182 protein-coding genes and 2 tRNA genes (2 of these 184 running past the window's edge) are annotated in these 230,686 nt (G+C 56.0%); 86 read left to right on the forward strand and 98 right to left on the reverse strand.

Annotated elements, in window-relative coordinates:
* The 3 genes from MTX78_RS05905 to MTX78_RS05915 form a co-directional block, all read right to left on the reverse strand.
* Positions 1-2,593, reverse strand: the 5' portion of a protein-coding gene (locus MTX78_RS05905; protein ID WP_243800758.1) for an efflux RND transporter permease subunit. Its footprint begins 491 nt before the window's first position; the window shows 2,593 of its 3,084 coding nt (coding positions 1-2,593); the start codon lies at positions 2,591-2,593; its stop codon lies off the left edge, out of view.
* 102 nt (positions 2,594-2,695) lie between these two features.
* Positions 2,696-3,841 (reverse strand): efflux RND transporter periplasmic adaptor subunit, encoded by a 1,146-nt coding sequence (locus tag MTX78_RS05910; protein WP_243800760.1) that lies wholly within the window; start codon positions 3,839-3,841, stop codon positions 2,696-2,698.
* Positions 3,842-4,067: 226 nt separating this feature from the next.
* Entirely contained in the window at positions 4,068-4,571 is a 504-nt protein-coding gene (locus tag MTX78_RS05915) for a YciE/YciF ferroxidase family protein (protein ID WP_243800762.1), read from the reverse strand.
* A 131-nt stretch (positions 4,572-4,702) separates the two neighbouring features.
* On the opposite strand from MTX78_RS05915, the gene MTX78_RS05920 reads away from it, so the two are divergent.
* Positions 4,703-5,065, forward strand: a complete 363-nt coding sequence (locus MTX78_RS05920; RefSeq protein ID WP_243800764.1) for an MGMT family protein — start codon at positions 4,703-4,705, stop codon at positions 5,063-5,065.
* Positions 5,066-5,087: 22 nt separating this feature from the next.
* Here MTX78_RS05920 and MTX78_RS05925 read toward each other — a convergent pair whose 3' ends face one another.
* From MTX78_RS05925 to xseA, 8 genes are all read right to left on the reverse strand, one after another.
* The gene (locus tag MTX78_RS05925; protein ID WP_243800767.1) at positions 5,088-5,987 is read right to left on the reverse strand and encodes a hypothetical protein; all 900 of its coding nucleotides are present in this window, start codon (positions 5,985-5,987) and stop codon (positions 5,088-5,090) included.
* On the reverse strand, positions 5,988-6,464 hold the full coding sequence (locus MTX78_RS05930; protein WP_243800768.1) for a hypothetical protein: 477 nt from the start codon (positions 6,462-6,464) through the stop codon (positions 5,988-5,990).
* Positions 6,465-6,784: 320 nt separating this feature from the next.
* Positions 6,785-7,195, reverse strand: coding sequence for a response regulator (locus MTX78_RS05935; RefSeq protein ID WP_243800770.1), 411 nt, complete (start codon positions 7,193-7,195; stop codon positions 6,785-6,787).
* Complete coding sequence (locus MTX78_RS05940; RefSeq protein ID WP_243800771.1) at positions 7,192-8,010, reverse strand: sensor histidine kinase; 819 nt, start codon at positions 8,008-8,010, stop codon at positions 7,192-7,194. The genes MTX78_RS05935 and MTX78_RS05940 overlap by 4 nt, the downstream gene beginning before the upstream one ends.
* 369 nt (positions 8,011-8,379) lie before the next feature.
* On the reverse strand, positions 8,380-9,096 hold the full coding sequence (locus MTX78_RS05945; protein ID WP_243800777.1) for a hypothetical protein: 717 nt from the start codon (positions 9,094-9,096) through the stop codon (positions 8,380-8,382).
* Between the two features lie 12 nt (positions 9,097-9,108).
* The gene (locus MTX78_RS05950; RefSeq protein ID WP_243800778.1) at positions 9,109-9,459 is read right to left on the reverse strand and encodes a hypothetical protein; all 351 of its coding nucleotides are present in this window, start codon (positions 9,457-9,459) and stop codon (positions 9,109-9,111) included.
* A 105-nt stretch (positions 9,460-9,564) separates the two neighbouring features.
* Positions 9,565-9,870: an exodeoxyribonuclease VII small subunit gene (xseB, locus tag MTX78_RS05955; RefSeq protein ID WP_243800779.1), complete on the reverse strand. Its 306-nt coding sequence runs from the start codon at positions 9,868-9,870 to the stop codon at positions 9,565-9,567.
* 93 nt (positions 9,871-9,963) lie between these two features.
* Positions 9,964-11,373, reverse strand: coding sequence for an exodeoxyribonuclease VII large subunit (gene xseA, locus MTX78_RS05960; RefSeq protein WP_243800780.1), 1,410 nt, complete (start codon positions 11,371-11,373; stop codon positions 9,964-9,966).
* 235 nt (positions 11,374-11,608) lie between these two features.
* Here xseA and MTX78_RS05965 point away from each other — a divergent pair, with 235 nt between their 5' ends.
* Together MTX78_RS05965 and MTX78_RS05970 are read left to right on the forward strand one after the other, a co-directional pair.
* On the forward strand, positions 11,609-12,367 hold the full coding sequence (locus MTX78_RS05965; protein ID WP_243800781.1) for a glycosyltransferase: 759 nt from the start codon (positions 11,609-11,611) through the stop codon (positions 12,365-12,367).
* A complete protein-coding gene (locus MTX78_RS05970; protein WP_243800785.1) occupies positions 12,360-13,001 on the forward strand; it encodes a lipid-A-disaccharide synthase N-terminal domain-containing protein in 642 nt (213 codons plus the stop codon). Before MTX78_RS05965 ends, MTX78_RS05970 begins: the two co-directional genes overlap by 8 nt.
* 60 nt (positions 13,002-13,061) lie before the next feature.
* Here the strand turns inward: MTX78_RS05970 and MTX78_RS05975 are convergent, their stop codons facing one another.
* Both MTX78_RS05975 and MTX78_RS05980 read right to left on the reverse strand, forming a co-directional pair.
* Entirely contained in the window at positions 13,062-14,762 is a 1,701-nt protein-coding gene (locus tag MTX78_RS05975) for an ArnT family glycosyltransferase (RefSeq protein ID WP_243800787.1), read from the reverse strand.
* Between the two features lie 118 nt (positions 14,763-14,880).
* Positions 14,881-15,891, reverse strand: coding sequence for a GDP-mannose 4,6-dehydratase (locus tag MTX78_RS05980; RefSeq protein ID WP_243800788.1), 1,011 nt, complete (start codon positions 15,889-15,891; stop codon positions 14,881-14,883).
* Positions 15,892-16,418: 527 nt separating this feature from the next.
* Here MTX78_RS05980 and MTX78_RS05985 point away from each other — a divergent pair.
* On the forward strand, positions 16,419-18,554 hold the full coding sequence (locus MTX78_RS05985) for a M13 family metallopeptidase (RefSeq protein ID WP_243800789.1): 2,136 nt from the start codon (positions 16,419-16,421) through the stop codon (positions 18,552-18,554).
* 130 nt (positions 18,555-18,684) lie between these two features.
* Positions 18,685-19,047 carry a hypothetical protein gene (locus MTX78_RS05990; RefSeq protein WP_243800791.1) on the forward strand — a complete coding sequence of 121 codons (363 nt, stop codon included), beginning with the start codon at positions 18,685-18,687 and terminating at the stop codon, positions 19,045-19,047.
* 9 nt (positions 19,048-19,056) lie between these two features.
* Here the strand turns inward: MTX78_RS05990 and MTX78_RS05995 are convergent, their stop codons facing one another.
* The 3 genes from MTX78_RS05995 to MTX78_RS06005 form a co-directional block, all read right to left on the reverse strand.
* Complete coding sequence (locus MTX78_RS05995) at positions 19,057-19,815, reverse strand: peptidylprolyl isomerase (RefSeq protein ID WP_243800793.1); 759 nt, start codon at positions 19,813-19,815, stop codon at positions 19,057-19,059.
* A 147-nt stretch (positions 19,816-19,962) separates the two neighbouring features.
* Entirely contained in the window at positions 19,963-20,868 is a 906-nt protein-coding gene (locus MTX78_RS06000) for a manganese catalase family protein (protein WP_243800795.1), read from the reverse strand.
* 411 nt (positions 20,869-21,279) lie between these two features.
* Positions 21,280-22,530, reverse strand: a complete 1,251-nt coding sequence (locus MTX78_RS06005) for a zinc dependent phospholipase C family protein (protein ID WP_243800796.1) — start codon at positions 22,528-22,530, stop codon at positions 21,280-21,282.
* Positions 22,531-22,855: 325 nt separating this feature from the next.
* On the opposite strand from MTX78_RS06005, the gene MTX78_RS06010 reads away from it, so the two are divergent.
* Positions 22,856-23,893 carry a hypothetical protein gene (locus tag MTX78_RS06010; RefSeq protein WP_243800798.1) on the forward strand — a complete coding sequence of 346 codons (1,038 nt, stop codon included), beginning with the start codon at positions 22,856-22,858 and terminating at the stop codon, positions 23,891-23,893.
* A gap of 62 nt (positions 23,894-23,955) precedes the next feature.
* On the opposite strand, the gene MTX78_RS06015 is transcribed toward MTX78_RS06010, so the two are convergent.
* The 4 genes from MTX78_RS06015 to MTX78_RS06030 form a co-directional block, all read right to left on the reverse strand.
* Positions 23,956-24,495: a CinA family protein gene (locus MTX78_RS06015; protein ID WP_243800804.1), complete on the reverse strand. Its 540-nt coding sequence runs from the start codon at positions 24,493-24,495 to the stop codon at positions 23,956-23,958.
* Positions 24,496-24,601: 106 nt separating this feature from the next.
* The gene (locus MTX78_RS06020) at positions 24,602-25,912 is read right to left on the reverse strand and encodes an APC family permease (RefSeq protein ID WP_243800805.1); all 1,311 of its coding nucleotides are present in this window, start codon (positions 25,910-25,912) and stop codon (positions 24,602-24,604) included.
* Positions 25,913-26,079: 167 nt separating this feature from the next.
* A complete protein-coding gene (locus MTX78_RS06025; protein ID WP_243800807.1) occupies positions 26,080-26,754 on the reverse strand; it encodes a hypothetical protein in 675 nt (224 codons plus the stop codon).
* 138 nt (positions 26,755-26,892) lie between these two features.
* Entirely contained in the window at positions 26,893-28,173 is a 1,281-nt protein-coding gene (locus MTX78_RS06030) for a metal-dependent hydrolase family protein (protein WP_243802822.1), read from the reverse strand.
* Positions 28,174-28,393: 220 nt separating this feature from the next.
* Here MTX78_RS06030 and MTX78_RS06035 point away from each other — a divergent pair, with 220 nt between their 5' ends.
* On the forward strand, positions 28,394-28,645 hold the full coding sequence (locus MTX78_RS06035; protein WP_243800808.1) for an acyl-CoA-binding protein: 252 nt from the start codon (positions 28,394-28,396) through the stop codon (positions 28,643-28,645).
* A 115-nt stretch (positions 28,646-28,760) separates the two neighbouring features.
* On the opposite strand, the gene MTX78_RS06040 is transcribed toward MTX78_RS06035, so the two are convergent.
* Complete coding sequence (locus MTX78_RS06040) at positions 28,761-29,039, reverse strand: CDGSH iron-sulfur domain-containing protein (RefSeq protein ID WP_243800809.1); 279 nt, start codon at positions 29,037-29,039, stop codon at positions 28,761-28,763.
* A gap of 116 nt (positions 29,040-29,155) precedes the next feature.
* Positions 29,156-29,674, reverse strand: a complete 519-nt coding sequence (locus tag MTX78_RS06045; RefSeq protein ID WP_243800810.1) for a GNAT family N-acetyltransferase — start codon at positions 29,672-29,674, stop codon at positions 29,156-29,158.
* 137 nt (positions 29,675-29,811) lie between these two features.
* Between MTX78_RS06045 and MTX78_RS06050 the strand changes: the two genes are divergently transcribed.
* Positions 29,812-30,489 (forward strand): hypothetical protein, encoded by a 678-nt coding sequence (locus MTX78_RS06050; protein ID WP_243800812.1) that lies wholly within the window; start codon positions 29,812-29,814, stop codon positions 30,487-30,489.
* A 104-nt stretch (positions 30,490-30,593) separates the two neighbouring features.
* Here the strand turns inward: MTX78_RS06050 and MTX78_RS06055 are convergent, their stop codons facing one another.
* Positions 30,594-31,076, reverse strand: a complete 483-nt coding sequence (locus MTX78_RS06055; RefSeq protein ID WP_243800813.1) for a hypothetical protein — start codon at positions 31,074-31,076, stop codon at positions 30,594-30,596.
* Between the two features lie 156 nt (positions 31,077-31,232).
* Between MTX78_RS06055 and MTX78_RS06060 the strand changes: the two genes are divergently transcribed.
* On the forward strand, positions 31,233-31,856 hold the full coding sequence (locus tag MTX78_RS06060; protein ID WP_243800814.1) for a deoxynucleoside kinase: 624 nt from the start codon (positions 31,233-31,235) through the stop codon (positions 31,854-31,856).
* A 53-nt stretch (positions 31,857-31,909) separates the two neighbouring features.
* On the opposite strand, the gene MTX78_RS06065 is transcribed toward MTX78_RS06060, so the two are convergent.
* Both MTX78_RS06065 and MTX78_RS06070 read right to left on the reverse strand, forming a co-directional pair.
* On the reverse strand, positions 31,910-32,578 hold the full coding sequence (locus tag MTX78_RS06065) for a DUF2461 domain-containing protein (RefSeq protein WP_243800815.1): 669 nt from the start codon (positions 32,576-32,578) through the stop codon (positions 31,910-31,912).
* A 102-nt stretch (positions 32,579-32,680) separates the two neighbouring features.
* Complete coding sequence (locus MTX78_RS06070; RefSeq protein WP_243800820.1) at positions 32,681-33,508, reverse strand: MOSC domain-containing protein; 828 nt, start codon at positions 33,506-33,508, stop codon at positions 32,681-32,683.
* A 703-nt stretch (positions 33,509-34,211) separates the two neighbouring features.
* On the opposite strand from MTX78_RS06070, the gene MTX78_RS06075 reads away from it, so the two are divergent.
* Positions 34,212-34,637, forward strand: coding sequence for a DUF805 domain-containing protein (locus MTX78_RS06075; protein ID WP_243800821.1), 426 nt, complete (start codon positions 34,212-34,214; stop codon positions 34,635-34,637).
* Between the two features lie 108 nt (positions 34,638-34,745).
* Here the strand turns inward: MTX78_RS06075 and MTX78_RS06080 are convergent, their stop codons facing one another.
* Positions 34,746-36,380, reverse strand: coding sequence for a S8 family peptidase (locus tag MTX78_RS06080; RefSeq protein WP_243800822.1), 1,635 nt, complete (start codon positions 36,378-36,380; stop codon positions 34,746-34,748).
* Between the two features lie 1,092 nt (positions 36,381-37,472).
* Here MTX78_RS06080 and MTX78_RS06085 point away from each other — a divergent pair.
* The 3 genes from MTX78_RS06085 (at position 37,473) to MTX78_RS06095 (ending at position 42,743) form a co-directional block, all read left to right on the forward strand.
* A complete protein-coding gene (locus MTX78_RS06085; RefSeq protein ID WP_243800823.1) occupies positions 37,473-37,994 on the forward strand; it encodes a T9SS type A sorting domain-containing protein in 522 nt (173 codons plus the stop codon).
* A 225-nt stretch (positions 37,995-38,219) separates the two neighbouring features.
* Positions 38,220-40,850 (forward strand): PIG-L family deacetylase, encoded by a 2,631-nt coding sequence (locus MTX78_RS06090; RefSeq protein ID WP_243800825.1) that lies wholly within the window; start codon positions 38,220-38,222, stop codon positions 40,848-40,850.
* Between the two features lie 192 nt (positions 40,851-41,042).
* Positions 41,043-42,743 (forward strand): sodium:solute symporter, encoded by a 1,701-nt coding sequence (locus MTX78_RS06095; RefSeq protein ID WP_243800827.1) that lies wholly within the window; start codon positions 41,043-41,045, stop codon positions 42,741-42,743.
* A 123-nt stretch (positions 42,744-42,866) separates the two neighbouring features.
* Here the strand turns inward: MTX78_RS06095 and MTX78_RS06100 are convergent, their stop codons facing one another.
* From MTX78_RS06100 to MTX78_RS06170, 16 genes are all read right to left on the reverse strand, one after another.
* A complete protein-coding gene (locus MTX78_RS06100; RefSeq protein WP_243800829.1) occupies positions 42,867-43,781 on the reverse strand; it encodes a DUF2911 domain-containing protein in 915 nt (304 codons plus the stop codon).
* Between the two features lie 89 nt (positions 43,782-43,870).
* Positions 43,871-44,494 carry an ExbD/TolR family protein gene (locus MTX78_RS25420; protein ID WP_394805606.1) on the reverse strand — a complete coding sequence of 208 codons (624 nt, stop codon included), beginning with the start codon at positions 44,492-44,494 and terminating at the stop codon, positions 43,871-43,873.
* Positions 44,495-44,579: 85 nt separating this feature from the next.
* On the reverse strand, positions 44,580-45,110 hold the full coding sequence (locus MTX78_RS06105) for a hypothetical protein (protein WP_243800830.1): 531 nt from the start codon (positions 45,108-45,110) through the stop codon (positions 44,580-44,582).
* A gap of 90 nt (positions 45,111-45,200) precedes the next feature.
* Entirely contained in the window at positions 45,201-46,196 is a 996-nt protein-coding gene (locus MTX78_RS06110) for a cation diffusion facilitator family transporter (protein WP_243800837.1), read from the reverse strand.
* A gap of 157 nt (positions 46,197-46,353) precedes the next feature.
* Positions 46,354-48,174 carry an ABC transporter ATP-binding protein gene (locus MTX78_RS06115; RefSeq protein ID WP_243800839.1) on the reverse strand — a complete coding sequence of 607 codons (1,821 nt, stop codon included), beginning with the start codon at positions 48,172-48,174 and terminating at the stop codon, positions 46,354-46,356.
* A 112-nt stretch (positions 48,175-48,286) separates the two neighbouring features.
* Entirely contained in the window at positions 48,287-48,763 is a 477-nt protein-coding gene (locus MTX78_RS06120; RefSeq protein ID WP_243800841.1) for an energy transducer TonB, read from the reverse strand.
* A gap of 205 nt (positions 48,764-48,968) precedes the next feature.
* Positions 48,969-50,453 carry a sodium:solute symporter gene (locus MTX78_RS06125; RefSeq protein ID WP_243800843.1) on the reverse strand — a complete coding sequence of 495 codons (1,485 nt, stop codon included), beginning with the start codon at positions 50,451-50,453 and terminating at the stop codon, positions 48,969-48,971.
* Positions 50,454-50,635: 182 nt separating this feature from the next.
* Positions 50,636-52,177, reverse strand: a complete 1,542-nt coding sequence (locus MTX78_RS06130) for a TolC family protein (RefSeq protein ID WP_243800844.1) — start codon at positions 52,175-52,177, stop codon at positions 50,636-50,638.
* A gap of 4 nt (positions 52,178-52,181) precedes the next feature.
* Positions 52,182-53,555: an HlyD family secretion protein gene (locus tag MTX78_RS06135; RefSeq protein WP_243800845.1), complete on the reverse strand. Its 1,374-nt coding sequence runs from the start codon at positions 53,553-53,555 to the stop codon at positions 52,182-52,184.
* Complete coding sequence (locus MTX78_RS06140; protein ID WP_243800846.1) at positions 53,548-54,561, reverse strand: ABC transporter transmembrane domain-containing protein; 1,014 nt, start codon at positions 54,559-54,561, stop codon at positions 53,548-53,550. The genes MTX78_RS06135 and MTX78_RS06140 overlap by 8 nt, the downstream gene beginning before the upstream one ends.
* Before the next feature lie 511 nt (positions 54,562-55,072).
* Positions 55,073-56,089, reverse strand: a complete 1,017-nt coding sequence (locus MTX78_RS06145) for an MBL fold metallo-hydrolase (RefSeq protein ID WP_243800851.1) — start codon at positions 56,087-56,089, stop codon at positions 55,073-55,075.
* Between the two features lie 121 nt (positions 56,090-56,210).
* Entirely contained in the window at positions 56,211-56,810 is a 600-nt protein-coding gene (locus MTX78_RS06150) for a hypothetical protein (RefSeq protein ID WP_243800853.1), read from the reverse strand.
* A 312-nt stretch (positions 56,811-57,122) separates the two neighbouring features.
* A complete protein-coding gene (locus tag MTX78_RS06155) occupies positions 57,123-57,818 on the reverse strand; it encodes a hypothetical protein (protein ID WP_243800855.1) in 696 nt (231 codons plus the stop codon).
* A 132-nt stretch (positions 57,819-57,950) separates the two neighbouring features.
* Positions 57,951-59,186 carry an MFS transporter gene (locus MTX78_RS06160; RefSeq protein ID WP_243800856.1) on the reverse strand — a complete coding sequence of 412 codons (1,236 nt, stop codon included), beginning with the start codon at positions 59,184-59,186 and terminating at the stop codon, positions 57,951-57,953.
* 264 nt (positions 59,187-59,450) lie between these two features.
* Positions 59,451-61,277 (reverse strand): M61 family metallopeptidase, encoded by a 1,827-nt coding sequence (locus tag MTX78_RS06165; protein ID WP_243800858.1) that lies wholly within the window; start codon positions 61,275-61,277, stop codon positions 59,451-59,453.
* Positions 61,278-61,487: 210 nt separating this feature from the next.
* Positions 61,488-62,135 (reverse strand): class I SAM-dependent methyltransferase, encoded by a 648-nt coding sequence (locus MTX78_RS06170; RefSeq protein ID WP_243800859.1) that lies wholly within the window; start codon positions 62,133-62,135, stop codon positions 61,488-61,490.
* Positions 62,136-62,258: 123 nt separating this feature from the next.
* Here MTX78_RS06170 and MTX78_RS06175 point away from each other — a divergent pair, with 123 nt between their 5' ends.
* The 3 genes from MTX78_RS06175 (at position 62,259) to MTX78_RS06185 (ending at position 63,980) form a co-directional block, all read left to right on the forward strand.
* A complete protein-coding gene (locus tag MTX78_RS06175) occupies positions 62,259-62,948 on the forward strand; it encodes a phosphatase PAP2 family protein (protein WP_243800861.1) in 690 nt (229 codons plus the stop codon).
* 135 nt (positions 62,949-63,083) lie between these two features.
* Positions 63,084-63,165 (forward strand) — tRNA-Leu (locus MTX78_RS06180).
* A gap of 155 nt (positions 63,166-63,320) precedes the next feature.
* Complete coding sequence (locus MTX78_RS06185) at positions 63,321-63,980, forward strand: phosphatase PAP2 family protein (RefSeq protein WP_243800863.1); 660 nt, start codon at positions 63,321-63,323, stop codon at positions 63,978-63,980.
* Between the two features lie 184 nt (positions 63,981-64,164).
* On the opposite strand, the gene MTX78_RS06190 is transcribed toward MTX78_RS06185, so the two are convergent.
* From MTX78_RS06190 to MTX78_RS06200, 3 genes are all read right to left on the reverse strand, one after another.
* Positions 64,165-66,501, reverse strand: a complete 2,337-nt coding sequence (locus MTX78_RS06190; RefSeq protein ID WP_243800865.1) for a GAF domain-containing protein — start codon at positions 66,499-66,501, stop codon at positions 64,165-64,167.
* 103 nt (positions 66,502-66,604) lie between these two features.
* Positions 66,605-67,171: a hypothetical protein gene (locus MTX78_RS06195; RefSeq protein WP_243800867.1), complete on the reverse strand. Its 567-nt coding sequence runs from the start codon at positions 67,169-67,171 to the stop codon at positions 66,605-66,607.
* A 177-nt stretch (positions 67,172-67,348) separates the two neighbouring features.
* Positions 67,349-68,248, reverse strand: a complete 900-nt coding sequence (locus MTX78_RS06200; protein ID WP_243800868.1) for a T9SS type A sorting domain-containing protein — start codon at positions 68,246-68,248, stop codon at positions 67,349-67,351.
* Between the two features lie 277 nt (positions 68,249-68,525).
* Here MTX78_RS06200 and MTX78_RS06205 point away from each other — a divergent pair, with 277 nt between their 5' ends.
* Positions 68,526-69,170, forward strand: coding sequence for a sce7726 family protein (locus MTX78_RS06205; protein ID WP_243800870.1), 645 nt, complete (start codon positions 68,526-68,528; stop codon positions 69,168-69,170).
* Between the two features lie 87 nt (positions 69,171-69,257).
* Here MTX78_RS06205 and dinB read toward each other — a convergent pair whose 3' ends face one another.
* Together dinB and MTX78_RS06215 are read right to left on the reverse strand one after the other, a co-directional pair.
* Complete coding sequence (gene dinB, locus MTX78_RS06210) at positions 69,258-70,298, reverse strand: DNA polymerase IV (protein WP_243802824.1); 1,041 nt, start codon at positions 70,296-70,298, stop codon at positions 69,258-69,260.
* Between the two features lie 185 nt (positions 70,299-70,483).
* The gene (locus MTX78_RS06215) at positions 70,484-71,905 is read right to left on the reverse strand and encodes a dicarboxylate/amino acid:cation symporter (protein ID WP_243800872.1); all 1,422 of its coding nucleotides are present in this window, start codon (positions 71,903-71,905) and stop codon (positions 70,484-70,486) included.
* Positions 71,906-72,264: 359 nt separating this feature from the next.
* Between MTX78_RS06215 and MTX78_RS06220 the strand changes: the two genes are divergently transcribed.
* The gene (locus MTX78_RS06220; protein WP_243800879.1) at positions 72,265-73,278 is read left to right on the forward strand and encodes an enolase C-terminal domain-like protein; all 1,014 of its coding nucleotides are present in this window, start codon (positions 72,265-72,267) and stop codon (positions 73,276-73,278) included.
* A 52-nt stretch (positions 73,279-73,330) separates the two neighbouring features.
* Here MTX78_RS06220 and MTX78_RS06225 read toward each other — a convergent pair whose 3' ends face one another.
* Complete coding sequence (locus MTX78_RS06225) at positions 73,331-73,909, reverse strand: DUF6799 domain-containing protein (RefSeq protein WP_243800880.1); 579 nt, start codon at positions 73,907-73,909, stop codon at positions 73,331-73,333.
* A 158-nt stretch (positions 73,910-74,067) separates the two neighbouring features.
* Here MTX78_RS06225 and MTX78_RS06230 point away from each other — a divergent pair, with 158 nt between their 5' ends.
* Positions 74,068-74,514 carry a MarR family winged helix-turn-helix transcriptional regulator gene (locus MTX78_RS06230; RefSeq protein WP_243800882.1) on the forward strand — a complete coding sequence of 149 codons (447 nt, stop codon included), beginning with the start codon at positions 74,068-74,070 and terminating at the stop codon, positions 74,512-74,514.
* 45 nt (positions 74,515-74,559) lie between these two features.
* Positions 74,560-75,240 carry a YceI family protein gene (locus MTX78_RS06235; protein ID WP_243800883.1) on the forward strand — a complete coding sequence of 227 codons (681 nt, stop codon included), beginning with the start codon at positions 74,560-74,562 and terminating at the stop codon, positions 75,238-75,240.
* Between the two features lie 84 nt (positions 75,241-75,324).
* On the opposite strand, the gene MTX78_RS06240 is transcribed toward MTX78_RS06235, so the two are convergent.
* Both MTX78_RS06240 and MTX78_RS06245 read right to left on the reverse strand, forming a co-directional pair.
* Entirely contained in the window at positions 75,325-76,101 is a 777-nt protein-coding gene (locus MTX78_RS06240; RefSeq protein WP_243800888.1) for a hypothetical protein, read from the reverse strand.
* Positions 76,102-76,128: 27 nt separating this feature from the next.
* Positions 76,129-76,686, reverse strand: coding sequence for a hypothetical protein (locus MTX78_RS06245; RefSeq protein WP_243800889.1), 558 nt, complete (start codon positions 76,684-76,686; stop codon positions 76,129-76,131).
* Positions 76,687-76,827: 141 nt separating this feature from the next.
* On the opposite strand from MTX78_RS06245, the gene MTX78_RS06250 reads away from it, so the two are divergent.
* Together MTX78_RS06250 and MTX78_RS06255 are read left to right on the forward strand one after the other, a co-directional pair.
* On the forward strand, positions 76,828-77,220 hold the full coding sequence (locus tag MTX78_RS06250) for a hypothetical protein (RefSeq protein ID WP_243800890.1): 393 nt from the start codon (positions 76,828-76,830) through the stop codon (positions 77,218-77,220).
* A 38-nt stretch (positions 77,221-77,258) separates the two neighbouring features.
* Positions 77,259-79,835, forward strand: a complete 2,577-nt coding sequence (locus tag MTX78_RS06255) for a DUF4132 domain-containing protein (RefSeq protein ID WP_243800892.1) — start codon at positions 77,259-77,261, stop codon at positions 79,833-79,835.
* A gap of 112 nt (positions 79,836-79,947) precedes the next feature.
* Here the strand turns inward: MTX78_RS06255 and MTX78_RS06260 are convergent, their stop codons facing one another.
* Positions 79,948-82,119: a S9 family peptidase gene (locus MTX78_RS06260; protein WP_243800893.1), complete on the reverse strand. Its 2,172-nt coding sequence runs from the start codon at positions 82,117-82,119 to the stop codon at positions 79,948-79,950.
* 295 nt (positions 82,120-82,414) lie between these two features.
* On the opposite strand from MTX78_RS06260, the gene MTX78_RS06265 reads away from it, so the two are divergent.
* The 5 genes from MTX78_RS06265 (at position 82,415) to MTX78_RS06285 (ending at position 88,819) form a co-directional block, all read left to right on the forward strand.
* Positions 82,415-82,696 carry an ATP-dependent Clp protease adaptor ClpS gene (locus MTX78_RS06265; RefSeq protein ID WP_243800895.1) on the forward strand — a complete coding sequence of 94 codons (282 nt, stop codon included), beginning with the start codon at positions 82,415-82,417 and terminating at the stop codon, positions 82,694-82,696.
* 100 nt (positions 82,697-82,796) lie between these two features.
* Complete coding sequence (gene recR, locus MTX78_RS06270) at positions 82,797-83,411, forward strand: recombination mediator RecR (RefSeq protein WP_243800901.1); 615 nt, start codon at positions 82,797-82,799, stop codon at positions 83,409-83,411.
* 201 nt (positions 83,412-83,612) lie between these two features.
* Positions 83,613-84,992: an aspartate kinase gene (locus tag MTX78_RS06275; protein ID WP_243800902.1), complete on the forward strand. Its 1,380-nt coding sequence runs from the start codon at positions 83,613-83,615 to the stop codon at positions 84,990-84,992.
* A 128-nt stretch (positions 84,993-85,120) separates the two neighbouring features.
* Positions 85,121-87,199 carry a glycosyltransferase family 2 protein gene (locus tag MTX78_RS06280; protein WP_243800904.1) on the forward strand — a complete coding sequence of 693 codons (2,079 nt, stop codon included), beginning with the start codon at positions 85,121-85,123 and terminating at the stop codon, positions 87,197-87,199.
* Between the two features lie 390 nt (positions 87,200-87,589).
* Positions 87,590-88,819, forward strand: coding sequence for a pyridoxal phosphate-dependent aminotransferase (locus MTX78_RS06285; protein ID WP_243800905.1), 1,230 nt, complete (start codon positions 87,590-87,592; stop codon positions 88,817-88,819).
* A 175-nt stretch (positions 88,820-88,994) separates the two neighbouring features.
* On the opposite strand, the gene MTX78_RS06290 is transcribed toward MTX78_RS06285, so the two are convergent.
* The 3 genes from MTX78_RS06290 to MTX78_RS06300 all read right to left on the reverse strand — a co-directional run bounded on the left by MTX78_RS06290 (position 88,995) and on the right by MTX78_RS06300 (position 92,228).
* Positions 88,995-90,422 (reverse strand): hypothetical protein, encoded by a 1,428-nt coding sequence (locus MTX78_RS06290; RefSeq protein ID WP_243800907.1) that lies wholly within the window; start codon positions 90,420-90,422, stop codon positions 88,995-88,997.
* 82 nt (positions 90,423-90,504) lie between these two features.
* Positions 90,505-91,536 (reverse strand): uroporphyrinogen decarboxylase, encoded by a 1,032-nt coding sequence (gene hemE, locus MTX78_RS06295; RefSeq protein ID WP_243800908.1) that lies wholly within the window; start codon positions 91,534-91,536, stop codon positions 90,505-90,507.
* 74 nt (positions 91,537-91,610) lie between these two features.
* Positions 91,611-92,228 carry a MarC family protein gene (locus tag MTX78_RS06300; protein WP_243800910.1) on the reverse strand — a complete coding sequence of 206 codons (618 nt, stop codon included), beginning with the start codon at positions 92,226-92,228 and terminating at the stop codon, positions 91,611-91,613.
* 216 nt (positions 92,229-92,444) lie between these two features.
* On the opposite strand from MTX78_RS06300, the gene MTX78_RS06305 reads away from it, so the two are divergent.
* On the forward strand, positions 92,445-93,602 hold the full coding sequence (locus tag MTX78_RS06305; protein ID WP_243800911.1) for an endonuclease/exonuclease/phosphatase family protein: 1,158 nt from the start codon (positions 92,445-92,447) through the stop codon (positions 93,600-93,602).
* Positions 93,603-93,931: 329 nt separating this feature from the next.
* Here the strand turns inward: MTX78_RS06305 and MTX78_RS06310 are convergent, their stop codons facing one another.
* Both MTX78_RS06310 and dnaK read right to left on the reverse strand, forming a co-directional pair.
* Positions 93,932-94,666, reverse strand: coding sequence for a hypothetical protein (locus MTX78_RS06310; RefSeq protein WP_243800912.1), 735 nt, complete (start codon positions 94,664-94,666; stop codon positions 93,932-93,934).
* An 83-nt stretch (positions 94,667-94,749) separates the two neighbouring features.
* On the reverse strand, positions 94,750-96,696 hold the full coding sequence (gene dnaK, locus MTX78_RS06315; RefSeq protein WP_243800913.1) for a molecular chaperone DnaK: 1,947 nt from the start codon (positions 96,694-96,696) through the stop codon (positions 94,750-94,752).
* Between the two features lie 484 nt (positions 96,697-97,180).
* On the opposite strand from dnaK, the gene MTX78_RS06320 reads away from it, so the two are divergent.
* Positions 97,181-99,970, forward strand: coding sequence for a glycoside hydrolase family 2 protein (locus MTX78_RS06320; RefSeq protein ID WP_243800915.1), 2,790 nt, complete (start codon positions 97,181-97,183; stop codon positions 99,968-99,970).
* 17 nt (positions 99,971-99,987) lie between these two features.
* Here MTX78_RS06320 and MTX78_RS06325 read toward each other — a convergent pair whose 3' ends face one another.
* The 4 genes from MTX78_RS06325 to MTX78_RS06340 all read right to left on the reverse strand — a co-directional run bounded on the left by MTX78_RS06325 (position 99,988) and on the right by MTX78_RS06340 (position 105,468).
* Entirely contained in the window at positions 99,988-100,947 is a 960-nt protein-coding gene (locus tag MTX78_RS06325) for an alpha/beta hydrolase (protein ID WP_243800917.1), read from the reverse strand.
* A gap of 141 nt (positions 100,948-101,088) precedes the next feature.
* Positions 101,089-101,991, reverse strand: coding sequence for a pseudouridine synthase (locus tag MTX78_RS06330; protein ID WP_243800919.1), 903 nt, complete (start codon positions 101,989-101,991; stop codon positions 101,089-101,091).
* A gap of 63 nt (positions 101,992-102,054) precedes the next feature.
* A complete protein-coding gene (locus MTX78_RS06335; RefSeq protein WP_243800920.1) occupies positions 102,055-103,188 on the reverse strand; it encodes an MBL fold metallo-hydrolase in 1,134 nt (377 codons plus the stop codon).
* Between the two features lie 201 nt (positions 103,189-103,389).
* Positions 103,390-105,468 (reverse strand): VWA domain-containing protein, encoded by a 2,079-nt coding sequence (locus MTX78_RS06340; RefSeq protein ID WP_243800922.1) that lies wholly within the window; start codon positions 105,466-105,468, stop codon positions 103,390-103,392.
* 151 nt (positions 105,469-105,619) lie between these two features.
* Here MTX78_RS06340 and MTX78_RS06345 point away from each other — a divergent pair, with 151 nt between their 5' ends.
* On the forward strand, positions 105,620-106,159 hold the full coding sequence (locus tag MTX78_RS06345; protein ID WP_243800923.1) for a hypothetical protein: 540 nt from the start codon (positions 105,620-105,622) through the stop codon (positions 106,157-106,159).
* Positions 106,160-106,306: 147 nt separating this feature from the next.
* Here MTX78_RS06345 and MTX78_RS06350 read toward each other — a convergent pair whose 3' ends face one another.
* The gene (locus MTX78_RS06350; protein ID WP_243800925.1) at positions 106,307-107,485 is read right to left on the reverse strand and encodes a LacI family DNA-binding transcriptional regulator; all 1,179 of its coding nucleotides are present in this window, start codon (positions 107,483-107,485) and stop codon (positions 106,307-106,309) included.
* A gap of 330 nt (positions 107,486-107,815) precedes the next feature.
* Between MTX78_RS06350 and uxuA the strand changes: the two genes are divergently transcribed.
* From uxuA to MTX78_RS06405, 11 genes are all read left to right on the forward strand, one after another.
* Positions 107,816-109,078 carry a mannonate dehydratase gene (gene uxuA, locus MTX78_RS06355; RefSeq protein WP_243800935.1) on the forward strand — a complete coding sequence of 421 codons (1,263 nt, stop codon included), beginning with the start codon at positions 107,816-107,818 and terminating at the stop codon, positions 109,076-109,078.
* 24 nt (positions 109,079-109,102) lie between these two features.
* Positions 109,103-111,205, forward strand: a complete 2,103-nt coding sequence (locus MTX78_RS06360) for an alpha-glucuronidase family glycosyl hydrolase (RefSeq protein WP_243800937.1) — start codon at positions 109,103-109,105, stop codon at positions 111,203-111,205.
* Positions 111,206-111,240: 35 nt separating this feature from the next.
* Positions 111,241-112,053 carry an SDR family NAD(P)-dependent oxidoreductase gene (locus MTX78_RS06365; protein ID WP_243800939.1) on the forward strand — a complete coding sequence of 271 codons (813 nt, stop codon included), beginning with the start codon at positions 111,241-111,243 and terminating at the stop codon, positions 112,051-112,053.
* A gap of 34 nt (positions 112,054-112,087) precedes the next feature.
* Positions 112,088-115,228 carry a SusC/RagA family TonB-linked outer membrane protein gene (locus MTX78_RS06370; protein WP_243800941.1) on the forward strand — a complete coding sequence of 1,047 codons (3,141 nt, stop codon included), beginning with the start codon at positions 112,088-112,090 and terminating at the stop codon, positions 115,226-115,228.
* Positions 115,229-115,285: 57 nt separating this feature from the next.
* On the forward strand, positions 115,286-117,031 hold the full coding sequence (locus MTX78_RS06375; RefSeq protein ID WP_243800942.1) for a RagB/SusD family nutrient uptake outer membrane protein: 1,746 nt from the start codon (positions 115,286-115,288) through the stop codon (positions 117,029-117,031).
* A gap of 183 nt (positions 117,032-117,214) precedes the next feature.
* Positions 117,215-118,762 (forward strand): GH35 family beta-galactosidase, encoded by a 1,548-nt coding sequence (locus MTX78_RS06380; protein WP_243800943.1) that lies wholly within the window; start codon positions 117,215-117,217, stop codon positions 118,760-118,762.
* Between the two features lie 13 nt (positions 118,763-118,775).
* Entirely contained in the window at positions 118,776-120,782 is a 2,007-nt protein-coding gene (locus MTX78_RS06385; RefSeq protein WP_243800944.1) for a sialate O-acetylesterase, read from the forward strand.
* Between the two features lie 135 nt (positions 120,783-120,917).
* A complete protein-coding gene (gene xylA, locus MTX78_RS06390; RefSeq protein WP_243800704.1) occupies positions 120,918-122,249 on the forward strand; it encodes a xylose isomerase in 1,332 nt (443 codons plus the stop codon).
* Between the two features lie 176 nt (positions 122,250-122,425).
* Positions 122,426-124,114, forward strand: coding sequence for a sodium/sugar symporter (locus MTX78_RS06395; RefSeq protein WP_243800948.1), 1,689 nt, complete (start codon positions 122,426-122,428; stop codon positions 124,112-124,114).
* Positions 124,115-124,246: 132 nt separating this feature from the next.
* Complete coding sequence (locus MTX78_RS06400) at positions 124,247-125,338, forward strand: endo-1,4-beta-xylanase (protein WP_243800950.1); 1,092 nt, start codon at positions 124,247-124,249, stop codon at positions 125,336-125,338.
* Between the two features lie 97 nt (positions 125,339-125,435).
* The gene (locus MTX78_RS06405) at positions 125,436-128,099 is read left to right on the forward strand and encodes a glycosyl hydrolase 115 family protein (protein WP_243800951.1); all 2,664 of its coding nucleotides are present in this window, start codon (positions 125,436-125,438) and stop codon (positions 128,097-128,099) included.
* 243 nt (positions 128,100-128,342) lie between these two features.
* Here the strand turns inward: MTX78_RS06405 and MTX78_RS06410 are convergent, their stop codons facing one another.
* The 4 genes from MTX78_RS06410 to MTX78_RS06425 form a co-directional block, all read right to left on the reverse strand.
* Positions 128,343-130,220, reverse strand: coding sequence for an endo-1,4-beta-xylanase (locus MTX78_RS06410; RefSeq protein WP_243800952.1), 1,878 nt, complete (start codon positions 130,218-130,220; stop codon positions 128,343-128,345).
* 388 nt (positions 130,221-130,608) lie between these two features.
* Positions 130,609-131,601 (reverse strand): NmrA family NAD(P)-binding protein, encoded by a 993-nt coding sequence (locus MTX78_RS06415; protein ID WP_317258933.1) that lies wholly within the window; start codon positions 131,599-131,601, stop codon positions 130,609-130,611.
* Between the two features lie 75 nt (positions 131,602-131,676).
* Positions 131,677-132,306 carry a YiiX family permuted papain-like enzyme gene (locus tag MTX78_RS06420; RefSeq protein WP_243800954.1) on the reverse strand — a complete coding sequence of 210 codons (630 nt, stop codon included), beginning with the start codon at positions 132,304-132,306 and terminating at the stop codon, positions 131,677-131,679.
* 147 nt (positions 132,307-132,453) lie between these two features.
* Positions 132,454-133,629 (reverse strand): MFS transporter, encoded by a 1,176-nt coding sequence (locus MTX78_RS06425; protein WP_243800956.1) that lies wholly within the window; start codon positions 133,627-133,629, stop codon positions 132,454-132,456.
* 428 nt (positions 133,630-134,057) lie between these two features.
* On the opposite strand from MTX78_RS06425, the gene MTX78_RS06430 reads away from it, so the two are divergent.
* The 7 genes from MTX78_RS06430 to bglX all read left to right on the forward strand — a co-directional run bounded on the left by MTX78_RS06430 (position 134,058) and on the right by bglX (position 147,120).
* Positions 134,058-134,666, forward strand: coding sequence for an RNA polymerase sigma factor (locus tag MTX78_RS06430; protein ID WP_243800958.1), 609 nt, complete (start codon positions 134,058-134,060; stop codon positions 134,664-134,666).
* 168 nt (positions 134,667-134,834) lie between these two features.
* The gene (locus tag MTX78_RS06435; protein WP_243800963.1) at positions 134,835-135,860 is read left to right on the forward strand and encodes a FecR family protein; all 1,026 of its coding nucleotides are present in this window, start codon (positions 134,835-134,837) and stop codon (positions 135,858-135,860) included.
* 156 nt (positions 135,861-136,016) lie between these two features.
* Positions 136,017-139,328 carry a SusC/RagA family TonB-linked outer membrane protein gene (locus MTX78_RS06440; RefSeq protein WP_243800964.1) on the forward strand — a complete coding sequence of 1,104 codons (3,312 nt, stop codon included), beginning with the start codon at positions 136,017-136,019 and terminating at the stop codon, positions 139,326-139,328.
* A 9-nt stretch (positions 139,329-139,337) separates the two neighbouring features.
* The gene (locus MTX78_RS06445) at positions 139,338-140,897 is read left to right on the forward strand and encodes a RagB/SusD family nutrient uptake outer membrane protein (RefSeq protein WP_243800966.1); all 1,560 of its coding nucleotides are present in this window, start codon (positions 139,338-139,340) and stop codon (positions 140,895-140,897) included.
* Positions 140,898-141,071: 174 nt separating this feature from the next.
* On the forward strand, positions 141,072-142,430 hold the full coding sequence (locus tag MTX78_RS06450) for a glucoamylase family protein (RefSeq protein WP_243800968.1): 1,359 nt from the start codon (positions 141,072-141,074) through the stop codon (positions 142,428-142,430).
* A gap of 164 nt (positions 142,431-142,594) precedes the next feature.
* Positions 142,595-144,352 (forward strand): family 43 glycosylhydrolase, encoded by a 1,758-nt coding sequence (locus MTX78_RS06455; protein ID WP_243800970.1) that lies wholly within the window; start codon positions 142,595-142,597, stop codon positions 144,350-144,352.
* 443 nt (positions 144,353-144,795) lie between these two features.
* Positions 144,796-147,120: a beta-glucosidase BglX gene (gene bglX / locus MTX78_RS06460; RefSeq protein WP_243800972.1), complete on the forward strand. Its 2,325-nt coding sequence runs from the start codon at positions 144,796-144,798 to the stop codon at positions 147,118-147,120.
* Positions 147,121-147,208: 88 nt separating this feature from the next.
* On the opposite strand, the gene fabG is transcribed toward bglX, so the two are convergent.
* Positions 147,209-147,958: a 3-oxoacyl-[acyl-carrier-protein] reductase gene (gene fabG / locus MTX78_RS06465; RefSeq protein WP_243800975.1), complete on the reverse strand. Its 750-nt coding sequence runs from the start codon at positions 147,956-147,958 to the stop codon at positions 147,209-147,211.
* 249 nt (positions 147,959-148,207) lie between these two features.
* On the opposite strand from fabG, the gene MTX78_RS06470 reads away from it, so the two are divergent.
* Positions 148,208-149,449 (forward strand): geranylgeranyl reductase family protein, encoded by a 1,242-nt coding sequence (locus MTX78_RS06470; RefSeq protein ID WP_243800977.1) that lies wholly within the window; start codon positions 148,208-148,210, stop codon positions 149,447-149,449.
* Positions 149,450-149,451: 2 nt separating this feature from the next.
* Here MTX78_RS06470 and MTX78_RS06475 read toward each other — a convergent pair whose 3' ends face one another.
* Positions 149,452-150,159: a tetratricopeptide repeat protein gene (locus MTX78_RS06475; protein ID WP_243800979.1), complete on the reverse strand. Its 708-nt coding sequence runs from the start codon at positions 150,157-150,159 to the stop codon at positions 149,452-149,454.
* A 386-nt stretch (positions 150,160-150,545) separates the two neighbouring features.
* Here MTX78_RS06475 and lpdA point away from each other — a divergent pair, with 386 nt between their 5' ends.
* The gene (lpdA, locus tag MTX78_RS06480) at positions 150,546-151,940 is read left to right on the forward strand and encodes a dihydrolipoyl dehydrogenase (protein WP_243800981.1); all 1,395 of its coding nucleotides are present in this window, start codon (positions 150,546-150,548) and stop codon (positions 151,938-151,940) included.
* Between the two features lie 85 nt (positions 151,941-152,025).
* Here lpdA and MTX78_RS06485 read toward each other — a convergent pair whose 3' ends face one another.
* On the reverse strand, positions 152,026-152,958 hold the full coding sequence (locus tag MTX78_RS06485; protein WP_243800986.1) for an energy transducer TonB: 933 nt from the start codon (positions 152,956-152,958) through the stop codon (positions 152,026-152,028).
* A 311-nt stretch (positions 152,959-153,269) separates the two neighbouring features.
* Here MTX78_RS06485 and MTX78_RS06490 point away from each other — a divergent pair, with 311 nt between their 5' ends.
* Positions 153,270-153,464: a hypothetical protein gene (locus MTX78_RS06490; RefSeq protein WP_243800987.1), complete on the forward strand. Its 195-nt coding sequence runs from the start codon at positions 153,270-153,272 to the stop codon at positions 153,462-153,464.
* Between the two features lie 527 nt (positions 153,465-153,991).
* Here the strand turns inward: MTX78_RS06490 and argH are convergent.
* The 3 genes from argH to argB form a co-directional block, all read right to left on the reverse strand.
* Complete coding sequence (gene argH / locus MTX78_RS06495) at positions 153,992-155,299, reverse strand: argininosuccinate lyase (RefSeq protein ID WP_243800989.1); 1,308 nt, start codon at positions 155,297-155,299, stop codon at positions 153,992-153,994.
* A 162-nt stretch (positions 155,300-155,461) separates the two neighbouring features.
* The gene (locus tag MTX78_RS06500; RefSeq protein ID WP_243800992.1) at positions 155,462-156,547 is read right to left on the reverse strand and encodes a M20 family metallo-hydrolase; all 1,086 of its coding nucleotides are present in this window, start codon (positions 156,545-156,547) and stop codon (positions 155,462-155,464) included.
* Positions 156,535-157,317 (reverse strand): acetylglutamate kinase, encoded by a 783-nt coding sequence (argB, locus tag MTX78_RS06505; RefSeq protein ID WP_243800993.1) that lies wholly within the window; start codon positions 157,315-157,317, stop codon positions 156,535-156,537. Before argB ends, MTX78_RS06500 begins: the two co-directional genes overlap by 13 nt.
* A 619-nt stretch (positions 157,318-157,936) precedes the next feature.
* On the opposite strand from argB, the gene MTX78_RS06510 reads away from it, so the two are divergent.
* From MTX78_RS06510 to MTX78_RS06555, 10 genes are all read left to right on the forward strand, one after another.
* Positions 157,937-158,518: a GNAT family N-acetyltransferase gene (locus MTX78_RS06510; protein WP_243800995.1), complete on the forward strand. Its 582-nt coding sequence runs from the start codon at positions 157,937-157,939 to the stop codon at positions 158,516-158,518.
* On the forward strand, positions 158,518-159,705 hold the full coding sequence (gene argG / locus MTX78_RS06515; RefSeq protein WP_243800997.1) for an argininosuccinate synthase: 1,188 nt from the start codon (positions 158,518-158,520) through the stop codon (positions 159,703-159,705). The genes MTX78_RS06510 and argG overlap by 1 nt, the downstream gene beginning before the upstream one ends.
* Positions 159,695-160,675: an N-acetyl-gamma-glutamyl-phosphate reductase gene (argC, locus tag MTX78_RS06520; protein WP_243800998.1), complete on the forward strand. Its 981-nt coding sequence runs from the start codon at positions 159,695-159,697 to the stop codon at positions 160,673-160,675. Before argG ends, argC begins: the two co-directional genes overlap by 11 nt.
* Before the next feature lie 110 nt (positions 160,676-160,785).
* Positions 160,786-161,949 (forward strand): aspartate aminotransferase family protein, encoded by a 1,164-nt coding sequence (locus MTX78_RS06525; RefSeq protein WP_243801000.1) that lies wholly within the window; start codon positions 160,786-160,788, stop codon positions 161,947-161,949.
* A 97-nt stretch (positions 161,950-162,046) separates the two neighbouring features.
* On the forward strand, positions 162,047-163,123 hold the full coding sequence (carA, locus tag MTX78_RS06530) for a glutamine-hydrolyzing carbamoyl-phosphate synthase small subunit (RefSeq protein WP_243801002.1): 1,077 nt from the start codon (positions 162,047-162,049) through the stop codon (positions 163,121-163,123).
* Between the two features lie 98 nt (positions 163,124-163,221).
* On the forward strand, positions 163,222-163,494 hold the full coding sequence (locus MTX78_RS06535; RefSeq protein ID WP_243801004.1) for a hypothetical protein: 273 nt from the start codon (positions 163,222-163,224) through the stop codon (positions 163,492-163,494).
* Between the two features lie 67 nt (positions 163,495-163,561).
* Positions 163,562-163,930: a hypothetical protein gene (locus MTX78_RS06540; protein ID WP_243801005.1), complete on the forward strand. Its 369-nt coding sequence runs from the start codon at positions 163,562-163,564 to the stop codon at positions 163,928-163,930.
* 94 nt (positions 163,931-164,024) lie between these two features.
* Entirely contained in the window at positions 164,025-167,255 is a 3,231-nt protein-coding gene (gene carB / locus MTX78_RS06545; RefSeq protein WP_243801009.1) for a carbamoyl-phosphate synthase (glutamine-hydrolyzing) large subunit, read from the forward strand.
* 98 nt (positions 167,256-167,353) lie between these two features.
* Complete coding sequence (locus MTX78_RS06550; protein ID WP_243801010.1) at positions 167,354-168,298, forward strand: N-acetylornithine carbamoyltransferase; 945 nt, start codon at positions 167,354-167,356, stop codon at positions 168,296-168,298.
* A 121-nt stretch (positions 168,299-168,419) separates the two neighbouring features.
* Positions 168,420-168,743: a hypothetical protein gene (locus MTX78_RS06555; RefSeq protein WP_243801011.1), complete on the forward strand. Its 324-nt coding sequence runs from the start codon at positions 168,420-168,422 to the stop codon at positions 168,741-168,743.
* Positions 168,744-168,867: 124 nt separating this feature from the next.
* Here MTX78_RS06555 and MTX78_RS06560 read toward each other — a convergent pair whose 3' ends face one another.
* On the reverse strand, positions 168,868-169,794 hold the full coding sequence (locus MTX78_RS06560) for a DMT family transporter (RefSeq protein WP_243801012.1): 927 nt from the start codon (positions 169,792-169,794) through the stop codon (positions 168,868-168,870).
* Positions 169,795-170,130: 336 nt separating this feature from the next.
* On the opposite strand from MTX78_RS06560, the gene MTX78_RS06565 reads away from it, so the two are divergent.
* From MTX78_RS06565 to MTX78_RS06575, 3 genes are all read left to right on the forward strand, one after another.
* The gene (locus tag MTX78_RS06565) at positions 170,131-171,468 is read left to right on the forward strand and encodes a replication-associated recombination protein A (protein WP_243801014.1); all 1,338 of its coding nucleotides are present in this window, start codon (positions 170,131-170,133) and stop codon (positions 171,466-171,468) included.
* 263 nt (positions 171,469-171,731) lie between these two features.
* Positions 171,732-173,486: a signal peptide peptidase SppA gene (sppA, locus tag MTX78_RS06570; protein ID WP_243801016.1), complete on the forward strand. Its 1,755-nt coding sequence runs from the start codon at positions 171,732-171,734 to the stop codon at positions 173,484-173,486.
* A 79-nt stretch (positions 173,487-173,565) separates the two neighbouring features.
* Positions 173,566-174,384 (forward strand): purine-nucleoside phosphorylase, encoded by an 819-nt coding sequence (locus MTX78_RS06575; protein WP_243801018.1) that lies wholly within the window; start codon positions 173,566-173,568, stop codon positions 174,382-174,384.
* A gap of 145 nt (positions 174,385-174,529) precedes the next feature.
* On the opposite strand, the gene MTX78_RS06580 is transcribed toward MTX78_RS06575, so the two are convergent.
* The 4 genes from MTX78_RS06580 to MTX78_RS06595 all read right to left on the reverse strand — a co-directional run bounded on the left by MTX78_RS06580 (position 174,530) and on the right by MTX78_RS06595 (position 178,843).
* Positions 174,530-175,372 (reverse strand): DUF4249 domain-containing protein, encoded by an 843-nt coding sequence (locus tag MTX78_RS06580; protein ID WP_243801019.1) that lies wholly within the window; start codon positions 175,370-175,372, stop codon positions 174,530-174,532.
* A 67-nt stretch (positions 175,373-175,439) separates the two neighbouring features.
* Complete coding sequence (locus MTX78_RS06585; RefSeq protein WP_243801021.1) at positions 175,440-177,788, reverse strand: TonB-dependent receptor; 2,349 nt, start codon at positions 177,786-177,788, stop codon at positions 175,440-175,442.
* 107 nt (positions 177,789-177,895) lie between these two features.
* Entirely contained in the window at positions 177,896-178,204 is a 309-nt protein-coding gene (gene trxA, locus MTX78_RS06590; protein WP_243801023.1) for a thioredoxin, read from the reverse strand.
* Between the two features lie 183 nt (positions 178,205-178,387).
* Positions 178,388-178,843, reverse strand: coding sequence for a hypothetical protein (locus MTX78_RS06595; RefSeq protein ID WP_243801024.1), 456 nt, complete (start codon positions 178,841-178,843; stop codon positions 178,388-178,390).
* 202 nt (positions 178,844-179,045) lie between these two features.
* Here MTX78_RS06595 and MTX78_RS06600 point away from each other — a divergent pair, with 202 nt between their 5' ends.
* Together MTX78_RS06600 and MTX78_RS06605 are read left to right on the forward strand one after the other, a co-directional pair.
* The gene (locus MTX78_RS06600) at positions 179,046-179,378 is read left to right on the forward strand and encodes an HNH endonuclease (protein ID WP_243801025.1); all 333 of its coding nucleotides are present in this window, start codon (positions 179,046-179,048) and stop codon (positions 179,376-179,378) included.
* A 93-nt stretch (positions 179,379-179,471) separates the two neighbouring features.
* A complete protein-coding gene (locus tag MTX78_RS06605; RefSeq protein WP_243801026.1) occupies positions 179,472-180,530 on the forward strand; it encodes a DUF6687 family protein in 1,059 nt (352 codons plus the stop codon).
* A gap of 12 nt (positions 180,531-180,542) precedes the next feature.
* Here MTX78_RS06605 and MTX78_RS06610 read toward each other — a convergent pair whose 3' ends face one another.
* From MTX78_RS06610 to MTX78_RS06620, 3 genes are all read right to left on the reverse strand, one after another.
* Complete coding sequence (locus MTX78_RS06610) at positions 180,543-183,977, reverse strand: AAA family ATPase (RefSeq protein ID WP_243801028.1); 3,435 nt, start codon at positions 183,975-183,977, stop codon at positions 180,543-180,545.
* 612 nt (positions 183,978-184,589) lie between these two features.
* Positions 184,590-185,591, reverse strand: a complete 1,002-nt coding sequence (locus tag MTX78_RS06615; protein WP_243801030.1) for a glycoside hydrolase family 43 protein — start codon at positions 185,589-185,591, stop codon at positions 184,590-184,592.
* 169 nt (positions 185,592-185,760) lie between these two features.
* Complete coding sequence (locus tag MTX78_RS06620) at positions 185,761-186,606, reverse strand: phytanoyl-CoA dioxygenase family protein (protein WP_243801032.1); 846 nt, start codon at positions 186,604-186,606, stop codon at positions 185,761-185,763.
* Between the two features lie 292 nt (positions 186,607-186,898).
* Here MTX78_RS06620 and MTX78_RS06625 point away from each other — a divergent pair, with 292 nt between their 5' ends.
* The 8 genes from MTX78_RS06625 (at position 186,899) to MTX78_RS06660 (ending at position 194,269) form a co-directional block, all read left to right on the forward strand.
* Complete coding sequence (locus tag MTX78_RS06625) at positions 186,899-187,300, forward strand: hypothetical protein (RefSeq protein ID WP_243801034.1); 402 nt, start codon at positions 186,899-186,901, stop codon at positions 187,298-187,300.
* A 508-nt stretch (positions 187,301-187,808) separates the two neighbouring features.
* Positions 187,809-190,106: a GH92 family glycosyl hydrolase gene (locus MTX78_RS06630; RefSeq protein ID WP_243801037.1), complete on the forward strand. Its 2,298-nt coding sequence runs from the start codon at positions 187,809-187,811 to the stop codon at positions 190,104-190,106.
* A gap of 32 nt (positions 190,107-190,138) precedes the next feature.
* On the forward strand, positions 190,139-190,642 hold the full coding sequence (locus MTX78_RS06635; RefSeq protein WP_243801039.1) for a hypothetical protein: 504 nt from the start codon (positions 190,139-190,141) through the stop codon (positions 190,640-190,642).
* A gap of 92 nt (positions 190,643-190,734) precedes the next feature.
* Positions 190,735-190,929 carry a hypothetical protein gene (locus tag MTX78_RS06640; RefSeq protein WP_243801040.1) on the forward strand — a complete coding sequence of 65 codons (195 nt, stop codon included), beginning with the start codon at positions 190,735-190,737 and terminating at the stop codon, positions 190,927-190,929.
* A gap of 7 nt (positions 190,930-190,936) precedes the next feature.
* The gene (locus MTX78_RS06645; protein ID WP_243801041.1) at positions 190,937-191,533 is read left to right on the forward strand and encodes an SMI1/KNR4 family protein; all 597 of its coding nucleotides are present in this window, start codon (positions 190,937-190,939) and stop codon (positions 191,531-191,533) included.
* 103 nt (positions 191,534-191,636) lie between these two features.
* On the forward strand, positions 191,637-192,176 hold the full coding sequence (locus tag MTX78_RS06650) for a GNAT family N-acetyltransferase (protein WP_243801042.1): 540 nt from the start codon (positions 191,637-191,639) through the stop codon (positions 192,174-192,176).
* Between the two features lie 172 nt (positions 192,177-192,348).
* Positions 192,349-192,852 carry a DUF2306 domain-containing protein gene (locus MTX78_RS06655; protein WP_243801043.1) on the forward strand — a complete coding sequence of 168 codons (504 nt, stop codon included), beginning with the start codon at positions 192,349-192,351 and terminating at the stop codon, positions 192,850-192,852.
* A 142-nt stretch (positions 192,853-192,994) separates the two neighbouring features.
* Positions 192,995-194,269, forward strand: a complete 1,275-nt coding sequence (locus MTX78_RS06660) for a glycoside hydrolase family 2 TIM barrel-domain containing protein (RefSeq protein ID WP_243801044.1) — start codon at positions 192,995-192,997, stop codon at positions 194,267-194,269.
* 134 nt (positions 194,270-194,403) lie between these two features.
* On the opposite strand, the gene MTX78_RS06665 is transcribed toward MTX78_RS06660, so the two are convergent.
* Together MTX78_RS06665 and sbcD are read right to left on the reverse strand one after the other, a co-directional pair.
* Complete coding sequence (locus tag MTX78_RS06665) at positions 194,404-196,926, reverse strand: TonB-dependent receptor (RefSeq protein ID WP_243801045.1); 2,523 nt, start codon at positions 196,924-196,926, stop codon at positions 194,404-194,406.
* Positions 196,927-197,237: 311 nt separating this feature from the next.
* Positions 197,238-198,467, reverse strand: coding sequence for an exonuclease subunit SbcD (gene sbcD, locus MTX78_RS06670; RefSeq protein WP_243801046.1), 1,230 nt, complete (start codon positions 198,465-198,467; stop codon positions 197,238-197,240).
* Positions 198,468-198,642: 175 nt separating this feature from the next.
* Between sbcD and MTX78_RS06675 the strand changes: the two genes are divergently transcribed.
* Positions 198,643-199,407: an MOSC domain-containing protein gene (locus MTX78_RS06675; RefSeq protein ID WP_243801047.1), complete on the forward strand. Its 765-nt coding sequence runs from the start codon at positions 198,643-198,645 to the stop codon at positions 199,405-199,407.
* Between the two features lie 90 nt (positions 199,408-199,497).
* Here MTX78_RS06675 and MTX78_RS06680 read toward each other — a convergent pair whose 3' ends face one another.
* Entirely contained in the window at positions 199,498-200,877 is a 1,380-nt protein-coding gene (locus MTX78_RS06680; RefSeq protein ID WP_243801048.1) for an MBL fold metallo-hydrolase, read from the reverse strand.
* 401 nt (positions 200,878-201,278) lie between these two features.
* On the opposite strand from MTX78_RS06680, the gene MTX78_RS06685 reads away from it, so the two are divergent.
* On the forward strand, positions 201,279-202,406 hold the full coding sequence (locus MTX78_RS06685) for a T9SS type A sorting domain-containing protein (RefSeq protein ID WP_243801049.1): 1,128 nt from the start codon (positions 201,279-201,281) through the stop codon (positions 202,404-202,406).
* A 740-nt stretch (positions 202,407-203,146) separates the two neighbouring features.
* Positions 203,147-204,094 (forward strand): T9SS type A sorting domain-containing protein, encoded by a 948-nt coding sequence (locus MTX78_RS06690; protein ID WP_243801050.1) that lies wholly within the window; start codon positions 203,147-203,149, stop codon positions 204,092-204,094.
* Positions 204,095-204,257: 163 nt separating this feature from the next.
* Here the strand turns inward: MTX78_RS06690 and MTX78_RS06695 are convergent, their stop codons facing one another.
* The gene (locus tag MTX78_RS06695; RefSeq protein ID WP_243801051.1) at positions 204,258-204,701 is read right to left on the reverse strand and encodes a hypothetical protein; all 444 of its coding nucleotides are present in this window, start codon (positions 204,699-204,701) and stop codon (positions 204,258-204,260) included.
* 205 nt (positions 204,702-204,906) lie between these two features.
* Here MTX78_RS06695 and MTX78_RS06700 point away from each other — a divergent pair, with 205 nt between their 5' ends.
* A complete protein-coding gene (locus MTX78_RS06700; protein ID WP_243801052.1) occupies positions 204,907-206,475 on the forward strand; it encodes an amino acid permease in 1,569 nt (522 codons plus the stop codon).
* A gap of 82 nt (positions 206,476-206,557) precedes the next feature.
* Here the strand turns inward: MTX78_RS06700 and MTX78_RS06705 are convergent, their stop codons facing one another.
* Entirely contained in the window at positions 206,558-206,773 is a 216-nt protein-coding gene (locus MTX78_RS06705; protein WP_243801060.1) for a hypervirulence associated TUDOR domain-containing protein, read from the reverse strand.
* A 733-nt stretch (positions 206,774-207,506) separates the two neighbouring features.
* Between MTX78_RS06705 and MTX78_RS06710 the strand changes: the two genes are divergently transcribed.
* Both MTX78_RS06710 and MTX78_RS06715 read left to right on the forward strand, forming a co-directional pair.
* Positions 207,507-209,585: an RICIN domain-containing protein gene (locus tag MTX78_RS06710; RefSeq protein ID WP_243801062.1), complete on the forward strand. Its 2,079-nt coding sequence runs from the start codon at positions 207,507-207,509 to the stop codon at positions 209,583-209,585.
* Positions 209,586-209,722: 137 nt separating this feature from the next.
* Positions 209,723-210,634, forward strand: a complete 912-nt coding sequence (locus MTX78_RS06715; RefSeq protein WP_243801064.1) for a DUF6929 family protein — start codon at positions 209,723-209,725, stop codon at positions 210,632-210,634.
* 33 nt (positions 210,635-210,667) lie between these two features.
* Here the strand turns inward: MTX78_RS06715 and MTX78_RS06720 are convergent, their stop codons facing one another.
* From MTX78_RS06720 to MTX78_RS06750, 7 genes are all read right to left on the reverse strand, one after another.
* A complete protein-coding gene (locus MTX78_RS06720; protein ID WP_243801066.1) occupies positions 210,668-211,732 on the reverse strand; it encodes a hypothetical protein in 1,065 nt (354 codons plus the stop codon).
* Between the two features lie 188 nt (positions 211,733-211,920).
* The gene (locus tag MTX78_RS06725; protein WP_243801068.1) at positions 211,921-213,621 is read right to left on the reverse strand and encodes an FAD-dependent oxidoreductase; all 1,701 of its coding nucleotides are present in this window, start codon (positions 213,619-213,621) and stop codon (positions 211,921-211,923) included.
* A 70-nt stretch (positions 213,622-213,691) separates the two neighbouring features.
* Positions 213,692-215,287: a polyamine aminopropyltransferase gene (locus MTX78_RS06730; protein ID WP_243801069.1), complete on the reverse strand. Its 1,596-nt coding sequence runs from the start codon at positions 215,285-215,287 to the stop codon at positions 213,692-213,694.
* The gene (locus MTX78_RS06735) at positions 215,280-215,495 is read right to left on the reverse strand and encodes a DUF350 domain-containing protein (RefSeq protein ID WP_243801070.1); all 216 of its coding nucleotides are present in this window, start codon (positions 215,493-215,495) and stop codon (positions 215,280-215,282) included. Before MTX78_RS06735 ends, MTX78_RS06730 begins: the two co-directional genes overlap by 8 nt.
* Before the next feature lie 124 nt (positions 215,496-215,619).
* The gene (locus MTX78_RS06740) at positions 215,620-215,811 is read right to left on the reverse strand and encodes a hypothetical protein (RefSeq protein WP_243801071.1); all 192 of its coding nucleotides are present in this window, start codon (positions 215,809-215,811) and stop codon (positions 215,620-215,622) included.
* 18 nt (positions 215,812-215,829) lie between these two features.
* On the reverse strand, positions 215,830-217,161 hold the full coding sequence (locus MTX78_RS06745; RefSeq protein ID WP_317258934.1) for a DUF4178 domain-containing protein: 1,332 nt from the start codon (positions 217,159-217,161) through the stop codon (positions 215,830-215,832).
* A complete protein-coding gene (locus tag MTX78_RS06750) occupies positions 217,158-217,511 on the reverse strand; it encodes an S-adenosylmethionine decarboxylase family protein (RefSeq protein ID WP_243801072.1) in 354 nt (117 codons plus the stop codon). The genes MTX78_RS06745 and MTX78_RS06750 overlap by 4 nt, the downstream gene beginning before the upstream one ends.
* Positions 217,512-218,011: 500 nt before the next feature.
* On the opposite strand from MTX78_RS06750, the gene MTX78_RS06755 reads away from it, so the two are divergent.
* Positions 218,012-219,505, forward strand: coding sequence for a M28 family peptidase (locus MTX78_RS06755; RefSeq protein ID WP_243801073.1), 1,494 nt, complete (start codon positions 218,012-218,014; stop codon positions 219,503-219,505).
* Positions 219,506-219,694: 189 nt separating this feature from the next.
* Here the strand turns inward: MTX78_RS06755 and MTX78_RS06760 are convergent, their stop codons facing one another.
* The 7 genes from MTX78_RS06760 to MTX78_RS06790 all read right to left on the reverse strand — a co-directional run bounded on the left by MTX78_RS06760 (position 219,695) and on the right by MTX78_RS06790 (position 225,045).
* A complete protein-coding gene (locus tag MTX78_RS06760; protein WP_243801075.1) occupies positions 219,695-220,552 on the reverse strand; it encodes a S24 family peptidase in 858 nt (285 codons plus the stop codon).
* A gap of 620 nt (positions 220,553-221,172) precedes the next feature.
* Positions 221,173-221,622 carry a hypothetical protein gene (locus MTX78_RS06765; protein WP_243801078.1) on the reverse strand — a complete coding sequence of 150 codons (450 nt, stop codon included), beginning with the start codon at positions 221,620-221,622 and terminating at the stop codon, positions 221,173-221,175.
* A 470-nt stretch (positions 221,623-222,092) separates the two neighbouring features.
* The gene (locus MTX78_RS06770) at positions 222,093-222,815 is read right to left on the reverse strand and encodes a M48 family metallopeptidase (RefSeq protein WP_243801080.1); all 723 of its coding nucleotides are present in this window, start codon (positions 222,813-222,815) and stop codon (positions 222,093-222,095) included.
* 170 nt (positions 222,816-222,985) lie between these two features.
* Positions 222,986-223,067, reverse strand: a tRNA-Leu gene (locus MTX78_RS06775).
* Positions 223,068-223,085: 18 nt separating this feature from the next.
* The gene (gene hscB / locus MTX78_RS06780) at positions 223,086-223,622 is read right to left on the reverse strand and encodes a Fe-S protein assembly co-chaperone HscB (protein ID WP_243801082.1); all 537 of its coding nucleotides are present in this window, start codon (positions 223,620-223,622) and stop codon (positions 223,086-223,088) included.
* 162 nt (positions 223,623-223,784) lie between these two features.
* A complete protein-coding gene (locus tag MTX78_RS06785) occupies positions 223,785-224,078 on the reverse strand; it encodes a putative quinol monooxygenase (protein ID WP_243801083.1) in 294 nt (97 codons plus the stop codon).
* 127 nt (positions 224,079-224,205) lie between these two features.
* Complete coding sequence (locus MTX78_RS06790; RefSeq protein WP_243801085.1) at positions 224,206-225,045, reverse strand: SAM hydrolase/SAM-dependent halogenase family protein; 840 nt, start codon at positions 225,043-225,045, stop codon at positions 224,206-224,208.
* Positions 225,046-225,179: 134 nt separating this feature from the next.
* On the opposite strand from MTX78_RS06790, the gene MTX78_RS06795 reads away from it, so the two are divergent.
* The 5 genes from MTX78_RS06795 to MTX78_RS06815 all read left to right on the forward strand — a co-directional run.
* Positions 225,180-226,301, forward strand: a complete 1,122-nt coding sequence (locus tag MTX78_RS06795) for a PhoH family protein (RefSeq protein WP_243801086.1) — start codon at positions 225,180-225,182, stop codon at positions 226,299-226,301.
* 123 nt (positions 226,302-226,424) lie between these two features.
* Positions 226,425-226,853, forward strand: coding sequence for a GNAT family N-acetyltransferase (locus MTX78_RS06800; RefSeq protein WP_243801088.1), 429 nt, complete (start codon positions 226,425-226,427; stop codon positions 226,851-226,853).
* A 179-nt stretch (positions 226,854-227,032) separates the two neighbouring features.
* The gene (locus MTX78_RS06805; RefSeq protein ID WP_243801096.1) at positions 227,033-229,291 is read left to right on the forward strand and encodes a ComEC/Rec2 family competence protein; all 2,259 of its coding nucleotides are present in this window, start codon (positions 227,033-227,035) and stop codon (positions 229,289-229,291) included.
* A 164-nt stretch (positions 229,292-229,455) separates the two neighbouring features.
* On the forward strand, positions 229,456-230,268 hold the full coding sequence (locus MTX78_RS06810) for an enoyl-CoA hydratase/isomerase family protein (RefSeq protein ID WP_243801098.1): 813 nt from the start codon (positions 229,456-229,458) through the stop codon (positions 230,266-230,268).
* Between the two features lie 172 nt (positions 230,269-230,440).
* On the forward strand, positions 230,441-230,686 hold the beginning of the coding sequence (locus MTX78_RS06815; protein WP_243801099.1) for a sterol desaturase family protein. 276 nt of this gene lie beyond the right edge of the window; only the first 246 of its 522 coding nucleotides appear in the window; the start codon lies at positions 230,441-230,443; its stop codon lies beyond the right edge, outside the window.

A 230,686-nucleotide genomic window follows, 5' to 3' on the forward strand; every position in this document is an offset into this window, starting at 1 on the left:
AAATCAGCACCAGGGCCAGCCCGAATGCGAAAATCAAAGATGAAGAGCTTTCCTGAAAGTCGCGGGAGGTACCCGACAGCTCGGTGGTGAAGGTTTCGTCGAGTTGCTTGTCGGCAATGGCCTGCATGGCTGCAATACCGTCGCCTAAGGTTTTACCGGGAGCCAGCGAAGCCGAGAAGGTAGCCGAGTTGTAGCGGTTGAAACGGTAGAGCTGAGGCGGGGTGCTGCTTTCCGTTAGTTGAATCACGTTGTCGAGCTGCACAAGTTGGCCGTCTGCGCTTTTCACGGACAGCAAACGCACATCCAGCGGCTGGTTGCGGTCTTCACGCGCTACCTGTCCAATAATCTGGTACTGTTTGCTGTCCTTGATAAAGTAGCCGTAACGTTGTCCGCTCAGTCCCGATTGCAGTGTTTGCGAGATGCTCTGCACCGAAACACCAAGGCTCTGGGCTTTCTCCCGGTCGATGGTAACGCGCAGCTCGGGCTTGTTGAATTTCAAGTCCACGTCGGCGTACTGGAAGGTGGGGTCTTGGCGAGCGGCTTCCAGAAACTTGGGCACCGCGGCCCGCAACTTCTCGAAATCCTGCGTCTGCACCACGAACTGCACCGGCAGGCCGCCACCACCGTTCCCAATGCTTTGGTCTTGCGATACCGAAGTACGAGCAGCTGACAAGCGCTTCACACCCGCCGATAGTTTGGATGCAATCTGGTCCTGTGTGAGTGGGCGTTTTTCGGCATCAAACAGCAGAACACGCGCCCGGCCCGAGTTGGAGCCGCCTCCAAAGCCCGGCGACGTCACGGCGTACACGCTACTCAAGCTGTTGTTGTCCGTTGAGTCGGCAGCTAGTTTACTGAGCTGGTCCATGTAAGCGTCCATGAATTCGAACGAAGCGCCCTCAGGACCAGTAGCGTTCAGGTTGATGCGACTCCGGTCTTCCACAGGCGCCAGTTCCGAAGGAATGACTCCCATGAAAAACCAAATGCCGGCGCCAGTGCCAGCCACCATCAGCCACGCCAGCCAGCGGTTTTGCAGGAAGGTTTCCAGACTGCTTTTATAGCCGCCAATCAGGCGCTGGAAGAAAGGCTCCGTTTTACGATAAAACCAGTTATGCTTTTCCTGGCGCTTGAGTAGCACCGAGCACATCATGGGCGTGAGTGTGAGCGACACGAAAGCAGAAATCAGCACCGAGCCCGCCACCACAATGCCGAACTCGCGGAACAGGCGCCCCGTGATACCTGACAGAAACACCACTGGCAGGAATACTGCCGCCAGTACCACCGTGGTACTCACTACCGCCAGCAGAATTTCCTCGGAGCCCTTGATAGCAGCCGTTTTGGGGTCTTCGCCATCTTCGATGCGCGAGTAAATGTTCTCCAACACGACAATAGCATCGTCCACCACCAAGCCAATAGCAAGTACGATGGCCAGCAGCGTAAGCACATTGATAGAGAAGTCGAGCAGGTACATCACGAAGAAGATACCCACCAACGATACCGGAATAGCTACCACCGGAATCAGCGTGGAGCGCCAGTCGCGCAAGAACAGGAAAATGATGACTACCACGAGCACGAAAGCCTCGACGATGGTGTGTTCTACCTCGTTAATAGACTGGCGGATAAACACCGAGTTATCGAAGCCTGGCTTGAGCACCAAGTCTTTGGGCAAGTCTTTGCCATAGAGTTCAATGCGCTTGTTCCACTCGTCGGCAATGTCGATTTGATTGGAGCCAGGCTGCGGAATAACAGCAATGCCTACCATCGGCACGCCGTTTACTTTGAAAATAGTCTGGTCGTTTTCAGGGTACAACTCCGCGTAACCAACGTCAGTTAGGCGCACTAAAGAGGAAGCATCCTTACGGATAATCAGGTTGTTGAAATCCTCGACCGTGGTTAGGCGGCCCATGGTGCGAAGCGTAAGCTGAGTGGCTTGGCCTTGCACAGATCCGCTAGGCAACTCCACGTTTTCACGGGTGAGGGCTGCCTGCACATCCACGGGGCTTACACCCAGCGCCGACAGTTTCACGGGGTCCAGCCACAGCCGCATGGAATACCTCCGCTCCCCAAATACCCGCACTTCCGATACGCCCGGAATGGTTTGCAGACGTTCTTTGAGGGTGTTATTGGCGTAGTCAGTCAGTTCCAACAGGTCGCGTTGGTTGGAACTGAGGTAGGTCATAACAATGGGTTGCGAGTCGGCATTGGCCTTGCTCACAACCGGTGGGTCGATATCGCGCGGCAGACGGCCCTGCGCACCCGATACCTTGTCGCGCACGTCGTTGGCAGCGGTTTCGAGGTCGGCGTCCAGGTCGAATTCCACCGTAATCTGCGTGCGGCCGTCCCGCGAGTTGGAAGTCAGGTTCTTGATACCCGCAATGCCGTTCAACGCTTCTTCCAACGGCTCCGTCACCTGGCCCTGCATTACATCGGCAGAAGCGCCAGTGTATGCAGCCGACACTGAAATAATAGGCGGGTCAACGCTGGGATACTCCCGAATGCTGAGGTACCGAAAACCGATAACGCCGAATATCACGATGACAAGGCTCATCACGATGGCGAGGACCGGGCGGTTTATACTAGTTGATGATAAGCTCATGTATGTATTTCTCGCGGTAGGTCAACAGTATCTAGCCGTGATAGTTGAACATCCACTGTAGAACAGTGGCGTCGTACATAGCAAAACACTGCGAAGTATCTATTATTTAGTTGCGCGCACGGCATCTCCTGGTTTAACCTGCAGTATACCTGTCCGAATCACAGAGTCCCCAACGGCTAAACCGTCGGTAATTTGAATCACCTTATCGGAGCGGATGCCAATCTTTACCTTTTGGGGCACCATCTTCCCGTTCTTTACCGTGTACACACTGTAGCCGCTAGCCTCTGGAATCACAGATTCGGTAGGTACTTGCAACGCATCCGTCGATTCGCCGAGCTTCAGGTTTACTTTCACGAAAGCCCCCGGCCGTAACTCGTTTTTAGTGTTGGCGTAGCGGGCCCGCACTGGCTGGGTGCGGCTCACGGGGTCGATCTGCGGATCAATGGCGTACACCTTGGCATCGTACTGCTTGTTGGTGCCTTCGTCCGTCACGCTTACCACGTCGCCTACTCGCACATTGTTGGCAAAACGGCCTGGCACCGCGAAGTCAATTTTGACGGGCCGCACCCGCGAAAGAGTCGTTATTTCGGTGCCAGGGCTAACGTAAGTGCCTACTGTAGCAGTGGTCAGGCCCAGAACCCCATCAAAGGGAGCCCGCACGAAAGCACGGTCCAGGGTTGCACGCAAGGCTTGCAAATCCGATTGTGCCGTCAAGTAGAGGTTGTTGGCTTGCTCGTATTCCTGCGCGCTGATGTATTCTTTTTCCAGCAACGTACGCTGCCGGCGCTCTTGGTCGCGGTAGAGCTTGATGTTGTATTCCTGCTTCCGAATACCTGCCTGAGCCTCGTCGGCATTGATGCTGAACAGCAATTGGCCTTTGCGTACTGGCTGTCCTTCCTTGATGTTGAGGCTAGTTATCTTGCCTGAAAGCTCACTCTTTATGATAACAGATTCATCGGCCAGCACCGAGCCAGTGGCAGCCACTTGGTCGGAGAGGTTGGTTGGGGACACCACATACACCTGAACCGGCAAGGCCTGTCCACCACCTTTGCCACCTTTCCCACCAGCTCCGGCACCCCCACGGCCCCCTCCACCTTTCGCGTCGCCGGTGGTGGAAGGAAAGTACTTCATCTTCACAAAAACCAACCCTGCCACTATTGCCAGTGTTAGCACCGTCCAGAGCAGCTTGCGGCCTACGCTGCTTGAGGTCCGAGTTACTTCAATTTCTTCTTGCTCTTGGGTTTGCATACTCTGGTAGGATTCCGGCCTGATGTAGCTTTCTATTGGGACGGGCGACGTTTGACAACGCGAACCGGCTAATTTAAGTTGACTTGCACTGAAAAGTCGCCGTAGTTCACGGCGGTAAGACACCAGAATTGGCGTTGGGTTGCAGCCTGCCGCATTTGTATGAAGAAACCCGGCCAGCCAAACAGCCAACCGGGTTTCCTTATACAACCGAAATCATGATTTCGAATTACAGCGCTTTCTGGTTGATGTAGTTCTTCGCCAAGTTGTTGAGCTTGGTGTCAGCGGCTTGTTCTTCGTTGAGTGTCTGGTGCAGCAAGGCAGCGGCTTCAGGCTGGCCGACACGCTGCGCGTAGTGGGCTGCCGTACCATATCCTGCAATTTCATAGTGCTCGACGCGCTGTGCGGAAGCAATCAGGCCTGCGTCTTTCACCTCGTCGGTGGCATCCTCATGAATCATGTCAGAGCCTTCCTTCAGGATGCCTTCCATAGCCTTGCACTTGTGGCCCGTCAGGCTGATGTCAAGCAGCTTGCCGATTTGCTCTAAGCGGGCTACCTGGTTTTTGGTTTCCTGCAAGTGGCTCTGGAAAGCGGTTTTCAAACCGGAGTCTTTTGCTTTGTCTGCCATCTGGGGCAGTACTTCTAGCAACTGGTTTTCGGCGCTGTATAGGTCTTTAAGTTGCTCGTGGAATAAGTCGTCGAGGGTGCTAAGTTTATCTGAGAAGAGGCCCATGGTCGAGAAGAGGTTAAGGAGTGAAATACTGTACTTCCGATACGTACTCAGCAGCATGGGCGTTGCCCAACAGTTTGGTTGGCGCTAGCTAGGTGCCTACCTTTCAGACCTTATATCAGTGTCTCCTGCCCATGAGCCTGCCACGCAACCCTACGGAAGCCAGCCGTAATTTTTTTCAGGAAGTACAGGAGGTAGTGCGGCTAATACCACGTGGCCGGGTTTCCACGTATGGCGCTATTGCCCACTACCTAGGAGCCCGGCATGGTGCGCGCATGGTTGGCTATGCGCTTATTGCGGCGGTTCCTGCTCGCGGCCTCGATGATATTCCGGCGCAACGCGTAGTAAACCGCAACGGGCTGCTCACTGGCCGCATGCACTTCGCCACGCCCACAGCCATGCAAGAAGCCCTCGAAGCAGAAGGCGTCCGCGTAGTTGATGATCAGGTAGTGGAATTCAAGCAGTTGTTCTGGGACCCGAGTACGGAATTAGAATAGAGCGGCCGTTGCCAGCGCCCTTCTAGCGTACCCGAAACCGGTGAACATAAAAAGTGCCTTCCTTGGGCGATGTTTTCACCACTGCTGGGGTAGGACCACCGCCCTTCGGTACAGAGCACTCGAAATAGGTAGCCGTTGTAAAATCTGGCACGAACGACTGGCATTGCGGCTGCCCGCCCCGCACGCACAACTCCATTGCCTGGCGCCGATCACGCCAACTTAAGGCTAGGAAAGAATTAGGGGCAAGGGTACCCACTTCGCGCCCGCCGAGGGTCACCACGAGTGGCTGAGTAGGGGCAGCGTCTTGCCGGCGATAGAGGTAGATGGCAGCCGTATCGGGCGCCGCAAAGCCGTTGGCTGATACGGCCTGCTTCATGCTGGATACCACGCGTCCGGAAGTCATGCGCAACTTATAAAGCTGCGGTTCATTGGTACTGGTTGCTGCCACTAGTGCTGCTCCTGCTAGTCCGCCCAATATAGCTCCCGCGGCCATTGCACTAGGGTCGTGCGCTTTGAAGCCTGTGAACGTGTAGTTGTTGCCTGCGGGCTGCAAAGGAAAATAGTGCCCTCGGTAAAACACATAAGCCGTTTCGCCGTCGCTGACGCCCCAGGCACCGCCCCGCACCAAACGGCGTGGATTGTAGGCATCCAGTTCCAAGTACCACGCTTCCACATCTTCGGTGCCAGCCCACTGCGCTCCTTTGCGCGGCTTCCGCCTTATCTCAAATGGTCCTTCTGCCAGCGTTGGGGTATTCTGACGGAACTCCTCGAATGAGCGGTACACTCCACGGGTAGGAGGCCCAGACTGCACGGGGTAGCGGAGTGAAGCCCCCTCTTCCCCCGCAACCACTTGGGCCCAGGTAAGAACTGGCGCATTGCTAGCTGGTGGGACATCCTTTAGGTGGCTTAGGCTCTGTTCCACCTAGCGCTTAATGTTGTTGTCGTGCTGCTTGGTTACATCGAGGCCTTTGCTTTCTGCCAGCTCGGAAGTGCTGAGCAGCAGCCGATACGTATCATTGCCGACTGGCTCTAAAAAGTCTGCCACCAACTCAGCGCTGGCTGTTTCTGAAGTAGGGCGTATAATCTCGTAAATAGACAAAGCGTGGATGCGCACAATCAAGGGCCTAGTAGCAGGGCCGATGGGTAACGCCTGTTGCAGCAAGGGTGTCAGTTCCGCTGCCAACTCTCGCCGCAGGTTGGCCGAAGCGGGGGTGTTGTCCATGCCGCGATGTACGCTGCCTACGGTGGACCGATCGGCTCGGGCGTCCACTAGCTTATCGAGGTGGAAGTTGGTGCCCATTGCCGTCATTGTTTGCTGAGATAGGTCAAACTCGAAGGTTTGCGCAACGGCTGGCGTGCCCATTGCGGCCAGCAGCCCGCAAAGCAGGAGAAAGCGCATAATTCAAAAATATATAGAGTATAAAATCGTATAGGTCTCCGACCCACAGCTGGGTTGTGTAATTCCCCGGCGCTGACTTTGCGCGCTAGCCGTACCTAATGAGTGGTTGCTATACTTAGCTTGCCCAGGCTCGACGTTAGGCTACCCCCAATGTCGTCTGGTCTGTCCGGGTAGTATGTACTTGCGCCACCTGCGAGCTTGGCTTCATCAGATGCAGTACTTCAGGTGGCGCAAGCTTATTTCAATTGGTGAAAGAGAGATGTCAGATAAGGCTAGTGCAGAAATACTAATACCACTAAATGTGAGCTAACTACGTCTGGCTATCCTAGCTGGGCAGTCATAGCCGAACGGTTTTCAATGGCTGCTGCCATAATAGCGCCGCGGACCTCTTCAGGACTGGCATTCTTGAGCAGATAGCCATGAGCACCCTCGGCCTTCAAGCTCTCTATTAGCTCGGGCTCGTCGTGCATAGAAATAATGATGACGCGAATACGGGGGTATTGCGCACGCAGCAGACGAACGGTTTGCAGCCCATCTAAGTTGGGCATCTGCAAATCCATCAATATAACTTCTGGAAGATTGCCTTGGTCGAGCCGCTGAAGCAACTCTTCGCCGTCGCCTGCTTCAAAAAGGACCTCCATGCCGGGGAATCCACTGATGAGGGCACGCAGGCCTTTTCGAAATAGAATATGGTCATCAGCTACGGCCAAACGGATTGTTGCAGGTGTCATAGGAGGGAGGTAATGAGGGCAGGTATTTGAGAAGCAGTAATATACGGGACTGGTAAAGAAATCCAAACCTGGCTGCCAGACCCCAACTCCGACTGGTAGCGAAGCGTGCCTTGGAGCACGGCCACCCGGCTACGTAGGTTGGTCAGGCCATGGCCGGTGCGGGCTCCAACTAGGGGTTGCGCATCCACTTTGGACGTGTCGAAGCCGATGCCATTATCGGTATAATGCAAAGAAAGTACATCGGGGCCGAAGTCCACTATAATGGTGATTCTATCGGCGTGGGCATGGCGCAGCCCGTTGCCAAGTAGCTCCTGTACTACACGGTATACGATAAGCTCGTAGTGAGGGTCGAGGCGGCGGGGTTGGCCTTGTTGCTCTAGCACCAAACGCGTTGGGCCATCGGCAGGAACGGTGCGCGCCAAGGCATCGAGCGCGAAGGGTAAACCGAACTTTTGTAGAGCTGCGGGCAACAGGTTGCGTGAAATTCGCCGCACTTCCGTAATGGCCTGATCAAGGAGGGTGCTGGCTTCCTGAATAAGGGCGGGGTGGCCAAGAGTGCTTAAGTGCAACTTCACAATGGCCAGAGTAGTACCTACTCCGTCGTGTAGGTCAGCGGCAATGCGCCGCCGCTCGTCTTCCTGGGCCAATAGAGCGGCTTCCAAAGCTTGCTGTTGAGCCATTTCACGCACTTGCCGCAATTGCTCCTGCTGGCGGAGCAGCCGCCGTTGGTAGCGCAGCACAAATGCCACGATACCCAGCGCTAGTAGCAGTAGTACTGGGGTAGCTAGCAAAACGGGAACCAGCCAATTATTCATGCAAGCGAGAACACAACGCTAAAAGTGGCCAGAAAGCATTACAAAATACTAGCATAAATAAACTCAACGACAATACAGGAATTAACAAGATAAGGTGTAAAAACAGACACTGATACAAGCAATTAGCTTGTGAAATATAGCATCAGCGTATGCATACCGTAATACGGTGCCTGAAAAGTACAGCTCTATCTCCAAACTCACCACAAAGCAAGAACGATTCTTGGCTTATAACCTACATGCAGCCAGGTACCGCCTCCTTATCAACTATCCGCATTGACGCTAAACTAACTTTATGAGCGGCATCAGCATAAGCTACAACAGAAGCGGGTGGCTTGGCAACACAGTTCGTGACGCTGAGTGTAGTGGTTGTTAGCGGCGTATAACGCGCCGGACTGAAACAGGACCTATAAACGGTTTTACATTGGGCTCATCTCGGCCAACCAGCCAAAAAGCGCGAGCGATAATAGAATTCAGAACCAGGCTCAGGATGGAATTTATCATCATCATGAGCGTATCCTGCACGCCAGTCACGGTGTCTTGTAGCAAGAAAACCATCACTGTCCCGGCGAAATAAGTCATTACCCCTATGCCAATCACAAACATAGGGTTTCGCTCAAGAGGAGTAGTGCGTAGCTCTTGCATGAGCTGCTCGAAGTACAACAGTACTACCACCACAAGCAATACGCTTTCCAATGCCACCGTATAAACGGTAGTGGCTTTCAAGCCGCTCAGAAAAAAGAAGTCAGCAATAGCTACTACGATGAATAGCGCAACACCCATCCGCAGGTAGCGACGGAGTTTTTCAGAGCGAATAACTAAGTAGAAGGAATAGAATATAAACAGCGTCTCCAGTATGGTTACACTATTCCAGACTACTATGTTAGGCTGTTTCAGAAAGAACAGCGCTTCACCTGTTGCTGTTAAAACAGCCCACATCACACAGCACCAAAACACGGCCTTGTGGTGCGGCTGCAAGTAGTCCCACCGTGAATAGCCAACTACAAGTGGTAGCAGCAGAGAAAACCCCCTGCCAACATCAAGCATGTAACTGACTTTGTTGACCCAAATTAAATCTGGTAGGGACATTGTCCTTGGAATCTAATTATGATTCAAAGGGCTGTCTAGGCAGTTATCGGGGCATACGCGACCTTTGTCGAAGACACGGCTTCCCTCGTCGGTTAAGTCATTGCCTTCGGTAGCACCTACCAGAATAAAGCATTCTTGCCCATCAGGCCTGGTGGCGTTGTAGATGCGGATTCCGGTAGCATTTGTTTGCTCGAACAACTTTTGGAATACGCTGGCGCTGAAAAAAACCGATTTTAGGCCTTCTGGATGGACCTCTTGGTAAGCAGCCGTCCAGGCTTTTGCTTCGTCGATGCTTATTTCCTCACCTGCTGTATCGGCAGGAGGCACTGTGTGTGAGTTAGTGTTAGAAGAATGCGTTTCCATAGGAGTAGGTGAGGAAAGTGTGGAGCAGTCCTGATGCGGCCAAATATAGTTAAAGCTGTATTAAGCTTTGCCATCGTAAGTTCTTTCCTCACATTCCTTTACTGCCTAGAAGAGCAAGCCGCCGTTGGTATCTCGGGGTGCGCGGGGGGTACGTTTGGGGGCAGGCGGTGTGAAAAGTGGCGTTGTCTCTTCCTCAGGGGGAGTGATACTATCTTCTTCGTCTTGATCGAGGTTCTCGAACACCCGGTCAATAGCATCTTCGGCTGTCCGCAGCTTCTGCTTGCAAAGCCGGATAAGCTGCGCAGAGCGCTGCACGCGAGCTGTTAGCTCGTCAACATCGACAGTATCGGTTTCCAATGCGCGCAGAATAGTTTCGAGTTCAGCTATGGCGTCGCGGTATGTGGTTTCCATGGGGTAGGTGGCTATACTGGTAAATAAGGCAGCTAACAGGATGGCTGCTGATGCACAATCGGCTACGGCTGTGCCGACAACGTAAGCAGTCGGCTAGCGGAAAGCTTCTCTGGTAAGCAAAACGTCCTTTCCGAGAGTTTGCTGGGCTAGTTTTTCCAACAGCCGTACCTCGGCGCGGTGCAGTAGGCGCTCGGCTACTAGCTGCAACTGATACCGGCGAGCCAGCAGCTGCTCGCGGCGGCGGCGGTGCAGGCGGCGGAAACGACGGGCGAGAGTTAAGCCTAGATGCACGAGGCGGCGCTGTTGGCCGGTGGCTGCATGATGGGCGGCACGCTGTAAGGCATGGCGTTGCTGGGTAAGATGCACCTCCTGCTGGCGCAAACGAGCCCGAGCTAGAGGCGCGGTGGCACGCACCCGTTGATGCAGCGTACCACGGTGTTCCTCTAGTTTGCCTTGGGCAGCAAGATGGGTGCGACGACCAAGCCGGTCGAGATGAGCGGAAGCATCCTGGAGTTGTTGCAGGGCCAGCTCCCGGATACGGCCCGCGTAGCCGTCATAAACAGCGTCGAGGCGAGCGAGGCGGTCAGCCAGGAAGGCTGCTACGGCAGTGGGGGTTTTCAGGGCCAGGTGCGCGGTAAGGTCTACCACGGCCTCGTCTCGCTCGTGGCCGATACCTGTAAGCACTGGCAACGGGAAAGCCCCAATAGCTGCCGCCAAGCCATAATCGTCGAAGGCCAAAAGGTCTGTTTTCGAGCCCCCACCGCGGATGACAACCACCGCATCAAAATGCTGCCGGCTCTTTCGAATGGCATCCAGTGCGGCCCGAATACTGCCCGGAGACTCTTCGCCCTGCATACTGGCTGGAAACAGTGCCAGCGAAAAAGCATACGCAGATTCTTCCAGCTGCTGCACAAAATCTTGGAAGCCTGCGGCAGTAGGGGAAGAGATAATAGCTAGCCGCTGCGGTGCTAGCGCCAGGGGCAACGCGCGCTGGCGCTCCAACAGCCCTTTTTCGGCCAGCTTGCGCAAAGTTTCCAGGCGCTGCCGGGCCAGTTCGCCCACGGTGTAAGTGGGGTCGAGGGCTACTACATCCAAGCTCAGGCCATACTGCTCGTGGAATTTCACTTGCACCCGCAACATGATTTTCAAGCCTGCGCGCAACGGCTGGCCTGTGTGCTCTTCAAACACAGGGGCAAGCTGTTGGTAGCGCTGGCTCCAGATGGTGGCGCGGGCTTGGGCTTTGAGCTGGGTGCCGCGACCAGTCTGGTGCTGGTCGGTGAGAGTGAGGTAACAATGGGCGCCGTCGAAACGAGGCAAGGTTAGGTCGGCAATTTCAGCTACCACCCAATACGAATCGGCAAACCGCTCACTCAGGCTTTGCTTCACTCGCAGCAGCAACTCTGCCAGTGGGAGGGCTACGGGTGGCTGAGAAGCAGAAAGCCCGGGTTCCGGGCGTCGATTGTAGAGCGGCGGCATATAGGCGTAAAGGTACGGCTTCTGCATGGCTGCCACCAAGGTATTGCGGTGGTATGCGCCCGTGCACGTAGTTTTTAAAGAGAAAAAGTACCGTAGTCCGGTGCTGTTCAAGCCCGCTGGGTTTGCTTCAAGGGCTACAACGGAGCGGAAAGAAGTGTAAACTAGTGCGTGCTACCGATTGGTTCAGAAGAGCGTAGTAGCATAGCTGCGCGGCAGAAGGGCTAAAACCTGCCTACCTTGCGCTCCGTTTTTACTTTTCACTATGTCTGCGCCGCTGCATTCCTACCTATCCCAGCAAACTCTCACAGTTCTCGTGCCCGTGTACGATGAAGAGGAAAGCCTCCCGCAGTTTGTGGTGGAGATGAACAAGTTTCTCGACCAAACACCCGTAGCAACTACGGTACTGTTCGTGAACGACGGGTCCAAAGACAATTCGCTGGCTTTGCTGCGTGATATCTGTCGGCAAGATGCGCGCTATGAGTTTATTAGCCTGAGCCACAACAAGGGGTTGAGTACAGCTATCAAGGCAGGTTTCGACCACTGCCGGAGCACGTTGGTTGGGTATATTGATTCCGATATCCAGACTTCGCCGCTCGACTTTCTGAAGTTTTTCGAGTTTTTGCCGGAGTACGACATGGTGAACGGCATCCGGGCCAAGCGGCAGGATACGTTCGTGAAAAAGATGTCGTCGAAGATAGCTAACACGGTGCGGCGTACCCTCATCAACGACGGAATTGAAGATACGGGCTGCCCGCTGAAAATCATCAAGCTGGACTACGCCCGCCGAATTCCACTTTTTCATGGCATGCACCGTTTCCTAGGGGCGCTGGTGCAGTTGCAGGGCGGACGCGTGAAGCAGTTGCCGGTACAACATTTCCCACGGTTTGCTGGCACAGCTAAGTACAACCTCTGGAACCGCGCCTGGAAGCCCCTGGTAGATACGTTCGGGTTCCGCTGGATCCGAAGCCGCTGGAAAAACTACGAAATAGGGGAGCAGCACCGCGCCGAACGTCATGCTTAACGTAGCACAAGTAGCCTTAGGCATCGGGCTAACGTCGCAGCTACTGTTTAGTAGCCGCATTGTGTTGCAGTGGGTGCAGAGCGAGCGTGCCAAACGGGTGCTGGTACCCACTCTGTTCTGGCAAATAAGTTTGATTTCCTCGTTTCTGATGATTATTTACGGGATGCTGCGTCACGACCCAGTTATCCTCGGAGCACAACTCATCAGCTACGGTATTTACATTCGCAACTTGCAGCTACTCGGCGAATGGCGGAAGCTTAGCGCCTGGTTTCGGGCGGGGGCATACGTGTTTCCGCTGGCTACACTGGGGTGGTTTGTGGTTGGCAACCAGCATTTTAGTTTGCAGGCCATGCTGAGCCACGGCATTCCGAGTGGCGTATTGATGCTCGGAACCATCGGACAAACCATCTTTTTGATGCGTTTCGTGTACCAATGGCTGTATTCCGAGCGCAAAGGCGAATCGGTGCTGCCGCTGAGCTTTTGGGTGGTTAGTCTGGTTGGCTCGGTACTGATTCTGGCGTACGCCTTGCTGCGCGACCCCATGGACAAGGTCTTGATCCTTGGCAATGTGTTTGGGACAGTCGTGTATGCCCGCAACATCGTGCTGATGCGCCGGGAAGCAGCAAAAGCATAAGCTACCGTTCTCCGGCACCCAATGTGCAGTACGGAGCTAAGAGCGTACACTTTACTGACTTTATAGCGGCCTCTTGCTAGGATCTAGCAGGGTCACGCGCCAGTAACCGTCTTTGCGTTGGCGGTCGAGGTAGAAGCTGTCTACCACTGTAACCAGTATTTGCTTGCGCCACGTGGTTGGCAGGTACTTGCTGATGTTAACCTTGGGACTAGAGAATACCGCAATGGGGCGGGTGGGCCGAACCAGCATGGAATCGGGGGTGCGAGGCCAGCTAGGCGTCGCCCGGCCCGCATCCCACACCCGCTTGATGTGCAGGTCTTCGAGGGTGTACCAGGGAAGCTGCGCTAGCACCGGATTGCGTTGGAGAGCTTGAATGTGCCGTAACCCAGGTTCGGCGCGGCGGTTGGTCCAGAGCGGGTAGGCTGGTGCCAGCACGGAAAGCAGCACGGCCATAGCGGTAATGGAGCTAGCCACCAATACGGGCACCTGATACTGCCGAAACCCCCACCACCCAATGGCAGCAGCCAGCAGTGCAAACCCCACAACCGTGACGGTGAAAGGAACCGAACCCGGCCCGTAGGGTGGTAGCTTCATGAGCAGCAGCGCAACCGGGAACAAGCAGCAAGCTAACACCAGCAATCCGGCCCATACACGAACGATGGTGGCTTCGGGGCGAGGGCGCAAACCAGCGCGCAGCACGGTTTCAAAATGCCGAAGCAACCCGGCTATCAGCAACGCCAACGGAGGCATGAGGGGCAGTAGGTACCGTTCTTTTTTCTCGGGAACCAAGCTTAGCAGCAAGAAGGCAATCAACACCCAGGCCAGGGCGGCCTGGTAGGGAATATAGCGGCTCGCCCTCGGGCGGGCAAATGGCACTGCCAATGCCAACAAGGCTATTGGCGTCCAGATGCCCGTGAACACCGGGAAATTCCAGTATTCCCAGAACGGCTGCACGTGCCGCTCGCCCCAAGAGGTTACTTCCACCCGGGCTACCGCTAAGGCAGCCGGGGCTACCGTGTCTTGCACGGCCAAGTATATGGGCCAGGCAGTGCCCACGGCCAGCCCAATTACCAGTGCCAGCAGCAAACCAAACTGCCGGGACCGTAGCGGTCCGCGGGCCGGATACAGCCGCTGAAGCCCAAAACTGGCCAGAAAGGGAAGTAGTATCGTATAGGGCGCTACTGGGCCCTTGCTAAGCATGGAGCCGCCGAGCAGCAAACCGCTCAAGGCAAACCAACCCCAACCGCGGCCAGTAGCATACCAGCCCCGTGCCAAAGCCCAAAGGGTGCCGACCAGCAAGCTGTTGGCAAAAATATCCCAGTGTCCTTCGCGGCCCACCGTAATAACCAGCAGACTGCTTGCCAGCACCAGCGTAGCAAGCCACGCAGTGCGGCCGGGTGCTTCGGTTTCGCCGGGCTCTTCCCGGATAAGCTCACGCACGAGGCCCCAGAAGAAAAACACCAGCAGAGTGCTCATGATGGCCGCGGGGAGGCGGAGAATGCCAGGGTCTTGGGTAAGGCCGGTTAGCTGCTCAGTGAGGGCTACGGCCCAAGTAGGCAATGGCGGTTTGGCCACCCGCAGTGCGCCGTTCATGGTAGGAATAAGCCAAGAGCCACCGCCTACCATTTCGCGGGCGGCTACAAAGTTGCGGGCCTCCATCAAATTCACCTCCGGGGCGCCCAAATGCACGAAGCAGCTAAAAAAACAGACAAACAACACGATAAACGGTCGTAGCCTAGGGGCATCAAGCTTGGAAAGCATTGGTAGTTGTACTAGAATTCTTGCTCAATAAAGCAGCTGAGCATTCAAGAGAAAGAAACCGCAGGGCGTTACCAGGGAAGCAGACAACGCATTCTGGTTTTAATAAGGCAGTAGACGGTTACACGCCCGTTGCTGAAGCAAGCAACGGCTTAGTGGGCGCTGCTTCGCTTTTTTGCAGCCAGTCCACGAAGTGGCGTAGGCCATCGGCCAGCGTAGTTTGCGGATTGTAGCCTAACAGATGGCGAGCTTTGCTGATATCAGCGTAAGTCACTTCCACATCGCCGGCTTGCATGGGAAGCTGGTTGAGTGTAGGCGTGACGCCCACTGCAGTGCCCACGGCTGCTATCAGGTCACGCAGCTTTACGGGGCTGCTATTGCCTAAATTGATGGTTTGGTACGTGCCAGCGTGAGCAAGCAAGTAGGCTATGCCACGAGCCACACCATCCACGGTGTCGGCCACAAACGTGTAGTCGCGGGCAGTGCTACCGTCGCCGTATACGGGAATAGGCTGGCCGGCTAGCAGCAAGCGTGCAAACTTATGAATGGCAAGGTCGGGGCGTTGACGCGGGCCATAGACGGTAAAGAATCGGGCATTTAGCACGTTCAGCCCGTAGAGATGATGATAAGTGAAGGTGAGCTGCTCGGCACTGAGCTTGGATGCGGCATACGGCGATATGCACGCCGCCAAAAGCGCCATGTCTTCGCGAAACGGCAACTCCACCGTATTGCCATATACCGACGAAGACGACGCAAAAAACAGGTTCTTAACCTCCGACAAGCGCATCCACTCCAGCAAATGCACGGTACCCAGCACGTTGGCTTCCACATAAGCCGCCGGCTCCTTCACCGAAGGGCCCACCCCCGCTTTGGCAGCCAAGTGCACTACAACATCCACTTTTTCAGCTGCCAATGCGGTTGCCAGCGCTGCCGGACCATCGCGCAGGTCTAGCTCATGAAACGTAAACGCGGGCTGCTGAAGCGAGGCGAGCAGATTGATTTGCTTGGTGGCCTGATCGTAGAACGGGTCGAAGTTATCGAGTCCAATCACGCGGTAGCCGTCGGCGAGCAGCCGTTCGCTCAGATGGGAGCCGATGAAGCCGGCGCAGCCGGTAACTAGAGCAGTGGGCATGCTAAGAGCCAAGTAAGCAACAGAAAAAAGCTTGTGGATAGCTAAACGGAAGCACAAAGTAACAATTGTATAACAAGCGGGTTTGCAACCGGGTGCATAGTTTGCCTCTCACGGAACAGCTTCCACCAAAAAATTTAAAATCAGACAAAATGGGTTTATCCAATTTTATCTAGACAGACTGCTCTTTGCTGGATAAGCACGTGACTATAAATATATGCTACAAAAGTACTCACATCTTAGATGCGTATGCGTTAGTACTTTAGCTAGATTATGGTGGTTCAGCCGTATGAGAATATTCGCTAGAGAGTTGGTATTGTATTATGCTTGGTATAAATTGGGCAGAAATTAGTGCTAACATTGATTCTCGAGCAACCTTTAGCGGAGGTGGCCGGTCTTCTAGGTGAAGCCAGCAGTTCTGAGTATCAACGTACCATGCTTCCGTTGCATAAGCGCACAAGGAAATAGGGGCACTATCGTTATACGCGTACTCTCATCCCAGAACTGTAGCACACACCATACTGCATCCCATGAAAAAACGCAACAGCATGACGCTAGCTGCCGTGGCTCTTACGGGCCTAACGCTAGCAGCGTGCTCCACGGGCGGCCCCAAAGCCCGCCCATCCGCTACGGCCATCAAACCCGATTTAGCCATCCCGAAAGGCGCAGACGTTGCGCCAACGGAAGGCACTGATACGAAAGGGGTGGGCCTGAATCTAGCTAACATCGATCCTTCGGTGTCCGCCTGCCAGGATTTCAACCAGTATGCTTCTGGTAACTGGTACAAGAACAATCCTATTCCGGCTGCAGAGGTTCGGTGGGGATCTTTCAACGAGCTTTCCGACAAGAACAACGCCGTAATGCGCCAAATTCTGCAAGAGGCCGCCGCCAATACGTCGGCAGCCAAAGGCAGCAACGCCCAGAAAGTCGGCGACTTCTACGCGTCGGCGATGGACACGGTAGCCATCGAACAAGCAGGCTTGAAGTACTTGCAGCCCGAGTTGAACCGCATTCAGGCTATTAAAGACCTGAAAGGGTTGCAGGCCGAAATCGTGCGGCAGCAGCTGAGCGGGACCGGAGCATTCTTCAATAGCGGTGTAGGGCAAGACGAGAAGAATAGCACGCAGTACGCGGTGCAGCTCTACCAAGGCGGGCTGTCGTTGCCCGATCGGGACTACTACCTCAAAGAGGATGCTCGTTCCAAGAACATCCGCACGGCGTACACCACGTACCTCACCAACACGTTCAAGATGCTGGGCGACAACCCGGCAACAGCTGCCAAAAACGCGGCCACGGTGATTCGGTTGGAGACACGCTTGGCCAAAGCCAGCAAGAGCCGCGTAGATCTGCGCGACCCGTACGCCAACTACAACAAGATGACAGTGGCTGCTTTCAACAAGCAGTTTCCAAACTTGGGCCTAGCTACGGCGTTGCCCGCTATGAAGCTGGGAGCAGCCAAAGAAATCATTGTAGGACAGCCGGCCTTCTTCAAAGAGGAAAACGCTATGCTGAAGCAAGTGCCTCTGGCCGACCTGAAGACCTACATTCGTTGGCACACGGTGTCGTCGTTGACTTCTGCGCTACCTAAGGCATACGGTGACGAAGCCTTCCGCTTTTCGCAGGTGCTGAGCGGCGCCAAGCAGCAGCAACCCCGCTGGAAGCGCATGAACCGCGCCACCGACGGTGCGCTGGGCGAGGCATTCGGCCAGCTCTACGTAGACAAGGCTTTCACGCCCGAAACCAAAGCCAAGGCGCTGCAAATGGTGTCCAATATCCGCGAAGCCATGGCCGACCACATTCGGCAGGTGGACTGGATGAGCGAAACAACCAAGCAGGAAGCCCTGAAAAAGCTAAACTCCTTCACGGTTAAAATCGGTTACCCTGACAAGTGGAAGGACTACTCGGCGCTGACTATCTCACGTGAATCGTACCTGAAAAATGTACTGGCTGCTCGCAAGTGGGCTGCCCTCGACAACGCCAGCAAGCTGGGCAAGCCGATTGACCGTAACGAGTGGGGTATGACCCCGCCCACGGTGAATGCCTACTACAACCCGCCGATGAACGAAATTGTGTTCCCGGCTGGCATCATGCAGCCCCCGTTCTTCGACCCGAATGCCGACGACGCGGTAAACTACGGTGGTATGGGGGCCGTTATCGGCCACGAAATCACCCACGGTTTCGACGACCAGGGCCGCCAATATGATTCGGAGGGCAACCTGAAAGACTGGTGGACCAAAGAAGACGCCGACAAGTTCAACCAGCGCGCCGACATGGTGGGCAAGCAATACTCGGCCTTCCAGCCCCTAGATTCGGTGTTTGTGAACGGTAAGCTAACGATGGGTGAAAACCTAGCTGACCTTGGAGGCCTTACCATTGCGTACTCGGCGCTACAAAAGCAGCTCGAAAAGCAATACGGCACCGCCCCGCGGCCTAAGTATGACGGCCTGACCCCAGAGCAGCGGTTCTTCCTGTCGTGGGCTCAGGTATGGCGCACCAACGCCCGCCCCGAGTACATCCGCCAGCAGGTACAAACCGATCCGCACTCTCCGGCTCAGTTCCGAACCAACGGTCCGCTCATGAACATGCCGCAGTTCTACGAAGCCTTCGGCTGCAAAGAAGATGCAAAGATGGTCCGTGCTCAAACCGAGCGCGCCAAAATATGGTAAGCACTGCCCGTGCTTAAAACAGTTTGATTGTTGGAAAGGCGGCTCGCATTTGTGAGCCGTTTTTTTTTGCTCACAGGCTACTATGCAAGCTGGTTGTGCTGTACATGGTGCAAGCTTTTTACCTTGCATCATGCAAACAACCTTTCGCCGGCTTGCCTGGCTGCCGCTGCTGCTGGCTTGCTCTTGCACTGAAACAGTGAAAGAACAAGTAGCCAACCCTGAAATTGGGGATGTATACGTGGTGCAGTTCCAGCCGCAGGGCACCACCACTACGCGCTATTTCTTCTATCACCTCTACCGCGTCACGCCTGATAGTGCCTACCTGCACCCGGCTCGCCAGGATTCACCCACGGCTGAGGCCGATCTGCGGCAGCTGGCTTTCGAGCCTTCGCCCACCACTATTGGGTACACCCGGGCTCAGCTGCTGGAGCTATTGCAAGAGCAGCCCGGTGACGTGACGAAAAGCCGACTGGTGCAAGTGCGCCGACCGTAGGGGAGTGGCTTACCGTGGTTCCACTACTTCCAGCTTGATGTTCACGTCCTTGGTGGGCCACTTGTAGGGGTCAACGGGCTCATTGGCTATTTTGTCTACCACGTCGAGGCCGTCCACCACTTCCCCGAATACCGTGTATTTACCATCCAAAGACGGCACGCCCCCCACCGTAGCATAAGCGCGTTGTTGGGCAGGAGTTAGTGGGCGGCCTGCCATGGCTTGACTCTGCGCGGGCGTCATGGTTTGCCCTTGCACGAAATAGAAATCGGTGTTCGAGGAAAGCTGGCCGGGGTTTTCGTCGTCATCGTAGCGGGCCATGCCCAAGACGCCACGCTTGTGGAAATGCTGCGGCCGGATTTCGGGTGGCAGACGATACCGGGCCAAGCGAATAGTCCGGTGGTCGGAGGCGCCGCCTTGCACCGCAAACCCCTTGACCACGCGGTTGAACACCGTTTCATCGAACACACCTTTGCGGGCAAGCAGCAGGAAATTGGCCTTGTGAATGGGCGTGTCGTCGTAGAGGCGCACCCGAATGTCGCCGAGGCGAGTATGGACTATCACTTCCGAGGCGGGGTACTGCTTGCCGTAGGGTAAAAGCAGCGCGGCGGCGTTGCTGTCGGCTATGGCGGTGAGAGCGGGCCCCGGTGCTTTCCGTTCTGCTGATGGCGTAGGCGCTACTGTTTCCGTGACGGGCTGCTGCCGGTTGCAGGCGCTACCCAACAACAGCAGAGAAAGTGAAACGGCAAGGCGAGGCGCAAAAGATGGCATACAAGGAAGTTGATGTGAAAACGGGCAGGCCAAAAACGCGAATGAGGTGGCTACCTAGCGGTAGCCACCTCAAACATAACAATCAGTTGCAATGTGTTGTCACTGCACGGGTTTCGCACAGACCATTGTAGCTGCTTATGGGTTTGCCTAGAGCTTGATACCTAGCTTCTTGGCAATGTCTTTATACATTTCTGGGTCGTAGTCGTCGGCGCCGGGCGAGTTAAGTTGTGGCTCCTCTTCCAGCACTGGATACGGTACACCCTCAAAACCACCCTGGATTACTTCCAGCGGCTGGCCATCTTCTGGGTGGGTACCATTCCAGATGATACCTGCCTGCTTGTAGTCGTCGGGGCTGAAGGTATATAGCTTGAGGTGCAGTTTCTGCTGATCCTGCAACTTTTTAGCCTCTGGGAACTTGTCGTTGCTCAAATCGGGTACGGGCACCAGTTTGGTCACTTCCACTCCAGTCAGGTGCTCCAAGGCTTTGGCATACGCCACTACGTGCAAACCACCGCGTACCAGCAAGTACCCTACCATGGCGCGGGCGCAAGGGTCCGACACCATTTCATATACGCGCATTTTGTTGGCCCGGGCCCCGCACTCCAAAAAGAAGTTGTGCAGCAAGTCCAGTTTCAAGTTGCCGCTGGCGTGCACGTTCTGGCCCGTCCAGGGGTTGCCCATCGAATCGACGGGTAAGGCCGCTTGGGCGCTGCTTAGGAAATGGTAGCTATTACGAGCATCCTTGGCATCAGCCAACGGAGCTGGCACTGGGTCTTTGCCCCGCACCGTCTGACCGGTGAGCAGTAGATTGATGGCGTAGGATACGGCCTCGATGTGGCTGTACTCTTCGGCCGCAATGCTGCACGTTAAGTCGTAGAACGGCCGCAACCGGTCACGCCCCCGGAAATTGAACGACTGGAACGTGTAGTTCATCAGCGTCGACATCTCTCCGTATTTGCCTCCTAGCAGTTCCTGAATGGCTGCTGCATCGTTAGGCGAAGGGTTTTTGGGTTTTGGCAGCTCAACGGCTAGCCGGTCATAACGCAAGATCATAGCTCAGAAATTAGGGATGAAGGTCGTAGTGCTTGCCAGCGGGGCAGCCAGCAGGGTCACCAAACTCTACGGCGCAGTTACTGGAGCGTTATGTTGAGCTTACCGAAGCACGGGCCCCAGAGAACGATGGCAAAAGCTAGGCGCCAACCCACTAAATAGCCTCTTAAGGCCTGCTGTGCTACCTTCCATCCTGTTTTCGCAACTAGCCTGTGCCGCTTGCTTTCACAGAGGATGGGGCAATAAGCCAATATTTTGTTGGTAATAAAACGCCACGGGCCGGTACACGCCTCAGCAGAGAATACCAGTTAAGAGAGAAAAGCTAGTCTAGCTAGTTGAGTTGGCCGCACCTTATCTAACGCAAAAAGGTCCCCTCCACTGAGTGAAGGGGACCTTGTAAGGGGAAAAGCCAGCTTACCAGCCTGAGCCGGACGGAGTGCTCCAACCGTCATCCTGCTTCTTGGCAGGTTTCTGCTTTTTCTCTTTCTGCTTGGTGCTCGTGCCGTTGGTCTTGACTTTCACCTTCACTTTCTCGGCTCCGGCTGGCACCGGGGCACCTGGTATGGGCGAAGCCGCGCCAGTAGCGGCTGGGGCAGTAGGCTCAGCAGGGGAGGCGGTTTCCAGTACCGGGGCCGCCATGTCCACTGCCGAGTTAATTTGGTCGGCCTGCACGGCGGCTTTTTCTTTCTCTAGCGCTAGCAGCATCTGCTGAGGCACCAGTTCGTTGTCTTTCCACACTTTCAATTGCTGGCTGAGCAGGTCCTTTTCTTCCTTTGTGGTTTTCTTGGTTAGCAGCTCGGTGAGGTTGGGACTACCCGCGTCGCGCCAGGCAGTCAGCCACAACGACGAAACAAACGTGGGCGCTTGCTTGAGCTGATACGCAACCATGCCGCCCACTTCCTTGTGGTAAGCATCAGCGAAAGCATCGGAATAGGAGCGGCGGGTTTTGCCGTACTTGTGCGAGTACACGTACTTGGTTTCGGGTTTGAAACCGCGGGTTGCCTTTTCCTCGAAGTCGAAGGTAGCTCCCAGGAACCCGTACGAGCTCTGAACGATCTTCCAAATATCAGTCAGTGGGTCCCTCAGGTATTTAGCTGACTCTGAATCCAGCTTGTACTCGGCAATGTGACGCTCAGGCAATTTCGACTCCCACAGTGAGTGCAAGCCGCTCTGGTTGGTAAGCTGGCCGTCGTAGTTGACGGTGGTGTGCAGCGGCACGAAAGCATCGGCTACGTAGTGGCACAAGTCGGCGGAGAGGCGCACAATAGCCACCGTGTCGCGGGCTTTGAAGGCGGCCGTCAGGTTGTCTTTCACTTCCATGATCTGCCACGGCACCGTTCCGTATTTGCGCAGCGTGTCGGCGGTGTATTTGGCTTCGGCTTTGTCCCAGGCTTTCGGCATGAGGCCAAACGGGTCGTCGCCGTAATGGTCCATGTCGATGAAGTGCTTGGTTGCTTCTTGGGGGTCGGAGTCGCGGCGCTCATCGGGGGCCGTGGAGAGGCGCACAATTTCCTTGAGGTGACGGAAATAGAACGGCTGCAAGCTGGACGGCAGCGTGTACACCGATATCTGCGCAATCGTGCGGTGCGCGAAAAATCCCCAGCCTGGTGAGGTGACTGGCACCAGCAAACCCAGGCAAAGCAGAACAACGAATAGTTTTTTCATGGCGTAGCGTCAGTACCCGTAAATAGACCGGTAAAGTTAAGGCGAATAGGTGAGTAAGGGGTTGGGTTATTAGAGGATAAGCACGGTGTGAAATCAGGAAAAATAGAGCGTTTTACCTACCCAAACAGGAGCCTTGCCTCACTGCGCACGCCCGGAAATACGGGGCGGGTTGTATGCGGCAGCTCTTCGGTAACTTGCCTGAAAGCTTGCGCCCTATCTGCTAGAGAACGAGCGGCAGCTATACGCTGTGGGAAGTCCCGATACTGTTCTTTGTCTGCTTACTTGCAGCTGTTTAGCAAGCATCACGTAGTCGTCTCCTCCTTCTATGGCGCTTATCTCGAAAAAGAAGCTTAATTATTCCATCAAACCGGCGCTACGGGAGTACCTACACCACTACGACCGTGAAACCAAATTGCCCGTCACCTACCGAGACATGACGCACTTCAGCGGGGCCTTTCCCTTGCTCGACCGGTATGGCAACGATACGCTGTGGGAAACGGTTTTTTATGAGCCGCAAACCCTACGCGAACTGAGTGAAGGGCTGGCTCAAGTGTACGCCCTGCTTAAAACCGACGGCGACCTTTCCTTTACCGACCACTTGCTGGCCGACCGAATCGACTACTGCCGCTTCGGCAATTCCAATCCGTTTCGGGTGCGCATCGTCAACCGCCTCAACGACAACTACGACTACTTCTACGTGAAAACGGCGGACGCCTCGCGGGTATATGGGTTGGAGCTAGAGCACCTGCTCTCGCCAAACCGCCTGAGTTACCTAGTGAGTGGCGACACGCTGGTGGAAGAGCATATTGCTGGCATTCCTGGCGATGATTTTATTCGGACCCGCATGCCGCAGATGCAGTTCAACCAAGTGCGAATTGCCAAGGAGTTTGTGAAGTTCAATGAGCGGTGCTTTGCCCGACTGCTGGGCGACATGCGCTCCTACAACTACGTCATTGTGGTAACTCCCGACCTCGAAGCCGAGCAGTACCGCGTCCGGGCCATTGACTTCGACCAGCAGAGTTATGAGGGCCGCAAAACTATGTATTTGCCCCAGTATTTCAAGGACAACTTGGCCGTGATTCAGATGTGCAGCCGCTTCCTGAAGGCCGAAACCATTCGGCAGTACCAAACCGAGGAACGCGTGCTGATGCTGCGGCGGGTGCGCCTGGAGCGTTACCGCCTCAAAGCCCTAATGGATTGTATGCGCCGCGAGGAGCTAGCACCGCCCGAAAAAGTAGCACAACTTCAAACCGAGCTAAACCTGCACCACAAGACCAGTGCCTTCAACCGCTGCCGCAATATGGGCGACATCGTACGGCAGAACCTGAAGCTGGTGCTGGACTTGCCTAACATACTGGATTAGCTAGGTCTGCGCGCAAGTTGACGTTGCCAGAAAACTCGTTAGCAGTACCTAAGTACCTAAGGTTAGCGCTGGCTCTGCTCGATTTTCGTGACAACAGAGTCATTGGCGTGTTGCTCGGCATAATTATCCAGCAACTCGCCCAAGTGCTGGAAGATGAAGTCCACTGCTAGCTGGCGCACTTCGTCGCAGTTGCCTTCAAACTCTTGGCGTAGCTCTTGAGCCCGGCCTTCGTGGAGGATGGTGAAGTACATTGTACCCACCGGCTTCTCCGTTGACTCGGAAGCGCCACCCGCGCACAGGCCCGTTACAGCAACACATACGTCGGCAGTAGGCAGGTGCTTGTGCAGGCCCAGTACCATTTCATTGGTGACTTGCTGGCTTTCGGCCGTGTACATGGCCAGCGTTTCCTTCTTCACGCCCAGCAGGCGCTGCTTGGCCACCGGATGATATGTAACAACCGAGCCCAGCAGAACCTCGCTGCTAGCTTCCGCCTTCACAAACTCCGACGCCAGCAACCCTGCCGTACAACTCTCAGCAAACGCTAAGGTGAGCTTGTATTGCAGAAATTTTTTTACCAGTGCGTTCAGGTCGGATGGTTTCATGATGACGGATAGAGGTCCAAAGTCCTCCCTTTACGCAGCCTTACCCCCTAAGTGTTATAGTTGAGGTGGCTAGATTTAACGTAAAAAGAAGCGCAACGCCATCCTGCTATGGAGTGCGCTTGCGCTTCGATAACTTATACAGCGGATAGCTGCCGACCACTAATCCGGCAGCTAGCAAGGTATTGCCGGGCTCGGCTATAGCATTGCTGATCAAGAAAGTAACGGAAACCAGCAGGGCCAGCCCAGTGGTGTAGGGGTAGCCCCAGACGCGGTAGGGGCGCGGCAGTTCCGGAGCGGTGCGGCGCAACCAAAGCACGGCGCCAAACCCTACCGCATAGTAGCTAACAAACAAAATACTCGTGACGGCCAGCAGCTGCTCGGCGCTACCGGTGGCTAGCAGCACCAGCGTTAGGAGGGTGGCTACCAACAATGCCGGGCGCGGTGTACCTCGCTCATGTACACGCGCTAGTGGCCGAGGCAGGTGACCGTCGCGGCTCAGGGCGAATAGCACCCGCGTAGCCATCAGCAATACCGAATTGAGCACGCCCACGTGCCCTAGTATGGCTACCGCCAACATGGCGCGCCGGCCCCACGCGCCCAATAGCCGAGCTGCCACTTCGGCTAGCGGAAGCTCACTACCCACTAGCTCCCGAAACGGTAGGGCGTGTAGCAAGGCGGCATTCAGCAAGGCATAAGTAAGAATAACAAGGCCCACCCCAACCAGCATGGAGCGAGGTACTGCCTGCGCGGGGTCGTGGTCTTCCTCGGCAAAATAGATGGCCGCGTACCAGCCATCATACGCAAAAATGACAGCTTGAAACGCCACAACCAGCGCCAATGCCCCGGGCCCCGGCAACTTGCTAGGCGCTGAAGTTGCCGCGCTAGGCAGCCACCAACTACCTACCAGCAGCACGGCCAGCGCCAGCGCCATGAGCAAGGCCGTTAGTTCCTGCGCGCGGCTGGCCTCCCGCAAACCGCGCCACTGTATCAGGCCCAGAACTCCCACTGCGGCTGCGGCTATGGTACGCTCATGGCCAGCCAGCGCGGGTACCAGCGCGCCTACGTAGGTGGCCATCATCAAGGCCACCAGTGCTCCAGTTACGCAACTGCTTACCCAGTCGCCCCAACCTACTACTACCGCCGCAAACTCACCGAAAGCTCGGTGGGTATAGCCATACCACCCGCCAGCCTGGGGCAGCATGGCGCCCAGCTCGGCAATAGAATTGGCACCCAGCAGCGCGTAAAATCCACCGGCTAGCCACACCAACAGCACCCCATTGGGAGAGCCTACGGCCTCGGCCACTTCGCGGGGCGAGCGAAGTACACCCGTGCCCGTGGTGCCGCCCACTACCACCGCCAGCCCGAACCCCATGCCCAGCAGGCGCAACAAACGAGACGATTGAGCGGGAGCAGTCAAGTAACAGAGAAAGTAAGGGCCGAGCTATGCATCATGCCATGTATAAGTTCTGCGCAAGGCAACTGATGAACGTACTGCTTGCTGCACCAAGGCACCAAACGGCCCCCAAGACATACGCCTTGGGGGCCGGACAAATGTATTACACCGCAACCCAATAGGGAAGTGGCTTAGTGACCCAACGAAATGCTCATGCCCAACGACACCTCAACTCCGCCCGGACTTATGATATTAATCAGGTCGGACATGCGCTGGGAGGGGCGCAAGCCGTTCACGTATGATATTGGGTCGCCGGTGAAACGGATACCGTACCCCAGAGTGCCCAATAGCCCTACTCGGCCTGGTTGCCAGCGCAAACCCGAACGCAAGTGCAGTATGCCGCTGGGTGCTAGGTTATAGATGGTGCTTTCCTCGGTAGGCATTCCTTCGTCCAAGGTCAGACTTACCTCGTCTATTCGGCCCGAGCGGGATACATTGAGGCCGACGTAAGGAGAAACAGCCTTGGTTAAATTCAGAAAGTGCCGAACTCCTAGCCCAATCTTGCCGCCTACTCCTATGCCCACCCCTGCATTGATATCAGTAGCGGGGCCGATAAGATGCGCATAGCTAACGCCCAGTCCTCCGTAGGGGCCGCCCCACCCCAGTTCCACGCCCAATGAAGAATTGCTGTGGCGGCGCAAATCGGCAGGGCCAGCCGTTTGCAAAGCCGGCGGATTGCTCCGTACCCCCGGGGCAGGCGCCGGAGTAGAGGGCGCCACCGGACGAGTGTTTAGTTCGGTTTGCGCAATGGCAGGCACACCCGCCGCTACAACCAGTAAAGCGGCTAAAACAGTAGAAATTTTCATGCAACTATATTGATAAAGTAAGTGGCAGTGGAAGACTGCTAATTGCAAGCAAGAAGGCTGATATAGTGGGAGTAGGAGGAAGATAACGCCAAACTTCACTTATACATTAGCTTATTTATATGTAAGCAAGCTTCATGCCTACTCTTGCCGATACACCACTCCCTGCTTCATAACAAACCGTACGCGCTGCATCACTTTGATATCTTGGGTTGGGTCGCCGTCCACGGCTACCACATCAGCAAACTTACCGGGTTCCAGCGTGCCGAGGTTGGCGGTTTGGTCGAGCAGTTCGGCTGCCGATACGGTAGCGCTTCGCAAGGCCTCGTAAGCGGGCATGCCGGCTTCCACCATGTACTGAAACTCTAGGGCATTGACCCCGTGCCGGAACACCGCCGCATCCGTCCCGAAGGCTATTTTCACCTTGGCCTTGTACGCCCGCCCAAACGTAGCCTGTAGCTTGGGCCCGATGGCTAGAGCTTTGGGTGTCACCAGGGGCGGATAGTAGTTCGGAATCTTGGCCGAATCGGCTACCGACTTGCCGGCCGTGATGGTGGGCACATACCACGTGCCGTTTTTTACCATCAGCCGCATGGTTTCGTCGTCCATTAGAGTACCGTGCTCGATGCTGTTTACCCCTGCCCGAATAGCGCGCTTCATCCCCTCGGCGCCGTGCGCGTGACAGGCCACACGCAAGCCTAAGTCGTGGGCGGTTTCCACAATGGCCCGTATTTCCTCTTCGGTCATCTGAGGTGCCGAGCCATCTTTGGCCACACTTAGCACGCCGCCCGTACTGGCAATCTTAATCAGGTCGGCGCCGCGCTTGTATTGTTCGCGCACGGCTTGACGGCCTTGGTCGGGGCCGTTTATCACGCCGTCGGCAGGGCCAGGGGTGCCCATCAGGTTCAGGCGGTAGCCATTGGTAGGGTCGCCATGCCCCCCGGTGCCCGATATGATTTTGCCGGCTGTGAAGATGCGCGGCCCCACCACTTGCCCCCGGTTGACGGCGTTACGTAAGGCTACGCTTACGGAGCCGCCTAGGTCGCGCACCGTAGTGAAGCCCGCGAGTAAGGTTTTGCGGGCATGGTCGAGGGCATTGAATGCCAGATCGGCCGGATTTTCGGTAAATGTTTTGAGTTGGTTGTCCTTGCTGGTTTCGCCTTCCAGGTGAACGTGGCAGTCGATGAGGCCGGGCAGCACGGTGCGATTTTTCAGGTCGATGGTTTTGTCGGTAGCACCGCCGTTCTGGTAGCCCTTCTGGACGGCTACCACGCGGCCTTTTTCCACCACTACCGTCATTTCAGTTTGCGCGCGCTCTTGGCGCATATCCAAGAGCCGGCCGCAATGCAAGTAAGTTTTCTGGGCCTGTGCAGTGGGCAGATGCAAGGCAAGCGCTAAAGCAGAGAGTACAAGTGTTTTCAGATGCATGAAAGAGGGTAGTTGAATGCAAGAGGCCAGTGCAGATCCAAGTAAGGGGTTTTCAGTCGAATGCAACTCTTTCACTGCAAATCCAGCCTACAGGGTCGGGTAGCCGGTAGCCAGGCGAGAGCACCCCGCGCCGCCAAATACATGCTGCATGCAGCGTATATTAGGGGCATCCTGCGTACCTTCCGCCCCATTCATCCACTTAGCAAACCACTCTATGGCCACTCCCGAAGAATTTGAAGCTGCCGCCGCTCGCAGCAAAGAACTACCTACTAAACCATCTAATGCCGTACTCCTTCAGCTGTATTCACTCTACAAGCAGGCCTCCGAAGGCGACGTTACGGGCGAGCGTCCTGGTGGCTTCGACTTCAAAGCCATTGCCAAGTACGATGCCTGGAGCAGCCTCAAAGGCAAAAGCGCCGACGAAGCCCGTCAGGAGTACGTAGACCTTGTGACTTCTTTGTTTTAAGCGTCTCTAGCCGCTTTTCATGTTGGCCGCTCGCAACCGTGTCAGCTACCCCAACAAGCATAAAGCCCTGACCTCCGCATGGAGGTCAGGGCTTTATGCTTGTTGGGGTAGCTGCCTACTGAGGCGTGGCGCCCAAGTCGGGGCTGATGGGTGGTGTTACGGGCGGCGTAGCAGGCTTGGGCGCCGGCAGATCAAAGGCTACGGCCGCGTGCTCGAAATGGCCTTTGTGCGAGCCGTCGCAGAACGGTTTCTGGTTGGAGAGGCCGCAGCGGCAGATGCTGATTCGCTCGCGGCCACCCAAGCCATACGGCTGGCCTTGGGCATCAACAAGTTCGATATCAGTACCCTCCACGCGGAGGGAGCCATTGCTAAGGACGGTGAGTTTGGTGGCCATGAGGAGAGGTAAATAAGGTGAAGTGGTGGCTTTGAGTAGGCGAGACAGGCGCAGGCAGTGTGCGAAGTAGGTTGTACGAAAGACGTGGGCCTTGCCGCAATTCCTGCTCTTATCATCTACCGGAGTTCTTTACGCATGATGTAGTCGTTCATCCAGAAGGGGCCAATCGGAATATCTTCTTCCCGGTTTCGGCTGAATCCCTGGCGCTCGTAAAAAGCTAATGCCGGGTTGTGGCGGTTCACGTTCAGCTCCAAGGCGTGCCCTCCCGCCGCGCGGCTAGCTTCTTCTACGGCTGCTATAAGATGTTGGCCTAACCCCTGCCCTTGGTGCGAAGGCAACACGTAGATCTTCTGTAGCTTGAAAATATTGCCCTCAACGGGCAGTTGCGAAAACGACGCAAAGCCAGCCGGCTGGTCTTCGGTGTAGAGCAACAGAAAGGTGTGCTGGTCGGCAGTCATCTGGCGTTGCAGCGAAGCGGGCGTGTAGATGACCCGGTACATGTAATCGATTTGCTCTTTCGAGATGATAAACCGATATGTGGGTTCCCAAGTGGCTTCGGCCAACTCGATGATGGTGGGAATGTCGGCCAGAGCGGCGGGACGGATGGTAATAGCAGCGGGAACAAAAGCAGACATAGGCTGCAAAAACGGCATTTTCCGGGGAAGAACCGAACTTGAGGCCCGATTTCGCCGTTTTGGGCCGGAAATTGCGTGCTCTACGTATAACGCGTCAGTCCCTGGCCGTTGTTAGGTCAATCTCAATTCTCATGCATATGAAACGTCTTGCTCTTTCGGCTTCCGTGCTGCTGGCCGTGTTGGCGCTGGCTCCGGCCGCCCAAGCCCAACAAACCACCACGCAGAAGCCAACCACTCCTTCGAAAACGACCACCACTTCCCAAACGACATCAGCCGTCGAGCAGGATTTGCGCGTTTTCAGCAACTGGGTGAGCGACAAGCTAAGCCGCGCCGAGTCCGAGGTTCGCCGCGAGCTGCCGAAGATTTCCGCCGAATTCGATCGGCAGAGCCAACGTATTGATAAAGGAGTGGATAGCCTCTCGGCGCAAGGAAAGCGCGAATATGGTGACCAGAAAAAGCGCTACAAGGATTGGGCTTCCAAACAGGATAGCCTCAACACCCAGGCCCGGCGCCCCGAAACCGCTCAGCAAACCCAAGACCGTCTGCTAGGCGAGAAAGTGATACTCAGCCGCGCCCGCGCTACCGAGTTGCCTGATTTGTATGGCCGCTTCATAGAAGCCACCCGTGAGCAACGCCGCGACTGGACGGCCACCGACTGGAGCAATGCCGCCGCGGTGCTAGCCAACCTAAATGGCCGCTACGAGCAAGTACGCGAACAGATTCCGCTGGAAAGCCGCATTCGTATTCGTTCGTGGCAAGGTGAATTCCGGACTTTGGAAGCAGCCCGAGATGCTAAAGAGGTGATAAACAAGTAACAACTGTGGTTCAGCATGCCTTGGTAGGCAAGCAGAGCCCGGCTGCCAAAGCAGGAGAGCAGGAAATATGGTATTTCCTGCTCTCCTGCTTTGGCAGCCGGGCTCTACTGGTTTTCAGGCAGTTGCTGCTGTAGCCATACCTGCGCTAGAATAGGATCAAAGAAAACCTGAATAGCCAACCGCTGGCTGGAGCGCGCCACGAATTCCAAAGACGCCAATTGGTTGTTCAAATCGGGTGCAAAAACGTAGGCAAACGCCCGCAGTCCGCTGGCATATGCCTGCGGCAGCCATTCAAACTCCAACCATTCCATAGCCTCCGACCAGTCGCCGGTGGAGCCGTGCTTGTTGTTGAGCAGCAACGGAAACCGAAGTTTCTCCTGAGTTTGGAGCACGACCTTTGCTCCCGCCACCACAGACTCGGCCGTGAGGTTGCCAAACCACTGAACATAAAGCAACTGCTCGGCTGGGTAGTAGAACTGATGCAGCAGCGGCGCGCCATGGGCGTCGAGCAAAACACCCATATCCTGTACTTCAGCAGGGGAAGGTGCAGAATCAGTACGCTTTGGTTTGGGTAGGGAGGCAGACACAACAGCAGACAGTAACAGCACAAAATCCGAACACAGCTATTAATATAGTGAAGATTACATGTAAAAAATCAGGGTTCGGGTCTTGAAACCGGATTCTGTACTTTTGTGGTTCGGGCCAAGCCACGGCGGCCGGCCACGCATTCTTTCTTACGCTGTATGCACATTGCCATCGTCGGCAACATTGGAGCCGGTAAAACCACGCTGGCTAACAAGTTAGCCCATCATTTCAACTGGGAGGTCTTCCTCGAAGACGTTGATCATAACCCCTACCTCAAGGATTTCTATGATGATATGCCCCGTTGGGCTTTTCACTTACAGGTGTATTTCCTGAATAGCCGTTTCAAGCAAACGCAGCGCATCAAAGAAATACAGCGCGCGGGCAAAGGTGTTATTCAGGACCGCACTATCTACGAGGATGCCCACATCTTCGCGGCCAATCTGCATGAGTCGAGCCTGATGACGGAACGGGACTACCAGAACTACATGGGCTTGTTTGAGTCGATGATCAACATGGTGAGCCCGCCCGATTTGCTGCTTTATCTGCGGGCCGACTTGCCCCGTCTTATTCACCAGATTCAGAAGCGCAACCGCGACTACGAAAACAACATTAAGATCGAATACCTCAAAAACCTGAACGGGCACTACGAGCAGTGGATCAGCGGCTACAAGCATGGCAAGCTCCTTATCGTGGACGTAAACCACCTCGACTACGTGCAAAACCCCGAGGACCTCGGAAGCATTATTGAGCGAATTAATAGCACCCTCTTCGGCTTGTTCTAGTGAGTGAGTGGGAGGGTGCAGCTGCGCCCTCCCGCCAGGCATATACTGTTGCTTTACCCCTCGAGTAAGGCTTGGTTGAGAAACTGGACGAGGGGCTGCGCCGCCCGCAAACCCGTTACTACGCGGGCTGCAAAATCAGAACGCAGCACGTCGCTGTCGGAGAAGGTTTGCGCCACCGTGAATTCTTTGAGGCGCAGCCATTCCAGATCGGGGGTGTGCTGGCCGTAGCCGCGGGGCGGGCGTTGCAGCCGCTCGCCCTGCAGGCCAGCGGGGAAGTGATGGTGCAACTTTGGGGCCTCGCGCAGGGCGTGAAACTCGGCCCCGTTGTAGTGAATTTCTTGGCGCACCCGGGTCAAGTTGGCGGTATCCGGTTTCCAGATACCAGCCCCCATCCAGGTATGGCCTTCGGGCTGAACCGCCATGAAGTACCCCGCACACGCAGCGTGTCGACCCCCACGCTTCATTCCTGCACCCATACGCCGCTTGTACGGCTCCGGGTCGCGCTGCGACCGGTCGTTCTTGTTGATGCGGAACATGACATCGGTAGGGGTGAGGCCCCGCAACTCCGGCTCGAACTGCTGCAGCCCGGCTAGCACCTCTGCTACCAGCGCCGTGTAAATTGCCCGCGCCCGGTGGTAATCTGCTCGGTGCTCGTCCATCCAGGCTTTGTGGTTGTTGGCGGCCAGGTTGCGCAGAAAGTCAAGCAGAAAAGCACGTTCCATAAGGGTGAGGCAGAAGTAGGGTGGAGCAGGAGAGGAGCCTGTAGCAAGTAGCCGTAGCTGCGTACCGCTACGGCTAACATTGTTGCTTCGGTTATCTATTGACTACGGCTTCACGCTAAGTAGCTCAACGGTATCCCCAACGCGTAGCTGCCCACGGCCCGAAACGGTTAGGTTCTGGCCAAACATCACCTTGCCGCCTATGGTACGGTAGCTGGCCAGGGTACGCAGCGGTTCGCCATGGGCGCTTTTCAACGCCGTTTGCTGGTTGACAGTGGTCATTACGCAGCGTCCGCAGGCCCGCACCGCCCGAAACGTGACGTCGCCAATCTGGAACTGCTCCCAGGTGTCTTCGCCGAAGGCTGGCCCACCGCTAACCACGAGGTTGGGCCGAAACCGGTCCATCAATACAGACTCTGTGAGACGGCCATTCAAGTCATCGAGCGAGCTTTGGCCGATGAGCAAGAACGGATATTCATCGGCGAAGCTCAGCAGCTGGCCCTCGGGGTTTAGTTCCGGCTCCACGTCGCGCCGCACCATATCCGACATGTACACCAGCCGGCACACTTTACCTAGGGCTTCCGTTAGCCATTCATCGGCTTCGGGAGTTCCTCGCCACGCAAACACCATGTCGTCCCAGATGGTAACAAACAGTGTCCGTTCCGGGGTGGCTTCAAACGGAATGTAAAGCGGCAGCAAATCGGGCCGTTGAGCGTGAGTTAGGAGAAAGCCGTTGTAAGCTGGTGCCAAACGCAGCAACGCCATGGCCGGGTTTTGGCGCTGCGTCAGGAACTGGTTGCGTTCATCAACGAGCAGCCAGCGTCGGTCGTGGCGAAGGCCGCGCCGCTCGGTGGTACTCTCACTGAGCCGGATGCCGCCCAGCGACTTGATAGGGTAGATATAGAGGTCTTGCAGAGTCAAGGAGGCAGTCATGCCACGAAGGTAAGAGGAGTGCGCCGATGGACACTGCTACATAGCTGCCGAAACCAGTTTGGCAGTGTTCTTACCAAGCACGTCCAACGCAGAGCGGATTACTGGTAAAGTCTAAGATGCAGAGTTGAAGAACGGTTCTTTTACCAAAACGGGAAAAAGTGTTGAATAAAGCAAACAGGCACGCTCATGATAGAGTATAAAATACTTATAAAGTTATATATAATGTGCGTATAAAAATAAGTCAAAAACGAAGTTGGCATCGTAAGTAGTTGGCTGCAGCATAACCGAAGGCTAGCGCACAAATTTCGAGGCAAAGAGGCACCATGCAGAGTCGTTACACTAGTTGTTGCGCAAGTAACCGATGAAGAAACTGGAAACAATGAAGCCGGTGCCTTTCAATGTGTTACCCATAAAGGTTTGGCCGTAAGTAAAATAGAGATTTACTGCATTGCTACTCAACTGCAACGTCTGATTTGATTATCACCGGAAGTGGAATCCAAAGTAAAGCCACTGCTTAAAAACTGATTGCGTACAGCTGAGTTTGCTGTATTGCGGTTATCGTAAAAAGTGCTATTATGCATGTGTCCTACACGAGCAACTTCCAACCGTTAAGGATACTTCTATACTAAAGTGGCTTGGCATTTGGAGCTAACTAGCTGATTTAACTCTACCGGATTACATAGTCTATATAGCGCTTTTACTTATGGAGCAGTTCGCACTCATCCGAGGCCGCCTTGGCCGCCTAGCTTATGGCACGCAGCTAGCTGTACTGCTGGCTCCGTTATATATAGTGCACCCATTAGCAGCCCCTTCTCACTGGTGGTATTTGGTGCTGGCTACGCTGCTGGTTATTGTGTGCACGGGTCTGGCTGCATTGCTTGCCGTGCGTCGTTTGCACGATATAGGGGTGAGCGGCTGGTACGCCCTCGTTCTGCTAGTACCAGTGCTCAACTTGCCCGGCTTGCTATTGCTGCTGTTGTTGCCTAGCAAGCCAGGACAAAACAGGTGGGGAATGGCTCCGCTTCAGCAGGTTCGCTCCACCGCCTTGCGCTTCCACCCAAGTAGGTTTCGGCTGGTGCTGCCGCGCCATGTCAAGCTGGGCCGGGTTCAGGCACGTAGTGCTTCCTGAAAGGCACCGCAAGTAGCCGCAACGGCCTAATGAAAAATAGTGCGTCCAGCAAAACGCCCGACAGCCATATGACTGTCGGGCGTTTTGCTAAAGGATAAAACCAGATGGCTACGGAGTTTGACGAGCTGCTAGCTGTACTGCTTGGTAGAGGTTCACTAAACCACCCGTGCTGGATAGCTCTGCGAAGTCCACCTCTTTCTTGGTGCCCGGCATCAGTACCTTGGTGTGATACACCACTGCCGACTGTAGAATGATGCGCTTCATGTCTTCGGCGGTGAGTTTCGGGAAGTATGATTTCAGCACGGCTGCAATACCAGTCACTACTGGCGAGGCCATGCTCGTGCCGCTTTTGTTGCCGTATTCCTGGCCTGGCAGCGTGGAGTATATCTGGTGCCCAGGAGCAAACACGTCCACGTTTTTCTTGCCGTAGTTGGAGAATTCGGCCACCATTTGGTTGTCGTTCAAGCGGGCAGTGGCTCCCACCGTTATCATGTTGGGAATGCGCTTGCCGCTGAGGTACACCGGCGACGGAAATTCCACGTTGGTATCGATGTCCTGGCTTTCGTTGCCCGCTGAATGCACCAGGAGCACGCCTTTCTTTTCGGCATACTGAATGGCTTCTTCCACGGCCGCGCGCTGGGGAGAGTAGTATTTGCCGAAGCTCATGTTGATGATGCTCGCCCCGTTGTCAACGGCGTACCGAATGGCGTTGGCCACGTCTTTGTCGCGCTCATCGCCGTTGGGTACCGCCCGCACCGCCATCAGGCGTACGTTGTTGGCTATGCCCAGAATGCCCAGGGTGTTGGTGCGGTCGGCCCCGATGATGCCCGCCACGTGCGTGCCATGGGAAGGGTCGGGGCCATGTACGTCGCGGTTGCCATACAGGCGGTCAGCCACATTGTTGGGGTCGTCGCCAATGATGGTAGCCCGCGGGTTATAGGTTGGATTGAGGCTGTAGTCTAGCAAGCTCTTGCTTTGGTCCATGCCTTCTTTCATGTCCTTGAGCACCGTCTCGAGGTCAGGGTAGCCCGATGACCGCAGGTTGGTATCCAGACTAAGCACGGCGCGCAACAGGTTGGGGTCGGTGGGGCGCAGGCGGTGCAGCGTGGCCGTATCCAGGCGCGGCACGTTCAGCGCTTGCCGAAGGTTTTCGGCTCCCGCCTCTGTCAGACGGTAGTTTTCGCTTAGCGATTCGTACTGCGTGGTGTTTTCCGCAATTTTGCTGGCTTGGCTGCTCTTTACTTTTTGGTACAAGTCGTACTCGGCCCGCTTGGCGGTGGGAACAGCTGTGCGGCTTTTGCCTTCGTAGAGCGGCTTGAGCTTGGCGAGCATGCGCGTGTCCTCGTAGGTTTCCACGTCCACGTTGCGGCCGTCTTTGCCACCCAAGAAATTCCAGCCGTGCACGTCGTCCACGTAGCCGTTTTTGTCGTCGTCCTGACCATTGCCGGCTATTTCGCGGGAGTTGGTCCAGAGCAGCCGCTTCAGGTCGGTGTGCGCCGTATCGATGCCGGCATCAATAATGGCCACTACTACGGGAGTGGAGGTGCGGCTTTTCAATAGCTCGTTGTAAGTGCGTTGGGCACTTACCCCCATCACCTTGTCGGTGGTAGGGTCGAGGTGAAACCACTGCTGCACGGGCACAACGGGGGAAGCACCCGGTACCACGTTCTGAGCGACGCCAGTGAAAGGCAACAAAATGGCCAGGCCGAAACCACGCAGCCGAGAAGAAATAAGTAATGACATCAGAAAAAAGTAGCAGTTGGAAAGCGCAAGTACGGACGATAACAAAATCTAGTCCGCATAATTCAGGCTTTGCCGCGCAAGGTAGAAAAACAAGTTCAGCGTTACTGACGCAAACTTTCCGCAGCAGGACGCATGGCCGCTACCAGACCAGCCAAAAGGGAGCTAGCGTGTGGTATTATCTTAATTTTAAATACTCCAACTTTTTCTGGGAAGCCTACTACAGGGCCTGATTTTGCGTAGCTTTGTGGCACTGAACTAACAGTAAATAGGGCTCTTCTGGCTTGAGCGGTGTTGGAATGTGTAGAGTAAGGGCACAAAATACCTTAAGTGTCGGCTTGCTTTCTACTTCATCAGCCACCTGATGCTAGGATACAGCCCGTGTTTTGCCTCGCCACTTTCACTTCCTACCAATTTTCTATGAGAACGACTTTACCCATTTCTACCACTCCCCATTCCTTACCCGCGCTCAATCGTAAGTTTTGGATACTGCTGCTCTTGGTTGTCTTGCTGTTGCCTACTCAGCTGTTAGCTAGTTCTGGTATTTACGAAGCCTTTATTATTCTAAATGCCAAGAACACACGTTCTATCTACTACGACTTAAATCCCCAAACTGACACGCCTAACACGGATTTCATAGGATTGAATTTTGGTACTTTCAGTACAGATGAAACGTTTCTCCTGAAAGGCGCTGAAGTAAAAACGTATAAGAATAGCGGTTGTGATGTTACTAATGCTCGAATAAAATATCTGGTTTACCCAACTGGCCAACGGGATGGTACGCCAATCTGTGATGTAACCCTGCCTTTTGGCACAGACTTAGGAGGCGGTAACCAAGTATGGACTGCTACTGAAAGCAGTGTAGACTTGGTAAGAGGCCAGCAGCCAGGGAGCTATGTTCTTGAAGTTTATATAGAGTCGGACTATCAAGGCTGTGGCAATGGGACAAATTATTACAGCAATAACGGAGCGAACTATGTTGCCTTCTTCAACATCACGCAAGGGACTACTATAGTAGACCCAGCTACAGCAAGTTGCCCGCGTCCTCTTCCTGTTACACTTGTTAACTTCGATGCTAAACGCCAAGATTCCAATGTGCAGCTGAGCTGGGAAACTGCCTCCGAGCAGGACAGCCGTGGGTACGAAGTACAGGTATCAACCGACAGCCGTACGTTCCGGAGCTTGCAGTTTGTACCAAGCCAAACCGAAGGTAGCAGCGTTCAGCGCCGCAAATACACCTACCTTGACACTGAAGCAGGCAAAACAGGTGTGCGCTACTACCGCTTACGGCAGGAAGACTTCGATGGCAAGGAAGTCTACTATGGACCCCAAGTGGTCAGCTTCGGTAAGGCAAACGCATTGGCAGCACTAACTGCCGCGCCCAATCCTTTCAGCAGCGGCCTGACGTTGACCCTGTCTGCGCAGGAAGGTAACCGCTCCGGTACCGTAGCAGTAACGGACATGCTAGGACGTACGGTGTTCAACCAGCCTTTGCTCGTGAATGCCGGCACCAGCCAAATTGAACTGCCCGAACTGAGTGGTCTGCCCAAAGGCTTATATCACCTACGCCTAAGCCTCAACGGGGAGCAACAAGCAGTGAAGCTCCTAAAAGAATAAATCCATCTTACTTACAAAAAAAGTCCTCCCTACCAGGAGGACTTTTTTGTGTGAAATGGTGTGCCCTTAAGTGTAGCACAAAGGCTTTGCTTAGCGCTGCCAGGTAGGCAGCGCGGCTGAGCTCATCCAACGGGCCGCCAAGTAGGTGTTTGTTGCGGCTGTGGTGCTTTACGCAACCTGCCGTGTTGGCCTGTATCTTTACCGCTGTTGCTTTCACTTTCCTTCATGATGCGCCTACGTTCTCTTTGCGCGGCTGTGCTATTAGCGGCGCTGCCGCTGTTGCCGGCTTCGGTTGCTGTTGCTCAAACACCCAAAACCTACTCTTCTTCGGAAATACTGCTGGGGCTGAAAAAGTTGAATGTGCTGGGCTCGGTAATGTACCTGGCCGCTCACCCCGACGACGAAAACACCCGCCTGATTGCCTACATGGCCAATGACCGCCTGCTGGAAACCGCCTACCTCAGCTGCACCCGCGGCGACGGCGGCCAGAACCTCATTGGCCCCGAGTTGCGCGAACAACTCGGCGTGATTCGGACGCAGGAACTGCTGGCTGCCCGCCGCATTGATGGGGGCCAACAGTTTTTCACGCGTGCCAACGACTTCGGCTTCTCGAAAACCGCCGAGGAAACCTTCACCATCTGGAACAAAGAGCAAGTGCTTTCCGACATGGTATGGGTGATTCGGCAGCGCCGCCCCGACGTGCTGATTACCCGCTTCCCACCCGACAGCCGCGCTGGCCACGGCCACCATACGGCGTCGGCCATCTTGGCCGCCGAAGCCTTTGATGCCGCCGGTGACCCCAAGCGCTTCCCTGAGCAACTAAAGTATGTGCATGTTTGGCAGCCCAAACGCCTGTTTTGGAACACAGGTAGCTTCTTCGTGAAGGCTGGTGAAGATATGAGTGGCTACCTCAAGCTCGATGCGGGTGGCTACAATCCGTTGCTAGGCCAGAGCTACGGCGAAATTGCCGCGCGTAGCCGCAGCCAGCACAAAAGCCAGGGCTTTGGTTCTAGCGCCACGCGCGGCGAAGCGCTGGAGTACTTGCAGTTTGTGAAAGGCGAGAAGGCGACCAAAGACCCATTTGAAGGCATAAACCAAAGCTGGAACCGCCTACCGGGTGGGGCGGACATTGGCAGGATGCTGGGAGAGGTGATTCGGAAGTACGACCCGGCCAATCCGGCGGCTAGCGTGCTAGACCTGTTAGCGCTCAGACAAGAGATGAGCGGGTGGGGAGCACAGTACGGGAACCGTCGGGTGGAGCAAGCCGATTGGTTTTGGATTAAAACCAAAGTACAAGAGCTGGATCAACTCATTCAGGCTTGTTCGGGGTTGTATTTGGAAGCAACCGCTACAGAACCGAGTGTGGCATCGGGACAAAAGTTGCAAGTAAACGTGTCGGCACTGAATCGTTCGATGGTGTCGGTAGCCGTTATGAACGTAGGTGCCAACGGATTCAACATAGATAACAGAGTAAAAAAGGATTTGCTGCCAGGACAAACCTTGACGTTGCCGCTGACGCTACCGTTAAGCAAACAAGTGCCTGCGTCGCAGCCGTATTGGTTACAGCAGCCTGGCACAGTAGGAATGTATACCGTGCCTGCTCAACTAACAGTAGCGCAAGGAGATACGTCGTCTTACATAGTTAAGGGCCTACACCATAGCGTAAGTAAGCGGGTGGTAACCAAAGTACAGCAGCTTCAGCAACACGAGCTAGTTGGCAATCCTGAGACGCCGGGGTATTTGACCGTTTCTGTAGAAGTAGCCGTGCAGGGAAAACAGATTTTCTATCAGGTGCCCGTGCTCTACAAAAGCACCGATCCGGTAGAGGGGGAGAAGTACCGCCCACTAGCCGTGGTGCCGCCCGTTGCGGTAAACATCGGCGGCCGGGCGTATGTCTTTGCCGAAAATCAGCCCAAGACGGTGCCCGTGACGCTGCGGGCCGGTAAGGCGGGTGTGAAGGGAAGTATAGCCCTGGCGCTACCCGCCGGCTGGAAAGCCGAGCCGGCCAGCATTTCGTTTGATATTGCCAGCAAAGACGCCGAGCAAACCGTACAGTTTCAGGTGCAGCCCGGAGCGGGTGCGGCAGCTGGCAAAAGCGAGCTGCGCGCCGTAGCTACCGTGGATGGGCAGCAGTATTCACGCGGCTACCAAGCCATTGAATACAACCATATTCCAACCCAAACTCTGTTTCCCGAAGCTGTGGCCCCACTCGTAAAGCTGGACCTCAAGCGCAAGGGCCAGGAAATTGGCTACCTGATGGGCGCCGGCGACGAAGTGCCCGATGCGCTGCGCCAGATTGGCTATACGGTTACGCTGCTCAAACCCGAGGACATCACCGACCAGAACCTGCGCCGCTTTGATGCCGTGGTGTTGGGTATCCGGGCCTACAACACGCTGGACCGGCTGAAAACCTTGCAGCCCACGCTGCTGCGCTACGTCGAGAATGGGGGCAACATGGTGGTGCAGTACGTGGTGAGCCGTGGCACGGTGATGCCGCAAATTGGACCATATCCGCTTACGCTCTCCAACGACCGGGTGACGGTGGAAAACGCGGCCATTACGTTCCTGAATCCGCAGCAACCCTTGCTCAATAGTCCGAACAAGATAACCGCCAAAGATTTCGAAGGCTGGGTGCAGGAGCAGGGCCTCTACTATCCGTCGCAGTGGGATGCCAAGTATCAGCCCGTCATCAGCAGCCACGACCCCAACGAGCCCGTCAAGGAAAGCGCTATCCTGGTGGCCAACTACGGCAAGGGCCATTACATCTACACGGGCCTCTCTCTCTTCCGGGAACTGCCGGCCGGCGTGCCGGGTGCGTACCGCCTTTTAACAAATATGGTGTCCTTAGGTAAGTAAGCACAACCGGTTGCCGCCGCTGAGAGAAGCTAGTTTTCCTGTATCCCGCCCCGTTTCCCGCTTTATGCCCCTCCCCCCTGAAACTGAAAATCCTCCTTTGCTACCTTCTTGGCGCGCTTGGTACTGGCTGGTACTGGGCGCATTGGTAGCGGAAGTAGGGCTTTTCGCGTATCTCACCCAGCTTTTCACTGCATGAGCACCCTCGACTGGTTGGTGTTGGGGGGCACGCTGCTCTTTATTGTGGGGTACGGGACCTGGCGCACGCGCCGGGCCGGTGAAACCATGGATTCGTACTTGCTCGGCGACCGGCAGGCGCAGTGGTGGGGCATTGGACTAAGCATTGTGGCCACCCAGGCCTCGGCCATTACCTTCCTTAGCACCCCCGGCCAAGCCTACGACGACGGAATGCGCTTCATTCAGTTCTACTTTGGCTTGCCGCTGGCCATGGTGCTGATAGCCATTTTCGCCGTTCCCATCTACCAGCGCCTGCAGGTGTTTACAGCCTATGAGTACCTGGAAGGCCGTTTCGATAGGCGCACTCGTACGCTGGCGGCGTTGCTGTTTTTGGTGCAGCGCGGACTCAGCAATGGCCTTTCGCTGTATGCGCCGGCCTTGGTGCTCTCGGCTATTCTGGGGTGGAACATCAACCTAACGGTATGGCTGATTGGGGGGCTGATGATTTTCTATACCGTGGCGGGCGGCACGCGGGCGGTGGCCGTTACGCAGCAGTGGCAGGTGGGCGTCATCTTCACGGGCATGGTGGTGGCGGGTTATCTGCTGGTGCATTACCTACCGGCTGACATCGGCTTTACGGAAGCCATGCAGGTGGCCGGCAACCAGGGGAAGCTCAACCTCGTCGATTTCAACTTCAACCCCAACGACCGGTACAACTTCTGGTCGGGCATGACGGGCGGCTTGTTCCTGGCCCTCTCGTACTTCGGCACCGACCAAAGCCAGGTGCAGCGTTACCTAGCCGGCCGCAACATCACAGAAAGCCGCCTCGGCCTGCTCATGAACGGGCTAGTGAAGGTGCCCATGCAGTTCGGTATTCTGCTTATTGGGGTGCTACTGTTCGTGTTCTACCAGTTCAACGCACCGCCCATCACCTTCAACCGCCCTATCTACGACCAAGTGGCGGAGTCGGTGGAGCACGGGCCGGCCTTGCGGGAACTAGAGCGCCATCATGCTACGGTTTTCGAGGCGCAGCGCCAAGCCAGCCAGCAATTGGTGGCCGCCGTGCGCACTGGCAATCCAGACGAGTTGGCCGCGGCGCAGACGCATCTGCAAACCACCCAAGCTGCCGCTCGCGGCTTGCGCACCGAAACCCAGGCTTTGCTTAAAAAGGCGGCTCCGTCGGCCGAAGCCAAGGATACTGATTACGTGTTCCTTACGTTTGTGCTGCGCTATCTACCCCAAGGCCTCGTGGGGCTGCTGATTGCGGTGGTGCTGTCGGCGGCTATGGGTTCGGCGGCCTCGGGCCTCAATGCCTTAGCGTCTACTACGGTGGTGGATTTGTACCGGCCAAGCCGACCGCACCTAAGTGGAGCGCATTGCGTACGGGCCTCCCGTTGGGCTACCATCGGGTGGGGCGTGCTCGGCATTGGATTCGCCACGTTTGCGGCACGTCTCGAAAACCTGATTCAAGCCGTCAATATCCTTGGGTCCTTGTTCTATGGTACCATATTGGGCATCTTCGTAGTGGCATTCTTTCTGAAAGCCATCGGCGGCAAAGCCGTGTTCTGGGCCGCTATTCTCGCCGAAATTATGGTGCTGCTACTGTTTTGGCGCACCGATATTGGCTACCTCTGGTTCAATATCATCGGCTGCATGTTAGTGGTGGTGCTTGCTGCGCTGCTTTCAGTGCGCACAACGCAGCGCAGTATCCCAGCCTAATAACCACTGGCCAGTACAAGAAAAAGCCCTTGACGCAACCGCGCATCAAGGGCTTTTTCTTTTTACAAATACGGCTTGTCAGAGACTAGCCGGTGTCTGGTTCCTCACTACAGGAAGGCCCAATTACTTGGTGGTCTTCTTCGCTTCAGCTACCAAGTCGTCGTTCATCTTGGCGTAGTCGGTGTTTGGAGGAGTTGAGGCGAGGGCCAGCTTCTTGGACTGCTCGGCTGCCGCAGTAGCGCCTTTATAGTCCTTCATCTTCATGCGGATCTTCGCTTCGGTGTGCACGTTCCAGAACTTGGGGTCTTTCTCGTTGGCTTTCTGCATCCAAGCCAGGGCTTGCTTCAAGTCCTTGTTGTTGTCATAGTAATAAACAGCAGCCGCAGCAAGGTCGTTGGCGCTAGGCGTGGCATTCTTCACCACTTTCTCGTCAATCTGAGCCATTACCTTGGTATCCACTTCCGAAGTCACTTTGAATTTGGCGCCGGTTAGCTCCCACTCCATTGCCACATTGGCGGTAGCGGGGGTCAAATCGGTGAAGCTGATGGTAAAGGTTTCAATTTTACCTTGGTTTTTGGCGGCTACGTTCTGAGCGACGTAGCTAGGCACTACATATGGCTTAATGGTGAAGCGCGCCACATCCTGGTCGTCTTTGAAGCCGGCCACATCAGCGCCTTGCTTAAGGCTCTTGTTGAGCACCACGGTCCATTCGGTCTTGCCAGGGATAGTGTAGAGGCCATACTCGCCGGCTGGTACCTTCTTGCCTTCTACCGTCACGTCATCCGAGAACTTGATGCTGGTGGTCTGGTTGGCGCCCGTGCGCCAGCGTTGGCCGTAGGGCACTACATCCTTGTCGCCGAAAATCTTGCGGCCTTTGGCGCTAGGCCGTGAATATGTAATGGTAACATCAGTGAGACCTACACGCTGTTGGACAACACTTTTGGGGCTGGCAGCAGGAGTGGCAATCTGAGCGTTAGTTGTTTGCGGAACGGCTACGAGGAGAGCCAAACCAGCGGTGAGAGAGAGAAGTGCTTTCATGAAAGGGGAAAATGAAATTGATTCGTGGTTAAAAGTAATAAAACCCGCGTTGGAGCGCGGGTTTCAGTGTGATTAGGCAAGCACAAGAGCTATAGGGTTTCGGCTGGCATACTAGTTCTAAGGTTAAACCGATTGATGTTGTGTTGTTGTAAGAGTCGGATGATAGGTCGGATGGCAGAAAAAGGCGTGTTCTTATCTGCCCGGACAAAACAGAAGATAGGTTTACCAGCACATTCCCTGTACACCCGACGAGTAGCATCTAGGTACTCTTCCAATTGTGCAGTTGGGATACCCATCTTGAGAAGCGCATAGCGTTGTGTCTGTGAAGAGGAAAAATATTCTGGTAGTCTGCGCACATCCATACCTAGGTATGGTAGCCGGTGCAATTCCTGCTGTTGTAGGGGGGTGAGTCGAATACTATGTAGCGATGCTACCTGCTCAATAATCGTACTCCGATATGGCTCATCTTCGACGTTAAAGAAAAGCTTGTTGTCTTTGTTAATAGTGATGGTATAGTGTCGGTTATTAGGCACGCATCCACTACCTGAAGAAGTGGGCAGTTCAACAGCAGGCTCTATTTGATTTAAGGAAGTAGTCGCCAAACAACAACGAAAAAGCACAAGCACCACTATCGCTAGTGGCCACACCTCTGGAATCGACAAGTTGCGCCGATAAATCTGACGCGGGCGGGGCTGAGTGAGACTGGTAATCATATAGAGCAGGCCATTGGCTTGATAGCATCAAGACAACGCTAAATTCAGCCGTATCTATACATCATCATGCTCACTAGTATCCCCTCTACACCTCCCGCACCGCTATTTCAGCTTCTCTCACCAGCGCCAGCAGTTGCTCCGGAGCATCAGGCGTCTGCACGCGTCGCAAATCCACGTAGTAGCAGGCGGCCTCGGTCGGGTAGAGCAACAGCCAGTTCGGTTTCACCCATACGGCCCGCCGTATAGTGTTCCAGCGCGCTTCGAAGTGCCCACTAGCACTGTTGCCACTCAATGTGTCCGCGCCAAAAGTGAAGGTGATGGGTTGGTGCAGGCCCGTGTTTTTCGTGTAGCCACGCCGCAATTCATATCGTACTATAGCCATGCGCACCCCAGCATATAGGATTGCAACTAGCAAAAACACTACGCTTCCCCATTCTGTAACCTGCTTAAATCGAGTTACGTCCCGGTATACGCCCACACTGAGCAGTAGAATGGCCATACCAAGCAGCAGGTGATTGAACAGCGTGCGAGGCCGCTTCTTCCACAACCTAAAGTTCACAGCTACAAATTCGTCGGCCGTCATCATAACGCCGGGTGCGACCAAGGTCAAGGACATTCTTAAATCTGGTATGTGAGATGTAGCGCGGAAGCCACAGGAAATCTGTTCCGCGCTACACTTCGTGCAGTCAACTGGCAACGAGGGTGCTTACTCCAACTCGGCCAGTTGGTGCCGCTCGTTTTTCACGGTGTTGGCAATGGTCCAGGGGATTTCGCGGCTGAAAGGATGCTGCCGCACGGGACATTCGGGCATGTGGCAATGCGAGCAAGCCGAGAAATTGCAGGGGTCAGCATGCACAAACATTTCGGTGTCCACTTCAAAGCGAGTTTGGATGAACTCCTCGATGCGGTGCACTTCGGTGTGTACTTCTTCTAAGCTGAAATAATAGGGTAGCGTTACGTGGCAGTCGATGTGCAAATCGGCCCCGTAGCGCAGTACGCGCAGGTTGTGCACATCTATCCAGGAAGGTTGGCGGTGTTGCTGCAATTCCTGAATCACACGTTTCACCGTCGTCACATCCGATTCATCCATGAGGCCGGCCACTGATTTGCGCAGCATGCGGTAGCCATTCACCGTAATGAACAGGCCTAGTAAGTACGCTGCAATGGTGTCATAGAGCACATTGCCAGTGAAGAATACCAATGCCAGTGCCGCGCACGATACAATCGTGTTCAGTGCATCAATGTACAAGTGCTGCCCATCACCGACCAAGGCCACTGAGTGTAGCCGCCGGCCCGCCCGCACCAGCACATACCCCACCGCCAAGTTGACGACGGCCGTGGCACCCAGCAGCCACATTCCCGAATCTGGGCGGGCCACCACATGCGGGTGAAACAGGGTACTGGTAGCGCTGTAGAAAATGTAGGCCCCTGCAAACAGAATCAAACCGCCCTCAAAGCCCACCGACAGGTACTCCACCTTGCCGTGGCCGTAGGGGTGGTTTTCGTCTTTGGGCAAGCTGGCCAGATAGATGCTGTAGAGCGCGAAGCCGCTGGTGAAAACGTTGATAATCGACTCCAGCGCGTCCGTTAGCACCGCCTGCGAGCGGGTCATCTGGTAGGCGTAAAATTTCACCAATACCAGCACGACGCTCACCACTAAGGAAAGCAAACCGAGCCGGTTTTTGGTTTGAGCAGTAGACATAGGAGTGGCGCCAACTAATGGGTGGCGAGCAGGCTTGTACGAGAATAGGCAGCGTATAGGCTACCTATTCTGTGGACGTAGTGGAAACACGCAACGAATTGTAACATGTTGGCTGGCACTGGATAATGTATTTCCCAGGCCAGTAGGCTTGCTTGCCTTAGCTCAGTTCAAACTGTAGCTTCAGCAGGTTGGCGTAGAGGCCGTTGTCGTTGTGCGCTAGCTGGTCGTGGGTGCCTTGCTCCACAATGCGGCCCCCATCTATAACCAGAATCTTATCGACTTTGCGGATGGTGCTAAGGCGGTGGGCAATGATGATGCTGGTGCGGTTCTTCATCAGCTCGTCCATGGCATCCTGCACCAGCTTTTCGCTTTCACTGTCGAGCGAGGAAGTGGCTTCGTCGAGGATGAGGATGGCCGGGTTTTTCAGGATGGCGCGGGCAATGGCAATGCGTTGGCGCTGACCGCCGCTGAGCTTGATACCCCGCTCGCCCACCAGCGTGTCGAGCCCTTCCGGAAACGACTCGATGAACTGCCAAGCATTGGCTTTGCGGGCAGTGGTACTAATTTCCTCGTCGGTGGCGTCAATCTTGCCGTAGGCGATATTCTCCCGAATGCTACCCCCAAACAGGATAGTTTCCTGCGGCACAATACCGATGTGACGGCGCAACTCGGTCAGGTCGTATTGGCTTACGGGGCGGCCGTCAATCAGAATCTTGCCTTCGCTCAGGTCATAGAACTGCATCAGCAACTGCACGATGGTGGACTTGCCGGCTCCGGATGGGCCCACCAAGGCAATCTTCTCGCCGGCCTGAATATCGAAGGAGATATCTTTAAGCACGGGCAAGTCGGGGCGGGTAGGGTAGCGGAACGCCACGTGGCAGTAGTCGATGTCGCCGCGTATGCTGAGAGGTGCCAGGCCAGCCACGCGAGGTAGGTGAGTCGGCTCAGATGGCTCGTCCAGAATTTCCAGTATGCGTTCAGAAGCACCCAGCGTGCTTTGCACCTTGCCATACAATTCGCCCAGGCCTGCTACCGAAGCGCCAATAAACATGGTGTAGAGGGCAAACTGCGTCAGGTCGCCGATGGTCATCTGGCCCGCTTGTACCAACGTGGCAGCCCGCCACAGCACCAGCACAATGCCACCAAACAAGCCAATGATAACGAACGAGACGAAGCCGCCGCGGTAGAGGTTGCTTTTCAGCGCGGCCCGCACCGTTTTGGTGAGCGAGCTGGTGTAGCGAGTGGTTTCGAACTGCTCGTTGGTGAATGCCTTCACCGTGTTGATGCCCTGCAAGGTTTCCTCTACAATGACGTTGGTTTTGGCTAGCTCGTCCTGTGTCGTGCGGGCCAATACCCTGATTTTTTTGCCGAACACCATTGCCAGCACCACAATGGGCGGGAACGTCATCAGCATAAACAACGACAGTTTCACCGACACTATCATGATGAAGGTGATGCCGGCAATCAGGGTCATCACCTGCCGAAACAGCTCAGCCAGGGTGAGCGAAAACGAATCCTGAATGATACCCACATCGGAGGTGATGCGGGAAGTAATGGCTCCCACCCGGTTTTTTTCGAAATACGCAATCGGTAGGGAAACAAACTTCTTGTACAGCGCCTGCCGGATATCGCGCACCGTAAACTCGCTTACCTGCGTGAAAAGCCAGATGCGGCCAAAGGAAAGCAACCCCTGAAGCAGGATGAGCACGGCAAAACCCAAGGCAATCTGGTTGATGCTCACGATGGTGCCGTTGGGCAGCGTAACCGGGTGCCCGCTGGCCGTATCAGCTAGCTTGCCAATAATCCAGGGAAACGCCATGGTAGTGGCGCTGGACAGCGTCAGGAGCACCGTACCCACCACGAACTTGGTGCGGTAAGGCAGCGTGAAGCGGAAAATCCGCAGTCCACGCTGAAAACTTTCTTTGGTTAATTTCTTCTTGGGTTCGTCCGGGTCAAGGGTCGCACCGCTTGTATTCATTCCGCTTCGGGCCATTGTATAGTAATTGGAAGCTGAGAGCTATAAGTACAGGGTGGATAGAGAGATATACAAACCAAAGCCCCCATCTTTAAACTCCTAACTCCTTCATTGTTCAATCTTTATTGTTGCCTTGCTCGACTTTTAGAATCTGCCCGTTGCCAAATGGCACGGGTAAGCTAATCTGCACCGGCACCGGCTGACCCTTGCGGGTTGCCGGCTTGAAGGCGGGTAGCAGCGCCACTACACGCAAGGCTTCCGCATCCTGCGCCGCCGACAACGACTGCGCCACCACCGGGTTGCTTAGGCGGCCAGTGGCCTCCACCGTAGCCGTTACCAGCACGTTGCCAGTAGGGTTGGTGACGCCCGGAGCGTCCGGATACTTGATGTTTTGTTGAAAAAATGCGCCCAATGCCATGGCACCGCCCGGAAACTGCGGAGCTACATCGGGGCGGTTGGCGGCTGGGCGAGCTTGTACCTGCATACGGCCAGCCTTCAGTTCCACGGGTTTCGAGGAAGGAGCAGCAGACTGTTGGGCCACCGCTACCGGGGCAGAACCTACAAGGAGAGCCAGAAAGAAAAGCTGTTTCATAGCAGACAAAGTAGCGTGTAAACCGGCGGCCGTAGGAACCCATAGGCAACCCGTTTGGCAACAAGCACAACGAGTTACCTTAAGAACATTGCTACACCCGGCCAGAAGCACTGCATCTGGTTGGTGTGAGCAAGAGCCACAGGAAACCACGGAATTTTCCGCGTTGCAAACCGCAAAGGTACGTACGCTTCTCCCTAAACAACCCTTACCCAACAGGGTTCAATTCTGTTACAAGTCGGGGCCGCGAAATTGCGAGTAATCCGATGAATGTTATCAGCCCGTTCAAAATCAGAATTTCGAAGCCAAACTCGTAGCCCCACCACGCCTTGGAATTGGCGTTGATGAAGTAGGTTAGCAGGGGGGCGGCCACGCAAATAGCCGGCACCAACCGGTCGTGGAGGGCGCGGCCCGTAAACAAGCCGAAGGCGTAGAGCCCCAGCAGCGGGCCATAGGTGTAGCCCGCCGCCTTGAATACCGCCGTAATTACGCTCTGGTCGTTGATGGCCCGGAAGATTAGGATAATCAGAATCAGCACCAGCGAAAAGCCGAAATGCGTGAGCTGGCGCACTTGCCGCTGCTTGTTTTCCTCGTATTGCTTGATGTCGAGCATGTCCACGCAAAACGAGGTGGTAAGGGCCGTAAGGGCCGAGTCGGCGGAGGCGTACGTCACGGCAATGATGCCCAGAATAAACACGACGCCCGCAAACAGCGTGAAATGGTTGGTAGCCAGCAGCGGGAATACGTTGTCGCCAATGACTTTGCCGGTGGCAGGATTGGTAGGTAGTGCAATGCCTTTAGCTGCCGCATACTGATACAACAGCACCCCGAGGGAGAGGAAAAACACGTTCACAATCACAATGGCAATGGTGAACCAAAACATGTTTTTCTGCGCGTCGCCGAGGTTGCGGCAGCTCAGGTTTTTCTGCATCAGGTCTTGGTCGAGGCCTGTCATGACGATGGTAATGAACGCGCCGGACGCAAACTGCTTCCAAAAGAACTTGTCGTCTTTGAGGTCCGAGAAGTAGATCTGCGACATGGCACTTTCGCGCACCGTTTTCACCAAGCCCGCAAAACCCAGATTCAACTCATCGGCCATCAGATAAATACTCACGGCCACGCACACTAGCATGGCCATGGTCTGGAAGGTATCGGTCCAGAGGATGGTTTTGAGGCCGCCGCGGAAGGTGTAGAGGTAAATCAGGAAGATGCTGACCGTAACGGTAACGGCGAACGGCACGCCCAACCCATCGAACACGGCGAATTGCAGCACGCCCGCCACCAGAAACAGCCGAAAAGCCGCCCCGACAGCCCTGGAAACCAAAAAGAAGAACGCGCCCGTCTTATAGCTCCAAAACCCGAACCGCTGCTCTAAATACGTGTAGATACTCACCAACCGCAGCCGGTAGTACATGGGCATGAGCACCGTCCCAATTACGAGGTAGCCCACCGTATAGCCCAGCACCACCGCCATGTAGCTCCAACTTTGCGTAGCCACCATCCCGGGAATGGAAATGAACGTCACGCCGGAAAGGGAGGTGCCAATCATAGCAAACGCCACCATGTACCACGGGGCATTGCGGTTGGCAATGAAGAACGATTCGCTGGTGGCCTTGCGCGAGGTCAGAATCGAAATGATGATCAGAACAACGAAGTAGCCCGCAATCAGGCTCAGAATCAGGGTAGGGGACATAGCAGGCCGGAAAACAAGGAGGTAAAGATACAGTCCTCACGAGAACAAAGCCTGCTGGCTACCTGATAGTCTCGTTGGTAGCGAGGGTTTCAGATACCCAGCAGGCTTTGTCTTATCCTTGTCAGTTGCATAGGAATACGCTGGGTCGCGCCTACCATCAACATCCCTAAAACTTAGCTGTGCTACTCGGCGCCCAGAGTGCGCGTACCGGCGTAGTAGTACAGTTCGGCCAACGCTTTTTCGTAGCTGGCCCGCATGCTTTCCTGTTTCAGCCGCAGGTCGATGAGCTTGGTTTCGCGGGCGTTGATGAGGAAAATGGTGCTTTCGCCTAGCTCGAACTTCTGCAATTCCGCCGCGAGCAAGGTGCGTTGGTTGGTAATGGTTTGGGCCTGCACCTGTAGTTGCCGCTCATAAGCCTTTAGCGTGTTGTACACCCCGCTGACCTGGTTGGCAATCGTGCGGCGGCTTTGCTGCTGCTCCAGGGTGGCATCTAGTACCTTGAGGCGGGTTTGCTGCAGTTTGCCGCGCTCCTGCCGCAGAAACAAAGGCAGCGCAAAATCAACCCCCAGCTTGTAGTTGTCGCGCCCAAATTCGTAGTAGGCAGGCACTTCGGGCCGGTAAAAGTCGCCGCGGCTAAGCAGGGTGCCGGTTACGTTCAGCTTGGGTTTGAGCATTTCCCGGCGGTAGCGCTCCTCAATGCCTAACTGTCTGATTTTAGCGTCGAGCTTGACGAGGGTGGGATGGCGGTCGGCGGCCAATTCCATAAGCTGCTTGAACTGAACGGAGTCCACTTTCGTGAGGGGCGGCATCTGGGGTACCGCGTAGCGAGGCAGCTCCACAGGTTGCGCGTCGCGGTTCCAGAGGTGGTTGGAAAGTATGAGGCGGGCATTCTGCAACTCTACTTGCAACTGCTCGGCCTGCACCTGCCGGTCCTGCACCGTTATCTGAGCCTCCACCGAGTCGATAGGGGCTTGGTCGCCCAGCAGGGCGCGGCGGCTGGTACCACGGAAGCGGGTGTCGGCCAGTTGCACGCCTTCCTGAATCAAAAGGGCTTGCTGAGCAGAGTAGTACCAGTTCCAGTAGTCTTTGGCGGCCTGTAGCCACACCTCGTTTATTTGCTTCACCCGGTCGGCCTCGGCAGCCTCTACCAGTACTTGGGCTTGGCGCAACGTGCTGCGGCGAGCATCAATCAGGAGCCCCTGGCCCAGCGGCACCGACAGCCCTACCCCGGCCAACCCATCAAGCGGCGTCCGGTATTGGGGGTTGACGTACGTGCCCACCATCCGGTCGTAGCTGGCTTTCAAATCAATACCACCTGGCCAGATAGGGACCTTCAACTCGTTGGCCCAGTTGTTATAGTAGTCGGTGCCGCCGAACAGTTTCCGGTCGAATCCGGAGCCAAGCTTGGGGTCGAAGCCGCCGCGGGCCTGCCGGACTTGCGCTTGGGCGTCGGCACTGAGTAGGGCCGCCTGCTTCACCACCGGATGGTTGGCAAACACCAGGTCGGCTAAATCCTGCAAAGAAAACACGCGGGCCGTGTCGGTCGGCAAACGGTCGGCGGCCAGCTGCCGGGTTTGCAATGGCGCTTGCTCCAACCCTGGCTTTTGGGTGGGCAGCCGCGGGTCTTGCGCTTGTGCTTGAACTGCCACCAGCAACAAGAGCGCAAGCACATGCAAGCCGCGGATGCAGCAACTGGCTAAGCTAGATACAATGGTAATCCGCATACCGCTAGTTGTTTTCCGCCTTTGCTTTGATCGGAGCCTCGGCAGGAGCGGCCTGCAAGCTAGGAGGGAAGCCGTTGAGCTGCCGCCAGATTTCGTACCATACCGGCACCGAGTCCAGAATCACCCAGCCGTATACCCCCGAACCCAGGCGCAACTGCGCCGGCCACTGATGGTCTTTCCCGTGTTGCAGGTCGGGCCGCACCAGCAAGCGGTACTTGCCGTTGGTGGTGCTCACCACATCAATCACCGTGACGGTGCCCCCAAAGGTGCCCACGGCCACGGAGGGCCAGCCCGAAAACTGCACCGCTGGCCAGCCGTCGAACTGCAAGCGTACGGGGCGGCCCCGCTGAATCAGGGGTACGTCCATGGCGCGTACATACATTTCAGCGGCCAACACCGGCGCATCGGGTTGCAGCGTTGCAATGGACTCGCCTTCCTTGATGGTTTCGCCGATACCCGCCTTGAGCGTACGAACCACGAAGCCCGACTGCGGTGCCCGCACCACGTACAGGCCGCGCCGGACCTCCACGTTGCTGATTTTGTTGCGCAGCGCCGATACTTCGCCCTCGGAGCTGGCCCGGCTTGATACCGCCGAACTGCGGTCCGACAGGGTTTTCGCCAGATCTTGCTCGTATTTGGCCCGCAGGTTGGCCAACTCGATTTTCGCGTTAGCCAACGACTGCTTGGAGTTCAGCAGCTTGTTGCGCTGCGCCACCACTTTCGCCAGGTCCTCTTGTAGCTTCAGGCGCCGCGTTTCGATGTCGGTGAGCGAAAACAGGCCGTTCTTGTAGCCGTCTTCGTAGCGAGCCAGCCGGTTGAGGGCAATCTGGTAGAAGTTGTTGACGGCCACCAAATCGGCACTGTCGATGGATACCGTGTTGACGGCCTGGGTTACGCGGTTGCGGGCGGCTTCCAGTTGCACGGTCAGGGTGAGGCGCAAGGCACTCATCTGTTGGTCGGTAGCCTGAATCTTGGCCACGTTGGCGTTTACGTTGCCGCGCTTAGCAGCTAGCTGCTCGCGCAGGCGTTCTGGCAAGTTGGGGTCAAAGTACTCGTCCTTGATTTCCGAGATGGTCAGCAAGGTGTCGCCTTTCTTCACCAGCTGCCCTTCGCGCACATTCCAGTGTTCGATACGGCCCGCAATGGCGTTCTGTACGGTCTGGGGCCGGTCTTGGGGGCTAAGAGTGGTCAAGGAGCCAGTGCCTTCAATGGTTTGGCGCCACGGCAGAAACAAGATGACAACGAAAACGGCCCCGATGACCATAAATATCCGGCCTAGCCGACGGCCGCCTTTGGGGTCAAGTAGCTCTGCCTGGGAGCGGTGTAGCTCCTCGTCCCACACAGTGCTGTCTACAGTTTGATTCGACAGGTTAAGCATGAGTTACAGCAGCTTTTGCTTCGTCTAAGGGTAAATCCGTCACTACGGCTAGTTTTTCAACGCCCGTCAGCATGTCGAACACGGTGCTAATGCCCATCACCAGCTTCTCAATGGAGTTGCTGATTTGCACGATAAGCACCTCGGCCGCCACAAACTGCCCCAGCGTCATCTGCCTCGACACTACGAACAGCGTACCGGCCACAAGCAGCCCTCCGGTCAGCAAGGTGCGCAGCACCACCGACCAGCGGAAATACACCTTCAGGATCTTGAAGTGGTCGTTGCGGGCGTGCAGGTATTTGGCGGTTAGCTCGTCGGTCCGCTGTAAGGCGCGCTTCTGCTCCACCGGGTTGTCGCGAAACGCGGGTAGGGTTTCGGCTACCTCTTCTAGCCACGCCACCGTTTTGTATTTCTCGCTGGATTCGCTTAGGCTGGTCCGGAGGGCGCGGCGGTAGTTCAGCGCGTAAATCAGCACCAAGATCAGCAGGGTAAGTAGTCCGAACCCAATGAAAATAGGGTGATAGAACGACAGCACGATGATGCCGAACAAAATCTGAACGCCCGCAAACATCAAGTCAATCAATACTTTGCTGAGGCTTTTTTGTACCGTCAGGATGTCGAAAAAGCGGTTGACCAGCTCGGGCGGGTTTTCGCCATCAAACGCTTCGGGCTTGATGCGCGGCAGGCGGTACGCAAACTCAATAGCAGCTTTGGCGTACAGGCGTTGCTCGATGGCCTCTACCATGGTCATCTGGCCAATCAGCAGGAAACCAGCTAGGAGCACGCCCAGCACCACTACCCCAATCAGGATGTAAGTGGAATTGAACACGGCGCCTGTGGAAAGCAGGTTGAACACTGCCTGCGTGCCCAGCGGTAAAGTCAAGCCAATCAGACCAATAGCTACGGCATAGAACAGGATGTAGCGAATGGAGCGGCGTTCTGGGTCGAGCATGCGCGTGAGGCGCTGCCAAGGAGTAGGCGGTGGAAGGGGTAAATTTTTTGAAGCCATATGTAAGGTGCGGGAGAGGCAAAAAACTGAAGCGCCGGACGCACAGCAAGCAAGTTGTGAAGGGTGGAAAAGCGCTTGCTCACACTATTCCTACCGCAATACAGCATGTCGATTCGTCAGACAAAACTGTTACTAGTTAGCTTAACCGTACAGAATAGTACTAGAATGAATAAAATAGCAAAAAGGTTACAAGATTTTGCATTAAAAGCGCGTTAAACACAAATCAACGCCAATTTAATAGCACTAAACGGTGACTACTCTGCATCAGAACAGCAAGCAAAAGTAGCAAAATTGTGCGCCTTGCTTCCCAATAAGCAGGACAGTAGTAGCTATACGCTTACCATCTCCTTTTGGATGGGGCCACTAGCCGCCGAGTTGAAGTAGCACCATAAGTAGGCTAGGCCGTGGAGCAGTATGAATGCCTGCGTTGGCAGAAACGCCCCACAGTTTGTGCCGCTACGCGCACCCCAGCCGTTAGGTACGTAACCCTTAGGCAGCGCACCTGCCAACCTTATTCCCAGTCCTGCCAGCGCATTAGCTCGCCTACGGCGGGAGTGTGCAGCTCGCCGCGCAACATGCCGCCGTGTGCCACCGTCTTAATTTCGCGAATTGGTTCGGAAGCGGGCTCGTCGGAGAGGTCGAAGGTACCGTAGTGCATGGGTACCATGTGGCCCGCCCGCAGCAGATTCACGGCTTTGGCAGCCTCATGGGGGTTGACGTGGCTAAGCTGCATCATGTAGGGCGGCTTGTAGGCCCCAATAGGCATTAACACGATATCCAGCGGCCCGAACTGCTTCTCGATTTGCTCGAAATGGTCGGCCATGGAAGTATCGGCGGCGAAGTAGATAGTGCGGAAGTCGGGGGTACGAATCAGGAAGCTCCCCCACAGCACGCGGTTCAGGTCGTTGAGGCCGCGGCGGTGCCAGTGCGAAGCCGGCAGGTAAAACAGCTCGAATGGAGCCTGTGGCCCCAGGTCGTACTGCTGCCACCACCCAGCTTCTTGCACTTGTATTCCGGCGACCATACTACGTAGCAGCGGCGCCATGCGCAAAGAAGTAAGCACCTGCATCGTCGGGTTTTGGCGCGCCAGCTGCTTGATGGATTCGGCGTCCAGATGGTCGCGGTGGCCGTGGCTGAGCAGCAGGTAGTTGATACCCGTTAGGTCCTCCACCCGGCAGGGGAGGGCATGGCGGTGGCGCAGGCCAAACGAAGAAAACAGCACTGGGTCGGTGAGCAGTGTAACCCCAGCTATGCGCAACACAAAGCAGGCATGGCCGAGCCACACCATTCCGTCGTCGGTGCTCTGCAGAAACGCGGTGCAATCAACCACCTCCGGAACCCAGGTGTCGGCCTTCTTTTCTTCTTTCTGCGGGTTTTTGGTGGTTTGCCATTTCAGCACGGTACCGAAACTAGGCTCATACAGTTCCTCCCCGTTACAGAACTGCGCCCCTATCATCTTATTGCCCGGATAGTTGGGACGGATGGTTTTCAATGCTTCGTTGCGAATATAGACGGGGCGAGGAGCCATGCGGGTAGGTGCTGGTATACAGGCAAAGAAACAACGAAGCCCCGGAAGAGTCCCGAGGCCGAAGTTGATTTAGTAAAGAGAACTGTATTGAAAAGGCTAGTGGCTTGGAAAGCAAGGATATCTACCAGATGCCGCCGCCAGTTAGTCCTGGCGAATACCCCGGATAAACGGCCGACTGCCCATTGCTCATCCGGATGCCACCCGACACCGACAAGTTTTCGGTAATCATGTAGTCGGCGCGCAAGCTCATGCCCGAGCCCATATTGCCTCCAAAACCTGCGTACGGATTCACTACCGGGCCGCCCGGCACCGCTCCCGACAAATCCTTCCAGGCAGTGCCCGTGAGGGCCAGTCGTGGCGACACCGCGTATTGCGCACCCACCTGCATCAGGTATTGATTGGAGCCACTCCAGGCGCGCGGCGCCCCATCCTCAGCCCGACGGTACGCCACGCCCGGTGTGAGGCGCATATATGTAAGTCCTGTAAACACGGTGAGCCGGTTGGTTAGCTTGTAAGCCGCTTCCGGGCTAACGTAGGATGCCGAGCCAAACCGCCCCGCCGACATAAAGCCTGCACTCATCCGGAAGCTTTGGCGCGGCCCCAGCACGCCGGGCAACGTTGGCGAAGTAGTAGCCAGGCCAGCAGTAGCCATGGGGCCGGTTTGGGCCACCGCACTGCCTGCTAACAGCAAACTCACAAGGAAAACGGAAAGACGAAGCATATACAAGCGGGAAAGTCAGCCGATAATAAGAACAGACACTCGACCAGCGAAAAAGGTGGCATCAAGCGTAAGCAGACGTTGAAAACATACTACGCGTGAAGGGCAAGACAGGTGCCTGACTGCAACGTACGTATGCCTAAATATACGCTTGGGTTCGTTTATAAGCAGACATTTTAACGCTAGTAGCCAGCAAACCTTGCCTCACGTCGCGCGGGCAACAGCAAATTCTTTGCTAGCTCAGCCCCTACAGCGCCGCTTCAGTCCTTATGCGTTATGATACTACTGCTAGTGAAGCAAGAGCGGCCAACGGTGCTATGCAGCAGGCAAGCTGCTGGCCGCCAGAAAGGTTTCGGCCGCCTTGCGGTGCGTCCGGATTTCTTCCAAGGCGCTGGCATTGGCCGTTTCGTAGCTAGCCAGCGCCGACTGTGCTTTCTGGCGCTCTGTGCGTAGCTGCTGCTGCGTTTCCACTAGTTGCTGCTGCTTGAGTTGTAGCTGTTTGGCTAGGTCCGCAATTTCAAGAGCCAGTTGCTGTTCTTGCTCTGTTAGTTGCAACAGTAGGCTAGGGGCAGCACTCCGGATTTTGATTTCGCCTACTTTCTCGCGGTGTCGTTCCAGCACCTTGTTGCGGTCTGATTCCAGCACCGTTTCAAACGTAGCAGCTGAAGCAAGCAAGCTAGGCACGGTAGCGCCGTTGATAGCCGCAAAAGCGTTGAAAGCTGTCTGGTAGAGTAGCGGCCCCGACATGCCCGCCGCCGCCATGCTCTTCACCATCTTCATGTACGCTCCGAAGTCTTTGCCGTCGCCGGCCAGCAACCCGGCAATGTGGTCGAGGTGGCGCTGTTCGGGAGCAGTAGGAGCGGTACTTGTTGGTTGTTGCGGGTGTTGTGCAACATCGGAAAAACCACGTGTTGACTGCGGCTGACTCGGGGCAGTTGGTGTTGCGGGAGTAGCATCGTCTTCCACGAAAAAGTCTTTCGCGGCTTTAGCTAGGTTATCGAAGATGGCCATACTGGTACGTGAAGCAAGAAAGTGGGCTGGTTTCACGTACTGTATCGCCAATCCACCAACTTCATTACAGCGGCCTCACCTATTTGGATGACAAGCATCGGCCTACTGCTGCAGGCGGGCTTCCCGTCTCAACTATGTCGCTTTAGCAGCTGGTAAGGGCTTTCGCTTGCGGGCCAGCACGGCTACTAATGCCAGGCACAGCGCAAACCAAACCCACGGCAGCCGCAAATCCAGCACCGACAGCAGGCCGCATATCAGCGTAGACCCGAAGCTTGCCAATCCCTGAAACGCCTGATTCAGCCCGAAAATCTCGCCTCGGTCTGCTTCCGTGGTGCGGCGGGCCAGCAGCCCTTCCAGCAACCCCTGAATCAAGGAAAGCGTGAGACAATCAAAGAACACGAGGACGAAAAGCGCCACTTTCGAGGTGCCTACCAAGCCGTAGCCGGCCAACACTGGGGTGCCTACTGCTGCCAGCCACACAATAGCCCGTCGCTGGTTGATGCGGTCGGCGAGGTAGGTGTAGAAGCCGTAGTTCAGCGCAATGCTAAGCACGCCGAAAAACATGAAAAAGTAGGAAATAGACCGGGCATCCATTTGGAGCTCTCCCAAACTCATAAAGGGCACGAAATAGAAATAATAGCCGGTACTAAGGGTGAGAGCCACTTGCGTAAGCACTATGCGCCGAATGCCAGGATTAGCAGCATCTTTCTCTTGCAGCCGGGCCCAGAGCGTGAGCGGGTTGATGGAACGGCCTAACTCGGCCCGCAACTCACTGCCTCGTACGCCATTGCGCTGGGTGTGCGTTTCGCGCAGCAGCAGCGTAAGCCCGATGTTCAGGGCCGCCAGCCCTACCGCCAGCCGCACCACATAAGTGGCTTGTAGCGCGGTGGGCACGTGCAGCGACGTGAGTAGCACGCCGGCTGCCATAGGGCCAAGCACAAATCCCAGTGAAATGATAGCGCCTTCCAGCCCCAGGTTTTTAAACAAGCGCTCGGGCGGTGAAATATCTGTAATAGCTGAACGCACCGTAGCATACATGCCGTTGGTGAGGCCATCGGAAGCGCGGTTTGCAAAGTATAGGCCGGCCCGCACGGGCAGCAGCAGCACATTGGCTAGTAACGTGCCCACCGCCGATATAATAAAGATGGGGCGTCGGCCATATCCGTCGCTGAGCCGGCCCAGGAGGGGCGCCGAAAACAGCTGCACCCCTAGAAACACCCCCGTCCCAATTGATAGCCAGAGCTGCGGCTGTGGTAAGCCCCGCACAAACTCTGGCATCACGGGCCCAATGGCGGCGCCTGCAATGACGTCAAGCAGAATGATGCCGTAGAGCAGCCACAGGCGACGGTCGAGGGGTGGGGTGGGCATGAGGCGGAAGGGGAGGTGTGGACAGGCAATCAAAAGAACGTCATGCGGAACGCAGCCGAAACATATGTACCGCTTCGCCCTCACATCAGAGGCTACTGTAACGGTAGAAATGCTTCGCTGTACTCCGCATGACGTTCCTCGTTGCGCCAAGAATCTGCTCTCAGCTAACTCTTACGCACCAACCATGTAGTGCCGATAAACACCAGAACCCGGAGGTTGTTCGAGGCTTCTCTCTTAGTTGGTGTGGCTGGTTGGCACCAGAACTTACTTCGTCTTGCCGGCTAGCCAGGCCTTACGGAAGGCGAGTTGCTTGCGGGTGGCGTTGGGCATGGGTACCACTTCCAGCGTGTTGTCTTGCTGAAGCGTGATTTGCGCAGTGTGTACCCCGTCGCGGGTGCGGTATTCCACGGGCACCACGTCGCCGGGCTTATGAGTGGCGAGGCGTTTCTGCATTTCCTTGGCACTGGTGGGCTTTTGACCTTCCACTTTCAGCAATACGTCTTCCCGGTCGAGGCCGGCGGTGTAGAGCGGGCTGCCTAGTAGGGTAGTGCCTAGCGTGGCGGTGCTGTCAGGGTTGAATTGCAGGCGGGCGGCCAGGGTAGCTTGGCCGAGGCGAGCGGGCCGCACCAGCAGGCCGGCGGGAGCCAATAGGGCATCGTACTTGTGCAGCTCGTGGCCCATAATATGCTGGCGGAAGAACTGCCCGGCAAAGGCGGTATCCTTGGCTACTTCGCCCAGCACGCGTTGTAGGTCGCGGAGGGTGTAGGGCTGCGCGGGCGCGTAGTTGCGCTGGGTTTTGCCGTGCTGCTGCCACACAGCGCGCATGTAAGTATCGAGGTCAGTTTTGTAATTCTGGCGCAGCTGTAAGTCCAATGCCAGGGCATTGCCCGCGCCAATGTAGTAGTAGCTCAGGTAGGTGTTCGAGCGGTTGTTGGGGTCGATGGCGGCGGCATCCACGAAGGGCGCCTGCTGGCTCATGTACACCGGCGAGTAGCGCTTAGGTCCCGGCATCGTGAGCATGGCATCCACGATGCCGCTCAGGGCCTCGGTGCAATATTCGGCATCGGTGTATACGCCCGCCCGGCGCAGCAACAGCTCGCCGTAGTACTGCGTGAAGCCTTCGGCAAACCAGAGGTTGCTGCTCATGTTAGCCCGCTCGAAATCAAACGGCTCCAGGTCCTGCGGACGAATTCGCTCCACGTTCCAGCTATGGAAAAACTCGTGCGATACAGTGCCTAGGTTGTCGAGGGCGGCGGGGCCACGCAACGGACGGCTGCTGGTAAGTGAGGTGGAGTTGCGGTGCTCCATTCCGTCGCCGCTGGTTTGAGGCAGGTAGTTGGCAATAAAGGTGTAACGCCCGAAATCGTACTCCGGCAGCTCCCCGAACACGGCGGCGGCTTCCTTCACCACTTTCTTGGTTAGGACCACATAGCTATCCAACTCGGCCTCGGTGCCATCGTGCAGTACTTGCATTTCAACGGTGCGGCCCTGTTCCTGCCAGCTGCGGGTTTGCTGCGGCCCCAGCGAGGTCGGTGAGTCCATGAGGTACTGTAGGTGAGGCGCGTACCAGGTGCCTTTGGCAGCGTCGGGCCGGAGCTGCGAGGCCACCTGCCAGCCAGCTGGCAACTCGAACTTCACTTCGGCAGGACGCTGCTCTAAGCCCCGAGCAAAAGCCAGCGTGGCCGGCATGTTGAGGTGAGCGTGCCGCCGGTCGATGCCCACGTAGGTGCCGTCAGTCCGGTCGCCGAACAGAGTGTAGCTGAACGTAACGGTGCCGTCGTGGCCGGTTACGTCCCAGCCGTATGGGTCGGGACGGCTAACGTTCAATGACTTACCTTTCGAGTCTGTAGCCTGCACATCGTACACATTCTTGGCAAACTCATGCAGCGCATAGCGGCCCGGCGAAGAGCGGGACATGCGTACCTGCAATGGCCCGGCCGGGAGCTGGGCAAACGTGACCTGGATGCGCGCCTCATGATGGATGGCGTTAGGAAAAGATACGTCGTAGGCAACGGGTGCCTGCGCAGCCACAGGTTCACAAAAAGCCAGCGGCAGCGCCAACAGAAAAGCAGCAGTAGTTTTCCGAATCATCAGAAGAAGGAGAGAAAAGAAGCTCTAGGAGGCACTAAAGGTAGTTGGCTTTGCACATTTCTGGTAATGGGTATTTAATCTATGCTGAAGGCTTAGTTGAATAAGTGAGCTCCTGTCATTCCAACGCCGGAGGAATCTGAGTGAAGTCGTTGGAGCGAATAACTCAGATTCCTCCGGCGTCGGAATGACAGGAGCTTCATCGGTCTGCACTTACTGCGGGCGCCATACGGCAGCTTCCACCATCTCCCCAAAAAACTGCTTCGGCTCTTCCGCGCGCAAGCCTAACCGGGCTAGCTCTTCCCGTATCGGTGGCAGCTTCTGGCCCCGAATGCCCGTGGTGAGGCGGAAGAACCGATACATGGCCGCCAGCAAGCTGTGCTGCCACCACGTTTGCGGCGGCGCGAAATCGGCCAGTAGCCAGGGCGCATGCGGGTTGCGGACCGTATTAAGCTGCGCGACGAGTTTTCGTAGGCGTGGGGGTTCAAACAAATCGAGAAAAAAGAAGGTAACAACAGCATCAAATCGGTCGTGGTTACTCAACGAGGCTTCCGTACCTAACCAAAATTCCACTTGGCTGGCCGCTGCTGGGTGTTGGCGGAGCAGTTGGGTTTGGGCACCGGCCAGCATCTGAGCTGAGGCTTCCAGAAACAAGATGGTGGCAGCAGGACGTAGCCGCAGCAGTTCCAGCACCACCCAACCTGTGCCGCCCCCAATAACCAGAACGTGCGGCGCACCAGGCGGCAAACCGGCTACCAACGCATGCTGCTGCGCCCGTAGCAGGGCCTTGCCGTACACGAGCCGGCTGAGCGGGTCGTAGAAGGTTGCAACCCGGTCGAAGCCGGCATCAGGGTGTGACATGAGCGTAAGTGGAGTTTCGAGCGTATAGCATACGAGGTGGCGGCAGCTGTACATCGACTCTGCCCCACATTTCGTGTTTTTGTTTGTACACTAGGCACCGAAGCTACCGCCTATGCACCCTCTATGCGCCGCATATTAGTTTTCCTTACGCTGTTTCTAACCGAATTCGCCATCACACTGGTGTTGGGTATCGCTGGGGTGGTTGGCTTTTTGGCGCTGGGCCGGGAAGTGTTCGACCAAGATGCCGCCACCTTCGATGCCGAGGCATTTCGCTGGACACGGCGGCTGTTGGGGCCACGCCAAGAATGGGTGGAAACCGTCACGTTTCTGGCTTCCCGCAACTTTATCACCGTTATCGGCTGCCTGCTCATCGACTGGTTTCTGCTGGTGCGCCGGCACCGCTGGCACTCGTTGCTGGTGCCCGTCGTGGCGCTTGGCAGTATCACACTCAACTTGGCACTCAAGCAGGTGTATCATCGGCCGCGGCCGTTGCTGCCGTTGGTGTCGGCATCCGGCCTGAGCTTCCCCAGTGGCCACGCCATGATTTCCGCTTCTTTCTACGGCCTGCTGATTTATCTGACCTACACCTACATGCAAAAGTCGGTTTGGCGCTGGCCGATTATCGGGGCGCTGGCCCTGCTGATTGTGTTGGTTGGCCTCACCCGCGTTTACCTGCGCGTGCACTATGCCACCGATGTGCTGGCTGGCTTTACGGCTGGATTGGTATGGTTACTCGTTGCTATTCCGGTCTTAAAGCAAGTAGAAATTCGACTGAAAAAGCCGTTGCAATTACCTGAAAAACAGCCTGAATAGCTTAGAAATAAAGATTTTGCTCAGGAAATTTGCTGGCTTTTTTGCGCCAATACTTGCCTCAACTCAGAAAATGCCCTTATCTTTGCAGAACCAACTGACAATCCAGACGAGGATTTTTGACTTGGTAACTACTCTGCGCTTGTGGCGAAATTGGTAGACGCGCTGTCTTCAGGCGGCAGTTCCGCAAGGTGTGGGAGTTCGAGTCTCCCCGAGCGCACTTTGAAAGCCGGTCCAGTAATGGACCGGCTTTCTTCGTTTACAGGAACCTGGGTTGCGTAGAAGGACTTGTCTCTAACCGACAACTTTCTTCGGGGCCAAGCAGTCAGCCGCAAAATTCGTGATTCTGTGAAGAGGAAGCCCATCACCTCCCGTTTGCTCGCTCTGTTCAGCTTCCTGACCGTGGAAGTGGTTTTGATTGGTGCCGTCTTCACTGTGTCGTTGCTGCTTTTCTTCTACCTGACACGGGTGGTATTCGTCGCGCACTCGGCGCAGTTCGACGATTGGGGCTTCCAGCAAGCAGACAAGCTTCGGGCCTTCTGGTCGTGGCTAACTCCGGTGGCCAGATTCGTTACCTTTTTTGCCTCGTTTCCTTTTCTGGCACTAGCGGGCATTCTGGGCCCGGTTGTGCTGCGGTGGCGCGGCCACAAGCGGGAGGCGCTGGAGGTGTTTCTGGCGGTGCTTGGAGCGTCATTATTCAACCAGTTGCTTAAAACGCATTATCACCGGTCGCGCCCGTCTTCGGCGCTGGTGTTTCAGCCTGGCTTAAGCTTCCCCAGCGGCCACGCCATGATAGGCATGGCGTTGTACGGGTGTTTGGCGTGGTTGCTGTGGCGGCACCGTCGGCATCCTGTTTGGGCTGGCCTGTTGGTGCTGTGGGCCGTGCTCATTGGCTTCACCCGCGTGTATCTGCACGTGCACTATCCCACAGACGTACTAGCCGGTTTTGCAGCTGGCCTCTTATGGCTGATTCTGTTGCGCACGGCGTTGCGCTTGTGGTGGCGAGAAGGCAAGGAATTGGGAATTGAAAACTAAAGCCCACCTGTCCAACGGTTCCTGGTTTGGATGTTGAACTGATGGGCTCAGAGTCTAATAGGTGTTGTCATTCCGACGCGGAAGGAATCTGAGTGGCCTCGTAACGGCTTCAACTCAGATTCCTCCCGCGTCGGAATGACAAGTTCTATATAAATAGGCTTTCAGAGCTACTTCCCTGATGCCTCTAATCTAGCTTGACTTTTACGCGCAGCGCTAGCAGGCCTTTTACCCCCTGAAGCTCTTCCAACTCCAACTCTTCTATTTCGGGTTCGAGTAGGCCACGGTCTTGGAGGTAGTCGAGGTACTCGCAATATTCTTCGCTCTCGCGTTGCTGCGTGTACACCAGCGCAATATGGCCGGGCTGGGTGAGCCGTTCGCCGGTACCTTGCACAGTAGCCTTATCAATTCGCTTCTTGATGATTTCGTAGCGAATGTTGTAAGCACCATCCACGTCGAACTGGCGCTCATCTTGTCGGAACCGGATGCTCAACGACTGGCTATGGATGAGGATGAGCTGAGTGGTATCCAGCGGAACCGGAAGTTGCGGCTTGATAGCGGCTGTACGACGCGTGATTTCAATCATCACCAGCAGTTGCCACAGCCGCAGGTTCTTCAGGAAAACCATATCGAACGGCTTGTTTTCCACCAGCGATGCGCCCACGTAGATGTTGTATTCCACGCCGTCGGTTTTGAAGCGTTGGAAATAGTGCGGGAACATCAGCTGCGCCTTCTCTTCTTCCTCGTCCAAATAGTCGCTCACAGCGTCGTTGAGCAAGGTGGTGCTTTGCTCGAAGGCCTTCCGGCGCTTGTACACAATGCCTAGCTCGGGGTCGATATTCGACCAGTATTGGCTGATAACAGGTTGTAACGCTGGCGTATTCTGCCGCAGATACTCGAACAGCGGTTCCACCTCCGTCTTCAGCGACTCGAAAATGCTAACCTCGTCACCCGAGATAATGCCTTGCCGTAGGCGGCGCAAGTTTTTGTTAACGTAGAACTTGAGTTCGTCGAGTATGGGTAGCGCTTGAAACTCCGCGGCCTTTTTGAGCACGCGGTTCGCTAAGGTCAGGTGCTCGATCAAGTCGCCCTGCACTGCCTCGTTGCGGGCCGTACTGCTGCCCCGAATATCAGCCGAGCCGTGTAGCGGAAATACATCATGAAACACAATGTCTTCCATTTCGGCGTTGCGGTTGCCGTCTTCCTGCTTTTGCAGCAGGTTCTGGGCCGCATTGGTGAAGCGCCACTCCATCGTAGGATGGATGGCCGTAAACTTCTCTTTGATGATGGCTTGCACGCGGGTGTGAATTTCCTCGGCGTTGCGCTTCACAGCCACGGCAAACAACGGCACAAACTGCGCCACCGTTTCCACATCAAACTCGTCTAAGTCACCTTCATTAGGCGAGCCCAATTCCAGCAAACCCACCGTATCGTCGCCGTAGGGCAGCAATGCCAGAATGGCTGAGCGAATGCCCAAGCTTAGAATCTGCTGGCGCAAATCTTCGGGAATGTCGGCGGTTTCCACGTTCTCGAGTACCAGCGGCTGGCGGTTTTGCCATAGCTCCCGGTAGATCTGGCGGAAGCCCGAGCCGGCATCCTGGCTGTGCAGCTGCTTGGTAAGAAAGCTGTGGTTGATTTTACGACCAAAATCTACAAAAGCCTGCTTCTTCTCGTCGTAGGCCGCAATGCCGAGCTGCAAGAAGGGCCGCCCAAACAACACCCGTAGCTTCTCCTGAATCTGTTCGAGCCGGTCCGAGGCTTGCAGCACGTCGCGCTCCAGCAAATCATATTTCAGCTCCGATAGGATTTCCTGGTCGGTTACGTCTACGAGGTGCAGAATGTGCATGCCTTCCAGCTCGAAGCGGTCCATGGGCAGTAGTTCCTGCCAGGCGTCGATGCGGTGTGGGTTGCGGGTGAGGTGTTCTATCTGCTCGGAGGTCAGCTCGGGCCGCGGCCCGCCTACCACCCGCACATCCAAGAAAGTGGTATTGAAATCGACGCCGTAGTGCCGGTACAGGCCAATGCTATAGTCCGGGACGGTAAACGTGATAGTGCCGTACTGCGGCATCTGCACGCCATATACCTTGTCGAGAATCAACTGGTAGGCCATTCGGGTGGAATGGAGCTCCAGCGTCCGGTTATCGATATTGAGCGGCTGCTTGATGGTTTTGGTACCCGTCAGGAGCACTTCCGCAAAGCGCGGTGTGTGATAGAAGCTGTAGCGCTGAAAAGGCGCAATGGCACCGCTGATGTCGGATTTGAAAGAGGCCGGCGGAAACATGGCCAGCATCAGCGTCTCCACTAAGTCGCAGTTGCATTCCAGCACGGCCATGTCCGTAATAGGCCCACGCGCCCACGGTTGTTCGGCTACTTTTTCGCCGATGGCACGGGCCAGCAAGGCTAAGCCCGGATTAGGGTCGTGCTCATGCGCTTGCCAATACGCAATAAGTGGCTCGAAGCTAAGCGTCGATTTGAACGGAAACGCCGAGAGGGTGGTGCGGGCAATAGTAGGTTCGGGTAGCATAGTACAGGCAACAACACCCAAGGTAGCCAAATCATTGCGGCTTGCTAAGATGGTAGAATCTATACGCAGCCAAGCTTGAAGCGGACGTAGGGCCGCGGTGCTTTTAGCGAGTGAGCACCACCTCTATATCATCATCCTCGCCGCCAGGATCAGCCAAACTCCGGGGTTGGCCATCAAGAGTTAAGTCCTTCTTAATGTTGTTGTTGCAAGTGCAGCAAGCGTTGCTTATAAACTCGTCTTCTACCTTGACATTCGTTATTGAAAAGCTCTTGATTTCACGGTATCTCGGATTTGACCGTAGGCGTCTGCTGGCCAATAAGATCTTGTAAGTGTACTGGTCGAGCTTGCGGGTGCCGCTCTGCGGGAAAGGAGACGCGTTGTTGATGACTAGTGTCGGCACAAAACCGAGCCGGCCACCCAAAATAACGACGGTGTCTGCGCGAGGGCGTTGAGCCGTGTCGAGCGGTACTCGCTGGATATAGACAGTGTCGAGGTCGTTGGGCCGAAAACCGTTGGGGTTGGGGTTGGTTGCTGCAGTATCAAGGGCGAAGCGGAAAAACAGCGCATCGTCCACACTGTCATTGCAAGTGCAGGCAACAGAGCCGCAACAAGCTGCCAGCGCGGTAGAAAGAACAAATAGCAGAAGCCAGGTAAACGAATTGCGAAGCATAGGGCGCAAAGATACAGGGGATTCGAGCAGCATGTTGTGCCATGCAGCTAGAGTAAGCCACTTTACGCACGAGCCTGTTGCTTTGTGAAGCAAGCTACTTGGAGGTGGGTAAACAAGCACACATGAAAAAGCCAGCCTTCAGAGGAAAGCTGGCTTTACAACGGAAAAAGAGCTGAGTTATTCTTTCACGAAGCGCTTGGTTTCCGAGCCGGCGCGGGTGGTTATCTTGTAGTAGTAGGTGCCTGCGGCCAAGTCACCAAGGCTTACTTGCAGCGTATGAGTGCCTTTTTCCTGCTTGGGCTCCTGGGCCACCGTGCGGAGCGTATTGCCCCGGCCATCGAGAAGTTCTATCGTTACGGGGCCGGCCTTTACAACTGTGTAGTCGAGCTTACTGGTAGCCACTGCCGGGTTCGGATACACCCCGGCGCTGCCTGCTTCGGGAGTTGGGCTGGCAGTTGGAGCCTTCGGGTCGAGCAGCAGGAAAGCGGCAGGGCGCAACAAACTAGCGGCGCCGGCGCGGCGGTGTAGCCCGCCCTTGAAGTGGCCTGCTTTCTGTTGCTCCGGGCTGGTATTCTTAACGAGAAGCTCTTGAATGTCAGTGGCCCATTTCTCTTTCTGGGGCTGCACTTCTTGCGTTAGCTGCGCAATGTTGGTGGCATACCGCTGTGCCATCTCATTCACGCTGGTCATAACCGTGCGGGTTTCATTGCGCAGTTGCTCTCGTTGCTGCTGCTGGGCTTCTGTGAGGGCTATTCGCGGACTGGTCGGCTCCGTGGCCTGGGGCGTAGGCTGGCCAGTGCGGAAGCTGTGTCGCAGGGCTTGGCGGCGCTGCCGAATTTCCTTGAGCTGACTGCGGTAGATGGCAAGTTGAGCTTTGTCGGAGGTAGCTAGCTGCGCTTCTAGCTTCTGGCGCTGCTGCCGAACCACGGGCAGCACATTCTGCTCGATGTACGCTCTTACTTCACGGCGTGCTGGGCGGTTGTCGTCGCGGAGGGTTGAACTGGCTGAGCTGGCCGGGCCGAGCAGCAAAAGCACGAGCAGCAAGGCTAGCGTTTGGGAGAGAAATACTTTCATCATCAACGTAAAATAAGGTTGCAGCTTTCAATGCTATGGATGCAACCCATCAAGCAAAGTTTAAAAGTGAAGGAAAAAATGTGCCAGCGAAAAGCGTATGAGTGACAATACATAGGACAGTAGCTGTTGTGTGGCTTCCGCGCTACTCTCCGTACAGACTATAGGCCAAGCCTGCGTCTCCACTGCCAATCCCTTTCTGCCGAATGCCGACTTAACGTGCCATTACCTGCGGCAGTATATTTTTTAGCTTAACGGGGGGCGGCTGTATCTTGCGCTCCTGATGAACGACCCGGAGATTCGTGCGCTACTGTATCCGCTATTGCAAGGCGGTGTCTACGTCGATGAACTGCCTACTGGTAGCACTCGGGTCGATGTAGTGCACATCACCGAACACTTTATGCACGGCTACGAAGTGAAAGGTGATGGCGACACGCTGCAACGAGTGAGCCGCCAACTGGCTTGCTATGCTTGCGCTTACGATTTGGTGACCTTTGTCGTGACCGAGAAGCACTTGCTGAAGGTGTTGCCTTTGCTGCCCGAGTGGGTGGGCATTTTGGTGGCTTCCCCGGCCGGGCTGCACCTGCACCGGCCGGCTCTCTATAATGCCAGTGTGGAGCGAGCCGCTGTGGCAGATCTGCTGCTGCTGGAAGAAGTGCGCCAGTTTCTGATGGCCCGCGGCATGACGGGTGTGAGCTTACTGCGCCGCCGGGAAGTGCTTAATGTATTGCGCACGGCCCATTCTATTCCGCTTTCTGCGCTGGCGCAGTACGTGCGGGCGCAACTCACGGCTCGGCTACCCCAACGGCTGGAGGCGCGGGCCGAGCGAAAAGCCGAGCGTCAGCGCTTGGGTCGGTTGCGGCGCAAACCAAAAACAAAGCGCAAGAAGCCTCGTTCGCAACCGAAAGCAACGAAACGGCCCACGTAGCCTCCACCCAAAGCCGCCTGCCGCTGCGAAACAGGTGAGGGAAGCGCGTTGGAATGCCGACTTCAGTGCCTGATTCAAATAACAGCGCTACAGCCGTAGCACCAGTTGCTGGCCGGGCACTTCCGTATCAGATTCCAGGGTGGAAAGCGTTACGCCCAACAAGCGCACTCCTAGCGGCAAAGGCAGTAGGGCCGCCAGCAATTCGTGGCTGACTTGCGCCAGTAGCTCCGGCGTCCGGATAGGAGCCAGAAAGGTGCGGCTACGCGTAATCTGCCGGAAATCAGCATACTTCACTTTCAGCGTGACGGTGCGGCCCGCCGTGTTCGTGCGCTGGGTGGTGGCCCACACGGCGGCCAACACGGGCTCCAGCCCAGCCAAGAGTTCGTCGTGGGTGACTAGGTCGTGCTCAAAGGTGGTTTCCGAGCCGATGGACTTGCGTATCCGGTCGGCCACCACAGGGCGGTGGTCTTGGGCGCGGGCAATGTGATAATAGTGCGAGCCGGCCTTGCCGAAATGCTGCCGCAGAAACGCCTCCGACTGTTGGCGTAAATCCAGCCCCGTAAAGATGCCCAGCTGATGTAGCCGGGCCACCGTGGCGGGCCCGATGCCGTGAAACTGCCCCACCGCCAGCGTTTCTACAAAAGCCAGTCCTTCATGCGGTTTGATTACAAACTGACCGTTAGGTTTGCGGTAGTCAGAGGCAAGCTTGGCCAGAAATTTATTGTAGGAAATGCCGGCGGAAGCTGTCAGCTGCGTTTCGGCCAGAATGCGGGCCCTGATTTCCTGCGCTAGCTGCGTGGCCGACTGAATTTGCTTGAGGTTGTGCGTAACGTCCAGGTAGGCTTCGTCCAGTGAGAGCGGCTCAATCAGGGGCGTGTAGTCGGCAAAAATGGCCCGGATCTGCCGCGACACTTCTTTGTATACCTCGAAGCGCGGCTTCACAAAAATCAAGTCGGGGCACTTGCGCAGGGCCACCGACGAGGCCATGGCGGAACGCACCCCAAACTGCCGGGCCTCGTAGCTAGCCGCCGCCACCACGCCCCGTTGCCGCGAACCGCCTACTGCTACCGGGCGGCCCCGCAACGCCGGTTGGTCGCGCTGCTCCACTGAGGCATAGAACGCATCCATGTCCAGATGAATGATCTTGCGCTGTAACTCCTGCTCCACTTCGTTGGCCCTGAAAACACGAAGATAAAGTGCCACTGCCAACCTAGTGCTTCCGGGCGCGCCTCTCTCAACGAAAAGCCCCACCGGCGTGGCCTCCTGAAGTGGGAGCCATGCCGGTGGGGCAGAAAACCAGAAAGCTGAAGTAGCTAGTGCGACTGTTGTACCAAGCTACTGTCTACTTCCGCCAAACCTTCCACTGGGTCGGGTGCTACATAGTTGTCTACGAACTCGCCTTCCCAGCGGGCTACTACGGCCGTAGCCAAGCAGTTGCCGATTACGTTCACAGCAGTACGGGCCATGTCCATCAGGGCGTCAATGCCCAAGATGATGAACACTGGCCAGGCTGGCAGGTTGAACGAAGCCACCGTAGCCAGCAGAATAACGAGCGAAGCGCGCGGCACGCCCGCCACGCCTTTCGAGGTAAGCATAAGCGTGAATACCATTACCAGCTGTTGCCCAAACGACAGCTCAATACCTGCTGCCTGCGCCACAAACACGGCCGCCAACGACAGGTACAGGGTAGTGCCATCAAGGTTGAACGAGTAGCCGGTAGGCATTACGAAGGCCACAATGCGGCGCGGCACCCCTATGCCCTCCATAGCCTCCATGGCCCGGGGCAAAGCAGCCTCCGACGACGTGGTAGCAAAAGCAATGCTCACTGGTTCGGCAATAGCCTGCACAAAGCGCTTAACAGGAATACGCGCTAGCAGCGCCACAGGCAGTAGCACAAGCACTAGGAAAGCTATCAGGGCCGCGTACAGTGTAATAAGCAAATAGAAGGCGTTGCGGAGTGGCTCAAACCCCATCTTACCTACCGTGTAGGCGAGGGCGCCTCCCACCCCAATCGGGGCGAAGAACATCACCACGTTGGTGAATTTGAACATCACCTCCGACAAGCTGTCGATTATATCGAGCATGGGGCGACGCTTGTTTTGGTGCACCATGGCCAGCCCGATAGCGAAAATGATGGCGAATACCACTACCTGCAACACCTGCCCCTCCGCAACCGATTTGGCAATGTTTTCAGGGAAGATGTGCAGAATGATATCCGCTGTGGTTTGCTTGACGGGTTGCAGAGTTTCGGCTTCCACCTCTACGCCGGCTTGACTGATGCCGACCCCCGCTTTGGTTAAGTTGATGGCCGCCAGGCCAATGAACAGCGCAAACGTGGTGATAACCTCGAAGTAAACCAGGGCTTTGAGCCCCATTTTGCCTACTTGCTTTAAGTCGGCGTGGCCGGCAATGCCCACTACCAAGGTAGCAAAGACCAGCGGCGCAATAATCGTCTTAACTAGGCGCAGAAAGACGTCGCTGAGCACTTTCAGGCTCACGGCAAACGTTGGGAAGTCGTTCCCGATTTCGGCCCCGACAAACATGCTCACCACAATCCAGAAAGTGAGGGAACGGCGCTGTACACCGTATGCGGCAAGAGCCACTAGAAACAGCCAGCGCGCCGCTCGCGCCACCAAAGGGTCGAGGGTTAGCACCTGGTAGGAGGTAAGCAAGGTGAGCAAAACGGCCACTACGGCCAGCACCAAAACGACGGGGACAAGTCGCGAAAACTTCATACGCGGCAGCAAAGAGAAAGGAGTTGGAGGTAGCAAAGATAGGTTTTTGGGTTTCGCTATTCGTTGCCGGCCTTTTCAGCCTGGTAGCCTACGGGTGTAGCGCCTGCTCAGACATAGAAAAGAACTGCAATTAGGCCCGCTTCGTGCCTCCCCGAAAGATGTTTTTGCGTCCTTGTAGCTGTCGTAAAAAGCCAACTGAAACAGACCATGCTGTAGCACCAGCAGCTCTTGGTACGAGCCGCAACGGTCCCAGTGAAAACTTCCACTAGCTTAAGCACTGGTATAAACAGCGGAGGCATTGCTCGGCGCTAGGTGGCCGATACAGGCTGACCGCCTACTTTTATCTTTTCTGCCGCCCTATGCTTGTCTGGTCCCTTACGCCCCACACGTTGCCGTTGCGCTTCACTTGGAAAATCTCGCGCAACGCTTCCACCTTTAAAACCAACCTGATTCTACAAGTGCACGATCCGGCTGGCGGCCCCATAGGAAGGGGGGAGGCGGCTCCTAACGTGCGCTACGGCGAAACGCCCGAAGGCATACAGCAAGAATTCAGCGCCTTGCAGCAGGCCGGCTTGGGTGCCGTTCGGACCGAAGCAGAGTTGCACGAGTTTCTGGCGACCCACACACCGGCGCATGCCTTGCGTTTCGCCATCGAGGCGGCATTTGTGCAGTGGGCGGCGGCACAGGCGGGACAAGCCGTTTGGCAGTGGCTGGGGGCTCCCCAACCAGCAGTGGCTGTTCCAACGGCTTTCACCCTGCCCATCATGGAGCCAGAAGCCGTAGCGGCTTTCGTGCGGGAGCAAGGCATGGCCCGCTTTCAAACCCTTAAAGTGAAAGTAAACCAGGAAAGCGGGTTCGAGCTATTGCAGGCCCTTGTGCAAGAATTGCCGGGTCGGCCGCTCATCATTGATGGCAACGAGACCTGGCACGATGTCGATACTCTGCTGCAGTTCGTAGAGCGCGTAACAACCCTGCCCGGCTTACACGTGCGCCTACTAGAACAGCCCATGCCCGCCACTCACGTCGCTGACTACCAGTATCTGCGCGCCCGCTCGCCCTGGCCGGTTTTTGCCGATGAATCCGTCACCGATACCACCGACTTCGAAAGCATAGCCCAGCAGTTTCATGGCGTCAACATGAAGCTGATGAAGGCCGGTGGCTACCGCAACGGCCTGCGCATCTTGCGGGAAACCCAGGCCCACGGGTTGCAAACCATGGTTGGCTGCATGGTGGAAACGTCTCTTGGCATTTGGGGGGCTTTGCAAGTCAGTGGCTTGGCGCAAGTCTGCGACCTGGATGGCTTTCTCATCCTGCGCGACGAGCCATTCAACCTCGTGCATGAAGAAACCGGCCAACTTTATTGGCACGAGTAACGCTGGGCTAGTGCGTGCGTCTGGCACAGCGTTACCGCCGCAAGGCACGCGGTTAGCGCCCTATTTGCGCGTCCAGGCTTTTTATCTGCTGATTTACGTTGTCAAGCGCGGCTTGATTGGCGGGGTTAGGCGTCATCAAGCTGATTTTCTCGTTCAGAAGCTGGATTTTGCGAGTCAAAAGCCCCGTTAGCTCTTCTGCTACAGGAGTTGCCGAAACCTTGGTGCTGGTAGGGGAGGTACCGCGGTCTACGTACGTATTGAATTGCGCGTTGGAAGGTACCGAGGTGTTGCCCCGAGCAGCGGCGGCGCTGGCGGGTGTAGCAAACACCAGGTCACCGTTCATTTTCACGTAGTCGCCTTCGTGTAGCGTGGTTTTTTTGCCGGTCGTGAATTCAACGATGCCACTCTTGTAGTTAATTTTGGTGCCGTTGGAAAGCATCACGTTTTTGGTGAGCGGTGTAGAGCGCTGGCCCTGAACTAGCACAACAGCGCCATCCTGCATTATAAAACGATCAGTGGAGTTGGCCGTGACAGCTCCGACAGATGGTGCGATTTTGGCTTGAGCACTTGCGAAGTGTGAGGTGCCTGCAACTAGTGTGAGCAGAAAGAACAGGTATGGTAGCTTTTTCATACTTTCTTAAGGTAGCAGAAGGTGGGAAGCTCCTCTACGTTGGCACAGCCAAAACGATTGTCGTCAAATAAATAGAAAAATAAATATTGATTGATGTTGCAACATTAAATGTAGGTACATATATTTGCAACGCCTTTCCAAGGTAGCTCATCCTTATCATGAAAATCGAAGACGAAATTAAACAGCCAGTATTTAGTGATATCTTCCAAAAGGGGATGATTAACCTAGTGTACACCGCTGGCTGGATTGGGCAACGAAACGCTGCTTTGTTTAAAGATTACGGCATCACAGGGCCGCAATTCAATGTACTCCGCATTCTGCGTGGCCAGCACCCCAAGCCGGCTACCGTGAATCTGCTCATCGACCGGATGCTGGATAAGACCAGCAATGCCTCTCGCATAGTAGACAAGCTGGAGACCAAGAAACTCGTGACCCGCACCGTATGCCCCAGCAACCGGCGGGCCGTGGACATTCGCATTACCGAAGCAGGGTTGAGCCTGCTTCTTGAAATAGACAAAGTGCTCGTGCAGGCTCCTCACCTGCGCAACCTCACCGAAACCGAAGCTATGCAACTCAACGAGTTGCTCGACAAAATCCGCGACTGACGGCTTTCAGTTTGCTTTTACTTTTACTTAACACTTGACTTTATCATGAAAAAGATCATTCTGCCAGCACTGTTAGCTGTTACGCTGCTTGCGGCCCCTGTTCTGGCTGATACCCCTGCCGCTCGCACAACCACTGCTAGCAGCAAAGCCGCCGACAAAACCTACAAGCTGCAGCAGCAGCTCAGCAAATTGGGCTGGGTAGGCAAGAAGGTAACTGGGCAGCATAACGGCAGCGTGGAGTTCAAAGAAGGCAGCGTGTTGGTGCGTGGCAACCAAATAGTAGGCGGCATGTTCACCGTGGACATGAACACGCTGAAGGTGGAAGACATCAAGGATGCTGAAACCAATGGCAAACTGATGGGCCACCTGCGTTCCGACGACTTCTTCAGCATCGATAAGAACCCAACCTCGACCTTCAAAATCACCAAGGTTACGCCTATCAAAGCAGATGCTGCTGGTAACAACGCCACTATCACCGGCGACCTGACCATCAAAGGCATCACCAACCCAGTGACTTTTCCCGCCAAAGTAGGCGTGAAAGGTGGCCTGGCTTCTGCTAGCGGCACTGCTAACATTGACCGCACGAAATTCGACATCAAGTACGGCTCGAAGTCGTTCTTCGAAAGCATCGGCGACAAAGCCATCATGGATGAATTTGCCATGAGCTTCAACGTTATTGCCAAGGCTGAGCCAGCTGGCAACGCTTCAGCTAAAGCAGCTAAGTAGTAGCAGCCTCCAGTAAGAAGTAGCATAAAGTCCCCGCTGGTAATTACCAGCGGGGACTTTTGCGTTGTGGGTGGCCTGCTTCCATTACTCTGTTTGGCGGCTTTGACGGCGCAGCATCTGCTGTTGTAGCGCGCTAGCTGCGGTGGCAATCGGCTGCTGTACGGGCGCGGCATCAAGGCTGCTTAGGTCGAAGCGTAGCCAATAGGTGCCATCGGCGTGCGTGAACTCCCGGTCGTGGTTGACATCAGGGCGGACCTCTACCAGCAGCAAACTGGTCTTGGGTAACAATGTGCGGCTTTCCAAATGGGTGCCGTCGGGCGTGAGCTGCCGGAGCTGCCGGCCGCTCCGGTCGGAAACATACAAGGCGCTGGCGTCTTTTTCGTCCTGCCGGCCATCGGCATTGGTATCCGCTTTGATAACGGTGTAGAACAAGTAAGGCCAGCGAGCGTCAGGCTTACTATCGGTGTCAATTTCTGTAACTACGAAGCGCCCGTGCGGGAACAAAGCATGTTCCTGCAAGGTCGATTTCTGGAAGAAAAGTAGGTTGTAGCAAGTGCCTTCAATGTCATTGGGGCGGGTGTCGTACTCACTGTCGTAGGAACTGCTGGATAGCAGCTTGCTGCCAGTGCTACGCTCTTCTTCCAAAGGCACCACCGACACAGGTTGGTAATAGAAGTCGGTGCTGTCGAGGTTCTGTGGCTGATTATACTCTACCCGAAACTCCCGTGCCGCTTTCCGTACGGCGGCTGTATCAGGCGGTGCTGTAGCGGACACGGCCGCTGAGCGCCGCGTGGGGCTTTCGGAGCAAGCCACAAGGCTGCCGAGTAAAGTTAGCGCAACAAGCAGGCGAGGAAGGAGCATAGCACATCAGTTTCCCGCAAGTAACCACTAATCAGGTAGTACTAGCTCGCGCGGCAACACGAACTTTAGGCTGTGGCTTTTATTGCGTGCGTGCAACTGGCTTAGAAAGTCGTCGAGGTCTTCCTTGTATTCCAGCCACAGATCTTCGTGCAGATTGGTGGTAACGAGCTGGGTGGTGCGGGCTGCCAGCCGGGCCGTAGCCGTGTAGAAACCGCCGTACACGCTGTCGAACTGACCAGTGTAGTTATCGAAGATGAGGCGCAGGATGTACAAGTTCAGGTCGATTTCCAGGCGCTTGTCTTTGGTGACGCGTTTGGCGCGGGCCACTTCCTTGGTAGCTTTCTGAAGGGCTTTAGTAAGGCTACGGTTGAGTAATCGGCCAGTGGCGCCCACCGCAAACAGCTCGTGAATTCGGTCCGAAGTTTCCTCGAATACCGCCTCGATGGTTACGTCAGACAACAGTTCGAAGCGTAGCGTGTCGTAGAGCTCGGCGTCGCGGCGGGCGGCGCGGAGTAGTAGGGTTTCCTTTTCTTTATCGGAGAGGCGCTGGAGCGCTTTCTTGAAATCGGCAGACGGAACGGGCATGGGCAGGCAAAAACAGCAAGTGCGCACTAAAAGTAGACTAGAAACGCAGCCACGCAACTTTTGGCGATATTGCTGGTGCAGTTAGTAACTGTTGCTAAAAAAATTAGTATATTGAATTCAGTTAGCAACTCACTTTTCTATATGGCTTACCTCACCATTCAGGATGAAACGGCTACCGGCAGCATCCTCAACCGGCTAGAGCTGGAAATCACTCAGGAAACCCTCACTGTGCGCGACTTGATTGCCCAGCGCGTGCAGCAGGAAGTAGCCAATTACAACGTGCAGCAGTTGGATGTGTACCAAGGACTGGTGCAGCCTACCGACTCGGAGCGGATACTCAACGGGTTTCGGCTGCGCAAAGCCAAGCTGATTGACGCCGAAGAGCAGGTGTATAAGGCGCTCGAAGGATTCCAGCAAAACGGCTATTTCATATTAGTGAATGACCGGCAAGTGGAAAGCCTGGACGAAGAAGTATGGCTAGGGGCAGGTGCTACGGCTAGTTTCATCAAGCTCACGCCACTGGTAGGTGGATGAGGTACATTGCTATTTTACAAGCATTTGTGTATTCTTTTATGGCTAAAGCCTCCAAGTTTCAATTAGCTGCGCTACCCGCCAATGCCAGTCCGGTCAGCGTGGAAATGCACCCAGTACTGCAACAGCTTATTCGGGAAGCTGGCGCTAATGCCAACTGGCACAGCAACGTTACCCAGCTACCGGTGTACCAAGCCGCTCGGGCGGCAGATGCGGCCTACCGGGGCCGCTTGGCGCTGGCGGCCGTGGTAGCTTTGCGCGCCAATGAGGGCCGTATTCGCACGACCTGCTTGCAGCTGCTCGAAGGGCTCAGCCGAATGACTGTGGAGCTTAGTGAGGCCGATTATATTCAGCTTTTGCAGGCATACGGGTTGGTATTTGATGCGCCCTCTGGCGGCTCGGCGGCCCCTAATCCTTCTATTGTCAGCGATGCGTTGGTTTTTCCGGTGGGCCTCACTCTAGGTCAGCTTGAAAAGACCACGAAGAAAAGGGGCCTAGGTACGTCCCTAGCTGCTTATTTAGCCCAGTTTCTGGCCGCTACTGAGCGCGAGTCAACGGGCTACCGAGTCAGAGATATTGGCAAGCTGCACCATCGCCTTCAGGTTATTTTAGGCTTGGCTGATGGAAATAGCCGGCCGGTTGTCACCTTCCCGACTGGCGACCCTTTTGGTCAGGCCCTCAACGAGTTTGCAGCGGGCCTACCCGATGCGGACGCCACCACCCTGCCGTGGCTGAAGCTTTTTCAACTGTGGCAGAAAGCCAGCGGCGGACAGCCCACGGCCAAGTTGCGCAAGGAACTAGACGCTGCCGTGGTAGCAGTGGGCAACGAAAACGTATACAAGCAAAGCAGCAAATGGCTGCAACTGCTACTAACCATGCCGGTGGTAGAGCATTCTAACACCGTTGACTACAACAACGGCCACACCTATACTTACACGTCCTACACGTATTTGCTCGATGCCAACGCCGTGGTAGCTAAAGGAATGGTTTGGAGCCTGCTGCCGTTGCTGGACGAACCGCTTCGGCAACAGGTGGCTAGCTTGGCCGGTAAATGCTACCGCAAAATTCCGGGCAAAGGGCCGCTAGCGGTGGGCTTAGGTAATGCTTGCCTGTTCGTTCTTTCGCAGGGTGGCTTGCCTGGAGTAGCCGCTCTAGCGCAGGTTCGGTCGAAAATCAAGCAAACCAACACCCAGGAGCTGATTGCTAACCACATTGAAAAGGCCTCGCAAAAACTAGGCGTAAGTGCCGCAGAAATTGAAGATATGGCCATGCCCGACGCTGGCCTGCAAAATGGCCGCGTGCACGAGGAATTTGGGGAGTACACCGCTACGCTTACGCTGCTGGAAGGCAAGGCCGAAGTTCAGTGGGAAAAAGCCGGTAAGCCGTTGAAATCGGCTCCGTCAGCCCTCAAAAGTACGCACGCCGAAGAGTTAAAGGACTTGAAAACCACCCAAGCTTTAGCCCAACAAACGTTCCTGGCGCAACGTGAGCGGCTTGATCGTGGCTTCGTAGAGGAGCGGCGCATTCCGTTTGCTTGGTTTCAGCAATACTACTTCGGGCATGGCTTGATGGCTGAACTCGTGCGTCCGCTCATCTGGCGCTTTCATCAGGTTGGCGGCTCTTTCACGGATGCTTTATGGCTTGATGGCGCCTGGTGCGACAACCAGGGACAGCCTGTGGAACTGCCTTCCGAAACCGATACCGTGCAGTTGTGGCATCCCGTGCTGGCCGATAGCGCGCAAGTGCTGGCGTGGCGCAGCCTCCTAGATGCCCGGCAACTGCGTCAGCCCCTTAAGCAAGCCTACCGCGAAGTGTACTTGCTTACACCACCCGAAGAGCGCACCCGTACGTATTCCAACCGCATGGCGGCGCACGTTCTTAAGCAGCACCAATTCAACTCGTTGGTGAAGCTGCGTGGCTGGCGCTATAGCCTGATGGGTGCCTACGATAAAGGCTACGAATCGGATAGTGCCAAGCTGCTAGTGCCTGGGCACGATTTGCGCGCCGAGTTCTGGGTGAGTGAGGTGAATGCCGATGGTGCCTGGAACGATACAGGCATCTACTTCTATATCAGTACCGACCAGGTTCGTTTCACGCGCGCAAACGCCGACGAACCCCTCCCGCTGCCCGAGGTGCCCCCGCTGGTATTTTCGGAAGTGATGCGCGACGTGGACCTGTTCGTGGGTGTGGCCTCCGTCGGCAACGACCCGCTGTGGCGCGACAATGGGGGCTTGGTGCAGTACCGCAACTACTGGGAAAACTACAGCTTCGGGGAACTGGGTGAAGTAGCCAAAACCCGCAAGCTGGCCCTGGAACGACTGGTGCCGCGCCTGAAAATTGGGAAGGTGAGTGAAATCAAAGGCAATTTCCTGGAAGTAAAAGGCAAGCTGCGGACCTACAAAATCCACCTCGGCTCGGGCAATATCCTTATGACGCCCAACGACCAATACCTGTGCATCGTGCCCGACCGGTCCGTGAAAACCGCCAGCACTGCTGGCGTCTTCCTGCCTTTCGAAGGCGACGCCGTTTTGTCTATTATCCTCAGCAAAGCCCTGCTGCTGATGGACGACGACACCATCACCGACGACACCATCGTGCGCCAAATCAAGCAACGGTAGGAGGTTTGTGTTAAGAGCTAAAACCTAGTTCTCTTCCTCAGATGAGGAGGGGAACTAGGTTTTAGCCATACCATACGGCTTAGGAGTGTGGCTATTTAACTGTCTAAACAGCTTACAGCTTTTCGTCGAAGTACTGGGTGATTTTATTGTAGAGGTGCACTCGGTCTTTGCCGCCGACATTGTGTGGGTGGCCGGGATACACGAAGTAGTCGAGCTGGATGCCTTTATCAACGGCGGTTTTCAGGTAATCGAGGCTGTGCTGCCATACTACCACGTCGTCAACGGTGCCGTGGATGAGCAGGAGCTTGCCTTGCAGCTTATCCACGTAGTTGAGCAGGTTGGCTTTCTCGTAGCCATCGGGATTTTGCTGGGGCGTATCCATGTACCGCTCGGTGTACATGATTTCGTACATGCGCCAGTCGATAACCGGGCCACCGCCCACGCCCACTTTGAACGTGCCGGGGCTGCGCGTCATCAGGGTAGTAGTCATAAAGCCGCCGAAGCTCCAGCCGTGGATACCCATGCGGGTTTGGTCTACGTAGGGCAGGCTTTTGAGGTACTCGACGCCCTTGAGCTGGTCGGCCATTTCTACGGTGCCGAGCTGCCGGAATGTGGCCCGCTCAAATGCCGAACCCCGGTTACCGCTACCGCGTGAGTCCAGCGTAAATACCACGTAGCCTTTCTGCGCCATCAATTGCATCCAGAGGTTAGAGCCGCCTAGCCACGAGTCTGTTACGAGTTGCACGTGGGGGCCACCGTAGAGGTACACCACCGTCGGGTACTTCTTGGCCGGGTCGAAGTTGGGCGGCGTGATGAGGCGGCAATACAAGTCCGTAGTGCCGTCAGCGGCCTTAATAGGAAAGAGCTTGGTTTCGCCCAGTATGTAGCCGGCTACCGGATTGGGCGCCTTGAGAAGCTGTTGCTGCACTTTGCCACTTAGGCTCACCACCTGCACAACACGAGGTGTGGTAGCACTGCTGTAGGTATCAAGTAGGTGCTTGCTGCTGGGACTGAGTAGGGTGGCGTGCGTGCCTTTGCCTGAGGTGAGTTGGCGAGGCTTGCCCCCGTTTAGGCTTACGGCGTACGTGTGCCGCTCCAGTGGGCTGGCCGCTGTGCTTTGAAACACAACTTCGCGGTTCTTATCAGCGAAGCCTACCAATTCCGTGACTTGCCAGCTGCCCGTGGTGAGTTGGCGCAGCAGTTTGCCACTGGTTGAGTACAGGTACAAGTGTTCGTACCCGTCGCGCTGGCTGCGCCAGAGGAACTGGTTGGGTTGGCCCGGTACGAACGTGAGAGGGTGCAAGGGTTCAACAAAGGTCTTGTCGTCTTTTTCCTCGAACAAGGTTTTCACGAAAGCCCCGGTGCTGGCATCATACTGATTGAGCTTGAGGTGATTTTGGTCCCGGTTCAGTACCGCCACGTAAAGTGATTTCTCATCAGGGCTCCAGCTGATGTTGGTGAGGTATTGCTCTCGAGGTTCGCCGGTTTGCAGAAATACCGTTTTGCGCGAAGCCAAGTCGTACACGCCCACAGTTGCTTCGTGGCTTTTGTCGCCGGCCATCGGGTATTTAATGGGTACCGCCTTGGCTGGGGTGGGCTCCACTGTCACCAGCGGGTAGTCGGTCACCATCGACTGGTCCATGCGGTAGTAGGCCAGCTTGGTGCCTGTGGGGCTCCAGAAGGTGCCTTTGGTGATGCCAAACTCCGAGCGGTGCGCCGCCTGCCCATTCACAATGCCTGGGTTAGGCTCCTGCGTTACGGCCTCGTCTTCGCGGCCAGCCAACGACACGTATAGGTTCTGGGATTTGGTGTACGCCACGCGGGTTTTGGTAGGGTCCATGTCCACGTTTTCAGCGGCAGCATCATACCCAAACAGAGCCGTCGCTTGCTTGGTAGCGGCATCTATGCGGTACACTTTGCTGGCTCGGCTGGTGATAAGGCTGCTTGGCCCGCTCCACGTAACCACCGGAAAAGCAGCGGCCTTCACGGCGGGCGCCCCCGCCGCTTGTAGCGCTTGGCCTAGCTGGCCCAGGGTGAATACGGCCGTAGCTGGGCCACCCACGGCGCCCCGTACGAGTTCATCTTGCCCGCCCACCGTGCGCAGGAAACTGTATTCGTCTTTCGAACCCGGAATCCAAGTGAGCTGCCGCAAGTTCTCGGGCTGAAGGCTGCGGTTGAGGAAGGCATCTTCCATGGTCAGCAGTTTCTGTTGGGCGTGCGCGGGTAGTTGCGCCACCACTACCAGCAACCCAAATAGTAGCCGGAGAGGGGAGGAGTTAAGCATGAGATAAGCGAAAGAACCAGGAATAAGGAGCGGAAAATTACGTTCCCTTCCGCTAACCCGCTCATCGCATGTCTCCAGTAAGAGAGGACAATGGCCCGTGCACAGCCTACGCGAACTGCCTGGCAAGCCAATATAGGCTCTTGCTTAAAGAGACAAGGGTACTCCAAAAGCCTTGTTGGCAATCAACAATACTTTCCTGGAAACGCCGAAACGTTTCTGCCTCTCAAGTGGTTATACAAGGCCGACAGAGGTCATTATCCCCGTTTTTTTGCTCGTTTTTACGTACTTTTGCACCATGAATAGCAAACCGCAAATCGATTACGACGAGGACGTTCTGTTGCTGGAGGAAACCACCGACGTACGCGACCTTATTGTCTATAACGACGATATCAACACCTTCGACCACGTCATTAAAACCCTTATCGACGTGTGCGGCCACGAGCCCGAGCAAGCCGAGCAATGTACGCTGCTCATTCACTACAAAGGCCAGTGCACTGTGAAGCATGGCATCTACGATGAGCTAGTGGCCATGTGTACCGCCATCCACGACCGAGGCATTTCGGCCGACGTTTTATAAGTGGCTGAGCTGTGCAGGAAGTTGGGTAGCTGATCGTTTGGGCGGTCCGCTAATTCCACAACTCACGCAGCAGATCAGCCATGCAACTAGTTACTACTGAATGGATTTTCCTTCCAAACTGATTGAAAACGCCGTTGGGGAGCTGTCTAAGCTGCCCGGCATCGGTAAAAAAACCGCGTTGCGCTTAGCGCTGCACCTACTCAAAGCTGAAACGGATACCACCGCTACGCTGGCCGAGGCACTGGCCAAGATGCGCTTCGATATCCGCTATTGCGACACTTGCCACAACATTTCTGATACCGCGGAGTGCACTATCTGTGCCAACAAGCTCCGCGACCATAGCACCATCTGCGTGGTGTCAGACATCCGCGACGTTATTGCCATCGAGAACACCGGGCAGTACAAAGGCGGGTACCATGTGCTGGGTGGGGTTATTTCGCCCATTGAAGGCGTGGGCCCCAGCGACCTGCAAATTGATTCGTTGGTGGAGCGTATCAGCGCGCCAAACTCGGAAATCAAAGAAGTGATTCTAGCTATCAGCCCCACAATGGAAGGCGACACCACCGCCTTCTATCTGTCGAGGAGGCTGCGCGATTTTGCGGAAGTGCACATTAGCTCCATTGCCCGCGGCATTCCGATGGGCGGTGAACTGGAATACGCCGACGAAATTACGCTGGGTCGTAGCATTGTTGAGCGGCAGCGCCAGGTGAAGTAAGAACACCGCATCTGCTACTGCACAAGGGCCATCACGGATAGTGGTGGCCCTTTTTTGTGTGCTGCAGATTTCGAGCCGGCTCAAGCAAGAGGGCGTGCAGGTAGCCGTTTCGAGGGGTTCCTGAATACGCGGGGTCTTGCAGTTCATACTGTATATATGGGGCTTGGTGTCTATGTTTGCCTTCCAACTTTTGCTGTTTTCATGCTTACCGTAGAAAAAATAGGGGGTACGTCGATGAGTGCTTTCGGCGACGTACTGCGCAACATTATCCTGTTCAACCGCACCGGCGCTGAACTCTACAACCGAATTTTTGTGGTATCGGCGTACGCTGGGGTCACGAACTGGCTGCTGGAAAACAAGAAAACGGGGGAGCCTGGGGTGTACCACCGCATCACGGAGCACAAGAAATTTCATCAAGCGCTGGCTGAAGTGGCTACCAAGCTGAAAGCCCTAAACCGGCAATATGAGCCGCTGGGCCTGGACTTGGTGGTAGCTGATGCCTTTATTGACCAGCGCATTCAGGACGCGCAAACCTACCTCAACAGCCTCACCAATATTTTGGCTTCCGGCTACGTAAGCAGCTACAATATTCTGCAAGCCGCCCGCGAAATCCTGGCCTCTATCGGCGAGACGCACTCGGCGTTCAACTCAGTCAATATCCTGCAAAACCAAGGCATCAATGCCACGTTGGTGGATTTGAGTGGTTTCCACGACCATAAGTCGTACACCATCGACCAGCGGATTCGGCACGCGTTCAAGCGAATCAACTTCGCCGAGACCATCTGTATCGTGACGGGCTACGTGAAAGGTACCGAAGGCATCATGCGCGAATTCGACCGGGGCTACTCGGAAGTAACGTTCAGCAAGATAGCCGTGGCCGTGAAACCCAAAGAGGCCATCATCCACAAAGAATACCACTTGTGCTCGGCCGACCCGGTTATGGTTGGAGTCGAGAATTGCGAGCCCATTGGCTTCACCAACTACGACGTAGCCGACCAGCTGGCCGACGTAGGCATGGAGGCCATTCACCCCAAGGCGTCGAAGCCGCTGGAAATAAACAAAATCAATCTTCGCATCAAGAACACCTTCGAGCCCGAGCACCCCGGCACGCTCATCACCGAAGACTACGTGTCGCCGCACAAGCGGGTGGAGGTTATTACCGGCACCGAGAAGGTGCTCATCATTGATGTGTATGACCCCTTGATGGTAGGCACCGCCGGGTACGACCTGCACATCATGCAAACCTTCTTTGACCTGGGCATCAGCTATACCTTCAAAGCTACCAGCGCCAACAGTATTTCGGTGGTCATCTGGGAGAAGGATTTCAACAAAAAGCTGGTGCAGGACCTGCAGGAGAAGTACGAAAAGATAACGGTTGAGAAGGCCGCCATGGTCTGCCTGATCGGGTCCAATATCGACCAGCCGGGCTTGCTGGCGAAGGCCGCCGGCGCCTTGGCCGAGGCCGATATTAACATTTTGAGCGCCGGGTTTGCGTTGCGCAAGGTTAACATTCAGTTTCTAATTGCGCGCAAGGACTTCCGCTCGGCCATTATTTCTTTAAATAAAACCCTGTTTTTCTGATATATGTGTGATTAGTGGTATATAGCGTATCTGAAGTAGAAGCGCGTCTGTCTCAGCGCTATAGGGCCGTGGCGTAACTCTGCGTACCTTACGTTACCTCTCCAGAACTAGCCGCCCGTTATACGCCCGTGAAGCTATCTGTCGTTATCGTCAACTACAACGTCTGCTACTTCCTAGAGCAGGCTCTCCTCTCGGTGCGGCGGGCAGCGGAGAAGCTACAGCACCCGATGGAGGTGTTCGTGGTCGACAACAATTCGGTGGATGGTTCGGTGGCCATGGTGCGCGCCCGGTTCCCGGAGGTTATCCTGATTGAAAACAAGGACAACCCTGGTTTCTCGAAAGCCAACAACCAGGCGCTACGGGAAGCGCAGGGCGAGTACCTGCTGCTGCTCAACCCCGACACCGTAGTGGAAGAAGACACCTTCCGGGCCTGCTGCGAGTTCATGGATGAGCACCCCAACGCCGGCGGGCTAGGGGTGAAAATGCTGGACGGGCAAGGCAAGTTTCTGCCGGAAAGCAAGCGGGGCCTACCCACGCCTTGGGTGGCCTTCTACAAGATTTTTGGGCTGGCTAAGCTGTTCCCTAAATCCCGGCAGTTCGGCCGCTACCACCTCGGGTTTCTTGACAAAGACCAGACCCACGAGGTAGAGGTGCTCAGCGGCGCCTTCATGATGATGCGCCACACCATGCTGGAGCAGGTCGGCTTGCTCGATGAAGACTATTTCATGTACGGCGAGGACATCGACCTTTCGTACCGCATTACGCAGGGCGGTTGGAAGAACTACTACTTCCCCGAAACCCGCATCATTCATTACAAGGGCGAAAGCACCAAGCGCACGAGCGTGAACTACGTGTTCGTGTTCTACCGCGCTATGGTCATTTTTGCTCAGAAGCATTTTGCGCCCAAGCAGGCCGGTATGTTTTCCCTGCTTATCAACGCGGCTATCTGGCTGCGTGCTGGCATAGCGGTGGCCGAGCGGTTCTTTACCAAGGCGGCGCCCGTTCTACTGGACGGCGGGTTGATTTACGGCGGGCTATGGTTTTTGAAGAACTACTGGGAGCACAACCACAAATTCGTCAATACGCCCTATCCACCGCAGTTTATGCTGGTAGCCGTACCGGCCTACATTATGGTGTGGCTGACTTCGGCCTATTTCAGCGGCGCCTACGACGAACCCAGCAGAAACTCGCGCATTGCTCGCGGCATCTTCTTGGGTACCGTACTTATTTCTGCCATCAGCAACTTCTTTGATGCGTGGCGCTTTTCAAAAGCCCTTATTGTGCTAGGTGGCGTGTGGGCGGTAGCAGCGTTGGTTATACGCCAGATGGCCGCGCACTTTTTGCGCTACCACGACCTGCGCCTGCACGAGAGGCGACAAAAAAACGTAGCCATTGTAGGCTCGTCGGTGGAGAGCATGCGCGTGCGCCGGCTGTTGCAGCACGCCGCCGTGCAGGCCCGCATCATCGGATATATCACCCCCGATGCCACGCCTGATGTGCTCCGCGAAAATGCGCTGGTGGCCGCTGCCACGGCGCCCCTTCGGGGCGGCGCTTCTTGGTCGGCAACCTCCGTTATGACAGCGGTGGCCGAAGCGCCTACGGCAGTGGCTTCGCCTCCCGACGACCAATTGGGCGAAATACGGCAGCTTGCGGAAATCATTCGCATCTATGCGCTGGATGAGCTTATCTTCTGTGGTCGGGATTTATCAGCCAGTCAGATTATTGGGCTAATGGTGAGTTTGCCGCAGCACCCACCCGTGGCGTACAAAATCCTGCCGCAGGATAGCCAGTACATCATTGGTAGCTCCTCGAAAGATGCGCCCGGCGACTACTATGCTTTGGATATTACACTCAATCTGTTTCGGCCGCAACAGGTGCGCAACAAGCGAGTGCTAGACATTCTGGCGAGTGTGTTGCTGCTGCTGGCTGCTCCGCTGCTAGTCGGGTTCCAATTCAATAAAGTGGGCTTTGTGCGCAACTGTTTGCGCGTGCTGGGAGGCTCACGCACCTGGGTAGGCATGCTCCACGCCGCCGCTCCGGGCCGTTTGGCCCGCGCCATCCTGTCGCCTGCCGACGTAGCCCAGGGCGCTACCCCACTCACCGACGCTACCCGCCGCCGTTTGGAGTTGCTCTACGCCAAAGACTACGAGCCCAGCACCGATATAAGCATTCTGTTCCGCTGCTTTCGGTGGCTAGGAACAGAATAAGCAAGGTTCTCAAACAAAGAGCCACATTAGTTATGTTTCAGGCAGTAAGGCAGGTTTTGCAGCTATATCGGGGGCGTTAGAAATAATTGTTTGGCACCAAGCGAAGCAAGCTGAACCAGGCCGAAGAGCAATGCACTCCATTGGGTGCTTGCTGAAATAGTTTGTAGCAAAGCAGGCGGTTTTTAGGGTGTCTGGCGGTGTATTGCCAGTGGTGCTCTTGCCTTTTGTGGTACAGGTAGTAGAATAGCAGGACTAGCTGTGTAGGTCTATGCTGTTCATACCGAAGGGTCAGAGTGGGTCGTTGGCCTGTGTAGTAATCCGTTTTTTGGTGCTAATTAATTACACCATACTGATTACATTCGCCCGCTTCACTAATTTGTCTTTGCCCCCATGTCTCAAGAAGTTACGCTTGCCCCAGTGTCGACCTCCGTTCTGTCCGACCGGATCCTGACTATGCAGGAATCCCAGACGATAGCCATGGCCAAAAAATCCCGTGAACTGGCTGCCCAGGGCGTGGATGTTATCAACCTCAGCTTCGGAGAGCCTGATTTTCAAACGCCGCAGTACATTAAGGATGCCGCCAAAGCAGCGCTGGATGAAGGCTTCACGTTCTATACGCCCGTGCCCGGCTACCCCGAACTACGCCAGGCCATCTGCGACAAACTGAAGCGCGACAACAACCTCGACTACAAAAACGAGAACATTGTGGTAAGCACCGGGGCCAAGCAGTCGTTGGCTAACGCTGTGCTGAGCTTGGTGAATCCCGGCGACGAGGTTATTGTGTTTGCGCCCTACTGGGTGAGCTACACCGAAATAGTGAAACTGGCCGAAGGCACCGTAGTGGAGCTGGTTGGCTCTATCGAAAACGACTTCAAGGTGACAGCGGCCGAGTTGGAAGCGGCCATTACGCCCCGCACCAAGCTTATCATGTATTCCTCGCCCTGCAACCCTACGGGCTCGGTGTTTTCCAGCGAAGACCTGGAAGCCATTGCCGAAGTGGTAGCGCGCCATCAGCAGATATACGTGCTGGCCGATGAGATTTACGAGTACATCAACTTCGTAGGCGACCACGCCAGCATTGCGCAGTTCGCTGACATCAAGGACCGCGTAATTACGGTGAATGGCTTTTCGAAAGGCTACGCCATGACCGGCTGGCGCGTGGGCTACATTGCGGCCCACAAGGATATTGCCAGCGCCTGCGAAAAAATCCAGAGCCAGATTACCTCGGGCACTTGCTCTATTGCCCAGCGTGCTGCCATTGCAGCCCTGAAAGGCGGCCGGGCCTCCGCCGACGAAATGGTGGAAGCCTACCACCGCCGCCGCGACTTAGTGCTGGAAATGGCCAAGGACATTCCCGGCCTGCGGACCCCAACACCGAGTGGTGCTTTCTACGTTTTCCCCGACGTAAGCAGCTTTTTCGGTAAGACCGCGCCCGATGGTCAGGTGATTGAAAATGCCTACGACCTAGCCCTGTTTATTCTGCGTGATGCCCACGTGTCGTCGGTTGATGGCCGAGCTTTTGGTGCGCCAAACTGCATCCGGTTCAGCACCGCCGCCGCCGACGAAAAGCTACGCGAAGCGTTTACCCGCATCAAAAAGAGCCTTTCTACGCTGGAATAGCGCGAGTCTTCCTGTAGCTTAAAGAAGCGAATAATTGGTAGCTGCACCTCTCGGTTCAGGGCCAAGTATTCGCTTCGCTTGTTTCAGTGATTTACCGCTTTTGATTGACTACGCACCTGTTAAGCCTTGCCCAGTAGACGCCGAAGACAACTTTTTGGCTTCGCGTGGCTGATCGTTAGTTTGATACTTCTACCCGCACTGAGTCCACGCCGAACCAGGTGGCCAGCCGCGTATTCACCCCGAACTCAGGCATGGTGGACAAGTCATCGGGGGGAAGGAAGTTGAACCGGTTGGTGAACGGAGGGGGAGGAGGCACCTGAAGGAGAGTGTGCGGTGTGTGGCCCGCGCGTTGCAAGGCTTGAAAACGCTCTTCCCAATTGCGCGCATACGCTGGCGCATCGTACTGCAAATCCAGGTAAGCCCGCCCGCTTGGTATAAGCACAATAACAAGCAGCACCACGCCAACCAACGTGCGCACTGCTAGCGAGGTCGTTGGTACTGTCGCTGGCGCGGGCGGTAAGCTAGCCCACGCAGCCACTATCCAGCCGAGCAGCCACCACCATACCATAGCATTGGTGGCACGTGGCAATAGAGATGGGCGGGGTAGCATCAGGGCATATGGAGCAGTAGCTAGCACTACGCCGCCTACCAGTACAACAGCACTTAAAAGCAGCGGCAACTGCAATCCTGGTGGCCGGGCTGGCAGTGTTCGAGCAGCTACCGGTGCCAGCACCAACGTCAGGACGGGCACAACCAGCATGGCAGGCTCTACAAACAAGTAGCGCAACAGCACCACCAGACGCGAAGCAGCTTCCCATACAGAAGCAGCAGGAGCCACTGCGCCATCGAGGTGTTGGCGGGCCGTATTGCCTGGCGCCAGCACCGATAGAGTGCCACACAGTAACAAAAGCACACCTAGGCTCCCCCAGATTTGGAAGCTACGGTACTGCCGCCGGTACAAGCTCAGCCCTGCTGCCACGGCCATCAGCCAACCGAGCTGTACCAACGTAAGCTCATTGGAGCCGGCTGCAGCTATAGTGCCCAAAACAGCGGCCACTCCCCAGGCTTTTCGGGCCCTACCACTAGCAGCCCGGTGCAGCCGCTCCACTGCTAGCGGAACCAGCACTAGCAGCCAGGTAGCCACTTGATACACAGTAATTTCAGTGAAATAGTACAGCACAGAAAACCGGTACGGTGCCAGCGCCACGTACACCAACGTTAAGCCGGCAGCAAATAAGCCCGCCTCAGAGCGGCGAAGCTGCTGACCCGTCAGACGGCGGATAACCAGATATAGCACCGCAATACGCAGTACCTGGCTGATGGCGGCTACCCACTTAACTCCTTCAAGCCACCGGTAACTCAGCGGGTTAGCTACATACAGCAGGAAGTTGCTAAAGTACCGTCCCGACCATTGCTGAAAAAGATACGGCTGGGCGCCCCAAATGCCATAATTGAACGTATCCGAGGACACTGAAAAATCGCACAAGTAGGGTTGGTTGTACTGGCATAGCGCCAAAAACGGTAGTAGCCCTAGCGCCAGCCCAACGGCTATCAGCGCCAAGTAATGAGAGACAACCCACCGTATTACTTGTGAACGAGGCATAAAGGGTTCTGCTACACACAACGTAGCCCGCTGGTGAGCGGGCTACGGCAGTAAGAGCATAAGTTAAGACAAGGCCGAAAGACTAGCGCAGTTTTGGGCTATACTCCTTTACCGTTTCAATAAACACCTTCACGTTGTCGGGGTTGGTGTCGGGGTAGACGCCGTGGCCCAGGTTGGCAATGTGGCGGTGCGGACCGAACTGGTCGAGCATGGCAATGGTGGCGGCGCGTACCTGCTCGCGGGAACCGTAGAGGGCGCAAGGGTCGAGGTTGCCTTGCAATGTTTTGTCGCCTACCAGCGGACGAACAGCGCGGGCGTCCTGGTTCCAGTCCAAGCCGATGGTGCGGCAGGGGAGCTGCGCGAATTCCTCCACAGCCCAGAAAGCCCCTTTGGCAAATACCGTTACGGGCACTTCGGGAATGGCCCGGCAGATTTCAGCTATGTAGCGCGTGCTAAACTCCTGGTAGTGCGCAGGTGGCAATATCCCGGCCCAGGAGTCGAATACCTGCACGATGTTGGCACCTGCTTCCACCTGGGCTTTCAGGTAGGCAATGGTGGTGGCGGTGATTTTGGCGAGCAGCTCGTGGGCTAAGGCGGGCTCCGCGTACAGCATGCGGCGCGCTTTGCTGAAGGTTTTCGAGCCGTGGCCCTCCACCATATACGCCAGAATAGTCCAGGGGGCGCCAGCAAACCCGATGAGCGGCACCCGGCCGTTGAGGGCCCGTTTGGTTACGCGCAGGGCTTCCAACACGTAGCCTAAGTGCTCTTCTGGGTCGGCAACGCGCATACGAGCTACATCCTGCGCGTTCTTAATGGTTTCGGGGAAGAGCGGGCCTTTAGCTTCCACCATTTCGTAGGTGAGGCCCATGGCTTCGGGCACCACCAAGATGTCGGAGAAAATGATGGCAGCATCTACGTCCAGCGCGTCCACGGGCTGAATAGTGACTTCAGCAGCCAAAGCGGGGGTTTCCACTAATTCCTTGAAACCACTGAGGCGCCCCCGCAGGGCACGATATTCGGGGAGAATGCGGCCGGCCTGGCGCATCAGCCACACGGGAGTACGTTCGGTTTCTTCGCCGCGGGCGGCCCGGAGGAGGAGGTCGTTTTTAAGCACTGATCTTGCAGATTATACGGATTGCGCTGATTCGCTGCCGCAAAGGTAGCGCCTGCCAGGTAAGGGACCAGTTGCTACTCCTGAAACAGTGCCTTAATAGCCGTAGCCAGAAAATTCACGCCGATAGCCAGCGTGATAAAACCCATGATGCGGGCCAATGCCGCCATGCCCGGCCGCCCCAAAAACCGAGTCAGCCGCAACGACGACATCAGGATAATATAGGCGGCCAGCGCCACGAACACAAAGCCTAGTACAATCAACCCCATATCGAGGTAGGTCAGCTTTTCAGTGAACAACCCGATGCACACGGCCATGGAGCCCGGCCCCGACAGCATGGGCATGGCCAGCGGCGTGAAAGAAATATCGTCTTTGTGCATGCTTTCCTCTAGCGTCTCTTCCGATACTTTCGAGCGGTTGCCGCCGGGCGTGAGCAAATCAAAGGCGGAGCGCATAAGCAAAATACCGCCCGCAATGCGCAGGTGGTGAATGTTGATGCCGAAGAAGTTGAGTACGTACTGCCCCGCGAAAAATGACACCGACAGTACTCCAATCATGTAGAGGCAGGCCCGCAGACCAATATTGGCACGCTCGGCGGGCGAATCTTCTTCGGTTAAAGTCAGGAATACAGGCATCGCCCCGAACGGATTGACGACCGAGAAAAGCGTGGTAAAGGTGGCGAGCAGAATTTCCATGCAGCAGCGAAGCCGATAAAAGGCTGCACAAAGGTACGGGCCTAGGTATAAGCAGCAATTATAGAAAACGTTATGTTTGGGAGGTCAACCGTGAAGCCGCGCTAGCGTACAGACGAGCATTGCTCTGCTCTTCTGAAGCATGGATGGCCTGGTACTTGCAAAGTCACCTGCATTGTTGTCTGCTTCACCCTTCTCACACACCTTCATCACTCACCCGTGCCCACCCTCGACGCTCCTCTCTGGATTCTATTAGCGCATGGTTTAACGTTCTTTTTGGCAATCGTATCGATAATAGCTACTCTTTTGCCGCTGCTCCGCCAAACGGCTTGGTGGATTCGGATTTTCGATTTTCCGCGCCTACAGATTGTGGGAGTAACGGCGCTGGCTGTAGGGGCTGCTTTCCTGCTAGACTGGCATCAACTACCCGGTTGGGCTGGTGTAGGCCTCATGTCGGCACTAGGAATAGTGGTAGTTTATCAGTCAGTGCGTATTGCGCCGTACACAACCATTGTCAAAAAACAAGTCGGCGACAGTACCCTAAAAGATGGCAAGCGGCACCTGAGCTTGGCCGTGATGAACGTGCTGCAATACAACAAGCATAGCGAAATGGCCCTGGCGGTTCTGCTGGAATCCGACCCAGACGTTATCATGGCGGTTGAAACCGACGAGTGGTGGCACGATCAACTCAAGCCGCTGGAAAAAACGCATCCGTATACTTGTCATGAGCCTCTCGACAACACGTATGGCCTGCTGTTCTTTTCCCGGTTGCCGCTGGAAGGCTGCCACGTGAAATACCTGCTCGACGATGACGTGCCGTCGTTGCATACCCGCGTGCAACTGCCCGACGGCAAGACGTGGGTACGCCTCTACGGCCTGCACCCCAAACCACCAGCTCCCGCCGAGTCGAAAACCAGCACCAAGCGCGACGCTGAATTGCTGATGGTAGGCAAGGAAATAAACGAGCATGAAGAACCAACCATTGTGTTCGGCGACATGAATGATGTGGCGTGGTCCCATACCTCCGAGCTGTTCAGAAGGGTAAGTGGCCTGATGGACCCGCGCGTAGGCCGCGGCCTCCTCCCTACGTTTCACGCCGACCACTTTGTCTTGCGCTGGCCCCTCGACCACGTGTTTGTTTCGCCTGATTTTAAAGTAGACGACATTCAACGCCTGCCTTACGTAGGGTCCGACCATTTTCCTATCTACATCAAACTCAGCTACGAGCCTCACGACAAGGAAGAACAAAAGGAGAATGCCGAGCAGGCAGACGCCGACGACCATGAAGAGGCCACCGAAAAAATTCAAGAAGGCTTCGAGGAAGAAGAGGAGCAGGAGGTAGAAGAAGCAGAGGAAGTATCTTCTTCGAAATCATAGGCAACAGCTATGCCCTAAATCACTAAAAAATTCTGGCTGCACCGCCAGGATTTTTTAGTGATTTAGGGAAACTATATGGCACCTACGTCAAGAACCAAGGCAGCTAGTAACGCTGCTTTAGGTAGGCTTCCTCTGGCTTTATCACGCAACTAAACTACTAGACAACAAAAAGGCCTGAAGCAATGTGCTTCGGGCCTTTTTGTTAATAATCAACAACTCGCCATCAACAATTACTTGATGCCTACTTCTTCATAATCCACATCGATTATGTTGTCGTGGGAACTGTTTGGTTCCCTCAGATTTTACACGACTCACCCACAGGCAGGGCACTACTGCCGAGTTAAGATAGACTGACGAATTATTGTCTGGTACGTCAGGTAGCGTCCCGGTACCTTGCGCTCCGTCACACCGCAGGTGTGCAGCAACAGGCGGCCCTCTTGGTCCATTCCTATCTGGGCTACGCTGCCAGCCGCTCTGGATGCACCATATAACAGCAGATAACGCTGCTGAATCAGGGCATAATTTCGATTCAGTCGATTGGCTTTCGGTTCGTCAGTCTGTAAGCTGAATTTTTGGTTGGTGACCGTCAACGCCACAGTGCCAGGTAGTTCATGCACAATGGCACTGCGGTACATTTTTTGGTCGGCTACAGAGAATGAATCGATATGTACAACAACACGGTTGGCAACCGTGCGCCAGTTGCCTAACAACCGGTCCGGATTGGTAATACGTGTGGTGGTATCCAATTGAGCGTGAGGGCTGGCTGAATTAGCAACCCACCACGTCTTTACACCGTTTTTAGCAAATGAAAGGCCCTGTTGAGTGCGTCGGATATTGGGTGTCAGAAACCGCTCATAACGGTTGTAATCTTTTTCCCACTGGTCCAGGGGTGTTAAGGTGGGCAGCGCCGTGGCGTAAGTGGCTGGGAAGCGTAGCGTGTCGGTAACAGCAGGAGCTAGTGCTATCTTTCGTGTCAATGATAGCTTAACTGATGACTCACGGGTAAAGCTAAATAACGTATTGATTGCCAACAGCAAAAACAAGAATATAAAGGTGAAATTCATGTCGAAAGCTAACAACAAAAAGGCCCGAAGCAATGCGCTTCGGGCCTTTCATATGAGCAATCAGCAAGTTGCTGATCAACAACTTACTTGGTGCCTACTTCTTCGTAATCCACGTCGGTTACGTTGTCGTGAGGCTGGCCTTGCTGGCCGTTGCCATTGGGCTGACCACCACCGAAGGGGTTGCCACCATCGGCGCCAGGCTGGCCTTCGGCACCGCCTTGGGTAGCGGCGTACATCTCTTGCGAGGCAGCCTGCCAAGCGGTATTGATAGCCTCCATAGCGGTATCAATCTGGCTGATGTCTTTGCTCTCGTGGGCCTTCTTCAAGTCGCCAAGGGCATTTTCAACAGCCGTTTTGTTGCCAGCGCTTAGTTTGTCGCCGTACTCTTTCAACTGCTTCTCGGTCTGGAAGATCATCGAGTCAGCTGCGTTTACCTTGCCGATACGCTCGGTTTCCGCTTTGTCAGCTTCGGCGTTGGCTGCAGCTTCGTTGCGCATCCGCTCGATGTCGGCGTCGGTGAGGCCCGACGAAGCTTCAATACGGATTTTCTGCTCTTTGCCAGTGCCTTTGTCCTTGGCCGATACGTGCAAGATACCGTTGGCGTCGATGTCGAAGGTTACTTCGATTTGTGGAACACCGCGGGGTGCTGGCGGAATCGAATCGAGGTGGAAGCGGCCGATGGTGCGGTTCTGCGAAGCCAGCGGACGCTCGCCTTGCAACACATGAATCTCAACCGAAGGCTGGTTGTCGGAAGCCGTTGAGAACGTCTCGGACTTTTTGGTAGGAATGGTCGTGTTCGACTCGATCAGCTTAGTCATTACGCCGCCCATGGTCTCGATGCCCAACGAAAGCGGGGTCACGTCGAGCAGGAGCACGTCCTTCACTTCGCCGGTCAGTACACCACCTTGAATAGCAGCACCAATGGCCACTACTTCGTCGGGGTTTACACCTTTCGAAGGCTTCTTGCCAAAGAACTTCTCCACTTCTTCCTGGATGCGCGGAATGCGGGTCGAACCACCTACAAGGATAACCTCGTTGATATCCGACGTGCTCAAGCCAGCATCTTGCAAGGCTTTCTTCACAGGCTCCATCGAACGACGAACCAAGCTGTCAGCTAGTTGCTCGAATTTGGCGCGGCTCAATTTTACCACCAAGTGCTTGGGGCCCGAAGCCGTAGCCGTTACGTACGGCAGGTTGATTTCCGTCTCAGTCGACGAAGACAACTCTACTTTAGCTTTCTCAGCAGCTTCTTTCAGGCGCTGAAGAGCCATAGCGTCTTTGCGCAGGTCAAGGCCTTCGTTTTCGTTGGCGAACGTCTCGGCCAGGAAGTTGATGATTACTTGGTCGAAGTCGTCACCACCGAGGTGGGTGTCACCGTTGGTGCTAAGTACTTCAAATACACCGTCGCCGAGCTCCAGGATGGAGATATCGAAGGTACCACCACCAAGGTCGTACACGGCAATCTTCTGGTCGGTGTGCTTTTTATCTAGGCCATATGCCAAGGCAGCGGCAGTCGGCTCGTTGATGATGCGTTTTACATCGAGGCCTGCAATAGCACCGGCTTCTTTAGTAGCCTGGCGCTGGGCGTCGTTGAAGTAAGCCGGAACCGTAATAACGGCCTCGGTTACAGTCTGGCCGAGGTAGTCTTCAGCAGTCTGCTTCATCTTCTGAAGCACCATAGCTGAAAGCTCCTGCGGAGTATATTGACGGTCGCCAATTTTCACGGCTACCGTGCTATTAGAACCACGCTCTAGCGCGTAGGACACGTTTTTCGCTTCTTCGGTTACTTCTCCGAAGGCGCGACCCATGAAACGCTTGATCGACTGGATGGTGTTGGTGGGGTTGGTAATGGCCTGACGCTTGGCCGGGTCACCGACTTTCCGCTCACCTTTACCATTGTCGAGGAACGCCACGATAGAAGGAGTCGTGCGGCGGCCTTCGCTGTTCGGAATTACCACCGGCTCGTTGCCTTCCATTACGGCCACGCACGAGTTGGTGGTGCCGAGGTCAATACCGATTATTTTGCCCATTTGAATGGTTGTTATGTAGTAGTTGAGGTGTCAGGTTGTAGCTGCGAATCATTCGCACGGGGGGAATTACAAGGCTCGTACCAGCCCCGGCAAAGTGCTTTATTTGTGACAGATTGTCATTTTTGAAGGCACACCACCCGGATCATCCGCCGTACTGACTTTTCCGCTGAACTGCATCCGACAGATATTCCGACTTCTGGTTTCTCCTCGCCTGCGGCTGATGTAGCTTCTGGCACCCATCGAGAACGTACCCCAAGCCTTGTCAGCTAATTATCAGCAAGTAGTAGTCCACCTGAGATGGAATCAGACTTTTCCGCTGGTTTCGGGTGGCAGATGCGAGTATGTTCCTTGGGAAGGGGCGTTATATAGAACAAGAGTAAGACAGTATATTGAAATTCCTTTGTCACTTCCCATTGCCATTCTTTCTGCTCTGCACCCTGCCAAGTACAGCCACTTGCTTGGCAAAATAAGTCTGTTCATAACAATGAAGGCAAGCCAAAAAGCAATCAGACAAGTAGTTGCGAACATTATACTAAGTATTCTTTGTCTGGTTGGCTCCGCTGCCCTGGCCCAAACCACCCAACTCCAGTACCTCTCAGGCCGTGGCAAAGACGACCCTGTGAAGTGGGATTTCATGTGCACGCGTGGCCGCAACAGTGGTAAGTGGACTAAAATCGGGGTGCCTTCCAATTGGGAAACGCAGGGTTTTGGTACATTCAACTACGGCTTTGGCAAGGAAGACCCGCAGGAAGCCGGCCTCTACCGGCGCACCTTCTCGGTGCCCGCTACGTGGAAGCAGAAGCGCATTTTTCTGGTGTTTGATGGTTCCATGACCGATACTGAGGTGAAAGTGAACGGGCAGCTGGCCGGTCCTATCCACCAAGGCTCGTTCTACCGCTTCCGCTATGACATTACGCCCCTACTGAAGGTGGGCCAGAAAAACAAGCTGGAAGTAACCGTTCATAAAGTATCCGCCAACAAGACGGTTAATGAGGCCGAACGCACGGCGGACTTCTGGATCTTCGGCGGCATTTTCCGGCCGGTATTTCTGGAAGCGTACCCGGAAGAGCACCTGGAACGCCTCGCCCTCGATGCCAAAGCTGACGGTTCGTTCCGGCTTGATGCCTACATAACTGGAATTAAAACGGCCACTACGGTGCAAGCTCAGGTGAAAACCCGGGCGGGGCAACCCGTAGGAGCGCCGCTTACGAGTACTGTGCCGGTGGGTAGCACTGTGGTACAGCTACAAGAGCAGTTCCAGAACCCGGCGCTTTGGTCGCCGGAGGCTCCCAACCTGTACCGCGTGGAAGTGACGTTGAAAAGCGGAGCCAGCACGCTGCACACCACCACCGAAACCTTCGGCTTTCGGACCGTGGAGCTGCGCCGGCGCGACGGGTTTTACGTGAATGGGCAGCGCATCCTATTCAAGGGCGTCAACCGGGGCTCGTACTGGCCGACTTCGGGGCGCACCACCAGCCGGCGCATCAGTGAGCTGGACGTGAACCTGATGAAGGACATGAACATGAACGCCGTGCGCATGTCGCATTACCCGCCCGACGAGCATTTCCTGCAAGTGTGCGACTCGCTGGGGCTGTTCGTGATTGACGAGCTGACCGGCTGGCAGTATCCGCCTTACGATACCGAAGTGGGCCGCAAGCTGGTGAAAGAACTGGTGCTGCGCGACGTCAACCACCCCAGCATTGTGCTGTGGGCCAACGGCAACGAAGGGGGCTTCAACTACGACCTGCTGCCCGACTATCCGAAGTACGACCCGCAAAACCGCCCCGTGATTCATCCCTGGATCAACGTCAACGGTATGAACACAGCGCATTACATCGGCTACAACTACGGCCTGAACACGTTTTTCAATGGCGCTGACGTGTTCTTTCCTACCGAGTTCCTGCATGGCCTTTACGACGGCGGCCACGGCGCCGGCCTCGACGATTTCTGGAACCTGATGCGCAGCCGTCCTAACTCCGCCGGGGGCTTCCTCTGGGACTTCTGCGACCAAGCCGTGGTGCGGGTTGATCAAAAGGGCGAGTTGGACACCAAAGGCAATTCCGCCGCCGATGGTATTCTGGGTCCTTACCGCGAGAAAGAAGCTAGCTTCTTTACCATCAAGGAAATATGGGCGCCCATCTTCTTCCCAAAACGCTACCTCACCCCCCAGTTCGACGGTAAGCTGGCCATCGAGAACCGCTACCACTACACCAACCTAGCCCAGTGCAAGTTCAACTGGAAGCTCAAGAAGTTCGGCAGCCTGAACCTTGCCGACACGACCGTGCTTACCGGTACGGCGCCCGCGCCCAACCTGCTGCCCCAAACGAGCGGCATGCTCAGCATCCCACTGCCTACGGGCTGGGAAAGTTACGACGTGCTCTACCTAACCGCCCATGACCAATACGGCCGGGAAATCTATACCTGGTCGTGGCCGATTTCCCGGCCCGAGCAAGTAGCCAACCGGCTGGTGAGTAAGGGCACTGGCCCCGTAACAGCGCAAGAAGACGCCGACCAGGTGACCATAACCGCCAACGGCGTGGAAGTAACGATAAGCAAGAAAACCGGGCTGCTACAACGCGTCCGGAACGCGAAAAAGGTTATTTCGCTCACCAACGGCCCCGTGCTGCTCGACACCGATGCGCAGTTTCAACGCCTACGCCACACCGACACGCTAGGTACCCACGTGGTGGAAGCGCGCTACGCTGGCAAGGATCGGTTCGGCGTGAAGTGGATCATGCATCCATCGGGGTGGTTGGAACTACGCTATCAGTACCAGCAAGGCGGTTCGCGGGAGCTGATGGGAGTTACGTTCAGCTACCCGGAAGCGCAAGTAACAGGTATGCAACTGCTGGCTGATGGCCCTTATCGGGTGTGGAAAAACCGCCTCAAAGGCACTACGCTCAACTCCTGGAATAAAACCTACAACAACACCGTGACCGGGGAAACTTGGCTGTACCCCGAGTTCAAGGGCTACTACGCCAATTTCTATGGGGCCCGCGTGCGCACGCGGGAAGCTGATTTCACGGTGCTATCGGGAAGCGACAACCTCTACCTGCACATGCTCAACCCGGCTGTGCCCAAGTTCGCAGCTAAAACCAACTCCGTGGCCCCGTTCCCGGAGGCGGGCGGCATCTCTTTTCTGCACGGCATCAGCGCCATTGGCACCAAAAGCCAAAAAGCCGTGGAATTAGGGCCTATGAGCCAGCAAAATATCACCACCGCCAATGGCCACACCGATTTTCAACAGGGTGTGCTGTATTTCAACTTTCGGTAGGCAAGGCAGGATGTGCGTTACTGCTTCTCTAGGAAGCCGGCTATAGTTTGCTCCCACAGAGGTTTGTTTTTCCACCAGTACGGCTCATGGCCGGAACCTGGGAAGTCCTGGCGTTGCTTGGGGCCGCGCAGGTTAGCGAAGATGGCATCGGTTTCAGAGCGAGTGACGCGCGGGTCGGCGGCGCCCCATAGCAGCAGGGTAGGGGTGTTGATGCGGGTGGCGAAGCGCGTGGCATTTAAATCGAAAGCCCAAAAGCTATTTTGCACGCCGCCCCAAAACACCAGCAAGTTGGCCAGCGGAAAAGTGGGCAGGTGCATGGAGTGGAAGCGGTTCTGCGCCGTTTGCAGCATGCTCCCGTAGGGGCATTCCACCACGTTGGCGGTGGGGCGCACGCCCAACTCACTTTCGGCGCGCAGAATGGCTTCGGCCCCCATCGAATTGCCATAGAGAATCACGGAGCCGGGTTGCCGTTGCAGCCAGCGCGTCACGGCGGCTACATCGGCAGCTTCATGGTGGCCTACCGTGCAGACATTGCCGGCGGAACCTCCGTTGCCCGCAAAATCGGTGAGCAGCACCGAGTAGCCGAGGCGGCGGAAGTAGGCAGCTTCGGTCAGGAGCTTGCTTTTGCAGCTGGTGTAGCCATGAAACAACGCCACCGTGCCGCGCGGACGAGCAACCGGCCCGTACCAAGCTTCCAGGCGGCCATTCGGACTACCGAGGTAGATAGTGGCGTACGGGAAAGCAGGGGTGGTATGGTTGCGGGGCTTCGGGTTCTTGAGCCCGGTGAGCAACACACCGAACTTCTGAAAGGACGTAAGCTTTTCGGGGTTGCTGGTGCGTGCGCCAGGTTCAGTGATGAAATGCGTGAACCGCCACGCGTGAAAAAACGCTACCGCATTCAACAGCAACACTGCCGCCCCCGTTAGCACAAGCAACTTGCGGAGGCGTTGGGATGTTTGCGTAAGCAAGGGGGCCATTGGAGTAGCTGAGTTTACTGAATGCAGAATAAGTAACTACACACAAGCCCGAAGACCGGCCTTACTCCTCGTTTGAGGCAACACTAGTCTCCGGGCTTTCTAGAAGGCGGCCCACCAACAAGCAAGTAGCACGCTAGCGCCTTACTTACGCTTGGCGGCACCACGCCCCGCCGACTTGGGGCCGGGCTTGCTGCCGGTTTTACCGGGCGTTTTCACGTTGCCGCTGGCGGGCTTGCCACCAGTGGGTTTCGCTTTGAACGTGCCTCCGCTGCTGTTGCGGCCCGAGCCACGGGTGCCCGCCGAACGACCATCAGCGCCGGCTGATTTGGCGTCGCCAGCCTTGCCGAAGCCACCACGGCTGTAACCACCAGCGCTATTTTGACCAGGTTTGGCACTTGCGGGCCGAATGCCACCAGGCCAGAAGGTTTCGGCTTTGCCAGGGGTTTTGAACGTGCCCGCGGCTGCGGTTTGAGCAGCCATATCTTCTTTAAGCGCCTGCACTTCCTGGTCGGTTAGCTCGCGCCATTTGCCGGGGTCGAGGCCTTCCACCCGCAGGTCGGCAATGCCGACTCGCACCAGGCGCAGGGTAGGGAAGCCTACAGCGGCCGTCATTTTGCGCACCTGGCGGTTCATACCCTGCGAAATGGTTATTTCCACCCAGCTGGTTGGGATGTTGGCACGGAAACGTACCGGCTTGCTGCGGGCCCATAGCTCGGTATCATGGGGTAGCAAGCGCGCCTGCGCAGGGGAGGTGAAGCCGCTCTTGATGTCAACGCCGCGGCGCAAGGTTTCCAGGGCTTCTTCGGTAGGCACGCCTTCCACTTGCACCCAGTAGGTTTTCGCTACTTTAAAACGGGGTTCGGAGAGGCGATGCTGAAGTTGCTTGTCGTCGGTGAGCAGTACTAGGCCTTCGGAGTCGAAATCCAGCCGGCCAACAGGATAAATATTGGGAATGGCTACGAAGTCTTTAAGCGTGGCGCGGCCTTGCTCGTCGGTGAATTGGGTGAGGACTTCGTAGGGTTTGTTGACCAGGATGTAGCGCATAGTGCAAAGTTACGCGCCTTTCAGTCCTTTCGCTACTTTCCGAGTGCCGGATGGTTTCCAGCCTCATTGCACCTGACGCCACCAGGGCATGTTAGGCAGCGGACCCGCCCCCAGCGTTACCGGCTCACCGAGCTGCGGAGTGGCAATCTGTACGTGCTGGCGCATAGCCGCTGCCGTGGCCCGCTCAATAGGGTCGTTCCAGGCGTGGTTGGCTTCCGTGAAAGCAGCCCAGTGCACCGGCAGCATCACGTTCCCGCGCACATCTACAGCCGCCTGCACGCTTTGCTCGGGCATCATATGAATTTCGGCCCAATCTTCATTGTACTGCCCGCATTCCATGAGCGCCAGGTCGAAGGGGCCGTGGGTGATGCCAATGGCTTTGAAGTGCGGACCGTAGCCTCCGTCGCCGCTGTAGAAAACGCGTTTCGTGGCCGACTTCAGCACCCAGGAGCTCCACAGCGTGGAGTTGCGGTTGGTGAGGCCCCGGCCCGAAAAATGCCGACTAGGCGTACACACCACGGTTAGGCCCGGCACGCTGGTACTATCACCCCAGTTCATTTCCTTGATGCGCTCCGGCGCTACGCCCCACTTGCGCAAGTGCGGCCCGATGCCCAGCGGCACGTAGAAACAAGCTACTTTGTCTTTGATCAGCTGGATGGTCTGGTAGTCCAGGTGGTCGTAGTGGTCGTGCGAAATCAGGACGGCATCGATGGGGGGCAACTGCTGCGGCGTGATGGGCAGAGCAGGGTTGTAGCGGTTTGGGGTAACCCATGAAACTGGCCCCATGTCGATGCCAAGCATCGGGTCGAGCAAGATGTTTTTGCCAGCCAGTTCCACCAGGCTAGCGGAGTGCCCGAACCACGTGACGCGCACTAAGTCCGGGGTTTTGCGCGTGATGGCCAGCGAATCCAGCGGCTGCATGGGCAGTGGTTTGGTTGGAGTAGCGTGCGGGTCTTTGTGAAAGATAAACTTCCACATGGTAGCCGCGAAACTGCGGCCGGTTGAGACAGAAGTGGGTACCAGATTCACAAACTCTCCATCCTGGTAGTGCCCGGACTTTGCGTAAGCCTGCTTATCAGCCTCGGTGGGTTTGCCACCGAACTGCGGGCTCAACCCAGTGAAAGCTACTGCTGCGAGCAGAAGCGCGCCAATAATACCGCTGGTAGTCAAGAGAAAACGCTTTAGGGAGTTGTTCATGCATGTACGGCGGCTTGTCGTGTTTCGGCGCCTGTTCCGTCTAGGTAGGCGCCCAAGCCATGGTAGCCACCTACCTAGACGCAACAGGCGCCGCTATACCTTATCAGTCCCATCATCTTCCTCCCCAATCAACGTTTATTGCCAGGAAAATACCTGCCATATGCCGCTTCCAAGCTCGTACACAGGAGACAAACCCTAGCGTTACACTCCCCCCGAATACTTGCGGGTAGCCCACTCGATGGTCACGAGGGCCAGGATAAGGAAGAACAGCCATTTTAGGTTGATGAGCTCTTTTAGATCCTCCTTGGAATAGATAACAGGCTTATACTCGGCCTTCAGGATATCCTGGGTGAGTTGGGCGAACTGCTGCGGATAGTACAGGCGCGACTTGCTGCGCCGGGCCAGCTGGTAAAGCAAATTGTGGTCGGCGCGGGCATCCAGGGCTTCCAGTTGTTGCTCCTGAATCAGCAGCTCGCCGCGGTCTTGCTGGAGCTGGCCGTTGAGGGTAGCGCGGGCCGCATAGCGGTAGAAGCCGCCCGGCAGCGTGCCGAGGTGTAGCGGGGCGCCGTCTTCGGAGTTGGTATAGTTGAAAGTCCGGGTCTTCTGCTGCTCGTCGGTGAGGGTGAGCGTGATTTGCTGGCCGTAAGTACGCTCGAAAATAGCGTTATAAGTTTCTGCGCCGAACGTTACATCGTCCTGGGTGCTGAAAACATCTTGCGTAGGATACACATCCAGGCGCTTCTTGTTGGCGTTTTGGGTGAGCAGCTGAAGCGTGCGAACCACAAGTCGGTCGTATGCATCAGGTCGGTCTTCGTGCTCTACCGCTTCCTGTAGACGCCACTGCCAACTCCCGTCGGTGAGTAGGGTGGCTTGGCGTTGGGCAGGGGTACCACCAAATACGAGCAAGGGTTTTTGTGTGCGCAAACGCCCCACTTGCTGGTACAGGGCAGCTTCGGCCCCACCACTCAGGCGTATATCGCCAAACGGCACCAACGCGGGCGGATACGTAGCAAAGCGGCGCAGTGCTTCCTCCTCGAACGTGAACCGTGAAAAGCCAGGGTTGAGCACAGGCGTTACCTCATCGGTTTGGGAGCCTCTAGGTAGCACCGTCAGGCCGGCCCCCACACTATTATAAGCGTTGAAATCTGACTGGGCCCCCAAGATGTACAAGGCCGGAATGCGGCGGCTTTTCACTTGCGCCAGCACTTCTGCCCCCTCGCCCCCACGAGCAGGTAGCTGGTGTAGAATAGCCACATCGTAGTCCTGGCTTTTCAGCGGACTGATACCTGGCAGATACGTGACCAGGTCGAAGTTGTCGTTCTGCTGAATGGCGGCACGCAAGGCTTTCAGGTCGGGGTGAGGGGCCGCGCCGGCTAGCAAGACGCGCAGCTTGCCTTTCACAATTTCGATGTAAGCAAACTTGCTGTTGTTGAGGGGCGTAAACTCGCCGGCCTGCTTTTCCACCACCACTTCGTAGCGGCGCTTGCCAGGGGCAGGCGCTACTAGCGTAAACGTAGTTTTGGTGCGCCGCTGGCCAACTGGCAGCCGCACACGCTGGGTTTGCAGCACGCGGCCGTTTTCGCGTAGCTGCACTACGGCCGTGCTACCTGCAAAGCCATCATACGTTACCTCGGCTTCAATTGTGAATTTGTTGCCGCTGAACGCCACCCGGTTGTAGTTCAGGGTAGGCAGGTTCAAATCTTTTTTGGGCAGCGTGTCGCCTACGGCCACCGAGTAAATAGGAAAGTTAAACTCCGAATAAGCCGGCGAGCGGCCTTGGTTCACGATGCCATCCGACACCAGCACCACCCCCGCCAGGTTTCGTCCTTCATACGTTTCCCGGACGCCAGTTAGCAGGCCATCTAGGTCGGTGGCGGCAGCGGTAAAGCGCACCGAGTCAGGCGCAACGGGGCGTGCGGCAGTGGGGCCGAGGGTGCGGGTTTCCACATGGAAGCCGCGGCCGCGCAACGTTTCGGCAAGCTGTCGCAACCCCGTAGTAGCCTGCCCGAGCACCGCTGGCGGCGTGAACAGCCCCACTGACTGTGAGTTATCGACGGCCAGTACCACCGTGGGCTTCTCGGTGGTATTGGAAGTGGTTTTAAGGAAGGGCGAGAGCAGCAGAAAGCACAGCAAGCTCACCACCACGAAACGTAGCGCGGCCAGCCCGAGGTTAAGTGCCTTGCTCCACGGAGCCTTAGCCGAATATAGGAGAGCCGCATAGCCCGCGCCCACAGCCAGGCACAGCAGAATAAACCAGGGAGAAGCAGCGACGGAAATCAAAGACAGGAATAGCGAGTGAGAATACCAAGAACCCCAAAACAGGCCGTAGAGTTGCGTGCCTTCGGTCGGCCGCTGCTATAGCCGAGCGGCGTGGGCTAAGTTAGGGAGTTGCCGGGGAGTAGATTATTATAAATTAGTATACTCTCATTACTTGAAAATATATTGTGCCCGTAATTCTTATTCGTCTTTTACTGATTATAAAGTTATTGTTCAAGTGAAAAAAATATACACGTTAGCTATTGTAGCTCTATTACAAGCCTGTCAAAATCAAGACAACAAGAGTACAGGAACATGGAGTGATGTAAATAAAATTCAGGCTGGTCCTATTCTGCGAGACTCACTTTCCAATGCGCAACTAGGGAAAGTAGACTACTTAGTCGAGACTTTTAAAGAAGTAGATCCGACAACTCGGGAAAATTGGATAGAAGATTTCAAGAAGGATCAAAACCCAGACCGCGAGATTGAAATATGGTTGATGATGGCGAAAGCATATACTACCTACTGTGAGGGGAAACCCCTTGATTCAAGAATCAAAAAAGAAGTGTTCAAGGTAATCTTGATGAGGTCATCAGTTTCAGAGGACGAGGTTATAAAAAGTATGGATTTGAAATATCTTTCCGTTGGAGATGCTAAACAAGTAATGAAGGCTTACACATTAGCCGCAAAACCTATACGGGTGACCGACAAGTAAAAAATATACACTATGTGGTTTTTGCTGACTAATATGATGTAAACCACTGTATAACTGCATGTTATCTAAAGCCATGCTGCCGAACGTCTGGACCGGTGAAAGTACCTCCTTCGTCACAGAAATAGGATGCTTTAGCGCTGAACCAAGCTAAATCTCCAGTTGGAAGTAGCCCCCTTGGCCTTTCAAGGATGATTGACGGATAACTAAGTCACCGGAAACAACGAATGTGCGGGGCTTGAAAAGGTCCCTCTGCTGAATCTGTTCCAGAAACAAGCGGGCGGCGTGCTGGCCCAGGCGGTAGGGGTGCAGGTTGACGGTAGTGAGGCCTGGCTCTACTAAGGCCGCCAGAAACTCGTCGCCGAAGCCCACTACCGCAACGTCCTGCGGCACGCGCAGGCCTCGCCGCTTTAGTTCCAGCATGATATCGAAGGCGTTGCGGTAGTTGATGGCAAAAATGGCATCGGGCGGCTCAGGCAGTGCTAGCCAAGTGTCAAGCGCCGCCAACGCCGACTCAGCCTGAAAGTCGCTGTGCACTTCATACTCTGGCCGTATTGGCATGCGGTAGCGCTTCAGCGCGCTTTGGTGGCCACTAATGCGCTGCCGGCTGATAAGCAACGACTCGGGGCCCGCCAGAATGGCGATGCGCTGGCACCCTTCCTGAATCAGGTGTTCGGTTACGGCGTAGGCGCCACCCCAGTCGTCGAGCACCACTTGGGCGCTATCCACTTCGTTGCACACCCGGTCGAAGTGCACGATGGGGGTGCCGCGGTTGGCGTGTTGTGTTACGTGGTCGAAGTTCTCGGTGTCGCGGGAGTGGCAAATCAGGAGCCCATCCACCCGGCTGGCAATCAGTGCCTGCACGTTGCTAACCTCCATGTCGTACGACTCTTTGGACTGGCAAATCATGACGCGGTAGCCGGCTTCGGCAGCCACTTGCTGAATGCCACTCACGGCTGTAGCAAAGAAGGGGCGCTCGATGTCGGGAATAACCACGCCGATGGTGTGGGTGGCGCTGCTCTTTAAGCTTTGCGCCAGCAGGTTCGGTTGATAGTCGAGTTGGCGTGCTACGTCAATAATGGCCTGCCGGGTATTGGAGTTGATGTCGGAGTGCCCATTGAGGGCTCGTGATACTGTAGACGGCGCAACACCTAGTACCTTTGCCACGTCGCTGATGGTGGTTTGGTGGCGCTTGCGTTCTGGTGCTGGCAGTGCCTTCGGGTCGGTGAAATGACAGTTGCAGGCTTTGCAAAAGAACCGTTGGCGGCCCCGAATAAACCCTGCACGCTTCACCTCATCGGCCGAATGGCACCTCGTGCATTTCATCATATGGTAAATGGTATTATTATCAAATACCAGGTTAGAAGTGGGTGGGAGAGAGCAAAAAGATCGTTTAATTATTTGAAGATAATCTACGAAAAATTTTTACCGCTCCATGCTTTCGAGAATAGCTATCGAAACCGTTTCCGGTAACGTTTCCGATATTTTTATTTGTAAAACAGCGCGTTAAGGGGGTTTTTGGATGCGTGAAAATGAGAATCGCTCTTTTATATTCGAGAGCAGGTAGCTCTTACGGGGGCTAAACGGTTTTTCCAGTGTTCTTCTGCTTGATACTGGTGAAACAATCAATTGATTGTAATTTTCCGCTATATTTTCTCCATGCTGCACACGATGCGCTGGTTCGGGCCTCAGGACCCAACGTCGCTGTTTTCGATTCGTCAGGCAGGCTGTGCTGGCATAGTTACCGCCCTGCACCAACTGCCGGTAGGGGCTGTTTGGCCTGTGGAAGCCATTCAGGAGCGCCAGCAGCTAATTGAGGCCGACAACGCGCGCTACGCGCCGTTGCACTGGGTGGTAGTGGAAAGCTTGCCTGTGCACGAAGACATCAAGAAAGGCTTGCCCTCGCGCACGCAGTACATCAACAACTATAAGGAGTCGTTGCGCAACTTGGCGGCCTGCGGCATCCGCACGGTGTGCTACAATTTCATGCCCGTGCTGGACTGGTCGCGCACCAACCTCAGCTACGAAATGCCAGATGGCTCACGGGCTCTGCGCTTTGTGTGGCAGGACTTTGCCGTCTTCGACTTGTGCATTCTGCGCCGCCCCACTGCCGAGGCTGATTATGAGCCAGCGGTAGTAAGCGCCGCCCACGAGCAGTTTGCCGCTATGTCGGACACTGAGCGCGCGGAACTCACCAACACCGTACTATTAGGCCTGCCTGGTTCCGAGGAAGCATTCAAGCTTGATAATTTCCAGAGCCTGCTCAATGAGTACGCGGCTATTGATGCCAAGCAGCTCCGCGAAAACCTATATTACTTTTTGCGCGAGATAGGGCCAGTAGCCGAAGAAGTAGGTGTGAACCTGTGCATTCACCCCGACGATCCGCCGTACCCGCTGCTCGGTTTGCCCCGCGTGGTAAGCACCGAAGCCGACCTGCTGGGGTTGTACAGTGCGTACAACTCGCCGGTGAATGGCCTGACCTTTTGCACGGGCTCATTAGGCGTGCGCTCCGATAACGACTTACCTGGCATGGTTCGGCGCCTCGGCCACCGGATTCACTTCGTACACCTGCGGGCCACTAAACGCGAAGAAAACCCGCGCAATTTCCACGAGGCCGACCACCTGACCGGCGATGTGGACATGTACGCGGTGGTGCGGGCGCTGGTAGAAGAAGAACTACAGCGGGCCCGCAACGGCAACGCCAACCCCCACTTGCCCATGCGCCCCGACCATGGCCACCAGATGCTCGACGACCTGACCAGTGGCAAAAGAACTTACCCTGGATACTCCGCCATCGGGCGGCTACGCGGGCTGGCTGAGCTGCGCGGTTTGGAGCTAGGTATCCGCCGCAGTTTGCTAGCCGCAGAAAAGAACCCACCGGGTAGTCTCCGCTCCGAATCCTACGTGCCTCGCTTCGTTTAATTGCCCCGCCCCGCCTTCCCACCTATGCTACTTCGCTCCCTACTGCTACTGCTTCTCATTGCAGCCCCAACCCTCGGGCGTGCCGATGATGGCTACCGTCTATGGCTGAAATATGATCAGCTTTCTGACGCTGGCCTGCGCAAAGCGTGGCAGGGGCAAGCACGGGGCATAGTACTGGAATCGGCGGCCACGCCTACGCTGCAAACGGCTGCCAACGAACTGCAACTTGGATTGCAGGGCCTGCTAGGGCAGCCAGTGGCCGTGGGAAATAAGGCAGGCGGCAAAGGACAAATTCGGTTGCGGGTGGCCCCCAATCCGGCTCTTGGCAAAGAAGGATACCGGGTATCCACGCAAAAAAACGGATTGGAAATCACGGGGCCTACGGATGCGGCTGTGCTCTACGGGTGCTATGCCTTGCTCCGCCACGTGCAAACCGGGCAGCGCCCTGGCAACCTAAGTTTAAGCAGCCAGCCCCGCATTCAGTACCGCCTGCTCAACCACTGGGACAACCCCAACGGCACCGTAGAGCGCGGCTACGCGGGTTCCTCTATGTGGAAGTGGTACGAACTGCCCGAGCGCATTGACCCACGCTACCAGGATTATGCTCGCGCCAATGCCTCTATTGGCATCAATGGCGTAGTGCTCAACAACGTAAACGCCAGCGCCCGCTACCTCACCACCGAATACCTGCAAAAGGTAGCCGCCGTGGCGGGGGTGCTCCGGCCTTATGGCATCAAGGTGTACCTCTCCGTGCTGTGGGCTGCGCCTAAAGTAATTGGCGGCCTGCCGACGTCGGACCCGCTCGACCCCAAGGTTAAGCAGTGGTGGACCGCTCGGACCAACGAAATCTATAAAACCATCCCCGATTTCGGAGGCTTTCTGGTGAAAGCTAACTCGGAAGGGGAGCCTGGTCCGCAAGACTACGGCCGCAACCACGCCGACGGAGCCAATATGTTGGCTGAGGCGTTGGGCCAGCACGAAGGCGTAGTGATGTGGCGGGCCTTTGTATATAAAGCTAATTCCAAGGGCGACCGGTTCAAAGAAGCCTATCAGGAGTTCCAACCACTCGACGGCAAGTTTGCCCCGAAAGTGCTGGTGCAAGTGAAAAACGGCCCCATCGATTTTCAGTCGCGCGAGCCGTTCCACCCGCTGTTTGGGGCCATGCCCCGCACCCCGCTGGTGCTGGAAGTACAACTCACGCAAGAATACTTAGGGTTTGCGACACACCTAGTGTATCTGGGGCCCCTTATCAAGGAATGCCTGGAAGCCGACACGCACACCCAAGGACCTGGCTCCACAGTGGCGAAAGTAGTGGACGGCAGCCTGGAGAAGCACAGCGTTAGTGGCATTGCCGGCGTAGCCAATATCGGCTCGGACCGCAACTGGACCGGCCACCCAGTAGGGCAGGCCAACTGGTATGCTTACGGCCGCCTCGCCTGGGACCATACCCTGAGTTCGGCGGCTATTAGTGAGGAATGGACGCGCATGACCCTAACCCGCGAACCTACGGCTGTAGCTAGCATCACGCAGGTACTTAATCAGTCGCGCAACATCTATGTGCGCTACACTACGCCGCTGGGCTTGCACCACATCATGGGGCAGAGCATCCATTATGGCCCGGAGCCTTGGCTTTCGCAGAGCGCCCGGCCCGACTGGACCTCGGTGTATTACCACAAGGCCGATTCAGCTGGTTTGGGTTTCGACCGGACAGCACGCGGCTCCAATGCCTTGGCGTTGTATGCGCCCGGCGTGCGTCAGTTGTGGGGCAACCCCGCTACTTGCCCCCCCGATTACCTGTTATGGTTCCACCACGTGGGATGGAAGCAGCAGCTTAGCACTGGCCGCACCCTTTGGAACGAACTATGCACCCGCTACTATTCCGGCGCCGATTCGGTGCTCTGGATGCAGCGGCAATGGGAGCAAGCCAAGCCTGCCCTCGACCCGGAACTGTACACCGATGTTGCTTCCCGTCTGCGCATCCAGCACCGCGAGGCGCTGTGGTGGCGCGATGCGTGCGTGCTTTACTTCCAAACTTTTTCGCGGCAGCCGCTACCCTCTGGTCTTACGCCACCCACTCGCCCTCTAACCGAGGTCAAGGAGATAGTGGATATCTACCAGCTGCGTTAATCTTCTACTCCTCCCGGCTTCTTATTTCCTGCTTTATGTCACATCTCGAGTCTTTTCCCACCACTGATACTCAACCCAACGGACTGCATCAGCCCAACCCTTTTTCACTGGAAGGCAAGCTTGCCCTTGTTACCGGCGGGGGCACGGGTATTGGTCTGGAAATAGCCCGCTGCATGGCTGTGGCTGGTGCCACCGTCATCATCACGGGGCGCCGCGAAGGGGTGTTGCAGGATGCCGTAGCCGACCTCGGCGAATCAGTGCATTACCTCACCAACGACGTCTGCGAGCTAGACAAACTGGAAGGACTTGTGGCGCATATTGAAGCCACTTATGGCCCGCTGGACATCCTGGTCAATAATGCCGGGGTGAACATGAAAAAGCCAGCGCTGGAGGTAACCGATGATGAATTCAACCGCATCATTCAAACCAATTTGAATGCAGTATTTGCCTTGACCCGGGCTTGTGGCAAGCGCATGGTAGCCCGCCGCAGCGGGGTTATTCTGATGATATCCTCGATGGCGGCTTACTACGGCATCGACCGGGTAGTGGCTTATGCGGCGTCCAAGTCGGCGGTGGAAGGCATTGTGAAAGTGCTGGCTTCGGAGTTTTCCAAAGACAATGTGCGGGTAAACGCAATTGCACCAGGATTCATTGAAACCGAGATGAGCCGCAAGGCCATGAACTCCGACCCTGACCGCCGCGACCGGGCTATGCGCCGCACACCCATGGGCAAATTCGGTCAACCGCAAGACATCGGTCATGCAGCTGTTTTCTTGGCCTCGGAAGCGGCACGGTACATCACGGGGGCTTCCCTACCCGTGGATGGTGGCAATTCCATAGGCTTTTAATTTTTAAAAACTTTACCATAAAATCCCACACATCATGCACTTACCAATACGCAAAGCGGCGTTGCGCTTAAGCCTGCCGCTAGCTACGGCTGTCGGGCTGCCTATTGCCAGCCTCTTATTCCCTACTTCTTACGCCCTGGCGCAAGAAGCGCAAACGATTTCCGGTAAGGTAACCAGTGAGGAAGGCGAAGGCCTGCCCGGCGTAACCGTACTGCAAAAGGGCACCACGAATGGTGTATCAACCAACAGCGACGGAGGATTTACCCTGAGTGCTCCAAATGGTAGTACGTTGGTATTTAGCGCTATCGGTTTTGTTAGCCAGCAGGCAATCGTTTCCGGTCCCACGCTCAATGTCAAGCTCGCGACGAACACCAAAGCGCTGGACGAGGTAGTGGTAGTTGGATACGGTACCCAAAGAAAAAGCCAGGTAACGGGCGCTATTTCTTCGGTTGATGAGCAGTCGTTGCGCGATGTGCCGGTGGCCAACATTGGCCAGGCGCTGCAAGGCCGGGCAGCCGGTATCACCATTGCCAGCAACGGCACCGCACCGGGCCAGTCGCCTACCATTCGTATTCGGGGTAACCGCTCGTTTTCGGGTTCCAACGACCCGCTGCTGGTAGTGGATGGCGTACCATATGATGGCAGCATCAACGACTTGAACCCTGACGATATTACCTCGCTGGAAGTGCTGAAAGATGCTTCCTCAACGGCCATTTACGGTGCGCGTGGTGCCAACGGCGTTATCCTGATTACCACCCGCCGCGGTAAGAGCGGAGCCCCCAAGGCGACGTATAGCGGCTACTATGGCTCGAAAAGAGCTTACGGTAAGTTTGACATCCAGAACGGTGAGGAGTTCTACAACTATCGTCTCGAAGCTTTCCGCGCCCAGAATCCTAATTTCAATCCTGACCCTAACATCTCCCCTACGTTCCTGACGGCCGACGAGCGGGCCAACTATGAGGCTGGCCGGACCACCGATTACCAGGATCAGCTGTTGCAAAACGGCCACATTCAAAACCACTCTCTAGGAGTGAGTGGCGGCACCGATATCACCCAGTACTCGGCGTCGTTGGGCTACTATGATGAAACCGGTATTGTGCCGGTGCAGCGCTTCCGTCGTTACTCGGTACGCGGCACGCTGGATCAGCAGATTGGCACGCGAGTGAAAGTGGGTTTGAACTCGCTCAATACCTTCTCCAACGAGAACGACCCGAACGTTAACGTTCTGAACCAGATTGTAACTACTAGTCCCCTGGCTTCGGCATATGATGCCAATGGCCAGTTGGTGCTCTACCCGAACGGCGACAACGCCGGCTCTAACCCGCTGACTTTGTACGTGCCAGATGCGCACCTCGACCGTCGCCGTCGCCTGCGCAGCTTCAACAGCCTGTACGGACAAGTGAACATTCTGAAAGGGCTGGATTACCGCCTGAACGTGGGCCTCGATGGCCGTACGCAGGCCGATGACAGCTTCTACGCTTCAGTTACTCCACAAAACGGCGGTGGCCTCAACACAGCGAGCAGCGGCTCCAGCATTGCCTACAACCTGCTGGCGGAAAACATCCTGACCTACAACCGCAACTTTGCCGAGAAGCACGACCTGAACGTGACGGCTTTGTATAGCCGCCAAACCTACCATACCGATGGGTTTGGAGGAGCAGTGCAAGGTACCTTGGCCGACTATCAGCTCAACACCAACTTGGCTGCTGGTACGCCTACTCGGGTGAACAACCCCACGCAGCCAGTGGACTGGGCGCTTGAGTCGTACATGGGCCGTGTGAACTACGCCTTTGATAACCGGTATTCGGCCACATTGACGATACGCTACGACGGTTCGTCGCGCTTGGCCCCCGGCAACAAATACAAGCCGTTTCCTTCGGCCGCTGTGGCCTGGAACATTGCCAACGAGTCGTTCCTGAAGGATTACAGCCAAATCAGCACCCTGAAACTGCGGGCCAGCTTGGGCCGCGTGGGTAGCACTGCCGTGAACCCGTACCAGACGCAAGGCTCTCTGTCGTCCGGACTAGGCTCGGGTCTTTATAACTACGGCGCCACGGGTGCAGTAGGGGTGGTGCCAGCCAACATTCCGAACCCTAACCTGGGCTGGGAATACACCACTACCACCAACTTTGGTTTGGACTTCGGCTTCCTCGACAACCGCCTCTCGGGTAGCGTAGAAGTGTACCAGCAGCGCACCAGCGACCTGCTGCTACCGGATGCTTTGCCAACGGCCAGCGGCTACGGCTCGTTCGTCCGCAACGCCGGCGAAACCCAGAACCGCGGCGTCGAGATTTCGCTTACCACCCAAAACCTGCGCCCCAAGAATGCTGACGGCTTCGAGTGGAGCACCGACTGGAACTTCACGGTTAACCGCGAGAAAGTACTGGACCTGAACTTGTACAACGCCGACGGCAGCGAGCGAGACGATATTGGCAACCAGCGCTTTATCGGTCAGCCACTGTATGTGATCTACGATTACAAGAAAATTGGCATCTGGCAGACGTCGGAAGCCGATGAGGCCCGCAAGTTCAATACGAAGCCCGGCCAGATCAAGGTGGAAGACGTAGACGGCAATGGCACTATCAACGCCAACGACCGGGTGGTGGTTGGTTCGCGCCAGCCGAAGTTTGAAGCCGGTCTAACCAACCGTTTCCGTTTCAAAGGCCTCGACCTGACCATTGTAGCCCTGACCCGCGTGGGCGCTACCGTAGTTGACCCGTATTCGTTTGGTCCTAGCTACTACGCCACCAACACAGGCCGTCGTAACCAGTTGAACTTCAACTACTGGACGCCTACCAACCCAAGCAACGAGTATCCGCAGCCCGACCAGAGCGTGCGTGCCAACGAATGGCCTACCTACGGCTCCACACTGGGCTACCACAGCGGCACGTTCATTAAAGTGCGCAGCATAGACCTAGGCTACACGCTGCCTGCTACCTGGGCTCAATCAGCTTTGATGAGCTCGGCCCGCATCTACGTGCAAGTTCAGAACCCACTTATCTGGGCGAAGGACAGCTACTTCCAGCGCAACAAGGCCATCGACCCAGATGCCCTGTCGTATTCGAGCCGCTTCAACACCAGCGCTGGTGTAACGGCAGCTAACATCGAATTCCAAGGCGGTAGCAACTACCCCGTAACGCGCTCCTTCATCGTGGGTGTGAACCTCGGCTTCTAGGAGTAACTGCCCTTTTTTGTCAACCAATCAAATTTCCAGCGCCACGCGCTACTTTATATGAAAAGAATAGTTTTAGCTACACTGGGCACGGCCCTGTTTCTGTCGGTGAGTAGCTGCCAAAAAGACCTGCTAGAGGAAGAGCCACAATCTGTGCTGACTCCCGCTTTCCTTAGAACCCAACAAGGCGTGGAAGCCGGCACCACGGGCGTGTATTCTGGCCTGCGCCAGCTCTACGGTAACGATGCCGCCTTCTTTACCACAGAAGCTGGCACCGACCTCTGGACCACCGGTATCTCGGCCAGTAGCGGCTTGAGCGACTACAACAACAACGACCTTACACCCGTCAACGACGGCTCTCACTCCTTTATCTGGACGGTGTGCTACACCCAGATAAACAACGCCAACGGTGTACTCCAGTTCGGCCCAGAAGCTGCGGGCATTGCGCCGGCACGCTTAGAGCAGCTGATTGCGCAAGTGAAGCTGCTCCGCGCCCAGTACTACTTTGTGTTGGCGCAGGACTTTGGCGATGTGCCGCTCATGCTGTCTTTTGTAGACGCTCCTACCAAGGACATTGTGCGGGCACCGCTAGCAGACATATACACGCAGATCCTCAAGGACCTGACGGAGTCGTTGGCTGTTATTGCCGACAAGCCTGCCCAGCCCGGCCGCGTAACGCGCGCCACGGCGCTGCACTTGCTGGCGAAAGTACACCTTACCCGCGCCACTTCGTCGGCCAGACAAGCCAATGACTACGCCATGGCTGCCCAATATGCCAAAGAGCTGATCGACAACCAGACCCGCTACGGCGTAGGCTTGGAAGCTGATCCGGCTGCTGTGTTCACGGAAGGCAACGAGAACGGCAAAGAGGTGCTCTTCAACGCCCAGTTCAACACAGATGCTACCTTCTCGCGTCTGAACGGCTTCGACTACGGTGGAGAAAACATAGCCGCCTTCCAGTTCCGCAGCCGCTACGACCAGCTGCCCAACATGGCCCGCGACATTGCCAACGGCCGGCCCTTCGCCCGTCACGTACCAACCTACTTCTTAGAGGATTCTTACATCCTGCGCGACGCCGGTGGTGCTGCTCTAGAAACGGGTGCTGCCCTCCGCACCACCGATACCCGGTACAACAAGTGGTTTACAACGGTGTACCGCGTGAACTCGCCGGGTGCTAACTCCGGTAATACCCGGGCAGTAGTTGGCGACACAGCCGCTTGGTATCCAGGCCGTCAGTTGTCGGCAGCACGGCTAGCGCAGATTGCGGCCCGCCAGCCTGCACCCTACCTCGTTATCCAGCCAAACCAGTACACCACCGAGCGGTTTCCAACCCTCAACAAGTTCGACAGCCGCAACCGCACGTCGGCAAACGGTTTCTCGACGCGGCCCAACATCATCTATCGTTTGGCAGAAACCTATCTGCTGGCAGCAGAAGCCAACTTCTACCTGAACAACGTAGCGCAGGCCCGCGACTACATCAACATAGTACGCCGCCGCGCCGCAGCACCAGGCCGCGCCGCGCAAATGGAGATTACCACGGCCCAGGTAAACATCGACTTCATCTTGGCTGAGCGCGCCCGCGAACTGTGCGGAGAGTTCACCCGGTGGTATGATCTGAAGCGCACCGGCCAGTTGCTCTCACGTATTCGCAACACCAGCATCACGCCGGCCCTACGGAACCAGGGCGGTGGGGTATATGGCTCTAATGCCGCTGCTAACATCCGGGACTTCCACGTACTGCGGCCCATCCCGCAAACCGAGATTGACCGCACCAGCGGACTAATCACGCAGAACGACGGGTACTAAGATTGCACAAGTCCGGCACTGCCGGGTTGCCTTTGGGCAGCCCGGCAGTGTTTTGCGGTGCTAGTCTTTGCTTCATCTTCCACTGCTTCGGCAGTGAACAAAGCACTTCTTATTTTGCTACGTAGATTTTTCCTTGTTTTTCTACTGCTCTTAGGCTCTTGGAGAGGACAGGCACAAACGAGCTTGCCTCATCTAGCCAAAACAGGTACGAGCACGCAATTAATTGTTGATGGCAAGCCCTACTTCGTGCTGGGCGGCGAACTGGGTAATTCCACCGCTTCCAGCACGGCGTACATGCAGCCCGTATGGCCCAAATTGAAGGCCATGCACCTCAACACCGTTATTGCGCCCGTGTACTGGGAACTGATGGAGCCACAAGAAGGCAAGTTTGACTTCGCGCTAGTGGACGACCTGCTGCGCGACGCTCGCAAACACCAGATGAAACTAGTGCTTCTGTGGTTTGGAGCTTGGAAAAACAGCATGTCGTGCTACGCACCGGCCTGGGTGAAGACCGATACGAAACGGTTCCCGCGGGTGGAAGACGATCAGGGAGTGCTACAAGAAATCATGACGCCTTTCGACTCCCGCAATCTAGAGGTAGACAAAAAGGCTTTTGTGAAGCTAATGCAGCACCTTAAAGAGGTAGACGGTCAGCAGCACACGGTTGTTACGGTGCAGGTGGAAAACGAAATTGGCATGCTTCCTACCGCCCGCAGCTACGACAGCCACGCTAACGCAGCTTTCAAGCAGCCTGTGCCCGCTCCGCTGCTTGCTTACCTGCAGCGCGAACGAAAGAACTTGAAGCCAGAATTTGCGTCTGTGTGGCAAAAGCAAGGTGCCAAAACTAAAGGCAACTGGGAAGAAGTGTTTGGCAAGAGTCTAGCCACTGATGAAATATTCATGGCCTGGCATTACGCTACGTTCACCAATGCCCTGGCTGTGGCCGGTAAAGCAGCGTATCCTTTGCCGATGTACGTGAATGCTGCGCTAAACCGGCCTGGTGTGGCGCCAGGGAAGTATCCGAGTGCTGGTCCGCTGCCGCACATCATGGACGTATGGCTGGCCGGAGCCCCGGCTATCGACATTCTGGCACCCGATTTCTACAACCCTGACTTCAAGCATTGGTGCGACCTGTATACCCGCGGCGGCAATCCGCTGTTCATTCCGGAGCACCGCTTCGAAGATGGGGTGGCAGCCAAGGCTTTTTTTGCCTTCGGAAACTATAATTGCTTGTCGTTTTCGCCCTTTGCCATTGAAGGCAGCGATACGCTGAGCGGTGCCCCCATTGGCAAGGCGTACGAGTTGTTGCAGCAAGTGAGCTTTTTACTAGCCAAACACCAGCCTCTCAACCAAGTGCGCGGCTTTTTGCAAGAAAAGGATTCGGCTGCGCACACCACTACCCTCGGCGACTACCGCTTCACGGCCAAGCACGAATACACGCTGGGCTGGTCATTGGGCGCGAAAAAGCCCACTTGGTCGCCGGGTGGCGGGCTTTTGATTGCGGTGGCTCCCGACGAGTTCTACGTAGTGGGCACCGGCATCGTGCTGACCTGCGAACCAACGGCCAAAGGCAAACGGGCAGGCTACGTGAGCGTTGATGAAGGCTACTTTGAAGGAGAGAAGTGGGTGGCCGGGCGCCGTATGAACGGCGACCAAGACCACCAAGGCCGCCACGTGCGCATACCCGGCGAGGAATACAGCATTCAGCGAGTCAAACTCTACACGTACTAGCGCAAGACAACGCATGCATACACGCACAACTAACACCCCATCAGTAGTGCCCACTAGCGGAGGGCGCTACACGCGCAGTCTGTTGGTCGCCCTGGCAGGTGGCCTCGCGTTGCCCATGCAGCAGGTGGCCGCAGAAGTTCGGCTGCCGCGCTTGGTGAGCGACGGCATGATCTTGCAGCGCGATACCAACCTGAACATGTGGGGCTGGGGCGCGCCCGGAGAGAAAGTGGCACTCACCTTCACCGGCAAAACCTACCAGGCCACCACGGGTGCCGATGGCAAATGGCGCATGAGCTTGCCCGCTCAAAAAGCGGGCGGGCCGTTCCAGTTGGAAATTGCAGCCAGCAACCGCATTACCATCAAAGATGTGTTGGTAGGCGACGTATGGGTGTGTTCGGGCCAATCCAACATGGAAACTCCCATGTCGCGGCTGCGCGACAAGTACCCCGACGTCGTTGCTCAGGCCAACAACCCTATGATTCGGCAGTTCAACGTGGATCTGCGCTACGCCTTTAGCGGGCCGAAAGCGGATGTGGCGGGCGGCAAGTGGGTAACGACCACCCCTCAAAATGTGCTGGCCTTCAGTGCCGTTGGATACTTTTTCGCGAAGACCCTATTCGACAAATACCACGTACCAGTCGGCATTATTAAATCGGCCGTGGGTGGGTCGCCCGCCGAAGCCTGGCTGAGCGCCGAGGCGTTAAAGGCTTTTCCGAGCTACCAGCAAGCTGCCGAGAAAGTGAAGGACAGCACCTACGTAGCCCGCACAATTGCGGAAGGCCAAGCGGCTTCCCGGGCCTGGTACACCAACTTGCGGCAGCTCGACCAAGGCCATGCCAAAGGCTCGACTCCTTGGTACGACCCAGCATATAATGCTACGGACTGGAAAACCATGAAAATACCCGGCTACTGGGCCGACCAAGGCTTAGGGCGGGTCAACGGGGTAGTGTGGTTTCGCAAGGAAGTGGACGTGCCCGCCAGCATGGTAGGCAAGCCGGCCCGGTTGGAGCTAGGAACCATCGTTGATAGTGACTCGGTGTACATTAACGGGCAATTTGCGGGTACCACGGGCTACCAGTACCCCCCGCGCAAGTATGACCTACCCGCTACGTTGCTCAAACCCGGCCGCAACGTGGTGGTGGTACGGGTCATCAACAACGGTGGGCGGGGTGGTTTCACCCTCGACAAGCAGTACCAGCTCACGGCCGGCGGCCAAGCCGTAGATTTGCGCGGCGACTGGCAGTACAAGCTCGGTGCTGCTACGCCGCCCGCTCCCGGCTCTATTTCCTTTCAAAACCAGCCCGGCGGCTTATATAACGGCATGATAGCACCCTTGCTGTCCTATACTATCAAAGGCGTGCTGTGGTACCAGGGCGAATCCAACACCGGCAAGCCCGAAGAATATCAACAGTTGCTTACGGCCCTGATTGCCGATTGGCGGGCGCAATGGAACCAGCCCAAGCTGCCCTTCTTGTACGCCCAGCTCCCCAACTTTATGCCGGCCAAAGAGCAGCCTAGCGAAAGCAATTGGGCCCGCTTGCGAGAGTCGCAACGCCTGGTGTCAACGGTGCCCAACACGGCCATGACCGTGAACATCGATCTAGGCGAATGGAATGACATTCACCCGCTTGGTAAAGAAGATGTAGGCAAGCGGCTGGCCCTGGCGGCGCAGAAAGTGGCCTACGGCGACAAAAAGGTGGTAGCCTCCGGGCCGCAGTACCAACGCATGCAAGTGAGCGGCAATAAGGTAACGCTTGCTTTCACCAACACTGGCAGTGGCTTGACAGCAAAAGGCGGCGGCCAGCTACAGCAGTTTGCTGTTGCTGGCGCCGACAAAAAATTCGTGTGGGCCCAAGCCAAGCTGGAAGGCAACACCGTGGTGGTGTGGAGCGACCAGGTAACGGCGCCAGTAATGGTACGCTACGCCTGGGCCGACAACCCCGAAGGCGCCAACCTCTACAACAAAGAAGGGCTGCCCGCTTCGCCTTTCCAGGCAATGGCGGCTACTTCTCTCCCTTAGGGCCCTGCACACAACGCTTTTCAATTCCCATTTTTTCATTCCATCACTCACCCAACTGCCACGCTAACAGCCCCACAACTGCTAAACCAGCAACGTGGCAGCTATTCTTCACCCTACATCTCAATCACAACTTCTATGTCGAGTAACACACTGACGAAGACCGAGTTTTTCACGGGCATCGCGCCCATCCAGTACGAAGGCCGCGAGTCGGACAACCCGCTGGCCTTTAAGTGGTACGACCCGACCCGCGTGGTGGCCGGCAAAACCATGCAAGAGCACCTGCGCTTCGCCGTCTCCTACTGGCACACCTTCACCGGCACCGGCGGCGACCCCTTCGGCCCCGGCACCAAGCAGTTTGCCTGGGATGCGCACCACGACATCCTGGGCCGGGCCCAGGCTAAGGCCGATGCCGCCTTCGAGTTCTTCACCAAGCTCGGCACGCCCTACTACTGCTTCCATGACATTGACCTGGTGGACGAGGGCAGCTCGCTGAGCGAGTACGAGCGCAACCTGAGCGCCATCGTGGACTACCTCAAGCAGCACCAGCAGGCGAGCGGCGTGCAACTGCTCTGGGGCACGGCCAACGTGTTTTCCAACCCGCGCTACATGAACGGGGCCAGCACCAACCCCGACTTCTCGGTGGTCGCCTACGCGGGCACGCAAGTGAAAAACTCCATCGACGCCACCATTGCCCTGGGCGGGCAGGGCTACACCTTCTGGGGGGGCCGCGAGGGCTACATGACCTTGCTCAACACCAACATGAAGCGCGAGCTGGCGCACTTGGGCCAGTTCCTGACCATAGCCCGCGACTATGCCCGCAAGCAGGGCTTCACGGGCAAGTTCTTCATCGAGCCCAAGCCGGCCGAGCCCACCAAGCACCAGTACGACTTCGACGCGGCGACCGTGCTCGGCTTTTTGCGGGAGCACGGGCTGCAGGACGACTTCATGCTGAACCTGGAAGTGAACCACGCCACGCTGGCGGGCCACACGTTCCAGCACGAGCTGCAAGTAGCGGCCGACGCCAACCTGCTGGGCAGCATCGACGCCAACCGGGGCGACTACCAGAACGGCTGGGACACGGACCAGTTCCCCAACAACCTGAACGAGCTGACCGAGTCGATGCTCATCATTTTGGAGCACGGCGGCATCCAGCCGGGGGGCATCAACTTCGACGCCAAGACGCGGCGCAACTCCACCGACTTGGAGGACATCTTCATTGCCCACATTGCCGGCATGGACACGTTTGCGCGGGCGCTGGTGGTGGCCAACGATATTTTAGAGAAGTCGCCCTACAAGCAGTTCCGCACCGAGCGCTACGCCTCGTTTGATGCCGGTGAGGGTGCCGCTTTCGAGAAAGGCCAGCTGACGCTGGAAGACCTGCGCACGATTGCCCACAACGCGGGCGAGCCGCCGCTGAAGAGCGGCAAGCAGGAGTGGCTCGAAGCCATCATCAACCAATATATCTAAGCTATAAAAACGGACCCGGCTGGCTTTTTGAAGGGCGTGGGAACCTGGGGGAAAGGCCGGTCGGGAAAGTTTTTGTTAGTTGCCGGGGCCAAGGCATGTAGCCAAGCGGTGGCCCACTGGTAGCGCCTTGGTTTTTTCTCGCATTAGTTGCTCGTCTGAGCGACTTGAATATTCTTATGCAACATCAACTCGCCACTCTCGACTACGTCGTTTTTTTTATCTATTTCCTGATCGTGTCAGGGTATGGCATTTGGATTTACCGTCGTAAAACAGGAATCGATGGTAGCGCCGAAGGCGATTCCAAAGATTACTTTCTGGCTGAAGGCTCTCTGACATGGTGGGCCATTGGTTCGTCGCTGATTGCTTCCAACATCTCGGCCGAGCAGTTTGTGGGTATGTCCGGCTCGGGCTTCAAGATGGGCTTGGCCATTGCCACCTACGAGTGGATGGCGGCTCTCACGCTCATCATTGTGGCTATATTCTTCATTCCGGTGTACCTGAAGAATAATATTGCCACCATGCCGCAATTTCTGCATCAACGCTACAACGGCACGGTCGCCATGATTATGGCCGTGTTCTGGCTGATGCTCTATGTGGTAGTAAACCTCACGTCTATTCTGTACCTGGGGGCTATTGCCGTAAGCAGCATCTCGGGCTTGAACCTCGACTTCTGTATGTACGCGCTGGCTGCCTTTGCCATTATCATCACGCTGGGTGGTATGAAGGTGATTGGCTTCACCGACGTAATTCAGGTGTTCTTCCTGATTCTCGGCGGCTTGGCTACCACCTACCTGGCCCTGAACCTAGTGGCCGACCACTACGGCCAAACCGGCGTGCTGAATGGCTTCCGCTTGATGACCGAGCAGGCCAACGACCACTTCCACATGATTCTGAAAGAGGAAAACCCCAACTACAGCGCCCTGCCGGGCCTGACGGTACTCTTGGGTGGTATGTGGATTGTGAACCTGAACTACTGGGGTTGCAACCAGTACATCACGCAGCGTGCTTTGGGCGCCGATTTGCCCACGGCCCGGTCCGGCCTCTTGTTTGCGGCTTTCCTGAAGCTGCTGATGCCCGTAATTGTAGTGTTGCCTGGTATTGCGGCGTATGTGCTTTACAAGCAGAATGTATTCGGAGCCGCCGAGTTTGGGTCCGGTGCTGATCTGAATCCTGACCGCGCCTACCCGGTGTTGCTCAACATCCTGCCGGCTGGTTTGAAAGGGTTGTCTTTCGCCGCTCTTACGGCAGCCGTTGTAGCTTCCCTAGCTGGCAAGGCCAACTCCATTGCTACCATCTTTACGCTCGACATCTACCGGAAAGTGTTCAACCCGGAGGCTTCTGAAAAGAAGCTGGTGAGTGTGGGCAAGATTGCCGTGGTGGTGGCTATGCTACTCGGCGTGCTGATTGCCCCGCACTTGGGCATCGACAAGAAAGGTGGTTTCGAGTTCATTCAGGAGTACACGGGCTTTGTGTCGCCGGGTATTTTTGCCATGTTCATCTTGGGCTTCTTCTGGAAGCGGACCACCTCTGCGGCAGCGTTGTTTGCTACCATCGGCGGCTTCGTGCTGTCGGTTATCCTGAAAGCACTGCCCAAACTAACGGACCTATCGTGGCTGGCTGGTACCGGCTTCGCGGTGCCGAATGCGGAGGGCGTGTACGAAATTCCCTTCCTCGACCGGATGGGGTTTGTGTTCCTGATCTGCGTGGTGGTGATGATAGTAATCAGCTTAGTCCAAACCAGCCGTGGCGTACGCACCAACGGCCTGGAAGTGGACGCCAGCATGTTCCGGCCGCAGCGCAGCTTCACTATCGGCGCCCTGGCCATCGTGTCTATGCTCACGGTGCTCTACGTGGTGTATTGGTAACTCCCCGCGGGCCGCGGTGCTACACTGCCGCGGCCCGTGGTTGGAGTGAAGCGCAAGCGTTGCTACCCGCAAGGCTACTTCGATACGCTCGGGCTATACATAGCGTGAGCAGCAACTACATTACAACTCATCATGACTACTACCATTTCCATGCGTAGGCTGACAACTGTTGGCTTACTGCTGGCCGGGCTCACTGTTTTCAGCAGTGAACGTCCCGCGCCCGAAAAAGGCTTAAAGGACTACTACAAAGATTACCTTTTGGTGGGGGTGGCCGTATCGCCGGCCGGGCTGAAGGGGTCGGAGGGTGAGCTGATTAAGCAGCACTTCAACAGCATCACGCCCGAGAACTCCATGAAAATGGGCCCCATCCACCCCGAGGAAAACCGGTACTCCTGGAAGGACTCGGATGAGATTGTGCAGTTCGCGCAAGACAACAAGCTGCGGGTGCGCGGCCACAATTTGCTGTGGCACGAGCAAACGCCCAAGTGGCTGTTCAAGGATGCGAACGGCAAGCAGGTGTCCAAGGAAGTGCTGCTTAAGCGCCTCAAAGACCACATTGATACCGTGGTGAAGCGCTACAAAGGCAAAATTTACGCCTGGGATGTGGTGAACGAAGCCATTTCCGACAACCCGCAGGAGTTTCTGCGCAACTCGGAGTGGTACCAGATCTGCGGCGAAGACTTCATTGCCAAAGCCTTCGAATACGCCCACGCTGCCGACCCCAAAGCCGTACTGTTCTACAACGACTACAACACCGAGCGGCCCGAAAAGCGCGAGCGAATCTACAAGCTGCTCAAGAAGCTGAAAGACGCCAACGTGCCGATTGATGCGGTAGGGCTGCAAGGCCACTGGTCATTGGAGGAGCCTACGGAGCAGGAACTGCGCAAGGCCATCGAGCAGTACTCATCGTTGGGGTTGAAGGTGCAGATAACGGAACTGGACGTGTCCATCTACCCGTGGGAAAAGGACCGCCGCGCCAAGCGCCCCGACGAATCGGACGCCTACACGCCCGAGTTGGAGCAGAAGCAGATCGAGCAGTACAAGATGTTTTTCCGGGTGTTCCGAGAAAACAAGAACGTGCTAACCGGCATCACCTTCTGGAACATCTCCGATAAATACACTTGGCTGGACACGTATCCGGTGCCTGGTCGCAAAAACTACCCCCTGCTTTTCGACCAGAACCAGAAGCCCAAGAAGGCTTACTGGGAAGTGGTAAAGTTTTAGAGCCCCAGAAAACTAGTTTCTCTCTTCAGACAAGGAGGAAAACTAGTTTTCTGGCTTCTGACCCTTCTGTATTGTCGTGCCTTTTCACTGAATCCCAATGAAATTCCTGCCTTTCTATACTGCTAGATTCCGCACAGCCTGCTGTTTGTGGCTGGTGCTACTAGTCCCATTCGTGGCACAGGCGCAAACGCCAGCCAAGAAACTAACAGACACATATGTGTCAGCTGAGAAAGGGAAAAACGGCTTTACGCTGGCTGCCTCAGGCCAAGCTGCCGCCCTTTACGCCAGCAACACCGACTGGCCCGGCGTGTTGCGGGCCGCCCAAGACTTGCAGGCCGATGTCAACCGCGTTACCAACGTTACGCCTACGCTCATCACCGATAAAGCCCCGGCCGGTAAAGAAGTGGTGCTGATTGGCACCATTGGCAAAAGCCCGCTGATTGATGGGCTAGTGAAAGCCAAGAAGCTGGACGTGTCGCAGGTGACGGGCAAGTGGGAAACCTTCGTGCTGCAAGTGGTGGAAAAGCCCCTGCCCGGCGTGGACCGTGCCCTAGTTATTGCCGGCAGCGACAAGCGCGGCACCATCTACGGCATTTATGATTTGTCGCAGCAGATAGGGGTGTCGCCGTGGTACTGGTGGGCCGATGTGCCTACCAAGCCGCAGAAGGTACTATATGTAGCTGTTGGGCAGCATACGCAAGGCACGCCGAAAGTGAAATACCGCGGCATTTTCATCAACGATGAAGCCCCGGCCCTGCAAAACTGGTCGAAGGAGAAGTTTGGTGGCGTCAATTCCAAGATGTACGCGCACATGTTCGAGCTGATTCTGCGCTTGAAGGGCAACTACCTGTGGCCTGCCATGTGGGGCAACATGTTCAACGTAGACGACCCGCAAAACCCGGTGCTGGCCGATGAGTACGGTATTGTGATGGGTACTTCGCACCACGAGCCACTCACGCGGGCCCACGAGGAATGGAAGCACGCCGGCAAAGGCGCCTGGAACTACCAAACCAACGCCACCACCCTGCAGGAGTTTTGGCGCGGCGGTATGAAGCGCATGGGTACCCGCGAAAACATTGTGAGCATAGGCATGCGCGGCGACGGCGACGAACCTATGAGCGAAGACAGCAACATTGCGCTGCTGGAAAAAATAGTGGCCGACCAGCGGAAAATTATTGCCGAAGAAACCGGTAAGCCCGCCGAGCAAACCCCGCAGCTCTGGGCGCTCTACAAGGAAGTGCAGGACTACTACGACAAAGGCATGCGCGTACCCGACGACGTGACGCTGCTGCTCTGCGACGACAACTGGGGCAACATCCGTAAGCTGCCAAAAATAGGGGAGAAGCCCCGAGCCGGTGGCTACGGTATCTACTACCACTTCGACTATGTGGGTGGCCCCCGCAACTACAAGTGGCTCAACACCAACCCGCTGCCGCGCATCTGGGAGCAAATGCATTTGGCCCACGAGTACGGCGCCAACCAAATTTGGATTGTGAACGTGGGTGACTTGAAGCCCATGGAGTTTCCCATCAGCTTCTTCCTCGACTACGCCTGGAACCCCGACAAAATCAGCGCCGACCAAGTAGACGACTACAGCCGGGAGTGGGCCGCCAAGCAGTTTGGTGCTAAATACGCCACCGGTATTGCTGATATTCTGGCTAAGTATGCCAAGTACAACGCCCGTCGCAAGCCCGAACTGCTCAACGCCGACACCTATAGCCTAACCAACTACCGCGAGTGGGAAACGGTGGTGGCCGACTACAACCGCCTCCTGACCCAAGCCGAGCAAATCAACCAGCAACTGCCCACCGAGTACCGCGACGCCTACTACCAGCTGGTGCTGCACCCGGTGCAGGCTTGCGCCAACCTGAATGAGTTGTATTACACCGTGGCTCTGAACCGAGAAGCCGCCAAAAACGGGCAGGCTAACACCAACGAGTTGGCCGAGAAAGCCAAGGGCCTGTACGCCAAAGACGCGGAAATCACTAACCGGTATCACGCCCTGGCCGGCGGCAAGTGGAACCACATGATGGACCAAACTCACATCGGCTACACGTACTGGCAGCAGCCTGAAAAGAACGCTATGCCGGCCGTCCAAACTAGCGCCCAGGCTACCACTGTCGCCCCTGCAACGCAAGCTACTCCACCCTCGAAGCCACAGACGAAAGCTGCGGCTGGCGCAGGATTCCAGGAAAACGACGGCTATGTTTCCATTGAAGCCGAGCATTACAGCAAGGCGGTACACGGCGGCAGCGTGAAATGGCAAACCATTCCGGACTTGGGCCGCACGCTCTCGGGTGTTACCACGTTGCCTACCACAGCGGCAAGTCAGATGCCAGCAGCCAGCAGCCCGCACCTGCAATACCGCGTGGAACTGACTGGTAGCGGCCCCGTAACGGTGAAGGCTTATCTGGCTCCCACGCTGAATTTCACTGGTGGCCAAGGCTTGCGCTACGCCGTATCGTTCGACGACGAAGCCCCGCAAATCGTTAACCTGCACACCGGCTTGGTGGCCGACAATGGCAACCGGCCGTGGGAAAAGGCGGTGGCTGAAAGCATTCTTATCAAAGAATCCAAGCACACAGTGGCCAAGCCCGGCACGCACGTGCTCAAATTTTGGCGCGTAGACCCCGGCGTGGTGCTGGAAAAGCTGGTAGTCGACCTCGGCGGTGTCAAGCCGAGCTACCTCGGTCCGCCGGAAAGTGCCTCGGGCGCTTCGACCAACCCTAAAAACGAGAAAGGCAGCGTGGGTCAGTGGTAACACTTGCCGACAACGCGCTACTTAGTACTACAATCGTACGAAGGGCCTTGCTACGTCAGAACAAGTCGTTTCAACGGCTACTGTTCGTCAGGGCAAGGCCCTTCGTACGGCAGGACAGGTAGGCAGTGGCCTACTGCTGCGTGTGGGTAGTTGCCCACAAAGAAAAGGGCCGCGTCAGTGACGCGGCCCTTTTCTTTGTAGTGGTTGGTTGTGCGAGGTCCTCGTGCGGTTTGGCGCGTTTGGCTACTCTACTACTAGTTTGCGGGAGGTTACTCCATACGCATCCTGCACCTGTACCACGTACAACCCTGGGGTTACTTGTAGCGAAACGTCCACAGTTGTCTGGTTGGCGCCTTTCACTTCTTTCACCAACCGGCCGTTCAAGTCAAGCACCCGAACAGTTTGGGCTTTCTCTAGCCCTTGCAGTACAAAGTGGCCACCGGCCGCTGGGTTAGGGGAGAGGGTGAGAGCTGCATTCTGGTTGCTCTTGGTGCTCAGCACGGTGGTGCGCACGTAGTTCTTCAACCACACCAGCGCCGGGCGTTCTGTGTTGTCGCCGTTGGCTATGTAGGCACCCTGGGTGGTGCGCCAGTGACCAGGCCGGTACCCCCAAAGTGTAATGCCACGCACTGCTGGATGCTCCCAAAGTGCAGGGAAAACGCGCTGGTATTCGGCCAGTTGGATGGCGTCGTCGAGCTGCGGTGGCATGGCCGAGTTCACACCATCAATGTCCAGCTCGGTGATGTACAGCGGCTTGCCGGCCGTAGCGAGCAAAGCGAGGTTGGCCGCCAAGTTAGCCGCCGAAACGTTGCGGGTTTCAAAGGCATGCCCCTGGATCCCTACACCATCAACTAGGTTGCGAGCTACCAGCAAGTTGACGATGCCCAAGTACCGCTGAGCACTAGTCATAGAACTCATAACCCCATAGTCATTGATCATGAGCTGCGCATTGGGGAAGTACCGGCGAGCCAATTCAAACGAGGTAATCACCCAGTCCCAGCCCGTAGTGCCGGCCCCGCCCAGCGCATTGTAGTAGTTGCCAGCGCCGCTGCCCGGCGTATTGGGTCCGTTGTTGCCAGTTGAGCCATTGAGGGGCAGGTCGTTGGTAGGTTCGTTCACCACCTCAATCTGCGTGATATTGGGGTAGCGCTGGGCTACGGCCGCAAACCACTCGTTGATTTCTGCCAGCTGCTCAGCTGCTGGCAACGTCTCAATCCAGATAGGCTGCTGGGCACCCCAAATAAGCGTGTGCAGCTTAAATGAATAGCCCTTGCTCTGCGCCAGCGCATAGGCTGAATCCAACTCGGCCCAGTTCATCACGTTGCGGGTGCTTTCTACGCTGCCCCACTTGCCTGCATTTTCAGGCGTCACCTGATTGAAATAGTTGTTGAAAAACGGCTTTTGCGGAACGCTGTGCACCCCACCCAGGAACTTCGGCTTACCGGTAGCCATAGGCAAGCCAGTAGGCGTGAATACAGTTGGCGGGGTGCTAGAACCCTGCGCCCCGGCGTCCAAATTGGCTACCGTGAAATACAGCCCGGTAGTGCCAAACACAAACTTATCGATATCCAGTCCGTCTTCGCGGGCACCAACCTGGAACGTTTGGGTGAGGTTGCCTGCTGTTACCGTGAAGGCAACAGGGGCTTCTCCACCGTTGAAAGTTGACAGGTTCAGCCACTTCCACACCTGCTGCTGGCCTCCACCGGCATTGCCTACCACTTCGGTGGCGTTGGTGTAGCCCACGCCGCTGAGCTGATTGGCGGTAATCCAGTTGGTGTCGTCGGTGGCCGTTTTGGTGCCGAACCCATTGCCGTAGTAGAAGCTGTCGTCGTTGGCGGCTCCGGTGCCCACCCGAATGCGGGCGTACAGATCGTAGCTACCAGGGCCGGGGAACGTAACGGAATAGGTGATGATGCGGGCCGCCGTTCCTGGATTGTTGGAGTTGATCATGGCGGTGGGCACTACCGTCACGTACTGCACGCCCGTCTGAGTGGGGGTGGTCCAATCTGCGCCTACGGTGCCGGTTTCCGCTTGCTGTACTACGGGGGCGTTTTGGGCTTGTAGCTCTAAGGCGAGGAAAGAGAAAGGAACAAGTAAAAAACGAAGTCTATGTCGAAGCATAGTAAAGGTTGTTTGGTGGGAATGATGGAAAAAGGGCGTGAGATGCCGGGTACATGCGACATCCGCTGACTAAATATATTTTTTCTAGCAGGGCTATAATAAATTGAAGAGAAGCCAGTTGCTTGATAAAATCCGGAACCGTTTGTGATAGTCGGCCGGCATCGATTGTGATAGTAGCGCCGCTCTAAATACCCCAAATCTTGTAGTCTCCTGTCTTCCCTCGAAAAGCCAGCTAAGCGCACGCCAATCCTCCACCCAGGCGTATTGCCTAGGTGTGCAGACTCACCAAGTCAGTTCTTGCAAAGGCATCGTGGCTCACAGCCACAGCCCACCTACCTACTACGTATGCATCAGCTAAGCGGCCCCAGAACCCATTGCCAGGCTCTGTTTACTCGTTGCGGCTTTTGAGTACCTCTCGCACGGAAGTCCACCGGATTTCTGGATAGCGGGCATTATCAAGCGGAGCGAGCTTGGGCAGGCCGCTGAACATGTTGTGGAGGTACTGCATGCCCTGCCACGGCGGAAACACCTCATCAGAGGTCGGCATGAGCGCCCTGGTTACCTTGATCATGGTACCAAGCACACCCAAGCCACCTGCCCACAGCAAACCAAACTTTTTGCCGGTAGCGGCGCTGGCTGCGGCCTGCACTCCCCGGATAGTAGCCACTTCGCCGGCCACGCGCAGAAAACGTGGCGTGGTAGGATCGAGGGCGGCGGCGGCCGTAAAGGCGGCCGTGTCTGCCAGCGTAGTAAAGTCGAGGGGCTGGTCTGCATTGCCCCAGTACGCCACTCGGTGCAATTTAAACAGCACCACCGGGGCTTGCCCGGTCAGCAAGTCCGTGAACATACCGTTGAGCACCGAGGTAGCGGCAATGGGGGCTTTGTCGAGCCGTTCCTGGAACTCCCGGCGCAGGTCTAGGTTGCGGTTGGAGCCGTACGGGAGCTTGGTATAGTCTATCGAGTAGTCAGACGGAATAAAGCGTGGCACGCCCGCTGCAACGGCCGCGTCCAGCAGCCGGGCTTGGGTGTCCACAATCACGTCGCGCAGCCCAGACAACGCCGACACCACGCAGGCCGCGCCCACGCAGGCTTCTGTAAGCTCCTTACTGTTCGCGAAATCAACCTCTACTACCGTGGCTCCTTGCTCGCGGAGGGTGGCAATCTGAGGGTTGGTGCTGCCCCGGCGAATGAGCGCCCGTACATAGGCCCCCCGCTCCAACAACGACAGCGCAATTTGAAGCCCAAGTTCACCGCTGGCCCCTGCCAGCACAATAGTAGTAGGCCCCGAAGAAGCACTTGTGTACGCTGGAGTTTGCTCTGTTGCCATCAGGACGGTGGGGGTAGGGTGGGGCGCGGCTAGGCTAGCACGGAAGCACGACAATCGGGCCTAGCAGCGTAGAATAGAGCATACTGTTCGGCTTGCAGTAAGGTTGTTGCGCCCGGTAAGCCGTTGGCTTTACCGCACCTCCACTAGCTCCTTGCTCTCGAACATGCGCACTGGGGAAATCACCTTTTCGGTTAGCGGGATCCGGTTGCCGTAGCGTTCCTTCAGCTTGGCTTGCACGGCGGGGTGGCTGAGGTCAAATTCACGGAGCGTTTGAAGTTCACCAATTTCGCGGCCGGTGGCTTGCTGGTACATCTTCCAAAGCAGCTCAGAGCAGTAGATTCGGTCGTCGGACCAACCGAAGTAGAGGTCGTAGCTTTTACCGCGATACTGCTCGCCAGCAACTTGCAAGCGTTGTAGGGCAGCGGGGGTAAGCACGGTTTCAGCGTCGCGGAGGCGCTTTACTACAAATTGGCCGCCTTTTCCTCGGGCTGTCCAGTGAGCTAGGGAGGTTTCACTGACGGGCTGCACGGCCTCAAATACGCGCCACTCCTTACCGCGTTTGAACAGGATGCCACAGTGACTGTAGGGCGAATGCGTGGCAAGTTGAATGGCCTGACTTTGGGAGGAGGTGGACGTCTGGAAAATTAGGTCGCCGTTGTGGAGCTTGGGTGCAATACGTGTTACCTCTGTTTCGGCGAGGCGAGCTTGCTGGGAGCCGAAGACTCGCTCTATTATTAATTTGCGCTGTCTATATGGCACATAGAAGTAGAGGAATCCGTACAAAAGCAACGGAAGTAGCAGGAACAGTAGAAACTTAAGCTTCATGGTTAGGCATCAGCCCGAGCAAGTGGAGCCGCAATGCAAGATAGAAGCTTCGCTACAAGCACCCCAAACGTTGAATACGAGCTACCGCAACGCCAACTCAAGTTCAACTTTTTTGCGCCGCTGGGCAACCAAGGCCACGCAAAACAGGATGCCGCCTGCAACCAGCGCCGCGCCCACCCATTCGGGCGAGGTATAGCCCAAGCCAGCCGCAATAGGCAAGCCCCCTAAGTAAGCGCCTAGCGCGTTGCCGGTATTGAAACCTGATTGACTTAGCGAGGAAGCCAGCATCTCGGAGCCTTTGGCCGACCGTATCATCAGCATTTGAATGGGGGCTGCCGTCGAGAAAGCCAAGGCACCCGTGAGCATGGTTATCATGATAGTGGGAATCTGATAATGCGCCGCAAAGGGAATGAGCAGCAGGGAAGTAGCCATGGCCAGCAGCAGCCACGTAGTAGCCCGGAGGGGCGACATACGGTCGGTGAGCCAACCGCCTAGTATGTTGCCGAGGGCCATGCCCACGCCCGCCAACACCATTAGAAAGGTAACGGCGTTGTTGCTGAACCCCGACACCTCCGTAAACAGCGGTACGATGTAGCTGAACCACGCAAAAAAGCCCCCATTGCCAAGGATGGTGATGCCAATTATCATCCAGGGTTCCAAGTGGGTGAAGGCTTGAAACTCTTGCCGCAAGTTGCTTTGCTTGGCCGACAGATTAGGCAACCAGCGCCACACGCTCAGCACCGTCAGCAGCGCCACTACCACAATCAGCACGAAGGGAATTCGCCAGCTGTAGGTATGGCCCAAATAAGTGCCAATTGGCACTCCAATGATGTTGGCAATGGTGAGGCCCGCAAACATGATGGATATAGCCTGCGCCTCCTTGCCCGGCTCGGCCAAACGGCCCGCTACTACCGCGCCCACTCCAAAGAAAGCGCCGTGCGGCAAGCCGGAAATAAACCGGGTCAGAAGCATGATTTCGTAGTTGGGAGCCAACAACGACAGCGCATTACCAATGGCAAACATACCCATCAGCAAGGCCAGAATCTTTTTGGGCGGAAGCTTGCCCGTGAGGGCCACCAACAACGGCGCACCCACTACGACCCCAAGCGCATACGCCGAGATGAAGTGCCCCGCCTCGGGGATGGTGATGCGCATGGCGCTTGCTATATCGGGCAGAATGCCCATCATGACGAATTCCGTCATGCCAATGCCGAACCCGCCCAATGTGAGGGGAATCAGTGCGAGTTTTGATTTCATGAAAAGCTTGGCTGCGCTTCGAGTTGCGCGACGGATAGGAGGTGAGCACCGGGTCTTTTCGACCGAAGCCTGACAACCCCATAGAATTTGTTGTTGTTCAAAAAAGGTAGCTTTCCGGTGAAAGCTGCTGCAAAGGTACCCCGGCCCGACGTAGAAAGATGTCTTTTCGGTGAGTATCCAATGGAAGTCGGCTACACCGCTAAATGTGTATCCGTCTTAAGCTGAGCAGCGTATAGAGCATTTGCCGGTTGTTTTTATATTCAATCACTGAAAAGTGCGCTGTAGTACCCCCCTGACAGATCTTGGGCGCGGGAGGGTCGTTGAAGTTGGCATCCGATTTATTTGTCTAGGCTCTCCACCCACCTTTGTTGCCTGCAGGACATGCCCCTAATCGTTGATGGATGTTGTTTGTTAAGTAGTCCCTTCCTATGGCACGCGCGCCGCGGCTAAAGGTGAGGCTGCTTGTGCCCCGCAGCGCGTGGGACGATCAAGCTCTGGTACGCGCCATGAGTGAGGGCGACGCGCGGGCCTTTGCCGAAGTGTACGAGCGATATTGGTATCAGTTGCTGGAAACGGCGTACCGCAAGCTCAATTCGCGGGAAGCCGCCGAAGAAGTGGTGCAAGACGTGTTTACGGCGCTCTGGCACAAGCGCCAGACCAACCACATTCAGCACCTTAAAAGCTACCTGTTCACAGCCGTCCGCTACCGCATCATCGATAGTATCAAGTTGCGCCTCTCCGAAACCGGCTACCTGCACTACAGCCGCACCCATCTCCCGAAGCCCGACCACAGCACCGAAGACACCATAGCCGCCCACGACTTAACGGGGGCTTTGGAAGCGAGCTTGACGCAACTGCCAGAACACACGCGGCAAGTGTTTCTAATGAGCCGGTTCGAGCACCAAACCGTGCCCGAAATAGCCGGCCACCTCAACCTCTCCCGCAAAACTGTGGAGTACCACCTGACGCGCGCGCTCAAGCTGCTCCGCGTTAGTTTGCGCGATTTTATTGCCCTGGTGCTCGTGTATCTCTGGTAGCACCTGCTACTCTAGCACGCTGATTTTGAAAGCTCTGAAGCTCAACTGCCATCTGGTAGTTGGGCTTTTTTGCGAAATATTTTCACAGTAGGCTAGGGATGACGCACAGTTGGCCGACTATAGGGAGGAAGCCCCATTCTGTCATTTCAATAACCTATACGCTACTATATGGATCAGACAGATTTACGGGATATACTAGAACGATATCAGCAGGGAACATGCACTGCGGAAGAAAAGCGCTTGGTGGAAAACTGGTATCAGGCACTAGGCAACGAGCGAGAATTACAGTTGACGCCAGAAGAACAGGAAACGGTTCGGCTGAACCTCTGGAATCGGATTGCGGAACAAACTATAGCTACCGAGGAGGATAACCCCGAAGACCGGTCGTGGCTGGCGGCGCCCGCTGCGCGATGGGCCGCGGCAGCCGTACTGGCACTAGGCTTAGGGCTAGGAGCCCAACAATTCTGGCCGGCTGCCAAACCGAAAGTAGCTGGCCCCACAACGGCGGCAGTGCAGTGGGTGGTGTATCCCAACACCGGCCAGCAGGTGGTTGGTATCACATTGCCCGACAGCAGCCGGGTGCAGCTTTCGCCGGGTAGCCAATTGAAGTACCCGCGCACGTTTGGGGCCAAACAGCGGCCAGTGTATTTGGTGGGCAAAGCCTTTTTCAAGGTGCAGCGGGATACCACGCGTCCATTCCAAGTATATACCGCCCAAATGCTAACCACCGTGCTCGGAACTAGCTTCACAGTGCAAGCCTACCAAGGGCAAAAAAAGGCGGTAGTGGAAGTGAAAACCGGACGGGTCCGCGTGAGTCCGCGCGTGGTAGCGAATGCATCTGTCAGCAAAGCCCTGCCGGCTGCCATTGTGGTGCTGCCCAATCAGCAGGCGGTATACTCGCCTGAGCGCCAGCAACTACAGCGCGAATTGGTGGCCCAACCGGTACAGTTGAAGTCGCAGTCGTTTGTGTTCGACGACCGGCCGGTGCCGGAAGTGCTGACGGCGCTCGAACAAGCTTACGGCGTGCACATCGTGTTCGACAGCAAGGCGTTGGCTAACTGTACCGTAACGTTGGCACTGCGTAATAAGTCGCTGTACGGCAAGCTCGATGTGCTCTGCAAAACGCTAGGCGCCACATACGAAGAAGTGAATGCACAAATCCTGTTTCACGGACCCGGCTGCCAAGGTAGCTAGCCCGTTCGCCACCTCATTCCTCGGACCTGCCTATGATGTAGATAGCCGCCCTGCCTGCCACCTTCTGCTAGTGCCGCCGCCATTTCGGGTGGTGAGTGTTGCAGACCGCGAAAATTCTTGTCTCGGCATGAGACCCCACTCAATTCCCACTTTCGCATGATTCCCTTATTACCCCATTCCCCTTCCGGCCGCTTCCTGCGGCGCGTGGTGTTCGCCCAAACGCTCGGCATCACGCTGCTGAGCACCGTTAGTTTGGCTTCGCCGCACCCTTCCAAGGCCCAAGATTTCTTGGAGCAGCCCATTACGCTGCAAACCCGCAACCAGCCTATGTACGCGGTGCTGAACAAGATTGAAAGCCAATCGGATGTGCGGTTTCAGTACAGCAAGCAGCTGATTGGCGCTAGCCGGCGCGTGTCGATAACGGCCACCGATGAGCCGCTGGCCGAGGTGCTGCACAAACTGCTCGACCCACTGCACATCAAGTACGAGGCCGTAGAAGACGACATCATTCTCAAGCCGTTGACTACCGCAGACATCAACGTGACCGGCCGGGTGCTCGACGAAACCGGCTCGGGCTTGCCCGGCGTGAACGTGGTAGTGAAAGGCACTTCCAACGGCACCCAAACCGGCCCCGACGGCACTTTTACCCTCACCGCCCCCGACAATGCCACCCTGGTGTTTTCGTTTGTGGGCTATACCGCGCAGGAAGTGGCCGTGGGTGGCCGCACCACCGTCGATGTGACTATGGCCCCCGATACCAAGGCGCTCAGTGAAGTGGTGGTAGTGGGCTACGGCACGCAAAGCCGGCGCGACGTAACCGGGGCCGTTGCTCGCGTGGAAGGCGACGAAATTGTGAATCAGCCGGTGCAAACGCCCACGCAAGCCTTGCAGGGCAAAATAGCGGGCGTGCAAATCACCACCAACGGCGCGCCTAATTCGCAGCCCACGGTGCGCATCCGGGGTACGGGTACTTTGCTGGCCGGCGCCAATCCGCTCTATGTAGTGGACGGAGTGCAAACCACCGACATCCGCAACCTAAGCAACGCCGACATCGAAACCATCGACGTGCTGAAAGATGCTTCGGCGGCCGCTATTTACGGGGTGCGCGGGGCCAATGGTGTTATCATCATCACCACCAAGAAAGGCAAGCTCGGCAAGCCAGTACTAAGCTACAGCGCCACCGGCGGCTTCAAGCAAGCCGCCCGCCTCGTGGACATGGCCGACGCCAACCAGTACGTGAACTACCTGCGCGACACGTCGCCGACCACGACCATTCCCGACTTCTCGGGCTCTACCGATTGGTACGACGAGATTCTGCGCCGCAGCACCTACCAGAACCACAATCTGGCCGTATCCGGGGCCAGTGAGAATGTGCGCTACTACTTCTCGGGCAACTTGCTGCAGGACGATGGCATCGTCATCAACAACAAGTTTCAGCGCCTAACCGTCCGTTCCAACACGGCATTCGACTTGTCAGATAAAGTCACAATTAGCTCGCAGGCCTCGTTTAGCCACGCTGATGCGCGCGACGTGAACATCGCCACGGCTTACGGCAATGCCTACCGGGCGGCGCCCATCATCCCCTCGAAAGTGGGCAACTTGTACGGCAACACCTCGGCGTTCGGCAACGTAGGCAACCCGGTGCTCGATATCGAGCAGAACAACAACAAGCTGATCGAAAACCGCTTGCAAGGCAACGTGGGCATTGATGTGAAACCCGTCACGTGGTTGACGTTCCGTTCGGCCATCAATGTGGACTTGAACGCGCTGAACCGCCGCGTGTACGACTACCAGTACCTCAACGATCAGAACACCTTCCTGACCACCGGCGGCAACCAGCGCAACCAGCGCAGCAACCTCACCATCACGAAAGAGGACCGGTACCGCTACTTGTGGGAAAACACGGCCACGTTCCAAAAGACCTTCAACGACCAGCACAACCTGACCGTGTTGGTTGGGCAGGTGGTGGAAGAAGGCCAGTTCACGCCCTTCTCGGCTTCGCGTCGGGATGTGCCCGCCGACCCCAACCAGTGGTACTTGAACGCCGGCGACCCGAACACGGCCGTCAACGGCTTCGTCGATCCGCTCGACCCCGACCCGTTTTTGCCAGCCAAGGACCGTCGCATCTCGTTTTTGGGACGCGTCAACTATGCGTTCAAGGATCGGTACCTGTTCACGACCAACCTGCGCCGCGACGCAACGTCTAAGTTCAACCAGGACCGGCGCAATGGCTTTTTCCCTTCAGTCGGATTAGGGTGGGTGGTTTCTGATGAGGCTTTTCTGCAAGACAACAGCGTGCTGAACTTCCTGAAGCTGCGCGCCAGTTTCGGCCAGCTCGGCAACGACCAGATTCCAGCCAACTCGTACGTCGTGACGGCCAATTCCAACATTCCCTACGTCATCAATGGGCAGCCGGTGCTTGGCGCGACCATCACGCAGCTCAAGGACCGAGATGTGCGGTGGGAAACCACAACGGAGTACGATTTGGCCGTGGAATTTGGCTTGCTCGATAACCGTCTGACCGGCGAGTTGACGTACTACGACAAGACCACTTCCGACGCGCTTATTCCGGTGACCATCCCGGGCATTCTCGGTGACCCCGACAACCAGTACATCACCAACGCCGCCGACATCACCAACAAGGGCATTGAGGCAGGTTTGAACTGGCGTTCCAGCATTGGGGGCAGCGCCGACTGGAGTTACAACTTTGGGGCGAATGCCACCTTCAACAAAAACCGCATTGCCAACCTGAACGGCGGGCAGGCCCTGTTTGGCGGCACCAACCTTGTGACCCGCTCCGACAACGGCGTGGCGGCCGGTAGCTTCTATCTGCTCGAAGCCATTGGCGTGTATCAAACGGCCGACGAAATTGCTAATTCGCCTCGCTCTACCTTCGGTACGCCACAGGTAGGCGACTTGAAGTACGCCGACACCGACGGCAACGGGGTAATTGACTTGCTGGACCGCCGCTACTTTGGTTCGTACCAGCCGCCGGTGTACTACGGCATCAATGGCGGGCTCAACTACCGCAACGTGGACTTTTCGTTTGTGTTGTCGGGCAACCTCAACAACAAGGTCTATAACGCCAAGAAGCAGTTGCGCACCACCGGCACCGACAACGTGGAAGCCGACTTCGCCAACGACCGGTGGACGGCCACCAACCCCTCCAATACCAACCCACGGTCCATTCCGAGCAGCCTGCCCAACTCCACGTATTTCCTGGAGTCCGGCGACTTTATGCGGCTAACCAACTTGGTAGTGGGCTACACGGTGCCGGGCACGGCGCTGGAGCGGTTCCGGTTGAGTTCGTTGCGGGTGTTTGCCTCGGCCCAAAACCTGTTCACCATCACCAACTACAGCGGCTTCACGCCGGAGCTGGCGGGTGGTCCGCTCGATTCGGGTATCGAAGCCACTTCCTATCCCATTAGCCGCGTGATTACGCTCGGGCTGAATGTCAACTTCAAATAAGCTACGCCGATGTCTTTCCAACTTCCCACTTCTTTCTCGCGCCGTACCGGCACGGCGGCTTTAGCACTCACGTTGGCGCTGTTTAGCAGTTGCAACGACTACCTCGACGTGGCGCCGCAGGGCCAACTCAGCGAAGACGCCATTCGGACCGACCCCGCCGCCGCCCAAAAGCTGGTGGACGGCGTGTACAACGTGCTGTACCTGGGCGGTTTCGGCCCCGATGTGCACAGCTTTCAGTTCATCATCCTGACCGATATTGCCTCCGACGACACCGACAAAGGCAGTACTCCCAACGACTATGCCGACGCCGCCGCCGTCGACAACTTCACGCTGACTTCCACCAACAGCGTTATCAACAACGTTTGGAACGGGCACTTTCAGGCTATATCGCGCGCCAATCAGGCCCTCGACAAGATTCCGCTGAGTCCCGCCCCGGAGGCCACCAAAAATCAGTTGCTCGGAGAAGTACGCTTTTTGCGCGCGTACTTCTACTTCAATTTGGTGCGGCTTTACGGGGGTGTGCCGTTACTCGACCGGGTGCCGGCTACTTCGGAAATCAACAACCCGGAGTTTCAGCGCCGAGCCACTGCCGAGGAGATATATCAGTTCATTGTGAGTGACTTGCAATTTGCAGCGGATAATCTAGCGCCTAAATCAACCGCTCAAACGGGCCGGACCACCAAAGCCGCCGCGCAAGCCATGCTGGCCAAGGTGTACTTGTATCAGAAAAACTACCAGCAGGCCTACGCCCTGACCAACGAGATTATCCAGGGCCGTTCGGGAGCCTACGCGCTGTACCCGAACTACGCCGACGTATGGCGCACACCGGGCGCCAACAGCTCGGAATCTATCTTCGAGATACAGACGGGCGTTAACGCCGCCTGCAACAACTCGGCGGTCAGCATTTACACCGTGTGCCAGGGTCCGCGCTCCGGCGGCCGCGGCGGGTGGGCCGATTTAGGCTTTGGCTTCAACACGCCCACGCAAGATTTGGCTAATGCCTACGAACCCAACGACGTGCGCCGGGCCGGCTCTATCATTTTCATCAATCCTACTGCTCCGGCTGGTCAGCGTTCCACGGGCACGGTGCTTTGGGACGGATTCCGCATCCCGAGCAAGGACTCAGTGGAAGGCTTGCGCTACAGCTACAAAGCCTACCACAGCCGCACCCGCGAAGCCAACTGCGGCAACAACGACTACCTGCCCAAGAACGTCCGGATCCTGCGCTACGCCGATGTGCTGCTCATCAACGCCGAAGCGGCTTTGCAAATCGGTAACACCGGAGCCGCCGCTACCAGCCTGAACCTGGTGCGCACTCGTGCCGGCCTACCGAGCATCACTTCGCCCACGCTCGCGCAAATCTGGCGGGAGCGGCGGGTGGAGTTAGCTCTGGAACAAGACCGGTTCTTTGACCTGGTACGCCAGGAAAGTGTGCAGCCCGGCCGCATCGTTCCAATTTTCGCGGCCCAAGGCAAAACCTTCACGAAAGGCAAAAACGAAATCTACCCCATCCCGCAAGCCCAAATTGACCTCAGCGGCGGACAGCTTACTCAGAACCCCGGGTACTAAGCGGCGAGGGGCACCTCACCCCCAAGCCCCCTCTCCCTAAGGAGAGGGGAACTAGCTTTTTAGCTCTAAAAATTTAACTGCCAACATTCCCCTGAAACTAGAGCTGGCTAAACTAGCAGTTAGTTCCCCCTCTCCCGAGGAGAGGGGGCTAGGGGGTGAGGTCAACCGGATGCTATGACTACCAAACTCCTTGTACTGCTGTGCCTGTTACTGCCAGGCTTGCTTTGCGCGCAGCAAAAGCCAGCGCCAAAAAAAGCAGCTACCACCAAGTTCGACCCGCGGCAGCGGCCCCGCAACCTAACCGACGAGCAACTCCTCGACCAAGTGCAGCGCCAGACGTTTCGCTACTTCTGGGACTTTGGGCACCCCGTATCGGGCATGGCGCGCGAGCGGAGCAACGTGGCCTACGAGTATGGCAACGAGGTAGTAACGACGGGTGGCACGGGCTTCGGCATTATGGCCATCATCGTGGCCGCGGACCGCAAGTGGATTACGCGGGAGCAGGCCGCTACGCGCATCCTGAAAATCGTGAAGTTTCTAGAAAAGGCAGATTCGTTTCATGGGGTGTTTTCGCACTGGCTGAACGGGGAAACTGGCAAGGTTATCCGGTTCAGCCAGAAGGATGATGGGGGAGACTTAGTAGAAACCTCGTTTCTGTTTGAAGGCCTGATTTGTGCCCGACAATACTTCACGCAGGAAACCAAAACCGAGCAAGAATTGCGCAACCACATTCTGTGGATGTGGGAAGGGGTGGAGTGGAACTGGCACACGCAAGGCGGCCAAAACGTGCTCTACTGGCACTGGAGCCCCAACAACGGCTGGAGCATGAACCACCAGATTCATGGTTGGAACGAGTGCCTGATTACCTACGTGCTGGCCGCGTCCTCGCCCAAATACGCCATCGACAAAAAGGTGTATGACCAAGGCTGGGCTACTGGCGACTACTTCCGCAACGGCAAGGAGTTCTACAAAACCAAGCTGCCCTTGGGCTTCGACTACGGCGGCCCGCTGTTCTTCTCGCACTACACCTTCCTCGGCCTCGACCCCCGCGGCCTAAAAGACCAGTACGCCGACTACATGCAGCAAAACCAGGCGCATACCCGCATCAATTACGCCTACTGCGTCGACAACCCCAAGAAGTACAAAGGCTACGGCCCCAACAGCTGGGGCCTTACCGCCTCCGACAGCTACAAAGGGTACGCCGCACATTCGCCTTCCGAGGACCTCGGCGTGATTTCGCCCACTGCTGCCCTTTCGGCCATGCCCTACGCGCCCGCCGAGTCGATGGCCGCCCTTAAGCACTTCTACAACGACCTCGGCGACAATATTTGGAGTGAGTACGGCTTCGTCGATGGCTTCAGTGAGCACCACAACTGGTACGCCAAGTCGCACCTCGCCATCGACCAGGGACCCATTGTGGGCATGATAGAAAACCACCGGACCGGCCTGCTCTGGAAGCTGTTCATGAGCAGCCCCGACGTGCAGCGCGGCCTCACCAAGCTCGGTTTCGAAAGCCCGCAGATCAAGAAATAGCTCTTCTCAAGGAAGCTTTTGAAATAATAAATAGCGAAAGACCGTCCTATCCGGCATCCGCTTGTCGAAGCGTCGCGCCGGGGTGATAATCGTTACTCCCGCGTCAGCATGCCAGGTGTTTCGGCTCCGCGCACGCGTTTTTCCTTCAATCAGCCGTTCAATTTATGCTCAGAATACTGCTTCTGTTCTTCGCGGCGACGCTGAGCTTAACTGTTCAGGCTCAACCCACTTCCAGTCCTGGTCAGCGTACGTATTGCAACCCGCTGAACCTAGACTACGGCTATACGCCCATTCCGAACTTCGCTGAAGCAGGTAAACACCGCGCCACTGCCGACCCGGTTATTACGCTCTACAAGGGCGAGTACTACTTGTTTTCAACCAACCAATGGGGCTACTGGCACAGCCCGGACCTCTACAATTGGAAATTTATTTCGCGCTCCTTTCTGCGGCCTGAGCACAAAGTCTACGATGACTTGTGCGCGCCTGCCGTGTTCGTGCTCGGCGATACGCTGCTGGTGTACGGCTCTACCCAAGAAAAGAACTTTCCTATCTGGATGAGCACCAATCCCAAAGCCAACGAGTGGAAACCAGCCGTCGACCCGTTCCAGATTGGCGCCTGGGACCCTGACTTTTTCCTGGATACCGACGGCAAGTTGTACTTGTATTGGGGGAGTAGCAACGTGTATCCGCTCTACGGACAGCAAATCAGCCGCAAAACTTTCCAACCAATTGGCGAGCGGAAAGAAATGTTCGGTTTGAACGACAAGCAGTTCGGGTGGCAGCGTTTCGGCGAATACCTCGACAATACCTTTCTTGATCCGTTTATGGAAGGCGCCTGGATGACCAAGTACAAGGATCAGTATTACTTGCAATACGGCGCACCCGGCACCGAATTCAGTGGCTATGCCGATGGCGTGCAAGTGAGCGACAAGCCGTTGGGACCCTTCAAGCCGCAGCCCCATAACCCGTTTGCTTACAAGCCCGGCGGCTTCGCCCGCGGGGCCGGCCACGGCAACACCTTCCAAGACACTTACGGCAACTGGTGGCACCTGTCTACCATGGTGGTATCGGTGAAAAACAACTTCGAGCGGCGGCTTGGCCTGTGGCCCGCCGGTTTCGACAAAGAAGGGGTACTCTACACCAACACCACCTTCGGCGACTATCCGCACTACCTGCCTACCGGCCCCGAAGACCACCTGAAAAGCCGTTTCGCGGGCTGGATGCTGCTCAACTACCAGAAGCCGGTACAAGTCTCTTCCACGTTGGGCGGCTACTTACCCAATTATGCTGTCGATGAGAGTATCCGGACCTATTGGAGCGCGGCTACGGGCAACAAAGGGGAGTATCTGCAAACTGATTTGGGCAACCTCAACACCGTGCACGCCATCCAAATAAACTATGCCGACCAAGATGCGCAGTTTCTCGGTAAGCAGCAGAATATCTATCATCAGTATAGGCTCTGGCACTCTCTGGACGGCAAAAAGTGGAAAGTGCTAATTGATAAAAGCACCAACAAAACCGACGTACCCCACGATTACATCGAGCTACCCGAGCCGGTTCGTACCCGCTACCTCAAACTCGAAAACGTGCATATGCCCACTGGCAAATTCGCCATCAGTGGCCTACGGGTTTTTGGGAAGGGGAGTGGCGCCACGCCAGAGCCGGTAAAAGGATTCGTGGTGCTCCGAACCGAGAAAGACAAGCGGAGCGCCTGGCTCAAATGGACGCCCACCGACAACGCCTATGCCTACAATATCCACGTTGGCATCAGCCCCGATAAGCTCTACAATTGCATCATGGTACACGACCAAAACGACTACTATTTCAAAGGCATGGACAAAGACCAGCCCTACTATTTCACCATAGAAGCCATCAACGAAAATGGCGTTTCCTCCCGCATTCCCGTCGTGACAGCGAAATAGGAGAGTAGACGTGCCGCACAGCAGGCCCTAGCCATAGTGACCACCCTACTTGATTTCGCATGCTGAGTTGCCAATACAACCAGACCATCATGCTGAGCAGAGCCGGAGGCGTAGTCAAAGCATCTGGCGTGCTGCTATTGCCAAGACAACTAGAACGTCATGCTGAGCGCAGCCGAAGCATCTCGCGTGCTGAGGTTGTGGTACTAACCTAACCCAACGGTTCGAGCGAGCTGATTCGACTCCGCTCAGCATGACAATACCACTTATAACGACTTATAACGCTGCGAGCGAGATGCTTCGATTTCGGGACACTGTACTTAACATACCAGGACCAGTCTGACAGCAACGCGAGATACTTCGATAAGCGGACGCTAGATAGAGCACAACTATCTACTTTCGCATTCACTCACTTTATCATCCTACTCACACCCTTTCATTCCCACATGAAAAGTACTTTCCGAACTGCCTTGTTGCTTTCGCTGGGCCTCGCGCTGACTCCGCCGCTACAAGCCCAAAAATCCACCTCAACTGCCACTGCCACCACCGCTACTGCCGACGACCCCAAGATGAACAAGTTCATTGCGGACTTGATGCAGAAAATGACTTTGGAAGAGAAAATCGGGCAGCTGAACCTCGTATCGGTAGGCTTCGATGTGACGGGGCCGGTGGTGAGCAAGGATGTGGACGCCAACATTCGGAAAGGCAACGTAGGCGCCGTGCTCAACACCTACACGCCGGTGGCGGCGCGCAAACTGCAAGAGCTAGCCGTAAAAGAATCGCGCCTGCACATTCCGCTGATTTTCGGCTACGACGTTATTCACGGCCACCGCACCATCTTCCCGATTCCGTTAGGCGTAGCTTCTTCTTGGGATTTGACGGCCATTGAGCGCAGCGCCCGCATTGCCGCCGAAGAAGCCGCGGCCGATGGCATCAACTGGGTGTATTCGCCGATGGTGGACATTGCCCGCGACCCACGGTGGGGCCGCATTGCGGAAGGTGGGGGCGAAGACCCGTACCTCGGTGCCCAAATTGCCCGCGTGATGGTGCGCGGCTACCAAGGCACCGACATGAGCAAGCCCACCAGCGTCATGGCCTGCCTCAAGCACTTCGCCCTCTACGGCGCCGCCGAAGCCGGCCGCGACTACAACACCACCGACATGAGCCTCGTGCGCATGTACAACGAGTACCTGCCGCCCTACAAAGCCGCCATCGACGCTGGCGTGGGCTCGGTCATGAGCTCGTTCAACGACATCAACGGCATCCCCGCCACGGCCAACAAGTGGCTGATGACCGACCTGCTGCGTGGGCAGTGGGGCTTCAAAGGCTTCGTGGCCACCGACTATACCGCCATCAACGAAATGACGGCCCACGGCATGGGCAACGATGCGCAAGTGTCGGCCCTGGCCCTTAATGCGGGCATCGACCAAGACATGGTGGGCGAAATCTTCCTGAAGAATCTCGTTCAAAACCTGAAAGACGGTACGGTGAAGCAAGAGCAGATTGACCTGGCCTGCCGCCGCGTGCTGGAAGCCAAGTACATCCTCGGCCTGTTCAAAGACCCCTACCGCGCCGTGACCGACAAGCGTGCGAAGGCCACCATGATGAACAAGCAGTTCATTGCCGATGCCCGCGACATCAGCCGCAAGAGCTTGGTACTGCTCAAAAACGATAAGAACACCCTACCTCTCAAAAAGTCGGGCACTATTGCCCTGATCGGGCCGCTAGCCAACCGCCAGCGCGACATGATTGGCAACTGGAGCGGCGCCGGCGACTGGAAACAAGCCGTTTCGGTGGAGCAGGGCCTGAAAAACGTGGCCGGCAACGCCGTGAAAGTGGTATACGCCCAAGGCGCCAACGTCACCGACGACGAGCAAATGATAGCCCGCCTCAATGCCCACGGCGGCGAGCTAAACATCGACAAACGCTCCCCCGAAGCCATGATTCAAGAAGCCGTGCAAGTCGCCCAAGGCGCCGACGTGGTGGTGGCTGTAGTAGGCGAGTCGCAGGGCATGACGGGCGAAGCTGCCAGCCGCGCCGATATTGGCCTGCCAGGCCAGCAACTAGAGTTACTCAAAGCTCTCAAGAAAACCGGTAAGCCGCTGGTGCTGGTACTGATGAACGGCCGGCCACTCACGCTGAGTTGGGAAGACAAAAACGCCGGTGCCATCCTGGAAACCTGGTTTGCAGGTTCCCAAGCCGGCAACGCCATTGCCGACGTACTGTTCGGGAACTACAACCCCTCCGGCAAAATCACGGCTACCTTCCCCCAAACGGTGGGCCAAGTGCCCCTCTACTATAACCACAAAAACACCGGCCGCCCTTATGCTGGCGTGGCCCTCGACAAGTACAAGTCGCGCTACATGGACTTTAGCAACGACCCGCTCTACCCGTTTGGGTACGGCCTAAGCTACACCACCTTCACCTACGGCAAGCCCGAACTCAGCACCACCACCCTAAGCCCCAATGCCACCCTCGACGTGAAGGTAACCGTGCAAAACACCGGCAACTACGACGGCGAAGAAGTAGCACAGCTCTACATCCGCGACATGGTCGGTTCTATTTCGCGCCCCGTGAAAGAGTTGAAAGGCTTCCAGAAAGTGATGCTGAAAAAAGGGGAGAGCCGCACCCTCACCTTCAAGCTGACCCCCGACGACCTGAAGTTCTACAACACCGACCTCAAGTTCGTGTCCGAGCCCGGCGACTTCCAAGTATTCGTCGGCGGCAACTCCCGCGACGTGCAAACCGCTGCCTTCAAGCTGACGGAATAGATAGTTGGCATCAGCAGAAAGACCGTCATGCTGTGGAAGCATGACGGTCTTTCTGTTGTTATCCGGCTTATACAACCAACGGAGTTGCCTAGGTCAGCATACCACCATCAACCTGCAATACTTGGCCGGTGATGTAGCTGGAATCGTCGGAGGCGAGGAAGGCGGTGGCTTTGGCCACATCTTCGGGGGCGCCGCCTCGCCGCAGCGGAATGGCTTTGCGCCACTCGTCTACTTGCTTCTGGTCGAGGGCGTCGGTCATTTCGGTTTCAATGAAGCCGGGCGCAATGGCGTTGCAACGAATATTGCGCGAGCCCAGCTCCAGCGCCACCGACTTAGTGAAGCCAATGATGCCCGATTTGGAAGCGGCATAGTTGGCCTGGCCAGCATTGCCTTTGATGCCCACCACCGACGTCATATTGATAATACTGCCCGCTTTGGCGCGCATCATGGGTTTGGTAGCTGCTTTGGTAAGGTTGAACACCGACTTCAGGTTTACCGCAATTACTTGGTCCCACTGCTGCTCACTCATGCGCATCAGCAGGCCGTCCTGCGTGATGCCGGCGTTGTTGACCAGAATATCCAGCTTGCTGAAATCCGCCAGCACGTCCTCCACCAGCTTTTCAGCTTCTGCATACACCGAGGCGTCGGAGCGGTATCCTTTTACTTTGGTGCCATGGGCAGCTAGTTCTTGTTCAAGCTGTTGACCTTTCTCTACGCTAGAGAGGTAGGTGAAAGCCACTTGCGCCCCAAGCTGGGCAAAATGTACCGCAATAGCGCGGCCGATTCCTTTGGATGCGCCCGTAATCAGGGCCACTTTTCCGTCGAGCAATTTTGTCATGGGGGCGAAGATAGGTTTCTGGTGGGTAGTTTTTGGTGTTAAGCAGCTGTCAAATGGCGGATGTTCTACCTGTTTACTGCCGCCAGCCGTCAACCTACACAAATTCAGTAGCCAAATCTACGCTGCTGTTTCCTGACAGTGTTGCTTCAAGCTGCACCCAAGCAGAAGGCACGTACGGCACTTCTTTATGAGCATAAACAAGCATAGAGTTGTAAACAAGCAGCCATAAGAGGCGCTACCTTCGCCCTAATGCTCGAAACCGAAATCTGTATTCTGGGTGCCGGACCGGGTGGTGCTACGGCGGCTTTGCACCTTGCTAACGCCGGTCAGCCCTGCCTGCTCCTCGACCGTGCTACTTTTCCCCGCGACAAAGTATGCGGCGACGCGCTGAGCGGGAAAGTGCTAAGTGAGTTGCGTCGAATTGATGCTTTATTGCCTGCCCGCCTAGAGGCGACACCGGTGCAGCTTCCCTCGTGGGGTATTGATTTCTATGCGCCCAACGGGCGCAAACTAGCGGTGCCGTTCAAACCCAACTACAACGCCGCCACCGACCACGCCGCTGGTCACATTAGCAAGCGCATCGACTTCGACAACTTCTTGATCGAGGAAGTGCGCCGCCGCCCCGAAATCGAGTTCCGCGAAGGGGCTGACATCAGCCAGCACGAGCAGCAGACCGACGGCCGGTGGCTACTAAAAGACGCAAGTGGCGTGCCCGTGGCTTTAACGCGGCTACTGCTGGTAGCCAACGGCGCGCAATCATCATTCGCGCGGCAAATTGGCGGGCATGCCCTGGAGCCAGCGCACCATTGCGCCGGCCTACGGGCCTACTACCGGGGCGTGCGCAACCTGCATCCCGACAACTTCATCGAACTATACTTCATCAAAGACTTTTTGCCCGGCTACCTCTGGGTGTTCCCCTTGCCCAATGGTGAGGCCAACGTGGGGGTGGGCATGCTCACCGAGGCCGTGTCCAAGAAAAAAGTAAACCTGCGCGAGAAGCTCACCGACATGCTGGCTACTCATCCGGCCCTAAAAGACCGGTTTGCCAACGCTGAGCGCCTAGGTCCCGTGCGGGGCTTTGGGTTGCCACTTGGCTCGAAGCGCCGTAAACTTTCGGGTCCTAATTACCTGCTACTCGGCGACGCCGCCTCCCTCATCGACCCATTCAGCGGCGAAGGTATCAGCCACGCCATGGTATCAGGCCGGCACGCAGCCGACTGGGCCAGCCGGGCCTTGGCCGCGCAAGAATACACCTCGCAGTTTCTGGCTGGCTATGATAAAGCCGTCTACAACCGGTTGGGGCAGGAACTGCGCCTGAGCCGTGTTATGCAACGGTTGCTGGATTACCCGTGGCTGTTCAATTTCATTGCCAACCGGGCCGCCAACAACCCCACCATCGCCGAAACTCTCTCAATGATGTTTCTGGACCTAGACATGCGCGAGCGGCTGCGCAAACCGAGCTTCTATTTGAAGCTGCTGGTTGGGAAGTAAACCTATTTCTCTACGTAGCGCCGTAGGCTTTGCTCGGCTTTCGGATTGAGTTGGGTAGCTTTTTCCAAGTCAGCCCGAGCCTCGGTGGGTTTGTTGATAGAGGCGTAGCTGATGCCCCGGTACTCATAGGCATCCGCGTATTCCGGGTCGAGGCGAATGGCTTCGGTGAAATCGGGGATAGCAGCTTTGAAGTTGAGCGTTTGGATGCGGGTGGCTCCGCGCGCAAAGTAGGCTTCCTTGTGCGCAGGGTTGTACTGAATAGCCTTCGTTAAGTCTGTAACAGCGGCCGGATATTGCTTCAGCTTCAGGCGGGTAAGGCCGCGCTGATAGTAGGCTTCGGCGCTAGAAGGAGCCAAGCGGAGGGCAGTGTTGCAGTCGGAAATGGCCGCATCATATTCTCGGAGTCGGCTTTTGGCTTTGGCCCGAACCAACAACGCCTGCACATCGCCGGGGGCACTAGCCAGCAGGGCGTTGGCGGCCTCTATCATGGCCCGATAATCGGTGCTGGACCGGGCTGGCCCAACAGCCACGTTAGCTGTTGAAGCGACTGTAGCACTTAAGGCCGCAGAGTCTAGCAGCAAGGGCTCGGCCCGCTCCAAGCGAACTGCCCGCTGCGACGAATCCTTGGCCTTTTCTTTCTCAATGCAGGCACAACGGGTGAATAGAAAAAAGCTGCCAGCAACAGGAAGCAAAACAAGCAGGCGGCGCATACAAAAACAGAGCAGGGCGGGAACGTTGGGAAGAAGCACAGAAAATACGTAGGCACCAACAAGCAACCTCCATTTTTTAGGAAACCAAGTGGTTAGCGTGCGTGCCGACAGTGAAACTATAGTTACCGGAAAAAGATGCGTCAAACCTAGTCAACGCACATAATCATTTGATGAAGAAAAAAAGGCGGCTATTTCCAAAGCACCTACTCTAATGCCTTCACACTCAGGGCCGCTTCCTTGAAGGAAAGGAAGGCGCGGCAAATTGAAAACTGCGGCTTGCTTCTGGTTGTTGGGTAGACGCGCCGCCTGCCTATCTTTGCTCACCCCGTTGGCATAGCTACGGCTTGGCGCGGGCTTTCCATTTCCACCTTCAACCTGAAAACACTATGGCATTGCAATACGACCTGGTCGTGGTCGGCTCTGGGCCGGGCGGCTACGTAGCCGCCATCCGCGCCTCCCAACTTGGTCTGAAAGTCGGCGTCATCGAGCGGGAGTCGCTCGGCGGCATCTGCCTCAACTGGGGCTGCATTCCCACCAAAGCTCTGCTCAAAAGTGCTCAGGTGTTTGAATACCTCAACCACGCCAGCGACTACGGCCTAAAAGCCGAAGGCGTGAGCTTTGATTTCAACGCCGTTATCAGCCGCAGCCGTGGCGTGGCCGATGGCATGAGCAAGGGCATCAACTTCCTATTTAAAAAGAACAAAATCGACGCCATCATGGGCACCGGCAAATTGCTGGCACCCGGCAAAGTCGAGCTAACCAAAGCCGACGGCACCAAGGACACGGTGGAAGCCAAATCCATCATCCTGGCCACCGGAGCCCGCTCGCGCGAGTTGCCTACCATGCCGGTCGACGACAAGAAAATCATTGGCTACCGCAAAGCCATGAGTCTGGAGAAGCAACCGAAACGCCTCGTAGTGGTAGGTTCGGGGGCAATCGGCGTCGAGTTTGCGTACTTCTACCGCGCCATGGGCTCGGAGGTGACGGTGGTGGAGTATCTGCCCCGCATTGTGCCCGTGGAGGACGAGGAAATCTCGCGCCAGATGGAAAAGTCGTTCAAGAAAATGGGTATCAACGTCCTCACCAACGCCGAGGTAACCAAAGTGGATACCGCCGGCGAAGGCTGTAACGTCACCATCAAAACCGAGAAAGGCAACCAGCAAATTGCCTGTGACGTGGTCCTGAGCGCCGTCGGCGTGACCACCAACCTAGAGAATATAGGTCTCGAAGAGCTCGGTATCAAAGTAGAGCGTGGCCGCGTCATCGTTGACGACTATTACCAGACTAGCGTGCCTGGCATCTATGCCATTGGCGACATTATTCCTGGCCCGGCACTAGCTCACGTTGCCTCGGCTGAGGGCATCATTTGCGTTGAGAAAATTGCGGGTCACCACCCCGAGCCACTCAACTACCAGAACATCCCCGGCTGCACCTACGCCAGCCCCGAAATTGCCTCTGTTGGTCTCACTGAAGCCGAAGCCAAAAAGCAAGGCTACGATATTCTGGTAGGCAAATTCCCCTTCTCGGCGTCCGGCAAAGCATCCGCTGGTGGCGTGAAAGACGGCTTCGTGAAAGTTATCTTCGATAAGAAGTACGGCGAGTGGCTAGGGGCCCACATGATTGGCGCCAACGTGACGGAAATGATTGCCGAAGTGGTAGTAGCCCGCAAACTAGAAACCACGGGCCACGAAATCATCAAGTCGGTACACCCACACCCCACCATGAGCGAAGCCGTTATGGAAGCTGCCGCGGCGGCTTACGGCGAAGTGATTCACTTGTAAGCTAGCAGCACACAAGCCGTTAGCTTAGAAACTAAAAGCCCCGGGACCATGTGGTTCCGGGGCTTTTGGTGTTGTATGAAGGGCCTTACTGCGGAACTGCTAGCACTGCTTCTGCAAAACCTAGTTTGGTGTAAATAGGATTGATGCGGTCGGTAAGCGCTGCTTGATCAATTGTAAAGCGAGGCCGTTGTGGCGCGCTGAAGTCCCAGGTGCCAACATAGTTCACCAACCCCGCTTGCACCACAAACACGTACCGGGTGTCCGTTATGGCTCCTGCCTGCCCTTTGCGCAAAGGTTCCATGCCATAGCTGTAAGAATAGGTATGCAACGCGTAGCGGCCAGGCGGCAATGCCACACAAAATTCGTTTTCCTTGCGGCTGCTCATCGTGGGCTTCACTACCACCCGCACCACTTTCCGCGTGTCGAGGTTTACCAATTGCACATCCTGCAGGAGGCCCCCACTACTGAACCCCAGCCGTTGCACACAGTTGCCATAAATCAATCCTTTGTCGGGAGGTAAGGGTCCCCGGCTGGCTGTCCAGCCGCTACTGGGTAGCAGGAATTTCGGAATGCGGATTTGGTCGAGCGAGTCTGTTTGGAAGGCATACAGCCCATTGTTGATCCTGAAGGTAAGGGGTACCGTGTATTCGACGTTGACGGGCTTACGATTTTGAGTGCCTGGCTGCCATCGAACCTGCTTTAGACGCTGTGCAACGCGCAAGGCTTCTTCGTCGAGATCTGCTCGCACCCCCTTTTTTATTTTAATATCAGTGGTATGACCTTCTGCATTTACAACAAAGGAGATGAACACTTTGCCTTGCACTTGGTCGTGCAGTGCTGACTTGGGGTATTGCATACTATCGGAGAGAAAGTCCAGCAGCGCAGAAGGGCCACCCGGAAACACGGGTAGGATTTCCTCATATTCCCGGCTCCTGCTGGAATCGGGTGGGTTAAGCTGCTGTGCTTGGCTAATTAAGCTAGACAATAGAGTAAGTAGAAGTAGGAAGATTCGAAGCATAGCAACATGCAAGATACGGCTCCCTGTCTGATACTATGTATTGTTTCTGTGCTTCACAGCCGATTTTTGAGGCTTTTTTTTAAGTCGCATAAAATAGCTCCATAGTTGATAATTAGGTAAAATATATGGTAGATCAAGGACTTGAATATTAACTAGACTTCACTGCCAACAGTAGAGTCAGTATATTGTCTCGACACCTCCCAGCGCCAATCCAACTAACACGCAGATCTACAGTGGCCCCTATTGTTCGATTGAACAAGGAAGTTGTTCTCTCGTATCCCTGTTGTCTGGTTTCTCCACTTTCAAGCCCTATGAAGCTTTCCTATCGTTTGTTGATTACCCTATTGCTAATAGGAATTGTTATAGTGCTGCTAGCTGCGTTGTTTAAGAGCCAAGGCTACGCCGGTAGCGACGTGCTGATACTATTAGGCTTAGTGGTGCAGTTTGTAGCGGGCGTTTTGGTAGTGTGGAAGTTTGCCAATCGCCTCGACAACAAGGATAGCTGAGAAACCAAGTAAGCTAGCTTTCGGAGGGCTGCTTTCGCCTTGCTGGCGTTTCCGATATTGATGGCTAAGATAGCTTTGTTCCCGTTTGCGTGGATGCGTATTAGTAACACGAATAGCTTCAGGCGCATGCCTACTCTACAAACGGAAGCCGGCCGCCTCGAGTGCATCGAAGCGGCCGGCTACTTTGGTTCGAATAGTGGCGAAACAACCGCATCTAGCAAGCTGTCCGGTATTCGAAAATGCTACAGGCGGGGTGGGGTTTGCGCCTGCTCAAACGGAGCGTGGGAATTGGCTATCAGATAATGGGGGGGATTCATTAGCTGGTAGCGGGAGCAATATTACAAAGAATATTTTAACTAGTAAGTGTTAGCTTACTTTTTTTAGTAAGTACGCACTTACCTTTTTAATAACCTCGCCGCAATCGATTGCTATTCAAATTTTTAGGGGAATCATAATTTTAATTATGTTCAAAAATATTTTTAGCGGCTTGGTCATCTTGCCTTTGCCCTCATGGCTGCAAGCCCTATTTACTGGCGCTGTAGCACCCTGCTTGTCTTGCGGACCATTACCACTTTGTTGTTTATTTCGGCTAGACCTAAGTTGTGCACGCTACCTAAATGCGTAGTCTGAAACTCGCGGTGCGGGACGTAGCGGCCCTGGTCCACGGCTTGGCCTACTTGCACATATGCCTCCCGGAACGGCACGCCGGCTTGGATAAGCTGGTTGATGTTCTCTACCGAGAAAATCCCGTCATACTTCGCTTGGTTCAGCAAATCGGGCTTGATTTTCAGCTGGGGCAAGGCGAACAGCAGGATGCCGAGAATGTCGAGGAACTGCATCATGGGCTCGAACAGAATTTCCTTCAGAATCTGAAAGTCGCGATGGTAGCCACTGGGCAGATTGTTAGTGGCCAGCATAATGGTGGTCGGCAGGCCTTGCAGAGCGTTGCAGCGCGCCCTTACCAGCTCGAATACATCGGGGTTTTTCTTGTGCGGCATGATGCTGGAACCCGTGGTGAAGGCCGCTGGCAACTCCACAAACGCCAGGTCCTGGCTGTTATAAAGCACCAGGTCGTAGGCTAGCTTCGAGAGGGTAGCCGCCACGCCTGCCAGCGCAAACGCTACGGTTTTCTCGGTTTTGCCGCGCAGCATCTGGGCACCTACTGAACTAACAGCAAGGTTACCGAAACCCATCTGTTGGGTGGTCAGTTGCCGGTCGATGGGGAAGCTGCTGCCGAAGCCGGCGCCCGAGCCCAGCGGGTTTTGGTCGGCTACTGTGTGCGCTGCGTCCAGGAGGGCTAGGTCCAGGAGTAGGTGCTCAGCGTAGGCCGAAAACCACAACCCGAAGCTGCTGGGCATAGCCGCCTGGAAGTGCGTATAGCCAGGCATCAGGTCGGCTTGATGGGTTTCGGCTTTTTGCAGCAGCACTTCCACCAGGGCCATAATTTGCGCGGCGGCCTGCTCAGTGTAGTCTTTCAAAAACAGTTGGATGGCAGTCAGCACCTGGTCGTTGCGGGAGCGGGCCGTGTGGATTTTCTTGCCCGCGTCGCCGAACTTCTCGGTCAGATAGAACTCGATTTTCGAGTGCACGTCTTCGAAGCCTTCATCAATAGTGAAGGTACCCGCTTCAATTTGTGCAGCTAGTTCCTTGAGGCCTTGTTGGAGCTGCTGGTTTTCTTCCTCGGAAATCAGGCCTACCGACGCTAACATGGTGGCTTGCGCTTGGGAGGCCTGCACATCGAAGCGCGCTAAGTATCCGTCCAACTCCCGGTCACGGCCCACCGTGAACTGCTCTATTTTCTTATCGACGGCAATGCCTTTCTCCCAGATCTTCATGCGTGGTTGTTCAGTAAAGCTAAAATTTAGTTCCTGTCCTTGGAAAGGAGGGGCTAGGGGGGGAGATGAATGCAGAACAATAGCTAGGGCTAGTTTATGGATGTAGTCGACTGTTCAATGATTGTCAACCACTCCTAGTCCCTCCTCATCTGAGGAGGGGAACTAGACTTTAGTATTCTGTAGCTGTAGCTCGTCCAGCAAAGCTACATACCCCCGGATTCCCTCTCGGATTTCGCTGAGCAGAATGTATTCATCGGGCGTATGGGAGCGAGCTGAGTCGCCGGGGCCGATTTTGACGGTGTCGAAGGGCATCATGCTTTGGTCGGATAGGGTGGCCGAGCCGAACGTGTGGCGGCCCAGCGCTAGTCCGCGCTGTACCACTGGATGAGTGAGGGCAATGCGCGACGAGTTGAGGTGCGTGGAACGCGGCGTCACGTCGGCGGCTACGTGCTGCCGCACGAGTTGCACCACTTCCTCGTTAGAATACAGCTCGTTGGTACGCACATCTACTACAAACGTGCACCGGTCGGGTACCACGTTGTGCTGCGAGCCGGCCTGAATCTGCGTGACGGTGGTTTTTACAGGGCCTAGTAGTTCCGATACTTGCGGAAACTGATAGTGCTGAAACCACTGAATATCGGGCAGGGCTTTGTATAAAGCATTTTCGCCTTCGTCGCGGGCGGCGTGGCCGGTGCGGCCGTGGGTTACGCAGTCCAGCACCACCAGCCCTTTTTCGGCAATGGCTAAGTCCATCTGGGTCGGTTCCCCCACAATTCCCAAGTCGATAGGGGGGAGTAGCGGCAGCATGGCGCGAATACCGTTGACGCCCGAGACCTCCTCCTCGGCCGTAATGGCACAAATTAGGTTGAAAGGCAGGTTAGGGCGTTGATAGAAGTACAGAAAGGTAGCCAGCAGGCTCACAGCCGAAGCCCCCGCGTCGTTGCTGCCGAGCCCGGTGAGCTTGTCGCCTTCCTGCACCGCCTCAAACGGGTCGTAGGTCCAGGTGCTGCCGGGCTTCACGGTGTCGTGGTGGGAGTTGAGCAAGATGGTGGGCTTGCCAGCGTCAAACGGCCGGGTGGCGGCCCACACGTTGTTTTTGTCGCGCTGCGGCTGGGCGCCGTGGAACGCCAGAAACCGAAAAATCAGGTCCGCTGTCTGGTCTTCCTCCCGCGAGAAGGACGGCGTTTGAATCAGCTGAATCAATAGCTGAATGGCCTCTTCGGAAAGCCGCTCGATTAGCTCCGGCATAAGATGGTTTTCACGGGTTCGTTGATGCGGAGTGCGTTTTCAATCACCACGCGCTCCACGCCGGCTTCCAGCGCGGCAAAAGCGTTATCGAGCTTGGGCACCATACCGGCCGCAATGACGCCCTCGGCTTTTAGCTGCTGGTACTGGTCGGCGGTAATCTGCGGAATGACGGAGGCTTCGTCGTTGATGTCGGCCAGCACGCCGTCTTTCTCGAAACAGAAGTGTAGCTCCACCGTGTACGAACCAGCCAAGGCCCTCGCCAATGAACTGGCAATGGTGTCGGCGTTGGTGTTGAGTAATTGGCCGTGGCCATCGTGGGTGATGGCACATAGCACCGGTGTAAGACCGGTTTCCAGCAACTTTTCCAACAGCTTCGTGTTGATGCTGTGCTCGTCCAGGTCACCTACAAAACCGTAATCGATGGTGCGCACGGGCCGTTTGGTGGCTTGAATTACGTTGCCGTCGGCGCCCGACAAACCCAGTGCGTTAGTGCCTTGAGCTTGCAAGAGTGCTACTACCTGCTTGTTGGTTTTGCCGGCGTAGAACATCGTCACGATGTCGAGGGTGGCGGCGTCGGTGATGCGGCGGCCTTCCACCATTTGGGGCTCGATGCCGAGGCTGTTTAGCATCTGGCTGGCACCCTTCCCGCCGCCGTGCACCAGAATTTTGCGGCCGGGCACCTGCGCCAGCTCGGCCAGAAAATGCCCCAGCTGCGTGGCATCATCGATAATGCCCCCGCCGATTTTAAAGATTTTCAGGACTTCGCTCATGCGTAACAAAAAGATAAAAAGGCCGCGCTTAGGTCCGTAAAATGCCGGAATAGCTGCTCACGAGTAGTTTCAAGCAAGCCCGGCGCTAAACCAAGCAAGTGCTTTTTGAAATAGGAGGGCAAAGTTTCCGAAAAAAAACATCTAGTTTTGCAACGATTTAGCGGCCTACAGCATTTTAAAGCCGCAGAAACTACCTCACACCGCTCGGCGGTGCCCGTCATGATTCGTCTCTCTTCTCCTGTATGCTTGTTGCGGCCCACGTCGGCCCTGCGAACAATGCCAGCTTAAACGCTGGCTGCACTACTTTGGCTGTGTTTTTGAATAGTAAAAACCAGCACGGGGAAGTCAACGACACCCCACAGAAGAGACCTTTTTACGAATAAACTGCCTGACACGAGTGTAAGCCCCAGTGCGCCTTTTTCCGGTTACTTGCCGGACTAACCCGCCCCTCTACGACCCAGCTACTGGTCTGCTGCGGTTCCCCTAATTTTTTGGGTTTACTTCTCCTGAAGCTGGCTGTCAGCCAGTTGCCCCGAAGTTTGTTACGCAAGCTTCATCTTCCCTTATCGTCTTTCCAAGCTTGTTGCCGTATACCAAGGCAACCAACTGAGCTTTGACCATGCTTTTACGAGTCGCCGATGCTGCCGATGCGCAGTATGTGGAAACCCTCTGTCAGTGGTATGCCGAATCCGCCAAAGCGCGCGGCGTCGGTATCGCCAAGCGCGACCCCAACTATCTGGTAAAGAAGATGGTGAAAGGCGACGCTATTATTGCCTTCATTGATGAGCAACTAGCCGGCTTCTGCTACATCGAGACCTTCGAGGACAACAAGTTTGTCGTCAACTCGGGCCTCATTGTGAATACCGAGCTGCGCAAAGAAGGCCTTGGCCGCGCCATCAAACACCGCGTGTTCGAACTGTCGCGCACGAAATACCCGGCCGCCAAAATCTTCGGTATCACGACCAGCGCGGCCGTGATGAAGATCAACAACGAACTGGGCTACCGCCCCGTCACCTTCCCCGAACTAACCCAAAGCGACGATTTCTGGAAGGGCTGCTCTAGCTGCAAAAACTACGGCATCCTGATGGAAAACGAGCGCAAAATGTGCCTGTGCACCGGCATGGTCTACGACAAGCTCGACGACCAATTCAGCCAGCGTGTGCAGGAGACAATTGAGATTCTTACACCCCAAGACCACTAATGAAAAAGGTAGTTTTAGCTTACAGCGGCGGCCTGGACACTTCCTACTGCGTTGTATATCTGACCCGCGAGCTGGGTCTGGAAGTTCACACCGTCATCGTCAACTCCGGCGGCTTTTCCGAGGAAGAGCTGGCCGCCATCGAGAAGCGAGCCTACGAATTGGGCTCGACCAAGCACGAGGTAATTGACGTGACCCAGCGATTCTACCAGGACTGCCTGCGCTACCTCATTTTCGGCAACATCCTCAAGAACGACACCTACCCGCTGAGTGTCAGCGCGGAGCGGATGTTCCAGTCGTTGGCCCTGGCCGAGTACGCCCGGGAGCACAAGGCCGACTACATTGCCCACGGCAGCACCGGCGCCGGCAACGACCAAGTACGTTTCGACGTGGCATTCTCGGTGATTTCGCCGAACACAGAAATCATTACGCCTATTCGTGACTTGAAACTGTCGCGCCAAGCTGAAATTGATTTCCTGAACCAGCACGGCTTCGAGATGAGCTGGGAGAAAGCCAAATACTCTATCAATAAGGGTATTTGGGGCACTAGCGTGGGCGGCGTAGAAACGTTGACTTCCAACCAGGCCCTGCCTGAGTCGGCGTACCCAACGCAGATCAGCGCTACGGAGCCCACCAACGTTGAAATCACCTTCGAGAAAGGCGAGCCAGTGGCGCTGAACGGCAAGACCATGAACCCGGTGGAGTTGATTCAGGCCCTGAACGAGCTAGCTGGTACCTACGCCATCGGCCGCGATACGCACGTGGGCGACACGATTCTGGGTATCAAAGGCCGCGTTGGTTTCGAGGCGCCCGCGCCGCTGATTTTGCTGAAAGCGCATCACTTGTTGGAGAAGCACACCTCTAGCCGCTGGCAGTTGCTGCACAAAGACTACATCGCCAATTGGTACGGCACGCTGCTGCACGAGGCCCAGTACCTGGACCCCGTGATGCGCGACATGGAGGCTTTCCTCACGTCGTCGCAGGAGCGGGTATCGGGCAAGGTGTTCGTGACGTTGAAGCCGTATCAGTTCGAGCTGCAAGGCATCGAGTCGAAGTACGACATGATGCGCTCTAAAGTGGCTACCTATGGCGAGGAAAACGACGCTTGGGACGGCCGCGACGCTAAAGGCTTCATCAAAATCTTCAGCAACCAGTTGCGCATTCACTCTTCCTTCAACGATGAAAATTAAGGTCGGCATTGTAGGCGGCGCTGGCTACACGGCCGGGGAGCTTGTCCGTATTCTGCTGCACCACGAGTACGCGGAACTGGGTGCAATCGTCAGCTCATCCAATGCCGGCAACCCCATCTATCAAGTCCACGACGACTTGGTGGGCGAAAGCGACCTGGCGTTTACCTCGGAACTAGCCGGTGATGAAGACGTGGTGTTTCTGTGCTTAGGCCACGGCAATTCCAAGGCGTGGCTCTCAACACACGAGCTACCCAAAACGACGCACATCATCGACCTCAGCAACGATTTCCGTTTGGAAGCTGACGCGGAGTTTCAGGATTGGGAGTTTGTGTACGGATTGCCGGAGCTGAACCGCAGCCGCATCCAGCAGGCCCAAAGCATTGCCAACCCCGGCTGCTTCGCCACGGCTATCCAGCTGGCGTTGCTGCCGCTGGCGCAGGCCGGCAAGCTGACGGACGATGTGCATGTGTCGGCTATTACGGGCAGCACGGGCGCGGGGCAGAGCTTGTCGGAGACGGTACATTTCTCGTGGCGCACCAATAACGTGTCCATCTACAAGCCTTTCACGCACCAGCACCTCGGCGAAATCGGGGAGAGCTTGGCGCAGCTCCAGCCGCAGCTGGACAGCGCTATGCACTTCATTCCGTACCGCGGCAACTTCTCGCGGGGCATCTTCGCCAGCGTCTACACGCCGTCGGATTTAACGCAGGAAGAAGCGCGGGAGCTGTACCAGAAGTTCTACGCCGACGCGCCGTTTACCACGGTATCGGACAAGGAAATCCACTTGAAGCAGGTGGTGAACACCAACAAGTGCCTGTTGCACGTGCAGAAATTCGGCAAGCAGCTGCTCATCACGTCGGTTATCGACAACCTGGTGAAAGGCGCTTCCGGACAGGCCGTGCAAAACATGAATCTGCTGTTTGGCTTGCCCGAAACGACAGGCCTAGGATTGAAAGCAGGGCTGTTTTAACGTTTCGGAGCGTCATTTCTTGGCTACGGTACGCTCGGAATGACGCTCTTATGCGCTGTTCGAAGTAAGTTTGCCCTAAGTTCTAACCTTTCAGCTCTCACTTCTATACTATGGAGCTTTTCAACGTGTACCCACTCGTCAACATCACGCCGGTAAAGGCGCTGGGGGCGAAACTTTGGGACGACAAGGGTCAGGAATACCTGGATTTCTACGGCGGCCACGCCGTTATTTCCATCGGCCACAGCCACCCGCACTACGTGCAGCGCCTCACCGAGCAGTTGCAGAACATCGGTTTCTACTCCAACTCGGTGCAAATTCCGATTCAGCAGGAGCTGGCTCACAAGCTAGGCCAAGTGTCGGGCTACGAGGACTACTCGCTGTTTCTGTGCAACTCTGGGGCTGAGGCCAACGAGAATGCGCTGAAGCTGGCGTCGTTCCACACCGGCAAAAAACGCGTGGTAGCCTTCAAAGGTGCTTTCCACGGCCGTACCTCCGGCGCAGTGGCTGCTACCGACAATCCTAAAATTGTAGCTCCTTTTAATGCCGACCATGCTATTTCCTTCGTGGAATATGACTTGGCAGCGGTGGAGCAGGTGCTGCAAGGCGGCGACGTGTGCGCGGCTATCATTGAGCCCATTCAGGGTGTGGGCGGTATCATCATGCCATCCGATGAGTTCCTGATTGGCCTAGCTGCGTTGTGCAAGCAGTACGGCGCGCTGCTAATTGCCGACGAGGTGCAGAGCGGTTACGGCCGTAGCGGCAAGTTCTTTGCGCACCAGCACGCCGGCATCCGCCCCGATGTTATTTCCATAGCAAAAGGCATGGGCAACGGCTTCCCCATCGGCGGCATCCTGATTGCGCCGGAGCTGAAGGCGTCCTATGGTTTGCTAGGCACCACGTTCGGCGGCAACCACCTCGCTTGCGCGGCGGCACTGGCGGTGCTGGAAGTTATCGAGCAGGAAGACTTGTTGGCCCACGCTACCGAGCTAGGTCACTACCTCCGCTCGGAACTGGAAGTGAATGCCGTGGCCGAGGAAATCCGCGGGCGAGGCCTGATGGTGGGCATCAAGTACGACTTTCCCATCAAAGAGGTCCGCGACAAGCTGCTCTCGGACTACCACATCTTCGTCGGTAACGCCTCCGACCCCACGGTGCTTCGGTTGCTTCCTCCGCTCAATATCACCAAGGCCGAAGTTGACCGGTTTCTACAGGCGCTATATGCCTTGACAGAGAAATCGGTACATGTCATTCAGCAGGCCTCCGCGCTGGACTAAAACTACTTCCCTTCCTTGCTTGATGCGCAGCATCAGAGGAGGGGATTTTTTTAGGGCTAGCATAGCTTAAGTCACTCACTAGAATTTCCATCAATAGATGAAGCAAGTAAAGCTGGTGCTGGAAGACGGCACCGAAATCCAGGGCGAATCCTTCGGCGCGTTTACGTCCACTGCCGGCGAGGTAGTGTTTAGCACGGCCATGACCGGCTACCCCGAAAACCTCACCGACCCCTCGTTTGCCGGCCAGATTCTGGTCTTGACCTACCCCATGGTAGGCAACTACGGCGTGCCCGGCGAGGAGTTGTACGAGTCGATTTCCAAGATTTTCGAATCGGACAAGATTCACATTGCCGGCCTCGTGGTGAACTACTACTCCGAGGAGCACAGCCACTGGAACGCCGCCAAAAGCCTTGGCGACTGGCTCAAGGAGTACAACATACCCGGCATATTCGGGGTGGATACGCGCATGCTCACCAAAATCCTGCGGGAGAAGGGCGCCATGCTAGGCAAGATTGTAGCCGAAGAAGACGTAGAGCTGCACGACCCCAACCAGGACAACCTGGTAGCCCAAGTAAGCCCCACCGAGGTGAAGCACTACGGCCACGGCCAGCACAAAATCGTGCTCGTTGACTGCGGCACCAAAACCAACATCATCCGCTGCTTCCTCCAGCGTGACGTGGAGCTGATTCGGGTGCCCTGGGACTACGACTTCACCCAAATCGACTACGACGGCCTGTTCCTGAGCAATGGCCCCGGCGACCCGAAGATGTGCACCGCCACCATAGGCCACTTGCAAACCGCGCTCGGCCAAGACAAGCCCATTTTCGGTATCTGCTTAGGCTCCCAACTCATGGGCCTGGCCGCCGGCGGCGACACGTTCAAGCTGAAGTACGGCCACCGCAGCCACAACCAGCCGGTGAAGCTCACGGGCACCCAGCGTAGCTACATCACCAGCCAAAACCACGGCTTCGCGGTAGACACCGACACGCTGCCCGCCGAGTGGACCATGTTGTTCGAGAACCTCAACGATGGTACCTGCGAAGGCATAAAGCACAAGACTAAGCCGTTCTTCTCCACCCAGTTTCATCCCGAAGCCGCTGGCGGCCCCGAGGATACTGAGTATCTATTCGACGACTTCCTGAAAGCTGTAGCCGAGCACAAGGCAGCGAAGTAGGCTGGCCTTGAACGCGCCCGTCATGTTGAGCTTGCCGGCTCATATCTACCGCTTCGTTGTCAGCATAACCCTGTCACATTTCTAACAGCTACGACCTGATGCAGCAAGCAGATTTGCCAGAGCGTTGGAAGACTAAACTGCGGAGCTACCTGATTGCTAAAGGGAAGAGCGACGAAACGCTAAGTGCTTCTGAGTTCCCAACTGATAACGTAGTGCGCATCATATTTGAAGACGACTCAAAAGTTGAGTTCAACTATGCTTTTAGTATAGAAGCTCCTGAATTCAAAGAAGTAGCTGTTTTTACTGAGCATTGCGGTTACCATTTATTTCAGTTGTACGACGGAATAAACTTGGTTGTAGAGAAGCGGTAGAGATGCTTCGCAAGCTCAGCATGACGTTCTTTGCTTCAACTTCACGACTTCTCAACGCACTACTCTTATGCCAGAAAAACATAGAAGTTTTCCGAACTGGGGATATCTAGTGTTGGGCGCGCTGGCTTTCGCAGGGTTCTATTTCGTCAAGAACATGGGCCAGAAGACGGTTTTGAAAGCAATGCTTGGTGAACCAGGCGGGTTGATTAACAGGGCCATGAGTTCGGCCCGAGTTTCACAGCGGATAACCAGTAGAACAGGAAAAATAACTGCCAAAAACTTCAAGACGGAAGGAATCAGTGCCACAAAGGATACGCTTGCCTTCCGCTTCTTCTTGGATGGTGAGCGTGCCGATGCCACCGTCAGGCTTTGGATGGCCAAGCGCCTATCTGGCGAATGGGAAATAGTGAAAAGTGACACCGTCTTTACCGAATAGAAACTACACTCACCTAAACAAGCGGCTGTAGCCGACTTAGCACGACTGCCTTTGAACATGACCGCACCAGCGGCCTGTTACCCCAACCCTTAGAATGGAAAAACCCAACAAAGTTCTCATCCTCGGTTCCGGCGCCCTCAAAATTGGAGAGGCCGGTGAGTTCGATTACTCCGGTTCTCAGGCCCTCAAGGCGCTGAAAGAGGAAGGCATCCGCACCATCCTCATCAACCCCAACATTGCCACCGTGCAGACGTCGGACAACATTGCCGACGACGTGTACTTCCTGCCCGTGACGCCCTACTTCGTGGAGGAAGTCATCAAGAAGGAGCAGCCTGATGGCATTCTGGTGGCATTTGGTGGCCAAACGGCCCTGAACTGCGCCGTGGCCTTGTACCGCGCCGGCGTGTTTGAGAAGTACAATGTGAAGGTGCTGGGTACGCCCGTGCAAAGCATCATCGACACCGAGGACCGGGATATTTTCAAGGAGAAGCTCGAACAGATTGGGGTGCTTTCGGCCCGTAGCGTAGCCGTGACGAACATGGACGACGCGCTGGCCGCCGCCGAAAAAATCGGTTTCCCAATTATCGTGCGGGCGGCGTTTGCGCTGGGCGGCCTGGGTAGCGGTTTCGCCAATAACATGGACGAACTGCGGGCCCTAGCCCAGAAATCCTTCACGACGTCCGACCAGATTCTGGTAGAAGAGTCGTTGAAGGGCTGGAAGGAAGTGGAGTACGAAGTGGTGCGCGACCAGTATGATAACTGCATCACGGTTTGCAACATGGAGAACTTCGACCCCATTGGGATTCACACCGGGGAAAGCATCGTGGTGGCCCCGTCGCAGACCTTGAGCAACCGCGAATACCACAAGCTGCGCAGCATCGGCATCAAAACCATCCGCCACCTCGGCATTGTGGGCGAGTGCAACATTCAGTACGCCCTCGACCCCGTGTCGGAAGACTACCGAGTGATTGAGGTGAATGCCCGCTTGTCGCGCTCCTCGGCGTTGGCTTCCAAGGCTACGGGCTACCCGCTGGCGTTTGTGGCAGCCAAGCTGAGCTTGGGCTACTCGCTGTCGGAGCTGAAAAACAGCGTGACCCAGACGACTTCGGCCTTCTTCGAGCCGGCGCTGGACTACGTGGTGGTAAAGCTGCCGCGCTGGGATTTGGCCAAGTTTGAAGGTGTGAACCGGCAGATTGGCTCGGCCATGAAGAGCGTAGGTGAGGTAATGGCCATCGGTAAATCGTTCGAGGAAGCCATCCAAAAAGGCTTGCGCATGCTGGACACCGGCAAGCGTGGTTTCGTGGCCAACAAGCCCGAGCAAGTGGACAACGCCACCATCGACAAGCTGCTGAGCGAGCCGAACGAGGAGCGCATCTTCGCCATCAACCTGGCGTTTGAGGCCGGCTATACGCTAAACCAAGTACACGATCTGACCAAGATTGACCACTGGTTCTTGCAGCGCCTGCTAACCATTTTCGAGCTGGGCAAGAAGCTGGCCGCTAAGCGCGGCAACGGCCTGGATGCTTTGGAAACTGGCCTGCTGCGCGATGTGAAAAAAGCCGGTTTCTCGGACCAGCAGATTGCCGTGAAACTGCTCGGCGAAGGCGACGTGAAAGCCGACGAACTGTTGGTGCGGGCCCGCCGCAAGGCCTTGGGCGTACTGCCGGTCATCAAGCAGATTGATACGCTGGCGGCTGAATTCCCAGCCAAAACCAACTACCTCTATAGCACCTACCACGGCACCGAAAACGACCTGACCCAAGAAACCGACAAGTCGATTGTAGTGCTGGGCTCGGGCGTGTACCGTATAGGCAGCTCCGTGGAGTTCGACTGGTGCGGCGTAAATGCCGTGCAGACAGCTGCCGAAGAAGGCTACAAAACCATCATCATCAACTACAACCCCGAAACCGTCAGCACCGACTACGACGTTTCGGACCGGCTGTACTTCGAGGAGCTGAGCTTCGAGCGGGTGATGGACATTCTGGAATTCGAGCAGCCCCAAGGCGTAATCCTGAGCACTGGCGGCCAGATTCCAAATAACCTCGCAACCCGCCTGGCCGATGCCAATGCGCCTATTTTGGGCACGGCGCCAGCCCGCATTGATGAGGCCGAGAACCGCCACAAGTTCAGCAGCATCATGGACGAGTTGGGCATTGCCCAGCCCCGCTGGAAGGAGCTGACTTCGCTGGATGCCATGTTCGAGTTTGTAGGTGAAGTGGGCTACCCGGTACTGATTCGTCCGAGCTATGTGCTGTCGGGGGCGTCCATGAACGTGGTTTCCAACGCCTTTGAGATGGAAGCTTTCCTGAAAGCTGCCGCCGAGGTAAGCGCCGAGTACCCGGTGGTGGTGTCGGAGTTTATGCAGGAGGCCAAGGAAATTGAGCTGGATGCAGTGGCCGATAAGGGCGAAATCGTAAGCTACGCCATTTCCGAGCACGTGGAGTTTGCCGGCGTGCACTCCGGCGACGCCACCATGTACTACCCACCCCAGCGGGTGTACGTGGGCACGGTGCGCAAACTCAAAATTATTGCCGAGAAGATTGCCAAGCGCTACGAAATCAGCGGGCCGTTCAACATTCAGTTCTTGGAGAAGAACCGCGAAATTCGGGTGATTGAGTGCAATATCCGCGCCTCCCGCTCTTTCCCGTTTGTGTCCAAGGTCTCGGGCCACAACCTCATCCGCAAGGCTACGCAGGTGCTGCTGGGTAAGAAAGTGGAGCGCGACGCGAGTGAGCTGGTCTACGACCTGCCTTTCGTGGGTGTAAAAGCCCCCCAATTCTCCTTCACACGCCTGCCCGGCGCCGACCCGGTGCTGCGCGTGGACATGGTGAGCACCGGCGAAGTCGGCTGCTTGGGCGACACGGCCGAGGAAGCGCTGCTGAAATCGATGCTGAGCGTGGGCTACAAGATTCCACAGAAGTCGGTGCTGATTTCCAGTGGCCCCATCATCTCCAAGATAGCGCTGCTGGAATCGGCGCGGCTGCTGGTGCAAAGCGGCTACACCATCTACGCCACGCAGGGCACGCACCGCTTCTTCGCCGAACACAACGTGCCTAGCTCCCTCGTTTTCTGGCCCGATGACCACCAGGAACCCAACGTGCTGACCTACCTCAAGGAGAAGAAAATCGACTTAGTGATCAACATCCCCAAGAACCTTTCGAAGGGCGAGCTGGACAACGACTACAAAATCCGTCGCACCGCCATTGACTTCGGAGTTGGTTTGCTGACCAATGCCCGCCTAGCCAAGGCATTCATCCAAGCCTTCTGCACCCTAGAAATGAAGGACCTGAAGATCAAGAGCTGGAACGAGTATAAGGCTATGTAATCAGCAACGGTCAAAAAGAAAATGAGAACGTCATGCTGGGCTTGCCGAAGCATGACGTTCTCATTTTCTTTTATGTCTAGCTCACCTAACATCCTACAATGAAAAACTTCACTTCTTTCGCCGATGCAGGCGACTATAAGGCTCTATTGCAGCAGGCCCTGGAAATCAAGGCGAATCCGTTTGGCTACCAGCACATTGGGCGCAACAAAACTGTTGGACTGATATTCTTCAACCCTAGTCTGAGGACCCGGCTTAGCTCCGTGAAGGCGGCCTACAACCTGGGCGCGCAAGCCTGGGTACTCAATGCTGGCGCTGATTCGTGGACGCTGGAAATGGCCGATGGCGCGGTGATGAACGGCGGTACGCAGGAGCACATCAAGGAGGCCATTGCCGTCATGAGCCAGTACTGCGACGTGCTGGGCGTGCGCACTTTCCCTACGCTTAAGGACCGCGAGGCTGACTACAGCGAGGAAGTGTTCAACAAGATTCTGAAGTACGCTACGGTGCCCGTGGTGAGTCTGGAAAGCGCCACGCTGCACCCGTTGCAGTCGTTTGCCGACCTGATTACGGTGGCCGAAACCAAGCAGAAGGAGCGGGTGAAGGTGGTGCTGACCTGGGCCCCGCACGTGCGGGCGTTGCCCCAGTGCGTGCCCAATTCCTTTGCTGATTGGTTTTCGGAAGTGGACTGGGTGGACTTCGTTATTACTCACCCCGAAGGCTATGAACTGGACCCCAAGTTCACAAAGGGCGCCCGCATCGAGTACAATCAGAAGAAGGCCCTGGAAGGTGCCGACTTCGTGCAGGCTAAGAACTGGAGCAGCTACCAGGAGTACGGCCAGGTCATCAGCAACGACCCTAGCTGGATGCTCACTCCCGAGCACATGGCTACCACCAATGACGCTAAATTTCTGCATTGCTTGCCCGTGCGCCGCAACGTGGAAGTGTCGGATGCTATTCTGGATTCGCCAAACTCTTTGGTGATTCAGGAGGCTGGAAACCGAGTTTTCTCGATGCAAGCAGTATTGCACGAGTTAATGAAATAATGTTCATAATTCGGGCATTTTTCGCTGTAGCGCAACTTCGGGCTTTTACCATCGTTTAAGGGCACTCAACAGGATCAGACTCAACAGTCTGATTTTGGATAGTTCACCATAACCCCTTTTCATGAAAAAGCTACTTGTTCTCGCCGCTGTGTTCGTGTCCGGTATTTCTGCTGCCAACGCGCAAACCTCCACTACCACGACTACTACGGTTCCGCAACAGGGCACTACTACCCAGCCACAGACCACGGCTGGCTCTACGGCGCCTGCTACTACGGCTGGATCAACTGCTCCTACCATGGGCACGGCTCCCGCTACTACTACCACGGTAGAAACGCAGTCGACCACCACCGCCGCTCCCGCTACGACTGGCGCACCTTTGGAAGGCGACGTGAAAGTAAAAGACAAGAAGAAAAAGTCTAAAGTAAAGGCTGATCCTAACAAGTAAGCCTACGGTGCTTTGCACCTCAATCAAAAAGCCCGATTGCTCTCAAAGCAGTCGGGCTTTTTGGTGAGGGTACGTAGTAGGCAGTTTCAGGTAGTGGAGATGACAGCGCCAGCCAGGAAGCACCTCAATCCTGCACTGGCTCCAGCGGCACCGCCACGGGTTTGGGCTTACGGCTTACCAGAAATACGCCGCCAAAGATGAGCAGGGCTTGTAGCGCTTTGGAAAGGGTCAAGGTATCCTTGCCTAAGCTCACGGCAATGAGTACCGCCAAGGCAGGCTGCAAATAGATGTAAGCGCCGAGTAGGGCAGGGGAGGCATACTTAAGGGCCCAGTTGTTCAGCAGGTACGCCAGAATGGTAAGGCACACGACCATGTAGATGATAGCCGCCCAGATGCTAGCTGGAAAGCTAGCGTAGTCGGGGGTTTGGACCTGCTGCCAGCCGGCAGGTACCGCTAGTACGGCACCTACCAAAAAGATACGCGCTAGCACCGTGAATGGATGGTACTTGCGCATGAGAGGCATCACGAGAACCAAGTACGCACCAAAGGCAGTGGCATTGAGCAAAATGAATAAGTTGCCCAGCGTCCCATCTTGCCCAGCCACGGCCACCGGACCGCTCCGGCCCAAAATAATCAGCGCGGCCCCCAAACCGGCAAGCCCAATACCTAGCAAGCGGGGTAAGGTTAGTTTCTCTCCCAGAAGCACCACGGAAGCCAATACCGTTACGATAGGCGCTACCGTTTGAATAAGGGAGGCATTGATGGGCGAGGTCAGGTTGAGGCCCGAGAAGAAAAGCAGCTGGTTTAGGCCGATGCCCAGAATGCCACACAAAACCGCCCGTACGTTGTCGGCGCGCCCAATGATACGGTCTTGCGGCGCGACCACGCGGCTCACAATGCCGAAAAACAACGTGGCACCCACAATCCGCAGCAATACCAGCCCGAACGGACCCATGTAGCGCGGCATCACATCCTTGGAAATACTGTAGTTGGCCGCGTAAATCAGGGCCACCAGAAATAAGGCCGCATGGACCTTGACGGAATTTTTCATTGGGAGGCGAAGGTACTGCCAAATGGCACCATGTCGGATGAGAGGCCAGCCTAACCGCCAAACCCAAAACGCCTGCGGGGTGCGCGTACCGTAAGCTTCCCGGCCTCAAGGGCTCGATGTCACAACTGCTATCCATGGCTGCTTCAAGTATTAAAATAGAAGCAAAGCTTATCGGACGCCATTTTATTTATGTCCTTACAAAGTCATCGACTTTTCCACGTACAACCCGTTTTCATGAACACAAAGGTGATTTCAGCATCTTCGTGCCACATGTTCCTGGTAATGCGCACGGCAAAGGCGTGCTGCTCACGTACTCTCTATTCATCCTGCTTCTTCATGTCCACCGGCTCCCTCTTCGATTCTGAACCTACCCCGTCCTCCAACTTACGCCCAAAGGCGGCGGATACGGCGCCATTGGCCGAACGCCGAAGGCCACGCACCCTGCAGGAATATGCTGGTCAGCAACACCTTATTGGCCCGGAAGGAGTGCTGCGCCGCTACCTGAATGCAGGGCGCTTGCCGAGCCTGATTCTGTGGGGCCCACCGGGCGTGGGCAAAACCACCCTGGCGCACCTGCTGGCTGAGGAATTGCACAAGCCGTTTGTAGCGCTGAGTGCCATTAATGCGGGCGTGAAAGATGTGCGCGAGGTGATTGACCGCGCCCGAAAGCAGCGGGGTACCATCCTGTTCATCGACGAGATTCACCGTTTCAGCAAAAGCCAGCAGGACGCCTTGCTGGGAGCAGTGGAGCAGGGCATTGTGACGCTGATTGGGGCCACCACCGAAAACCCTTCTTTCGAGGTAATTCCGGCCGTATTAAGCCGGGCGCAAGTGTACGTGCTGGAGCCGCTGAGCAAGGAAGTACTAACTGACCTCGTGGACAAAGCATTAGCCGAAGACGAGCAGCTTCAGCAAAAAAATGTGCGCGTGCAAGAGTACGGTGCGCTGCTCACCATCTCGGGCGGCGACGCGCGTAAGCTGCTCAACCTGCTTGAAATCGTAGTAGAGTCCAGCCGGCCCGACCCGGAAACCGGCGAAATCACGATTACCGACGACGTCGTGCAACAGCTGGCCCAGCAGCACCTAGCGCGCTACGACAAAGGCGGCGAAATGCACTACGATGTTATTTCGGCCTTTATTAAAAGCATCCGAGGGTCTGACCCCAACGCCGCACTTTACTACCTGGCCGTGATGCTAGAAGGCGGCGAAGACCCCAAGTTCATTGCGCGGCGGCTGCTTATCCTGGCTTCCGAGGACGTGGGTATGGCAAACCCCAATGCGCTGATGCTGGCCAATAGCTGTTTTCAGGCCGTTACAGTAATTGGGATGCCGGAGGGCGACATTATTCTGGGGCAAACCGTGGTGTACTTGGCTACTTCACCTAAAAGCAACGCCAGCTACAAAGCTATCCGGGAGGCGCGGGCCCTGGTGCGGCAACAGGGCGTGCAGCCCGTGCCCATCCCGTTGCGCAATGCGCCCACCAAACTTATGAAAGACCTCGGCTACGGGGGACAGTACCAGTACTCGCACGACTATCCCGGCAACTTCGCCTACCAGGAGTTCATGCCCGAACAGCTCACCGGCACCACGTTCTATCATCCGGGCCACAATCCTGCCGAAACCAAGATTCAAGACCGCCTGCGCCAGCTATGGGGAGAGAAGTATGGGTACTAAGGGCTAGTGAACTGGCGTATAGACTTATATCGAGCAGGTGAAATATTTCCACTGCGTTGTTGTAATGAAAGCGCCTGCTTGTGCGATAGATGTTGTAATTGCTCGACGAAACGTTCTGAAATTTCGCGGGGTTCTGCCATACGTTGGGCAGCCCGAATGAATAACTTGCTCGTCGATGTTGTTCTATATAAAAGCAAACGGCAACCCACAACGTCTGCACGGGTGTCAGGTGCTTTCAATCAGTTTAATCCGTTTTTCTCTTCATGCGACAATTCTTTAAATATGTGCTGGCTACCATCACCGGCATTTTCATAATCGGCCTGGTTGGTGTTGTATTGCTGATTGGGTTTGCCGCCGCGCTGGCCTCATCCGACAAAGAAGTGACGGTAGCCAGCAATTCGGTGCTGGAACTGAAGCTCGACCGGCCAATTGCCGAGCGCGAAAGCCGGACTTCCTTCAACTCGATGCTCAGTTCGCAGGCCGACAACATTGGGCTGGATCAACTGAAGGCCACCATTCGCCGAGCCAAAACTGACGATGACATCAAGGGCATCTTGCTCAACGTGGAGCTGGTTCAGGCCGGCATGGCGTCGTTGGAGGAAGTGCGCAATGCGCTGCTGGACTTCAAGAAGTCCGGCAAGTTCATTGTGGCGTATGCTGATGCGGCTTCCGAGAAAAGCTACTACCTAACTTCGGTGGCTAACCGCATCTACCTCAATCCGCAGGGTACGTTGGAATTCAACGGCCTCAGCTCCGAGACGATGTACTACAAGAACCTGTTTGATAAGGCCGGTATCCAGCCTCAAATCTTCCGGGTGGGTTCGTTTAAGAGCGCCGTGGAGCCGTTTTTCCGAGAGAACATGTCGGATTCCGCCCGCCTGCAAACGTCGTCGTTCCTGAATTCGCTCAACGATTTCATGATTGGCAATGTGGCTACGGCGCGCAAAATCACGCCCGCTCGCCTCAAAGTCATTTCCGATTCCATGCTGGTACATAACGCCGACGACGCCAAGCGCCTCGGCCTAGTCACGCACCTCGGCTACTATGACCAAGCCCTCGACTACATGAAAGGCAAACTGGGCGTAGAAAAAGACGACAAGCTCAGCCTAGTTGACTTAAGCGACTACAGCAAAACCGACGACGAAGACAGTGCCAGCGGCAACCGCATTGCCGTGATATACGCTGACGGCGACATTGTAACCGGCAAGGGTGGCAGCGACAACATTGGCAGCACCCGTTTCGCAGAAGCCATCCGCAAGGCCCGCCTCGATGATAAGGTGAAAGCGGTGGTGTTGCGCGTGAACTCGCCCGGCGGTTCGTCGCTGGCCTCCGATATCATCTACCGCGAAGTGATGCTCATCAAAAAAGTTAAGCCGGTGGTGTGCTCGATGTCGGACGTGGCGGCCAGTGGCGGCTACTTCATTGCCATGGGCTGCGACACTATTGTAGCGCATCCGAACACCATTACGGGTAGCATCGGTGTGTTTGGCGTGTTGCCGAACATCGAGCCTCTGCTAAGCGACAAGCTGGGTATCACCACCGACCGGGTTACCACTGGCAAGTTCTCGGACTTCCCCACCATTACGCGGGCTCTCACGCCGTTCGAGCAAACGCAGTTTCAGAACGAAATCAACCGCATCTACGCCGACTTTACCACCAAAGCCGCTCAGGGCCGCAAGATGCCCGTAGAGCGCCTGCGGGGCTTTGCCTCAGGCCGGGTGTGGTCGGGTTCCGAAGCCAAAGCTCGGGGCTTAGTAGACGTGCTCGGTTCGTTTGACGACGCGTTGAAAATAGCTGCCCGTCGGGCCAAACTCAAGGACGGTGACTACAGCATTCAGAAGCTGCCGCGCCAGAAAACCTTCGCTGAGTCTATCTTCAGCGGCTTCGGAGAAGAAGCGCGTATGCGTATGGTACGCGAAGAAATGGGGCCGATATACCCCGTGTACCAGCAGTACAAAAAGCTCTCTGAAATGAAAGGCGCCCAAATGCGCATGCCGTTCGAACTTAATATCAATTAACGACACGCTCTTATGCTGGTTCCTCTTCTTGAAAAGGAAGGGGAACCAGCTTTTTAGTTGTACTCCTCAAACTCACTTCATGCAGGACCTTCACCAAGCCGCTGATTATCTCCGCCAACGCCTTTCCAACTTCACGCCTGAGTTCGGCATTATCCTCGGCACAGGCCTCGGGGCCTTGGTGAAAGACCTGACCATCCATCACACGTTCCTTTACGCCGATATTCCCAATTTTCCGGTTTCCACCGTGGAAAGCCATTCCGGAAATTTGCTAGCGGCAGAGCTAGCCGGCCGGAAGGTGCTGGTAATGCAGGGCCGCTTTCATTATTACGAAGGCTACAGGATGGAGCAAGTGGTACTGCCCGTGCGCGTCATGAAGCTGTTGGGCATTCAGAAGCTGTTCGTGAGCAATGCCGCCGGCGGCCTACACCCCGACATGGAGTACTCGGATTTGATGCTGCTCGAAGACCACATCAACCTGCAACCCACCAACCCGCTGGTCGGCAAAAACCTCGACGAGCTAGGCCCCCGCTTCCCCGACATGCTGGAACCGTACAACGCCGCGCTGCTGCAGCAAGCTGAGGACGCTGCCCGCACCCTGGGCTTTGCCGACAAAGTACGGCGGGGCGTGTACGCCAGCCTGCCCGGCCCCATGCTCGAAACGCCCGCTGAATACCGCTATCTGCGTACCATTGGAGCCGATGCCGTTGGCATGAGCACTGTACCCGAGGTTATTGCCGCGGTGCACATGGGCTTGCCGGTGCTGGCCATATCCGTCATCACCGACCTATGCTCGCCCGGCAAGCTCAAGCGCGTCGAAATAGCCGATATCCTGCGAGTAGCCGCTGCGGCAGAACCCCGCCTGACGGCGTTGTTGCGGTCAGTAATTGAAATGCAATAGACTCTTTACTGCACGAGAATAGTACAAGAGAAGAGTAAGCCATAACATAAGCACAACAAGGCCCGCTCCTGATAAGGGCGGGCCTTGTTGTGCTTATGTTATGGCTTACTCTAGGGCTGAGACAAGAAAGCAAACCTCTCTAACGTTACTTGATGATTAGTTGCTTTCGGTCGTAGCTCAATACCGTGAAAACCCCTACGCCGCCTTCTACTGTGCTTCTGATGGCCGCGGGCTGCGAAAAAGGGTTGCCGTTGGCATTGCGTGCATCATCTACCGACTGCCGAAACTGATAGTACGGGCGGTCCAGGTGGTAAAGAGTCACGAGGAGCGTATCGCCGGGGTCGAAGATGAAGCTGGTGCCGAGCGTGACATTCGTGCCATCGGTAAGGCGGTCTTCCACATCATAATCTATTTCCGGATCATCCGAAATACTGTCGCGGTGAATTTGCAGGCGGTAGTGGTTGCCCACGCCAGCGGGGTCTTTGAAGTTAGTGAGTACGAGGGCCTCCCGTGACTCGGGAGGAAGGTCATTGAACTCGTATTCCAGCGAGTCGATGGGGACGCGGGCGGGCATGGTGGCGGTGCCGGTTACGCGGCGGCCTTTGGTGTCCGTCACCTCTAGCTTGAACGTGTCGCCGGGACGGGCCACCAGCCGCCGCAGCCCCGTGTGGGTGAAGGCCTTGCCTGTGCTCGGATTGAAGGCCGGGAAGTACCGCAGCGTTTCCACCTGGCCATTGGCCAGCGTAAGTTTGACGGTGACGTCTTCCGGCACTACGGGGTCGGGGGAAGCCAGGTAGGCAGTTGTTTCCGTCACGGTCAGGCGCGGAACCTGGCCATTTTCGAGGTAGCATTCCACTACCAGCTGCGCAGGCAATGCCGGCAATTCCACTTCGATATCCTTCTGCAGATTGCAGCCCGAAAAGGACACCACGGCCAGCAACCCAAGCAGGCGCAAAGCAGAGGCACGAACAGTCAAGAAAGTAATCATAAAGCCAGTAAGAAAAGCACAACGTGCAAACGCGCCGAAGAATCAGCACGGAAAAAGCTGCTCGGAGTTAAAACTTGAAATTGTAAGTCACGGCCGGAATGACGGGGAACAGGGAAACCTGCCGGGCGCGGTAGCCCGTCACGGGCGCGTCGTCGTCTTCCTGGATCTGGTCGAAATACACGAAATAGGGGTTACGGCGGTTGTAGGCATTGTACACACTAAACGTCAGGTCCGACTCCGGGAACCAGCGGTTGGGCTTCATCCGCCACACCACACCCAAATCAAGCCGGTTGTAGGAGGCCAAGCGGTAAGAATTGCGGTCAGGATAGACAGGCACAGCCGCTACCTCGCCGCCAAACACATCCTGCACGGCAAAGCGGCCGGCGGGCAGTGTAGTGGCATTGCCGGAAGTGAAGACAAAGGAGCCAGTTAGGTTGACACGCTCATTGAGCTGGTGCAACAGCACGGCAGTCAGGTTGTGACGCCGGTCGTAGTTGGGGTAGAACACGCTGCCACCGTTGATGCCGGTGGTACCGCGCTGCGGCGGAAACTGCCGCTTGCTCCATGACAGGGTATAGCCAATCCAGCCGGTGGTACGGCCCGTCTTCTTTTCCAGGTACAGCTCGTTGCCGTAGGCCCAGCCCTTGCCGAACAGAAACTCGCTATCCAGGTCTGGGTTCACGAACAGTTGCGCACCATCTTTGAAATCCACCTGATTCTGGGCCCACTTATAATACACCTCGTTGGTGAGCAAGTATTTGCCGTCGCCTAGCAGGAAGCTAGCCCCCGTTGCCACTTGCTGCGAGCGTTGCGGCTTCACCGACAGCCGGGAAGGGTACCAAATATCAGTAGGCAGTGTAGCGCCCGAGTTCGTCACCAAGTGTACATACTGGTACATCAGGGCATAGCTGGCCTTCAGCGAAGTTTTGGGGGTGAGGGAGTAGCGGGCCGAACCTCGGGGCTCCAAGCCGCCATAGGCATCGGAACCGCTCTGAAAACCCGTTACCCGCAGGCCGTACTCGAACTGCCACTTATCAGAAGGTTTGAAATTGTCGGAAGCATACACTGCCGCTTCCTGGCCGCGGTAGTTGACGTCGGAGCCAATGTTGAAACGGCCATCCGAGGCACCCGCCTGCAAACGGCCCACTCCAAATCGGTGCGTAGTGGCTTGCACGCCAAACTTCATGGCATGCTTGTCGTTGGGCGCGTAGTCGAGGTCAGTACGAACCGAGTAGTCGCGGATAGTCGAGCCCAGGTTGAAACTAAACTGGTCTAGCTTGTTGGTGACGTCGTACTGATAGTTCGTGACAGAAAGGGTGGTATTGAGGTACAGCCGCTTGTTGAACACGTGGTTCCAGCGGGCCGCGCCTACTGTATTGCCCCACGTGAAGCTGAAGTCGAACCCACCCTGCGAGGCAAAGCCGAAGGCGTCGCGGCCATGGTAGCCACTCAAAAACACCTGGTCTTTTGGGCCCAGCGTATAGTTGGCTTTGGCGTTGAAGTCGTAGAAATAATAATCAGGTATCGGGTTGTATTCCGGGTCGTCGTCGTTGAGGTTGTTGATCTGGCGTGTGAAAATGTCGAAGTAGGTGCGGCGGCCCGATACAATGAACGACCCTTTGTCTTTCACAATGGGGCCTTCCACCGTGAGGCGCGACGAAATCAGCCCCAGCCCACCGCTTACTCCCACTTTCTGTTTGTCGCCCTCGCGCAGCTTCACATCTATCACCGATGAAAGTCGCCCGCCGTATTGAGCCGGAAAACCGCCCTTGTATAAGTCCACGCTAGCTACCGCGTCGGGGTTGAACACCGAAAACAACCCGAACAAGTGGCTCGGATTGTACACCAACGCATCATCAACAAGTACTAGGTTTTGGTCGCTGGAGCCGCCGCGCACAAACAAGCCGCTGGTTCCTTCACCACCGTTTTGCACGCCCGGTTTGAGTTGCAAGGTCTTCAGGATATCCACTTCGCCAAATAGAGCCGGCAGCAGCTTGGCTTCTTTGGCCGTGAGCCGCTCCACGCTCATCTGGGTGGTCTGGAGCTTTTGCTCGAGCGTGCCAGAACCTTCCACCACCACCTCACCCAGGGCATTGCTGGATTCCGACAAAGTGAACGACACGCGTTGGTCGCGGGTCAGGTTCACTTCGCGCGTTTGGTTTTCGTAGCCGATAAATGAAACCACCACCTGATGCCGGCCAGCTGGCAACGAAAGCGAATACGCTCCCGATGCATCCGTTGTAACCCCAGCACCCAGGGCCGACACCGTGACCGAAGCTCCAGGTAGTGATTCGCGGTTGCTGGCGGCGCGTACCACGCCCGTGAGCTTGTAGGTGGCTACTGACTGGGCCCCCGCTGGCGCTGTTGTCAGGATATATAAGAAGCTGAAAACAAGCAGTAGAAAAGTAGAACGCATCCGTAAGGGGTAAGTCTGGCACCAGCAAAAGTAAGCTACGCATTACCTAACGCCCGGACCCGCCGGATAGTTTGTGGCGCAGTTGCCTTGCCCCTTACTAGAGTAGCTTACCCCAGAAAGGGTTGTACTGCCTGGGCGAGCTGCGGCGCCGCTACCACCCCCGATTGCCGCCATACCGGCTGGCCTTTGTGAAACAAGATCAGCGTTGGAATGCCCTGCACGCGAAATTGCTGCGCTGCGGCCGGATTACGGTCCACGTCGATTTTGATGATTTTAAGTTTACCCTGGTGTTGCGCCGCTACTTGCTCTAGAATAGGAGCCATGGTCTTGCAGGGTCCGCACCAATCGGCGTAAAAGTCAACCAATACTGGCATGCCGGGGCTGTTGATGAGCTCGGAGAATGATTTTTTAGGCATGGGAAGAAAGCTGTAGTAGAGAGTGATTCAGAGTGGGCGCAGGCCATAAGCTTGCAGCAGGGTAGGAGCTTGCACCCGCTGTAGCTGATACGACACCACTGGAAAGACGTTTGCCACCAACCGGCCAAAACGCAAAAAGCCCGGTGCACAGGCACCGGGCGAAGTATCGATATGCGAAGTAGCTTATTTCTTTTTGTCGGCAACCAGCGTGGTTACGTCGTTGAAAGTTTCGGGGAACGAGAACTTGCCTCCCACCACTTTCTTGCCGGAAACCTGGCACTCCCAGGTGTACGGGCCCGGTAGCGCGCGGGCAGCTTCGCCGCTTTCCGCCTTGAAGTAATCCGCCTCAGTAGGTTCGGAAGGAAAGACAACATCGATGCCGTTTTGCCCGCTGGCTATCTCCTTGGTCAGGAAATAGGTCTTGCCACTGGTGTTGTTGGTGACAACAAACTTGGCGGTGTAGGTGCCTAAAGAACCAAACTTATCCATCACACCCAGCTTCATGAAGGCATCGGTAGAAACCATCCAGGTTTGAGCCTGCGAGGCGGTGGAAGTGAGAAGCATCAGCCCTAATCCCAGTCCGGCAACGCGGAGTGAAGAAGTGAGGCGAGATGAAAAAGCAGGAGTAGAAACGCCCATGAGTATAACAATAAAGTGAGAAGGCAAAAAAAGAATAGAAAAGTGAAAAAACTGGGCCTGTTTGCTTTTAAACCATTCGGACCCAACCAAATATAGGAGTATTTCGGTCTAGCTGATCATAAAAAGCGCGTTTTTTTTACCAGTAAAAACGGAACCTCTCTTTTAAAATCAGGTTTGTAATTAGTCTATTGAGTATGCCCATATGCCCCGCCGTCGCGCTTCTATTTCTGCTGTTGAGGTAGCTCCCGAAATTGGAAAAGGGGCTGAAAACAGGTGTGCATTGTGCGAGCGAGACGTACAGCACTTGTCGCGCCACCACTTAGTGCCGCGCGAAGAGGGCGGGCGGCACGGCCCCACCGCCGACCTGTGTCAGCCTTGCCATAGCAGCATCCACCTGCTGCTCGACAACAAGGAGCTAGCGCGGCACTATCACACCATCGAGGCCCTGCGTGGCGCGGAAAAGCTGCAGAAGTACTTGCACTGGATTCGGCGCAGCCGGGTGGAGCGCATTTCCAATCGGCGCAGCAAAGGGTAAGGAGTGCCCAGCAAGTACCCGCTGTTACCCGCGTGAAACTCTCGCTTATCTCGGCATCGCCTACTTTTGTTGCCTACCACGGCCTTTCTTGCTTTGCTCCGACGCTTCGTTCCCTTTCAGCAACTCCGTAAGCAGCCAACCATTGTAGTGGATAGTGTTGGGCTGGGTGCCAGCCTCACGCTGGCGCATTGGCGGGGGGCGGCTACGCCCGAACTCCTGCGCGACGATACCAGTGCGGGTTCGGTGCTACGGGCCTTGCGCGCCCCCGATGCGGCAGGCCTAACCGCGTCGGCCGTGACAGCCAATCATTTCGATGTAGACGGGTTTGTGGGGGTGTGGAGCTTGCTGCATCCGGAAGCTGCCTTGCGCCACGAGCACCTGCTCCGCCTGGTCGCCATTCTCGGCGACTTTCGGGAACTGGATTGGCAGGACCCGCTTGCCGATCATGCCCTGCGGCTGGTGTGCTGGCTGAATGCTCGGGAAAAGGAATTGTTTTACGTGCCGTTTGGGGCTCCGGCTTTGCGTCGGCGCGAGGACGAAGCATCCACCGAGAAGTTCAGGTGGTTTTTGCCTCGCTTCCTAGAGATACTAGAGAATCCGGAGGTGGACCGCGTTGCGTGGGAGCCGGAGTACGAGCGGGTGTTGCGGGCAACCAACGCCTTGCCGAGTGCCAGTGGTGCGTTTACGCGCTATCCTGAAATTGGGCTGGTGGTGGTAAGAGCCTCGGACCCGCTGCCGTACTATGCGTTGTTTGGCGCCACCGCTGGCTACGACATGGTACTTAGCCTATATGACGGGCAGCGCTACGAATTCGAGTACAAGTACACCACCTGGATAGATTTGGAAAGCCGTGTTACGCTGCCGCGTTTGCCGCTTGATAGCCTAGCCGCTCAGTTGAACGCCGTAGAGCAAGCCCCTTACCGCTGGACTTTCGACGGCATCACCGATACCGGCCCGTTGCTGCGCCTAGCCGGCAAAAGCCTCAACAAAGCGCAACGCTATGCCGACCCCGACCAGCGCCCGATTCAGGCTTCTTCTCTTCTGCCGCAGGAAGTGGAGCAGCTGATTGTGTCGTTCTTTCAAGAAAAGTACGCCACTATACAGGCCAAACGATACTGGACCTGGGCAGAAATCCGCGCGGCAGGGCAGTAGCACCAACTCGCGCTACACATCATCGCCAAAGCCCACTATCTGGAGTGAGCTAATGCCGCCAACTCCCTTGCGCACGTTAATTTGTGTGCTAACGCGCTCTTTTAGCGCCTCAACGTGGGAGATGATGCCCACAGTTTTGCCGGTACCCTGCAACGTTTCGAGGGCCGACAGCGCCACATCCAACGCATCAGGATCAAGCGTGCCAAAGCCTTCATCGATGAAGAGCGTGTCGATTTGGGTGCGGTGGCTAGCCAGTTCCGACAACCCCAATGCCAACGCCAAGCTCACCAAGAAACTCTCGCCGCCCGACAACGAGTTCATAGAGCGGCTGCTCCCCCCTTGGTACTCGTCTACAATAAGGAGGTCGAGGTGCTGGTCGGGGTTGCGGAGGATGCGGTACCGGTCGGTAAGGCGGTGCAAGTGGCGGTTGGCAAGGTCAGTGAGGCGAGCCAAGGTGAGGCCCTGCGCAAACTCGCTGAACTTCTTGCCATCGGCCGACCCAATGACCTCCGCTAAGTGTCGCCAGCGGCGCGCTTCCTGTTGTTGCTTTTCCAGTTGCTCGGCCAATGCCGCGTGGCGCTCCTGGCCGTTGCGGTGGTCGAGTAGGCGCTGTTGGCGCTGGCCGAGCTGCTGGTTGAGCGTAGCTAGCTGCTGGTTGCTGACGGTCAGCTGGTGTTCTACTGATTCCAGTGGTTCCTCGGTGAGGGCGCGGGCTTGCTCCTGCTGCAACTGCTGCGCTAGGTCGGTGAGAGTTTGCTGCGTAACGGCCAGCGCCTGCTCGTGGCGCTGGAGCTGATCGGCGAGGCGGCGCACTTCGGGGTCGGGGAGGAGGAGGGCCGCAAGGGCAGTGGGGTCGGGGGCGAGGCCGGCGGCCGTAAGGGCGGCCGTGAGGGCAGCGTGTTGCTGCTCCCGAAGCTGCTGCTGTTGCTGCGCATCCTGCTCCCGCTGCTGTAGCTGGGTGTCGGCAAGCACCAAGGCCGTTTCGTGTTGCTGCAAGGTTTGCTCGGCTTGCTGCCGGCGCGCTTCCGTCTGTTGCGCGGTCTGCTCTAGCTGCTGGCGTGCCTGGCCTACATCAGACCCGCTAAATAGCGCTTGGCGTTGGCGTTGCTGCTCCTGAATAGCAGTGTACTGATCGACTAGCTTCTGCTTGCGGGCCCGCAGCCAGATATCCACTTCGGCTTTCTGCCGCTCTGCTTCCGTAGCGGTTACGCTTATGCCACTTAGTTCGTTGGTGGCTTTGTCGCGCTCCTGCTGTTTGGTGGTGAATTCGAGAATGCGCAGGCGAGCTTGTTCCATCAGGGCACGGCCGTTTTCCTCGGTGAACACCATCCCGAAGTTTTCCAGCTGACTTTGAATCATTAACCGAGCCGCTGGGCCGCGTTCTTCGGCATCGGTCAACTCTTGCTCCAGGTTCGCTACCACATGCGCGTACTCCTGCTGCTGCCGGGTGGCGGCTTCTTGCTGGCTGGTGGCCTGGGTGAGCTGCTGGTTGATGGTGGCGTGCTGGTCGCGGAGTTCTTTCAATTCCTGCACCAACTCCTTCACTTCCTCTGCCACCGCTTTTTCCCCTGATTCGGGCAGGAACTGAATGGTATCCGACTGAGTTTCGACGGGCTCTGGCCCGGCTTGCTCTAGAATGGTGACGTAGGTGTTGAGGCGGTTGAAGCGAGTGCCCAACGCCCGCACCCGCTGGCTCATTTCTTCTTCCCGCTGCCGGTCATGCTGAACGGTATCCTCACTCACTCCTAGCACGCCGGCCAGGTAGGGGTGCTCAGTGGCGCCACACACCGGACATGGCTGGCCCGCTTCCAAAAGCTGCCGCGTGTCGGTGTGCGACAAAATCAGCTGCTGTAGCTGTAGACTGCGCCGCAGATCGTCCCAGTGTTGCTGCTCTTTTTCCTGCTCCTTGACCAAGCCTGCTACGTGGTGCCGGAGGCGCAGCAGCCAGGCAACACGCGCGCTGTTGGCCACTTGCTGACGGGTGGCAAGGGCTTGCAGGCGGTGGCTGGCCTCTGTTGCAGCTTGCTGCTGCTCGGTTACTGCTGCGGTGGCTTTTTGCTGACGCACGCGGGCCTCCTGTAGCCGCTGCCGCACCTGTCCAAGTTCGGCTTTGAGGTATTCCCACTGTTGCAAGCTGGCTGAAAGGTCGGGTAGCGTTGCGTTCAGCTCGCTTACGTTGGCATTCACTTCCAGCCACTTACTTACGTCACGCACCTGTTCGCGCAGAACGCGAATGCGGGCGGAGGCTTGCTCGGCCGTGGCTTTCAGTGACTTGCACAGCTCGTTTTTCTGCTCGTATTCCTCTTTGGCTAGGTGAAGCTGCTTGTTGGCTTCCACTAGCAGGCCATCGAGCTGCTCGGCTTCCCGCAACTTAGGCTCCTGCTGCTGGCGAGTGGTGGTAGCGGTTTCGTAGGCTTGTTGGGCGGCATTGCGGGCTGCGGCGGCAGTGTTGCGGAGTTGTTCGAGCTGCGGCAGACGCTGCCGAAACTGCTCGGCCTCTTGGCGCAACCGGGCAATGTGTTGGTCGGACTGCCGCAGCAAGGCCCAGTCAGTAGCAAAAGGTGCCGCCTGGGTGTGCAGGGCCAAGCGTTGCTTTAGTGGAATGAGGGTGTCCGTCTGGGCCGTGAGCTGAAGCTGACGCGTCTGGTTTTCTTGGTGGCGGGCGCGCAGTTCTTGCAGCCGCCGCAGCCACATGTGGGCATCGTGTAGCTTCTGTCGGTTGGTGGTCGCCTCTTCCAGCTGCTGCTGCAACTGCTGCACTTCCAATTCCAGAGAGTCCACTTCCTCCGGCGAAAGCAGCACAACGCCCGCTAGGCCCGTGCGCAAGGTTTCCACTTGCTGCGCCTCTCCCTTGGCTTTCTCGAAAGCGGCACGCGAGATATCAGAGTATTTTTTGGTGTCGGTAATTCTTTCCAGTAGCTGCGCCCGCTCGCCGGCCGTAGCTTTCAGAAACTTCGTGAACTCGCCCTGGGCCAGCAGCACCGAGCGCAGAAACTGCCGGTACTCCAGGCCGCTTAGCTCGGCAACGCGTAGCGGCACCTTGGACTTATAGGTTTCCAGAAACGGCCAGGTCTCCTTGCCATCATCGGTTACTTTTCGCTCGCTAAGCTCCATGCGTGGGTCTTGGAGCTTGCCATCTGGGCGCTTGCGGGCGCGGTACTGGCCCCACTTCGAGCGATACTGCTGGCCGTTTATTTCGAACTCCACTTCGGCCCAGCTCTCGCCCGTGCCGTGGCTCATCACCTGGTCGGGGTTGCTGGTTTCGTGGCGCGGCACTTGTCCGTAGAGTGCCAGCGTAATGGCATCCAGAATGGTGGTTTTGCCGGCTCCAGTAGCACCCGTAATAGCAAACAGCCCGGCTTCTGAAAGCGGTGTTTGATTGAAATTAACAGTGTGCTCCCCGCGTAGGGAGTTGATGTTGAAAAAGCTGACGCGGAGAATTTTCATGCAAGTGGCCGGCTAGGGAAGAGCCGGAGGAAATAGGTAATAGGGCAAGCGCCACAAGGCCATATCGGGGCCCAGCTCGACAAGGCTCAACCAGGCGCTTTTGCGGCCTAAAGAAAGCCTGACTGAAGTGCCGCACCACGAAGTTACTGCGAAATAGCCGCAACGCCAGTACCCCAGGCCTGCCGAGTAAGGAGTACTAGATGCAAGATTCTTCGTTCTTGGGTTCCACCACGCTTTCACCGACACACGTACCCAGCGGCGTACGTCTCATTCTTGCCCTTACCGCGCGTTTCTGTTTTGGCGTAAGTTCTGCGGGGCAGATGCCACCGGCAACACCATGCATTACAACCCCACACAACGGTTAAGTGCTTGCTGGTCACCTCTACTCCGATACCAGCTTCAGGAACACGTTTCGGGCGCTGTTTTCTTTCCTGAATCTGCTTTGCCCCGACACAAACGCCCAGTTGTAGGCGAGGCTTGTCAACACGTGTAAAGAGGGGAGGGGCTGCCGAAGTGAGCTGGCTCCGGCTAGCGCAACGTACTGGTCGGCAGCAATTCAGCATTGGTGGCACCGTGTTCCTTCTCGAAAGGCAAGAAGCGCAGACAAAGTTGTTACTGGGGCTCGCCGAAATGGGGGGAACCGTCGGGGTTCCATGCAAACGGCTTTGCTCGGATTTGGCGGGCCCATCCCGCTTGGCTGCTACGGGCTGCGTGGTAGATAATGTAGTCTTGCTGCTCGATTTCAACGAAACACGCGTGGCCCGGTCCAAAAATGGTGTCGGTTTTCGAGAAAACGGGCTGGGGCTCCTTGTGCCAGGATGCGGGGTTCAGCATATCACCTCCCAAGTATGTAAGCTGGCCCAGGCAATAGTCGTCGGTCCAGCTGCCGCTGGCAGAGTAAATAATGAAAGTCCGTCCGTTTCGGGTTAGTACCTGCGGCCCTTCGTTCACGTGCGGAAACCCCTGTTTCTCCCAGCTGTGTTCGGGCCGTGAAATGCACACCCGGTCCGAGGCAATAGTCCACGGATTGTGCATGCGGGCTATGTAGATATTCTGGCTGACGTTGGTGAAGCCTTCCCATCCCGACCAGATGAAGTACAGCTGTCCGCCGTCTGTGGTCAGTACAGTTCCGTCGATGGCCCAGCGGTCCGTCGGAATCTGCAATTGCCCCTTAAACTCGTACTCCCCCTGCGGATGCCCGGAAGTGCCTTCCAAGGCAAACAGGCGTTCCGCCCCGTTTTGGGCGTTGTAGAGGGCAAAATAGATGTGCCATTTCCCCTCAATGAACTGTAGCTCCGGCGCCCAAATCTCGACGTATTCCGGCGTGGCGCCTTGTTGGCCGGGCCATACCTGAACAAGCTCAGCGGTTGCCATTTCAGCTAGAGTAGAGAAGGTGCTTACCAGAATCTTCTGCTTCAACCGGTCGACGGTGCAGTAATACAAGCTTCCGTCGTGCGAAATAACCCACGGATCTTCGCCATCCTCTACTAATACGTGCGTCTGGTCGCCACTCGGCGGCAGTGCTCTAGCTTTCTTGGTTCGCTCATTGATTTCCGCAACAGTCATCGGCGCCAAAAACGCCTCTTGGTATAGATGGTCGTCCGGTGTATGCATACGCACGCTAAATCAAGTGGATGATGTTAAACGCCAAGCACTACAGCTAAAGGCTGATTCTACTCCACCAGCGCGGGCGTCAAGCGGTAAGGCTAGAAACGATACCGCTTGACGCCCGCGCTGGTAGAGTAAGGCTAGGGTTGAGGGCTACTGTCTTTTTTCGTGAGGTTTATGCCTCACCCATCATGAGTCCTTCGATGGTATGCCCCTGCTCGATGGTTTCCAACTCGTCTACTAAGCGGCAGGTGAGGTGTTGCTTGAGGCTTTCCGGTAGAGTGGCATAGAAAGTCCGGGTGATTTGCAAGTCGTGGCGCTCGGCATTGTTGGCGGTCGGAGCATCTACCCCGAGTACCAAGGCCGGGCGCGACTTATCGGAATAGTTGGCTGTGCCACGGTGGATGGTAAGGGCTGAGCGGGCTGAAATATCACCCATCTGCGGCATTTTACGCTGGGCACGCTGCTCGTAGCGCGGGCTGTTGGTTTTGGGTGGGAACATGCCGTGCTCGAAGTCGATAGGTAAATCCCACTGCGTACCGGGCGCCACTTCAAACGGGCCCATATCCTCGGTCACGTCGATGGTGGTGAGGTTGAAGGCCAGTGAGTTCAGTCGGCGGCCGATGATGGTATCGTCCGGGGCGGGGAAGTCGCGGTGCCAGGGCTGGTTGATAGCGCCAGGATTGGGCACGTCGAAGCCGATTTCCACGATTTTGTACGTTGGTCCGAGGACGGCCTCACATACCGCCGTCACCCACGGATGCATGGCCAGTTCCACAAAACCACGAATGTCTTCGGGGTGAATTTCGACGTAGTGCCGCTTGGGGCCACGGCCCAGGGCACCACCGGGGCGCTTAAGAGCCTCCTCGTAGAGCACGGCAATATCTTCGCCGAGTTGTTGCACCCATTCGCGGCTGAAGGCGCCTTTCAGGCCAATGATACCATCGCCGTAGAGCCCGCCCATAATTTGCGCGACGTCGTAGGTGGTTTGGATTGAGGTTGTTAGCTGCGCTGTTTCCATACTGCTCGGTTGTTAGGCTGTTCAAGGTTCAACCTAGCTTCGTCCCGCATCAACAGGGGCACTAGAAGCCGGTCAATGTCTACTTCCTAACGGATTTGAGGCTTTTTGGTGGCAGTGCTCTGATGTGTATTTTTAGGTCGTTTCTATGAAAGTTTAAATAACTGAATGCAGTGCGTATTGCTAGTTCTATGTGTGCTGCTGTCAGTGACAGTCCAGCTTGATCAAAAAATCATAAGGACATGTTACGCTGTTGGCGACAGGTTCGAAAAATATCTAAGAAGTATGCTGGGCTATGAAAAATCATAAAGCTGAATCTGTTCACACTATCACGAATTGGTACGATGGAGCAAGGGAAGGCGTAACTGATTTTCAAGGCAAGCCCCATTACTATGCATGCCTACAGGACTATGATTATGAAGGCAAGCCTACTCCGTATCGGCTTACGCCGATAGACGAAGAAACATTTCGGCTGGAACTAGAAAACTGGGATATCTGGCTGCGCTATGAAGCAGCTTTTAAATCTGGAGAAGCAACTCGCGAAACGCACCTAGCACTTCCTGAAGACCAGGCAAGGCATGAGGAAATAAATCGTATTCTTCTTGGAAAAGAATACGAGCGGCGTGAGTCCACTCTTATAGCTACTGGTGAATTTGCGTATGGAGAAAAGACAACAGTTGTTTGGGATATTCAATAGCTAGTGATATGCTAATAAATCTATTACAGATGATAAGGGTACCTATTATTATACTGCTTGTTGCTAACCTATTCAGCATCGAGCCGATAAAACCAATGCAGGGCCGGCAGAAGAATTGTCAAGGTAGATGGCAACATTCTGCCAATCAGGATGCCATAAATGGCAAGGTCGTTTTTCACGAAAATACTGATGCTTTATGCGGGCTAGTGCCCACAGCCTCAGTCACTCACTTTAGTGAGAACAAGTAGAAATGATACAATACGAGTACTTGAGTTGTGTAACCTGAGTAAGAAATTTATTAATGGAGAGTTGGTAGTGATACATCCAGACGCAACTTCTGAATTAGCAACCGTTTCTGTGCCAGTTGATCCATGGGCCTGCTCACTCAAACGGACATACATTAGAGTAATTGAATCTATTGCAAGACGATAAAGCAATTGACGAATGGGTAACAAGAGAAAGTAGTTGCTTCCTACCTTGCTAGCTTCAACGCCCCTTCCTGAAGCTAATGAAACTACTGCCGCTTGCCGCGCTGCTTTTCGCATCCTTTCCAGCCTTCGCCCAGAAAGCCAAGTCCACCGAAAACCTCGTGCAATACGCTAAACCTCTGGTGGGCACGGCCCGGATGGGGCATACCTATCCTGGGGCCACAGTGCCCTTCGGCATGGTGCAGCTTTCGCCCGATACCGACACGCTGAGCTACGAGCTGAACGGCAAGTACAACCCCCGCATGTATGAGTACTGCGCTGGCTATCAGTACGCCGATAAAACCATCGTTGGTTTCTCCCATACCCACTTCAGCGGTACCGGCCACTCCGACTTGGGCGACTTTCTGGTGATGCCCACCACTGGCCCGCTCCAACTTAATCCCGGCACCGCCGACCAGCCTGAGGGCGGCTTCCGCTCCCGGTTTTCGCACCAGAACGAGGTGGCCGAGCCCGCCTACTACCGCGTCAAGCTCGACGACCACAACATTCTGGCCGAGCTAACGGCCTCCAACCGGGTGGGCATGCACCAGTACACGTTCCCGCAGTCCGACCAAGCCCACATCATCCTCGACCTCACGGCCGGCATCTATAATTACCCTGACAAGAACGTCTGGACCTTTGTGCGAGTGGAAAACGACACGCTCGTGACGGGCTACCGCCAAACCCACGGCTGGGCGCGCACCCGCACCGAGTACTTCGCCATGAGCTTCTCGAAGCCGTTTGCCAGCTACGGCAGCCGCAACCTGTCCAAGAAACAAGTGTACCGCGGCTTCTGGGGCCGTTTCGACCAGAGCAAGAACTTCCCCGAACTGGCCGGCGAGCAGCTGCGGTTATTCTTCGATTTCAAAACCACGGCCGGGGAAAAGGTGAAAGTGAAAATGGCCTTGTCGGGGGTGAGCACCGAGGGGGCACTGCGCAACATGCGGGCCGAGGTGCCGGGCTGGGACTTCGAGGCGGTAAAGCGGGCGGGGCAAGCGTTGTGGCAGCAGGAGCTAGGTAAAGTGGTAATTGAGTCGCCGAAGCGGGCCGACAAGGAGAACTTCTACACGGCCATGTACCACGCCGCCCTCAGCCCCACCACCTACATGGACGTGGACGGCCAGTACCGCGGCCTCGACCAGAACATTCATAAGGCCGAGGGTTTCACCAACTACACGTCGTTTTCGCTCTGGGACACCTACCGCGCCCTGCACCCGCTCTACAACCTGCTGCAACCCAAGCGCAACGCCGACATGGTGCAATCCATGCTGGCGCACTTCGACCAGAGCACCATGCACATGCTGCCTATCTGGAGCCACTACGCCAACGAAAACTGGTGCATGATTGGCTACCACTCGGTGCCTGTGATTGTGGATGCCGTGCTGAAAGGCGTCGTGCCTGCCGACCAGGCCCAGCGCGCCCTCGACGCCTGCGTGACCACCGCCCACCAGCAGCGCTACGACGGTATCAATTACTACGAACAGCTCGGCTACGTGCCCGAAGACAAGAGTGGCTCGTCGGTATCCAAAACGCTGGAATACGCCTACGACGACTGGTGCATTGCCCAACTGGCCAAAAAGCTAGGCAAGACGGACATCGAAGCGGAGTTCAGCAAGCGCGCCCAGAACTGGCAGAACGTGTACGACCAGCGCATCAACTTCATGCGCCCCCGCCTCGCAGACGGTAGCTTCCGCCCGCGCTTCGACGTGCTGAGCACCCACGACCAGGGCTTCATCGAAGGCAACGCCTGGAACTACAGCCTCTACGTGCCCCAGGACCCAAACGCGCTTATCGCCAAAATGGGCGGCGAGAAGAAGTTCCTGCCCCACCTCGATTCGCTGTTCACCATGCACCTGCCGGATAAGTTCTTCGCCGAAACCGAGGATATCACCCGCGACGGTATCATCGGCAACTACGTGCATGGCAACGAACCCGCCCACCACGTGGCCTACCTCTACAACTGGACCCAGCAGCCCTACAAAACCCAGGCCCGCGTCCGCATGATTCTGCCCAAGATGTACCGCCCCACCCCCGACGGCCTCGGTGGCAACGACGACTGCGGGCAGATGTCGGCCTGGTACATTTTTTCGTCCCTGGGCTTCTATCCCGTGGCCCCCGGCTCACCGGAGTATGCCCTCGGCAGCCCCGCCGTGCACGGCGCCACCATCAACCTGGAAAACGGCAACACCTTCCGCATTACTGTCAAAAACCAGAGCGACAAAAACGTCTACGTGAAGGAAGTGCGCCTCAACGGCCAGAAACTCACCCGTCCATTCCTGCAATATGCCGATGTGGTGAAGGGCGGGGAGTTAGTGTTTACGATGGCAGGAAAGCCGTGAGACTTTAGATGATTTTGGTTATTATACAGAGCATGATAACTGATAAAAATAAAGTATTGAAGGTGCTAAAAGCTGCGCTTGTCGACGCCTATTACACGCGCTTTAGTTATTGTATCACTGCTTTTGAGTGTGAATTATTCAATGATAATTTAGGTATTAGTGCGTATATAGTGTTTAGTGAGGTAGAACTTGAGAATAAGATTGAATGGAAGAAATGGATAGATTCATATCCCTTTAATATCGACAACTGTAACGGTCCAGAAGAACCTGCTAGGGCGTTTCTAATGGGCTTGTTGACGCAAGTGAGTATTCAGGATGTGGAAGAGGAAAAGGATGGTACGTTAATAGTTATTTTTCAAAACGGTATGCGGATAAGGCTAGTAGGGGAAACAGAAGTCGAAGACACATCATGGAACATTGAATTTAGAAACAGTGACGGTGAAAGAATAGGTAACTGCACATGCTCTTTCAATGAAATGTTTTTGACTGTAAGCGAAGAGTTATCCAAAATGCTGCGTTTGCCTCACTACTCATGACCTAAACTGTCATCCTCCAGTACTGCCAGTGGGCTAACCTTGGGCTACGCTCAATATTGGTTCTGCCTTATTTGGGCAACCGGTAAGGTATTGTGCCGGCCTACAACTCCGGCCACTTCATGATGAACTGGACGGTAGCACTCAACAATTTTCTGGCCCTGCTCCCGGCCGAGACTTCGAGCCGGAAGGCCAGCCACGGGTGCAGTATCATCATGCAAAACGGCCAGCTTATTGCCGCGTATTTCAACGACTGGTGGATGAGCAGGTACGAAGGCCCCAACGAGTAGCCTGTATATGGAAGTCAATAAGATAGAGGACGTTATTATTCCGCAACGAGTCATTGGGATGGATACGGGCTGGGAGCAGGAAATAGCGCCCATCATTGCGGGCTACGCCGACCACATCATGGAAGAGCCGGCCGAACCGGCATCGGCAGAGGGCATACGTGCCTGCGAACAGCGGCTGGCAACCACGCTGCCCGAAGATTTGAAGCTCTTCTATCTGCGCTTTGGGGCGGCTAAGCTAGGTGAAATACTATGCCCGCTAAAGGAGTTTGTAGGCTGGTCGGCGGAAAGTATGGAGGGCTATACTGCCGATGAACAGGACGTGCTCCAAAACATGGTCGTATTCGGCGAATACCTCGGCAATGGCAATCTGTGGTGTTTTCACAAGCAAACGAAAGCCATCTACTATTTCGACCATGACACCGAGCCCAACATCAACAGCATGTTCGCCAGCTTTTACGAGTATCTCCGTGCTTTGCTTGTCTTCACCCAAGGAGAAATGGGCAGCCATATCGAAGGGTTGGAAGAAGAATGTGAGGCTATTGTTGTGTCTATGATAGGGCAGGAGCGGGTACGCAAATGGAGATACTTCGGCGGCTGGGAGTAATAGCTTTCTTGTAGAACCCCAACCAGCGCGCGTTGCGCTGCGCAAACGTGCGCCAGGTGAAGCTGTGCTTTGTACACAACCATTATGCTTCTACAAGCTCCATATGAAATTGCCTCTGGAAACACTCCGCCTGCTCCTGCGGCCAATAGAGCTAGCTGATGCGCCCGGCATTCTGGCGCTGGATTCCGACCCTGATGTGTTGCGCTACGTGCCGAACGCGCCCCTCAGCACCCTAGCCGAGGCGACGACTATTATCGAGTACATCCGGGCGCAATATCAACGCAACGGCATCGGGCGGTGGGCAGTGGAACGTAAGGAAGACGGTACCTTTATCGGCTGGTGCGGCCTGAAGCTCGTCAACGACACCGAGTTCAACGGGCGCACCAACTATTACGACCTTGGCTACCGTCTACTGCCCCGGTATTGGGGCTGCGGCTACGCTTCGGAAGCCGCTGAAGCTAGTGTGCGCTATGGGTTCGAGGTGCTGCACCTGCCCGTTATCAATGCCACGGTGATGCAAGGAAACAGAGCGTCGTGCCGCGTTGTCGAGAAGCTAGGCTTGGTGCGGGTGGCGGATTTCACTGAGGCCGACAGTGGCGCCTGGTATTGGTACGAAAAGCAAAACAGCGCCACAAAGAGCTAACAGCCAACATTTGGTGTTAAGCCTGGTTGTTGTGACAGTTGGAATGTGTGCTTGTTCGATTTAGGGCACGATGCACACACCAGCACGGTGCCCGTGCGGCGGGCCTATCAACAGGTTTCACTGATTTGATGGGGTGCTACGGGTAGTGCAGCTGTCGGATAAGCGTTATTGCATGCAGGATATTGTTTACAGCACCGTGGGCTTCGTGCACTTGGTTGCGGCGCTGGCTTCGTTGTTGTTGGGTACTATGGTGCTGGCCTTGCAGAAAGGAGGCCGACGCCACAAACGCTTAGGGTATGCCTACGTAAGCTGCCTGCTGGTAATGCTCGGTACCTCGTTTGGTATCTACCGCCAGTACCAGGGCTTCGGGATATTTCACGTGGCGGCGTTGCTGAGTGCCGTCACGCTAGGCGCCGGCATGGTGCCAGTGCTGCGCAAGAAGCCCGCCCGAACGTGGCGAACGTTGCACTACAGCTTTATGTACCTGTCGGTGCTGGAATTGTATGTGGCCTTGGTAGCTGAGGTGCTGGTGCGCATGCCAGGCTGGTCGTTTTGGGAAGTGGTCGGTGCCTCTGTAGCGGTGGTGGGGGTACCGGGGGCGGTGCTGTTCGGGCGTTTGCGTAGGCGGTGGCAGCGTTCCAGGCGCCCGCAGGTGGCAGCCGAGGTGTACGCCTAAGCAAGCAAGCAGCCTACGCAGTCTATGCTACGTGACTTGCAACTGTGGTGAGAAAGCTCAGAGGCTACAGAAATTGGATAACGGGCATATAGGAACTCGTGCTAGCTTTAGCACCAAATCCGTCCACTCATCCTACCCATCCATGAAATCCTGCCTGACTTTTGCAATACTAGCCTGTGCTGGTATTGCGCATGCCCAAAACAACCCAGTGAAAGTGGAAGTGAAACAAACTGCTGGTCGCTACGAGCTGCTACGGGGAGGAAAACCCTATTTCATCAACGGTGCGGGCGGCGGGCAGTTTCCAGAGCGCATCAAGGCCTACGGCGGCAACTCTATTCGTACCTGGGGAACGAACGGTGCTGATAAGGTGCTGGCCGAAGCCAACAAAAATGGCCTTACCGTGATGCTGGGGCTGGATGTAGCCCGCGAACGGCACGGGTTCGACTACAACAACCCCCAGGCCGTGGCAGAGCAAGTACAGAAACTGCGCGCCGAAGTGCTCAAGTACAAAGACAACCCGGCCGTGCTGTTTTGGGGCATCGGCAATGAGCTGAACCTGGAATACACCAACCCCAAGGTGTGGGATGCTGTGCAGCAGATAGCGCAGATGATTCATGAGGTAGACCCCAACCACCCAACCAGCACCGTGTTGGCGGGTTGCAACAAGAAGGAAGTGGACTACATCAAAGCCAAGTGTCCGGCAGTAGATATCCTTAGCATTAACACCTACGCCGGTTTGGCAGCTATTCCGCAGCAGGTCCGCACCACGGGCTGGACGGGGCCTTACGTAGTAGCCGAGTGGGGGCCAACAGGCCATTGGGAAAGCCCCGTTACGCCCTGGAAAGCCTCGGTGGAGGAAACCAGCAGCCAGAAAGCCGCCGTGTACCAAAGCCGCTACGAAGCGTCGGTGGCCAAAGACAAGACCCAGTGCCTCGGTACCTACGTGTTCTTGTGGGGTCAAAAGCAGGAGCGCACGCCCACTTGGTACGGCATCTTCACCGAGGACGGCAAAGAATCGGAAGTGGTGGATGTGATGCAGTATTTGTGGAGCGGGAAGTGGCCCCAGAACCGCGCCCCGCACCTGGCCTCGTTCCAGCTCGATGGCAAGCAGGCCACCGACAACGTGTACCTGCAACCCGGCAAAGCATACCCCGTGCACGCCACCGTATCTGACCCCGACAACGACCCCCTGACGTACCGCTACGAGTTGCTGCCCGAAAGCACCGACCTTAAATCGGGTGGCGACCGGGAAAGCCGCCCGGCCGCTATACCAAACTTGATTCCGGCGGGCGCCAAGGCTCAAACCACGTTCAAAGCGCCCACCAAAGCCGGCGCCTACCGCCTGTTCGTGTACACCTACGACGGTCACGATAACGTAGCTACGGCCAACATACCCTTTTATGTAAAGGAGAACTAAGCTGTTCTACAATTCCGCTGTTGCGTGCAAGCCAGGGCGTTGGGGTAGTGCTAGATTCTCTGGTGGACTCCCTTTCAGCCGGCGACTTACGGCAGGCGCGAGTTGCAGAACCCCATAAACGAGCTTGGTAGCCACTACTGCGCCCGTCGTCTTTCGTCCTCGGCGCCGGTGCGGCGGGTGGTGGAAGTGGCTTTGTCGTTGCCTAGCTTCCAGCTCAAGGATAGGGTCACGGCGCGGGAGTCGCGGCGGAGGAAGAGGTTTTCCTGGTAGTTGTTGTAGCGCGAGGTGGCCCGCAACGGGGTGGTGTACAAAATGTCGGTGGCGGCCAACTTGATGGTGCCTTTCTTGTCCCACACCGCTTTCTGCACGCCCACCCCCACTTGCCCAAACGGCTGGAAAATAAAGAAACCCACGCGCTGCCGCGAATTGTAATTGGCGTTTAGTTCGGCGCTCCAGCCGTTGCCCATCGTGAAGGTGCTGTTGCTGCTGATGTTGAAGGCGCTCTGGCCACGGTTCAGGGAGGTGCCAGCCAAGCTACCCTGGTAATGGATGTAGAAGAACACGGCGTTGTTGTAGATATTCCACCACTTGGTTGGGCTTAAGGGCGCCGTGAGGGTCAGGGCCACATACTGCTGCCGGTCCAGGTTCACGTACTGCGACACGGTGGTGCTGTCGGATTCGGGCTGGGCCACGTCGGTGATGGGGTCTTGCGTGACGCTGTAGCTGAGGCCAGTCGTGAATTTCTGCTTGAACGTGTGGCTTAGCTCCACATTGTAGCTGGTTTCCGGCCGCAGGGTAGGGTTGCCTTTGCCCGAAGTCGTGGGGTCGATGACGAAACGGAAGGGGTTGAGCTGTCGGTAGGAAGGCCGGTTGATGCGGCGGCTCAAGGACGTGGACAACTCGTGCTGCTCACTAAGCGTGTATTTCAGGCCGGCACTCGGAAACAACTGGTAGTAGTCGCGCCGGAAGTTGTCGTCGGCTACCTGCTGTTGGCCTTTCATAGACGTTTGCTCGCCCCGCAGGCCGGCTTGCACGCTCAGCTTGTTGATGGTGTGCGTTAGGTTGGCATATGCCGCCGTGATAAGCTCGTCGTACTCAAATTGGTTGGTACGCCCCAGGTCCACGGTGGTAATGTCGTTGACGGTGTTCTCAAACAGAACGTCGTTGGTGGAATGGACCTTGCTGGCCTTGATGCCCGTTTCGAGGCGAGTTTGTGAGGTCAGCGGGTGCGTATAGTCCGCCTTTGCGGCCTGAATGGTTAGCTCGCCGGTCTGGTCGCCGGTGAGGGTAGCGCTTGGGCGGCCCGAAAGTTCGAAGAAGGTGGTTTGGCGCTGCAACCGATGCGTAACGTAGCTGGCGTAGTCCACATCGGCCGTTAACTCTGCGTTGCCGGCGGCAGCCGAACCGAAGGTATGTTTGAAATTGAGACTTCCCCCAATGTTGGGGTTGTTGCCCTGGGTGGTACTCAAGGCTGTATAATAGTCTTGGACCTGCCCCGCGGCATCGTAGAACGTGCTGGTGTTAATGCCTTTGCCATTGGGCAGCGGACGCGGCACGGCAAACCCGTTGAGGGTAGCGCCCAGCACCGTGTTTTTCGACAGGTTCCAATCGGCCCCGAGTTTGTAAATCAAGTAATGGTCGCTGGATTCAATGCGGTTGCGCTGGTCGCTGGTGCCGCGCAGCACGGAGGCTTCATTCAGGGAGTCGTAGAAGTAGCGGTAGGTGTTCCGGATGCCAAAACCTCGCCGGCGGGTGTAGTTTGCGGAGGCGAAGATGTTCAGGTTTTTGGTGCGGTGGTTGCCTGAAAAGCCGCTGGTAAACTTGTTGTACTCGGTGCGGCCGTAGCTGGCATTGACGGTGCCGTTGGTGCCCTGGCGCTGGTCTTTTTTGAGGTTGATGGCAATAATGCCGGCGCCGCCCTGCGCATCATATTTCGCGGGTGGATTGGTAATCAGCTCGATGCTCTTGAGTTGGTCGGCGGGCAAAGAGCGCAGGTAGTCCGCCAGCTCGGAGCCAGTCATGGGCTGGCGCTTGCCGTCGATGAGCACTAACAAGCCTTGCCGGCCACGCAAAGCCAGATTGTCGTTGCCATCCACTGTCACGCCAGGGGCCCGGCTAAGTACGTCCAGGGTGGTGTTGCCGGCGGCTAAGGTGGAGCCTTCCACGTTTACCACCGTCCGGTCGGCGAGGCGCTCAAACAACGGTTTCTGGCCTATCACCTGCACTTCTTTCAGCGCTGTAGCACCGCTTGATTGTAGCACGATGCCCGGCAGCGCCACGCCCCCCGAGGCCAGAGCAAACGGCTCACTCCAGTGCCGCACAAACCCCATTTGCACCGCCGATACCCGGTAACGGCCCTCGGTTGGCCGCTCAAACCGAAAAGCGCCGCTCGCGTCGGTGAATTCAGTTTTTACCACTGTTGAGTCGGTAGCGCGGTGTAACGTCACGGTGGCGTAGTCAATGGGCGCGCCCGCCGCCGTGCGGATAGTTCCGGTTATAGTAGTGGCACTTTGAGCTAGGGCAGGAGCTGTCAACCAGGCAAGTGCTACCACCCAAAGCCCAGTTAGCAAGGAAAGGAAGCGAGTAGAGATAGTACCGTTCAAAGCAGAGAAAGTAGGAGTGGGGAAGCGGAATAGCACAGCGGAATGCAAGTCCAAACGGCAGCAGATGCTGGGGCATGGCTTCGCCAAGCGTAGCAAGCTGGGCCAGCCCGTAGGGGTTTCGAGTGTAGCCTCCGCTGACGGCCAATGGGCGACCAGGAAGAGCAGACAAACCAGTAAGTGCGTTGAATTCAGGTGTGGATACCGCGCGAACTTCCAGACGTTACAGCTAAACGGAATATTTTTTTCGCCTTTTCAGGTTTCCGCAGCGTCTCTTGCCGCGCCCGCTTGTTGATTTTGCTACCAGTTGAAAGTTGAAAGCCCGCTCCAAACCAGTGAAGCGGGCTTTCAACTTTTGTTGTGTGGGGTTATAGTCGCTCCAAGAGCTCGTCGAAGGCGCGGAGCAGTTCGGCGCGGCTGGCTTCTGGCTCTGCTTCCAGGCGCTGCTCGAACACCTCCCGCTCGGTGAAGTCATGGAGGCTGCGGGTGAGGGGCGCTTCCGATTCCAATTCGCTGCCGAGGGCGCGGAGCTTCACCAGCCGAAAGTGGCGCCGGGCGAGTACCTCTAGCTTTTTGCGGTCTAGTTCCTGAATTACACGGAGCAGCATCTCGGCCACTTCCAGCTGCGTGAGTTCCGAATGAATCTGTACATCCACCCAGGCGGGCAGAGAATAGCCGGTGTTGTCGTACGAGGTAAGAAGCAGTATCACTTCATCGAGCGCGCCGTGGAAGCGTACCAGCCGGCGAGCGGCGGGCACCGGCAGTGCTTCCAGCTGCTGCAGTTTCCCGTCGCCAAATTCCAGCAGCAGCACTTCTTTCGGGTGGTCGACTTCCGAAAACGACAGCGCAATGGGGGAGCCGGAATACCGGATATGCTCCCGGCCACCTACGCGTTGGGGGCGGTGCAAATGCCCCAGCGCGACATAATCAAAGAGGGCCGGAAAATGGTCGGCCGTAATCTGGCCCAAGTTGCCGACGTGAATAGTCCGCTCCGACTCCGAGGGTGACGCACCAGCAGCGTACAGATGGCCAGTCGCCAACACCGGCAACCCCAGGTCTTTGAGTTGCCATACCTGCTCCACTTCGGCCATGCGCCCGTAATGATCGGCAATGCCTTGCTTGATGCGGGCCTCCCGTTCCTCGGCAGTTTCGCCGGGCACCGAAAGGCGCACGTCTCGGTCGCGGAGGAAGGGAACGGCGCACACCACCAGGCCAGGTTTGCCGCTGGCATCATCCAGCACCAGCACTTGGTCTTCGAAGCAGTCGGGGACGCAGCCCACCACGTGTACGCGCAAGTGGCGCAGCAGCCGGGCCGGGGCGTTGAGCGTAGCCGGCGAGTCGTGGTTGCCGCCCACCACCACAATATCGCGGCAGCCGGTGCCGCGCATACTCAGCAGGAAAGAGTAGTACAGTTCCAGTGCTTGGTTGGAGGGCGAGCCGGTATCGAAAATGTCGCCGGCTACTACCAATACTTCCACGCGGTGCGTCCGCACAACTTCCACCAACCACTCCAGGAAGTGGCGGTGCTCGTCGGTTCGTTCGTGGCCGCTGATGAAGCGCTGGCCCAAGTGCCAATCGGCGGTGTGCAGGACTTTCATACCAAAAATCGTGACGGTGGAAACCCAAAATTAACTCTTGCCGCGTCGAGTTGCGCGGTAACTTGGCAGACTAGTCCCCCAACGTTGATGGGAAGTAGATAAGTTTGCTGGCAGGACCAGGTACCCGCTGTTCAGATTCCCTAAATTGGTGTAGTCAGTTCGTTCAAGTACAGCCATGGAAAGCACAGAAAAGCCTGCAACTGCTTCTTCCGGTTCCGCACCCGGTATTTCGTTGCCGCTGGTTTCGCTGCGGGTGGGTGTTCCCCAAGCACTAGGCCACCCCGAGGCCACGGAAACGTTAAACCGGCCCTGGACCTCTGCTATCTTCAAGCAGGTAGTAACCACCCCCATCTGGCTGGATACGCTCAATCTGGCCGGCGATGAACAGGCCGACTTGCGCAACCACGGCGGACCAGACCAAGCGCTGTGCGCTTACCCCGCCGCCCACTACGCATACTGGGTTGAGCGCCTGGGCTTGCCGCTGACGGCCGGGAGCTTCGGCGAAAACCTAACCATCGGCGGTGGTTTCACCGAAGAGGACCTGTGTATCGGCGACGTGTTTGCCTTTGGGGAAGCGGTGGTGCAAATCTCGCAACCCCGCTCGCCCTGCTGGAAGATTGCGCGTCGGTGGCAACTGCCGTTGTTTTCGCAGTGGCTACAGGAAACGGGCTTTACGGGTTGGTACCTGCGGGTAGTGCAGCCCGGTTTGGTTGATTCCACTAACCCGTTGCAGTTAGTGGAGCGCCCGCACCCCGAGTGGACTATCGCGCGGGCCAATTCAGCTAAATACGACCAGCGCCACGACCGGGAACTGGTAGCTCAACTGGCCGCCTGCCCGGCCTTGGGGGAGCACTGGCGCAGCAAGATGCAAGGCCGCGCCAACGGCTCTCTGCCACTCAACGACGACGCTAACCGTTTGGTAGGACCCAACGCCGAGTAACAATAGCAAGCAGTAGCAGGCCTCAACAGCAAATCAGCAAAAAGCCCCACCCCGGAATAGGGGTGGGGCTTTTTGCTGGCGCGAAGACAGTTAATGCACCGGTTGCTTTTGAAATTCGGTGACAGCCTCGCCTAAATCGTGTACCTGCACATGGTCTGGCAGCGCGGCATCCAGAATGCTGGTACCCGCTGCGGAGCGGTAGCCGCCAGCACAGTGGACTAGTACGGGCTTGTCGGTAGGTACTTCGTGGGCCCGCTCCCGTAGCTCGTGCAGCGGAATATGCAGGGCGTTTTCGAAGACGGATTGCTTGGCTTCGGTGGCGTTGCGGATATCCACGATGGTAAATTCCTCGGGCCGCTCGCGCACCTGCGTCACGTTGGTTTCGGGGCTGGTAACTGGGAGTTGCTGAGGCGTGATGAGGGCTCCTTTCACGTTGAGTTCGTAACCAATCTTGGCAGTTTTGCGCAACACCGTGTCCAGCGCAATCTGCGAATCGGCTAGCAGGTAGAATGATTCCTGGGGGCCTACCACTGAACCAAGCCAGGTTTCAAACTTGGGCCCGTCCATCAGATTGATAGCGCCAGCCAAATGGCCGGTCCGGAACTGTTCGGCGGGCCGGGTGTCGATGATAAGGGCTTCAGGGTCTAGTGCAGCATCAGGTTGGAGGCGGGGTACGCGCCGGATGCTTTCCTCGAAAGGAAGCGCGCCTTGCTTGTTGAGCACCACATTGTGGCCGAAATACTTCGGGCGGAACGGCTGATCTTCCAGCAGAACCTTCACAAATTCCTGCTCCGACATGGGCTGCAAGGCGTAGTTGGTTTGGATTTCCTTGCCGATGGTGCTGTCGAGTTCAGGGCTGGTGGTTTTGCCGCACAAGCTGCCCGGGCCGTGGGCCGGGTACACTTTGGTGTTCGGGGGCAAGGTCATCAGCTTCTGGCGGGTGCTTTGGTAGAGTTGCGCCGCTAGCTCTTCGCGGCTGTGGCCCCCCACGCTTTCATCTTCGCGGAGGTCAGGCCGGCCTACATCGCCCACAAACAAGGTGTCACCGGTGAATACAGCGCGGGTATGGGCAAACTCGTCCATGAGCAGCACGCAAATGCTATCGGGGGAGTGGCCGGGGGTGTTGATGGCGTGCAACTCCATAGTCCCCAGCGTAATCCGGTCGCCGTCGTCGAAGGTCTTGTGGGGGTAGCTGGCTTTTGCCAGGCGGCTACAGTAGATGGTGGCACTGGTTTCCTCGGCTATTTCGAGGTGGCTGCTCACAAAGTCGGCGTGCGGATGCGTTTCAATGACGGCAATGATGCGGGCCTCATGCTCGTCGGCAAAGTCGTAGTAGGGTTGTGGGTCGCGGGCTGGGTCGATGAGGGCTACTTGGCGGCCACTGCGGATGGCGTAGCTGGCATGGGCTAGGCCTTTATCGTAAAACTGCTGAATTTGTACCGACGCGGTACTACTGGGCAGAGGACTCATGGGGTGAGGAATGTGGTGGATGCGCAACCGGTTGGCCAAGCCGAATCCGGGCGCCTATTCTCAAATATAAGCAAGTGGAATTCTACGTAAACCTACAACCCAGGGAAAAGTATTCTCGAAATGATGCAAGAGGTTTCCGATAGGAGCTATAGCGTGTGACAGATAAAGAGAAAATCAAGATGAACTACTTGTTAAGTTAAGCACAACAGCTAGGCTATCTTTAAGTATTTTGTTTATTTGTTATTCCTTAAAATGTTTACACGAATAACCTTTCTACCATGCGTTATACAGTTACTACGATTCTCAGTGTATTCACTTCTTTTAGCGCGTGGGCCCAAGGGCCGTGGGTTGCTTCCAGCCTTTTAGAATCTGTAGGCAGATTCTCACCAGTAACATCCTTAATGGTGTCCTCTCCGCAGCTGATTTGGGGCACCCGACAAGTCAGACAAGGTATGGGCTCGGTGCTGCGCACTGAAGAGTATGTTTTCTGTTCTACGGATGCGGGGCAGACCTTTCAACAAAAGAGCTTAAATGGCAGCGTAGATGTGTGGGGCTTAGATGCACTAACTGCCTGGGCTATAGCTGGAGCAAGATTATGGGCCACCACGTCGGGGCCAGCGGGCTTGGTTCAGGTGGCCACTGCCCCCACCGCCAACTTGCGCTTCGTTCGTTTTGCAAATGCCACCAATGGTCTGCTCGTGGGCCAGCCCGTGGCCGGGGCCACCAGTTGGCCCCTGTTCTACACCCGCGATGGGGGGGCTACCTGGACCTCCGCCCCCGCCCCCGCGCCGAGTGCCGGTGATCTTGCCAGGAGTTGCACGCAGGTTGGCAACAGTTATTGGGTCAGCACGGTGTTAGGCAATGTGTTGCGCTCCACCGATGGGGGCCAGAGCTGGACGAGTGCCGATACGGGGCTGGGGAGCAGTCTGCGCGAGGTGGCTTTTCGGGATGCGTTGCACGGGTTGGCCTTTGGCACCGCGGGCCAGTTGCGCCGGAGCACCGACGGGGGCCAAACTTGGACGGCCATAACGCCGCAGGGGCCGCTTCGCCGCACCACTGCTGTCGCCATCGAGGGCTCGGCCGGAACCTATCTGAGTGGAACCTCAGACGTTACTGATCTAGCATCAAATGGCACTTCCATCTCCAATGACGATGGCGCCACCTGGTATAGCTTAGAATCTTCCACTGTCTCACAGCGATTGGCGGCTAAGGGAGCAAACAGCGTGTATAGCGGCGGCATCAACCTTGTCTACCGCTATAGCGGCCCATTGGCCGCGAAGGCAAAGGCCCAAGCAGCGACGGCCCTTGGCTATCCCAACCCGGCCAACGATGTGCTGTACCTGCCGGCCTCACCCCCGGCTAGTACAGCGCAGCTCTACGATATGACAGGGCGCCTGCAACGCACATGGCAGCTTGGCACCGGGGAGAACAGCTTGCGCTTGCACGGGATAGGGGCTGGCGTTTATCAACTGCGCGTAGTGGCGCAAGACCAACCGGTGCGCGTGCAGCAGCTTGTTGTCCAGCATTAATACAACGCTCTCCCCACAAGTAAAACCAGGCTTAACACAAGCTTGTGCCAGGTTTGTTTCCGTGATGCATCAGACAGGCTGGCGTTTGGCTTTGCTAAGCAACTGCGCCAGACCACCGACGGTGACCTAGGCAGCGACTGATCCATAGGCGCTATTTCGCAGCAGGAACACCGTAGCTGTTGGAAGAGCATCAAGAGCTTAGTTGAGCGGCGAAGCTGATATTCTTTACACACAAAAAGCTCTATACATCAAATGCATAAGGCTTTTTGTGTGTAAGGAATATAGTAATTAGGCCTTCTTTCTTATACCACCTTTCATCTTGTCTTTGCGCTTGCACAGCGAGTGGCCAGGCGTATAGTGCTATTAATAATTTTGCTTGAATCCTCAACCCTATTTATCTGCTTATGCGCTTTTCAACCCTACTATTCACGGTAGCTGTAGTAGCTACACCTGCCACTGCTCAGGCCCAAGGGCCGTGGGTAGGGTCTGTCATCCCAGGAGCCGGAGCTCCTGGCGCTGCATCCTTCATGCTGGCGTCGGCGCAGGTGGTCTGGGGAAGCTACATAACCCCTGGTCGATTGATTGACTGTACCGTTTTCTGTTCCGTAAATAGCGGACAAAGCTTCCTGCAACAACGGGTGATAACATCGTCTCCTGATAATCGCATCGACGATATATGGGGGCTGGATGGGCTGAGAGCTTGGGCTATTCGGACAAGGGGAACAGCACCCAGCTTGCTGTTGGCTACTACTACCGGACCAGCAGGCTTTAGTGTAGTTGCCTCCGCGCCAAGCGCAAGGCTACAGTTTGTGCGTTTCTTGAATGCCACAACTGGAATATTAGTGGCGCGTCCAGAAGCCAATGCCACAACATGGCCTTTGTTTCGAACAGATGATGGTGGCGCTACGTGGGTTACTTCCACAACGCCAACTCCAGTAGCCGGTGATTATCCTCTTACTTGTACACAAGTAGGAAATACGTTCTGGGTAAGTACCTATCTAGGTTATGTGCTGCGCTCAACTGACGAAGGTCGGACTTGGACAAGTGCAGACACAGGACTAGGCACAAGTTTGCGCGAAGTAAGCTTTAGAAGTGTATTGAACGGCTTGGCATTTGGTGATGCTGGCCAGTTACGACGTACTAGTGATGGAGGGCAAAATTGGATAATGGTTACTCCGCAGGGCCCGCTTCGTCTCACCAAAGCTACTGCAGTTGAGGGTTCAGCTGGAACCTATCTTAGCGTTGCTGGCGAATGGAATAGCGCTCAAAATGGTACGTCGATTTCAACTGATGATGGCGCGACATGGGTGGAGGTGGAATCCTCAATCAACATGCAACGGCTAGTATCTAGAGAGGGAGTTGTATACGGCACTGGTTTTCCTTTTGGCAACAATACCACTATGACCTTATATAAGTATGCCAGTCCTCTATCAACCCGCGCTAGGCAGCAGGAACGAGCCTCTTTTTGTTTCCCTAATCCAACGGCTGATGTTATTAATCTACCTGCAGCTAGTGAAACACGCACAGTCCGCCTTTACGATGCAGTGGGCCGCCTGCATCGCACCTGGGAACTTGATAGGGCAGAGAACGTACTGCACCTAGACGGAGTAGCACTTGGTGTTTACCAACTACATCTTTTTGAACAGAACAAAGCTATACGTGTGCAACAAATCGTAGTACAGCGCTAATGTTGATTTAGCCGCAATAGAAAAGCCACTTTGCCTAATAGCAAGTGGCTTTTCTGTACCTGAACCCCAGAAGAAGCTATACTACGCAACTATTGTAAAAAGTAACGATGCCTAAGAATAACGGCACGTCTTGTTGTAGTGCACTTCATGTTGGTCTGTTACGTTAGACCTTGGCTTTTGCTTTCATGCCGCCTTTCATCTTGTCTTTGCGTTTGTTTAGCTGGTCTTCGCGCAGTTGGTTGTACTTGGTGGCTTGCTCGGGCGTGAGCAGGGCCTTGAGCTGGGTGTCGTACTCTTCTCGGATGGCTCTCATTTCCTGGCCTGCTCCCTGACGAGAATCGGCAGCCGCGTTTTTGCTGCGCAGGGCCTGCAACTCTTGGTTTTCAGCTAAGGCAATGGCGCGAACCTGAGAAGTTTGGTCGGCAGAAAGGCTCAATTGTTTGCTTAGGCGCTGGGTTTGCATGTCGGCGCGCTGCTCGGGTGTCAGGTTGCCACGGCCCTGGCCCATGCCGTTGGCACGGCCGGCAGTGGCTAAGTCAGCGGTTTGAGCGGAGGCGGCACCAGCGGTGCAAAAGAAAGCGGCGAGTACTACAAGCGTCTTTTTCATGGAAGTGTGGTCTTTGGGTACGTACTACCGCTTAGAGGGGCTTCCGTTGATTAGGTTTAATTCGAGTAGTTAAGAGTAGGACAATCACCTACCTGAAGCGGACGAATCCAATAAACGCCTATATTCGGGGCCGGACAGCTGACCGGAAGCGGTATTTTCTCACTCGACTACCAACTCACTTTCTTTCCTCTCTTCTCAACTTTATATGGCAAGTATTTTCGCCAAAAAACCTCTGGCTCAGCTCTTGGGTGAAGCCAACTCCTCCGGCCACGGCACGCTTCAGCGGACGTTGGGGGCCGGCAACCTGGTAGCACTCGGTGTAGGCGCTATCATTGGAGCCGGTCTGTTTGTTCGTACTGCCGCTGCGGCTGCGCAGGCCTCCGGGCCCGGAGTTACGCTGGCCTTCATTGTGGCGGCTATCGGCTGTGCCTTTGCGGGCCTTTGCTACGCCGAGTTTGCCGCCATGATTCCAATTGCGGGCTCGGCCTACACCTACGCCTATACCACCATGGGCGAGTTCATTGCCTGGGTTATTGGGTGGGCACTCATCATGGAATACGCGTTGGGTGCAGCCACCGTATCCATTGCCTGGAGTGAATACCTGAATAAGCTCTTAGAGGTCTTTGGGATGCAGATACCCTATAATCTGTGCCACTCGCCTTTCGAGCAGGCTGTTGTGAACGGTGTGACCGTGCACGGCCTTATCAACCTGCCCGCTTTGCTTATCATCATCATGCTCAGCTTGCTGCTCATCAAGGGCACGCAAGAGTCTGCTACCTTCAACGCAATTATCGTGGTAGTGAAAGTGGCCATCGTGTTGATATTCATTGCAGTAGGCTGGCAGTTCATTGAGCCTGCTAACCACACGCCCTATCTGATTCCAGAAAATGCAGAGCCAGTTCGGAACGCTGCTGGCACCGTGGTGCGCGAATACTCGGCCTGGAACAAGCACGGCTGGGGCGGTATCCTGGGTGGCGCAGCCATTGTGTTCTTCGCTTTCATTGGGTTTGATGCCGTAAGTACGGCAGCGCAGGAAGCCAAAAACCCCAAGCGCGACATGCCCATCGGTATCCTTGGTTCGTTGGCCGTGTGCACCGTCCTCTACATCCTGTTCGGACACGTGCTGACGGGTGTGGCCAACTGGCGCGAGTTTGCCGACCCAGCCAAGGGCGGCGAAGCTTCCGTGACGTATGCTATTAAAGAGCACATGCCCGGTTATGAGTGGCTGTCAACAGCCGTAACGGTGGCTATTCTGGCTGGTTTCTCGTCGGTAATTCTGGTGATGCTTATGGGCCAGAGCCGCGTGTTCTTCTCGATGGCCAACGACGGGTTGATGCCGAAGGCTTTTTCGGAGCTGCATCCTAAGTTCAACACGCCCTACAAGTCGAACCTGGCGCTGCTGGTGTTTGTAGGCGCTTTTGCCGGATTCGTGCCAGGCTCCCTGGCTGGTGACCTCACTTCCTTCGGTACCCTGTTGGCGTTCGTGCTGGTTTCTATCGGGGTGTGGCTGATGCGCCGCTCCGATCCGGATACAGTGCGTCCGTTCCGTTCGCCGCTCTCCACGGCTTCCTTCCCATTGGTACCGTTCCTGGGCGCAGGTATCTGCATGCTGATGATTCTAGCTCTGGACGCAGATACCCTGAAGCTGGCCCTATTCTGGATGTTGCTCGGCTTTGTGGTGTACTTCCTCTATGGCCGTAAAAACTCCAAGCTGCAGCAAGGCATTGTGGTAGTGCCGAGAGAAATGGAAGAGCAAGCGTTCATCAAAGAATAACGCACCGCGCTTCAAAGACCTACCAAACAAAGACCCCGCCGGCTAACCGGCGGGGTCTTTGTTTGGTAGGTCTTTGAAAAGGCTACTTTTTGGTTGAGGCCGTGACCTCACTTTGCAGCTTAATCACCCGGTCGCCGTTGTCTTGCACAATTACAAAAGCTGGGTTTTCGGGGGTGCCGTTGCGCGTGATGTCTGAACCCTTAAGCTTGCGCGTGACAGATTCTTTGTGTGTTTCTTCGATCTTGCCGGTTGCCGTACCGGTGCCGTATTTCCAAGTGACAGTGGTGCCTTTACGCATAAGTGGGGAAGGTGGAGCAGTGAATGAAAGAGTAAGCTAGTCAGGCGGCCAGCAACCTTTTTACTGTTTTACAACGGCTTAGGTTCTCCCGTTACGGGCACCACATGTTTCACTAAGCTTACTCCGTACTGTCGGGGCAAGGAAACGGATGCCCTGCAAAAAGTGTAGTACATATGCAGTGCTATCCCTTTAAAAAACCGCGAAAACAGGTCTGTAAGTATATAGTATAAACTATTCTATTTTTTTCATGAAAAAATGTACATCGCCATCGTTCTATCAAATAGAAATATCGTTACATTTGGAACATGAACTGTGCGCTCAAGGCAAACATGTCTTAGGTCCATCTCAAACAGACTTGAAATAGTATTGCTAGAAGCGTGCCCAAGGCCTGATTCACACCAAAACGAAAACAAACGATGCCTTCGAAAATCCTCTCTTTCATTGTACATGTGCCAGGCACAACTCCTGGTTCTTATCCTTCTGTACCCATGGCTACTACCAAGTCAGAGCGCAAACAAGAAGTGAAAGTGCAAAGCAGCGGCCACTTCACCGCCATCTACGAAAACGACCGTTTCGTGCGTTTCAAGTACATTCACAACCCTCAGTAGAGGAGCTTCCTTACCACAATAGTTTGCTAAGCGCCGCGTCGCTCTAGGAGAGGCGCGGCGCTTGGTGTGCACAGAGCGCAAGGTTTTGGGCTAACTTGCTGCCCAAACCTTGCGTTTAGTTGCCCATGCTGTATTTCCGTTCCCGTTATTTACCACTGTTACTTTGTTGGTTGGGGGTAGTGTTGAGTGCTGGTCCGTTGTGGGCGCAGCCAACCGCCCCGGTTCCTGATGAAAACAGTTGGTACGGTATTGTGGCGCGCAGCAGCGGCCGATCCTTGGAGGTACAAGGAGCTTCTCAGGAAGCCGGCTCGGCAGTAGTACAATGGGAGTTCACCCACCCGGCTTCCCAGCAATGGCGTTTCGTGCCCGTAGTCCCTGGGGGCGAGTACTACCGCATTGAAGCCCGGCACAGCGGCAAGTGCCTAACCGTAGATAAACCCGACGACAACGCCCCCTTGGTACAGCGCCCCTGGACGGGAAGCTTTTATCAGCAGTGGAAGCTAGTGCCGGCCGGGCCAATTGGAAGCGTGCAATTGGTAGTTCGGGGCAACGACAAGTGTGCGGCCATTGCCAACTCCGACAAGTTCAATGGTACGCCCGCCGTGCTGCAAGTGCCGCAGAGCCGCGCAACGCAACAGTGGCGCCTGTTTGAACTGCGCCTAAATGTTGACCCCAGCCTGCCGGGGTTTGGGGTGCCACAGGCATTGCCCAGCCTCAACACCACTGCTGGCAACGAACTGCACCCGGTGTTAGCGCCCGATGGTGGCTCGTTGTTTTTCGCCCGCACCCGGTATTCCGCCAACATGGGCGGCAATACCGAGTCGGGGGATATATGGGTGAGCAATTCCACGGACCGGGGCCGCACATGGGGCATGCCTACGCGGTTTGACGCCCTCAACACAACCCAGAATAATGCGGTTATGGCAACCGTGGGGCCGCAGGGCAACACGTTAGTCGTGCGCGGGACCTACGAGCGAGACGGCAGCTTCCGCGACGAAGGCCTATCCACTATTCCGCGGACGGCGGGCAAAAACACCCGCCCTGTCCCTCTTGCTATTCAGAATTACTATTCCACCGGGCCGTCTACCACGTTCTTCATGACGCCCGATGAAAAGGTGCTGTTGCTGTCGTTGGAGCGCGCCGACACGCAGGGCGGCAATGACCTTTACCTTAGTACGCCAACCGGAAGCGGTACGTGGACCGAGCCGCGAAGCCTAGGCAACGTGGTGAACTCACCGGGCTTTGAATTTGCTCCTTGGCTGAGCCCCGACGGCAAAACCTTGTACTTCAGTTCCTATGGCCATGCCGGCTACGGCAGTTCCGACATCTTCGTTAGTACCCGGCTCGATGAGTCCTGGACGCAATGGAGCGTGCCGCGCAACCTTGGAGCCCCACTCAACGGGCCAGGATTTGATGCCTACCTTACCTTGACGCCGGATGGCGAACAGGCATATTATGCCTCGTCGCGCACGCCGGATGGCCCTGCTGATCTGTATCGGACGGCTACCAAAGTCATGCGGACGGTGGAGCCCGCCGATTCCACTACCCCAGTAGCCACCATCCCAAATCCGGTGGTAGTGCCGGCTCCGGTGGTAGTGCCCCGGGCCCTGCTCACAGGCCGGGTGCTAAATGCTAAGACGCGCCAACCACTATCGGCCGAGGTAAAAGTGGTTCGACTGGATAATAATCTGGTTTTCAACGCTACCGCCCGGAGCCTACCGGGTACGGGTTCCTACCAGTTTACGCTGCCTCCCGGCCGCTACCGGGTTCTGGGCAGCAGTGCTACCTTCCTTAATGCTACCGATACCGTTAGCATGAGCGGGTCACGTACGCTCGACCTGCTGCTGGTGCCCGCCGCTGTGGGGTCGAGTCTGGAACTGCCCACGCTGATTTTTGCGCAGGGGAAGTACACGCTGCTCCAAGGATCGTACGCCGAACTGAACCGTTTGGCCCGCACCCTTGCCGACAACCCTACCGTGAACATCCGGCTGGAAGGCCACACCGACAACCAAGGGAATGCAGGGCTAAACCAAAAGCTTTCTGAAGAGCGAGTGCAGGAAGTTCGCCGTTACTTGGTGATGCGAGGCGTCCCCGAAAACAGGCTCAGTATTGTAGGGTACGGAGGAACGAAGCCCCGCGCCAGCAATGAAAGAGAAGAAACTCGCCGCCTCAACCGACGCGTAGAATTCACCATTGTGAAGTAAGCAGTTTGGTTGTTGATGGCTGATTGTTAGTTGTTGACGGTTGTGCTTAACCTCAAACGGCTACACGAGAGGTCTTAAGTTGTAGTCTATGAATAGCGAGCAATCAGCCATCAGCAACCCGTAATCAACCATCAGCCATGCGTGCCACTATTCTGCGTCAGCTTGATTTACCTAATCTGCCATCGGCTTCCGGGGTAGAAATTGTGGGGGAGACGGTGTACATCATTGGCGACGACTCGCCGTACCTGTATCGGTTTACGGCCACCGACTTGGTGCCCGGCAAGCCGCTGACCCTGTTTGAAACCGCGCATTTCAGTTCCGGCCGCATAGACAAAGCCATCAAAGCCGACTTGGAATGCCTGACGGCCCTCACAACGAGCACCGGTGAAATGGGGCTGTTGGCCTTTGGATCCGGGGCTACGGCAGCGCGGGAGAATGGCTTTTGGGTGCCGCTTTCCCCCGCGCAAGGAGAGGCGGCCACTGTGCACCCCGTATCGTTAAGCGGCCTATATGCGCAGCTAAGGACCCTGCTGCCGGCTGGTGCGACTCTCAACTTGGAGGCGGCTGCTACTACCGATACCGAATTGCTGTTGTTCCAGCGCACGGTTGGTTCAACGGCTGGCAACTTGGTATTCCGAATGCCCTTGGCCCCCACGCTCGACTTTCTGCATCACCGCGCCACGCAATTGCCAACGGTGCGGCCACAGCTTTTTCAACTGCCCAACATCAAGGGCAAACCAGCCGGCTTCTCGGGTGCTTGCACCTACGAGGACAAACTGTTTGTAACGGCTTCCGTGGAAGACACCGCTGATGCCATTCTGGACGGTGAGGTATTAGGAAGCTTTGTTGGCTTGCTCGACCTCGACCAATCCGCCAACAAGCCGGTGACCTTTGCACAGCTGCAACTCGCCGGCGGCAAACCCTACACCGGAAAAGTGGAAAGCGTAGCTATTCGGCGGCGTTTGGCAGCGAGCCGCTACGAGCTGCTGCTCGTCACTGACGACGACCAGGGTGGCTCTACGGCAGTGCTGGTGGACGTGACGGTATGAGTTGCTATTGCTTAGCAACCAGCCGCTAGCGCTTTATTTTGCTTTGGCGCGGCGCCAAATAAAGCCGTCTAATACGTAGTGTGTCATTTGGGGGAGGGCTAGTAGGGGTACCAGCAAGGTTAGCAGCAACGGTGCGCTGGCTACGGAGGGGAGATTTTGAAACCAGTGGAACACCGTGCCATGCTCGCGCCATACGAGGCCGTCCCAAAAGCCTTCTTCGGCGTAGGCCAACCCGAACAAAACACCTAAGAACAACAACCAGCCGTAGCGCCCCGACCACCAGTACCCTGCGCGGGCGGCAGGATGCGCTGTGGAGCTAGGCTGACTGGTAGTCCATACCAAAGCCAAGTAGGGAATACCGTGCGCTACTACATTAAGCAAGGTAAACGCTAGGTCACCGTTGAACTGCACAATGCCGAAGTACCACGACACCAGTGTGCCAGCCATCAACAAATTCCGCGGCAGATTGAAGGTGCGGGTGCGCTGCCAGAGTTGGGTTTCCTTGAGCAGATAGGCCCCAATCAAGCCGACATACGCTACCGTGGCTACCAGTCGGCCAAGAGGGAAATCGTGTTGTACAAAGTCGCCATCGATAAACCAGTTGAAATTGCGCGGTGGCGAAAGATGCCAGTATAGCAACGGGTAGAGCGTGGCGTAATAAATCAGCAGCGTATCGAGGGTACGGGCGCCGGGGGTAGGGGCTTCGTGGCGGGAGTACAGGCGCTGGAATCCGTATTGCTGCCGGATGAAATGAAAAACCGCCAGATACGCCAGCACCCGCCAAAACAGCAAGCTTCCGGCATAGTGCAGCGCCACGCCCGCCGCGTAGCAGGCCAGCGGCACCAGCCACAGCAACAACCGAAACTGACGGCGCCGCACCGGGTCGAAATACGTGCGGAACAGGGTACTGTACACGTGCGCCACATCAATCAGCACAACCAGAATCACCCATCCCCAAAGCGGCATGTGGGACGTGGTACGGAATTGCGCCGGCAGTGCCAGCACCACCAGCAGCGCCAGAAACGGCGGCAACAAGATAAACGCCCCATCGAAGCGGGCAGAGCGAATCCAAGGCTGAGTGGAATGGGAGAGGAGCACGAAAAGTAGTTGCTAAATGAATTAACGTCTAAAACTGATATAAAGTAACCGAGCTTTGGCCCGCCAGAAGGCACAGGCAATATCTAGCTAGAAACTGTTGTTCCGACGCAGGAGGAATCTGGGTGAAGCCGTTGAACAATTCAACTTAGATTCCTCCTGCGTCGGAATGACAAGGGCATTCTTGCCAGCTAGGCTACTGTCAGCATTTCGTGGGCTGCCCGTATGCCTTGGTGGAATCCTTCCTCGAAGATAGAAATACCGCTGAGGTCGGTGTGGGCGAAAAACAGCTTGTTGCGCCAGGGCTGTGCCGCCGCCGCTCGGCCAGGGCCCCATAGGTAGCCGGGCGTGGGTGCTACCATGCCGTGGCCCCACACCCATACATCGGCCCGCTGAACGTGGGGCGTGACGCCGGGGTGCATAATTTCCAGCTCCGCGAGCAGGCGTTTCAGCCATTCGTCGTAGCTGGTTTGGTAGGCGCGGCGCCGGGCAGCTTCGGGTGGCTCGTCGCACAGCGGCCAGTACATGGTTATGACCTTGGACGCGTCGGAGCGTAGGCTTAGGTTTTGATGGTTGGCATTTACGTAGCCCACCGACGTGCTGCCGTAGCGCACATTGTCCCAACACAGGGGCTGGCCGGGGCCCTGCGGTAGGCCATCGACGGTGAGATTTGCTACCACCCACGGGGCATAGTAAGGTGACAGGCTGGCGCTAGGAGCATCGGTTAGGCCGGCCAGCAGCCGTTGGGTAACGAACTGCGGCGTAGCCAGCAGCACCTGTCGGGCCTCTACGCGCACGGTTTGTTGGGTGGCTACATCATACGCTAGCACATCTAGTCCCGTGGCAGTTTCGCGCAGCTGATAGGCCACCATGCCCGTGCTGATGGGGGCGGAAGCCTGTTGGCGCAATTGCTCGATCAGAAAGTTGTTGCCTTCGGGCCAGGTTAGAACGTCCGAAGCGCTGGCATTGTGAGCGCGGCCTTTGCGAGCGGCAAAGTAGTGCAGCCCCGCCCACGCCGACACCGCAGCGGCTGGCGCGCCGTAGTCGTCGCGGCAGCCGTAGTCGAGGTACCAGCGCAGATAGGTGGAAGCGTAGCCCTGCTGCGTGAGATAGTCGGCGAAGGAAATGGTGTCGAGCTGGCGGTAGGTGGGGTCAGCGGAAGAATACTCGAGAGGAATGGCAAACACCTCTTTGCCATCCTGGCCGCGGGCTTGCTTCAGATCCTCGATTAGCTTGAAAAACCGGGCTATTTCGGCGCGGTCGGCGGCTGGTACGCCAGCATCTGGCACCAGACCCTGCTGCCAATGCCCGTGGATGTTAAGGCGCTCCTCGGGGTCGTGGCAGAGGTAGTACTCGTTGTAAATAGGCAAGCCGGTATCCGGCGTAAAATCAGTTATCACCCCCGATTCCCGTAGGAAAGCGAGCAGCTTACTGTTGCCAGAATCCGGGATGGGGAGGTAGTGGGCGCCCCACGGATAGGCGGAAACCTGGTTTTGACCGGCGGAGGCATTGCCGCCCACACGCTCGTCCAGCTCTAGCAGCAGCGTATCGGGTTGGCCTTGTTGATGCAGCTCCCGCCGTGCGGCAAGACCGGCCACGCCTCCGCCGATGATGAGCACCTCGGTGCGCACGGTGCGGGTGGGAGTCGGCAGCTTTCCGGGTTGTCGTAGCAAATGGCCAGTAGCATGGTTGGCGCCGTGCAGCGCCCCCTGGACGTGGGCCTGCGCCGTGCCCGGCGTGCACGATTCCAGCAGGCTGGTTGGGGCTAGCAGTACCCCGGCCAAGCCCAAGCCGGCCCGTTGCAGAAACGTGCGCCGCGGGACCTCACCCCCTAGCCCTCTCTCATCAGGAGAAGGGGGACTAGCGGCTAGTTTTTTAGCTCTAAAAGCCATGCTGTATCGGTATAGAACACTGTGCCCTCTGCGGGTGCTCTTAAAGTGTGGACAGTATTATCGTTGTAAATCAATGCGAATACGGTCCCCAGTCTTCCTCGAAATAGCGCACCAGCGCTTGGTTGTTTAGCTGATTAATTTCGGTTGGTACTTCGGCCATGTCGGGTGGGAAGTAAAGCATTTGGCGCAGGGTGGCGGGCGTCAGGAAGCGGAGGCCGGTAGGTAAAGGGCTGGCATCGGGGCGCCAGTGGGCGTTGCGGCCCGCCAGCACATAGCCCCACTCCCCAAAAGAGGGCACGTAGCAATGGTACGGAATGATTTGAAAGCCAGCGGCCGCCAGCGTGTGCGCCACGCACCAAAACGACTGCCGCGCCACGTAAGGCGACGTGCTTTGCACCACTACGCGGCCGCCAGGCGCTAGTCGCTGTTCCAACGCCCGGTAGAAAGCAGTGCTGTAGAGCTTGCCAATCGAGTAGTTGCCGGGGTCCGGAAAGTCCACCACAATGCCGTCGTAATGGGTTGTGTCTTGCCGAATCCACTGGTAAGCGTCGCCGTTGACAACCTCCACTTTGGGGTCGAGCAAGGCGCGCTGGTTGAGTTGCACCAGAATTTCGTTGTGCTGGAAGAGCTGGGTCATGCCCGGGTCGAGGTCGACGAGGCGAATCTGCTGGAGGCGCGGATACTTTAGCAGTTCCCGCACAGCTAGGCCGTCGCCGCCGCCGAGCACAAGAATACGGCGGGCGTTGGGTAGGCCTTGCAGCAGCGGGTGCACCAGCGCCTCGTGGTAGCGATACTCGTCCTGCGAGCTGAATTGCAGGTTGCCGTTGAGGAAGAGGCGCAGCTCGCGGTTATTTTTGGTGAGCACCAGCCGCTGGTATACGGTGCTCTTGCTGTAAATTACCTGGTCCTGAAACGCCAGCGTTTCGGTGTAGCTCTGGATACGCTCGGAATATGCGAAGGTGGCTCCCAAAGCCAGCAGCGCCACCAGTAACCCGCCCGCAAAACTGCGTCGGTAGGGTTGTGTTTCGCGGAAGCGAAACAGGGCCACGCCCGCCACCACCACGTTCAGCGCGCCAAACAGCAGCGAAGTCCGCATCAACCCCAATTGCGGTACCAGCACCAGCGGAAAAATCAGCGACGCCAGCAGCGCCCCGATGTAGTCGAAAGTGAAAACCCGCGACACCAGGTCCTTGAACTCGTAGCGGTTCTCCAAAATCCGCATCAGTAGCGGAATTTCCAGGCCTACCAAAATTCCCGTAAAGCCTACCAGCGCGTACAGAATCAGGCGGAACGACGTGACGTACTCGAACAGCACAAACAGCAGCGGCGCTGAAAAGCCGCCTACCAGCCCCACCAATATCTCCAGCCGAATAAACCACTTCAGCAACGAGCCGCCCAAGTAGCGCGACAGCCACGACCCGATGCCCATCGAAAACAGATAGGCCCCGATAATGGTAGAAAACTGCGTGACCGAGTCGCCGAGTAAGTACGAGGCCAGGGTGCCGGCAATTAGCTCGTAAATCAGGCCGCAGGTGGCAATAACGAACACCGAACCCAATAACAGCGCCGCCTGGCTTTCCACAGCGACAGCGGCCAGTCGGGCCGGCGTGCCTGAAGCTGCGGCAGCGGTGTTGCGCCCGGTGCGGCGTACTGGCTCCTTAACCATGAATTGCCGCGCTGATTATTAGGGCCACGGCAATCATAAAAGCTGCGCTTACCAACGCAAAAGCGTTGTTATGCTCCTCCATAATTTCCTTGCGTAGCGTACCCGGCGTAAACTTCTCGAAGAGATAAAAGCTGATAACTAGAATAACAATGCCCAACACCGAGTAGATAACGGAAGCGGCAATAAGCTTGAAGTTAAGGTATTCCATGTGGTGAAATGATGAGGTAGTGAAGTCGTGATTCAGCAGCTTAGTAGCTTCTTGAACTGGCTATTCAAGTTGTGCCGATAATAGGAGCTGGATAGCTGACTCAGTAAGTCGTAAGGTCACTATCTTACTTATGATAGAAGCGGGCATGGCCACCAGAGCCGCCGTGGCTACTATTGCCATTCAGGTTTTCGGTGTTTTCGTTGTCGTCACCGAGTAGGCGGGTGCCCCGCAAGCCAGCCCACACGAAGGTGCCGTAAGCCAGGGCTGCTGCTAACGCGTAGTAGCGTATGCTTTTCAAATCGCGCAGGAGTTTCATCACCAGTATGAGTAAGGGTTATTCTGCTTCTTGTGGGCCATAGTCGCTATTAAGCCAGCGGGTTTTTTCGTGGTTGTAGCGGCGGAAGAACTGGATGCCCGGGTAAATGGCTAGCATCAGCAGAAATAGTATGGCATTGGAATGCAGCGGCGTATTCTGCGTTACCACTAGATTAATAGGCAAATCCAGACCCGCCTCCGTGGTAGGGTAGATGTTGAGGTGATACCGGCCCGATGGGATGCCAGCTAGGGTAGCGTTATCATTCTCGCTGCCTTCGCTCCAGCTTTCGCCGTCCTCGATACCAAAGTAATGCTCTAGGCTCTTCGTGAATTCGTAGCTTTGACCGGTTTTCTCGTTTACCAGCGAAACTGGAATTTCCAGCCACTGATTGCTGAGTGAAGAGCGTAAATCGAACTCCAGAGCAGCCGGCCCCTTCACCTCAAAGGAAGATGTTACGATAACGTTGTTGCTGCCTGCGGCGGAGGCCGTGACGGTGTTGTCTAGGGTAGTAGGTTGACTTCTAAACTGCTGATTGAGCAACTCTTGTTGCGGTTTTACAAATAAAAACAGCGCCTGTGTTACGACGATGATCAGGGCCATAAGCCATGAGAACCACATCAGGACTGGCCAACTGGCTTCGCCCGGTGCTGGCTGAATGGCGCCCACGCCTTGGCGCCACGGCATTCGTTGCGGTTCCAAGTTGAAGGCCGCCTGCACAGCAGCTGGCTCCACGTAAGTGGCTTTGTACCATTCTGATTTTTTGGTTCGGGGATTGCGCTCCTGCACCAGCATGTAGGGCGGGGCAATGAACTCGGAAATATTCAGCTTTTCGTCGTCGAAGATATTCCAGTCGAACTCGCCCATAGCGTACAGCACTTGTTGTTGGTAGCGGTTGTAGAGGGCATAATTGGTGTCGTTGGTGAACACGTAGGCGTTGCGCGATGTGGGCCGGCCTACTTTGTAGCCACCCTGCACTGGTTCTACGAACATCCAATGACCCTCAAATACGGCCAGTTGCACATAAGTCCCGGTGGCTTGGTCCAGCAACATGTATTCCATCCATTGGGCAGGATACCTCACTTCGCGCTTCAGTATAAAGCCGACGACACAGTAGGTGTTCCCAAACAGTGCACCGACCGCACCAAGCAATAAAGTCGGTTGTTCAACAAGTGCCTTTTTAAAGCCCCCCATAACTCGGGGTTGCCGTTCGTTTTCGTATTCGAAGAAGGTACGGCAGTTGGGGCAGACGTAGAACGAGCTGTTCTTAGCGTCAAAATACGTGATGGAGGCGTTGCATTTCGGGCAGTCAAGTTGTGCCGGGGCCACGGTAGATGGTAGATTTTCACTCATCGGCGCACCTCGGTTTTGGTTTGCTCGGTGCCCTCGAAAAAGCGTAGCGTCTCCGCGTACAACTGCCGCACCGTGGCCGAATTATCGCGCTGAAAGTTCGACAAGAACACATCAAAGGTTGCTAGGCCGTATTCCGGCCAGGTGTGCACGCTCAAGTGCGACTCCGTAAGGCCGACTACCGCCGTGAAGCTGCCATTGGGAAACGTGTGGTACACTTCGCCCACCTTGGTGAGCTGCAACGCCCGGATCTGCTCGTTGAAAAACGACTGGCAGGCGTCCGCGTTAGTCAAGTGTTGTACCGGCGCCGTGAACGTAGCCAGTACGTGTAAACCAGGAGTATAAGAAGACATAGAATAGACAACAGCGCGTCCATAAGCTGGACGGATAACAGGAAAGCAATAGTACGCAGCGCGCCGCTAACGCCAAAACCAACAACGCTATAGCTTGCAGGACTTGCCTTTAGCGGCGTCTGTTCGCTGTTCAAGCCTTTGAAGACCGTTAACCACCTTGTTTCAATAGCGCAAGGAATTGAGTTGTGCGGTTAGTCAATGAAAAAGTAGTTCTAAATTCAAAAAAGACCGTCATTCGGAGCGCAGGCGCAGCCGAAGCATCTCGCATGCAGATGTCTAAGTGCTATTCCTGCGTCAACACGCAAGATGCTTCGGCAAGCTCAGCACGAAGGCTACGTTGGCAACATCAGGAACAGCCGATTAGTCACTCTTAACCCTTGGAGTAAACAAGCTTGTTTGCTTCTGGCAGTCCAGTTTATCTAGCCATAGAGTGGTGTTTCCACTTAACCAGATGCCAGCCGTTGCGTACGGCAAAGGCTAAAGCACCTTATTTTGCCTGCATGACCAGAAATTTCCTTTCCCATTTAGCCACCGCTGGCTGCTTGAGTACCCTTTTATTGGTGGGCAGCGCAGCTTCCGCGCAGCGCAACCCCTTTAGCGGCGACAAGCGCGCTAGCATCAAAGAAGCCGACCTCAAGCGCGACTTGTTCGCTATCGGCGGCAACCATTTCCGCGGCCGCGAAGGCGGAACGCTCGATGAACTTCGAGCTTCCATGTGGATAGCCGAGCAACTGCGCGCCAGCGGCCTTCAACCTGCTGGCGACGATGGCACTTACTTCCAGTTCTTTCACATTCAACGCACGCGCCTCACCAAAAACAGCACGCTGCGCATTGGCACCTACCAACTAACCCACGGCCAGGACGCCATGATTCTAGCGCCCGGCATTGCTTCGGTGAATGCGCCATTGGTATATGTAGGCACGGGTACCGCCGCCGAAATGGCGAACGTTGATGTGAAAGGGAAGGCAATAGCTGTTCTTTTCTCGGGTACCGGGCCGGCTGACTTAAGCTACCGGCGCTTCCTGACCGGTACCATGCGCGACCGGTCGGCGGAATTGGTAAAGGCCGGCGCCGTAGCGGTGGTATTTGTGTCGGACGCACGAGCCCAAGACTATTACGAGCGGTGGACTACTGGTTACGAGCGGGGCCGGTATGACTTGCCTGGTGGCCCCAACGTGCAAGTAGTAGCACAGGCGCCCACCATTTGGTTGCCCGCCGACGCGTTGTCGTGGGTGCGCCAGCCCGGCCAGCAACTCACCGCTACGCTCAACGTGGAAAGCTTCAGCTACCCATCCGTCAATATCGTAGCCAAAGTGCCCGGCACCGATGCCAAGTTGAAAGCCGAAAACGTGCTGTTCAGTACGCACCAAGACCACGACGGTGTGCGCAAAATCGTAGCTGGCGACTCCATCTGGAACGGCGCCGACGACAACGCCACTGGTTGCGCCGCCTTGCTAGCCATCGGGCGAGCTTTCGTGCAGAAGCCCGGGCGTCGTTCGGCGCTGTTCGTGTATCATGGGGCCGAGGAGCGAGGCTTGTTAGGGTCGCGCTACTACGCCGCCAACCCCACGGTACCTAAAGAATCGATAGTGGCCGTGCTGAACGCCGAAATGATAGGCCGCAATGCCCCAGATAGTGCTGCTCTGCTCGGTTCGCAGCCGCCGCACCGCAACTCAAAAGATCTGGTAGCCACCGCCCTGGCGGCCAACCTAGCCAGCCCGAAGTTCAAGCTCGATACGCTCTGGGACAAGCCAACTCACCCCGAGGGGTGGTATTTCCGCTCCGACCACTTGTCGTACGCCCGCCTAAACATTCCCTCTATTTGCTACACCACCCTGTTGCACAAGGATTATCACACGCCCAAAGACGAACCGGAAGCCATTAATATCACCAAGCTTGCCGGCGTCACCCGCTGGATTTACCTAACCGGCTGGGCCGTGGCCAATCAAAACAACCGGCCATCAGTAGACCCGGGCTTCAAGTTGGAGCGGTAAAAGAATAGAGCGTTACAAGCTAACTAGATTGCCAACAGGTAGAGAAGAACAAGCAAACAGGCTTCCGTTTTCAGCTTTTTTGCTTGTTCTTCTTGCGTATGGCTGTAAAGCAGCAGCGCGAGGATGAGACGCACATTATGCCGTTCCATCCTCGCGCTGCTGCTTTATAAGCGTATTTGAAAGTCTACACTACTTTTTTGCAACAGCTTGCGTCTCACGGATCATGCGCAGCATTTCCATAGTCATCATCTGCAGGTGCTCGGTGTTATTGGTCATAAAGCCAACCATTTCAATGAGACGGTCCTGCACCTCGCGGTTGTTGGCCGGTATTTGCGAGGTCAGAATGCCGCGCACCAACCATATTTCCTTGATATCCTCGGCCCTAACTCGGTGTACATGGTAGTGGGAGTTGTCGGAGTGCAGCTCTACTACGTCGTTGGCGTGCAGAATAGGTGCATTGATGCGTTTGACCATAATCATGTTCTCCATCACCACCACGTAAGGATAACCGGGGGCTAGGTTAGTCCACTTATCCACGTAGCTGCACAACACCATGTCTTTGTGCCGGATGATGGGCATCATACTGTCACTTTCCACCTCAAACGCCCGTCCGCCTTGGATGGGGAAACCTGGAATCGTGAATTTCACCAAGTCCTCTACAAAAGAGGGGTCACTGAACTGCCGGCTGTAGCCTGCCTGCGCCGGAATAGGCACCAACGACATGTTTTCCTTGCCTTGCGTGTCGGTGGTTACCACCAAAGTCCGTCCATTGTCGGTGCGCAACGGTAAGTTGGTAGTCACCTCTATTTCAACATCTGTTGTAGCGGCGCTAATATACATAGAGCCTTGGCCTCTGATCAGCCATTCCGCGCTTAGCTCGGGGTAGCGCGTGAGAATATCCAGCAGCGTTTCGTAGCTCGGTTTGTTGCGCTGGCGAAGAATAGAGTATAACTTTTCCGGCCGGTCGTACTGTAGTTCCTTGGCCAGTTGATTCACGGTGATACCCTTATCGGCAATAAAAGCAGCGAATCGTTCGTGCAGCTCCATTTCTTTTAAAGTTATGTTGTAAAAGGTGTTGTGTCAGTACTTAGAACAGTCGATCTAACTGGTATTTTTCAACATTAGACGGTAAGGATAACGCTATAGCTAGTAGTATGCAATAATTGTGGTAACAATAGTGTGTAACATCAGTTGCTCTCGGCTATTCTTGAAATCTGCTTGGGTAGTAGTAGCGGAATGTGAAGAAAGTATGTGATGCTAAGAAGATGCTTCACTGTATAGGGGAATGCGTGTGCTGAGGTGCTGCATTGTCTGTAGTAGAAGGCTGCTGATGAACAGGACCAGCTTCCGGCTCCACTGCCACAGACGAAATAGCGGCCACTACTGAGCCAGCTAAAATTAGGTAGCTTCCTATCACTACAACAATAGTTGGCAACGGTACTTGCGTGGTGGTGAGCACCATGCCTAAAGCTCCCAGCGTGGCTCCTATAGCCCGCAGCCTGCGAAAAAATCGGGGGGTAGGTAGCCTCAGCCGGTCCCACAGGGTTAGTTTCTGGCTTTGTTCCATGGTAGTGTAAGCGAAATAGTGAATCTGCACGACAGGAGTAAGGGCACAGTGGCCCGCGCAGCATCTTGCCGCTTCAGCGTGTATCAAGTTTTGTTGGAGCTTATTCCTCGTTCAGCCTGGAGTTGGTGCGCCACAGCATCTTTTCCACCCGCTCGTTGCGGACTTCTTGCCGCCTAGTCGAATCTAGCAATTGGTTTTGCCGCTCCACCGCAACAGAAAGCAATTTGTCCAGTGCCTCTACTCGCTCATTCAGGCGCAGTATCGCATTAGCTGACTCCCGCCGGCCTGCTGCCGCTTCACGTGCTGTATCGGTTCGGGCTTCCTGTAGTTTCGCTTCAAAGGCCTGCTTGTGTTTCACCTCCCGCGCTAGCGCGGCTATGTGGTAGTTATCAACCTTCTCCAGCAAGGCAGTAATCTGCGTTTGTTGTGCTCGACGATGTTCTTTCAACGCTTCTACGTCGCGCCAGCTTTTGATGAAATACAGAACCGCCGCTGAAGTAGCGGTCAGCATAGAAGCCAACACGCCCCAATAGCTCATAAAGTCGCTCATAGCTTCTCGCGGTAGCGTACAAATCGTGCAGCTTTTACAACAAGATTTGCACATAAAATACTATGCCGTAATTTATTGTAAGCGTTGTCTAGTACAGTAGCATCTTGCAGTGCCAGTGTGGCAAACATGGTTGGCCTACACCATGTGAAGCGCCATGGTCCGTAATGCAACTTTGTTTGTTTCTCAGCAGTGTCAGGTATAGCTGTGAAAAATGCGCTTAGTTTGCTCATAGTGGATAAGAGTATGTGTGCAAGTATTAACGATGTAAATATCTGTTAATGTTGCACAAATTACAAAATAATAAGTAAATATATTTCTTAGGGCTACTGCATTATATGTAAGATGTTTTTGTGTATGCTGCTTTAATACTTGGTAGTCAGCATAATAAAGGCACATAGAACCTATATAACTGCAGCGTTTGTGTGTACAATAAAAACCGCAGATTCGATAAACAACGCAGTGTAAGCTAATCAGCAGGCGTCTGAATGAATTGGAGAGTCGGTAACGGCTTTCTTCAACTCCTCTCGGTGCATCTGCCAGCCCGGCATAAACTGGTCCATAAGCCGCCAGAACCGGGCATTATGCAGCCGTTCGTGCAGATGCACCAACTCGTGCGCTACCACATACTCCAGCGAGGTAGTTGGGCGCTTGATTAGCTCTAAATTCAGCCAGATGCGCTTTGCTCGGATGTTGCACGTACCCCATCGGGTTTTCATTTGCTTCACGCCCCACTCGTTCACCTGCACGCCAACCACTTGTTGCCACTTCGCCACCATAGCTGGCAACTGCGCCTTCAGTTGCTTGCGGTACCATGCCGCTAGTACCTTTTCGCGTTGTTCTGGCGTGCTATCTTCTCGCACAAACAAGTCCAAGACCTGGCTTTCCCGATAAATTACCTGGGGAACCCCGGTTGTTTCGTGTACCTGCAGTAGGCAGCCTTTCCCCTGGTAGTAGTGCGTTTCGCCCGAAACAAAAGCCAAGGCAGCCGGATGTACCCGCGCTTGAAACTTCTCTTGGTGCTTCCGAATCCAGGCGCGGCGGGCCACTACAAACTCTTGAACGGCCTCGTGGGGAGTGCGCGTGGGCACTGCTACCCGAATCCGACCGTCGGGGGCGTACACCGTGAGGCGCAGGCTTTGGATGTTCTTGCGCACGACTTCCACCTGTAAGTCGCCTATCTGTACGTGGGGCATAAGAATCGACGGCGTAAGGCCGTCTGGTTGGTGCTTTCTTGGCTGGTAAGCAAAGTCAGCACCTGCACGGTTACAAGCCAACTCCCTTGCCTGAAAAAGAACAAGGAGAGCTGAAAACAGTATTTGCGAACAAATACAGAAGTTTTCAACTCTCCTTGATCAAATTAAAGTACCCAGAGCCGGAGTCGAACCGGCACACCTTGCGGTATTGGTGTTTGAGACCAACGCGTCTACCGGTTCCGCCATCTGGGCTTCACTCGTTCGTGCTATTCATGAACGGGCTGCAAACTTAGTTAGACTTTCGCGAATGCGCAACAGGTAGCGCTTTTTCAAATAATATGTCTGGATTTGCTGGAGGGCCTGTGAGCGGCTATCAGGGGGGAGGCCGGGGTATCCTACCAGCACGGGCTCGATGCCTGCATCTAAGGTCTGTGTCAGGGCGTTAACCTCGTCTTCGACCCGCTTGGTAGCCTCCGGATCAGGCTCGAATTCTAGCTCCATTATCTGCTCATTTAAGTCCATTACTTCCATCAAAAAATTTGATGGTAGCTCCTGTTTTCCTTCTTCCAGCAGCCCATGTTCGCTTAAAATGTAGGCCATGCGCAGGTCAGGATTAGACAGTGTGCGGTAAGCATTGGTGTTGAGCGTAGACAAGCGCAGAACTTCTTGTTGCCGCTCGGCACTCTCTGTCGCATGAAAATCGGGGTGGTATTCCCGGCTTAGCGCGTAGTAGCGCCGCTTCAACGCTGCTTCATCGGGCAGGAAGCTCTCGGGCAGGTCGTAAAAGTTGAAATAGTTGGTGTCCATAGCTAGCAATACAGCCTTTGCCGATTAAGGTTGGGGATTTCAACGAGTGAGAGCATACAACAGCAAGCCAGTTACGCACCGCACCAGCTCGACCCGGTGAGTGGAACAAACTAAACCCCGGCCTCTAATCCTGCACACGCAGGCACGTAGGTGCCTCTATCGTCATGCGGATGCTACTTGCTGCACCGAGAAGGCTTGGGCCGGGGCGGCAAACAACGCTTTTGTAGCCGGCCATACCTGCCCGAACAGCTCTGAGCGACGGTAGGCATTCAAAGCATCCTTGGACTCCCAGTGACTATGGGTGCAATAGACGTCAGGTTGATCGGCGTCTTGCCAGAGCTCTAGAAATAAGCAGCCAGGCATCTGCCGAATCTGGCTTTCAGAACTGCGAAAAATATTCAGAAAAGCGGGGACATGCTCTGACTTGAAAGTCATGCGCACGATTCGAATTAGCATAAGAGTTGAGCTAAAAAACTACCTTATCGGGGTGGACAAGCGCAGGAAACAAGGCGTTAACCTGCCTCTCATTTCTACTTAACATAATAATAAAACAAGACTGAAAACCTAGTTTAGGCGCTCTAAATCAGGTTTTGTCTGGTCTATTACTATAATTTTCCGCAGCCTTAGGAGGAAGAGGAGTCTGCTGCTGCTCATCGGTTGGGAAGCGTAAATCCACTTGTGAGTCGAAGTGCAAACCCAGGAGTTCTGACGCGTTGCCTTGATTGATGCCGATGCACAGCTGATCCTGACTATTGAAAATACAGACGGCTTCCCCTGGGTCGGCAGCTTGGAAGTGAGCCGCAATTTCGCGGACCGTTTCGCGGGCGAAGTGGATGGTGTACGGCCGGTTGCGTCCTATCACTTCCACGGCTTGCCGGGTGATATCGGTGATAAGATTGCCGTAATGATCGACGTGCACCACGTGCCCCGTGATACGGTTGTCTTGGAGGCGGACCTGGCGGTTGAGCAACTGGTAGAGTTGCGTGGTCGTGGGGCCAAGGTCGGTGAGACGGCCCCCTTGGGCTAGGTGCACGGCAGCAGGAGCCAGCAGGTCGCGGGTAGGAGAGGGGGTGAGGCCCGCAGCCGTGCCCAGGCTTACTAGTTCTTCGGGCTGCCCATCGCAAAGCAAAGCCAGCAAGCCATTATCGGCTGCTACAAAATAATGCTGCTGATAGAGCGCCGCATGCCAGGCGGCGCGCGGACCACCTAAATCATTCACACCAATCAGGTGGACGGTGCCCGGCGGAAAGTCACGAAACACCGCATTTAGAACGTGAACGGCGTGCGCGATGTTAAAGGGTTCAATAGCATGCGAGATGTCAAGGACGGGCACTGTTGCATGCAATTGCAGAATCCGCGCTTTCACGGCCGCCACGTAATGGTCGCGGTAGCCGAAGTCAGACAGAAACGTAATCAACCCCATTGCCGGAAATCCTGAGTTCTTCGTACTATTGTTTTGATGCCTTCCAAGGGCGGCAAAAGTAGGCTATTTGCCGGAACCGATGCTGCTCAAGTACTTTCATTTCACTCAACTTCCTAGTCCCCACCACCCCTAATTTGGTAGAGAAAGTCATCACGCTCGAAAACGTGTCCCTGATTGATTTCCTGGGACCCGATAACCAGAACATCCGCCAGCTAGCGGCGGCTTTTCCAGGTAGTAAAATTATTTCCCGCGGCAACGAGATTAAAATACAGGGCCAAACGCCCGTCATCGGCCGTATCAATGATATCCTGTCGGCCCTGCTGGAGCACTACCACCAGTATGGGGTAATCACCGACAAAACCGTGTACCAGTATCTCTCATCCGCCGACGAAGATCAGCAGGACCGTCTGCTGGCAGCCTCGCCCGACGTGATTCTGTTTGGAGCCAAAGGCGGCGTTATCAAAGCCAAGACGGCCAACCAGCAGCGACTCGTCGATGCCGTAATGCGTCATGACCTGGTGTTTGCATTGGGGCCAGCCGGTACGGGCAAAACCTACATTTCGGTGGCCTTGGCGGTGCGTGCCCTCAAAAACAAAGAGGTGAAGAAGATCATCATTTCGCGTCCCGTTGTGGAAGCTGGCGAAAGCCTAGGTTTCTTGCCCGGCGACTTGAAAGACAAGATAGATCCATACTTGCGGCCCATTTATGATGCGCTGGAGGACATGCTGCCGCCCGAGAAGTTCAAGTTCTACATGGAGAACAAAACCATTGAAATAGCGCCGCTGGCCTACATGCGTGGCCGGACGCTCAACAATGCTTTCGTACTGCTGGATGAAGCGCAGAACACCACACCGTCGCAGCTGAAGATGTTCCTAACCCGGATGGGCCCCACGGCCAAGGTGATGGTCAACGGCGACCGAAGCCAGATTGACTTGCCCACCAAGCAGAAATCCGGCCTCATCCAGGCACTGGATATTCTGAAAGACGTGAACGGCATCGGGTTCGTGGAAATGAGTTCCGAAGACGTGGTGCGTCACCGGTTGGTGAAGTCCATTGTCATGGCTTACGACAAGTTCGACGTGGCTGCGCAGCAAGAGCAGGCCAACCAAGGTAACCGCCCCATTCGGGAGTATCAGCCCTACCGCCGCCCCAACGGACCCGGTTCCGCTGCCCCCGACGCTAGCCGGCACCCAGATGCGCGGCCCGAAGACGACGGCACGCAGGAGTTGCCCGTAAACCAGGAACAGCAACTGTAAAGCAATTGGGCGCTGGATACGGCGGCCATTCTCGTTTGCTAGTGAAAAAGCGGCTTCCGATAGGAGGCCGCTTTTTTATTTCGTTGCTATTTTCGCCACTTCATCAGTTTAACCCAGTGCACTATGCAAGCCCAACGCATTTCCAAGCCACAAGACCTTGATGCTGCTTTTGCTATCCGTCGGGAAGTGTTTGTAGTAGGGCAAAACGTGCCTGCCGAAGAAGAGTATGACGCGCATGACGTAAACGGCGCCACCCATTATCTGGCCCGGGCCGCCGACGGTACCCCCTGCGGAGCCGCCCGCTGGCGCAAAACCGAAGCTGGCGTGAAGCTGGAGCGGTTTGCCGTATTGGCTGATTACCGCAGTCAGCAGGCCGGGGCTGCGCTGCTCGAACAAGTGCTTCAGGATGTAGATGCAACGCACCCGGGCGCGTTGGTCTATCTGCACGCGCAGCTGCCAGCCGTACGGTTCTATGAGCGCCACGGCTTCGAGAAATCAGGGGAGATGTTCGAGGAGTGCGACATCCAACACTACAAGATGATCCGGCGGTAACAGAGAGGGAGCTACGTAGCTTCGTTTAGTCATTCAAAAGCCCTTCTGCTAGATGCCCAGAAGGGCTTTTTTGCGTTGTGCCTGACAAGCTACGAGCCTACTTGCCTAGACTTTTACCTATATTACTCGATATTAGAATAAGCTGTTATCAATCTGGCTATCGTGTTTTATCTGGTGATATGAGTTCCTCAATTCAATGGGCGTCGTATGCCTTCGTGCGCCTAACCCTGGCCTTGGTGGCGGGCATTCTGACGTACCTCTACATCGGCGAGACACTGCTGTCGTGGACCGGCTTGGTGGCGGCGGTGGTGCTGCTCTTTGGGGTGGCACAGTTGTGGGCGAGTAAGCAGCGCGGAAATACTGCCACGGATGTGGCCGGGCTGTTGGCGGTGGTGGCCGTGTACGCAGCCGGCGCTGCCTTGACGCAGCAAGCCACGGAATCTCGCCTGGAAAATCACGTGTATCGGTTTGGCAGCAGAATCGAGTTTTACCGCGGCGTGGTGGACGACTATACGGTGGTGCGGCCCGCTACGTATGCCACTACCGTGCGCGTTTCGGCGGTGCGGGTAGCTGGGAAGTGGCAGTCGGCTACCGGCGGCATCCGGGTTTCCATCCCCCGCGACTCGGGCGTGGTGGCACCGCTGTATGGGGATGTATGGCTGGTGCGCGGAGCACCGGCACCAAGCAAAGCACCGCTCAACCCGGGCGAGTTCGACTATCGGCGCTACTTGCAATACCACCAAGTCTACCATCAGCAGTTCCTCCACCCCGACCAATACCGTAAGCTCGCCGTAGCACCCCCCAACCTCCTGCGAGCAGTAGCCATGCGGGCAGCGCGGGCACTTGACGGGGTATTTCGGGACTATGTGAAGGCAAAGCGAGAATATGCGCTGGCGTCGGCGTTGGTGTTGGGCATCAAAGACGACGTCGACCAGCAAACCAAGCAGGCGTACGCCAACACGGGTACTACGCACATCATGGCGGTGTCGGGCTTGCAGGTGGGGCTGCTGTTTGGGGTTGTTACTTTGGGTGTAAGCCTGCTTCCGGGCCGCCGGGGGGCTATGTTCCGGTTGGTGTCGGCGCTGCTGGGCGTAAGCGTTATCTGGAGCTACGCGTTCCTGACGGGTTTGTCGGCGTCGGTGCTGCGCGCGGCCGTCATGTTTACCTTCGTGATTGTGGCGCAGGCCAGCGGCCGACAAACCAATATGTTCAATACACTGGCTGTTGCCGCCTTTTGTCTGCTGTGCTACGACCCCTATCTGCTTTGCGACGTGGGATTTCAGCTTTCTTTCCTGGCCGTTATCAGCATTGTGTATCTCCAACCGCGTATTGTGGCGTGCTGGGATGCAAAAGGCTATTTTCTTGCTAAGCAGCAGGCGTGGCAGGCCAAGCACGTGCAGGGGCTGTGGAAGGCAACCAGCTGGATAGCAGACAAAATCTGGCAGGCTACAGCGCTATCGTTGGCGGCACAAGTGGCTACGTTTCCGTTGGGCCTCTACTATTTCCATCAGTTTCCGCTCAGCTTTCTGCTTTCCAACCTAATAGCGGTGCCTATTTCTTCGGTGGCCGTGTATGTAGGCTTGGGGCTGCTGCTGCTCAAGGGACTGGTGGCGCTGGTTGGGCTTGCTTCGCCTGCGTTAGCGAGTGTGCTCGACTTGGGGCCGAGAATGGTGGGTATGCTGTTTGAAGCATTGATTCGCTGGTTCAACAACTACATTTTCTGGATTGGCCACGCTATGCCAGGCGCCCTGATTTCTGGGGTGCACGTTACGGCGCCACAGGCCTGGCTGATTTTTGCTGTTATTTTAGTGCTGCTGGCGTTTCTAGCGCGTCGGCATTTAACCTGGCTGGCCCTGGCCTGTGGGCTGATGACGGTATTTGTTGGCAGCCGCGTGTGGGCCGCTCGGCGCCTCGCCCCCGATGAGCGCCTGGTGTTCTATAGTATTCCCCGCCGGTCGGTGGTAGGGTTCTGGCAGGGTGCCGCCGCGCATATCGTTACCGTCGATTCATTGCCGCTCAACGAAACCGAGCGCACCTACCGCATCGTGCCTGGCACTATCGAGCGAGATGCGCAACAGGTGCGTTACTATACCGGCTGGCGTGGTAGTCCGGTGCCGGCAATTCAGCCCGATAGCAGTAGCGTGGTGCTGGCGGTGTGGCGCGGCGTACAGATGGCCTTCGTATCGGGGCGGCTGGATGGCGCCCGCAAGCCTATTCCGGTGGAAGTAGTGGTGCTGCGCCGCAATGCCTGGGTCAAACCCGAGGCCTTAGCCGCCGTTTTCGGGTCGCGACCAACGATAATTTTCGATTCTTCTTGCAAATCTTGGTATGTTGAAAAGCTTCGTCCGGAGCTGCAAATAGCTGGCTGGCAAGTACATGACCTGACCACCCAAGGGGCGTATGTGCGGCAGGTAGTAAGGCCAGCCTCCGGAAACTAGGAGCACGGCGAAACCGCTTTGCCTGCTGGCGCGCTATATAGTTTTAAGAGCGCTTCCTTTTTGTTAGGTTTGGTAGGTATCGACCTAGCTGCGGCTGTGCGGTTGCGGGGGCGCTGCCCGGCTGACCCCACGCCGTTTTCACTGTTGACTTACTCAGGAATCCTATGGATAATATGCCCACCCAAGAGCTGGAGGCCCTGCGCTTCATTCGCTACGAGGCGCAAGACGCCATCGGCTATATAACCCTCAACCGCCCCGACAAGCGAAACGCTCTAAGCGCCGACATGGTATCGGAACTGAAGCTGGCCTTCGACTTTGCCGAGGACGACGAAGCCTGCAAGGTAGTAGTGCTACGCGCCGAAGGAGAAGCCTTTTGCGCCGGTGCCGACCTGGCCTACATCCAAGAATTGCAAGGCTTCGGGTACACCGATAACTTGCTGGATTCCACGCACCTGATGCAGTTGTTTCATCAGATATACACGCTCAAAAAGGTGGTGGTGGCGCAAGTTCAGGGCCATGCACTGGCCGGCGGTTGCGGCCTAGCCAGCATCTGCGACTTCGCTTTTGCCGTGCCCGAAGCCAAGTTTGGCTACACCGAAGTGAAAATCGGCTTCTTGCCTGCTATTGTGAGTGTGTTTCTAGTGCGCAAAATAGGGGAGGCTCGGACCAAGCAGCTTTTGCTTACGGGCGAGGTGGTTTCAGCTCAGAAGGCGGCGGAACTTGCCTTAATCAACGAAGTAGTAACCGCTGACTCGTTGGCTAACCACGTTTATACTTTTGCTCGGAGGCTTTGCGTGGAAAACTCCGCTCAGAGCATGGCGTTGACCAAGGAAATGCTGGCCCGTATCCCAGAAATGCCTCTGGAAGATAGCTTACGCTATGCGGCGCAAATGAACGCTGAGGCTCGCGGCTCCCTCGACTGTCGCCGCGGCATTGCCGCGTTTTTAGCGAAAGAGAAGATGAATTGGGAAAACTAGGTTGGTTGTTGCGTTTTTGCGCGCATCACCCGCCGCGGCTTGCCACCCTACTATTCGCTCCACTAACAGGTTGCCTGCGAATAGCAGGTTGACGAGCTGCTGCGGATGGTTTTTAAGAGGTGCAACCTATACTTTTCAAACATCTGACCTGTACAGTGGTTAGCTTCACCATATGACAACAATGGCAGCCGTAGCCACTACCACGGCTACTTTTCTGGGAATGGAATTCATTGCGTGGTTCATGCACAAATTTGTGCTGCATGGGCCACTGTGGTTTTTGCACCGCTCGCATCATGTGCGTCATCCGCACCGTTTCGAGCGCAACGACTTCTTCTTCCTGTTTTATGGTGGCCTCTCGGCCTTGCTCATCGTGTATGGTTCTCCTACCAAAGACTTTCGTTTTTGGATAGGGGTGGGC

Origin of the sequence: Hymenobacter tibetensis, assembly GCF_022827545.1 — a bacterium.
Taxonomy (GTDB): Bacteria; Bacteroidota; Bacteroidia; order Cytophagales; family Hymenobacteraceae; genus Hymenobacter; species Hymenobacter tibetensis.

Excerpts from the sequence above, each read along its gene's own strand:
- MTX78_RS06450 (WP_243800968.1), top strand. The coding sequence starts at position 141,072 with ATGACTACCAAACTCCTTGTACTGCTGTGCCTGTTACTGCCAGGCTTG.
- MTX78_RS06140 (WP_243800846.1), bottom strand. The coding sequence starts at position 54,561 with ATGGCTTCAAAAAATTTACCCCTTCCACCGCCTACTCCTTGGCAGCGC.
- MTX78_RS06160 (WP_243800856.1), bottom strand. The coding sequence starts at position 59,186 with ATGCCCACCCCACCCCTCGACCGTCGCCTGTGGCTGCTCTACGGCATC.
- MTX78_RS05985 (WP_243800789.1), top strand. The coding sequence starts at position 16,419 with ATGAAAAAACGCAACAGCATGACGCTAGCTGCCGTGGCTCTTACGGGC.
- MTX78_RS05975 (WP_243800787.1), bottom strand. The coding sequence starts at position 14,762 with ATGCTTTCCAAGCTTGATGCCCCTAGGCTACGACCGTTTATCGTGTTG.
- MTX78_RS06765 (WP_243801078.1), bottom strand. The coding sequence starts at position 221,622 with ATGAGCGACTTTATGAGCTATTGGGGCGTGTTGGCTTCTATGCTGACC.
- MTX78_RS05965 (WP_243800781.1), top strand. The coding sequence starts at position 11,609 with ATGTCTGCGCCGCTGCATTCCTACCTATCCCAGCAAACTCTCACAGTT.
- MTX78_RS06170 (WP_243800859.1), bottom strand. The coding sequence starts at position 62,135 with ATGTCACACCCTGATGCCGGCTTCGACCGGGTTGCAACCTTCTACGAC.
- fabG (WP_243800975.1), bottom strand. The coding sequence starts at position 147,958 with ATGACAAAATTGCTCGACGGAAAAGTGGCCCTGATTACGGGCGCATCC.
- MTX78_RS06790 (WP_243801085.1), bottom strand. The coding sequence starts at position 225,045 with ATGGGGTTGATTACGTTTCTGTCTGACTTCGGCTACCGCGACCATTAC.
- bglX (WP_243800972.1), top strand. The coding sequence starts at position 144,796 with ATGAAAAGTACTTTCCGAACTGCCTTGTTGCTTTCGCTGGGCCTCGCG.
- MTX78_RS06655 (WP_243801043.1), top strand. The coding sequence starts at position 192,349 with ATGCAGGATATTGTTTACAGCACCGTGGGCTTCGTGCACTTGGTTGCG.
- MTX78_RS06265 (WP_243800895.1), top strand. The coding sequence starts at position 82,415 with ATGAATAGCAAACCGCAAATCGATTACGACGAGGACGTTCTGTTGCTG.
- MTX78_RS06560 (WP_243801012.1), bottom strand. The coding sequence starts at position 169,794 with ATGAAAAATTCCGTCAAGGTCCATGCGGCCTTATTTCTGGTGGCCCTG.
- MTX78_RS06555 (WP_243801011.1), top strand. The coding sequence starts at position 168,420 with ATGAAAAAGCTACTTGTTCTCGCCGCTGTGTTCGTGTCCGGTATTTCT.
- MTX78_RS06725 (WP_243801068.1), bottom strand. The coding sequence starts at position 213,621 with ATGGCTTTTAGAGCTAAAAAACTAGCCGCTAGTCCCCCTTCTCCTGAT.
- MTX78_RS06685 (WP_243801049.1), top strand. The coding sequence starts at position 201,279 with ATGGTGTCCTCTCCGCAGCTGATTTGGGGCACCCGACAAGTCAGACAA.
- MTX78_RS06245 (WP_243800889.1), bottom strand. The coding sequence starts at position 76,686 with ATGCCCGTTCCGTCTGCCGATTTCAAGAAAGCGCTCCAGCGCCTCTCC.
- MTX78_RS06000 (WP_243800795.1), bottom strand. The coding sequence starts at position 20,868 with ATGATCTTGCGTTATGACCGGCTAGCCGTTGAGCTGCCAAAACCCAAA.
- MTX78_RS06595 (WP_243801024.1), bottom strand. The coding sequence starts at position 178,843 with ATGGGCGTTTCTACTCCTGCTTTTTCATCTCGCCTCACTTCTTCACTC.
- MTX78_RS06395 (WP_243800948.1), top strand. The coding sequence starts at position 122,426 with ATGCAACATCAACTCGCCACTCTCGACTACGTCGTTTTTTTTATCTAT.
- MTX78_RS06445 (WP_243800966.1), top strand. The coding sequence starts at position 139,338 with ATGTCTTTCCAACTTCCCACTTCTTTCTCGCGCCGTACCGGCACGGCG.
- MTX78_RS06565 (WP_243801014.1), top strand. The coding sequence starts at position 170,131 with ATGTCCACCGGCTCCCTCTTCGATTCTGAACCTACCCCGTCCTCCAAC.
- MTX78_RS06005 (WP_243800796.1), bottom strand. The coding sequence starts at position 22,530 with ATGAAAAAACTATTCGTTGTTCTGCTTTGCCTGGGTTTGCTGGTGCCA.
- MTX78_RS06175 (WP_243800861.1), top strand. The coding sequence starts at position 62,259 with ATGCGCCGCATATTAGTTTTCCTTACGCTGTTTCTAACCGAATTCGCC.
- MTX78_RS06475 (WP_243800979.1), bottom strand. The coding sequence starts at position 150,159 with ATGCGCCGCCTGCTTGTTTTGCTTCCTGTTGCTGGCAGCTTTTTTCTA.
- MTX78_RS06745 (WP_317258934.1), bottom strand. The coding sequence starts at position 217,161 with ATGAGTGAAAATCTACCATCTACCGTGGCCCCGGCACAACTTGACTGC.
- MTX78_RS06360 (WP_243800937.1), top strand. The coding sequence starts at position 109,103 with ATGCTACTTCGCTCCCTACTGCTACTGCTTCTCATTGCAGCCCCAACC.
- MTX78_RS06145 (WP_243800851.1), bottom strand. The coding sequence starts at position 56,089 with ATGGCTCCTCGCCCCGTCTATATTCGCAACGAAGCATTGAAAACCATC.
- MTX78_RS06470 (WP_243800977.1), top strand. The coding sequence starts at position 148,208 with ATGCTCGAAACCGAAATCTGTATTCTGGGTGCCGGACCGGGTGGTGCT.
- MTX78_RS06105 (WP_243800830.1), bottom strand. The coding sequence starts at position 45,110 with ATGTCCTTGACCTTGGTCGCACCCGGCGTTATGATGACGGCCGACGAA.
- argG (WP_243800997.1), top strand. The coding sequence starts at position 158,518 with ATGAAAAAGGTAGTTTTAGCTTACAGCGGCGGCCTGGACACTTCCTAC.
- argH (WP_243800989.1), bottom strand. The coding sequence starts at position 155,299 with ATGAAGATCTGGGAGAAAGGCATTGCCGTCGATAAGAAAATAGAGCAG.
- trxA (WP_243801023.1), bottom strand. The coding sequence starts at position 178,204 with ATGCCTAAAAAATCATTCTCCGAGCTCATCAACAGCCCCGGCATGCCA.
- MTX78_RS06075 (WP_243800821.1), top strand. The coding sequence starts at position 34,212 with ATGGAGCAGTTCGCACTCATCCGAGGCCGCCTTGGCCGCCTAGCTTAT.
- MTX78_RS06750 (WP_243801072.1), bottom strand. The coding sequence starts at position 217,511 with ATGTCTTCTTATACTCCTGGTTTACACGTACTGGCTACGTTCACGGCG.
- MTX78_RS06310 (WP_243800912.1), bottom strand. The coding sequence starts at position 94,666 with ATGAATTTCACCTTTATATTCTTGTTTTTGCTGTTGGCAATCAATACG.
- MTX78_RS06575 (WP_243801018.1), top strand. The coding sequence starts at position 173,566 with ATGCAGGACCTTCACCAAGCCGCTGATTATCTCCGCCAACGCCTTTCC.
- MTX78_RS06230 (WP_243800882.1), top strand. The coding sequence starts at position 74,068 with ATGAAAATCGAAGACGAAATTAAACAGCCAGTATTTAGTGATATCTTC.
- carB (WP_243801009.1), top strand. The coding sequence starts at position 164,025 with ATGGAAAAACCCAACAAAGTTCTCATCCTCGGTTCCGGCGCCCTCAAA.
- dnaK (WP_243800913.1), bottom strand. The coding sequence starts at position 96,696 with ATGGGCAAAATAATCGGTATTGACCTCGGCACCACCAACTCGTGCGTG.
- MTX78_RS06785 (WP_243801083.1), bottom strand. The coding sequence starts at position 224,078 with ATGCTAATTCGAATCGTGCGCATGACTTTCAAGTCAGAGCATGTCCCC.
- dinB (WP_243802824.1), bottom strand. The coding sequence starts at position 70,298 with ATGGATGCGTTCTATGCCTCAGTGGAGCAGCGCGACCAACCGGCGTTG.
- MTX78_RS06610 (WP_243801028.1), bottom strand. The coding sequence starts at position 183,977 with ATGAAAATTCTCCGCGTCAGCTTTTTCAACATCAACTCCCTACGCGGG.
- lpdA (WP_243800981.1), top strand. The coding sequence starts at position 150,546 with ATGGCATTGCAATACGACCTGGTCGTGGTCGGCTCTGGGCCGGGCGGC.
- MTX78_RS06435 (WP_243800963.1), top strand. The coding sequence starts at position 134,835 with ATGGATCAGACAGATTTACGGGATATACTAGAACGATATCAGCAGGGA.
- MTX78_RS06125 (WP_243800843.1), bottom strand. The coding sequence starts at position 50,453 with ATGTCCCCTACCCTGATTCTGAGCCTGATTGCGGGCTACTTCGTTGTT.
- MTX78_RS06810 (WP_243801098.1), top strand. The coding sequence starts at position 229,456 with ATGGATAATATGCCCACCCAAGAGCTGGAGGCCCTGCGCTTCATTCGC.
- MTX78_RS06150 (WP_243800853.1), bottom strand. The coding sequence starts at position 56,810 with ATGCTTCGTCTTTCCGTTTTCCTTGTGAGTTTGCTGTTAGCAGGCAGT.
- MTX78_RS06240 (WP_243800888.1), bottom strand. The coding sequence starts at position 76,101 with ATGCTCCTTCCTCGCCTGCTTGTTGCGCTAACTTTACTCGGCAGCCTT.
- MTX78_RS06300 (WP_243800910.1), bottom strand. The coding sequence starts at position 92,228 with ATGGAAATTCTGCTCGCCACCTTTACCACGCTTTTCTCGGTCGTCAAT.
- MTX78_RS06680 (WP_243801048.1), bottom strand. The coding sequence starts at position 200,877 with ATGAGTCCTCTGCCCAGTAGTACCGCGTCGGTACAAATTCAGCAGTTT.
- MTX78_RS06260 (WP_243800893.1), bottom strand. The coding sequence starts at position 82,119 with ATGCTTAACTCCTCCCCTCTCCGGCTACTATTTGGGTTGCTGGTAGTG.
- MTX78_RS06330 (WP_243800919.1), bottom strand. The coding sequence starts at position 101,991 with ATGCGCTACATCCTGGTCAACAAACCCTACGAAGTCCTCACCCAATTC.
- xseB (WP_243800779.1), bottom strand. The coding sequence starts at position 9,870 with ATGGAAACCACATACCGCGACGCCATAGCTGAACTCGAAACTATTCTG.
- MTX78_RS05990 (WP_243800791.1), top strand. The coding sequence starts at position 18,685 with ATGCAAACAACCTTTCGCCGGCTTGCCTGGCTGCCGCTGCTGCTGGCT.
- MTX78_RS06275 (WP_243800902.1), top strand. The coding sequence starts at position 83,613 with ATGCTTACCGTAGAAAAAATAGGGGGTACGTCGATGAGTGCTTTCGGC.
- MTX78_RS06485 (WP_243800986.1), bottom strand. The coding sequence starts at position 152,958 with ATGCTTCGAATCTTCCTACTTCTACTTACTCTATTGTCTAGCTTAATT.
- MTX78_RS06540 (WP_243801005.1), top strand. The coding sequence starts at position 163,562 with ATGCCAGAAAAACATAGAAGTTTTCCGAACTGGGGATATCTAGTGTTG.
- MTX78_RS06615 (WP_243801030.1), bottom strand. The coding sequence starts at position 185,591 with ATGCATACACCGGACGACCATCTATACCAAGAGGCGTTTTTGGCGCCG.
- MTX78_RS06080 (WP_243800822.1), bottom strand. The coding sequence starts at position 36,380 with ATGTCATTACTTATTTCTTCTCGGCTGCGTGGTTTCGGCCTGGCCATT.
- carA (WP_243801002.1), top strand. The coding sequence starts at position 162,047 with ATGAAGCAAGTAAAGCTGGTGCTGGAAGACGGCACCGAAATCCAGGGC.
- MTX78_RS06065 (WP_243800815.1), bottom strand. The coding sequence starts at position 32,578 with ATGGAACGTGCTTTTCTGCTTGACTTTCTGCGCAACCTGGCCGCCAAC.
- MTX78_RS06580 (WP_243801019.1), bottom strand. The coding sequence starts at position 175,372 with ATGATTACTTTCTTGACTGTTCGTGCCTCTGCTTTGCGCCTGCTTGGG.
- MTX78_RS06400 (WP_243800950.1), top strand. The coding sequence starts at position 124,247 with ATGACTACTACCATTTCCATGCGTAGGCTGACAACTGTTGGCTTACTG.
- sppA (WP_243801016.1), top strand. The coding sequence starts at position 171,732 with ATGCGACAATTCTTTAAATATGTGCTGGCTACCATCACCGGCATTTTC.
- MTX78_RS06645 (WP_243801041.1), top strand. The coding sequence starts at position 190,937 with ATGGAAGTCAATAAGATAGAGGACGTTATTATTCCGCAACGAGTCATT.
- MTX78_RS06045 (WP_243800810.1), bottom strand. The coding sequence starts at position 29,674 with ATGTCTGCTTTTGTTCCCGCTGCTATTACCATCCGTCCCGCCGCTCTG.
- MTX78_RS06040 (WP_243800809.1), bottom strand. The coding sequence starts at position 29,039 with ATGGCCACCAAACTCACCGTCCTTAGCAATGGCTCCCTCCGCGTGGAG.
- MTX78_RS06285 (WP_243800905.1), top strand. The coding sequence starts at position 87,590 with ATGTCTCAAGAAGTTACGCTTGCCCCAGTGTCGACCTCCGTTCTGTCC.
- MTX78_RS05950 (WP_243800778.1), bottom strand. The coding sequence starts at position 9,459 with ATGGAAACGCATTCTTCTAACACTAACTCACACACAGTGCCTCCTGCC.
- MTX78_RS06675 (WP_243801047.1), top strand. The coding sequence starts at position 198,643 with ATGGAAAGCACAGAAAAGCCTGCAACTGCTTCTTCCGGTTCCGCACCC.
- MTX78_RS06600 (WP_243801025.1), top strand. The coding sequence starts at position 179,046 with ATGCCCCGCCGTCGCGCTTCTATTTCTGCTGTTGAGGTAGCTCCCGAA.
- MTX78_RS06325 (WP_243800917.1), bottom strand. The coding sequence starts at position 100,947 with ATGGCCCCCTTGCTTACGCAAACATCCCAACGCCTCCGCAAGTTGCTT.
- MTX78_RS06115 (WP_243800839.1), bottom strand. The coding sequence starts at position 48,174 with ATGAATACAAGCGGTGCGACCCTTGACCCGGACGAACCCAAGAAGAAA.
- MTX78_RS05910 (WP_243800760.1), bottom strand. The coding sequence starts at position 3,841 with ATGCAAACCCAAGAGCAAGAAGAAATTGAAGTAACTCGGACCTCAAGC.
- MTX78_RS06650 (WP_243801042.1), top strand. The coding sequence starts at position 191,637 with ATGAAATTGCCTCTGGAAACACTCCGCCTGCTCCTGCGGCCAATAGAG.
- MTX78_RS06630 (WP_243801037.1), top strand. The coding sequence starts at position 187,809 with ATGAAACTACTGCCGCTTGCCGCGCTGCTTTTCGCATCCTTTCCAGCC.
- MTX78_RS06535 (WP_243801004.1), top strand. The coding sequence starts at position 163,222 with ATGCAGCAAGCAGATTTGCCAGAGCGTTGGAAGACTAAACTGCGGAGC.
- argB (WP_243800993.1), bottom strand. The coding sequence starts at position 157,317 with ATGAGCGAAGTCCTGAAAATCTTTAAAATCGGCGGGGGCATTATCGAT.
- MTX78_RS06195 (WP_243800867.1), bottom strand. The coding sequence starts at position 67,171 with ATGCTTCGCAATTCGTTTACCTGGCTTCTGCTATTTGTTCTTTCTACC.
- MTX78_RS06320 (WP_243800915.1), top strand. The coding sequence starts at position 97,181 with ATGAAGGCAAGCCAAAAAGCAATCAGACAAGTAGTTGCGAACATTATA.
- MTX78_RS06715 (WP_243801064.1), top strand. The coding sequence starts at position 209,723 with ATGCGTGCCACTATTCTGCGTCAGCTTGATTTACCTAATCTGCCATCG.
- MTX78_RS06135 (WP_243800845.1), bottom strand. The coding sequence starts at position 53,555 with ATGCTTAACCTGTCGAATCAAACTGTAGACAGCACTGTGTGGGACGAG.
- MTX78_RS06235 (WP_243800883.1), top strand. The coding sequence starts at position 74,560 with ATGAAAAAGATCATTCTGCCAGCACTGTTAGCTGTTACGCTGCTTGCG.
- MTX78_RS06025 (WP_243800807.1), bottom strand. The coding sequence starts at position 26,754 with ATGAAAATTTCTACTGTTTTAGCCGCTTTACTGGTTGTAGCGGCGGGT.
- MTX78_RS06695 (WP_243801051.1), bottom strand. The coding sequence starts at position 204,701 with ATGAAAAAGACGCTTGTAGTACTCGCCGCTTTCTTTTGCACCGCTGGT.
- MTX78_RS06335 (WP_243800920.1), bottom strand. The coding sequence starts at position 103,188 with ATGAACAACTCCCTAAAGCGTTTTCTCTTGACTACCAGCGGTATTATT.
- MTX78_RS06375 (WP_243800942.1), top strand. The coding sequence starts at position 115,286 with ATGAAAAGAATAGTTTTAGCTACACTGGGCACGGCCCTGTTTCTGTCG.
- MTX78_RS05915 (WP_243800762.1), bottom strand. The coding sequence starts at position 4,571 with ATGGGCCTCTTCTCAGATAAACTTAGCACCCTCGACGACTTATTCCAC.
- MTX78_RS06735 (WP_243801070.1), bottom strand. The coding sequence starts at position 215,495 with ATGGAATACCTTAACTTCAAGCTTATTGCCGCTTCCGTTATCTACTCG.
- MTX78_RS06440 (WP_243800964.1), top strand. The coding sequence starts at position 136,017 with ATGATTCCCTTATTACCCCATTCCCCTTCCGGCCGCTTCCTGCGGCGC.
- MTX78_RS06430 (WP_243800958.1), top strand. The coding sequence starts at position 134,058 with ATGGCACGCGCGCCGCGGCTAAAGGTGAGGCTGCTTGTGCCCCGCAGC.
- MTX78_RS06635 (WP_243801039.1), top strand. The coding sequence starts at position 190,139 with ATGATAACTGATAAAAATAAAGTATTGAAGGTGCTAAAAGCTGCGCTT.
- xylA (WP_243800704.1), top strand. The coding sequence starts at position 120,918 with ATGTCGAGTAACACACTGACGAAGACCGAGTTTTTCACGGGCATCGCG.
- MTX78_RS06755 (WP_243801073.1), top strand. The coding sequence starts at position 218,012 with ATGACCAGAAATTTCCTTTCCCATTTAGCCACCGCTGGCTGCTTGAGT.
- MTX78_RS05995 (WP_243800793.1), bottom strand. The coding sequence starts at position 19,815 with ATGCCATCTTTTGCGCCTCGCCTTGCCGTTTCACTTTCTCTGCTGTTG.
- argC (WP_243800998.1), top strand. The coding sequence starts at position 159,695 with ATGAAAATTAAGGTCGGCATTGTAGGCGGCGCTGGCTACACGGCCGGG.
- MTX78_RS06255 (WP_243800892.1), top strand. The coding sequence starts at position 77,259 with ATGGCTAAAGCCTCCAAGTTTCAATTAGCTGCGCTACCCGCCAATGCC.
- MTX78_RS06525 (WP_243801000.1), top strand. The coding sequence starts at position 160,786 with ATGGAGCTTTTCAACGTGTACCCACTCGTCAACATCACGCCGGTAAAG.
- MTX78_RS06760 (WP_243801075.1), bottom strand. The coding sequence starts at position 220,552 with ATGGAGCTGCACGAACGATTCGCTGCTTTTATTGCCGATAAGGGTATC.
- MTX78_RS05930 (WP_243800768.1), bottom strand. The coding sequence starts at position 6,464 with ATGCGCTTTCTCCTGCTTTGCGGGCTGCTGGCCGCAATGGGCACGCCA.
- MTX78_RS06250 (WP_243800890.1), top strand. The coding sequence starts at position 76,828 with ATGGCTTACCTCACCATTCAGGATGAAACGGCTACCGGCAGCATCCTC.
- MTX78_RS06050 (WP_243800812.1), top strand. The coding sequence starts at position 29,812 with ATGAAACGTCTTGCTCTTTCGGCTTCCGTGCTGCTGGCCGTGTTGGCG.
- MTX78_RS06060 (WP_243800814.1), top strand. The coding sequence starts at position 31,233 with ATGCACATTGCCATCGTCGGCAACATTGGAGCCGGTAAAACCACGCTG.
- MTX78_RS06365 (WP_243800939.1), top strand. The coding sequence starts at position 111,241 with ATGTCACATCTCGAGTCTTTTCCCACCACTGATACTCAACCCAACGGA.
- MTX78_RS06385 (WP_243800944.1), top strand. The coding sequence starts at position 118,776 with ATGCATACACGCACAACTAACACCCCATCAGTAGTGCCCACTAGCGGA.
- MTX78_RS06095 (WP_243800827.1), top strand. The coding sequence starts at position 41,043 with ATGAGCACCCTCGACTGGTTGGTGTTGGGGGGCACGCTGCTCTTTATT.
- MTX78_RS06110 (WP_243800837.1), bottom strand. The coding sequence starts at position 46,196 with ATGTCTACTGCTCAAACCAAAAACCGGCTCGGTTTGCTTTCCTTAGTG.
- MTX78_RS06120 (WP_243800841.1), bottom strand. The coding sequence starts at position 48,763 with ATGAAACAGCTTTTCTTTCTGGCTCTCCTTGTAGGTTCTGCCCCGGTA.
- hscB (WP_243801082.1), bottom strand. The coding sequence starts at position 223,622 with ATGGACACCAACTATTTCAACTTTTACGACCTGCCCGAGAGCTTCCTG.
- MTX78_RS06190 (WP_243800865.1), bottom strand. The coding sequence starts at position 66,501 with ATGCTACCCGAACCTACTATTGCCCGCACCACCCTCTCGGCGTTTCCG.
- MTX78_RS06405 (WP_243800951.1), top strand. The coding sequence starts at position 125,436 with ATGAAATTCCTGCCTTTCTATACTGCTAGATTCCGCACAGCCTGCTGT.
- MTX78_RS06010 (WP_243800798.1), top strand. The coding sequence starts at position 22,856 with ATGGCGCTTATCTCGAAAAAGAAGCTTAATTATTCCATCAAACCGGCG.
- MTX78_RS05940 (WP_243800771.1), bottom strand. The coding sequence starts at position 8,010 with ATGAATAATTGGCTGGTTCCCGTTTTGCTAGCTACCCCAGTACTACTG.
- MTX78_RS06550 (WP_243801010.1), top strand. The coding sequence starts at position 167,354 with ATGAAAAACTTCACTTCTTTCGCCGATGCAGGCGACTATAAGGCTCTA.
- MTX78_RS25420 (WP_394805606.1), bottom strand. The coding sequence starts at position 44,494 with ATGATTACCAGTCTCACTCAGCCCCGCCCGCGTCAGATTTATCGGCGC.
- recR (WP_243800901.1), top strand. The coding sequence starts at position 82,797 with ATGGATTTTCCTTCCAAACTGATTGAAAACGCCGTTGGGGAGCTGTCT.
- MTX78_RS06225 (WP_243800880.1), bottom strand. The coding sequence starts at position 73,909 with ATGAAAAAGCTACCATACCTGTTCTTTCTGCTCACACTAGTTGCAGGC.
- MTX78_RS06100 (WP_243800829.1), bottom strand. The coding sequence starts at position 43,781 with ATGAAAGCACTTCTCTCTCTCACCGCTGGTTTGGCTCTCCTCGTAGCC.
- MTX78_RS06740 (WP_243801071.1), bottom strand. The coding sequence starts at position 215,811 with ATGAAACTCCTGCGCGATTTGAAAAGCATACGCTACTACGCGTTAGCA.
- MTX78_RS06660 (WP_243801044.1), top strand. The coding sequence starts at position 192,995 with ATGAAATCCTGCCTGACTTTTGCAATACTAGCCTGTGCTGGTATTGCG.
- MTX78_RS06165 (WP_243800858.1), bottom strand. The coding sequence starts at position 61,277 with ATGATTCGGAAAACTACTGCTGCTTTTCTGTTGGCGCTGCCGCTGGCT.
- MTX78_RS06070 (WP_243800820.1), bottom strand. The coding sequence starts at position 33,508 with ATGACTGCCTCCTTGACTCTGCAAGACCTCTATATCTACCCTATCAAG.
- MTX78_RS06410 (WP_243800952.1), bottom strand. The coding sequence starts at position 130,220 with ATGCTTCGACATAGACTTCGTTTTTTACTTGTTCCTTTCTCTTTCCTC.
- MTX78_RS06710 (WP_243801062.1), top strand. The coding sequence starts at position 207,507 with ATGCTGTATTTCCGTTCCCGTTATTTACCACTGTTACTTTGTTGGTTG.
- MTX78_RS06035 (WP_243800808.1), top strand. The coding sequence starts at position 28,394 with ATGGCCACTCCCGAAGAATTTGAAGCTGCCGCCGCTCGCAGCAAAGAA.
- MTX78_RS06620 (WP_243801032.1), bottom strand. The coding sequence starts at position 186,606 with ATGGAAACAGCGCAGCTAACAACCTCAATCCAAACCACCTACGACGTC.
- MTX78_RS06015 (WP_243800804.1), bottom strand. The coding sequence starts at position 24,495 with ATGAAACCATCCGACCTGAACGCACTGGTAAAAAAATTTCTGCAATAC.
- MTX78_RS06585 (WP_243801021.1), bottom strand. The coding sequence starts at position 177,788 with ATGCGTTCTACTTTTCTACTGCTTGTTTTCAGCTTCTTATATATCCTG.
- MTX78_RS06490 (WP_243800987.1), top strand. The coding sequence starts at position 153,270 with ATGAAGCTTTCCTATCGTTTGTTGATTACCCTATTGCTAATAGGAATT.
- MTX78_RS05935 (WP_243800770.1), bottom strand. The coding sequence starts at position 7,195 with ATGACACCTGCAACAATCCGTTTGGCCGTAGCTGATGACCATATTCTA.
- MTX78_RS05970 (WP_243800785.1), top strand. The coding sequence starts at position 12,360 with ATGCTTAACGTAGCACAAGTAGCCTTAGGCATCGGGCTAACGTCGCAG.
- MTX78_RS06290 (WP_243800907.1), bottom strand. The coding sequence starts at position 90,422 with ATGCCTCGTTCACAAGTAATACGGTGGGTTGTCTCTCATTACTTGGCG.
- MTX78_RS06350 (WP_243800925.1), bottom strand. The coding sequence starts at position 107,485 with ATGATGAAATGCACGAGGTGCCATTCGGCCGATGAGGTGAAGCGTGCA.
- MTX78_RS06215 (WP_243800872.1), bottom strand. The coding sequence starts at position 71,905 with ATGAAGTTTTCGCGACTTGTCCCCGTCGTTTTGGTGCTGGCCGTAGTG.
- uxuA (WP_243800935.1), top strand. The coding sequence starts at position 107,816 with ATGCTGCACACGATGCGCTGGTTCGGGCCTCAGGACCCAACGTCGCTG.
- MTX78_RS05980 (WP_243800788.1), bottom strand. The coding sequence starts at position 15,891 with ATGCCCACTGCTCTAGTTACCGGCTGCGCCGGCTTCATCGGCTCCCAT.
- MTX78_RS05945 (WP_243800777.1), bottom strand. The coding sequence starts at position 9,096 with ATGTCCCTACCAGATTTAATTTGGGTCAACAAAGTCAGTTACATGCTT.
- MTX78_RS06510 (WP_243800995.1), top strand. The coding sequence starts at position 157,937 with ATGCTTTTACGAGTCGCCGATGCTGCCGATGCGCAGTATGTGGAAACC.
- MTX78_RS06200 (WP_243800868.1), bottom strand. The coding sequence starts at position 68,248 with ATGATGAAAGTATTTCTCTCCCAAACGCTAGCCTTGCTGCTCGTGCTT.
- MTX78_RS06805 (WP_243801096.1), top strand. The coding sequence starts at position 227,033 with ATGAGTTCCTCAATTCAATGGGCGTCGTATGCCTTCGTGCGCCTAACC.
- MTX78_RS06155 (WP_243800855.1), bottom strand. The coding sequence starts at position 57,818 with ATGGCCATCTTCGATAACCTAGCTAAAGCCGCGAAAGACTTTTTCGTG.
- MTX78_RS06705 (WP_243801060.1), bottom strand. The coding sequence starts at position 206,773 with ATGCGTAAAGGCACCACTGTCACTTGGAAATACGGCACCGGTACGGCA.
- MTX78_RS06220 (WP_243800879.1), top strand. The coding sequence starts at position 72,265 with ATGCTTGTCTGGTCCCTTACGCCCCACACGTTGCCGTTGCGCTTCACT.
- xseA (WP_243800780.1), bottom strand. The coding sequence starts at position 11,373 with ATGCAGAAGCCGTACCTTTACGCCTATATGCCGCCGCTCTACAATCGA.
- MTX78_RS06730 (WP_243801069.1), bottom strand. The coding sequence starts at position 215,287 with ATGGTTAAGGAGCCAGTACGCCGCACCGGGCGCAACACCGCTGCCGCA.
- MTX78_RS06770 (WP_243801080.1), bottom strand. The coding sequence starts at position 222,815 with ATGCCCCACGTACAGATAGGCGACTTACAGGTGGAAGTCGTGCGCAAG.
- MTX78_RS06370 (WP_243800941.1), top strand. The coding sequence starts at position 112,088 with ATGCACTTACCAATACGCAAAGCGGCGTTGCGCTTAAGCCTGCCGCTA.
- MTX78_RS05920 (WP_243800764.1), top strand. The coding sequence starts at position 4,703 with ATGAGCCTGCCACGCAACCCTACGGAAGCCAGCCGTAATTTTTTTCAG.
- MTX78_RS06205 (WP_243800870.1), top strand. The coding sequence starts at position 68,526 with ATGAACGACCCGGAGATTCGTGCGCTACTGTATCCGCTATTGCAAGGC.
- MTX78_RS06700 (WP_243801052.1), top strand. The coding sequence starts at position 204,907 with ATGGCAAGTATTTTCGCCAAAAAACCTCTGGCTCAGCTCTTGGGTGAA.
- sbcD (WP_243801046.1), bottom strand. The coding sequence starts at position 198,467 with ATGAAAGTCCTGCACACCGCCGATTGGCACTTGGGCCAGCGCTTCATC.
- MTX78_RS06455 (WP_243800970.1), top strand. The coding sequence starts at position 142,595 with ATGCTCAGAATACTGCTTCTGTTCTTCGCGGCGACGCTGAGCTTAACT.
- MTX78_RS06800 (WP_243801088.1), top strand. The coding sequence starts at position 226,425 with ATGCAAGCCCAACGCATTTCCAAGCCACAAGACCTTGATGCTGCTTTT.
- MTX78_RS06625 (WP_243801034.1), top strand. The coding sequence starts at position 186,899 with ATGAAAAATCATAAAGCTGAATCTGTTCACACTATCACGAATTGGTAC.
- MTX78_RS06425 (WP_243800956.1), bottom strand. The coding sequence starts at position 133,629 with ATGAAATCAAAACTCGCACTGATTCCCCTCACATTGGGCGGGTTCGGC.
- MTX78_RS06130 (WP_243800844.1), bottom strand. The coding sequence starts at position 52,177 with ATGCGGATTACCATTGTATCTAGCTTAGCCAGTTGCTGCATCCGCGGC.
- MTX78_RS06500 (WP_243800992.1), bottom strand. The coding sequence starts at position 156,547 with ATGCCGGAGCTAATCGAGCGGCTTTCCGAAGAGGCCATTCAGCTATTG.
- MTX78_RS06090 (WP_243800825.1), top strand. The coding sequence starts at position 38,220 with ATGATGCGCCTACGTTCTCTTTGCGCGGCTGTGCTATTAGCGGCGCTG.